This window comes from Roseovarius sp. AK1035 (assembly GCF_003288315.1).
Taxonomy (GTDB): Bacteria; Pseudomonadota; Alphaproteobacteria; order Rhodobacterales; family Rhodobacteraceae; genus Roseovarius; species Roseovarius mucosus_A.
This window is the reverse complement of record NZ_CP030099.1, coordinates 1,570,001-1,799,448: the sequence shown is the minus strand read 5'-3', so window position 1 is coordinate 1,799,448 and position 229,448 is coordinate 1,570,001. Positions and strand designations below refer to the sequence as shown.

The window sequence follows — 229,448 nt, the reverse complement described above, 5'->3', positions numbered from 1 at the left end:
CATCTTTTCGATCTGCACTTGCCCCACATGCGGAAACAGCCGCCGAACCCAGCGATCCAACCGCTGATCGCCGTCATCCGGTCCTACAATCCGTGTCTGCACTCCGCTCATGCGAAAAACCCCCGCGCCAGCCAGACGCCCAAAATCAAGGCCCCGATGGACAATCCCACCGACAGGCCGACATATCCCAAAGCCGCCATCGCCTGCCCCCGCTCCCAGAGCATGAAGGCCTCAAGCGAGAACGCCGAAAACGTCGTGAAGCCACCCAAAAGGCCCGTCATGACCAAGGGGCTAATCTGCCCGGCACCCCGCTGTGCGAGGATCACCACGGCCAGCCCCATCAGGAAGGATCCGATAACGTTAACACCAAGCACGCCAACCGGGAAACCCGGCGCAGCCAAGCGCTGTGCCAAGAGCACCACGCCATAGCGCAGGCACGACCCAATCGCGCCCCCCACGGCCACCTGAAGGAATGCGGACATCATGCCCGCGTCTGTCGCGCGCGCCCGGTCAATTGTCAAGCGCGGCACCCGGGTCTGCCGCTCAGCGCGCCAGACCTGCACAAATTCGCAGGATTTTGTAAGGTTCGTACACTGCGCGCTCAGCCGCCTGCGCGCCGCGCCCAGCGCAACTGCGCCTCCGTTTCCACCGCACAGGGCCGGATATGGCGCAACCTCTCCAATGCTGCATCAGGGTCTTCGCCCTGCGCGATCATCAACCGCAGGGCCACCATCCCCGATCTGCCACAGCCCCCCCGGCAATGCACCAGAACCCGCCCGCCCCCGGCCAGCGCGCGCGCGATATCTTGGCTGGCCTTAGTCCAGGCTTCGATCTGGCTTGTGTCCGGCACGCCGTAATCCGGGATCGGAAACGCCACCCAACGGCTCCCCGCCTCTTGCACATCATTGCCAAATGTTTCGGCCCCCGCGCTCAACATCTCGGCTGGCATGGTCAAGGACACCACAAGCGCTGGTTTCCAGTCGCGGATATGCGCAAGGTCGGCGGCATAGTTGCCCCCCGCCCCCGGTAGCGGCGCAAGCGCTAGAGTGCCCCCGCCAACCCGGAGCGCGTAGATGATGAAATCATCCATAAAGTAAACACCTTGATGACAAGCGTTCCGTCGCGTCTGTCCAGCTTTGCCAGATTACCCACAAAAAGCAAGGTGGACGCCTCCGCCCCCTCGCCTTACGTTACGAAGGCATCCGAATCCTGAAAAGGTACCCCATGTCCGACACCCCGACCCCCGGCTATCAGGTTCTCGCCCGCAAATACCGGCCCGAGACCTTTGCCGATCTGGTCGGTCAAGATGCGATGGTGCGCACACTCAAGAATGCCTTTCAGGCCGACCGCATCGCGCAAGCCTTTATAATGACAGGGATTCGCGGCACCGGAAAAACCACAACGGCGCGCATCATCGCCAAGGGCATGAACTGTATCGGTCCCGATGGGCAGGGTGGCCCCACGACCGAACCTTGCGGCCAATGCGAACATTGCCGCGCCATCATGGAAGGGCGCCATGTCGATGTGATGGAGATGGACGCCGCCAGCCGGACCGGCGTGGGCGACATCCGGGAAATCATCGAGAGCGTGAATTATCGCGCCGCCTCAGCACGTTACAAGATCTACATCATCGACGAAGTGCATATGCTCTCGGTCAATGCGTTCAACGCCCTGCTCAAGACGTTGGAAGAGCCGCCCGCGCATGTGAAATTCATCTTCGCCACCACCGAAATCCGCAAGGTTCCGGTGACGGTGCTGTCGCGCTGCCAACGCTTTGACCTGCGCCGCATTGAACCCGAGGTGATGATCGCGCTCCTGCGCCGCATTGCCGACCGGGAAGGCGCGCAGATCACCGATGACGCGCTGGCCCTCATCACCCGCGCGGCAGAGGGCTCTGCCCGCGACGCCACCTCTTTGCTGGATCAGGCGATTTCCCATGGTGCAGGGGAAACCACGGCGGATCAGGTGCGCGCCATGTTGGGGCTGGCGGATCGTGGCCGGGTGCTTGATCTCTTTGACATGATCCTGCGCGGCGATGCGGCCGGGGCGCTCTCGGAACTCAGCGCGCAATATGCCGAAGGGGCCGATCCACTGGCCGTGCTGCGCGATCTTGCCGAGATAACCCATTGGATCTCTGTTGTTAAAATAACGCCCGACGCCGCCAACGACCCCACAATCGGCCCCGATGAACGCGCCCGAGGTCTGGACATGGCCACCGCCTTGCCGATGCGCGTGCTCACCCGGATGTGGCAAATGCTGCTCAAAGCGCTAGAGGAAGTGGCGCAATCACCCAACGCGATGATGGCCGCCGAAATGGCGGTGATCCGCCTCACCCATGTGGCCGACCTGCCCACGCCCGAAGACCTCGTGCGCCGCCTCCAAGACGCGCCGCCCAATGGCCCGGGCGGCGGCGGCGGCCCCCGCATGCAGGCCAACCCACCCCAGAGCACCCATGCTCAGGCTCACACCCATGCGCCCACCCATTCCGGTCCCTCGGGGCCAGTCTCGCAAGGTGCTGTGTCGCCTATGCTGGCCACAGACCCGGAAGAGGTGCTGTCCCGCTACCCCAGCTTTGAGCATGTGCTGGAGCTGATCCGCGCCAATCGCGATGTCAAGCTCCTGCTCGAGGTCGAAGGGCATATCCGCCTTGCCAACTATCGCCCCGGCCGGATTGAATTCACCCCCACGCCCGATGCTCCCGGCGATCTGGCACAGCGTCTGGGCAGCGCGCTACAACGCTGGACCGGCAATCGTTGGGCCGTCACCTTGGTGAATTCGGCCACCGCCCCTACCATTGTCGAGGCGCGCAATGCCGCCAAAGATGCGGCAGAGTCTGACGCCCGGCAGCATCCGCTGGTGCAAGCAGTCTTTGCCGCTTTTCCCCGGGCAAAGATTGCGCGGGTGAAAACCGAGAAAGATATCACATCCCATGCCGAGACCGAGGCCCTGCCCGAGGTGGACGAGGAATGGGACCCTTTCGAAGAGGATTGAACACCGCACCGCTTGCCTGTCGCCTTAAGACCGCAGATATGCTTAAAGGCGGCAACGTCATTCAATGGCCCGCCCTGCGGGCCAAAACCACAGGAGATTACAGCATGTTCAAAGGTTTGGGCCAAATGGGCGACATGGCCAAGATGATGAAGGCCGCGCAGGAAATGCAAAAGAAAATGGCCGCGCTGCAAGAGGAAATGCACACGATCATGGTGACGGGCGAATCCGGCGCAGGTCTGGTCAAGGCGACCTGCTCTGCCAAGGGGGAGCTCAAGGCGCTCGATATCGACCCGTCGATCTTCAACTCCGATGACAAAGAGGTCGTCGAGGATCTGATTCTTGCCGCGATCAAGGATGCCCAAGCCAAGGCCTCGGCCCGTGCCCAAGAAGAAATGGGCAAGATCACCGAGGGCATGGGCCTGCCCAAAGACATGAAACTGCCCTTCTGAGACGCGGTTTCTTTTTGGCATAAATACTCAAAACCCCAACGCTTGCCCCCTGAGCGGAGCCTTAGATTGAGCAGCACCCGCGATATCGACGCCCTCATTGATATGATGGCCCGCCTGCCGGGGCTTGGCCCCCGGTCGGCCCGGCGCGCGGTGCTGCACCTGATCCGCAAGCGCGCTTTGCTGCTATCGCCCTTGGCAAAGCTGATGCAGACCGTGGCCGACACGGCGCGGGAATGTGCCACCTGCGGCAATATCGGCACCACCGAGATTTGCGATATCTGCACGAATGCCAAGCGTGCCAATGGCCAGATTTGCGTGGTCGAGGATGTGGCCGATCTCTGGGCGATGGAGCGTGGGCAGGCCTTTAAAGGGCGCTATCACGTGCTGGGCGGCACGCTGTCGGCACTGGATCAGGTCGGCCCCGAGGTTCTACGCATTCCAGCACTCTTGGCGCGGGTCGATTCCGAGGCGATAACCGAGGTCATTCTGGCCCTCAACGCCACGGTCGAGGGGCAAACCACCGCGCATTACATCGCAGATCAGCTCGACGGCAGAGTCACGCTTACTTCGCTCGCTCAGGGTGTTCCCATTGGCGGCGAGTTGGACTATCTCGACGATGGTACGATCAGTGCGGCCCTCTCGGCCCGCAAGCGTCTGTGACACGCCCCTAGCGACATCCGCCCCAAATGATACTGGACCCCTTTTTTAGCCATGTCCCCACTTGCCTTGACCCTGCTGTATCTTTTAGCCCTGAACGCGCTCACATTGGGTTTGTTCTGGTGGGACAAGCGCTGTGCCATCGAACGCCGCTGGCGCGTGCCAGAGAGTACGCTTCTGACGCTTTGTCTGATCGGGGGATCGCTCGGGGCCAAGACCGGACAGGGGATATTCCGCCACAAAACCCGCAAAGAGCCGTTTCGCACGTCGCTCAATGCCATTGCAGTTCTGCATATCGGATTTCTCGGGGCGCTCGTGCTGCCAGAGTTCCGCGCCGCCGTTATGGTGTTTCTCACCCATGCCACCAGCTATGTTCTGGGGCTCGCCGCAACCTGGATCCCTGCGGCCTGAGGCCTAGGCAAAATGAAAATGGCCCGAGAAACCCCGGGCCATTGCGGTCTTGGTGATCTAAGCCGCTTTAGCGGCGACGACGTCCAGCATCCTGATCATCATCCTCATCATCCTCGTCATCCGAGGCGGGCAGATTAAAGAAACTGTCGGCGTCGTATTTCTTTTCACGCACTTCGGGGTGGTAATCCTGCCCTAGGGTGAAATTCTCCAGCCCTTCCATCGCCGTCGGCACACGTGGCTCAAGGTCCGCCTCAAGGCTTTGCTCGGTGCTCAAGAGCTTGCGACGTTCGTCATCGGTCAGCGCGGCGCCATCTTTGGCCTTCTTCGCAGCGGCCTTTTGCACGGCGGCATCAAGCTCGGATTGTTTGCACAGGCCAAGCGCAACAGGGTCGATCGGTTGGATGCTGCCGATGTTCCAATGGGTGCGTTCACGAATCGCCTGAATGGTCGGCTTCGTTGTGCCCACAAGGCGCGCAATCTGGCTGTCGGCCAGTTCGGGATGGAACTTGACCAGCCACAGGATCGACGCGGGGCGATCCTGCCGCTTGGACAGCGGCGTATAGCGCGGGCCGCGCCGGGTCTCTTCGCCTTGGGCGGCAGCATTGAATTTGAGCTTGAGCTTGTGCAGCGGGCTTGCCTGCGCCCGTTCGATCTCGTCCTGCGTCAACTGATTGTTGGCAATCGGATCAAAACCTTTAACGCCTGCCGCCACATCGCCATCGGCGATCCCCTGCACTTCCAATTCATGCATGCCGCAGAAATCGGCAATCTGCTTGAAACTGATCGTCGTATTGTCCACCAGCCAGACAGCTGTGGCCTTGGCCATGATCGGCTTTGACATCTCTCAGGTCTCCTTTACCCAAAACTTCCCCGGCGCCTGAAAGGCGGTTCCGGCGGGCCGGAACGGGTTTCCATTGTAGGGGAACTCGGGCAGCTTATACTGACCTTGCCGATAAAATGAAAGACCAAAGAATGCGTGCCCAAGTTGCCTTGTTGCTCTGTCTTTTGCTTCTGCCTCTACCTGCCACCGCGCAATCACACCGTGCGGGCGAGTTTGACTATTACGTGCTCAGCCTCAGTTGGTCGCCCACTTGGTGCGCGCTCGAGGGGGACGCGCGCAGTGCCGAGCAATGCGACGATGCCGCCAACACCGGCTGGATTCTGCACGGTCTTTGGCCGCAATATCATCGCGGCTGGCCCGAGCATTGCCAGAGCGTGCATGCGCCCCCCACCCGCGCCATGACCCGCGCAATGGCAGATGTGATGGGAAGCACAGGCCTTGCCTGGTATCAATGGAAGAAACACGGCTCTTGTTCAGGGCTGAGTGCCGCCGACTATTATGCGCTGTCGCGCGCGGCCTTTGATCAATTCACGCGGCCAGAGGTCTTTCGCAAGCTCACCAAGCCCGTGAAACTGCCCGCCAAAGTGGTCGAAGAGGCGTTTCTCAAGGCAAATCCGGGGCTTGAACCCGACATGCTGACCATCACCTGCCGCGCCGGACGCATTCAGGAGGCACGGCTTTGCCTGTCGCGCGATTTGGCACCGGTGCCCTGCGGCGTCGATGTGGAGCGCGACTGCGCCCTGCGCGATGCGCTCTTTGATCCGATCCGCTGATCCATCCTCTTGGCCCCTTGAACCCCGCCAGTATTTCCTCAATGGTCGCGCCAAGCACGCGCATCAGACGGGACGGGCAAGACATGGATATCCGGGCAATCCTGATGGGGCTGGGCTTTGCGCTCATGTGGTCCTCGGCCTTTACCTCGGCACGGATCATCGTCTCTGCAGCCCCGCCCCTGACAGCGCTTGGCCTGCGCTTCCTGATTTCCGGGCTACTTGGCATTACCATCGCCCTGATTTTGGGCCAAAGCTGGCGACTGACCCGCGCACAATGGCGCGCCACGATCATTTTCGGCATCTGCCAGAATGCGCTCTATCTCGGGCTGAACTTCGTGGCGATGCAAACAATTGAGGCCTCGCTTGCCGCGATCATCGCCTCGGCCATGCCGCTCATCGTGGGGTTGTTCAGTTGGATCTTTTTAAAGGAGCGGCTTGGCAAGGTTGGAATCATGGGCCTCTTTGCCGGGCTAGGCGGCGTGGTGATCATCATGGGCGCGCGGCTTCAGGGGGGAATGGATCTTTACGGCGTGAGTCTCTGCCTGATCGCGGTTTTTGCGCTGGCCTTTGCCACGCTGGCGGTGCGCGGTGCGGCATCGGGGGGCAATTTTCTGATGGTCGTAGGCCTGCAGATGATGGTGGGCGCGGTCCTGACCGGCTCCATCGGCCTTGCCACCGAACCCCTCGTGATCGACTGGAGCACGCGGCTTGTCTTGGCGTTTCTCTATACCACGCTCGTTCCCGGCCTCGCCGCCACGCTGGTGTGGTTTCTTCTGGTTGAGCGGATCGGCGCAACGCGCGCCGCTACCTTTCATTTCCTCAACCCGTTCTTTGGCGTAGCGATCGCCTCTGTGCTCTTGAACGAAGCCCTCCGATTGGGCGACCTGATCGGGGTCTTGGTGATCATGGGCGGGATTCTGGCGGTGCAACTCTCGCGGCAAGGGCGGGTCTGAGGCGCCGGGCTTGACAGGCCATGACGAAGTTGTGAACCTTGGTAAGGTTGTGTTGATTTGGGTTGATTCTATGCGGTGTGTGAAAACCGGATTACTGATGTGTTGTGCCATTCTTGCGGGCTGCGGAGAGCCCATGACACAGGCACAAGTCATCGAAAAGTATAGTGGCAACACGGTGGCCAAACTGACCAGCGAAAAACGCATGGATCATTTGGGACCAAACAACCCCTCATTGGGGACACGTTACATCTATCATCAGACGGATGGGCACGCCTTATACAGCAAACGCACGGACAAAGGGTATAGTAGGCAAGAAGCAGGTCGCTGGTGGGCCGGGAATGACAAGATATGTTATTCGATGCGCGTCACACAGGCCGAAGACCCGGAAGGCGATGCCTGTGCCCCGGCGGGTACCGACGTCGTCTGGAGTAGCTTTGAACGCGGCGATACAAAGGGCCTCCGAAGATCGGTAGCAGTTGCCCAAGGTGGCCAATCTGACATCGGTTTTGGGTGGGACAAAGTCATCGCCGCTGCGGGTGTGGCCATGGCCGGAGCAGTCGCCGTTGGGGCTGCTTCAGAAAAATTATGTGGCCCGGGCGGATGCACCGGCGGTGATTATTCGTCGGCTTCGGCTCAGCCCCAATCCTCCTCATCAGGAGGGTCGCAGACATCAAGCTCCGCGTCGCGTGAGACAAAATCCGGCTACACGATCACAGAGCGGATCAATTACGAGCGGAACGCGCAGACGGTTGTTGCACGCGGTCGGTGCGCAGACGGGAAGACCTTTGATGTCAGGTATCACCCAGACAACAATCCACAGTTTTTCATCTACGGCTCGGGTGGCTCCAGCGTCGATGACGTCGCAAGCCGTTTTTGCTCCTGAGAGCGAGGCTTGGCCGGTGGCATAGCCGACGCGTTCGGGAACAACCGACATAGGTCCGCTCAGATGACTTCTGGCGCGCTGGTCATCATGGCCGGGATGCTGGCGGTGCAACTCTCGCGGCAAGGGCGGGTGTGAGGCGCCGGGACTTTGAAAAGTTCCGGATCATTCTCTTTTCAAGAAAATGGCTTTAGCCGATGTGCCCCCGCGGCCCATCGCCCACCTGCCCACGATGCAACAGCAAGTGGTCAAGGATCACGCACGCCATCATCGCCTCGCCCACGGGAACGGCACGAATGCCGACGCAGGGGTCATGTCGCCCTTTGGTCACCACCTCGATGGGGTTTCCGTCCACGGTGATCGACTGGCGCGGGGTCAGGATCGACGACGTTGGCTTGACCGCAAACCGCACAACGATCTCTTGGCCTGTCGAAATCCCGCCAAGGATACCGCCCGCATGGTTCGAGGCGAATTCCGGGCCGTTCTCACCCATGAAAATCTCATCGGCATTGGCGCTGCCGGTGAGGCGCGCGGCGGCCATGCCTTCGCCAATCTCAACGCCTTTGACGGCGTTGATCGACATCATCGCGGCGGCCAGATCCGTATCGAGCTTGCCATAAATCGGCGCGCCAAGGCCTGCGGGCACACCGCGTGCCACCACTTCGATCACCGCGCCGACCGAATCATGTTTCTTGCGCAGCGCTTGCAGATAGTCTTCCCACGCAGGGGCCGCCGCCGCGTCAGGCAGCCAGAAATCATTGCCGTCAATCGCGTCCCAATCGAACTGTGCGCGGTCCAACTCCATCTCGCCCATGGCGACCATATAGCCCTTGATCTCGATCCCCGGCACAAGTGCTTCCAAGGCCGCGCGTGCCACGCCCCCCGCCGCAACTCGCGCCGCCGTTTCCCGCGCCGAAGACCGCCCGCCACCACGTGGATCGCGCAGGCCATATTTCAGATAATAGGTGATATCGGCATGACCGGGGCGGAATGTCTTGGCAATCTCGCCATAATCGCGCGAGCGTTGATCGGTGTTCTCGATCATCAGCTGAATCGGTGTTCCCGTGCTCTGCCCCTCATAGACGCCCGACAGGATACGCACCGCATCCGGCTCGTTGCGTTGGGTCATATTCTTGTTCTGCCCCGGACGGCGCTTGTCCAGCCAGTGCTGCAGCATCGTCTCATCCAGCGCCACCCCCGGAGGGCAACCATCCACCGTGGCCCCAAGTGCGGGCCCATGGCTCTCGCCCCAGGTGGTGAAACGAAACAGATGTCCAAAGGTGTTGAGGCTCATGCGCGGGGCTCCTTTGGCGCTGATCTAGCCCCGGCTCGCCCCGGCCTCAAGCTAATTTGGCGGGCTTTTGTCGCAAACAGGCGATCTATGGGATCGAATCGCAGTAGTCTTTGCCCCGTGACGGACTGGCGGAGTTGCCCGAACCAAATGAGACCGGGACGTTCAAAAATGACTGGTGCAGCGCGCAAGCCCTGCTAACACTAGCGGCAAGACTGTCCAAAAAACGACAGCACCCAACATGATAATCAACAGGGAGAAGACAATGACCAAAGACACCTCGCACGACAGCGTGCGCCCGGTCGTCGCGAAAATGGCCGAGGACACCCGCGCCGGCAAGATGAGCCGCCGCGAATTCGTGGCGCTCGCCTCGACCTTTGGTGCCTCTGCCACTGCAGCTTACGGGTTGCTCGGACTTGCAGTGCCCACAGCCGCATATGCTGAAGACGCCAAGAAAGGCGGCGTGCTGCGTGTGGCAAGCCGCGTGATGGATATCACTGATCCGCGCAAATATTCCTGGACCGAGCCGGGCAATGTCGCCCGCCAGTTCTGCGAACCGCTGGTACGCTGGGCCTCTGACTTCAGCTTTCAGCCGATGTTGTTGGAAGGCTGGGAGGTCAGCGATGACGCCATGACCTACACGCTCAAGGTCCGTCAGAACGCGGTCTGGAACAATGGCGACGCGTTCAATGCCGATGACGTGATCCACAATCTCAACCGCTGGTGCGACAAAGCCGCCGAAGGCAATTCCATGGCCTCGCGGATGGCCACGTTGATCGACCCAGACACAGGCCGCGCGCTCGATGGGGCCATTGAGCGAGTGGATGATTTCACTATTCGCCTCAATCTGCCCCGCCCCGATATCACCATTATCGCGGGCATGTCCGACTATCCTGCGCTCTGCGTCCACCCCAGCTTTGGGGACGATGGCGATCTGGCCAAGGCCCCCATCGGGACCGGCCCGTTCGAGCTTGTCTCGATGGACATCGGCGTCGCCGCCGAGGTCAAGCGCCGGGAAGACGGCAAGTGGTGGGGTGGCGATGTCTATCTCGACGGCATCCGCTTTGTGGACTTTGGCGAAGATAACGCCTCGATCGTAGCCGCATTTGATGGCGATGAGATCGACATCAACGACGAATCCACCGCCGATTTCATCGAGTCCTACGATGCCCTTGGTCTGATCAAACAGTCCAAGACAACCGCCAACACCATCGTCGCCCGGATGCGCGCCGATACCGCGCCCTATGACAGCAAAGAATTGCGCAACGCCATCCAATTGGCCTGCGACAATGCCGTTTTGCTGGCCATTTCGATCAATGGCGAGGGTATTCCGGCAGAAAACCACCACGTGGCTCCGTTCCACCCGGAATATGCCGAACTGCCTGCGATTGCGGCTGATCCGGCCAAGGCCATCGAAATGGCACGCGCCGCAGGGCATGGCGACACAGAGATCGAGATCATCTCGATTGATGGCGACTGGCGGACCACCACCACCGATGCCATCGGCGACCAACTGCGTCAGGCGGGTTTCAACGTCAAGCGGACGGTGATTCCGGGGGCAAGCTTCTGGAACGACTGGACCAAATATCCCTTCTCGACCACCAACTGGGGTCCGCGTCCTTTGGGCGTTCAGGTGCTGGCACTGGCCTATAAATCGGGCGAGGCATGGAATGAATCTGGCCATGCAAACCCGGAATTCGATGCGCTGCTGGATGAAGCCTTGGGTGTTTTCGACGCGGACAAGCGCCGCGAATATTCGGCCAAGCTGCAAACGATGCTGCAAGACAGCGGTGCCGTGATTCAGCCCTTCTGGCGCAATCAGGCGCTGCACCACACGGACAAGGTCAAGGGCGTGCAGGCGCATCAATTCCGCGAAATGCACTATGAGCAAGTCTGGCTCGACGCGTAAAACCGTCCTGCACAACAGATCGGGCCGCCCCTCAGGGGCGGCCCTTTGCGTTCAGACGACCTCGGCGCGCAGCGCAGCCATCCGCTCCGCCAACAGTTTTCGCGATGTCTCATCCTTGAGCTTGCCTGCATCGTCAAAGGCGTTCATCGCCCCCGCGATCAAAACCGCCGTGCCCGGCACGAGCCGCGCCTGTAACTGCGTAAGGCAAGACAGCGTCATGAATTGGGCCGTCTCGCCCCCGGTGCGCCCGGCAGAGGCCGAGACCACCACAACGGGCTTGTTCTTGAACGCCGCCCCCGGCACCCGGCTGATCCAATCCAGCCCGTTCTTGAGAACGCCGGTTATCCCTTTGTTGTATTCGGGTGCTCCAATGATCACGGCATCGGCGTCCTTGATCTGCTGCGCGAGGTGTTTCACCGCGTCTGGCACACCCTCTGCCTCTTCCAGATCACCATCGTAGAGCGGCAGATCAAGACTGCCGTCGCTGATCTCTGCGGGGCCGAATGCCTCTGCGGCCTCGGCCAGCAGCATGCGGTTATACGATCCCTTGCGCAGCGATCCGGAAATCAACAGAAGTTTTGGGTTAGCCATGTGTCATCCTCTCACGGGTTTATCAGTTTCACTGATCAAACTGGGGCGATGGAGGGAATTTGACAATATGAAGTGACTGCACAGGGCTTGTGCGCCACACCGGCACCGAATGAAAAACCCCGGCGCGGCGAGCAGACCGCGGCCGGGGCAGGCACCCGCCATGCGTGGCGAGGAGGACGACGTTACCAGTCCACCGGGCCTTTATCGGCGAATTGATGGACCAGAAAATCTATAAAGGCGCGCACCTTGGGCTGGGTGAAGCGGCCCGGCGGGTAGACCGCGTAAATGCCCTGCAATTCCAGCGGCAACTCGGGCATCGCATCTTCGACCAGCCCATCCGCCATTGCACGGGAATAAAGGAAGGACGGAAGATAGGCGATACCCAAGCCAGAAATCGCGGCATTCAGCAGGGATTGCCCGTCATTCACACTTAGACCACCCGCCGTGCGCACCTGACGCTTTTCCCCCGAAGGCGCGGTCAGCTTCCATACCGCCCCGCCCGCTTGGCTAGAGTAATGCAAGAGCTTGTGTTCGTTCAGATCGTCGATCTTTTGCGGCCGCCCATGTTTTTGGAAATAGCCGGGGCTGGCGATCATGCGCTTGGTGGTCTCGGTCAGTTTCCGCGCCCGCAGGGTGCTGTCCTCCAGCTCTCCGATGCGCACGGCCATGTCAAAGCCTTCTGAAATCAGCTCAACATAGCGGTTATTCAGCACCATGTTGACGGTGATATCGGGGAATTCATCAAGGAACTGGCCCAGAACCGGGCTGAGATGATTGACCCCGAAATCTGTCGCCACAGAGATGCGCAACAGGCCAGAGGGATCGGATTGCATCGAACTCACCAGCGCGTCCGCTTCGCCCGCGTCGTTGAGCACGCGCAAGGCCCGGTCGTAATAGGCTAGGCCGATTTCAGTCGGGCTGACACGCCGCGTGGTGCGGTTCAGCAATCTTGCCCCCAAACGCGCCTCAAGCGACGACACGTGCTTGGACACGGCGGATTTTGATATGCCCATCTTACGGGCCGCGTCGGTAAATCCGCCCTGATCCACCACGGTGGCGAAGGCTTCCATTTCGGTCAGGCGATCCATCCTAATACCTCTGAATTGCGTCTTGAGGGCCTTTGTGACGGGAAAATCAGGCACAACTGGGGCGCTTGCCGGACAATATCTGGATTTCGTCGGCATCGTTCGCCAGCTGGAAACACGGAAACATCAAGCAGCGATTGTTGACGGGTTAGGCCAACGCACCACCTATGTTACCATATCCTAGGGAGGAGCCACTATGACACGCATCATTGCAATCACTGCCGCCACCTTTCTGAGTCTCTCATTCCCCCTCTTCGCCGGGGATACCCCCGCACCTGAAGGGGCCGAGGTCTATTTCGTCAATCTCGAGGATGGGGCCACCGTTACAGCACCCGTCAAAGTTATCTTTGGTCTCAAAGGCATGGGCGTGGCCCCTGCCGGCACTGAAAAAGAGGCGACAGGCCACCATCACATTCTGGTCAATCGCCCGCCCTTGGGCGAAGGGCCGGACGGGGAGCAAGAGCTGACCGTCGGCTTGCCCGCGGATGAGAATCACCGCCATTTCGGCGGCGGTCAGACAGAGGCCACGCTTGATCTGGCACCGGGCACGCATACGCTGCAACTGGTGATGGGCGACCTCAACCATGTGCCGCACGCCCCACCCGTGGTGTCCGAAGTGATCACGATCACCGTCGAATAAACCGCGTCAGAGCGTGGCAGCCAGCCGCGTGCCCTGATCTATCGCGCGTTTCGCATCAAGTTCGGCGGCCAAATCCGCGCCGCCGATCACATGCGCCTCTATTCCGCGCGCCGCCAACGTATCGGCCAGACTGCGCTCGCTCAACTGCCCCGAGCAAAGCACGACGGTATCCGCCGCAATCAATGTCGGGCGTTCGCGGGCCTCGCCAAAACTCACGTGCAGCCCTTCTGCGTCAATCTTTTCGTAATTGACACCACCGATCATCTCGACGCCCTTCATCTTGAGGGCGGCGCGATGAATCCAGCCTGTTGTTTTGCCCAACCGCTTGCCCGGTGCCTCTGCCTTGCGTTGCAAGAGCGTGACCTTGCGCGCGGCCGGCTCTGGCTGCGGTCCCTGCGGCGCAAGGCCCCCGCGCACCTCTGCCGGATCGCCCACGCCCCATTCGGTACGCCACAATGTGATGTCTTCGGTCGGGCTGATCCCCTCATGCACGAGGTATTCGGACACGTCGAAACCGATGCCGCCCGCGCCCACCACGGCCACGCGGTGGCCCACCTCTGCACCGCCCCGCAATACGTCAACATACGTCACCACATTCGGCCCATCCTGCCCCGGAATACCCGGATCGCGTGGAATCACGCCGGTGGCGATAATCACGGCATCAAAGCCGTCCAGATGATCGGCGGTCACCTCTTGCCCAAGACGCAGATCGATGCCCGACTCGGCCACCATGGTGCCAAACCAGTCCACCAGCCCGCGAAACTCTTCCTTACCGGGGATGACCTTGGCCATGTTCAACTGACCGCCCAGTTCCGCCGCACGATCAAAGAGCGTCACTTGGTGCCCACGCCCCGCCGCAGTGATCGCCGCCGAAAGGCCCGCAGGCCCCGCACCGACCACCGCAATCCGCTTGGGCATTTCTGCGGGCGCAATCACCAGTTCCGTTTCGTGGCAGGCGCGCGGATTGACCAGACAGGATGTCAGCTTGCCCGAGAATGTGTGATCAAGGCACGCCTGATTGCAGGCGATGCAGGGTGCAATCGTAGCGCTGCGCCCTGCCGCCGCTTTGTTGACAAACTCTGCATCCGCCAGAAACGGCCGCGCCATGCTGACCATATCAGCGGCCCCGCTTGCCAAAACCGCCTCGCCCACCTCAGGCGTGTTGATCCGGTTCGAGGTAATGACAGGAATACTCACCTTGCCCATCAGTTTTTTCGTAACCCAGGCAAAACCTGCACGCGGCACGCTGGTTGCAATCGTGGGAATCCGCGCCTCATGCCAGCCGATACCGGTGTTGAGGATCGAAGCGCCCGCACGCTCAATTTCTTGCGCCAATTGCACGACTTCGTCATGGGTGCTGCCACCCGGCACCAGATCAATCATGCTAAGCCGGTAAATGATGATGAAATCATCCCCCACCGCCGCCCGCGCACGCCGCACCACCTCAATCGGCAGGCGCATCCGGTTCTCATACGCCCCCCCCCAGCGATCCTCGCGCTTGTTGGTGTGGGTCACAAGAAACTGGTTGAGGAAATACCCCTCGGACCCCATGATCTCGACCCCGTCATAGCCTGCCTCGCGCGCACGCTGCGCGGCGGTGACGATATCGGCGATCTGCTTTTCGATCCCCTCCTCGTCCAATGCCTTGGGCGTAAAGGGCGAAATCGGCGACTTGATGGCTGAGGCGCTGACGCATTCCTTGCCATAGGCGTAGCGGCCAGCGTGCAGGATTTGCATCGCGATCAGCCCCCCCGCCTCATGCACCCGGTCCGTGACGATGCGGTGATTAGTGATATCCTCGGGCGTGAATAGCCCTGCCGCACCGGGAAATACGCCGCCCTCGCGATTGGGGGCCATGCCACCCGTGACCATAAGGGCCACACCGCCGCGCGCCCGTGCCGCATAAAACTCTGCCACCCGGTTCCAATCACGGGTTTCCTCCAACCCGGTGTGCATGGACCCCATAAGCACGCGATTTTTCAAGGTCACGTGCCCCAGATCAAGCGGGCTCAGAAGATGCGGATATTCGGACATGGCGGACCTCCCTTGGCTGGAATGCACCATGGCGCGGCACCGCGATATTGTCACCCCGGAACGCTGCGTTATGGCGTCTGCGGCCAGATTCGGCCCTCTGAAACGAAAAGGGCCGCCCATCGGCGGCCCTGCTCGAAATCTCGATATGACGTTCAGAGCGCCAGATTGGGGATGATCTGCTTTTTGCGGCTCATGATGCCCGGCAGCACCACGGCATCGCCCGACACGGTCGCGCCAAAGCTTTTTTCTGCAACTGTCTTGACCAGATCGTTGGGCACCAGAAGCGTGGCTTCTTCATTCAGAATATCCACCACAAAGAGCAGCACCTGATCCACGCCATCCTCAGCGGCGACGGTGGTCATGCTCTGCATCAGGCTTGCCTTGCGGTCGAGCACGATGGCGGGCGATGTGGTTTCAAGCACGCTCACGCGGAACGACTTGCCACCAACCTCATATTCCTTGGAATCCATGCGCAGCAGTTCAGCATCGGAAAAGGCCGAGACATCGGATTTGGCGGCAAACATTTCGGCGGCATAGTCGGGGATCGAAATGCCCAGATCGGCAGCCAGTTTTTCGGCCACAGCGCGGTCATGCGGGGTGGTCGTGGGCGAACGGAATTCGAGCGTGTCCGACAGGATGCAGGTCAGCGCCGTGCCCTTGGCCCAGCTTGGCATTTTCGCGGCATCGTCACCCATCAGGTCAAGCATGATGGTCGCGGTGCAGGCCAGCGGGCGCACGGTGATGTCAATCGGGCCTTTGGTTTCCAAACCGCCCACCAGCTTGTGATGGTCGATGATTGCCTGAATGTCGGCGTTGTTGATGTTGGCGGGCAATTCTGCCGGGTTGTTGGTGTCCACGATCACGCAAGGCTGACCGGCGTCGACATCGGCAATGATACGCGGCTTGGGCAGGTCCCATTTGCGCAGGAGAAAGGCAGCCTCGGTATTGGGCTCGCCCAAAAGGACAGCTTCGGCCTGCGCACCTTTCACCTCATTAAGATACCAAGCCCAGAGAATAGGCGAGCCGGTGGAATCGGTGTCGGGGGATTTATGGCCGAAAACAAGCGTGGTCATAGGGGTCATCCTGTCATTGATGCGGGTTTGCGCGCCTTATAGGTGGGTGGGCACGGCTTGTCACCTGCCCGATGCTGCACTGCGGCATAAAATCCCAAAGCGGGGTTGGTCGAAAAGGAAATTTTTGCGGATCAAAACGGTTGACTCACCCCAGCGCACTCCCTAGCTATGCGCCGTTAGCACTCGAACCCCATGAGTGCTAATGATCTCCAAGCGGGGATCATTAGGGAGTAACTTTGAGCCAAGGAGCCTCAGAGATGGCATTTAAACCGCTGCATGACCGCGTGCTTGTCCGCCGCGTTGAAAGCGAAGCTAAAACCGCGGGCGGGTTGATCATTCCCGACAGCGCCAAAGAAAAACCGAGCCAGGGCCAAGTTGTGTCCTGCGGCGATGGCGCCCGCAAGGACAATGGCGAACTGATCGCAATGGCCGTCAAGGCTGGCGACACCATTCTGTTCGGCAAATGGTCCGGCACCGAAGTCACGGTCGACGGCGAAGAGCTGCTGATCATGAAGGAAAGCGACATTCTGGGCGTGATTTCGTAAGGGCATTCCCCCTTACGCTGATCCAACCGGAAATCAAACACGGGAGCACCTCAAATGGCTGCAAAAGACGTACGCTTTAATACCGACGCCCGCAATCGCATGCTCAAGGGCGTGAACATTCTGGCCGATGCGGTCAAAGTAACCCTCGGCCCCAAAGGCCGGAACGTGGTTCTGGACAAATCCTTTGGCGCACCGCGCATCACCAAGGACGGTGTATCGGTTGCCAAGGAAATCGAACTGGAAGACAAGTTCGAGAACATGGGCGCGCAGATGGTGAAAGAAGTCGCCAGCCGCACCAATGACGAGGCCGGCGACGGCACCACCACCGCGACGGTTCTGGCTCAGGCCATCGTCAAAGAAGGCATGAAGGCGGTTGCCGCCGGCATGAACCCGATGGACCTCAAGCGTGGTATCGATCTGGCCACCAGCAAGGTTGTCGAGGCCATCAAAGCCGCATCGCGCCCCGTCAACGACAGCGCCGAAGTGGCGCAGGTTGGCACCATTTCTGCCAATGGCGAGGCCGAAATTGGCCGTCAGATCGCAGAAGCGATGCAGAAAGTCGGCAACGAGGGTGTCATCACTGTCGAAGAGAACAAAGGCCTCGAGACCGAGACCGATGTCGTCGAAGGCATGCAGTTCGACCGTGGCTATCTCAGCCCCTATTTCGTCACCAATGCTGACAAAATGGTTGCGGACCTTGAGGACTGCCTCATCCTGCTGCACGAGAAGAAACTCTCGAGCCTTCAGCCGATGGTGCCGCTGCTCGAGCAAGTGATCCAGTCGCAAAAACCGCTCCTGATCATTGCCGAAGATGTCGAAGGCGAAGCCCTCGCAACGCTGGTCGTGAACAAGCTGCGTGGCGGTCTCAAGATCGCTGCCGTCAAGGCCCCCGGCTTTGGCGACCGTCGCAAGGCGATGCTGCAGGATATCGCCATTCTGACCGGTGGTCAGGTGATTTCCGAAGACCTCGGCATGAAGCTTGAGAATGTCGGCATGGACATGCTGGGCCGCGCCAAGAAAGTTTCGATCACCAAAGACGCCACCACCATCGTCGATGGTGCGGGCGAAAAGGCCGAGATCGAAGCACGCGTCAGCCAAATCCGCCAGCAGATCGAGGACACCACCTCGGATTACGACCGCGAGAAGCTGCAAGAGCGCGTGGCCAAACTGGCCGGTGGCGTTGCTGTCATCCGCGTTGGCGGCATGACCGAGATCGAAGTGAAAGAGCGCAAGGACCGCGTCGATGACGCGCTCAATGCAACCCGCGCAGCCGTGCAAGAAGGCATCGTTGTCGGCGGTGGTGTGGCTCTGGTTCAGGCGGCCAAGAAACTGGCCGGTCTTGAAGGTGTCAACAGTGACCAGAACGCCGGTATCGCCATCGTGCGCCGCGCGCTCGAAGCGCCGCTGCGCCAGATCGCAGAGAATGCCGGTGTTGACGGCTCCGTCGTCGCAGGCAAAATCCGCGAGAGCTCTGACGCCAAGTTCGGCTATAACGCACAGACTGATGAATATGGCGACATGTTCAAGTTTGGCGTCATCGACCCGGCCAAGGTTGTCCGCACCGCTCTCGAAGATGCCTCTTCGATCGCAGGCCTGTTGATCACCACCGAAGCGATGGTGGCCGACAAGCCGCAAAAAGAAAACGCCGGTGGCGGCGGTATGCCCGACATGGGCGGCATGGGCGGCATGATGTAAATCACGCTTGCCTTGTGCAATCGGATCGGGGCTGCCTTCGGGCGGCCCCTTTTTTTTGGACGGTGACCGGGCATCAAATACGTAACCCAAACACCGAAAATTCCCCATTCCAGAGATTGAAACCCGCGATAATCTAGCGCTGTTCAACAAGTTCAGCAGGTGGTTTCCAATGCAAAAGCAACTGGCCGAGTTTATCGGCACTTTCACTCTTGTTCTCTTTGGCTGTGGGGCGGCGGTGCTTGCCGGGGGCGATATCGGCCTTGCAGGCATCAGCTTTGCCTTTGGCTTTGCCCTGATTGGCATGGCCTATGGCATCGGTCCGGTTTCGGGCTGCCATATCAACCCTGCGGTATCGTTGGGGGCGGTTGCGGCGGGCCGCATGTCCCTGACCACGGCGGCGGGCTATATCGTGGCGCAAATCCTGGGCGCTGTGGCAGGGGCCTTCGTGTTGATGACGATCGCAAGCGGCAAGGCGGATTACAGCCTTGCCCAAAACGGGCTGGGCCAGAATGGCTGGGGTCCGGGCTATCTGGGCGAATACACCATGACGGCGGCTTTCCTCTTCGAGGTCGTGGCGAGTTTTCTGTTCATGGTCGTGATCCTTGGGGCCACCGGCAAAGGCGCACCCGCGCATCTGGCGGGGCTGGCCATCGGCATTGCCCTTGTGGTGATCCACCTCGTCGGCATCAACGTGACAGGCGTTTCGGTCAATCCGGCGCGCTCGATCGGGCCTGCGGTATTCGTCGGCGGCACCGCATTGGCGCAACTGTGGCTCTTTATCGTCGCCCCGGTGATCGGCACCGTCGCGGCGGGCCTGCTCTTTCGCAGCGGCCAGTTGGATGCGCAAAGCTGAGCAATCGGCATCTGGGGTCGCCCAAGGGCGGCCCTTTCCCGGCGCGGGCAAGATCCGGCGGAAAGGTCGGGATTTGAGCATCTGTAGACCGATGAAAGCGGGCAGCTTCACGATCATCTGACTATACCCTGCGCGTCAGAGCGGGTAGCAACAGGCATGCGCCTTTTTCTTTTGACCGCCCTGACCATGATCGCCTTTGCCGCCAATTCGGTGCTGACCCGTATGGCTATTGCCGGGGGCGATATAGATGCCGTGAGCTTTGGGGTGATCCGCCTGATCTCTGGCGCGGTGATGCTGGGGCTTTTGTGCCTTGTGCTGCGCGGTGGCCTGCGCCTGTTGGGGCCGGGGCGCGCGATTGGGGTCATGGCCCTTTTGATCTATTTCTACGGATTTTCGATAGCCTACCGGGGGCTTGATGCTGGTCTGGGCGCGCTGATCCTGTTTGGCGTGGTGCAGATCACCATGTTCGCGGGGGGACTCTTCGCGCGCGAGGCAATGCCAGTGCGGCGCTGGACCGGGGCCGGGCTGGCCTTTGCCGGGCTGGCGTGGCTGCTCTGGCCCGGAGGCGGACCACAGGTGAGCGTCATCCATGGCCTGCTGATGGCAGGGGCAGGCATCGGCTGGGGCGTCTATTCGTTGACGGGGCGCAAATCAGGCGATGCGCTGATGGCCACGGCCGCCAATTTCATCTGGGCCGCGCCCGTGGGCCTCTTGGTCGGCTGGCTGGTGCCCAAGGGGGCCGAGGGAATCGTGATCGGGCCGCAGGGCGTCTTGCTTGCGGTGCTGTCGGGGGCGGTGACATCCGGTTTGGGATACGCGCTTTGGTATAGCCTTCTGCCTCGGTTGGCGGCCTCGGTTGCGGCGGTGGCACAACTGACCGTTCCGGTCATTGCCATGGCAGGCGGCATGCTGTTCTTGGGCGAGGCGCTGAGCGCCGAATTCGTGCTGGCAAGCGCGCTGGTTCTCGGCGGCGTTGCGGTCTCGGTCATCCCGATGCGCCCTCAGGGACCAACGATTTCCTCCAAAGGATCGTAACCCATGCCGCGCTGAAAGGCGACGCGCGCGAGACTGTCGGGCTTGAACCGGAGTTCCCCCATCTCCGCCTCTGTCACCCAACGCCTACGGGTTACAATCTGCTCGGGATCGCGCCAATCCTCCGAAAGCGCTCCTGCAGTCACCGTGCAACGAAAGAACACCTCGACCTGATGAAAGCCTGTGGCGGGCGCATGAAACTCGTTGATCAGGCAGGGTGTGCCCACGCGGATCGTCAATCCGGTCTCCTCATGGACCTCTCGCATCAGGTTCTCGGGCAGCGATGTGCCCAGCTCGACCCCGCCGCCCGGCGCGCACCACAGCGTGCTGGCGGCATCGGCATAGGCATTGACCAGCAACAACCTCCCCTGATCCACAATCACGGCGCGGGCAGCAAGGCGGGGCGAAGGCATGAGAACACCTGAGGCAAAGATCGACTGGGCCAACCCTAGGCGGCAGGTCGACCGGTGAAAAGGGGTTGTCTTTGCCCCCCGCCTTGGGCCAGCTTGCGCGCGACCAACACAAAGGAGCAGGACATGGGAACCAACACGCGCAACGGCGGGCAATTGCTGGTGGATTGCCTGCTGGCATTGGGGGCGCGGCACAGTTTCGGCGTGCCGGGCGAGAGCTATCTTGCGGTATTGGATGCCTTGCACGACACAGCCGGGCGGCTTGATTTCACCCTATGCCGCCAAGAGGGCGGAGCCGCCTTTATGGCCGCCGCCTATGGCAAGCTGACGGGCCGTCCTGGCATCTGTTGGGTCACGCGCGGGCCGGGGGCGACCAATGCCGCAATCGGGGTGCATACCGCGATGCAGGATAGTGCGCCGATGATCCTTTTTGTGGGTCAGGTAGGCACCGATATGAAAGGGCGCGAGGCATTCCAAGAGCTGGACTACCGCGCCGTGTTTGGCACTATGGTGAAATGGGCGGTCGAGATTGATCAGGTGGGCCGCATCCCCGAAATCGTGGCGCGGGCGTGGAAAACCGCCGTGACGGGCCGCCCCGGCCCGGTGGTGGTGGCCCTGCCCGAGGATATGCTGACCGATATGACAGAGGTGCCGCCGCTCTCCGGCCCGGGAACCTATCCAGAGCCGGAACCGGGGGCTCAGGCCGTAACCAAAGCGCGCGCAATGCTGGCAGGGGCCAAGCGGCCTCTCCTTCTCTATGGCGGCTGCAACTGGACAGACGCAGGGCGCGCAGCCCTGCAAGAATTTGCAGCGGCGTCCGACATCCCGGTCGTCTCGGTCTTTCGCTATCAGGATCAGTTCGACAATCACGCGCCGGTCTTTTGTGGCGAGGCGGGCGTGGGCATGGTGCCCAATGTGCGCCGCCTCTTGGCTGAGGCGGATGTCATTCTGGCCGTCAACAACCGCTTTGGCGAGAACTCGACCGATGGATATACGGTGTTTGACCTGCCAGAGCCGCAGCAACGTCTGATCCATGTGCATGGCTCTGATCTGGAATTGGGCAAGGTTTATCAGCCGGAACTGGGCATTCAAGCCGGGCCGAATGCCTTTGCGCACGCCTTGAACGCAGGTGGGCCGGTGCAGGGGGATTGGGCCGCTTGGCGGGCCGAGGCGCGCGCCGGGTATGAGGCGGGGTTTGACCTGCCTGACCTGCCCTCGCCCGTCGATATGGGCAAGGTGACAGCCTATCTGCGCAAGGTTCTGCCCGAGGATGCGATCATCACCAACGGCGCGGGCAATTTTGCGATCTGGTCAGGGCGGTTCCTGAAATACGGGGCTGCGATGCGCCTCTTGGCTCCGCAATCGGGGGCCATGGGCTATGGCATCCCGGCGGCGATTGCCGCCAAAGTCGTGCATCCAGAGCGGCGCGTGCTCTGCTTTGCCGGGGATGGTGATTTTCAGATGACCTGTCAGGAACTGGCCACCGCCGCACAGGCGGGGGCGCAGCCGGTCATCCTCATCCTTAACAATGGCATCTACGGCACCATCCGCGCGCATCAGGAACGCAACTATCCCGAACGCGTCTCGGGCACGGATATGGTCAATCCCGATTTTTCGGCCCTCGCGCGCGCCTATGGCTTTCACGCCGAGCGGGTAGAGCGCACCGAGGATTTCGCAGATGCGTTCACCCGCGCCTGCGCCTCGCCGACCGGTGCCGTGCTCGATCTTGTGATCTCGACCGAGGCGCTGACCCCGCGCATGACGCTCAGCCAGATGCGTGCAGCAGGCTTGGCCAAACGCGACGGCGCGTGACCCCTGTTCAGCACGCGCATTTGCGCCTATGGGGACGACATGAGCAGAATGACCATCCTTGCAGGCCTGATTTTGGCCCTCTGGACCACGGCGGCGCGGGCCGATTGCGTGGTGCTCTTGCATGGGTTGGCGCGCTCGGATGCATCTTTTGTCATCCTGCAAGAGGTGCTTGAGGCCCGCGGATATGACGTCTTCAGCCCCGATTACCCCTCGACCGAAGAGGAAATCGAGCGGCTCGCACGCGAAACGCTGCCCTTTGCGGTCCGGGTTTGCGGCGCGACGCGGGTGCATTTCGTCACACATTCCATGGGCGGCATCCTCTTGCGGCTCTGGCTCAAGGACAACCGCCCTGACCAGATGGGCCGGGTCGTGATGCTGGCCCCGCCCAACCATGGCAGCGAATTGGTGGATGAACTGGGCGGGCTCGAACTTTTCCGCTGGCTCAACGGGCCTGCGGGTCTTCAGCTGGAAACCGGGCCGGGCGGCGTGCCGGAAAACCTTCCGCCTGTGGATTTCGAGTTGGGGGTGATCGCCGGCACCCGCTCGCTCAACCCTTATTTTTCCAGCCTGATCGACGGGCCGGACGATGGCAAAGTCTCGGTCGCATCAACCCGTGTCGAAGGCATGGCGGATCATATCACTCTGCCGGTCACGCATACCTTTCTGATGAATAACCCGCTCGTGATCGCGCAGGTCGAGGAATTTCTGGCGCAGGGCCAATTCAACCATGGCCTGACGCTTGGCGATGTGCTCCTCGGGTGGAGATGACAATGACAACGCTTGAGATCACATTGCGCGGGGCACAGGTGCTGACAGCCGAGGGGCTGACCGCCTGCGACCTCTCGCTCAGCAACGGGCGGATTGCCGATACGCCATCGGGCCGCGCGGTTGATCTGGACGGCTATATGATCCTGCCCGGCATCGTCGATATTCATGGTGATGGGTTCGAGCGGCATCTGGCCCCCCGGCGCGGCGCGATGAAGGATCTCGCCCAAGGCATGATCGCAACCGAGGCGGAACTGGCCGCCAATGGCATCACCACCGCTGTTCTGGCGCAGTTCTATAGCTGGGAAGGCGGCATGCGCGGGCCGGAATTCGCCGATCAGGTCTTTGCGGCCCTGACTGCGGTGCGCGAGCATGTCGAAACCGATCTGCACGCACAATTGCGCTTTGAAATGTCGCTGCTCGATGACTACGCCGCTGTCGAAGACATGGTCGCACGCCACGGCATCGGCTATGTCGTGTTCAACGACCACCTGCCGCACAAGGCACTTGCGGCGGGCAAAAAACCGCAAGGTCTGACCGGGCAAGCGCTGCGCATCGGGCGCAATCCCGAAAAGCATCTCGAATATATCCAAGGCCTGCACGCGCGACTACCCGAGGTCGGCCCCGCACTGGACCGCCTTTCCACAGGTTTGGCCGCGCGCGGCGTGCGGCTGGGCAGTCATGACGATGCCACCGCCGAAGGCCGCAGGCAGGCGCGCGCGCGCGGTATGACCATCGCCGAATTCCCCGAAACGCTCGAAGCCGCAGAAGAGGCGCGCGCGGGCGGTGATGCCGTCATCATGGGCGCGCCCAATCTGGTGCGCGGGGGATCACACAAGGGCAATGTCAGCGCGGTTGATCTGGTGGCGATGGGTCTCGTGGATGCGCTGGCTTCTGATTACCATTACCCCTCGCTCATGCGCGCGGCCTTTCTTTTGGCGGATGGCGGGGTCTGTGATCTGGCGACCGCTTGGGGGCTGATATCCTCTGGTCCGGCACGGCTTTTGGGGCTGTCGGACCGCGGCACGCTCCGCCCCGGCCAACGCGCCGATCTTGTTATCCTCGCGGCCGATACACGCCGCGTGGTGGCAACCATGGCTGAGGGGCGGATCAGCTATATGGCAGGCGCGGTGGCCCGCCGCTTTATCGGCTAAGTCACCACGCGTCTTATCCCACTGCCGCCTTCAGAAAAGCCTCAAGCTCTGCGGGATCAATCGGTTTTGGCAATACCTCCAGCCCCGCCGCGCGGCAATGCGCGTGCATTTCCGCCACAAGATGCCCGGTGATGATCCGCGCCGGAATAACCCCGTGGCGCGCCATGATCCGCGCGATCACCTCGGGCCCGCGCACGCCCTCGTCCAATTCATAATCCACCAACATCGCGTCAGGGCTCAGCCCTAAATCCGCCAGTTGCGTCAATGCTTCCAAGAGATTACCCGCCTCCACCACATCTGCCCCCCAACCGCGCAAAAGCAGGGTCAGGGCGTGGCGCAAATCGGGATCATTCTCGATCAAAAGTACGATCCGCCCCTCGAGCGAGGCTCTTGCCCGGGCGCCGCCCACGCCCCGGATTTCAGGCCCGCTCCGCGCCACAGAGACAAGCGGCACCGTCACGCTGAAACAGGCCCCACACCCCAGATCAGAGCGCAATTCCAACGGGTGCCCCAAAAGTGCGCAGGCCCGGTCCACGATAGCCAGCCCAAGGCCCATCCCCTCGGCAGCGCTGACATGTGCATCCAGCCGGTGAAATTCCTGAAAAATGCGGTCCTGATCGGCGGGGGCGATACCCGGCCCCGTGTCGCGCACTTCCAGACGCAGATTGCGCCCCTGCCGCCGCGCCCCCACCAGCACCTTGCCCGAAGGTGTGTAGCGGATGGCATTGGCGATCAGGTTCTGCAACACCCGCCGCAGATAACTTGCATCGCTCTCGACCATGGCACCGCAGGGAACATAGCGCAGGTCCAAACCCTTGATCGCGGCAATCGGTGCGAATTCGTCGATCAGTTGATCCGTGATCCGGCGGAGCGGCACGTGGGTCACATCGACTTCGACATGCCCGGATTCCAGCCGTGATATATCCAGCAGCGCGTCAATGATGTCTTCAACACTTGTCAGCGCCCGCTGCGCCTTGTCCATCAACACCCGGTGATCGGCGCTGGCCAATTCCTCTTGCAGCGACGCAAGATAGAGCCGCGCCGCCGAAAGCGGCTGGCGCAAATCATGGCTCGCCGCCGCGACGAACCGCGATTTAGAGGCATTGGCGCGCTCGGCCTTGGCCAAGGCATCCTCCAACTCCAGCGTGCGGTCGCGCACCCGCTGCTCTAGCCGTTCATTCGCATGCGCCAGGGCGCGCGCGGCCGCCCGCTCGGCGGTTACATCCGAAAAACTGATGACAAAGCCCCGGTCGGGCATCTGCCGGGCAAAAACATCCAGCGTCTTATGCGTGCCCGAGCGCATATAGAACCTCAACGGCGCGCGCCGGTCCTGTGCGCCGACCCAGACCGCGATATCATGTGCGCTCAGCCCACCTTCAATCTCGAAATCGCTGCCGATGCGCCGCAGGATCACATCGAATTCAATCCCCACCCGAAACCGCGAAATGGGAATCGACAACATGCTGCCCGCATTCTGATTCCAGCCGCGCAATTGCCCGCTGCGATCAAAGATGCACACGCCTTGATCAATGTGTTCCAACGTAGCCCGGATCAACTGCGCCTGATCATCCAGCAGTTTGCCACGCTCGCGCCGCTCGAGCCGGATGATATCGGTGATATCGGTTTGCAGGATCACCGTTTGCCCGTCGCGGGTGCGATGCTCACTCACCTGAACCCAGCAATCGCCGGTCAGGTTAAGGTTGAACATCACATGCTTTTCCTGATGCAACTGCATCCGCCGCGCCGCCCAATCGCCACGGCTCTGCATATCAGGCAGTTCCAGAAACCGGCTTTGGCTGGCGTGGCGCACGTAATCGGCAAACTCCAGTCCGGGGCGCAATTCGGCCACAAGATCGGGCATATACATGCCAAAACGGCTGTTGTGCAGCACCAGCCGCCCGTCGCTGTCGAAAAGAGCAAAACCCTCCTGAATCGTCTCGATGGCATTGGCAAGGTCCGAGCGTGCCCGCTCGGCCTCGCGAATGGCCTGCGCCAATTGCGCGTTGGAGTCGTTGAGCAGATCGAGCGCGTGTTCCAGATCACGGGTGCGTTCGCTGATCTGATCCTCAAGAATGACCGCCCGCTCGAAATGTGCATAGGCCGCACCGCCGTCATCCGTCACCTGCTCGACCCGGCGCATCAGCACCTCAATGATCTTGAGCAACTTGCCATTCTGCCGGTCCAGCGGGTCAGAATTGTCGATCAACGCCGCCGACATGGGTCAGCGCCCGATGGGGGGATAAATCGCCACCCCGGTCATGGTTTGGTTGACATGCAGCCCGTTGATCTGCTCGCCATAGGTGGAAAACCCCACCACCCGATGCGCGGCCAGAATCCGTGAAATCTCAGGCCCGATCTGGCGCTGCTGCACTTCGGTTCGGCGCAGGATGCAATCGCAGGCCAGCACCGCCAACGGCGGCGTCTCGGCACCCAGCCCTGCCAGCTCATGCTCCAGATGCGCCGCCATATCCTGTGATTGCGCGAGGGTCAGAACCAGCCCTTCGTCAATCGCGGAAAAGAATTGCAAATCGCCATTGGCCTCAGCGCGCTGAATGGCGCGCACATGATGCTGCCCGCCGATCCGCACCACCACCGGATTTTCCGCAAAGGTCGAGGGCGTTAGCTCGTCGATCCGGCAGCCAAGGATGCGGGCATATTCCTGCGCCGCCACCTCGGCGTTGATCTGATGCACGATGCGGCGCGCGGGATCGGCATCCGTCACCACCATACGCCGATCCGTGGGCTGAAAATGATCAAGGCGAAACACCCGCACCGGGCAATCGGTGCGCATGAGGCAGACCACGGCCGCATTGCGCAACGTCACCCCGTCACAGGAAATCAGCGTTTGCGCAAACCGCTCACCATCCGCTGCCGACCCGCCAAAGAGCGGCATCGGCCCCAGCCCAGCCGCAATCGCGGCAACAAGCTCATCCTCCTTGAGCGACAAGCCATCGACAGCAAGAAAGGCAAACTCATTGGGCAGGCTTTGCCCCGCCTGCGTGGCCAGCCACGCCCGAGCGCGCACCGTCTGGGAAACGCAGGCCGTGCTATCCAGTTCCGACAGGGGCGTCACAACCTGCAACACAGCGTGAAAATGATCCGCAGCAAAGCCAACAGCCACAATGCTACCCTCGGCATAGCCGCTCATCCCGATCTCACCCGCAGTGGTGCAGCCAACACAGCGACTATCGACAAAGACGCGCGCGGCCTCGACCATCAGCGCCTCAAAATCCGCCTTGGGGGTGACAAAGAACAGAACCAGTGCCAGCCGCACATCGCCCATTGCCCGACGCAGCGTGCCGATGGGGTCGCAGGCATCATGAGGCACTTCAGCGCGCGCAACTATAGCTTGATCGCACAGCATCAGCTCTGACAGGCTGCTGTCCATGGCTCCTCCCATGGGGTCCTCCACCCCAGTCAGAGCGTAATCCGCTTACTCTGCCTCGCGCAAGACGTTAGAGAAGCTGGCCATCTGCGCGATCAACACCGCTTGGGTGCGGGTCTGAACCCCCAGCTTGCGCATGATGGCGGTGACATGCGTCTTGACCGTGGTTTCGGCAATCGACAACTCATAGGCGATCTGCTTGTTCAGCCGCCCCTCGCAGATCAACTGAAGGATGCGCGCCTGCTGCCGCGTCAGATGCGCCAGACGCTCCACCGCCTCGTCGCGATCATTGACCGGCTGCTCTTGCGTCTTGGTCAAAACGACCCCTTCAGGCAGGAAAATCTCGCCCGCCGCAATCGCCTCGAACGCGGCACGGAACACCGGTCTTTGACTGTGTTTGGGCACAAAGCCCGCCGCCCCTGCGTGGATCACGGAACACACCATGCGGCTCTCGGACATCGAAGAGACGACCACGATTGGCGTCTCGCCCGCCACCGCGCGCAGCCGCGCCAAACCGTCCAGCCCGCTGACATCCGGCAGATTGAGATCGAGCACGATAATGTCCGGCGGTCCGTTCTCGGCCACCATGGCCAGTGCCTGATCCAAACTTTCGGCGGTATCAATCCGGCCAATCCCCGCCACCGATTTGAGCGTCATGGACAGCGCATCGCAAAACAGCGGATGATCATCGACGATAAGGGCCGTGGTAAAACGCCCCGGTCCCGCAGGGGCGGGACGGGTTCCGGGGATATGCGCCGTTTTCGGTGTCATTCGATCATCCTAGCAAAGGCCGCTTGATCGGCCTACTCACACCAAGGTCTGAGGCCCTCAGCCCCGCCGCTGCATCAGCCCACGCCCCGGATCATAGCCCCAGAGCGCCAGAGCAAGAAACACCAGACTTGCCAGCGCCGTCCACAAAAGCGCCATACCGTTGAACTGCCCATAGAGCGCAAAGCGGATCAACTCGACCGCGTGACTGAACGGATTGACCGCACAGATATCGCGCAAGAGCATCGAACTCTCTGCCATCCGCCACAGCGGATAGAGCGCGGTAGACATGAAAAACGTCGGAAAGATCACGAAATTCATCACGCCTGCAAAATTTTCCATCTGGCTGATAAAGGACGAGAGCGCGACGCCAAGCGCGCCGAGCATCACCCCCCCAAGGATCAGCGCAGGCAGAACGTAGAAATAGCCCATCACCGGCATCTTGATCCCCATCGCCGCCGCAATGCCCAGGAACGCATAGCATTGCAGCACCGACACAGCAGTCCCTGCAAGGATCTTGGCGAACAAAAGCCACCAGCGCGGCAAAGGGCTGGTCAGCAAAAGCCGCATCGACCCCATCTCGCGGTCATAGACCAGACTGAGCGAGGATTGCATGCCGTTGAACAAAAGGATCATGCCGCACAGCCCCGGCACGATGTAGGTCTCATAGGTGATATAGGTCTGATAGGGCGGAATGATCGACAGGCCCAGCGCCGCGCGAAACCCGGCGGCAAAGACCACCAGCCACACCAATGGCCGCACCAAGGCCGACACAAACCGCGAGCGTTGCCGCGCAAAGCGCAGCGCCTCGCGCGTGACAATCGCCGCCAGCGCGATCAAAAGCGGCCTCATGCGGGTGCCCCTGTCAGGCTCAGAAAGCGCTCGGTCAGCCCGTCCTGTCCGGCAATCTCGCGGGTGATGCCATCGGCCAGCACGCAGCCCCGGTGCAGGATCACCAGCCGATCCTCGGGCCAAACCTCATCGGTCAGATGTGTGGCCCAAAGGGCGGTCAGCCCATCACCGGCACAGAGGTCGTGCACATGGGCGGTAATCGCCCGCCGTGCTTCGGCATCCAGCCCCACGGTCGGCTCATCAAGGAGCAAAACGGCGGGTTGATGCACCAGCGCGCGGGCAATTTCGGTGCGCCTGCGGTGCCCGCCATTGAGATCGCGCGCCAACTCATCCGCGCGCTCACGCATTGCCATCCGCTCAAGCGCCGCCTCGATCCGCATTTCTGCCGCGCGCCCCGCCAGCCCATGCAGTGCCGCGAAATAACGCAGGTTGCGCCGCACGCTCAGATCCAGATCCAGCGTCTGTTGTTGAAACACCACCCCGATCCGCGCCAGCGCTTGCCGGGGGTTGCTGGCAATATCATGCCCCGCAACGCTGATCCGCCCCTCGCGCGTCGTGAAAAGCCGTGTGAGCAGCGCAAAAAGCGTTGATTTCCCGGCGCCATTCGGGCCAAGCAGGGCACAAAACGCGCCCTGCTCTACCTCAAAGCTCACGTTTTCCAAGGCCCGCTTGGCCCCGTAGGAAAATCCCAGCCCGTCAATCCTTAGCCCGGTCATGCCGCGTTCCTGCCTTGTCCTCCCGAAAGCATAGACCGGGGCGCGACCTTATTGAATGATGAACTCAAGCCGCTGGCTGTCGCCGCTCGTGCCGGGGATAAGCATGTGATACCGACCCGGCTTGATCGCGATAAAGGAAAACTCCGCCGTGCCTGCATCGTCAAACTCGAAACTGTCGATCGCCATTGGCCTGATTTCGATCTCGTTGATGACGATCTCATCCATCCAGATCGCCCGAAAGAATTCCGGCCCGGTCAGCGCCAATTCCGCGCTGCCATCGGCGGTGATCTCCATCTCGTAATAGGCCCCCGATTGCAGGGTGATCGGCCCCTCGCCTAGAGGCTGCCCCGAGGCCAGCGTGACCTTGATTTCGTCCCCCCGGTTGCATTTCGCCAAGAGCCCGGCAAAGCCCAGATCATCGCACAGCGGCGCGGCATTGGCGGGCATCGCCAGAAGGGCCAGCGCAGCGGCAGTCAGCATATGTTTCATCAGTGTTCCCTCTCTCCTCTTGGATCAATCAGATACGACCACGACGCCCCAGGGCTGTTGCCCCACCTGCACCGATTTCACGACCTCTTCTGCCGCGACATCAATAATCGAGATATCGTTGGAATTGCCGTTGGTGGTGTAGAGGTATTTCTCCTCGGCATCGAAGGCCAACTGCCAGACGCGCTGGCCCACCAGAAGGTATTTCTCGACCTCGAAGGTCTCGCCATTGACCAGCGCCACCCGGTTTGACGGCCCCAGCGCCACAAAGATTTTCTTGCCGTCCGAAGTGACGCGCACCCCCACCGGCTGCAAAAGTTCCGGGGCGATGCCCGGCACTTCAAAGGTGATCTTGTGCTCAATCCCGCCCCCTTCCGGATTGATCACACTCACCGTGCCGCCAATCTCGGCGCTCACGAACAGGTATTCGCCATCCGCCGTGTATTGCGCGAAACGCGGGCGCTGATCGACCAGCGTGTTCTGCACGATCTCAAACGTCGTCGTGTCGATGAAATGCGCCATATTCGTGGTCTCGGAGGTATTGACCACGTATTTGCCATCGGGCGAAATCCCCATGCCCTCCGGCTCTACCCCCACCGGCACTTCGGCGAGGATCGTATGGGTGTTCACATCCGTCACCGTGACCAGATTGTCATCCTCATTGGCGATATAAAGCGGGTTGCCCGACGGGTGCAGCACGAACAATTCCGGGTCAGGCCCCGAGGGCAGCGTGTGTAATTCCTGATAGGTTTCGGTATCGAACACCCGCACCACATTGTCATCCGATGCACAGACATAAAGATGCTTGCCATCGGGGCTGGCCGTGATGCCGCGCGGTCGGTTGCCGGCGGCGAATTCGGTAATCACCTCCCATGTCTCGCTGTCCACAACGGTGATCGTGTTGCCGCGTTCATTGCTGACAAACACCTTGCCCGCCAAGGCGGGGCTGGTCATCAGGGCAGCAAACGCGGTCGCAAGGGCCAAATGGTGCATGGACATCTCTCCTATTGGGCAAAGGCAGTGCAGGCGCTCTCGGGCTGATCCAGCCCCAGCGTATCCAAAAGCGAGCGTTGATGCAGGAACCCGTCCTGCGGCGACACGCTCAGCGTGATCCGCCCATCGGCCAGCAATATCGGCTGGCGCAATTGGCCATTCCACGCCCGAAAGGTCAGCTTTTGCCCCTTGAACGCCGCCAGTTCAAAATTCTCGCTCAGCGCATAGGCCCGGATCGCGGCCGGATCGGCACTCTGGGTACGCGTCACCGCCTCGCCCAGCACCCGCAGCGCAAGCCAAGCTGTGTAATCCTCTGGGCGCATATAGCGGCCCGTCAATTCTTCGAATCGGTGCTGGAATTGCGTGCCTCCCCAAGCCTCCAACGCCGGATGCCACGCCAAAGGGCGCAGCCCCGCAGAGCCGACGATGGGCGAGGGCCGCCAAGTGTGAAACGGCAGATAGGTGGCGAAAACATCGGTTTCATCGGCAGCAATGATGACGTCGTGTTCTTTCAGGTCTTGGGTAAAGACGGGCAATTGCCGCTGCACCTGCACATGCCCGGTATCGGTGCGCCGCGCGCCGCCGGTATCGGTAAACTCCCGCTCATCCACAATCTTGGTCCCAAACTTGGCGGCAGAGGCGCGATAGGCCTCGGCCAGCGCAATATCCTCGGGGTGCGAGCCATGAATGAGCGCCCAGCGCGGCCACTTTTTCCAGATCAGGAACTGCGCCACCGCATCGCTCTGCATTTGCCGCGACGGCGCGACATGCAGGATATTGCCCCGGCATTCGGCGCTGCGCAGCGCAGTATCTGGTGCCAGCGTGTTGAAAATCAGCGTATCCGGTGCTGCGGCCTCAGACATCGCCAGCAATTCCCCGGCCCGCGCCTGCACCGCAAAGAACCGCAGCCCCTCGCCTTGCAAGCGCTCGAACTCGGCTAAGGCAGTCTCGGGCGTGGCGGCCACCACATCGGTCACATAGGTCTGGCCCATAAACCGGCCTGTGGTCTGATTGTCCTCGGTCGCCAACTGCCCGCCGGCAAACCCCAGATCCTCGGGCCGCAGATCAAGCCGCGACACCGGCAAAAGCGCAGGATAATCCACCCGCAGCACAACGGCCCGCACCTCCTGTGCCTGGACGGGCGGTGAAAGAGCCATCAGGCCCGCAAAAACAAGCAAGGCAAGGCGGAACATGCGCGATCTCCGTCAACGGCTTGGCGGTGGCGGGATCGCCACATACGGGTATCCTAGCAAAAGCGGCAGGTTTGTAAGGTGTTTTCGCCGCATTCCGCCCAAACCCGCGGAAACATGCAAGTAAATCAAGTTATTTGATATATATTTCAGATGTTTATAGAAATTCATACTTTGGTCGCACAGGCCAAAGAATGGCAACAAAAAGGCCCGGTGCACTCGGCATCCGGGCCATCTTTCGTAAAATCCGCATATATCACGCTGATGCAAAAAGCCCCGCATACTCTGCCCTAAGTATGTTTTTCTGCACCTTGCCCATGGTGTTGCGCGGCAACTCCTCCAGCACGATCAGCTTGCGAGGGTGCTTGAAGCGCGCAAGGCTCTTGGCCGCCGCCCCGGCAATCGCGTCAATATCCACCACAGCCCCTTTTTGCGGCACCAAAAAGCCCACCACCGTTTCGCCGAAATCCGGATGCGGAACCCCCACCACGGCGCTTTCCAGCACGCCGGGTTGGTCATCCAGCAACAACTCGATCTCTTTGGGGTAGATGTTGTAGCCGCCTGAAATGATCAGGTCCTTGTTGCGCCCGACGATCTGCACATATCCCTGATCGTCGATCATCCCCAGATCGCCCGTAATAAAGAAACCATCGGTGCGCAGTTCCTCGGCGGTCTTCTCTGGCATGTTCCAATAGCCTGCAAAGACATTCGGCCCGCGCACCTCGATGATGCCAATCTCGCCTTGCGGCACCTCTGCCCCCGTCTGTGGATCGGTGATCTTCAACTCAACGCCGGGCAGCGGAAAGCCCACCGTGCCCGCCCGCCGCGCCCCTTCATAGGGGTTCGAGGTGTTCATATTGGTCTCGGTCATGCCATAGCGTTCGAGGATGCGATGCCCCGTGCGCTCTTCAAAGGCCACATGAGTTTCCGCCAAAAGAGGCGCAGAGCCAGAGGTAAAGAGCCGCATATGCGCGACCAGCGCGCTTGTGAAACGCGGATCATCCAGAAGGCGCGTGTAGAATGTGGGCACGCCCATCATCGAGGTCGCGCGCGGCAGTTGCGCAATCACCTGATCCTGATCGAATTTCGGCAAGAATATCATCGACCCTCCCGCCAAGAGGATAATGTTGGTCGCCACAAACAGGCCATGGGTGTGAAAAATCGGCAGCGCGTGCAAGAGCACGTCGTCAGAACTGAACCGCCAATAGTCCACCAGCACCTCGGCATTGGACAGCAGATTGCGCTGTGTCAGCATCGCACCCTTGGAGCGGCCGGTGGTGCCCGAGGTATAAAGAAACGCCGCCAGATCATCCGGCTCGCGCGGGGCGGTCTCGAAACTCTCGTTCAGGCCCTCAGCCGCCTCCGGCAATGTGCCCGTGCCATCGGCATTGAGCGTCATCAGAGTGGCCCCGGCACGATCCGCAACCCCCTGCAACGCCCCGGCCTTGGCCCCGTCGCACAACAAGACCTTGGCCCCGCTATCACCCACGAAATAGCCCAGTTCATCGCCGGTATAGCCTGTGTTGAGCGGCAAGAACACGATGCCCGCCTGCACGCAGGCAGCATAGACCGCAAGCGCCTCCGGCGATTTCTCGACCTGCGCCGCCAACCGGTCGCCGGGCACCAATCCGGCACCGCGCAACGCATGGGCATAGCGCGCCGTCATCCGCAGGAATGCATCATAACTGACCACCGCGCCATTCGCCAAATGCAGGAACGGCGCAGTTTGCCCGGCATGACGCCCGAACAGATTATCATAGAGGGGATTGGCCATGGCTCTTGTCCTTCACTCGGTCTTCTTTGCGGCGATAGCGGCCAGCGCCGTCACCTCGGCAGAGGCGGCAATCACACCCGCCCCGGCAAATCGTTCATGGTTCTGCGAAATCTGTGCCCGGTCGTAAAGGTAATTCACCATCACGCCGCCCGACTGCTTTTGCCCATTGGGCGACAGGTCCGCCCCAGCATGAACGGCATGCACCGAGGCCCCGTTGCCCAGATGAAACCGCGCGACCGGATCATAGGGGCCGCCGTCGGGGCGCTTGGCCTTGAGCAGATAGTGGGCCGTCACTGCGCGGCGCGTCTCGGCCTCTTCGGGCAGCACGGCGCGGGTCTCGCTTAGCCAGCGGGTCAACCCCGGTATCGGCGACAAGGTGACAAAGGTCTTAAGCCCCGGCAATTCCTGCGACAGGTCTGCCACCACCTGCTTGATCAGCGAATTGCCAAAGGAGATTCCCGCCAACCCCGACTGACAGTTGGAAATCGAATAGAACACCGCCGTATCCGCCTCATGCGCGCCAATCACGGCCCGCTCTTCGGACAGAACGTCATGGATCGCTCCCGGAATTCCCCGGCTCAGCGCCACTTCGACGAAAATCAGCGGTTCGTCGGGCATGGCGGGGTGGAAAAACCCGAAACAGCGGCGATCTTTGGGGGCCAGCCGCCGACGCAGATCGTCCCAACTGTCAATGGCATGCACCGCCTCATAGGCGATGATCTTTTCCAGCACATCGGCGGGCGAGGACCAATTGATCGGGCGCAGCACCAGAAAGCCACGATTGAACCAAGAAGAGAACAGATGCTTGAGGTCCAGATCAACCACGGCCAGCGCCGGGTTATCTCGCGCCAACCGCAAGAGATCGGCCCGCATCGCCACAAGCTGCGCCGTGGCCCCCGGCACCTGATTGAGGCGGCGCGCCAGCTCTTGCCGCGGTGGCTCTGCCGCATCCATGAAACCGCGGTAACTGTCCCGGTCCGGCCCCGCCTCGAACGCATCCAGCGCATTGCGCACACTCTCGGGATCAACGCCCATGCCTTCGGTCAGGAACCGAAAGAACTCCAGCTTTTCAGCATCGGCCATCCCGGCGTAGCGATCAAGGATCAGCCGCGCCAGCGCCATGCCCGACACTTCGCCGGAACTGCCCAGCAGATCCCGGCAAAGATCCTCGATGCTGCGGTTCTTGTGATCCGGTTCGGATGCGCCGCGATAACGCCGCTCAAACACCGTCGCCAGCAGATCGGCCAGAACGCTCATCGCATCGTCCCCATGACCAGATCAGGCAACCACGTGGCCAACCCCGGAAAGAGGCACAAGAGAACAATCGCCAGCACCATACATCCGACATAGGGCAAAGAGCCGACGAGGATCGTCTTGAGCTTGATGTCAGGTGCGATGGAATTGATCACATAGAGGTTCAGGCCAACAGGTGGCGAAATCAGACCGATTTCCATGTTGATTGTCAGAATAACCGCAAACCAGATCGGATCGAACCCCGCTGTCGTGATGATGGGCAACAGGATCGGTGCCGCCATCAAGATCACCGCCACCGGCGGAAGGAAGAAGCCCGCGACCAACAAGAACACATTGACCGCGCCCATCAGCACCCAACGGTTCACATCCAGCGTGCCGATCCATTCGGCGATGGATTGCGTGATGAAAAGCGACGACAGCATATAAGAAAACACGCCAGCCGCCCCGATGATGAAGAGGATCATCACGCTCTCTCGCGTGCTGTCACGCAGCACCACCCAAAGAGCCACAGGTGACCACAGTTTATAGATCACCATAGCGATCACGAGGCACAAGAGCGCGCCCACCGCCGCCGTCTCGGACGGCGTGGCAATGCCCCCATACATGGCATAGAGCACGCCAAGGATGATAAAGAGAAACGGCAGCACACGCGGCAAGATCTCAATCCGCTCGCGCCAGCTATAGCTGCGCCCGGTCAGCAGGTTCATATCCCCCGACCGCCAAGTCGAATAAAGCGACCACGCCATGAAAAGACCCACCAGCAGCAGGCCCGGAATGACGCCAGCCAGAAACAGCCGTCCAATCGAGGTTTCGGTGGCAATGCCATAGACGATCATCGTGACCGATGGCGGGATCAGAATGCCCAGCGTGCCGCCCGCCGCAATAGAGCCCGCAGCGACCGCATCGGGATAGCCCCGCTTGCGCATCTCGGGGATCCCCATCTTGCCTATGGCGGCGCAGGTCGCGGGGCTTGATCCCGACATCGCCGAGAACAGTGCGCAAGCCCCAAGGTTCGAGATCACGAGACCGCCGGGCACCCGCGTAAGCCACCGCTCCAGCGCCTCATAGAGGTCAGCCCCGGCTCGGGTCGATGCAATCGAGGCCCCCATGATGATGAACATCGGGATCGACAGAAGGGCAAAGTTGTTGAGCTTGCCAAAGAAGATTTCCGGCAGCAACTCAAGCGAACGCATCCCGTCGAACACGATCAGGAAGCCGCCCGAGACAATCAGCAATCCAAGCGCCACCGACACGCCGGAGAACAGAACCACGATGGTTGCAATCGCAACGATCAGGCCAAGCAAAAGCGGATCCATCAGACGTCCTCCAGCCCAAAGGGCGCATCAATATTCAAGAGCAGCGCCACAAGATCGGCGACCAGTTGCAACAAAAAGAGGCCAAGCCCCACTGGAATGGCGAGATAGGGAATCCACAGGTCAATCCCCCAGACGGTATCTGATGTCCAACCACGCGCCCACGCGACGTGCCAGAATTCATAGCCATACCAAAGCATGACCGCGACAATCACGATGGAAAGGCTGAGCGTCACGACCGCCAGCCCCTTGCGCGCCCGGCGCGGCACCGCAAGCGGGATCAGGTCCACGTTCACATGCCCACGCAGGCGCTGCACATAAGACAGGCCCAAAAGCGTGGCGGCGATCATCAGATAGATCACGGCCTCGGTCTGCCAGACCGTCGTGCCGTTCAACACAAAGCGCACCCAGATCATCTGACAGGTGATGAACACCGACGCGACGATCATCGCCGCCGAGATCCACCCCGCCAGGGTCGAGAGCGCGGCAACCGCGCGCAGAAAAGGATTTTGTCCGGTGCGCGCAATCGCACCCGATGCATGGCCAGCCATGGTCTACCTCATGTCAGGGGGGAGTAGGAAGTTGGCTGCCGCGCAGATAAGGCGCGGCAGCCTGAGCGGATCACTCGACCGCGAACGCCATATCAAGCAGCGCCTGCCCATCGGCCACGCTGGCAACGAATTCCTTATAGGACGTTTCAGCCGCCAGAGCCCGCCACGCGGCGAAATCCTCTTCGGTCATCGACGCAATCTCGACACCGGCATCCTTGAACACCTGCACCGACGCGGCATCTTCTTTCTTGGCCTCTTCAAGATAGAAGGCTTCGGCCTTTTCCGCCGCCGCCATCAGCGCCGCCTGCTGCTCGGCACTCAGACCGTCAAAGGTGGATTTGTTCATCAAGAGCGGCTGATACATGAACCACAGCGCCACATCCCCCGCTGGCGTGTAGCATTTCACCTGCTCATAGATGCGGAATGACACAAAAGACGAGGACGAGGTGTTGACCGCATCCAGAACGCCGGTTTGCATCGCGTTATAGATCTCGGAAGAGGCCATCGACGCGATCGACGCGCCCGCACCCGCCAGCATCTGCTCGAATGCCTTGCCAGCCGCGCGGGTCTGCATGCCCGCAACATCCTCGGGCTTGGTGATGCACTTGCCCGTGCTGGCAAAGCCGCCAGCCAGATAGCCATGCACCAGAACCATCACGTCATCTTCGGCCATCTTGGCCTCTACGGCCTCCATGAAGGGGCTGTCGGACAGACGCGCGGCGTGATCGTGGTTCTTGACCAGACCCGGCATCAGCGTGAGGTTGTAAGCGGGCTGTTGTCCCCCCGCATAGCTGAGCGGCAGCACGGTCATATCAAGCTGACCCCGGCTCAGCGGCGTATACTGCTCGCGCGCCTTAAAGAGCGACTCCGAGCCAAAGATCTTGATGTCGAGATCGACACCGGCAGCCGCCACTTCATCGGCCACAATCTGTGCAACCTTGTGGCGCACGTCATTGTTCGACCACTGATGCGACAGGCGCAGTTCGGTGGCAAAAGCTGCGCTGCTCAGCAGCATCATCCCGGCAGCCGCCGCCGCCGTGAAAGTCATCTTGTTCATATCTTCCTCCCATTCTGCCCGAACGTGTGGCCCGGACCGTGTCGGAGAGTGTTTGGTGTTTTGAATTCAGAGTCAAGATTTTTGTATACAAGAGTTTCCCACTTGCGCACAAACCCTGCCCTCGCTAGGATTTTTTTATGGAGATACGCCGCGCAGACATGATCGCTGACACGTTGGAAGAACTGGTCTTTACCGGTGATTTCAGCGATGGGGATCGGCTGGATGAAATCCGCCTTGCACGTCAATTCAATGTCTCGCGCACCCCGATTCGTGAGGCATTGCAACGGCTTGTCGCCTCAGGCCTTGCCGTGCAAATCCCGCGCAGGGGGGTTTTCATCCGCCAGCCCGGCCTTGTCGAACTGATGGAAATGTTTGAAACCATGGCCGAGATCGAGGGCGTCTGTGGCCGCCTTGCCGCGCATCGCATCTCGGAATCAGCGCTCGCCGATCTTGATACCGCCAATGCCCGCTGCACCGAAGCGATCGCCGCCGACGACGCAGATAGCTATTACCGCGAGAATGAGCGGTTTCATCACATGATCTATCGCCACGCAGGCAACGGGTTTCTGGAGCAAGAGGCGCTGCGCCTGCACCGCCGCCTGAAACCGTTTCGCCGGATGCAATTGCGCCTGCGTGGGCGCATGGCGCAATCCATGGCCGAACACGAGGCCGTGGTCACCGCACTCCGCGCCGGAGAGGCTGAGCGCGCCGCCACGGTGCTGCGCGGCCATGTCGCCATTCAGGGCGAGAAATTCCATCTTCTCATGGCCAGCCTGCGCCGCGCGGCGGAATGATTTCGCCCCCGCTGGACAGTGCCCGCGCGCGCCATTAGGTAAGCGGAATGGCCAAGGCAAAGGAAAATCCGAACTACAAGGTGATCGCCGAGAACCGGCGTGCGCGCTACGACTATGCCATCGAGGACGATCTCGAATGCGGCATAATCCTTGGCGGCTCCGAGGTGAAATCCCTGCGCGTCAACAGCGCCAATATCGCCGAGAGCTACGCCATGGTGGAAAACGGCGAGCTTTGGCTGGTCAACTCCTATATCGCCCCCTACGAGCAGGCCAAGACCTTTGGCCATGACGAAAAGCGGCGGCGCAAATTGCTTGTGTCCAAAAAGGAACTGTCCCGGCTCTGGAGCGAGACCCAACGCAAGGGCATGACCCTTGTGCCGCTCGTGCTCTATTTCAACCATCGCGGCATGGCCAAGCTCAAGATCGGTATCGCGAAGGGCAAAAAGAACCACGACAAGCGCGAAACCGAGGCCAAGCGCGACTGGGCCCGGCAAAAACAGCGCCTGCTCAAGGATCACGGCTAGGCCGAGGGGGCGCTGGATGGAATTGCTGATCGCGCTTCTGGCTGGGGCAACGGCGGCAATGATCGCCGCAGGCCTTGGGCTCTCGCCGCGTCTGGGCTGGCTTTTGCAGGCGGGCATGGGCGCGATTGGCGGGGCGGCTGGCGCATATATCCTGAGCCATGCCCCGGCCACAGGCAGTGACACGGCCTATCTGATCCGGCTTGTTGCCGTCACCGCCACCGGCGGCATCGTCACCCTATGGGCACTTCGCGCTATCGCCCGCCTCTTGCGCCGATAACCACACCGGCGCTGCACAGTCTTGCCCTTTTTCCCTTCAGACTGTAGGCAGAAAGCGTTTGAACCGGGGGGCAAATCGCCATGGACGATCCGAAAACGCTTGTTTCCACCGATTGGCTGGCGGCCCATCTCAAGGACCCCGACCTGCGCATTCTTGACGGCACCATGTTCATGGCCGCCGAAGGGCGCAGTGGACGCGCGGAATATGAGGCGGCGCATATTCCCGGCGCGCGGTTCTTTGACATCGACGACATCAGCGATGCGCGCTCGGAACTCCCGCATATGGCCCCGCCGGTTGAAAAATTCATGTCCAAACTGCGCGCCATGGGCGTGGGTGACGGGCATCAGGTGGTGGTCTATGACGCCAAGGGGCTATTTTCTGCGGCCCGCGTCTGGTGGCTTTTCCGGCTGATGGGACAGGACAATATCGCCGTTCTGGATGGCGGCTTCCCGAAGTGGCAGGCCGAGGGCCGCGCCATCGAGGACATGCCCCCCATCATCCGCGATCGCCACATGACCGTGCGACGCCAGAACCAGATGGTCAAGGACGTGACCCAAGTCGCGGCAGCCGCCAAACTCGGGGATTACGAAATCCTCGATGCCCGCTCTGCCGCCCGCTTTCGTGGCGAAGCGCCAGAGCCCCGCGCCGGTCTGCGCGCAGGCCATATCCCCGGCTCCAAGAATGTTCCCTATACGGACCTCTTGAACGCCGACATGACCATGAAAGACGCAGATGCCCTGCGCGCCGTCTTTGCCGCCACCGGGATGGATATGACCAAGCCGGTCATCACCTCCTGCGGCTCTGGCGTAACCGCCGCGATTATCAATCTGGCGCTGGAACGGATCGGCAAGACCGACCATGCGCTTTATGACGGGTCCTGGACCGAATGGGGCGCCTTCCCCACCCTGCCCGTCGCCACTGGAGAAGTTTGATGTTTGACGCCTTGAAAGAAAAACCCGCTGACAAGATTCTGGCCCTTGGTCAGGCGTTCCGCGAGGACCCGCGCGAGACCAAGATCGACCTTGGCGTCGGTGTCTACAAAACCCCCGAGGGCGTGACCCCGGTCATGCGCGCGGTCAAGGCTGCGGAAAAACAGCTCTGGGAGGCAGAGACCACCAAGGCCTATACCGCCCTTGCCGGTGATCCAGCCTTTGCCGATGCGATGATCGCGCTCGTTCTGGGCGATGCGGTTGCGCGCGATCAGGTGTCGGCAATTGCGACGCCGGGCGGCACCGGTGCCGTGCGGCAGGCGTTTGATCTGGTCAAGATGGCCAACCCCGGGGGGCGCGTCTTTGTCTCTGATCCGACATGGCCCAACCATCTGAGCATCCTTGCCCATATGGGAATCGAGGTGGTGATGTATCGCTATTTCGACCCCGAAACCGTCGGCGTCGATTTCACCGGCATGATGGCGGATCTGGACGGGTTGCGCGCAGGGGATGTGGTGCTTTTGCACGGCTGCTGCCACAATCCCACGGGTGCCAATCTCAACATGACCGAATGGCGGGCGGTGGTGGATCTGCTCAACGCGCGCGGGGCGCTGCCGATGATCGACATCGCCTATCAGGGCTTTGGCGACGGGCTCGAGGCGGACGCCGCCGCTGTGCGATTCGTGGCGGAAAACTGCCCCGAGATGCTGATCGCCGCCAGCTGCTCAAAGAATTTTGGCATCTACCGCGAGCGCACGGGCATTCTGATGGCCGTCGCACAGGACAAGAGCCTGCAAAAAGTCACCCAAGGCAACCTCGCCTATCTCAATCGTCAAAACTATTCCTTCCCGCCCGATCACGGCGCACGGCTGGTGACGATGGTGCTGACCGATCCCGCCCTGCGCGCCGATTGGCAGTCAGAGCTTGAAGACGTGCGCCTTGGTATGCTCAAGCTGCGCGAAACGCTGGCGGCAGAGTTGCAGCGCCTCTCTGGCTCGGACCGGTTTGGCTTTGTCGCGCAGCATCGCGGTATGTTCTCGCGCCTTGGTGCGACCCCCGAACAGGTCGAACGCCTGCGCGCAGAGCACGCGATCTACATGATTGGCGACAGCCGCATCAACATCGCCGGGCTTAACGCCCGCACCGTGCCCATTTTGGCCAAGGCGATGATCGAGGTGGGCGTCTAAAGCGCCCCTCCCATTGGCGTTATCCCCGGGCCTGACCCGGGGATCTCCCGTCTTCTGACCTCCGCCCAAAGTCGCATAGCGCACCGCCCGGACCCGGCATAACATGCCCGCATGACACGGGCGCTTTTCCTCTGGCTTTTGGCCGGATTTCTGTCGGCTTCCACCGCGACGGCGCAGGGGCTCGTTCCGTTGCGCGATGGTGCCTCTGTGGCCTTTCTCGGGATCACCTTCATCGACACCTCGACCGAGGGCGCATACAACCCGGTGCGCGCCGATGAAACCGCGCGCCTCGCGCTGGTTCAGGACTATGTCAAGACCCGTTTTGCCGAAACCGGCTTTGCAATGCTAGATTTGGACCCGATCACCACCGATCTTGCCACCGTCACCAACCCCGCCGATTGCTACGGCTGCGAAACCCGCCTCGCGGCGCGGCTGGATGCCGATTACGTGCTGGTGGGCGAGGTGCAGAAGGTTTCGAACCTGATCCTGTCGATGAACCTTGTGCTGCGCGCTGTGCCCAGCGGCGAGGTGGTGCGCGCCCGCGCGGTCGACATCCGCTCCAATACTGACGATTCCTGGCTGCGCGGCATGCGCTATATCTTCAAGACCCATATGTTTGTGGAGGGATGACATGACACGTTTGGCCTTGGCCCTTGCGGCTGCGATGCTCTCTGGCCCGGCTCTGGCGCAGTCCGCTTGGCCTGACATTCAATCCGCCCTCTATGGCGATGCGCCCCTCGTGGTGCAGAGCGCGCATGTCTCGCTCGACGCGCCGTATCGCGCCACAGACGATGCGCGCACTGTGTTGGGTGGGCACATCGTCGCGCCGCCGGGACAGAAGATCACAACTGTGACGCTGGTGATCGACGAGAACCCCGCCCCCGTGGCCGCCGAATTCCATCTTGCCGCGCCACAGGCCGAATTCGCCTTCAGCCTCACCACCCGCCTCAACGGTCAAACCCCATTGCACCTTGTGGCGCTCACCGATGCGGGCGAGCGGCACATGGCCGAGGCATTCCTTAAAACCTCTGGTCAAGGTGCCTGTGCTGCACCGCCGGGCACCGATCCGGTCGCAGCTTTGGCCAACTTGGGAGAGATGGAATTGGCGTTCTTGCCTGACCTCACAGCCCCCAGCAAGAGCGTGAACACCCGCCTTGCCGCGCTCTCAGGCAAGGTCCACGCGCTTGATGTCGATATCAGCCACCCCAGCCATTCGGGTCTGGCGATGGATCAAATCTCCCTGCTTTTCACGCCCCTGCGCGTGGTGGATGAGCTGGAAATCAACCTCGACAACGCCCCCTATCTGACAATGACCGGTAGCATTTCCCTTTCGGAAAATCCGCGCCTGCGTGTTTCGATTCCGACAGGCACCACGACAGCAAATGTCACCCTGCGGGATACCGACGGCACGACGACCAGCGCCCGCACCAGCCTTGCGGCGTATTGAGGGGGAAAGGTGTAGGCAGAGCTAGGGGCTGAGCCGCGCGGGGCAACAGCCATCAACGTGGGCTTCGCCCTACGTCCCCGGCTCCCCCGGTCTCGCGTCGATCTTTTCCAGCGGATAGTCTTCAAACGCCCAGCCATCCGTGCCCTCTGGAAACCAGTAAACCTTGGTATATCCCATCTCCAGCGCCCGCTTGGCCACGTTCCAGGACATCCAGCAGTCCTCGAGGCAAAAAAACAGCACAGGATGGCCGCTATCCCCGGCCGTCACCTCTGCCAGACCGTCCCGCAAATACGCCTCTGTCTCGGGGGCAATCCGCTCATAGCCGGTGTTGGGCAACCACACCGACCCCGGGATCGACAGCCGAGGCTTGTCGCGCCAGATCGTGCCGGCAGGCAGGTTTACAGGCTTGGGCGCGCGCGGCAGCACATCCACAAACGCCACCTCGCCCCTCTGCCACAGCACATGCGCAGCCGTGGCATCGACCACCACCGCGCCCGCCAAGGTCTCGGGCACCGGCGCGCGATAGGGCTCTCCGCGGTACTCCTCCGGCTCGGCCACCCCCTGCGCCGCGAGCGGTCCGGCCAGCAGCATCAGCACGGCCAGACCTGCCCGGATCATTGTGAGAGCACCTTGGCCTCTGTGCCCATGTCATTGAGCAGCGGCACGCCTGCGTCATTCAAAATCGCATCAATTTCCGCCTGATTGCGCCGGATCAGCGAATTCAATTCCCGCTTCCACTGATCCTCGCCCAGCCGTACACCCATTGTGATCCGGTAGAACATCTTGGGCGCACCCACCTCGTGCAACAGCGGCACGACCTGCAAATCGGGATGCTCGCGCTTGACCAACGGCCCGCCGATGGGGCCCCAGAGCACGGCTGCGGCAATCTCTCCGGCCTCTAGATCGCGCAACATATCACTCGCAGGCGACTGCACCCGCCGATCCACAAACAGCGGATAGGCCCGCGCCTTGGCCATCAGCCCGTTGCGCGCCATATGCGTGCCCGGCGGGCTGCCCGCAACGATGCCCAGCACCTTACCCTTGAGGCGTGGATCGGCCAGCGTCACCACATCCGACAACTCCCCCGTTTTAGGCAGGATGAGCGTATAGACCGAGGTCATGTAGTGATTGGTGTTCTGCACCAACTCATGCCCCTGCGCGAACCCGATGATCACATCACAGCGTTTTTCGCCCAAGGTCCGGCGCACGAAACCCGTCGCCATCGGAAACCAGCTATATTCAACTGGCCGTTCCAATTCCGCAGCAAGCAGATCGGCAATGCGGTTCTCAAACCCGGTCCCGGCTTCGGTCGACATCGGATCATTGGCCGGATCGGCACAGACCCGAAATGCCGATTGCGAAACCAGCTCTGCCATCTGCGCCCCAGCCACTCCGGGCAAAAGCGCGACAGCCAAACCAAGCGCCTTAGCCCATGCACGCATCTTCTGCCGCCTGTATACCCTCTGATTTCGCCTCTTTCTTGGCCGGACGACCACGCTCGACCACCCCCAGACCGCGGGCCTTGAGGTAGACGTAAATGTCATCCAGATAGCACATCACATTGGGGTTGGTGCCAAAGGACGGCATCACCGAATTCTCCGAGGCGTTCACCTTTTGGCGCCCCTCAGCCACAACGCCGTAAAAGTCGTAGTAATCCATCGCCACCGCCGACTCCTTTAGCGCGGGGGCATAGGTCGAGCCCTCACCATCCGGCCCGTGGCAGACATGGCATTCCGCATGATAGCGACGAAACCCTGAAAACGTCTGCCAGTCCACCGTGCCATCCTCGGCCACGTTAAAGGTGGGAATATCATCAGCGGTGAAATACAGCCCGTCCTGTTCGTAAGAGGCGGCAAATTTGGGATCATCGGGCGACGGGGCCTCTTCGCCAAGGACCGGCAGCGCGACAAGCGCCAGACATGCGGTCAGACCAGCGGACAAGAGGCGGCGGGGCGTCAACATTCGTAACTCCTTCTGGGTTCTCAGGTGCGGCGGCGCGACACATTCAGATGCCGCGCCGCCTGTCATTGGGTCAGATCCGCGATCAATCCGGCAGTTTGAACACGGTCAACTGACCACCAAGCGCCGTATAGTCGCTAAGCGCCGCATAGCCGCCCACAGCACCCAGACCGGCATTCGGATCGGTCAGACCCGCCGCAAGGCCAATTCCGGCCCAGCCGCCGATACCCGACAGGATGCCGACATATTGCTTGCCGCCATGCTCATAGGTCATCACGTTGCCGATAATCCCCGACGGCGTCTTGAAGCTGTAAAGCTCATCGCCGCTCGAGGCATCAATCGCCTTGAGATAGCCCTCAAGCGTGCCGTAGAACACCACATCGCCAGCGGTCGCCAAAGCCCCCGACCAGACCGAGAACTGCTCGGGGATCGACCACTTGATCTTGCCCTCGATATTGTCCCAAGCGATGAAATTGCCCATGCCGCCATGGCTGCCCGGTGCGGGATACATCGCCAGCGTCGCGCCCACATAGGGCTGACCGGCGGTATAGCTCACACGGAACGGTTCGTAATCCATGCAGACGTGGTTGGTGGGGATATAGAAAAGACCGGTCTTGGGGCTATAGGCAGACGGCTGCTGATCCTTGGTGCCCAAGGCCGCCGGACAGATGCCGGTCGAGTTCACATCCTCGCCATTCTGCTCGGTGGAGTATTCCGCCACCACAGCCGGACGGCCATAGGTTGGCGAGGCCGGGTCCATATCCACACCCGTGGTCCAATTGACGACCGGGTCAAACTTTTCGGCCACCAGCAATTCGCCGGTCTCGCGATCCAGCGTATAGGCCAGACCGTTGCGATCCGGATGGGTCAAGAGCTTGCGCATTTGCCCGTCAACCTCTTGATCTGTCAGGATCATCTCGTTGACACCGTCATAGTCCCACTCGTCATGCGGGGTCATCTGATAGAGCCACTTGGCCTTGCCATCATCGGGGTCACGCGCCATGATCGTCATCGACCAGCGGTTGTCGCCGGGCCGCTGCGCCGGGTTCCAGGTCGAGGGGTTGCCGGTGCCGTAATAGAACAGGTCCAACTCCGCATCATAGGAATACCAGCCCCAGGTCGAGCCGCCGCCGATCTTCCACTGATCGCCTTCCCAGGTGTTCGTGCCCGAATCCGGTCCCACCGGCTTGCCCAGATGGGTGGTGTTTTCCGGATCAATCAACGTATCGCTGTCTGGCCCCATGGAATAGGCGCGCCACACCAGTTCGCCAGTGTTCATGTCATAGGCGGTGGTATGACCGCGCACGCCGAATTCCCCGCCGGAAATGCCCACGATCACCTTGTCCTTGACCGGCAGCACGGTCGCGGTGTTGGTCTCGCCAATGGACGGATCGCCATTCACCGCCGTCCACTTGACCTCGCCGCTCTTGGCGTCCAGCGCCACAACCGTGGTATCAGCCTGGTGCAGGAAAATCTTGCCATCCGCATAGGCCACGCCCCGGTTGACCGTGTCACAGCACATCACCGGGATCACGTTGGGATCTTGCTTGGGCTCGTATTTCCAGATGATCTTGCCGTTGTTGCTCAGATCCAGCGCATAAACGATGTTGGGAAAGGGCGTGTGTACATACATGATGTCCCCGATCACCAGCGGCGAGCCCTCATGCCCACGCAGCACGCCCGTGGAAAATGTCCAGGCGACCTGCAATTTGCCAACGTTGTCCTTGTTGATCTGTTCCAACTCGGAATAGCGGGTGTTGGCGTAGTCGCCGGTCTGGATCGCCCATTGCGTTGGATCGTCAATCAGCGCTTGAAGATCGCTGTTGGCCGTGGCCATGCCGGATGCGCCGACAAAGAACGCCGCCGACATCAAGAGTGATTTCTTCATTTTGTCCTCCCTGGATAAAACTTCAGTCGTTTCTGTCATCCCGGCCCGCACCGCCCTCCTCTGCGATGGAACCGGGTCACATTCTTTTGGTCGCGGCCCCTCTTTGGGATAGCACTTAGTAAATCACCACGCTGCGGATGCTTTCGCCGGCGTGCATGAGCTCAAACCCTTTGTTGATATCCTCGAGCGGCATGGTGTGGGTGATCATCGGGTCGATCTCGATCTTGCCCTGCATGTACCAATCGACAATCTTGGGCACATCCGTGCGCCCGCGCGCGCCGCCAAAGGCTGTGCCGCGCCAGCTGCGCCCCGTGACCAGTTGGAACGGCCGCGTGCTGATTTCCGCGCCCGCAGGTGCCACACCGATGATGATGCTCTCGCCCCAGCCCTTATGCGCCGCCTCGAGCGCCGTGCGCATCACGCCCACATTGCCGGTGGCATCGAATGTGTAATCCGCCCCCCCGCCGGTCAGCGCCACAAGATGCGCCACAAGATCGCCCGAAACCTCCTTGGGGTTGACGAAATCGGTCATGCCAAAGCGCGTCGCCATCTCGATCCGGCCCGGATTGATATCGACGCCGACGATCTGATCCGCCCCCGCCAGCCGCAGCCCCTGCAGCACGTTGAGGCCGATGCCGCCCAGACCGAACACAATCGCCCGGCTGCCGATCTCGACCTTGGCGGTGTTGATCACCGCCCCCACGCCCGTGGTGACACCGCAGCCGATGTAGCAAATCTTGTCAAAGGGCGCATCCTTGCGCACCTTCGCGAGCGCAATCTCGGGCAGGACCGTGTGATTGGCAAAGGTCGAGCAGCCCATGTAATGCAGGATCGGCGTGCCATCCAGCATCGAAAACCGGCTGGTGCCATCGGGCATCACGCCCTGGCCTTGGGTCGAGCGGATTTTCTGGCACAGGTTGGTTTTCGGGTTGAGGCAGTATTCGCATTCACGGCATTCGGGCGTGTAAAGCGGAATGACGTGATCGCCCGGTTGCAGGCTGGTGACACCGGGGCCCACCTCGAGCACAACGCCCGCGCCCTCATGCCCCAGAATGGCCGGAAACGCCCCCTCGGGATCGGCCCCCGACAGGGTGAAATCATCGGTGTGGCACAGGCCCGTCGCCTTGATCTCCACCAGAACCTCGCCCGCCTTCGGACCCTCAAGGTTCACCTCCATGATCTCCATCGGGCGGCCTGCCTCAACCGCAACCGCAGCACGTGTGCGCATTCAGTCTGTCCTCCCTTGCATCCCGGAGGATACAACCTTTAGGCGATTTGACGTCAAAAATACTTTTCAAACCAGCCTGTTTCATCCTGTGACAATATGTGCCAAGATTACGCCATAACTCAGTAAGACCTTAGTCGTAGAGGACGGGATGAGACCAGTTATTGCCGCCTTAGCCATTGTTATTACTGGATTATCTCCAGTTTTCGCCGCAGGATTAAATGACCCCGAGTGGCCCTGCATTCAGCGGCGCGTGGATACACTTTCTGCGGCGGTGATGTGGCCCCATCCGCCTGAGAATCAGGCCGCCACGCCGGTTCTCTCGCCCGAAGCCGCGCGGCTGGCAGAACGGCTCGCGCTGCGCCGACTCACCCTGGAAGAGGCCGAATCAGCGGTCGACGCCGCGCCGAATCTGACCAAGGACGACTACACCGCAATCTTCTCTGACGTGTTTGACCGCCTCAATCAGCGCCGGGGCGAGATCATGGGCGGTATCACCCGCTACGCCCGCAATCAGGCGCGCATGGCCGAGGAAATCGAAGCGCTGCGCGGTGAAATCGCCACGCTCACCAAGGCCGAGAGCCCCGACTTCGACCGCATCGACCAATTGGAAGAGGATCTTGATTGGCGCGCGCGCGTGTTTGATGATCGCCGCCGGTCGCTGACCTATGCCTGTGAAACGCCGGTCCTGTTGGAAAAGCGGCTTTATGCACTGGCGCAGATTCTGGCGGCGCACGTCCCCGACTAAGGCGCGTCACTCCCATTCCAGCTCGGTAAAGGCCGCCGTCACATTGCGCGGGTGGAAAAGATCAAAGAGCGCCCAACGCGCCGCCTCGCTTTGTCCAACCGTCTCAATCGCCTCGCCAAGGCGCAGACCTTGCGACACCGCCGCCCGCGTCTCATCGCGCAAGACCTCCAGATAACGCCGCAAATCCACGACCCCCTCAGGCCACTCCAGCACCGGCCCGCCATGCCCCGGCACGATGCGCGCAGGCGCGGGCGCGCCCATCGCCTCAAGCACCCGCAACCATCCTAGAACCGAGCCATCAAGCGCGGGGCTGTGCGCGTCGAACACCAAATCGCCGGTAAAGAGCGTCGCCGTTTGCCGATCGAACACGGTCACATCGCTCTCGCTATGTGCGGTCTCCCAAGCCACCAGATCCAGCATACGGCCCCCCAGATCAATTTCGGCCCGGTCTGCGATCCCCTCGCCCACCGTTGGAACCCGGCTTCCGATGAACCCTGCCCCCATCAGCCGGGCAAAGCTGGTCTCATAGGTTTCGGCCCGCGCCGCCAGCGCTTGCCCCAGCTTGCGATGCCCGACAACCTGCGCCCCCGCCTCGATCAGCACCTCAGCCCCCATCACATGATCGGGGTGCATATGGGTCAGGATCAGATGCGAAATCGGCTTCTCGGTGATCTGCCGCACTGCCAGATAAACCGCCTCGCCCACCGCACGGCTACCGCCCGCATCAATCACCGCAACGCTGTCTTCCCCGATGATGAATCCGATATTGGCCACATCGCCCAGATTGTCCGGCGTCACGTCCGCCACCTGCCCGCGATGCACAAAGACGCCCGGCGCTATCTGCGCGAACGCCATCCCGCTATTGGGCCGCGCAACGCAATCAAACGGCCCCGCGATCACCGCATCACCCCAATCCGGTGCGATCTCTTCGGCCCGCTCTACGGCCTGCGCACAATCCTGCGCCCCCACCGGCAAAAGCCGGGTCTCGCAAGTCTCGGGATTGGCCAACAGACAGAGGCTCAGAACGATCTCGAACATCTCGGACTCCGCGCAAAACTGCTACCAAAGGTTGATACAACCCGCATCCGATCCGTGATACTGTCCAATAGTGCGAGTATGCCCGATCCGGAGGCCCAGATGACCCGATTTCCCATGACCGCCCTTTGCCTGAGCCTGACGCTCGGCACCGCAGCCCTTGCCGAAGAGCCGCGCAACCCGCTGCAAGATGGCGAGACTTGGGACTATCTGCGCGCCGACATTCTCGACGCAAATAAGGCACTCAGCCCCGGTGCGGTCTTTGCCGTCGATGCGCCCTACCGCGCCCATGACGCGGCCACCGTGCCCGTGGTCGTCACCCAAACCGATCAGAGCGTGGGGCCGATCACCACGCTCAAGATCGTGGTCGATGAAAACCCGGCCCCGCTTGCTGCTGAAATCAAATTTGGCCCTGCCATGGCCCCGCTCAGCTTTGAGGCACGGGTGCGCGTCAACGCCTATTCCAATCTGCGCGTCATTGCCGAAACCGCCAGCGCCAGCTATCTCGACGGGCGGTTCGTCAAGGCCGCCGGTGGCTGTGCCGCCCCCGCCACCCGCGATCCCGAGGTGGCGCTTGCCCATATGGGCGAAATGCGTCTGCGCCATTTCGATAGCGCGCCGGTGCAGATCGGCAGCCGTCGCGATGCGCAATTGATGATCCGCCACCCCAATTACTCGGGCCTGCAACGCGACCAGATCACCCAGCTTTTCGTGCCGGCGCATTTCATTCAGGATCTGACCGTCTGGCAGGGTGACGAGATGCTCTTTTCCCTGACAGGTGGCATTTCCATCTCCGAGGACCCGGTGTTCCGCTTTAGCTATACAGACAACGGCACGCCCGATCTTCGCATCCGCGCCGAAGATACAGAGGGCAATGTGTTTGAAGAGGTGCTGCCCAAGGCCAGCGCCTCCTGATGCCGCTTACTTGAAGCAAATGATCTCGGCTTCCGCCTGCGCACGGCGTAGGTCTGCAACAATCCCCTCGCTCACCGGCCCTGCCTTGAACATCGACATGCGCTCGCCGTTGCCCTGACGCAGCGCCAGAACTGTCTCAGCCGAGACATAATCCTTGTAGGGCAAGATCGCGGCAATCTCGTCGATGGAACAAGAGCAGCGCCGCAGCATTTCGCGCGTGTTTCCATTTGCTGCCATGCAGCCAAAGACGTAATCCGCGCGCGCCTCGGTTGGATAGTCGTTAAGCTGGTCCGCCACGCTCTGCGCCAGCCCCATCGTGGGAAACAGACAAAGCAAGATCGCCAGACACCTCATTCTTCGGTCTCCGACAGCGCCAGCGTTGAGCTAAAATAGCGTCCGCCACTGTCGCGCTCAGGCGTCTCGGCGCGCATCGAGTGATACCAGCCGGGCACCGTCTCTGACACCTCGAACACCACCTGCAATTCGGCAAAAGGGCCCAATCGCGCGGCATTGGCATCCCCGACAAACGGCGCCAGCAGCACCTCTTGCCCGGCGTGGTCCTTTCCTTGCCAAGTCACTTGCACCGGCGAAATCCCCACCGGCGCCAAAAGCGATTCCTTGATCCGGTTGCGGATATAGAAAGTGCTGCCGCCCGTGGCCTGCGCCAGATCGCGCACCAGCCGTTCGAGAAAGAACATCGCCATCGGATTGCCCACCGTGGCATCGAACCCGGCAACAGGCTGCTGTCCGGTGTCCAAAACCCGCATCAACCGCGCTGTGCCGCCCTCTTCGATCCGCAGATCGTAGCCCTGCGCGCCTTGCGCCTCGGGCGGTGCGGCTGCGTTCTCGGTCTCGCTTTGGTAATGCAGTGCATCCCCCGGCGCGAAGTCTTCAAGCGTGCCGGTGCGAAAAATCAGATCATAGCCCTCATGGGCCGTCCCCGCCAAAACCGGACCAACCGCCAACATCAGGCCTAGAAAAATCCCGGATACTTTGCGTCTCACGCCCGCGTCCTCGCCCCGCCTAGGGGCTGACACGACCAGCGCGCAATGCGCCAGCGCGGATGCGTCGCCGCCCATTTGCTCAATTCTGGTATCGCCTCGGCCATACATCCCCGCGCTGTCCGGTCGGTATATTGAAACGCCCGCTCTTCACAAATCTCTGGCTGACGCGCCAGACAGGCCACAAACAACAGCTCAATCATGATCCTACTCCTGCACTTTGTCGGCCTCGCCGCCACATGCCCAGATATGGGCTAAGTGTCACTCAGGTCCAGCCTGCGACACAAGCCCCTCATCCCCTGATTGCACTAAAGTCGTAGGTCTCTAAGACTACGGCAAAGTTGACATGTCTGGGATCGGAATATCTATTAAACCTATCGACCACATTTAAGAGGAGGATAGACGATGGCATGGAGCAAGCCGGTTCTTCGTGAACTGAACTGTGGAATGGAGATCAACATGTACGGCCCCGCCCAAGAAGGCGACGGCGTCCTGTTCTGAAATATCCCGACTGGTCGCAGCGAGGTAACAGGTGTTTAAGGCTCTGATACTAGGCGCTGCGGCCGGCGGTGGCTTGCCACAGTGGAATTGTGGCTGCGAGAATTGCAATCTTGCCCGAGACGGTAAGATCCCTGCCTCAACCCAGTCATCCCTTGCCGTGACAACGGATGGGGTACGTTGGGTTGTTTTAAACGCTTCCCCAGACATTCGCGCGCAACTCGCGGCCAATCCGGCACTTCATCCGCGCAGCCTGCGCGATACGCCGATCGCGGGCGTGCTGCTTACGAACGGCGATATAGATCACGTGGCGGGGCTCCTCAGCTTGCGGGAACAGCAGCCCTTCACCCTCTATGCCACCGGCGAAATTCATGGCGTTCTGGCCGACAACCCATTGATGCAGGCGGTTGATCCCGCTCGGGTGCCGCGCGTGCCCATTGCCCTTAATCAACCAGTGCCCCTGCTGCCCGGCCTCACCGCGACACTCTTTGCCGTGCCCGGCAAGGTGCCGCTCTATCTTGAGGGCGAGACCGTGCAAACCGATCTGGAGGGCGAACAGACCACCGGCGTGCATCTTGAGGCCGAGGGCCGCAACATCTTTTATATTCCCGGCTGCGCTGCTGTCACCGACCGGCTTGCCGAACGCCTGCGGGGTGCTGACATGGTATTTTTTGACGGCACGCTCTGGCGCGACGACGAGATGATCACCATGGGCCTCAGCCAGAAAACCGGGCGTCGCATGGGCCATATCTCGATGAGCGGCCCCGACGGCTCGATTGCCGCCTTGCGCGATCTGGGGATCGGGCGCAAAATCTACGTCCATATGAACAACTCGAACCCTGTCCTGCGCCCCGACGCATCCGAGCGTGCCGAGGCCGAATCGGCCGGCTGGACGATTGGACAGGACGGCATGGAGATCACCGCATGACCCCAACCCGCGACGCTTTTGAGGCCCGCTTGCGCCAGATCGGGGCAGAGCGCTATCACGACCGCCACCCGTTTCATCACATGCTTCACGGCGGCCACTGCACCCCCGATCAGGTGCGCGCGTGGGTCATCAACCGCTACTATTATCAATCCCGCATCCCGATGAAGGATGCCGCCTTTCTCAGCCGGGTCGACGACCCTGACCTGCGCCGCATCTGGCGCTCGCGGATCGAGGATCATGATGGCACCGCCGAGAATGAGGGCGGGATTCGCCGCTGGCTGCGCCTTGCCCAAGCGGTCGGGCTTGATCCCGATTACGTGGCCTCTGCCCAAGGCGTGCTGCCCGCGACCCGCTTTGCGGTTGATGCCTATGTCGCCTTTGTCCGCGAAAAACCGCTGCTCGAGGCGGTTGCCGCCTCTCTGACAGAGCTTTTTGCGCCCAAGATCCATGCCCAGCGCATCGAGGGGCTTTTGGCCAACTACGCCTTTGCCGATGACAGCAGCCTCGCCTATTTCCGCAACCGCCTGAAAGAGGCGCCCAAGGATGTGGCCTTTGGCCTCAAATGGGTGCTCGACCGCGCCGATACCACCGAAAAACAGGATGCCGCCGCTGCCGCACTGACCTTCAAGACCGATGTGCTCTGGTCGCAGCTTGACGCGCTCTCTTCTGCCTATGTCGACCCCGCACGTATCCCGCCGGGCGCATGGCACCCCGGTGAGGGACTGCTCGCCAAAGGCGCGGCATGACCCCCGACAGCATCCCCCATCTGCCGCGCGGCGTGCGCCTGCATTATGACCGGGTGCGCGAGGATTGGGTGCTTTTGGCCCCCGAACGCGCCGTGCGGCTCGATCCCATCGGTCACGCCATTCTTAGCCGGGTGGACGGGGTGCAAAGCTTTGGTGCGCTCACCGCCGATCTCGCCGCCACGTACAATGCGCCGCTTGACGATGTCACCCGAGACAGTGCAGAATTCCTGCAAGGTTTGGCCGAGCGGCGCTTTCTGGAGATGCGCTAAAATGGCCAATCCCCCGATCGCCATGTTGGCGGAACTCACGCACCGTTGCCCGCTCTCGTGCCCCTATTGCTCCAACCCGGTGGAACTGACCGCACGGGAAACGGAACTCAGCACCGCCGACTGGGTATCGGTCTTTCAACAGGCCGCTGACTTGGGTGTGCTGCAACTTCACCTTTCGGGTGGCGAACCCGCCTCGCGCCGCGATCTAGAAGAGCTGATCAAGGCTGCGCGTGACGCGGGCCTTTATACCAATCTCATCACCTCCGGCATTGGCCTGACCGAGAAACGTCTGGCTGCGCTCGATGACGCGGGCCTCGACCATATCCAACTGTCGCTGCAAGGAACCGATGCCGAAATGGCCGACCGCATCGGCGGCTATATGGGCGGCTTTGACCGCAAGATGCAGGTGGCCAAATGGATCGCCGCCATCGGCTTTCCGCTCACGCTCAATTTCGTCATGCATCGCGGCAACATGCACCAACTGCCCCGCGCGATTGAAATGGCGCAAGACATGGGTGCGCGCCGGATCGAGGTGGCGACCGTGCAATTCCACGGCTGGGCCATGCTGAACCGTGGCGCGCTCATGCCTGACCGCGCGCAGGCCCGCGAGGCCAGTCGCATCGTCGCTGAGGCGCGCGCCGCCCTCAAGGGGCGTCTGGTGATCGATTATGTGCCCGCCGATTATCACGCCGATTACCCCAAGACCTGCATGGGTGGCTGGGCCACAACTGGCCTCAACGTGGCCCCTGATGGGCTGGTCTTGCCCTGCCACGCGGCGCAGACGATCAAGACGCTCACCTTCGACAATGTGCGCGACCGGCCCTTGGCCGATATCTGGCACAACGGCGCAGCCTTCAACGCCTTTCGCGGCACAGACTGGATGCAGGAACCCTGCCGCTCCTGCGAGCGCAAGACGATTGATTTCGGTGGCTGCCGCTGTCAGGCCATGGCGATTGCGGGCGATCCGGCGGCAACCGATCCGGTCTGCATCAAATCCCCCCACCACGCGCAAATGCGCTCTCTGGCCGAGGATTTCTCGGGCCAGTCTGACGCAGACCTCACATGGCGGGTGATGGAGAAAACGCCGCTTTAGACACCGTGTCTACCGCGACTGCTCGTGCTCATAGCGCTGCTTGGCAATCGCCTCGTTGCGATCCGCCTTTTGCTGGTCGGCCAGTGCCTTTTCCACATAGTTGAGATGATCGTTGACCGCCGCGCGCGCCGCCTCGGGATCGCGCGCCTGAATGGCGGCGTTGATCGCGCGGTGCTGATCCAAGAGCGCGCCGCGCGTCGTGCGCTGTTTGAACATCACCTGACGGTTGTAAAACACCCCCTCACGCAGCAATTGGAACATCGAACGCATCATGTGCAGCATGATGACATTATGGCTGGCCTCGATGATCGCCATGTGAAACTCGGCATCGAGCCGCGCCTCATCCGCCGGATTGGTCTTTCTATGGGCCGCCTCCATCTTGTCCATCAGCGTCTGGATCACCTGCAAATCGGTATCCGACGCAAGGCGCGCCGCGCGACAGGCGGCCAGACCCTCTAGGTCGCGGCGAAACCCGATATAGTCAAATACCGCCTCGTCATGCTCGGCAAAAAGCCGGATCAGCGCATCAGAAAAGGCGCTGCCCAACACATCAGCCACATAGATGCCCGCGCCTGCCCGCGCGCTCAGCAATCCCTTGTCCTGCAACTCCGCCACCGCCTCGCGCAGGGACGGGCGCGACACCCCCAACTTCTCTGCCAGATCGCGCTCTGCAGGCAGCCGTTCACCAGGACGCAAAATGCCTTGCAACACGAGCTTTTCGATTTGCCGCGTTACGGCAGTCGAGAGTTTTTCGGGGGTAACTTTCTGAAATGGCATGCGCGCGCCCTTGCTGAATTGGTCAGATCATATGACCACATCGAAAGGGCGGCAAGCCTGTGCTTTGGTCTCAGGGTCTAAGGAAAAAGGGCGAGGGTGCCATCACGCCCCCAACACCCATTTCCCCACCTGCGACGGAAAGAACGCCTCAACCGCCGCCGTCGCAATCACCAGCGTCTCACCACTGCCCGGATCGGTCACGTTCTGCCCGCCAAACACCACCTGCACGGTCGCGCGCCCACGCGGCAAACCAGCCTTCAGCACCTCGGGATCAACGCGCTCCGGCTCTTGCACCCCCACCGTGACCTTGACCGCCATATCCTGATGATCAAGCGGCGTATTCAGAAACATCGGGATCGTCGAATGCCGGATCGCATCCTCGATCGCCCGCACGGCGGCCTTTTGGTAATCCATCCCATGCAGGTCGTTGCCCATGCCCATCTCGATAATGAACCGCTGCGCGCTCATGCCTTGGCCTCCATGTCGAATGAAACCGAGATGCAGGCATTGGCGATCACCGTGGGCTTGCCCACCGCGCGCGGAATGTCCAATCCGCCCCGCGCCACCTGCACGCGCACCTGCCCATAGGGAAATATCGCGCGCAACACCTCGACATCCACCTCTTCGGGCGCCTGCACGGCAATATCGAGATCAATCAGCATGTCGGCCTTCTCGAACCCAAACAACTCGGCCAGATTGATCGAATTGTGCCACAGCGCATCGCGCACTGCCCGCGCCGCCGCCTCGGTGTAATCCTGCCGCCGCAGCGACGTGCCCATGCCGAATTCGGTCAATAATCTTGTCCGCGCCATGGCTCAGAACTCCACCCCGATCTGCGCCTTGATGCCGGAGCGGAACGGATGCTTGATCAGCTCCATTTCCGTCACAAGATCGGCAATCTCGATCAACTCGTCCTTGGCGTTGCGCCCGGTCAACACGACATGGGTCATATGCGGCTTTTCTTCGGCGAGAAACTGCACCACCTCGTTGATGTCCAGATAATCGTAGCGCAGCGCGATGTTGATCTCATCGAGCAGGACCATCTTGTTGGTCTCATCGCGGATCAACTCCTTGGCCTTGGCCCATGCGGCCTGCGCCATTTCGGTGTCGCGGGTGCGGTCCTGTGTCTCCCAGGTAAACCCCTCGCCCATGGTATGAAAGGCGCAGGCGTCCGAGAATTTCGACAGGATCAAATCGCGCTCGCCGGTGCTCATGCCGCCTTTGATGAACTGCACCACGGCGCAGGGCATGCCATGGGCAATGCAGCGAAAAATCATACCAAACGCCGCCGAGGATTTACCCTTGCCCTTGCCGGTATGAACGATGATCAGCCCCTTTTGATCGGTCTTGGTCGCCATGATCTTATCGCGCGCGGCCTTTTTCTTGGCCATTTTCATCGCGTGGCGGTCGGGATCGTCGGTCATGTCAGGCTCCTTGGCGGGGTCTCGGGACCGGCAGAGTGTCGCAGACCGGCCCAGACGTGCAAGGCCTTTCTGCGCCGCCTTCAGATCCGGTTCAACACCAGCGACACCCAAAGCGCAAAGGTGCTGATCCGGCTCTGCCGATACAGCCCCAGACGCCACAACCGCGCCAGCCGCGCGGGCATCGGCCCCCGCCGCATGGCGGCAAATTCCGCCAGAATCGCCCGGTTTTCCGGCGTGAGATACCCGTCCAGCCGCGACAAGGCCGCGATGTTCACCTCGTTCCAAGCCCGGAAATGCCCCTGCAACAATTGCCGGATACGCCGCAACCGCGCCAGCCGCGTGTCGTTGGACCCGATCTGGTTCACATCATGCTGCCGGTAATAAAGCGTGGGGGTATCGTCATGCACCACGCGCCCGCCCGCCCCGGTGATAAGCTGATACACCCACCAGTCATGCACCACGACACGCTCGATTTTCTGCGCCGCCTCCTCGACCAGCCGTGCCGCCGCTGGATTAAGCAGGATGGTATTGCCAGAGGCCACATTCTGCACCAACGCATTGCGAAAGGACGGCGGGCGCGGGCGCGCCGCCGACAGCCGCCGCTCACCAAGCGCGGTATCCGTGATCCAGGTGCGGCTGCAATAAAGCGCCGGACGCGGATCATCGGAGGTGCTCAGCGCTGTAATCCCGCGCGAGAGCTTGTCTGGCAGCCAGACATCGTCTTGATCACAAAACGCCATCCAATGCCCGGCGGGCGCATGACCCGGTGTCTGGCGGATAAGTGACAGGAAATTCGTCGCGGCCCCGGCACCCGGCCCGCTCAGGCATGTGACGGGATGCGTCGCCGCAAACCCCTCAAGAATCTTCCGGCTGCTGTCCTTGGACCCGTCATCGCTGGCAAGAACCTGCCAGTCGTCATGCGTCTGCCGGGCGATGCTTTGCAACTGATCGGACAGGAAATCGCCACCGTTATAAACGGCGAGCAGGATCACGACATGCGGTGCCTGCGGCCCATCCATACCTCAGCCCTTGACCCGGCCACCCTGCAGCAGCCGCCCCAGATAGGCACCGTAATCAGTTTTCTTGAACAGCGCGACACGCGCCTCTAGCGCCGCCGCATCGATCCAACCCTTGTCATAAGCGATCTCTTCCGGGCAGCCAACTTGCTGGCCCTGCCGCTGTTCCAGCGTGCGCACGAAGTTTCCTGCATCAAGCAGGCTGGCATGCGTCCCTGTATCCAGCCAGGCATAGCCTCGCCCCATCATCTCGACCGAAAGCAAACCATCGCGCAAATACATCTCCAGCAGCGCGGTAATTTCCAACTCGCCCCGCTCCGAGGGTTGCACAGCCTTGGCGCGCTCTGACGCCTCACCATCTAGAAAATAAAGCCCCGTTACGGCAAAATCGGATTTCGGCTCTTGCGGCTTTTCCACGATCGAGACCGCGCGCCCGGCACCGTCAAACTCGACCACGCCATAGCGCTCGGGGTCCGCCACGCGGTAGCCAAAAACGGTGCCGCCCTTTTCCTGCTGCGCGGCGCGCTCCAATTGCTGCGGCAATCCGTGACCGTAGAAAATATTGTCGCCCAGCACGAGCGCCGAGGCCTGCCCGCCCAAAAACCCCTCTGCCAAAAGATAGGCCTGCGCCAGCCCATCCGGCGATGGCTGCTCGATATACTCGAATGTCAGCCCCCATTGGCTGCCATCGCCCAGCAGGCGTTGGAACTGCGCCTGATCCTGCGGGGTAGTGATGATCGCAATCTCGCGGATACCCGCCAGCATCAGCGCCGTCAGCGGATAGTAGATCATCGGCTTGTCATAGACCGGCAACAGCTGCTTGCTCAGCCCCATGGTGATCGGATAGAGCCGCGTGCCCGATCCGCCCGCCAAAACGATGCCCTTGCGTGCCGTGGTCATGCTTGCTCCAGTTCTTTCAGGACGCGGGCCAGACCCGCACGCCAGTCGGGCCGCCCGATGCCAAACTCTGCCGCCAGCGATCCACAATCAAGCCGGGAATTCTGCGGGCGTGCGGCGGGGGTCGGATAGTCGCGGGTGGGAATACCTGTCACAACCGTCACCCGCCCGGCTTGGGCAAAAATCTCACGCGCGAAATCGGCCCAGCTCGCATCGGGCGCACCGCTGAAATGGTATAACCCGCCCGCATGGCCCGCGACCATCGCCCGCCCCATGCTCAAGAGCGCCGCCGCGATATCCGCCGCCGGGGTCGGGCCGCCGATCTGATCATCGACGACGCTCAGCGCATCACGCGTCTCTGACAGGCGCAGCATGGTTTTCACGAAGTTGCCGCCATGCGCCGAAAATACCCAAGAGGTGCGCAAGATCGCGGCTTGGCCGCCGGCGGCGCGCACCGCCTCTTCGCCTGCCAGCTTGGAGCGGCCATAGGCATTGCAGGGGGCCACCGGATCGGACGGCGCGCGCGGGGCCGCGCCACTGCCGTCAAACACGTAATCGGTCGAGACATGACAAAACGGGATGCCCAGATTGGCACAGGCCCGCGCCATCGCACCCGGAGCCACCCCGTTGATGACCGTCGCCAAATCCTCTTCGCTCTCGGCGCGATCCACAGCGGTGTAAGCGGCGGCATTGATCACAAGATCGGGCGCGTGGTCGCGGATCGCCTCAGCGCAGGCCATGGGGTCGGACAGGTCCGCCACCTCTCGGCCCAGCGCCGTGACCTCTGCCTGCCTCTGCATCTCGGTGGCCACCTGCCCGGTGCGACCGAAAACCAGTATTCTCATTCCGCGTCCCTTGCTTCTGTCTGCTCAGCCTGCGCCCAACCGCTTGCCAACACCGTCGCGCGCCAAGAGCGCGCGCCACCACGCCTCATTCTCCAGATACCACCGCACTGTGCGCCGCACCCCTTCGTCCACCGTCACCGAGGGCCGCCAGCCCAATTCGCCACGGATGCGCGTGGGATCAATCGCATAGCGCGCATCATGCCCCGGACGGTCTGTGACAAAGCTGATCTGCGCGGCATAAGACAGACCATCGTCGCGCGGGGCCAATTCATCCAGCACCGCGCAAAGCTTACGCACCAAGTCCAGATTGCTCAGCTCATTCTCGCCGCCGATGTTATAGGACCGCCCCGGCACGCCGCGCTCCAGCACCGTCAAGAGCGCCTCGGCGTGATCCTCGACATAGAGCCAGTCGCGCACGTTCGACCCATCGCCATAAATCGGCAACGGCTTGCCCGCCAAAGCGTTGAGAATGATCACCGGAATAAGCTTTTCCGGGAAATGGAACGGGCCGTAATTGTTCGAGCAATTGGTGATCAATATGGGCAAGCCATAGGTCTCGTGCCACGCGCGCACCAGATGATCCGACGCCGCCTTGGACGCTGAATAGGGGCTGCGCGGATCATAGGGGGTGTCTTCGGTAAACTTGATCCTCGGGTCGCTTGGCAAAGAGCCGTACACCTCATCGGTCGAAATATGCTGAAACCGAAACCCCTCGGGTTTGTTTCGCGCCTGCCAATACCCGCGCGCCGCCTCCAAGAGGTTGTAGGTGCCGGTAATATTGGTCTCGACAAAGGTGCCGGGACCATCAATCGAACGGTCCACATGGCTCTCGGCGGCCAGATGCAGCACCGCGTCGGGCGCATGGGTGGCAAACACCCGGTCAAGGGCCGCGCGGTCGCGGATATCGGCATGCACAAAGCTATAGAGCGGGCTCTGCGCCACGCTCGCCACATTCTCGAGGCAGGCGGCATAGGTCAGCGCATCGAGGTTGATGACCACATGCCCCCGCGCCACCGCCAGCCGCACCACCGCCGACCCGATGAACCCGGCCCCGCCCGTGATCAAAAGCCTCATACCGTGGCCTCATAAACAAAAGGGCTCACAAACTCGCGTAGCAAGGGCGCTTTGGCATCCTTACCGCTCAGCACCGCCGCCGCGGGATCAATTCCCCAATCTATGCCGATCTCAGGATCATCGAACCGCACCGCACCATCGCACTCCGGCGCGTAGTAATCCGAACATTTATAGATGATCTCGGTCATCGGCGCGCGCGTCACGAAACCGTGCAAGAACCCCTCAGGGATCAGCAATTGACGCCCGTTCTCAAAACTCAGGTCCACGCCCACCCATTGCCCATAGGTCGGGCTGCCGCGCCGAATATCCACCGCAACATCATAAAGCGCCCCACGCCCACAGCGCACCAGCTTGGCCTGTGCATGCGGCGGCGATTGAAAATGCAGCCCCCGCACCGTGCCCACCTGCTCAGACAGCGAATGGTTGTCCTGCACGAAATCAATCGTGATCCCAGCCTCTTGCATGCGCCGCCGGTTCCAACTCTCGCTGAAAAAGCCACGCGTATCGCCATGACGGGCGGGCGTGAGGATCACCACGCCGGGTAGGTTAGTCTGTTCAATCTGCATGCCGTGCTCGTAGTCCCTCATGTGGCGCAAGGCAATTGCCCCACTGCGCCTCTATTCCTTACCTTCTGGCAAATCGACGCGTTTTTGGCCAGACACAAAGTCTGGGCGGCCGGTTTCTAGCTATTCTCCACGATTGAACCCGGCGTCAGAAGCCGCCGAAACAGCGCCTCCAGATGCGCCGCAGCCCCGGTATGAACATCCACTTCGCCCATCAGCACCCCCACCTGCGCCTCGAAATCGGCATAATGCTGCGTTGTGGCCCAGATCGAAAACAGCAGATGGCGCGGATCGACCGGCGCCAATTTGCCCTGCACGCACCAGCCCTCGATCACCGCTGCGGTCTGATCGACCAGCGGCTTCAGCACACTGTCGAGATGTGGCACCATGCGCGGCGCACCTTGCAGGATCTCATTCGCAAACAGCCGGCTTTCGCGCGGCAGATCGCGCGACATCTCCAGCTTGCGGTGCACATAGCCCATCAACTCGTCCAGCGGTTCCCCCTGCGGATCAATCGCGCGCAACGGGGCCAACCAGGCATCCAGCAACTGATTGAGCAAGGTGACGTGAATCTCTTCCTTGCCCTCGAAATAATAGAGGATGTTTGGCTTGCTCAGCCCCGCCTCTGCCGCGATCTGATCCAGCGTCGCGCCGCGATAGCCATGGGTGGAAAACACCTCAAGCGCCGCCTCCAGAATCCGCTTGCGGTTGCGCACTTGAATCCGGCTGGATTTACGACCGGCCTGCGCAGCGGGGGATTGCAGCATCCTCTTCCTTTCCTTGCAAGGCACATTTTTCAGCGCCCCGTTGCCCAGCTTAGCCAGATCAGGGGCTGGCCCCAAGACGAATCTTGACACTGCCCATGCCCCACGCAATCGTAAGTTTACCAAATGGTAAAAAAGCGAGCAATCCCATGTCAGCACCCGGCGAAAACCTCAAGATCAACAGCACCCGGCTCTGGGACAGCCTGATGGAGATGGCCAAGATCGGCCCCGGCATCGCGGGCGGCAACAACCGCCAGACCCTGACGGATGAAGATGCCGAGGGGCGCGCTCTCTTTCAAACCTGGTGCACTGCGGCGGGCCTGACCATGGGCGTGGATGAAATGGGCAATATGTTCGCCCGCCGAGAGGGGACCGACCCGCAGGCTTTGCCGGTCTATGTCGGCTCCCATCTCGACACGCAGCCCACAGGCGGCAAATATGATGGCGTCTTGGGCGTGCTGGCCGGGCTCGAACTCATCCGCACCCTGAATGATCTGGATATCAAAACCAAGCACCCGATCGTCCTTACCAACTGGACCAACGAAGAAGGCACCCGCTTTGCCCCCGCGATGCTGGCCTCGGGCGTCTTTGCAGGCGTTATGGATCGCGATTGGGCCTATGACCGGGTGGATGCAAAGGGCAAACGCTTTGGCGATGAATTGGAGCGTATCGGCTGGAAAGGCCCGGAAAAAGTTGGCGCGCGCCAGATGCACGCGTTTTTCGAGCTGCACATCGAACAAGGCCCGATCCTAGAGGCCGAAGGCAAACAGATCGGCGTCGTCACCCACGGGCAGGGCCTGCGCTGGATCGAATGCACGGTCACGGGCAAAGGCCAGCACACCGGATCGACGCCCATGTATATGCGCCGCAACGCCGGGCGCGGGTTGGCGCGGGTCACCGAACTGGTGCATGAAATTGCCCTGCAATATCAACCTAATGCCGTGGGCGCGATTGGCCATATCGACGTCTACCCCAACAGCCGCAACGTGATCCCAGAAAAGGTGGTGTTCACCGTCGATTTCCGCTCTCACGTTCTGGAAACACTCGAGGCCATGGCAGAGGAACTCATGTCCACCGCCCCCGGCATCTGCGCAGACGTGGGCGTGAAATTCAGCGCCGAAGTCGTCGGGGCCTTCGACCCACCCGCCTTTGACGAAACCCTCACCGCCCGCGTGCGCGACGCCGCCGACCGGCTGGGCTATAGCCATATGGACATCGTCTCGGGTGCGGGCCACGATGCCTGCTGGATCAACAAAGTGTATCCTACAACCATGGTCATGTGCCCCTGCAAGGACGGGCTGAGTCATAACGAGGCCGAGGAAATCACACCGGACTGGGCGCGCGCCGGCACAGATGTGCTCCTGCATGCCGTGCTGGAAACGGCGGAGGTGGTGGAGTGATTGGGGGCCAGCCCCCAAACCCCCGAGGTATTTAGAGCCAGATGAACGCCCACGCGGCACAAAGACAGGGAGACCCCCAATGACCACCAAAGTCATCAAGAACGGCACCGTCGTCACCGCCGACCGCACATGGAAGGCCGATGTGCTGATTGAAGGCGAAACCATCAAACAGATCGGAACAGACCTGAAGGGTGACAGCACGATCGACGCCACAGATGCCTATGTCATCCCCGGCGGCATTGACCCGCATACTCACCTTGAAATGCCCTTCATGGGCACCACCGCCGCAGAAACCTTTGAAACCGGCACATGGGCGGCGGCCTGTGGCGGCACGACAATGATCGTTGATTTCTGCCTGCCCGGCGCGGACGGCAGCATCAAGAACGCCATCAACGACTGGCACCGCAAGAGCGCGCCGCAGATCTGCTCTGACATCGGCTATCACATGGCCATCACCGACTGGAATGAAAACGTGTTTACCGAAATGAAGGACGCCGTCGATATGGGCGTCAATTCCTTCAAGCATTTCATGGCCTACAAAGGGGCCTTGATGATCGAGGATGATGAGATGTTCGCCTCGTTCAAACGCTGTGCCGAACTGGGCGCGCTGCCGATGGTTCATGCCGAAAACGGTGATCTGGTGGCCGAGATGCAGCAGAAATACTTTGATCAGGGGATCACCGGGCCAGAGGGCCACGCCTATTCCCGCCCCCCCGAATTCGAAGGCGAGGCCGCCAATCGTGCCATCTGCATCGCCGACGCGGCGGGCGTGCCGCTTTATATCGTGCATGTGTCTTGCGAACAGGCGCATGAGGCGATCCGGCGCGCGCGGCAAAAGGGCATGCGCGTTTACGGCGAGCCGCTGGTTCAATTCCTGACACTGGACGAATCCGAGTATTTCAACAAGGATTGGGACCATGCCGCGCGCCGCGTCATGTCGCCCCCGTTCCGCTCCAAGGATCATCAGGATAGCCTCTGGGCCGGGTTGCAGGCGGGGTCACTACAAGTGGTCGCCACCGATCACGCCGCCTTTTCCACCGCGCAGAAACGCGCCGGGCGCAGCGATTTCCGCATCATCCCCAATGGCTCCAACGGGCTCGAGGAACGGCTTGCCGTGCTCTGGACGCATGGTGTGGAAACCGGGCGACTGACGCTCAACGAATTCGTCGCCGTCACCTCGTCCAACGTGGCCAAGATCCTGAACATTTACCCCAAGAAGGGCGCGATTGTCGAAGGGGCCGATGCCGATCTCGTGGTCTGGGACCCCAAGATCACCAAGACGATCAGCGCCTCCAACCACCATTCCATCCTTGATTACAATGTCTTTGAGGGGTTCGAGGTCAAGGCGCAGCCGCGCTATACAATCAGCCGTGGCGAGGTGATCTGGGCCTGGGGACAAAACTCGCAGCCGCAACCGGGGCGCGGCCGCTTTGTGCCTCGCCCGGCCTTTCCTTCGGCGCATCAGGCGCTGTCAAAATGGAAGGCGCTGACCGCCCCCAAGATGATCCAGCGCGACCCGCTGAATATCCCGGCGGGGATCTGAGAATATGGCGCGCGCGGCCCTCATGGCGGGGCGCGCCTCTTGACAAGCATCAGCCAGCCGGGCGCAGTAGCGCCCGGGCCAGCAGGGGATAGGGTTTGAGCAGCAATACAGTCATCAGCGCGCGCGATCTGTCGCTGACATTTCAGACCGGCGATGGCCCGGTCCACGCGCTCAAGGACGTGAGCCTTGAGGTCGAGAAGGGCGATTTCGTCAGCTTCATCGGCCCGTCTGGCTGTGGCAAGACCACCTTTCTACGCTGCATGGCCGATCTGGAGCATCCCACCGGCGGCAGCCTGACCGTGAATGGGGCCAGCGCCGAAGAGGCACGCAAATCGCGCGCCTATGGCTATGTGTTTCAGGCGGCGGGGCTTTATCCGTGGCGCACCATCGGCGGCAATATCCGCCTGCCGCTCGAGATTATGGGCTATGCGCGCGACGATCAGGAGGCCCGCGTCAAGCGCGTGCTGGAACTGGTCGATCTCGCGGGGTTCGAGCGGAAATACCCTTGGCAGCTTTCAGGGGGCATGCAGCAGCGCGCCAGCATCGCCCGCGCGCTTGCCTTTGATGCCGATCTGCTTTTGATGGATGAACCCTTTGGCGCGCTTGATGAGATCGTGCGCGATCATCTCAACGAACAACTCTTGCATCTCTGGGATCGCACCAACAAGACGATCTGTTTCGTCACCCATTCCATCCCCGAAGCGGTGTATCTGAGCACCAAGATCGTGGTGATGTCGCCCCGCCCCGGTCGTATCACCGATGTGATCGAGAGCACGCTGCCGCGCGTTCGCCCGCTCGACATCCGCGAAACGCCAGAATTCCTCGACATCGCCCATCGCGTCCGCGAGGGGCTGCGTGCAGGGCATAGCGATGACCTCTGACGCCCGCTTTTCGCAGGGCGCCCCCTCCCCTCTGACAGCAGCGGGGCTATGATGCGCAATCTCCTGCCTGTTCTTACCATCGTCGCCACGCTTCTGGCGCTCTGGTATGCCGCCGCTGTGGCGCTCAACGCGCAATGGGCGCGGGATCAGGCGGCGCGGGCGGAGGTGACGCTCACGCTCCCCGACCTCATCGCCGACACATGGTCTCAGGACAAGCCCAAGCTGCCCGCCCCGCATCAGGTCGCGGTCGAAATCTGGAACACCACCGGCGCCATGGTGCTGGAGGGGCGCGGATTTTCCAAACGCTCGCTCTTTTATCACAGTTGGATCACCTTCAGCGCCACAGCGCTCGGCTTTGTTCTTGGCACCGCGCTTGGCGTCGCGCTGGCCATAGGCATCGTCTACAACCGCACTATGGACATGAGCGTGATGCCTTGGGTCATCGCGAGCCAGACCATTCCCATTCTGGCGATTGCCCCGATGATCATCGTGGTGCTGAATGCCGTGGGCATTTCCGGGTTGCTGCCCAAGGCGATGATCTCGATGTATCTGTCGTTCTTTCCGGTCGTCGTCGGCATGGTCAAGGGGCTGCGCAGCCCTACACCCATGCAGCTTGACCAGATGCGCACCTGGAACGCGAGCGCCAGCCAAACATTCTGGCGGCTGCGCCTGCCCTCGTCGATGCCCTATCTCTTTACCTCGCTCAAGGTCGGCATGGCGGCAAGCCTTGTGGGGGCCATCGTTGGCGAATTGCCCACAGGTGCTGTCGCGGGCCTTGGCGCGCGCCTGCTGGCTGGCAGTTACTATGGCCAGACCATCCAAATCTGGTCGGCGCTCATCATGGCCGCAACGCTGGCGGCGGTTCTGGTGGGGCTGATCGGTCTGATCCAGCGGATCACGCTCAAGCGGATGGGGATGACGTGATGGGGTGGCTCGCGCTTGGAGTGCTGACATGGGCGCTTGGCTGGGCGGTCAATTCCCGCCTGTCGCACGGGCCTAAAACACGGGCCACGCGGCTATTGGTGCCTGTGATCTTTGGCCTTACCATCGTGGTGATCTGGGAATGTCTGGTGCGGGGCCTTTCCATCTCACCGGTCCTTTTGCCCGCGCCCACCGCCATTGCCGCGACATTCGCCAAATCCACCCATATCCTTTGGGCCGATTTCGTGCAGACGGCGCTCAAGGGCGCGCTGACCGGCTATGTCATGGGCTGTGGCGCGGCCTTCCTGACCGCCATCGCCATCGACCGGTTTCCCTTCCTGCAACGCGGTCTGCTACCCGTGGGCAATTTCGTGGCCGCTCTGCCGATCATTGGCATGGCCCCCATTCTGGTGATGTGGTTCGGCTTTGACTGGCAGTCCAAGGCGGCGGTCGTCGTGGTCATGGTGTTCTTTCCCATGCTGGTGAACACCGTGCAGGGCCTGACGGATACCGACGCCATGCAGCGCGACCTGATGCGCACCTATGCCGCTGGCTATTGGCAAACCCTGTTCAAGCTGCGCCTGCCCGCTGCGATGCCCTTTATCTTCAACGGGCTCAAGATCGCGACAACTCTGGCGCTGATCGGGGCGATTGTGGCAGAGTTCTTTGGCTCGCCCATCAAGGGCATGGGATTCCGCATCTCGACCTCGGTCGGGCAACTGGCGCTCGATCTGGTCTGGGCCGAAATCGTGGTCGCGGCCATCGCGGGCTCTGGATTTTACGGCGCTGTGGCGCTTGTGGAAAAGGCAGTGACATTCTGGCATCCGTCCCAACGGAGCCGGGCATAAGATCAAGAAACCACCAACACGGGAGAGAACCATGAAGAAACTGACAGGACTATTCAGCCTCGCCGCACTGGCAAGCGTCGCAGGCATGGCGCAGGCGGCGGATGATCTGACGCTGCAACTCAAATGGGTGACGCAAGCGCAATTCGCGGGCTATTACGTGGCCCTCGACAAGGGCTTTTACGAGGAAGAAGACCTCGACGTCACGATCAAGCCGGGCGGGCCGGATATCGCCCCCACGCAGGTGATCGCAGGGGGTGGCGCGGATGTCACCGTGGAATGGATGCCCGCCGCCCTTTCGGCACGGGAAAAGGGGCTGCCGCTGGTGAATATCGCACAGCCCTTCAAATCCTCGGGCATGATGCTGACCTGCCTTAAGGAAACCGGTGTCACGGGGCCTGCGGATTTTCCGGGGCGCACGCTCGGGGTCTGGTTCTTTGGCAATGAGTTTCCGTTCCTGTCCTGGATGAGCCAGCTGGGCATTCCAACCGAAGGCGGGGCCGACGGCGTGACCGTGCTCAAACAGGGCTTCAACGTCGATCCCCTGTTGCAGAAACAGGCCGATTGCATTTCGACCATGACCTATAACGAATACTGGCAGGTGATCGACGCAGGCATCACCGAGGATCAGCTCATCACCTTCAAATACGAGGATCAAGGCGTCGCCACGCTGGAAGACGGGCTTTACGTTCTAGAAGAAAAGCTGAGCGATCCAGCAGAGGTGGACAAACTGACGCGCTTTGTGCGCGCCTCGATGAAGGGCTGGAAATGGGCCGAGGAAAACCCCGAAGAGGCCGCGATGATCGTGCTCGACAATGACGCAACCGGCGCGCAGACCGAAGAGCACCAGATCCGCATGATGACCGAGGTGGCCAAGCTGACCGCAGGCTCCAACGGCGCGCTCGACCCCGAGGATTACGAGCGCACGGTGCAATCGCTGCTCTCGGGCGGCTCTGACCCGGTGATCAGCGCGCATCCCGGTGATGGCGCGTGGACCCATGTGATCAGCGATGCGGCGCTGAACTGATCCCTGATCCAAAGACACACAATGGCCCGGCGTTTGTCCGGGCCATTTTTTTGATCCGTCATTGATCTAGGGGTTTGAACTACACCCCCCACCACATCTTGTCAGCGCATCTCAAAAATCTATTCAAATGAACACTTTAAACGAAAACATGGTTGTGATACGCTAAAGCTATAAATCAATGCCAGCCGGAAAACCGGCGGCGCGAGGCAGTAAAAGAGCGGTTCTATGAAAACACGGGGCAGACAGCCGGTCCGTTGGGGCTTGGTGGCGTTCGCAACTTTCTGGATGCTGGTGATTGTGCCGCTGAGCGCGGTCGCCGCACCCTATGCTGCATTGGTGATGGACGCCCGCAATGGCGAGGTGCTTTATTCCAACAACGCAGACACGCGGCTTCACCCGGCCTCATTAACCAAGATGATGACGCTCTACGTGGTGTTCGAGGCGATCGAGAATGGCGAAATCGGCCTTGACGACAAAGTCGTGATTTCCAAGCATGCCGCGTCTGAACCGCCCAGCAAACTTGGGGTGCGCGCGGGCAGCTCGATTGCGCTGCGCTATCTCATCCGCGCCGCAGCAGTCAAATCCGCCAATGACGCCGCCACCGCCCTTGGCGAGGCGATCGAGGGGTCCGAGGCGCAATTCGCCCGCCGTATGAATCGCACCGCCGAGGCGCTTGGCATGACGCGCACCACTTTCAAGAATGCCCATGGGCTGACCGAGAATGGCCATCTGTCCACCGCCCGCGATATGACTATTCTGGGGCGGCACCTGTTTTATGATTTTCCGCAATATTACAACCTCTTCTCGCGCATCACCACCGATGCTGGCGTGACGTCGGTCAGCCACACCAATCGCCGCCTGCTCGAGGCTTACCGCGGTGCTGACGGGATCAAGACGGGCTATACACGCGCCGCAGGGTTCAACCTGACCGCCAGCGCCGAGCGCAATGGCGAACGGATCATTGCCACCGTCTTTGGCGGCCAATCCACCGCCTCGCGCAATGCCAAGGTGGCCGAGCTTTTGGACTTGGGCTTTAACAAGGCACCGACGCAGGTTGCCGTGCATCGCCCGGCGCGCCCGCCTTATCTGGGCAAACTTGGCACCGCCCCGGTGATGATCGCCGCAGGCGAGGATCGCCCAAGCGTCGCCGCCAAGACCGTGCGCCTCACCACCGCTGCCGCTGTGGTCAAGAGCCTGCGCCCGCAATCGCGCCCCTTGCCCGCCGCCCCGATACCAGCCATCGCCGCGCGGGATGACATTGAACGCGCGCTACTGGCCGCCCAACAGGTCGCAACAGCCACAACAGAACCCGCCCCCCTGCCCCAAGGCAGCGCCGCCGTCACCCCCGAAATCCGCCCGGAACAGCGCCCGACCGAGATTGTGCTGGCCAGCGCCCCCGCACCGGAACCAGAACCCGAGGTCGTGACCCGCGTCTCTACCTCTGGCGGACGGCATTGGGGGATCAACGTGGGCCGCTATTCCAGCGAATACAAGGCGCGCCAGATGCTTTTGCAAACGGCGTTGAACGAGATGGCGACGCTGGATGGCAGCCTGCGCAAAGTGGTGCAACGCCCCGCCGGATTCGACGCCAATTTCATGGGCATGACCCGCGAAAGCGCCGATCTTGCCTGTCGCCGCCTTCAAGCCAAGAAAGTCACCTGCTTCATGATCGGCCCAAGCTGAGCACACGGCGGATTGGGGGCCAGCCCCCAAACCCCCGAGGTATTTCCGGCCAGATGAAATCGGTGTCAGGGTTTGGGGCGATCATCCCAATCGTCGGACAGAATGCGCCGCGAGTCGCCCTCAGGATCGTCATATTGGTTTGAGCGCACCGTATACACAAACGCCACAAGCCCGACGCCCCCAAGGATCAGGGAAATCGGGATCAGATAGGTGAGGATATTCATCGCTTATCTCAATCTCAGCGCGTTGAGGGATACGGTGATCGAACTCAGCGACATGGCCAAGGCCGCAATGAGCGGTGAACACAGCCCCACCACGGCCAATGGCACGGCAATGACGTTATAGACCGTAGCGATCTGAAAGTTTTCGCGAATGCGGCGCGTGGCGGATTTCGCCGTCACGCAAGCTGCGGAAATTGGCGCAAGGTCATTGCCCAAAAGCACGATATCCGACGCCACCCGCGCGGCATCAAGCGCCGTAGCCGGCGATATTGACACATGCGCCCCGGCCAAGGCGGCCGTATCGTTGAGCCCGTCGCCCACCATCAGCACATGCGCCCCCTCGGCGGTCAATGCCGCCACGCGCGCCGCCTTGTCGGCGGGCAGCGCCTCGGCCATCCACTGCGGAATGCCAAGGCGCGTGGCAAGCGCCTCGACCGCAGGAGTGGTATCGCCGGAAATCAGGATCACCCGCTTGCCCTGATCCATCAACCCCTGCACTGCCTCGGCGGCACCGGGCCGCAGCGCATCAGCAAAGGTAAAGGCGAGCGGTGCCTGATCAGCAACCTTGAGAAAGGTCGCCGTCTCGGCGCGGCCCTGCGCCCCGGTCCAGCTGGCGCGCCCCAAGCGGATCTCTTGGCCCATATAGCTGGCCTTGGTTCCATATCCGGGCACTTCTGTGAGGTCTGTAAGGTCAGCAGCCACAATCCCCGCCGCGCGCGCAGCGCGGGTAATCGACTGCGCCAGCGGATGCGAAGACCCCTGCGCCAACCCCAACGCCAATTCCAGCGCCTCACGCGGCAGGTCATCCAGATTGGTGACTTGCGGCGCGCCGGTGGTCAACGTGCCGGTCTTGTCAAACACGACCGTATCCACCTGTGCCAAGCGCTCCAGCGCCGTTTCATGCTTAATCAACATCCCCCGCCGGAACAGCCGCCCCGAGGCCGCCGTCGTGACCGCAGGCACCGCCAACCCCAGCGCGCAAGGGCAGGTGATGATCAAAACCGCAGCGGCGATATTGAGCGCGGTGCGCACATCCCATGTGTAGAGATACCAGCCCAGAAAGCTGAGCCCCGCAAGGATATGCACCCCCGGCGCATAGAGCTTGGCGGCGCTATCGGCGAGCGAGGTATAGCGCGAGCGCCCCGACTCCGCGATGGCCACTAGATCCGCCATGCGGTGCAGCGAGGTTTCACGCCCCACCGCCGTTGCGCGAATCGTGAGTGGCCCGGTCAGGTTCACTTCACCTGCACTCACCACCTGCCCCAATCCCGCAAAAACCGGCAGGGTCTCGCCCGTCAAAAGCGAGCGGTCGATCTCGGACGTGCCGCTGACAATCTCGCCATCCACCGGCATCCGCCCACCGGGCCGTACGAGGATCAGATCACCAACGGCCAGCTGTGCGACGTTGACAACGTCTTCTACGCCATCGAGCAGCCGCGTCGCGCGCGGCACTTCGAGCGCGGTCAGCTCCTCTGCCGCAGAGCGCGCTATCGCCCGCGTCCGGTGATCCAGATACCGCCCCGCAAGCAGAAAGAACGTGAGCGCCATCGCTGCATCGAAATAGGCATGATGGCCCGACAGCATGGTTTCCCAAAGCGAGGTGATGATCGCCAGCACAATCGCCAGCACAATTGGCACATCCATATTTAGCCGCCCGTTGCGCAGCGCGGCCCAGGCATTGCGAAAGAACGGCACACCGGAAAAGGCAATCGCCGGCAGGGTGATCGCGGCGGAAATCCAATGGAACATATCGCGCGTTGCGTCCTCGGCCCCGGACCACACCGAGACCGACAACAGCATGACATTCATGCTGGCGAATCCGGCAACAGCCAGCCGCATCAAGAGGTCGCGCCCGGCGCGGTCATTCGCCGTGGCATTCAGCGTGCCTTGATCCAGTTCATAGGCCTCGTATCCCAGCCCCTCGACCAGCGTACGCATCTCTTCGGCGGTCACGCCGGGGGCCGCGTCAATGCTGGCCCTTTTTAGGGTCAGGTTGACACGCGCCGAATTCACCCGGCTATCCGCAGCAAGCGCCCGCTCGATCTTGGAAATGCAGGCCGAACAGTGAATTGTGGGCAAAGACAACGCAATTTGCGCCCGTGGCAAGGCGCTTGCCGCCAAAGCCTCGGCCGCCGGGGCGGCAGCGCAGGCCGGACAAGCCGAAGACGAGGGGCGCATCGTGGCGGTCATGGTCTATTCCTTATGCAGAACGACACGCTGTTGAAAAAGAGTGCCATCACGATCCCAAGCCTTCATGCGGATGTTCCAGTTGCCATCGCCCAGATCCATCGGGGCAACATAGGCCTGCCCATCATAGCTGAAGTCGGGCGTCTGGTCGTCCTGCACATGGGTGGCCCGCCCCACGGTCGCCTCAAGCTGCGCCACCTCGACGGGATTGCCAGCCACATCGGTGATATGCAGCATCAAGAGCCCACCCGCGTGATCCGCCACCACGGTCCAGCCCAGCCCCTCTTGCGCGGCTTTGCGTTCGTTGAATTCCTGACTGGCCACATAGGAATTCTTGACCTCAAGCCCCGGAAAGGTTCGCACCGCTGAATACGCCAGCACCAGATTGACGCCGATGATCACGGAAAAAGCCCCGACAAAGCCGATCAACACATGCCTGCCGGTGATTTGACGCTCGGCCATCATTCTCCCTTTCCGTTAAAGACGGTGTCCTTATAGGCGCGCTCGCCATTGGTCAGATCCTCGATCCAGATCCGAACATCGCTGCGCTCGGCCGTGGCGGGCTCAGAGCCCGGCGGTGCCACCAGATAAACCCGCTGCAGGTACATTTCATCGGCGGCAACGCTGATCCGGCCCGCTTCCGCCCCCTCCAGTTCGACAGCAATGGCCGGGCTGCCCTTGACCGTAACCTCGAATTCGCGCGTCTCGTGCTGCATGTTGCGGATGCGCACCTCATAGGTATTGCGGATCGAGCCATCGGATAGGGTGACATAGGTCGGATTACGCACCGGTGCGACAGTCAGGTCGATATCCGACCGGATGAACAGCGCAAAGACAAGCCCGATCCCCACCAGCGACCAGAGCGCGGTATAAAGGATCGTGCGTGGGCGCAGGATATGTTTGAAGATCGGTTTGGGCTTGCCGCCCGCCCGCTCTGCCTCTTCATCGGTAAAGGCCATATAGTCGATCAGACCACGCGGCTTGCCGATCTTGGCCATGATGTCATCGCAGGCGTCGATACAAAGCGCACAGGTGATGCACTCCAACTGCTGCCCGTCGCGAATGTCGATCCCCACCGGGCAAACATTGACGCAAGCCATACAGTCGATGCAATCACCTTGCGGCGCGCCCTCTTTGACCGCCTCTGAATTCTTGCGCGGCTCGCCCCGCCATTCGCGATAGCCGACGGTCAGCGTGTCCTCGTCCATCATCGCTGCCTGAATGCGCGGCCAGGGGCAGGCATAGATGCAAATCTGCTCGCGCGCGAACCCGCCGAAGAAGAACGTCGTGCCGGTCAGCACCACAATCGTGGTATAGGCGATAGGATGGGCGTCGAGGGTAAAGAGATCGACCAACAACGTCGGCGCATCGGTGAAGTAAAACACCCAAGCGCCCCCCGTGGCCACCGCAATCAATAGCCACGTGATCCACTTGGTCAGCCGAAGACGTGCCTTGCGAACATCCCATTTCTTCTGCCGGTGCAGGCGCAGCCGCGCATTGCGATCCCCCTCGATCCAACGCTCGACCAGAATAAAAAGGTCGGTCCAGACCGTTTGAGGGCAGGCATAGCCACACCACACCCGGCCCAGCGCCGAGGTAAACAAGAATAGCCCCAAGCCCGCCATCACCAAAAGACCGGCCACGAAATAGAACTCGTGTGGCCAAATCTCGATCCAGAAAAAGAAAAACCGCCGATTGGCGAGATCCAGCAAAACCGCCTGATCCGGCAGCGCAGCCCCCCGATCCCAGCGAATCCATGGCGTCACATAATAGATGCCCAAGGTGACGATCATAATGACCCACTTCAGGTTGCGGAACTTGCCATACACCTTCTTGGGAAACACCGGTTCGCGCGCAGCATAGAGGGATTGCGGTTCGGTTGGATGGGAATCGGCCACGGACATACTCCGGTATGATCATTCTCTTGATCGTGTTCTGTCAGGATGCGGGCGCAACAGCTTTGACCTGCATCAAATTCTGAATCCTGAATCGATCTATTGCGCCACGCTATGTTGTCGAGCCATGCGCCGCAGCCAGACCACAAAGGTCCGCGCCGCAGGGCGCAGCACGCCAGGACGCGCCACCACATGATAACCGCTGTCTTCATGGTCTTGAAACAAGAGCCGTAGGCGACCCGCCGCGATATCCTGACGCACCCAGTCCAGAACCGTCACGGCAACCCCCTGCCCGTCGCGCAATCCGTCCAGCAACAGGTTGCCCGGCACCTGCATCAGCCCGGCTGCCCGCTCGCGTGTGACACCCCGACGGCGCAGCCAGTCGCTTGCCTCATTGGTGCCGAATTCCTGAAGCCAAGGCAAATCAGCCAGATCTGATGGCTCTTCGATCCGCCGCCCCTCAATAAGGCGGGGGGCAGCCACCGCGACAATGGGCGAAGAGAACAGCAACTCTGCCTCCAGCCCCGGCCATTTACCGGGCCCATAGCGGATTGCGATGTCTATACCGCCCGGCTCTAGCGCAACCAACCGCGGGGTCGGGTCGATCATAAGGTCAATGTCAGGATGGCGATGGCGAAAATCACCCAAGCAAGGCATCAGCCAATGCGCCGCAAAACTCGGTGTGGTCGAGATCTGCAAAGGACGCTCGGAATTGCGCTGCGAAAGCGATTCGACCGCGCGCGCAATCGCGCCAAAGCCAAGCGACAGGGCATCCGCCAGATATTGGCCTTCTGCGGTCAGGCGCAATTGCCGCCCGCTACGGTCCACAAGCGCCAGGCCTATATGCGCCTCAAGCTGCTTGATCTGTTGGCTTACCGCCGCATGGCTAACATTGAGCCGGTCACCCGCAGCCACCGTGCCGCCGGTTTCGGCCAAGGCCGCAAAGGCCCGCAATGCGGTCAAAGGAGGAAGAGACAGCCAATCCATCATGTAACCATATCTTACAAATCGAAATTTTTCCAGATTCGTTATTTACGTCCGTTTTCTGCATGATGAACACAGAAATGCCAGATCGAAAGGACGAAACAATGCTCGGAATTCTTGCCAATACTTTCATGAACGCCACCCGTATGGATCAAGCCCCGCCGCGTCAGACCCCTCTTCACTGGCCCCCGGCAGACCGCTTTGGCACGCGGACAGGGGCCGAGATCGAAGCGCATCTTATCGGACGCCGCCGCTACTGAGGCGCAAAACAAAAAAGGCCCACAAGGGGGCCAACCAGTTGACAGTCGCACTGAACCTATGGGTAATCAGCACCGGCCCTTCCAGGAAACGCGCGAACAGAACGGAAGGACCGGTGCCTAACCCCGAGCTTTGCGGCTCGGGGTATTCTTTTAGGGCTGGCGCTTACTCGCCGCCGCCAAGCTGGTGGACATAGATCGCCACGGCGCGAATTTCGGCTTCGCTCAGGTCGGCCCCGCCCATCGCCGGCATCACGCCAAAGCGCGAATAGATCACCGTTTCCTTGATTGTGTCGAATGATCCACCATAGAGCCAGATCGCATCGGCAAGGTTCGGCGCGCCCTGATAGATATCGCCCTCTGCGGCCTCGCCATGGCATGCCGCGCAATTGTCCATGAACACGGCCTGACCATCGGAAACCAACGTGGCATCCTGCGGCTCACCGGACAGCGACATCACATAGTTGACCACCTGATCAATCTGCGCCGATTCGAGAATGTCACCAAAGGCAGGCATCTGCGAATAGCGCGCATCCGGATCTTCCTCGTTGCGGATACCATGGGCGATCGTGGCATGAATGTCCTCGATCGTGCCGCCCCAGAGCCAGTCGTTATCCAGAAGGTTGGGATAGCCACCCGCCTGCACACCTGCCGCCCCCGAGCCATGGCACTGCGCGCACCATGTTTTGAACACGGCATTCCCCGCCGATGTGGCATAGCCCTGCAATTCAGGATCACCAGCAATCTCGGTCAGCTCGACCGAGGCCAGCCTGGCGTTGATCTCGGCATTGGCGGCTTCGGCCTCGGCCAATTCGACCGCCACATTGGCGCGCGTCGACCAGCCTTTGTAGCCAGCCGTGGCCCCCTGAACCAGCGGCCATGCCGGATAGGCCACCACATACCACAGCGCCCAGACGATACAGGCGTAAAACGTCCACAGCCACCAGCGCGGCAGGGGATTGTTATACTCTTCAATCCCGTCCCATTGATGGCCGGTGGTTTCGACCTCTTGGTTCTTCTTATTGGGTTGTTTGGCCATGTCTCATGCCTCCTCGTGCCGGGCGCCGTTGGTCGGGGCCGGTTTGTCTTCGTGCCGGAACGGGATGGTTGACGGGTTCTCATAGCTCTTGGTGGCGCCGGGGCGGAACACCCAGAACACGACGCCAACAAAGAACGTAAAGAGTGCCAGCAACATCCAGCTATCGGCAAATTCACGCAACAGCGAATAGGTTTCCATCGGTTCGCTCCCTTACCGGCTCGCGTCCGGGGTGAAGGTCGAGAAATCAACCAGCGTCCCCAGCATTTGCAAATAGGCGATCAGCGCATCCGCCTCGGAAATCCCGGGCTGCCCGTCGAAATTGCGCACTTGTGCCTTGGGATAGCGCGCCAAGAGACCCTCGGTATCGCCATCGGGATCAATCTGCACCATAAAGTCAGCCTTGGCGTTCTCGATCATCTCGTCACTATAGGGCACGCCCACCAAACGATGTGTCTTGAGCAGATCCTCGATATGCGCAGGCTCGATCATCCGGTTTTCGAGAAAGCCATATTTCGGCATCACCGACTCTGGCACAACCGACTGCGGGTCGCGCAGGTGATCGACATGCCAGTCATCCGAATAGCGCCCGCCGACACGGGCCAGATCCGGACCCGTCCGCTTGGACCCCCACTGGAACGGGTGGTCATATTTAGATTCCGCCGCCAGCGAATAGTGCCCATAGCGCTCGACCTCATCGCGCATCGGGCGGATCATCTGACTATGGCAGACGTAACAGCCCTCGCGGATGTAGATATCGCGGCCCGTCAACTCCAGCGGAGAGTAGGGGCGCATGCCCTCTACATCCTCGATGGTGTTTTCAAGCCAGAACAGCGGAGCGATCTGCACGATCCCCCCAACCGTGACAACAAGGAAGGCAAAGATCGCCAAAAGCGTGACGTTCTTTTCCAGGATTGCGTGTTTGTCCAGAATTGCCATCTCTCCGGCCCTCCTTATTCAGCCGGGACTGCACTATTCACAGGCGCGACGGCCGGCGAACGTGTTACAGTCATCCAGAGGTTGTAGCACATGATCAACGCACCAGAGAGGAACAACACCCCACCCAGACCGCGCACCACATACATCGGGAACTTTGCGGCCACGGTATCGGCGAACGAGTTCACGAGGAAACCGTTGGCATCAACTTCGCGCCACATCAGGCCCTCCATGATCCCCGTCACCCACATGGCAGCGGCGTAGAGAATGATGCCGATGGTGGCCAACCAGAAATGCCAGCTCACAAGGCTCAGCGAATAGAGCCGCTCGCGGTTCCACAACTTCGGCACAAGGAAGTAGAGCGCCCCAAAGGTGATCATACCGTTCCAGCCAAGCGCCCCAGAATGCACGTGCCCAATGGTCCAGTCCGTGTAATGCGACAGCGAGTTGACCGCGCGGATCGACATCATCGGCCCTTCAAAGGTGGACATGCCGTAGAACCCGATGGAAATCACCATCATCCGGATCACCGGATCGGTGCGCAGCTTGTCCCATGCCCCCGAAAGCGTCATCAGACCGTTGATCATCCCACCCCAGGACGGCATCCACAGCACGATCGAGAACACCATGCCCAACGTCGAGGCCCAGTCCGGCAGCGCCGTGTAATGCAGGTGGTGCGGACCAGCCCAGATGTAGATAAAGATCAGCGCCCAAAAGTGGATGATCGACAGCTTATAGCTGTAAACCGGGCGTTCGGCCTGCTTGGGCACAAAGTAATACATCATGCCCAAGAAACCTGCCGTCAGGAAAAAGCCCACGGCGTTATGGCCATACCACCACTGTGTCATCGCGTCCTGCACGCCGGAAAAGACCTGCACCGACTTGGAGCCAAAGATCGAGACCGGAATGCTCAGGTTGTTGACCACATGCAGCATTGCCACCGTGATGATGAACGACAGGTAAAACCAGTTGGCGACATAGATATGCGGCTCTTTGCGCTTGACGATCGTGCCCAGGAACACAGCCAGATAGGCCAGCCAGACCACCGTCAGCCACAGATCGACATACCATTCAGGCTCTGCATATTCCTTGGATTGCGTGGCACCCAGCAAATAGCCGGTCGCAGCCAGAACAATCACGAGTTGGTAGCCCCAAAACACGAACCACGCGAGATTGCCGCCCCAGAGACGCGCCGCAGAGGTGCGTTGCACAACGTAAAACGACGTGGCGATCAGCGCATTGCCCCCAAAGGCGAAAATCACCGCCGAGGTGTGCAGCGGACGCAACCGACCAAAATTCGCATAACCCTGTGCCCAATCGAAATTGAGCCCAGGAAAGGCAAGCTGAAAGGCAATGAACGTGCCCGCAAGGAAACCGACAACGCCCCAGATGGCCGTTGCAATCACCCCGGCGCGCACCACGCCATCCATGTATTCCCCCGACAGATCCACTTGGGATTTCGGTTCGTCTGTGTGGCGCAGGGTCCACAGAAAAAGCCCACCAGCCACCAACGCCACCGTCAGCGCGTTGACCAGATAGGCCAGATCGCGCGCATAATTGGCCGCGATCAACGCCAGAAGCGTGACCAGACCAAGCACGATCAGCTTGATATAATTCGTCATGTTGCGTCCCTTCGTCTCTTTCTGCCCGAGTCGCCGTGACCCGCGCAGGCGCGTTAGACTGTGACCGTAATGCTAGGGTCAGACTCAACTATCCTTGATCTGTGTCAAAACACTGACTTTGATCAATTGATCCGCGTCAAGGCAGCCCCGGCAATACACTCCTAAGGTGACATAACGTGTGACACAGTCAAAGGAATGCGACATGACCTACAACAGCCTGTTTTCCGTTTTGACCGATGAGTCCCTTGTTGAGGAAACCTTGGCCCATGCCACCAGCATGGCTGCCCGCTATGATGCCCATCTTGATGTGCTCTGCTTGGGCGTGGATCGAAGCCAATCGGGCTATTATTATTCGGGCGCCAGCGCCATCGTGCTGCAAGAAACGATTGCCCGCGCCCAACAAGAGGCCACCGCCATCGAGACCAAAGCCCGCGCCCTGCTCAAGAATTCATCCCTGCGTTGGGCGGTTGAGGCGGGCGTCAGCCAATTGGCCGATCTGGGGCGGCATGTTGCGGCCCGGGCGCGATTCTCGGATCTGGTCATTCTGGCGCAGCCCTATGGCAAGGGCCGCGGAGCCGAACTGGAACCTGCGACCGAATCGGCCCTGTTCGAGGCGCGAACCCCGGTCATCATCGCCCCCGCCGGTGGCGAGCCGGTGCCCAATCCGGGCCGGATCATGATCGGCTGGAACGAAAGCAACGAGGCGCTTGGTGCCGTGCGCGCCGCCCTGCCCCTGCTGAAAGAGGCGGATGTGGTGCATGTGGTGGTGATCGACCCGCCGACGCATGGGCCCAACCGTTCGGATCCCGGTGGGCTTTTGTCGCAATACCTTGCGCGTTACGGCGTCAAGGTCGAGATTGACGTGCTCTCCAAAACCCTACCCCGTGTCTCGGACGTGCTCTTGCGCCATGCCCGCGATATGGATGCCGATATGGTGGTGATGGGGGCCTATGGCCACTCGCGCTTTCGCGAGGCAATCTTTGGCGGTGCCACCCGCTATATGCTGGAACAGGCGACCATGCCGGTTTTCATGGCGCATTAGGGAAATAGCGCAGCTTGGGCGGATTGGGGGCCAGCCCCCAAACCCCCGAGGTATTTAGAGCCAGATGAAGCCCTGCAAAAGGCGCAAGGCCTCAGATCAGCATGCCGCCGTCGCTGTCATCACCCGCCTCTTCCAGCAGGCGGTTGAAATCCGGCACGGTGACGCGGCGCTTGCCCTCAAGCTCGATCACCCCGTCCTTCTTCAGAGCGGACACCTGACGGCTTACCGTTTCGAGCGTCAGGCCGAGGTAATCCGCCATCGCTTCGCGCGTCAGCGGCAGATCAAACACCAGCGGCCCGCGCGTGCCGTTCATGTTCAGCGTGGCATCGCGCCGCGCAATGATCGCCATTAATGAGGCAATTTTTTCACGCGCCGTTTTGCGGCCCAAAACCAACATCCACTCCCGCGCCGCATCCAGCTCGTCCAGCGTCATTTCGAGCAGGCGCTGCGCGATATGCGGCGTGCGCACCATCATCTCTTCAAACGGTTTCTTGCGGAAACAGCACATCACCATATCCGTTACCGCCACAACGTCATAGGCAGCGCTGCTGCGCCCCGGCCGGCCCACGAAATCGCTGGGCAAGAGCAAGCCCACCATCTGCGTGCGCCCGTCCTCCATCGTCTGGGTCAGCGTCGCAATCCCCGATACGACCGAACCCACGAAATCCATCGGATCGCCAGACCATATCAAGGTCTGCCCCGATTCGTAGCTTCGGTAGTATTTGATCTGATCCAGCAGCGCCAATTCATCGGATTCGCATCGCGCACAAACGGCCCGATGCCGGATCGGACAATCCCCGCATTCATGGGGGATGATCGAGGCTTTCTCTTTCAGCATGGAGTTTCCACTATTCGGGGTGCTGTCAGGGTCGGTTGATTTAAATCAATGCGGGATGGCAAGTTCCTGTTAACTCTAGGGGTATGGACACAAAAACTCAACTAGGCAAACTGGGTCTCTTTGATGCCAAAGTGCCGCGCTACACCAGCTACCCGACCGCGCCCCACTTCAACCGCGATGTGGGACAGGATCAATTTACAAGCTGGATCAACGCGATACCAGAAGGCGCAGAGATTTCTCTCTATGTACATGTGCCGTTCTGTCGGCGGCTTTGCTGGTTCTGCGCCTGCAGAACCCAAGGCACCCAGACAGATGCCCCCGTCGCGGCCTATCTTGAAACGCTCAAGACCGAGATCGCGATGCTGGGTCGGCAGCTTCCACGCGGTGTGCGCCTGTCGCGCCTGCATTGGGGTGGCGGCACGCCCACGCTTCTCTCGCCCGGCATGATGAGCGAATTGGCGGGGGCCATCCGTGATATCGCCCCCTTTACCGACACCACCGAATTCTCGGTCGAGATTGACCCGAATGAAATAGACGCCGCGCGTCTCGACGCGCTCGCGGGGGCCGGTATGAACCGCGCCTCAATCGGGGTGCAGGACTTTGACGAGCAAATCCAAAAGAGCATCGGCCGGATTCAGGGCTATGACATCACCCGCCACGCGGTTGACGAAATCCGCGCCCGCGGCGTCAAAAGCCTGAATGCCGATATCCTTTATGGTCTGCCACATCAGAACCGCGCCCGCATCACCGAGAGCGTGCAGAAACTCTTGTCGCTCAATCCCGACCGCGTTGCGCTCTATGGCTATGCGCATGTGCCGTGGATGGCCAAGCGCCAACAGATGATCCCCTCGGATGCCCTGCCCACACCGCAAGAACGTCTGGCCCTGTTTGAAACCGCGCGCCGTCTGTTTCTGTGGGACAATTACGACGAAATCGGTATCGACCATTTCGCCACCGCCTCTGACGGGCTGAGCGTGGCGCAAAAATCCGGGCTGCTGCGTCGCAATTTCCAAGGCTACACCGACGACACCGCCGAGGTGTTGATCGGCTTGGGGGCCTCTTCCATCTCGCGCTTTCCGCAAGGCTATGCGCAGAATGCCCCCGCGACAGGGGCCCATACCGGTGCCATCCGCGACGGACGCTTTTCAACCACGCGCGGCCATATCTTTTCCCCCGAGGACAAGCTGCGCTCGCGTATGATCGAAATGCTGATGTGCGATTTCCGCATTGATAGCACCGAGATTTTCCGCGAATTTGCCATCCCCGCCGCAGAGTTGCAGGCGATGCTCTCTGCCGTGGAACGCCGCTTTGACGGGCATCTGAAACTCGACGCCACCGGCCTTTCCATCCCGCTCGAGGCGCGCCCGCTGACCCGCATGATCGCGCGCCAATTCGACACCTATGAGATGAACGCCGACGGCCATTCTTCGGCGATCTGAGGGGATCACACCTCTGTGCGCCCCTCAAGCGCCGCTGCCAGCAGCTTGCGCGCATAGTCGGTTTGCGGCGCGGTAAACAATGTTTCGGCATCGCCCGCCTCGACCACATCGCCATCTTTCATCACCATCACCCGGTGACTCATGGCGCGCACCACATGCAGATCGTGGCTGATAAAGAGATAGGCCAGCGCATATTTCCGCTGCAATTCCCGCAAGAGATCGACGATCTGCACCTGCACGGTCATGTCCAGCGCGCTGGTCGGCTCGTCCAATACCACCAGCTTGGGCCGCAGGATCATGGCGCGGGCAATCGCGATGCGCTGCCGCTGCCCCCCTGAAAATTCATGGGGATAGCGATCCATCATGGCAGGGTTCAGCCCCACCTCGTCCATCACCTCTGCCACCAAGTCCCGCTCGGGCCGCCCATCGGGGTTGCCATGCACGCCCAGTCCCTCGGCAATGATCTGCGCGGCGGTCATGCGCGGGCTCAGGCTTCCGAATGGGTCTTGAAAGACGATCTGCATTTCGGCCCGCCGACGCCGCAACTCGCGCGTGGACCAGCCATTCACATCTTCACCCGCAAAGCGGATGCCGCCCTCAGACGCAATCAGCCGCATGATCGCCAAGGCCAGCGTGGTCTTGCCCGACCCGCTCTCGCCCACGATGCCTAGGGTTTCGCCCGCCCGCACGCTGAGCGTGGCGGCATTCACCGCCTTCACATGCCCCACAGTGCGTTTCAAAAACCCCTTCTGGATCGGGAACCACACCCGCAAGTCATGGGTTTCGGCCACCACCGGCGCTCCCTCTGTCACCGGCGACGGCAGCCCAACAGCCCGCGCGCTCAGCAGTTTGCGGGTATACGCATGCTGAGGGGCTGCAAAGACATCCGCCACTGGCCCAGCCTCGACAATCTCGCCGTCTTTCATCACGCAGACCCGGTCAGCAATGCGCTGCACGATCCCCAGATCATGCGTGATAAAGAGCAGGCCCATCCCCTCTTCGCGCTTTAACTCCGCCAGCAATTCCAGAATCTGCGCCTGAATGGTCACATCCAGCGCGGTGGTCGGTTCGTCGGCAATCAGGATGTCGGGCTTGTTGGCCAAGGCCATCGCGATCATCACCCGCTGCCTTTGCCCGCCAGATAGCTGATGCGGATAGGCCCCCAGACGGCTTGCCGCGTCACGAATACCCACCCGCTCGAGCAGTTCCACAATCCGCCCGCGCGCCGCATCGCCGGTCAGCCCCTGATGCAACTCTAGGCTTTCTCGCAACTGCTTTTCCAATGTGTGCAGCGGGTTGAGCGATGTCATCGGCTCTTGAAAGATGAAACTGATGTCATTGCCGCGCACCTGCCGCAGGCGCCGTTCATCCGCGCCGACCATCTCTTGCCCGGCATAGGTGACAGAGCCTGTGACCTGCGCCGACGACCCCAAAAGCGACACGGTCGACAGCGCTGTCACCGATTTGCCCGAGCCAGACTCGCCCACCAGCGCCACGGTTTCCCCTCGGTCCACGCTGAACGACACGCCCTTGACCGCCGGGATTACCTGCCCGTCCTGCCGAAAACTGATCCGCAGGTCTTTGACCTCCAGCATACTCATTCAAAGGTCTTTCTGGGGTCAAAGGCATCGCGCACGCCCTCAAAAATGAAGACCAAGAGCGACAGCATGATGGCAAAGGCAAAGAAGGCGGTAAAGGCGAGCCAGGGCGCTTGCAGGTTCTGCTTGGCCTGTAGCGTCAACTCCCCCAGCGACGGGGCCGAGGACGGCAGGCCAAAGCCCAGAAAATCCAATCCCGCCAAAAGCGAAATCGTCCCGGTGATGACAAACGGCAGCATCGTCAGCGTCGCCACCATGGCATTTGGCAGCATGTGACGAAACATGATCGTAAGGTTGGATACGCCCAACGCCTTGGCCGCACGCACATATTCCAGATTGCGCGCCCGCAGGAATTCGGCTCGCACCACACCTACCAAAGCCATCCAGCCAAACAGCACCGTAATCACGACAAGCAGCCAGAAACTGCGCGGTAGGATCGCGAAAAGGATGATGATCACATAAAGCTGCGGGGTCGAGGCCCAGATTTCGATGATCCGCTGGAAAATAAGATCAGTGCGCCCGCCAAAATAGCCCTGTACCGCCCCCGCCGCGATGCCGATCACCGACGAGAGCGCCGTCACGATCAGCGTGAACAGCACCGACAACCGGAATCCATAGATCACCCGCGCCAGCACATCGCGCTTGGTGTCATCCGTACCCAGCAGATTTTGCCCATTGGGCGGCAGCGGGGCCGCACCGGGCCGGTCCACAGTGGTATTGTAGCTATAGGGAATGGGCGGCCAGATCGCCCAACCCTTGGCAATCTCTTCGCCTTCGACCACCCCATCTTCGGCATCCGCAATCACGCCCTCGGGATCGTCAAAACAGATATCCAATCCACCCGACGCAATCAGACAACGCACCTCGGGGTCACGGTAAATCGCCTCGGTCTCGAAATCGCCACCAAACTCTGTTTCCGGATAAAACCTGAAAATCGGCATGTAGAGTTCGCCGCGATATTGCACGAGGATCGGTTTGTCATTGGCCACAAACTCGGCAAAGAGCGTGATGGTGAAAATCACCGAAAACAGGATCAGCGACCAATAGGCCCGATTGTTGCGCCGAAAGTTGCGCCACCGGCGTTGGTTGAGCGGCGAGAGACGGATCACCCGATCAGCCCTCCCGTTTTTCAAAGTCGATCCGTGGATCAACCAGCACATACATCAGGTCAGACAGGATCCCCACAACAAGACCGATGAGGCCAAAGAGAAAGAGCGTTCCGAACATCACCGGATAATCGCGCCCCACGGCGGCCTCGAACCCCAGCCGCCCCAGACCATCAAGGCTGAAAATCGTCTCGATCAGGACAGAACCGCCAAAAAACACCCCGATGAACACCGCCGGAAAGCCCGCAATCACGATCAGCATCGCATTGCGGAACACATGCCCATAAAGCACCTTGCGTTCGCTCAGCCCCTTGGCGCGCGCGGTCATCACATAGTGTTTCTTGATCTCGTCGAGAAAACTGTTCTTGGTCAACAGCGTCAGCGTCGCAAAGGCCGAAATGGTCGAGGCAAGAACCGGCAAGGCGATATGCCAGAGGTAATCGCCGATCTTTCCCAAAAGGCTCAGTTGCTCGAAATTATCCGATGTCAGGCCACGCAAAGGGAAGATCTGGAAATAGCTGCCCCCGGCGAACAGCACCAACAGCATGATCGCAAACAGAAACGCCGGAATAGCATAGGCCACGATGATGACACCGCTGGTCCATGTGTCAAACTTGGTGCCGTCACGCACCGCCTTGGCCACACCAAGAGGGATCGACACGATATAGGCAATAAGCGTCGACCACAGGCCCAGCGTAATGGAAACCGGCATCTTTTCCAGAACCAGATCCAGCACTTCGATCTTGCGGAAATAACTCTCGCCAAAGTCAAAGCGCATGTAATTCCACATCATGTTGAAAAACCGCTCCAAGGGCGGCTTATCAAGCCCGAATTGCTCTTCCAGCTCCTTGATCAGTTCCGGCGGCAGGCCCCGCGCCCCAAGGTATTGGTCATTGCCGCCGGCAGCCCCCACCATCTCTTGCCCGGTGTCAGAGCCAGAGCCAGAAAAGCTCTCGAACACATTGCCCTGCCCCTGCATATTGGCAATCATCTGCTCGACCGGGCCACCCGGCACGAATTGCACCAGAGCAAAGTTGATCACCATGATGCCAAAGAGCGTGGGCACGATCAGCAACAGCCGCCGCAGGATATAGGCCCCCATCTCAGTGGCTCCTCAGGATCACAGCGCGCCCGCGTCTTTCAACGCCTGCGCCTTGTCGGCGTCATACCACCAGAAATCGAGCACGCCCGTCGCATAGGGCGGCAGCGGGTCTGGGTAGGCATACATATCCCAATAGGCCACCCAGCTTTTGTCCAGATACCATGTCGGGATCATGAAAAACTCATAGCGCAAGGCACGGTCAAGTGCGGTCAAGGCCACGTCCTGTTCTTCCTTGCTGGCTGACTCGAGCGCGCGGTCAATGATCGCGTCGATCATCGGGCTTGCCAGCCCTGCCGGGTTGAACAGGCTGAACGCCGCTTCCTTGCTGCCATAACGCTGATGCAGGCCGGTGCCCGCCTCCAGAAACGCCACATAGCTGTCAAAGATCAGGTCATAATCGCGATCCCGCTCGCGGGCGGTGTATTGCGCGGCGTCGATCTTGTCAAACTTGGCCTCAATCCCCATCAGTTGCAGATTGCTCACAAAACTCTCGACCACCGCCGACATGGTGGCAGAGCCAGAGGCCGAAATCGGGATTTCGATCTTGAGCACCTCGCCCGCCGCATTGCGCCGCTTGCCATCACCGCCCACGGCCCAACCGGCCTCGTCCAAAAGCTTCATGGCCGCGCGCAGATTGCGCCGGTCATTCAGGCGCTCACCATCAGAGGTATGCGCCATCACCGCAGTCGCGGTCAGCATCTCTTCGGGCACGATATCGCCCAAGGATTGCAACAGCGCCAATTCCGCCCCCTCGGGCGCGCCCTTGGCCTCGAGCGGGGTGTCCTGCACAAAGGAGTGTCGCTGCTTGAAGAGGTCATATTGCAACGACGAATTGGTCCATTCGAAATTGAACCCCAGCGCAATCGCTTGCCGCACCCGCTTGTCCTGCAACTTTTCGCGGCCCAGATTGAAGACGAACCCCGAGGGTGTCGGCGGCAATCCATCGGGCAATTCCGCCTTGACCACATAGCCCGCATTGGCCGCCGGAAAATCATATCCGGTGGCCCATGTCTTGGAATTTCCCTCAGGCCGGAATGTGTAGATCCCCGCCTTGAACGCCTCGAATGCGGCATTGTCATCGGCAAAATACTCGATCCGGATGCGGTCGAAATTATGCCGCCCCTTGTTGATCGGCAGGTGCCAGCCCCAATACTCCGGGTTGCGCTCATAGACGATGTTGCGGTTCACATCATAGCTTTTGACCTGATAGGGGCCTGATCCCGGTGCCGCCTCCAGCCGTGGCTCATCCAGCCGCGCGCCGGTGTCCTCATACCATTTGCGTGGAAACACTGGCGTGCCGCCCACCTGATCAATCAGCGACCGGCGTGAAATCCCCTCCGCAAAGGTGAACTTGACGGTGTGATCATCCAGCGCCTCGGCGCTCAGCACCCGCCGCTTGACCGCATCGGCATAGGATTTCAGCCCCTGCTCCAGAAACAGGTTGTGTGAAAACACCACATCATGCGCTGTCACCGGCGTGCCGTCGGCAAACTTTGCCTCGGGGCGCATGTGGAAGATTACCCATGTTTTGCCAGCGTCATATTCCAGGCGTTCCGCCAAGAGACCGTAGCCCTCGTTATAGCTGTCTCCCGGCAGTGGCTCGCCGCTCGCCTCGGACGCGCCCAGCAGGCTCTCGTAAACCATCCAAGACAGCCGCCCGGCCCGCCCCTGCCGCGCGTAGGGGTTCATCGAATCGAATGTACCAGGCGCAAAAAGCGAAATTTCCCCGCCCTTGGGCGCTTCGGGGTTCACATAGTCGAAATGCGCGTAATCGGCGGGGTATTTCAGATCGCCGTAAAACGAATAGCCATGAGACGAGATCACCTCATCTTGCGCCAAGACCGCCTGCGCCATCAGCGTCGCAATCGAGAACCCGATCATCGTCACCCGAAGCCGCCATGGCACCAGACTCGCAAAGGTTCGGGTTTTGGTCAGGGTGTTCCGTACGGTCATGCCATCCTCCTCCTGCCGCACCCATTATCTGGTGCTTCATCGCGTGCTGGCAAGCTAAGGAGGGGGCGCGTCTTGTTCAAGCGCCGATCCTGTCCTCTGCCTACGAAAAAGGCCGCCACCCAAACCGGGCAGCGGCCTTTTTTTCAATGTGGCGCGGCTCAGTTCGCGGCGCTTTGCAGGTAGCCGATCAAATTTGCGCGATCCGCCTCATCCTTGAGGCCCGGAAAGCCCATGCGATTGCCGGGCGCGAAAGCACGCGGGTTTTCGATCCAGTCGCTCAACTTTTCAGGCGTCCATGTGCCTTCAAGGCCCTTGAGCGCGTCGGAATAGGCAAAGCCCTCGACGTTGGCGATGTCACGGCCCACGATCCCAAAGAGGTGCGGACCAGCCCCGTTTTTACCATCTTCCAGCTTGTGGCAGGCACCACAGCGACGATAGAGCTTTTCACCCTCAGCAATATCCGCCGCAGCCACGAGTGCCGCAAAATCGGATGCGCCGGCGTCCGCCGCAGGTTCAGCCGCAGCTTCTTCTGCCGCAGGTTCAGCCGCCGCTTCTTCTGCCGCAGGTTCAACCGCCGCTTCTTCCGCTGCAGGCTCTGCTGCTGCTTCTTCTGCCGCAGGCTCTGCTGCTGCTTCTTCTGCCGCAGGCTCTGCTGCTTCTTCCGCCGCAGGCTCTGCCGCCGCTTCTTCTGCCGCAGGCTCTGCTGCGGATTCTTCTGCCGCAGGCTCCGCTGCCGCTTCTTCTGCCGCGGGCTCTGCCGCCGCGTCTTCTGCTGCAGGCTCTGCTGCGGATTCTTCCACCGGCATTTCAAAAGTCGTGCCATCGGTCTGGTCGAGATAGGCGATCAGATCGGCACGATCCTCAGCCTTGCGCATCCCGGCATAGCCCATCGAGGTTCCGGGCGCGTAACCCTTGGGGTTCTCCAGAAACGCATCCAGCTCAACCGGGGTCCAGACCTGCGCGACGGCAGTCAGAGCGCCGGAATACGAACCGTAATCGGCGACGCCGCCAACCTCACGTCCCACAACACCATAAAGATGCGGGCCCACTTTGTTCTCGCCATCAACCACCGCGTGACAGGCGGCACAGTTGCGGAACAGGCCTTCGCCATTGGCCGGATCAGCAGACGCCATCAACTCGGCGATGCTCGGGCCCTCGTCCACAACTTCTTCCGCTTCATCTGCGCCTGTGTCGATCACATAGCCCTGCGCATGATCCTCGCCATGGCCCCCGCCCACCGAATAGATAGACTCAGCGGCCCAATTGCCCAAAAGGAACACCAAGAGCGCGCCGCACAGCGCACCCGCGGTCTTTGTCATCGTCATTGTGTCAAACATAGGCCCGTTTCCATTTGATCCGTCGTTGGCCGCGTATCTATCCGCTTCCCCTACTGGCGCGCAAGGTGTAGTTTCCGCGACCAAACGCCCGACCGGCCCAAAAATACGGAAAATCACCTATGACCGACCGCATCGCCTTTCAGGGAGAGCTTGGCGCCTACTCGCATCAAGCCTGTCGCGAGACCTATCCCGAGATGGAGGCGCTTCCTTGTCGCACCTTTGAGGATGCAATTTCTGCCGTGCGCGAGGGACAAGCGGAGCTTGCCATGCTGCCGGTCGAGAACTCCACCTTTGGCCGGGTCGCCGACATCCATCACCTCTTGCCCGAATCGGGTCTGCACATTGTCGGCGAGGCGTTCGTGCGGGTGCATATCAACCTCTTGGCCCTGCCCGGCATACGCCTCGACGAAATCGAAAGCGCGATGAGCCACACCATGCTTTTGGGCCAATGCCGCGCCTTTCTTGAACGCCACGGCATCCACCGCGTGACCGGCGCCGATACCGCTGGCTCCGCCCGCCACGTCGCCGAGGCAGGACAGCCGGAAATGGCGGCCCTTGCCAGCGAACTTGCGGGCGAAATCTATGGTCTCGACGTGATTGCCCGGCATATCGAGGATCAGGGCAACAACACCACCCGCTTTCTCGTCATGGCGCGCGAACCGGATTTCGCGGCACGCGGCGAGAATGGCATGATGACGACCTTTGTCTTTCAGGTCCGCAACATCCCGGCAGCCCTGTACAAGGCGATGGGCGGCTTTGCCACAAACGGCGTCAATATGACCAAGCTCGAAAGCTATATGGTCGGCGGTTCCTTCACCGCGACGCAGTTCTATGCCGATATCGAGGGGCATCCCGATGATCCGGCGGTCGCCCGCGCGCTTGACGAGCTCGATTACTTCACCTCGAACGTCACAATCTTGGGCGTTTACCCTGCTGATCCGCGCCGACACGATACCGACTGAATACCGACGCTGTTTTTAGAGGGATCGCGTATACCGGTCCTCAACCTCTGCCGCGTATTCCGCCAGACGCACCTTGAACCGTTTGGTCAGGTTATTGCGTGCCAGCCGCAGCGATTGCATCATCAACCGCGCCGCCAAGGTGCGCGGCTGCAACACCAGCGTGACCGTCATCCGCGTCCGCCCCCGCGACAGCGCCACCAGTTCCACAACCATCTGCCCCTCAATCGCGGGCGAGATCACACCCAGCTTGATTCCATTGGGCGGATCATATTCAGCAACGGTCACATCAACCTTGCGCTGCTTGCCACGCAGTTTGAACACGGCATGCCAACTCATGCCGACCCCTGGCACCTTTAGCTTGTCAGTGCGCCGCACATCCGCGCCACGCCGCAAAGCCGAGCGCTCAAACCCTTGAAAGTCCGTTATTTCCTCAAAAACCCGCTCAATGGGGGCTTCAATGTCTTCCTTGCCGGTGAACTGCATCCCCAGACCGCCCTTTTCGGTTTGTTATCGCTTTTGCCCACGCGCATTGTTGCCTCAATCCAGACAGTCGGCAAGCCAGTTCTCAAGCAGGAATTGCGCAATCGCTCCCTTGCGCGCAGGCATCAGGAACGGATGCTCGCCAGCAAAAGCCGAGAGGATCTCTTCACGGCTCATCCACAGCGCATCTTCAATCTCTTGCGGATCAATCGTGATATCCTCGCTCAGCGCTTCGCCACGACAGCCAAACATGAGCGATGCGGGAAATGGCCAAGGCTGGCTTGCCAGATAACTCACCCGTCCCACCTTGATCCCTGCCTCTTCCCAGACCTCGCGACGCACCGCCGCCTCGATGGTCTCGCCCGGTTCTATGAACCCCGCCAAAAGAGAATACATCCCCTCGGGCCACCCCGGAGATCGCCCCATCAGAACCGAATTTCCACGCGTTATCAACATGATCACCACAGGGTCGGTGCGCGGAAAATGCTGACCGCCACAGTGATCGCAAGCCCGTTGCCATCCCGCGCGGATCATCCGGCTTTCTTTGCCGCAGCGCGCGCAGAACCGGTGCGTGAGGTGCCAGCCAAACACCGCCTTGGCCGTCGCTGCCAGCTCTGCATCGCGTGGGCTGAGCCGGGTCATCACCCGACGCAACTCGGCAAAGGCGCTTTCTTCTGGCAGGTCCGGATGCACCTGCTCGGAGGCATCGAGAAAGCTATCAAGCTGATCCGGTTCCAGCCCCGGTGGCACCCAAGCGGAAATGTCATGCGCCAAGATCAGGTCGCCACTGTCATCTCGCCCCAATAGGATCGGCGGCACCTTGTACCGTGTCAAAACAGGATGATCCGGCGCCAAAATGACCAACTCATCCAGCGTTTCTGCGCGCAAGAGCGGCTTACCCCGCCAGAGTACGATCGACCGCGCACGTCCCTCTGTCATCGCCGCCTGAAGCAAGCCTTCGTCAGAGCGTAGCTCATCCGCCCGGTCCAGCCCTGATCCCCCGAATGTAACCTGTTCCGACGTTCGCATCACGCGTCTCCTTTGCCTGCCCCTCTACACAACGCCCATGAACGCAAGACAAGCCCCAAGGGGCACAAAGCATGGGCACATGACAGTTTGCAACTTATAGTGTATTGCCCAGGACACGCAGACGTGCAAACCTGCCTAAGCCTCTGGCAATTATTATGATTGCAGCCAGCAAAGGCGGTTTGAATTCCACGGCACCTCCGGGCGTGAACCCGGCCTCAGAGCGTAGACGATTTGACCGAATCCACCATTACTCAGACGCCCCCTTTGTCCGCCTGTGGCGCCACCCTGTGCCTGCGGATATTGCAGACCACCGATGTCCACGGAAACCTTCTGCCTTTTGATTATTACACCAACCAGCCCGACCGCCCGTGGGGTCTGGCCCGGCTTGCAACACAGATAAAGCGCGCACGATCCGAAGTCGGAGCCGAAAATTGCCTGGTTCTGGACAACGGCGATTTTCTGCAGGGCACGCCGCTCACCGATCTTACTGCACAACCCGATAACGGTTGGACCGGACCACATCCAATCCTCGCGGCGATGAACGATATCGGCTATGATGCGGGTACACTTGGCAATCACGAGTTCAATTTTGGCCTTGACTGGCTGATGGACACGCTGGCTCAGGCACGCTTTCCCTTGACCTGCTGTAATGTGCTGACGCGCCGTGGCGGGACGCCGGTCGACGATACAACCCTTTTGCCACCCTATCTGCTGCTCAACAAACAGATGCAGGATCGCGATGGTGGATCGCATAGTTTGCGGATTGGTCTGTTAGGCCTTGTGCCTCCACAAATCCTGACATGGGATCACGCGCGTCTATCGGGCCGGATTGACGTGCGCGATATGGTCGAGAGCGCGCGGGCTTGGGTGCCCACCCTGCGCGCTTTGGGGGCGGATCTGGTTCTGCTCTTGGCCCATACCGGCATCGACCCCGGCCCCGACCGCCCCTTTATGGAAAACGCCGCCCGCGCGCTTGCCCGCCTGCCCGGCATCGACGCGCTTCTGGCAGGCCACAGCCACAAAAGCTTTCCCAGCACCGATCACAATGGCATAGCCGGAGCGAACGCGAGCAACGGCACCCTCCACGATACACCCTGCCTGATGGCGGGATTTCGCGGCAACCACCTCGGTCAGCTTGACCTGACCCTGACCCACGATGGCAACGCATGGCAGGTGACTGGGCATGACTCCCGTCTTTTGGCTGTGTCCAGCGCGCAACCTTGCCCAGCAATCTGCATCGCTGCCGACGCCGCGCATCGTCACACCCTCGCCCTCACAGCGCGTGAGATCGGCCAAACCGCGGCTCCACTCCACAGTTATCTCACCCTCTTGCGCGACGATCCGATCCTGCATCTCGTCAATGACGCGCAGCGCCGCGCCTTGACTTTGGCCTTGGCCAATAGCCCGCACGCCGGGCTGCCGCTGCTCTCTGCCTCCGCCCCCTTCAAAACCGGTGGGCGTGGGGGCCCTGCGCATTTCACAGATATTCCCAAAGGCCCGCTTCTTCTGCGGCACATAGCCGATCTCTATAGCTTTCCCAACACGCTCTGCGGTCTATTGGTTACGGGGGCAGACCTGCGCGACTGGCTGGAGCGCGCCGCCATCTGCTTTAACCAAATCAACCCCGGCCTGCCCGATCAGCCACTGCTTGATCCAAGCGTGCCGGGGTATGATTTCGATGTGATCGACGGGCTTAGTTATACCATCGACCTAAGTCAGCCAGCCCGTTACGATCTTTCTGGTGCGCTTATTCATCCCAAGGCGGCGCGCATCCAAGATTTATGCTTTGCGCGCAAGCCTGTCCGCCCAGACACGCCTTTCATCATAGCCACCAATAGCTATCGCGCGCACGGCGGCGGGCCGTTTGCGCCTCTGGCGGAACGAGGGTTGATCTACTCCGGCACCCGCACGGTGCGTGATCTGCTGGCCGATCATGTTGCGGCGGTGGGCCAGGTCGTACCGGCACCGCGCCCCACATGGCGCTTTGCGCCCCAGCCCGGAACCCGCGTCACGATAGAGACTGGCCCCGGCCTGCGCGCCCATCCCGCCGACATCGCCGCCTTGGACGCCGTAGACCTCGGCCTTACGGACGCGGGGTTCTTACGTCTCGGCATGCCCTTGCCGTTTGCCCAGCCTACCCTTGCGCATCCCGCAGCAGCGGCCTATATCACCCGTTGAGAGGTTGGCGCGGGCAGGCACCTCGCCAACCCGGTCAGGTCCGGAAGGAAGCAGCCGTAACGAGCCCCGCTTGGGTCGTTGTCCAGCCTCTCACCCTATCCCCCTTAGGTCACCAAAGAAAAACCCCGTTGAAAAACGGGGCTGTAGTTTCTCTTTCGTCACTATCTTTAGCAAAGAAATATGCTCAGAGTGGTGGACAAATTGAGCAAGATGCCGCACGCAAATGCGACCTTTACCCCCAAGATGCGGGGCAAGCAATCTCACGCTCGCTCATTTGGTTCTTGGCCGACGCGAGTCATGCCTTCTCAGACAGGCATTTAAAAGCGCGGCGTTCCACAGTCAGCAGCGTTATAGAGCCGCCAATATCAAGGCGGGCAGGCCCAGCATACCTGTGCAAATGATACCGATTGAAATTCCTAGGCCCTTGAACATTTGGTGTCTCCCACTTTGATGATTTCATTATTTGAAATTAGAGCAAAGCGCCGCAGTCCAATGCGGCAGGCTGCCGCAGCTTCCAAAAGCGCATCAAAAGCGACCTGACACATGGCTTTGAACGGGCGGGGAAAACTGAGCCTTCACATGCCAAAAGAGTATCATCACGCGGCCAAGAACGCGGCTCTGCGGGCTCAGTCTTTTGCAGGCTGAAACACTAGCCACCTTCGACCTAGGGGAATGATGTCGGTTGGAGAGAAAGGGAGAACGACAGCTCTAGGTGTCGCCCATGTTACTCAGGATGCTCTCTGCATTGATGATGGACTGTGCAATCTCGGTGGTCGTTGTACGCTTTGCCATCGCTTGTTTGCGGATGAGATCATAGGCTTCGCGCTCGGTGATACCCCGGTGCCGCATGAGGATAAACTTGGCATCATTCACCTTCTGAACATTCTCAAGTTTTTCGCGCAGCTTCGACAGATCTTTTTCATAGCGCACTTGTTCCGATTGAAATCGCCGAGCCATCAACATGCTGCTCAGCACGCCTGCTGCGCGCACGGGTTTCATCAATACCGAATGGGCGCCAATCTCTAGAATGACATCCAACGTGGATGGGTTTTCATAGCCGACAATGGCAATCGTCGTGATCGGGCGTTCGCGCCGGTCAAGAAATGCTTTCAATTCCTGCGGTGATTGGTCCGTGACGTCTACGAAAACCATATCGAACTTGTCCGGTAGGGTCCGGGGTAGCGGCCACATATGTTCGAAACTACAGCCGATCCTGTTTACCTGCTGCAAAAGCTCATCTGCGCTACGGTCACGCGGATGCACCAAGAGAACGTTTTGATCCCGTAAGTCCTGGATCAGGTCATGCATGACGCCCGCCGCTTGTCGTTACCTTATGCGTGCGAAAGCTCCAATCATGGATCGCCGGGTAAACGAGATAGGGGTCCGGCTTGATCGCGCGACGCACCTTGAGGTCGATTTCAAACTCTCCCTCAGAGTTGACCACAGCTATCCGGGATTGCAGATAGGTGTGGTTATTGTCCGGATCGACCTTGATCTGGCCTTGGGGCGCATCGAAGGCTTCGCCCAACAAGGCCTCTCGCAGGCAATCAGTATCCATTTCCCCGGTCTCCTCTAACGCTGCCGCGAACAGATGCACCTGACTATAAGCCGCTTCGCAGCAACTGGTGACATCAATAGTGGAACCGAATTTCTGTTCATAGGCCTTCAGAAAGCGACGGTTTGCCAAGGAACTGATCGACCGGAAATAGGGGGCGGCTGTGATGTGGCCAACGGCGGCCTCAGCGCCGATAGCGCTGATTTCCCCTTCGTTCGTGGTAAGACTGGCAATCGGACAAACCCGTCCATCGCCACCCACAGCATGATAGGCACGGTAGAACTCGATGCAGGACTGACCCACGATTGTTGAAAAGATCGCATCTGGCTGCGCATCCCGGATTTCATCGAGCACAGCGCGGAACCCCTCGGCGCGCGTCTCAAGATCAAAATACCGCTCGCCAACGACTTCGCCGCCACCTTGCCTTAGGACATTGCGCATCACACGATTGGATTCGTAGGGGTAGATGTAGTTGGAGCCGACAAAGAAAATCCGCTTACCGTAAGCGCTCATCAGGTAGTTCGCTAGCGGCACACTGTTCTGGTTCGGGCAGGCCCCGCCATAGATGACATTTGGCGAATATTCAAAACCCTCATAAAGCGTGGGATAAAAGAACAGGGCATTCCGGCGCTCGACGACTGGCAAAACCTCTTTGCGCGACGACGACATGTAGCAGCCGAAAATGACGCTTACCTTGTCGTCCACGATCAGGCGTTCGGCCAACTCTCCGTATTGGGTCACAATCGAGCCGGGGTCATAGCTGACCGCCTCAAGTGGGCGTCCGCGCACACCGCCGCGCGCGTTGATCTGATCCAAGGCGAGCAACGCGCCATTCAGCTGCGACTGTTCAATGATCGAGGTGACGCCCGTCGTTGAAAAGAGCAATCCGATCTTCCAGCTTTCCTTTTGTGTCACGTATTGATGCCTTCATTCAGGAGTATTGGAACTGGACCTGGCCATCTTTATGATCTGCGAACACCAAGGTCATAGCCTGACCAGAGGCGGGTGCATCCGGGGCGGGCCCGTCAAGCAGAAAACCTGCCAATGGAAATTCTAGCTTGCGCCGGATGGCCCGGCGTAGCCCTCGCGCGCCGAACCGCTTATCATATCCCTCTACCGAAAGAAAATCCCTCAGGGTTGTGCTGATACTCAACGACAGGTCATGTTTCCTGAGCCTACGGTTCAACCTGGCCATCTCGACATCAACCAGAGCTGGCATCTTGTCGCGTGATATCCAGTTGAATGTATCAACATGATCTATCCGGTTGACAAGTTCTGGTGGGAACCGATCCAAGAGGCTGTTCATCACGATATCGTGGGCACGTTCACGCCGCGACTTGCCAGAGTTCCTGATACGCTGCCAAAGATTACCGCTGTTCTCATCCAAGGCCATCAGTTCCCGAGCCCCGAGGTTCGAGGACATGAACACAAGCGCATTCCGGAACGAGTAGGTGCGTTCGCCAGAGGCCACAGTCAAAAGCCCGTTATCAAAGACATTCATGAGGGCGAGCACGACCTCATTGCTTGCCTTTTCAAGTTCGTCAAATAGAACAAGCCCCGGCAAGTTGCGTGTGCCCTCGATTTTTTCCTGATCGAGAATGGTCGTTCCTTCTTTAGACCCCACATAACCCGGCGGAGCACCGGTGAGGGCAGCGGCGTAATGCTCTTGCGAAAGCGTATTCATGTCGATCCTGCAAAACGCATCGGCATCCCCGTAGAGCGCACGCGCCAAGGTGCGAACGGTCTCGGTTTTACCAACGCCAGTTGGCCCGCAGAACAGAATTGTCGCCAAGGGTTTGCGGGGGTCTCCGATATCGGCGCGGACCACCTTGAGAATTTCCAGAAGCTGTTCGAGACTTTCGTCCTGCCCGATTATGGCCGCCCGCAACTCGGCTTCGACCTGGTCGAGGTCAAAAGTAAACCGAGTTTGCAAGCCTGCGTTTGGTGTCGTGCCCTTGGTAGACGATGCGCCAGTCATACGGGCATTCTCGTCGGCCAGTGCTGACGCAAGTTTTTGCTGGCGGGCGGTGTCGTGCAAGCGGTCCGTCAAAAAAGGCATGGCATTTCCAGAAGCTTAGAGAGGAAATGGAACGGCGCACTGAGGCGCCGTTCCCAATGAGGGCAAGAGGCCGGTCAATTCGCCTCTTTTTCCTTGGCCCCCGTTGGCAAACCGCCGACAGGACAGCATGCCACACCCACAGTTGTGCGGGTAAAGGATTCCACCTGCTCTCGGGTTTTCTCTGCGTCGTTGACCCAGTTTCGGTAGAACTCAAACGGGCATTCGGCCACGCCCTTGTCGCCATCGCCCGAGGCATGGATGCCTGTGTAGCCACGATGCAAAAGCTTGAAGAGATGGTTTTGCGACTGGTCATTGGCGCGGGCATCACGGATCTCAGGAATAGAGAGCTGTGCATATTGGATGCCCATTTCCTCTTCGCCACATTCGCCCAAAGTGCGCCCATCAAAGCCGATGATCGCCGAATGGCCAAAGTAGCAATAGACCCCGTCAAACCCCGCCGCATTAGCGACAGCGACATAGGTGTTGTTGGCCCAAGCCATGGCCTTGGCCATGATCACCTGCTGGTCCTTGGCCGGATACATATAGCCTTGGCACCGCACGATGAGTTCCGCACCTTTCATGGCGCAGTCCCGCCAGATTTCGGGATAATTGCCATCGTCGCAGATGATGAGGCTGACCTTGAGTCCCTTGGGACCATCGCAGACATAGGTCTTGTCACCGGGATACCAGCCCTCGATCGGGTTCCAAGGCAGCACCTTGCGGTACTTCTGCACGATTTCACCCTTGTTATTCATCAAGATCAGCGTGTTGTACGGGGTTTTCTTGGGGTGATCCTCATGGCGTTCGCCAGTGATCGAGAACACGCCCCAAGTGTTCGCCTTGCGGCAAGCAGCCGCAAAGATCTCGGTCTCCTCGCCGGGGATGGTGGCTGCGGTCTCCATCATCTCGTCGGGGTCATACATAATGCCTTGGGTGCTGTATTCCGGGAAAATCACGAGATCCATACCGGGAAGCCCCCGCTTCATGCCGACGATCATGTCCGCAATCTTGTGGGCATTTTCAAGAACCTCGGCCTTGGTATGGAGCCGGGGCATCTTGTAATTCACGACCGCCACGCCAACCGTGGTATCGCTGCTGGAGATGTCACCATGTCTCATGTCTTTTCCTTTCCTTGATGCGCTTCATTGCTGATTGCCTGACCTTCAGAAGGTCAGGTGCTTCTCCACGACAGAGTCGGTGAGATCCTTGCTGAGCCCGCTTAGAACAACGCGGCCCTTGTCGAGCACCATGAACCGGTCAGATGCTCGGCGGGCAAAGGGGACGTTCTGTTCGACCAGAATGATCCCAAGTCCGCGTTCTCTATTCAGGCGGATAATGGCGTCCTCGATCTGTTTGACGATGTTGGGCTGGATGCCTTCGGTCGGCTCGTCGAGGATGAGGATTTTGGGATCCATCGCCAAGGCCCGCGCAATGGCCAGTTGCTGCTGTTGTCCGCCCGACAGATCGCCGCCCTTGCGCCCGATAAACTCGTCGAGAATTGGGAACATCTCAAAGAGGTAGTCGGGAATTTCCCGCTTGCCGTCAGGACGGGCAAAAGTGCCCATCACGATGTTTTCCCGAACCGTAAAGTTCGGAATGATCTCGCGACCTTGGGGGATATACGCGATGCCCAGCTTTGCCCTTTGCGATGTGCTTCGGCTCAAAAGGTCCTGCTCGCCAAAAATGAGCCCGCCATCGCAACGGTCTGTTAGCCCCATGATCGACTTGAGAAGTGTCGTCTTGCCAACGCCGTTCCGCCCGAGGATTGCCAAGAACTCGCCGGGCTCCAAGTCAAACGAGACGCCCTGTATCACCGGGCTCTTGCCGTAGAAGGAATAGAGGTCCTTTGCCTGCATGGTTTCCATGATCAATGCCCCAGATATGCGGTTTTGACGTCTTCGTTGGTCTCGATCTCTTGGATCGTACCCTGCGCCAGCATGGCCCCACGGTTCATGACCACAATCCTGTCAGCGACGGTGCGCACAAAGGACATGTCATGCTCGACGACGATCAGTGTGTGACTGTCCGAGAGCACACGAAAGATTTCGGCTGTGCGCTCGGTTTCCTGAATGGTCATCCCTGCGGTGGGTTCATCCATCAGGATCAACCGACTGTCCTGCGCAATCAGCATGGCAATTTCGAGCCATTGGGTCTCGCCGTGAGACAGGTTTCCCGCAAGATCGTTTGCCTTTGCCTCCAGCCCGACACGTTCGAGGATAGGGGCCGCTGCATGCCCGTCTGACAATGCAAAACGCGTGAGAGCGTGCCAGATTCCCGGTCGACGCGACCGCGCGACTGACAGATTTTCGGCGACGGTCAGTTCCTTGTAGACGGACGGCACCTGAAACTTGCGCCCGATCCCCAGACGCGCACGCCGGAATTCCAGCATCTGTGAGATTTCCGTACCTTCAAAGCGGATCGAGCCGCCTGTGGGTTGGGTCTTGCCGCAAATCAGGTCAAGCGTTGTCGATTTGCCAGCGCCGTTTGGACCAAGAAGGCAAAGGATCTCGCCTTGGGCCACATCAAAGCTCAGCCCATCAACGGCGCGCAATCCGCCAAAATCCACTTGAAGGTTCGTTACTTGCAGTTGGCTCATCGCTATCGCTCCTGTCCAGATTTGACCGGCTGCGCGCCGCGATTTGGGGTGGAAGAGGGCGTGCGATCTTTGCGCATGCCCTGGCACAGCCCTTGCCAAAGGTCGCTGATCACCCCGTGAAGCCCACGCGGCATAAACATGACGACCAGAACAAAGATCACGCCAAGCATCAGGTTCCAGCCTTCGACGAACACGTCGGAAAGGCGCCCTTCGAGCAGGTTGACGATAATCGCGCCAATCGCCGCTGCGATGACCGAGTCCCGCCCGCCCACTGCGCACCAGATAACGATGGCCAAGCTGAACGAGACGCTCATGTAAGTGGGCGAGGCGAATTCCAGCACCAGCGTGTAGAGCATGCCAGACCAACCAGCGAGCGCGGCCGAAATACAGAAGATCACCGTCTGGTAATTGGCCACGTTATAGCCAAAGAACCGCGTACGATCGGCATCCTCACGGATGGCGCGCAGGATCAAGCCGAACTTGCTGTGCGTGAGATAGAGGCCAAACGTAACCGCCGCCATCAAGCAACCGGCAACAAGGTAGTAAAACCCCACTCCGTAGGTATCGACCGTCCATCCCATCAGGCTGAGGGGGGCCAATCCCGTCAGGCCGTTTTGCCCGCCCGTGATCCCTTGCTGCTCGATCACGACCAGTTGAAACGCCACCAAAAAGGCCAAGGTAATGATCGCGACAAAGACGCCGGCAATTCGCGCGCGGAACATGAAGATCGCAATCAGCCCCCCCACGAATGCCGGCACCAGGAGCCCGGCCAACAGGGTAAAGCCGAGAGAGTGGAACGGAGCCCAAAGCAACGGCAGTTCCGGAACATTGTTCCAGCCCATGAAATCCGGCAATGCCTCGCCGCTGGCCTTCAGCTTGAGATGCATGGCCATGGCATAAGATCCCATGCCAAAGGTTGCAGCCTGACCAAGGTTGAGCAACCCCGCGCTTCCCCAAGACAGGGCAAGGGCCAGTGAAACAATCGCCAATGCGAGATAACGGGCAAAGGTATTCAGCTCAAACCCGTCAAAGCCCATCAGCGCGGGAACACCAAGCACGATCACAAGGGCAAAGAGGACCAGTGCCGCGAGGTCATAGTATAATCTGGTTGTCATAGTGCGCTCCTCAACGGCGGGTATTGGATGGGAAGAGGCCACGCGGGCGGAACCGGATCAGGACGATAATCCCCGCAAGGACCGCGATGCGCCCCAACGTGTCATTGAACAGCATTGAGAACAGCGCCGTTGCCTCACCGATAAGAACGGATGCGGTGGCCGCCCCCAAAAGACTGCCAAGGCCCCCGACGATGACGACAAGAAAGGCATCCACCACCAGGCCAGTGCCCATGGTGGGGATTGTGCTGAAAAGCGGGGTGATGAGTGCGCCGGCGATGCCCGCAAGCCCCGCACCATAGGCAAAGGTGAATGAGTATATATTCTTTGCCTCTATCCCGTAGCATTCAGAAATCTTGCGGTTCTGAATGACGGCGCGCAGCTTCATGCCAAACTCTGTCTTGGTCATGAGTGCCCAAGACGCGGCGAGAACGGAAAGCGAGAAAACGATCACAAACAAGCGGTAGTTTGACATGATCAGGCCGCCAATCTGAGTGTTTCCACTCAGGATCTCGGGGCCTTTGACAAAGCGCGACTCGGCGCCGACCGACAGACGCACCAGTTGCTGCAGGATAATGCCGATCCCCCAGGTCGCTAGGATCGTGTCCAGAGGGCGGTGGTAAAGGCGTTGCACGATCACCTTTTCGATGATCCAACCCACAGCGGCGACGGCGATAAAAACAAAGGGCAGCGCCACGATGATGCTAAAGCCGGCATAGCTCTGCAGGGCCCATGCCGCATAAGCACCCAGCATCACGAACTCGCCATGCGCAAGATTGATGACACCCATCGCACCATAGATGATCGCCAACCCCAGAGCGATCATGAGCAGGATCGAAGCCATGCTCAGCCCTGCGAATAACTGATTTAGTATCACGTCCATCGAGACACGCCTCTCGCTGGCCCGGCCCAAATAGAGGGGCCGGGCGATCCGTATTCTTGTTGTTGACGACGTTTGGCCTTGCGGCTCAGCCTTCTACGAGGCCCTGACCCGTGCAGCGCTGCCCCTCATAGGCGGCATAAGGCAGGGGTGCGACGCGGCTCTGGGACTGAACCACAACCTCGGCCTGACCGTTGGCTTGCCACTGACCGATCTTGGGCCAGAGATGGGTGTGCAGGTTCTCATCAATCAGCACCTCACCTTGGGGGGCGGTCAGTGCCAGACCAACCGCGGCGTCACGGATCGCCTCTGGGGTGATGTTTGACGGGTCGAGCTTCTCTAGAGCGGCCTTGAATTGGTACACTTGAAAGTAGGCCGCTTCGCTGACGAAATGCGTCACCTGATCCCCGCCATATCGGGATTTGTATGCCTCGACAAAGCGCTCGTTTTCCGGCGTCTGAGTGCCCATGAAATAGGGCGCGGACGAGAAGTGACCGGCAGCCGCCTCTCCGCCAATGGCCTTAACCTCGACCTCAGAGCGTGTAAGGCTGATGACCGGCATCTTGGCCGGGTCCAGTTCTGCGGCATGATATTGCCGGGCAAAGGCCACATCGGAATCACCGACCACGGTGGCAAAAATCACGTCTGGTTCCTCGGCGCGGATGCGATTGATGACCGAGCTGAAATCGGAATGACCCAACGGCACATATTCTTCGTGCACCACCTCGCCGCCATGCTTTGCCAACAGGGTCTTGCAGTAATTGTTCTCTTCCTTGGGATAGACGTAATTGTTGCCGATCATGTAGAAACGCGGCCCGAAATTCTCGATCGCCCAGGGGATCAGATCGTCCTGCTGCTGGTTCGGTACAGCGCCGCCATACATGACGTTGCGCGAGCACTCGCGCCCCTCGTAGAGCGTCGGATACCAGTAAAGGTTATTGCGTTGCTCAGTCACCGGCAGAACCGCCTGCCGACTGGCCGAAGTGTAGGAGCCGAACACGCTGACGCATTTGTCGCGGATCATCAGACGACGCGCCCGGTCGGCATAGGTTGCGGGATCAGAGGCGGGATCTTCGATGATCGGACGCAGTTGCATGCCATGCACACCACCGGCGGCATTGATTTCCTCAATCGCCATCAAGGCCGCATCATGCAGCGTGCTTTCGACAACAGCCACCGCTCCGGTGAGGGAAAAAAGCAGACCCACGGGAATATCGCTGCCCTGCGCTGCGGCGCGGCTCAGCGTCGAAAGAAGTGCCGGGGCGGAAAGCGCACTGCCCATCCCAACCGCACTGACCCCTCCTAGAAAATCACGACGTTTCATTCAGACTTCTCCTCTGTTGGAACCGAGCAGCCGTTTGATTCGGCAACGAAAAAAGGCCCTTCAACGCGGTGTGAACCGCAGTTGAAGAGCCTCTTTGCTCATATTGGCTTTTTAGACTCGCAATTGAGCCTGTAATAATCGTTAAGCAGAACGCTTATTTTTGCAAGATTATTTATTTGTTTAATATCATTCGCTTACACACAGAGTTTTCGCAAAGGTCACTTGAGTTTCTAAAAACTGCACCCGCCCGAAATCTTGATTTCAGAGGTGCAGATTGATCAGAAACACGGCAAGTTTCAGAATACTTGTCCGTTCAGATTTGAGGCGAAACATCGACAGTTAGGTCGTCACCGCAGGATAGGGTGGGATATCGCATCCGGCTCGTTTTGGGTAATCTTGCCAGAGATCCCCGGGCGTTCTGGAGGTCGCGCCCGGGGATGCGGGGGCACTCACAAACCCCTGCCGACGTAGGAAGGCTTGGTCGCTCTGGGCCCGGTTGAGGCCCTTCCATAAAGACAGAATTTGAGTAGAATTTAAAGAGATTTCACGCAAATAATGAGACAGAAAGTCTCGATTAGCTTGAAAAAATCTCAGGCGAAAGGACTGAGAACACACAAGAGCGAGCGGCTCTCATTAAGCTCAACAAGCAATCTTATCCGCGTCAAATCGGTGGCGCGGCGCGTTCGGTCATCAATTGGCGGGCCGTGACCCGTTCGCGGTGGATCATGTAAAGGCCCGAACCGATGATGATAGCGATCCCCGTAAGGGTAAGCGCATTGGGGAAATCGCGAAACACCAGATAGCCCAGCAATGTCGCCACCGGCAGCTCTAGATATTGAAGAGGTGCCAGCGTGGCCGAAGGAGCAAGGGACAGCGCATACGTCATCATCATATGGCTCAGCGTGGCGAAAAAACCGACCCCCAGCAACCACAGCCATGCAATGCCCTCTGGCCAGACTGGATCGAGCATCTCAATCCCCGTGCCCTCGGCCAGTATCACCACCGGGAGGCAGAGCAGGCTGGCGATCAGGCCGGTGTGGAACTGCAACGTGACGGGATGCATCCGCCGTGACAGCCCGCGTGTCACCAGAATGTAGAACGCAAACCCAACCGCCGTGCCCAGCGGAAACAGCGCCACCGCGCCAAAGGCAGCGAAGCTGGGCTGGATCACCAAGAGGACGCCCACAAAGCCCACCATCGCGGCGCCCACGCGGCGCGGGCCAACATCTTCGCCCAAGTAGAACTTGCCCACCAAAAGCACGATGAACGGGGCAACGAACACAATCGCCAGCGCATCGGCCAGTGGCATCACGCGGATCGCAGCGATGAAGCAGAAAGTGGAGACAAAGAGCAGCACCGCACGAAACAGCAGTGCCAGCCAGTGCGCGCGCGGCACCCGCAGGGACAGCCCCATTATCAAAACAAACGGCGTCATCAGCGCGCATTGCACGATAAATCGCGCGGCGGTGATCTGTCCTACTGGTACGCTGGTCGATGCCAGCTTGGCCGCCACATCGAGGAGGGGTGCTGTCACGCAAAACCCAAGCATCAGGGCGACACCCGCTAGAATGCGGTCGGTCGACGGGGAGGCGGAGGAGGTATTGGTCATGGCCATCGCATAGGGTGCTGCCCCGCGCGCGTCTATCCTTTTTGCGACGCATGGCTTAGCCTTGATGTACAGCTAGCCGGCGTGTCGCAGTGTGATTGATTGAACCTGTAACAATCTGGTGAAACTCTGCGCACATCTTTTAGGGGAGTCGCGCAGTTGCATATTCTGAGATCACTCGGCCCAGCCGTTGCCCGGGTTTCCGGCGCGGAGGCTGTGCGCGCAGGCGTTGGAGCGCTCATTAGCCTTGGACTGACCGGGCTTTTCCTTCTGTCGCCACAGATTGATCTCGATCTGGGTCTGTTTCTCGTGGCCCCCTTTGGTGCATCGGCTGTCCTTTTGTTCGCCGTGCCAAATAGCCCCCTTGCACAGCCTTGGTCCGCCATAGTCGGCAACACTGTTGGTGCCCTTGTCGGGGTGGCCGTATGCCTTGTCGTGGGGGACATCGCCCTCAGAATCGCATTGGCTGTTGGTCTTGCGATCACGGCGACAATCTTATGCCGCGCGCTGCATCCTCCGGCAGGTGCCGTGGCGATGACTGCCGCCATGTCGCCAGAGGCAATTGAACATCTGGGTTTCTGGTTTGCCCTGGCCCCTATCGCAATCGGAACAACCGCGCTTGTCGTGCTCGCGACTGGATACGCGAGACTTACCGGGCGGCATTATCCGTTCCGGCAATTCGATGATCCAAGCAACCATCGCACAGAAGATCGCAATCCTACAGAGCGGCTTGGCCTTTCAGAAGGCGAGTTGACCAGCATCCTTGAACGCTTCAGTCAATCATTCAACCTCGGTGTCGAGGATCTGGCTCGGCTCATCGGTGCGGCGGAACTTCAGGCCGCTGCGCATTCCGCAGGCCCCTTGACGGCACAGGACATCATGTCGCGCAATCTTGTCACGGCGAATCCAGACACCACGCTTGGTGAGATCGCGGATATCTTCAGAAAGCATCGATTCACGTCGCTTCCCGTCGTGGGACCAGACACAAAATTCCTGGGCGTCATCTTTCAGATGCATCTCATCAGTCAAGCCAGAGAAGATGCGCTGCGCCTGCATCGTGGCTTTTTGCCATCCTTTAAGCGCCTTTTGGACCGTGATCGAGCAGGACCGATGACGGCAAGTGACATCATGAGCGTCGCAGTCCCGCGCGTGACGACCAATACCCCGATCGGAGCACTCCTCCCTATTATGGCGGATGGTGATACTGATGCTGTTCCCGTAATAGAATATGGAAAAATCGTTGGCATTGTCACAAGAACAGACCTTATCGCCGCACTTGCCCGACGCGCTGCGCGGTCCTGACACATCATGCCTGGGCCTGATGCTGATCTGACGAGTCGCAAGTATGTGGTAAGACAAGAGCAGCGCGGCCTCGGCTTTGCGCAAGACCTTGATAATACGTAAATATTCCACATCGAATACGGTGGGGGTGGCTTTAAAAATCCAAACTTCGCTTAATGATCGTGTTAAGTGACGATCGCTGCCCAGCCTCTAACCTTTTCGTTGGAAGCTTTCGCGATGTAGGCACTAGCCGCAGTAGCGGGATCGCACGTCGCGGCGTTGCGGCACTTCGTAGTCAGGGCCAACTGCACGCCTGTCCTCGCGCGGACGGATTATTGGCCGCGGGAAATCCGGCCGGAAGGATTGGCAGATACGCTGCTCCGTTATCTGCGCTTCTGTACCACGGCCCCGCAGGTCAACGATATGCCCTGCTTTGGTGCCCAGCCCGCGCGTCTCGAACCGCAACACCCGGCGCAGTTCAAAGACCTCAGTGTCAGGCCCCTCACCAAAAAACAACGCCTCTCCCTGCCAGTGCTTGCCACTTGCAAATCGCAGCCGGTATACGCCCGGCGGCACCAAAACTCTAAAAAACGCGCCACCGCGGATATAGGCGGCCAAGGCCTCTTCTCCGGTCTCTGCGTCGATTAAAGTGACGACATGATCACGCCCTGGCAAGGTTTTGACCTGAAGGGGGAAAACGGCTGGCAAGCCGGTCTTGTTCCACAACAGCCCAGCGGGCGGCGGTGCCACATCAGCCGCGCGGGCCCCCGACACCGCAAACCCGAGGCACAGCAGCAACGCCAAGACGATGGGCAAAGCGCTTCTCATAGCTTGCGCAGATAGGCCCAAGACACATGCCCCCGCAGCCCACGCGCCCGTTCCAGTGATACTTCACACCAGCGAGTGCCGCCCGTCTGTTGACAGCTATGCACCCGCAGCACCGTGCCATTCGGTAGGCCTACGATCACGTCATAGCCAATACCGGGCCCTGCCCGCATCTTGAGCATGTCGTCGCCCTCGACGCCATGCACCTCAAACCGGCCAAGCGAGGCGGCAGTCGCCGGGGCCGCTCCGAGGAGTGACCCAGACAGAAGGCTGACCAGAACGATGATAAGAGCCCTGCGCATCGCACTCTCCCGTTAATTGATGCGTTCAGTTCTACCCTCTGACACCCGGAAACGAAATAGCCAGTGCAACCGCGCCGGTTCTTCGACCTAGAGCATCTCTCCGCCGTCGATCACAAGCGCCAGACCGGTCACAAAGCTGGAGCGGTCGGAGGCCAGATAAACAATCCCATGCGCGATTTCTTCGACACTGGCCCATCGCCCCATCGGGATAGACCCGGCAACGTAGGATTCGAGCGCCTTGCGCCCGCCCATCTGCGTCTCGAACCCGGCATTGAACGGTGTATCAACAAAGCCGGGGCATAGCGCGTTGAAGCGAATGTTCTCGGCCGCATAATCCACTGCCATCTGTTTGACCATCGCCACTGCGGCGTGTTTTGTCGTGGCATAAGACACCATACCCCGGTCATACTGGCAGCCCGAATTCGAGGCCGTGACAATCACCGATCCGCCACCCTGCGCGCGCATCGGGGCAATGACCGCGCGCGACAGAACGAAATGCGCCCGCACATTGAGCGCCCAAGCAGCATCCATCTGCGCAGGTGTCACATCCTCGGCCCGCCCCGGTATCTGAATACCCGCGTGGCTGTGCAAGACGTCGATCCGTCCCCAATCCGCGACCACCTGCGCGACCATCGCAGCGCATGCCGCATCCTCTGTCACATCAAGCGCAAAGGCTGCCCCCCGTCCGCCCGCCGCTTCGATCTGCGCCAAGGTCTCTTGCGCCAGTCCGCCATCAAGATCGGTGACAATGACCACCGCCCCCTCGCGGGCCATCGCAACAGCCCCCGCCCGGCCAATCCCTGATCCCGCCGCCGTGACCAGTGCGATACGATCCTTGAGCATCCTTGCCTCCTGCATTCAGTCAGCGCCCTGCGCGCGGCGCACCGGGCCGCAACAGCACTTGCGCGATGATCAACAGCGTCAACGAGGCCACCATCACCATCGTGCCAATCGCATTGATTTCAGGCGTCACGCCCCGGCGGATCGACGAGAAGATATAGATCGGCAGGGTCGTTTCGGACCCTGCGACAAAGAAGGCCATGATGAAATCGTCAAAGCTGAAGGTGAAGGCCAACAGAAACCCCGCCAGAATAGCCGGGGCGATCTGCGGCAGCGTCACTTGCACAAAGGTCGCCACCGGACCGGCCCCCAGATCGCCAGAGGCCTCGATCTGCGCGCGATCAAAACTCTCAAGCCGCCCGCGCACCAGCAGGATCACCAAGGACATGGTGAACATGCCATGCAGCCCGATAAGCGACCCCATGCCCAAAGACAGCCTGCGGCCACTCATCGCCTCAAGCCACGGATTGATCAGATCGAACACCGTCACCAATGCGATCAGCGTGGCAATGCCGATCACGATGCCGGGGATCATCACCGCAACCTGAACCAGCGTGTCGAAAAACACCCGCAACCGCCCCCGCATACCGGTAAGCGCCAGCGCCGCCATGGTGCCCATGACCGTCGCCAACACCGCTGACAGAAACGCCACCTTAATCGAGGTCCAAAGCGCCTCCATCACAAAGGGATTGCTCAGCGCGCGGCCATACCATTCGGTTGAGAACCCCTGCATCGAACTCGCCGACAGCCCGGCAGAAAAAGAGAACAGCGCAATGATCCCGATGGGCAGGTAGAGAAATGCAAAGACGGCAATGGCATAGGCTCTCATAACATCCTCACATCAGCCCGATATCGTCGCGGCCCGCGCCAAACCGCCGGACCGCCCGACTGTAGAGAGCGACCACGATCAGCATGATCACAATCAGCGCCACCGCCACTGCCGATCCGAAGGCCCAGTTGCGCGACTGCAAAAAGAGATCGACCAGCGCATTGCCAACAAAGAACACCTTTCCGCCACCCAGAATGGCCGGGATCAGAAATTCGCCGGTCAGCAGGATGAACACCAGCATAGAGCCTGTCAAAACGCCCGGCATCGACAGCGGCAAAGTGATCTGTAGAAAACTGCGCCACGGTGGCGTGCCCAGATCCGCCGCCGCCTCCAATAGGCTGCGATCCAGCTTTTCCAGGGCCACGTAGATGGGAAAGACCATCAGCGGCAGGTAGCCATAAACAATCCCGACCAGCACCGCAAAGGGTGTGTTGATCAGCCGGATATCGCCCAGCCCCACCGCCTCCAGCAGCGCCGGGATACCATTGCCCCCAAGCAGATAAATCCACGCATAAGACCGGATCAGGATCGAGGTCCAGAACGGCACGATCACCAGAATAAGCAGCGTCGTCTTCCATCGCGCCGACACTTTCAATGCCAGATAATAGGCTAGCGGATAGGCAATGAATAACGCCGCCAGCGTGCCCAGCGGCGCCAATGTCAACGTGTTGCGAAACGCGGCAAACCGGGCGGGCAGGTTGGCATATTGCTCCAACGTAAAGCCCGGCGCATAGCCGCCAATCGGATTGCGCTCGCCAAAGGAAAAGACGAGGACGACGGCCAGAGGGAACAAGAGCAGCACACCATACCAGATGCCCGCAGGCATCAGCAGCAGCGCGCGCGCCCGTGTCCGTGTCATGGCCATCGCCCTTGGTCCTCTGATCAGGCTGATTTGAACCGGGCCATCAATTCGGCGCGGTTGGGATCGGTCAACGTGACCGCCGCGCCGAACTCCAGCGCATTAAGCGCCTCTGCCGCCGGGTATAGGATGGGATCATTCAGCAACTCTTCGGGCAAAAGCGCATTGGTGCGCGCATCCGCCACCGGATAGCCATGCGCCAAGGCCTCACGCGCATTGACCTCGGGCGCGAGCAGATAATCGATCAGCGCATAGGCCGCCTCGCGGTGCGGCGCGCCAACCGGAATGGCATAGTAATCCGACCAGATTTCGCCCCCCTCCTTGCCCAAGGCAAAGGCGATTTCGGGAAGGTCAGTATTGAGCTGCTTGCCATCCCCCGTCCAACACATCGTAAGCCAAGCATCGCCGTTGCGCATTGCAGGCTGATAATCCGAGGAGATCGCAAAGAGATGCGGCTTGACCTCGATCAGCAACTTTTCAGCCTCGGCCAGTTCCGCCGGATCAACCGAATTAAAGCTATAGCCGAAATAGGCCAACGCATTGCCGATGGTGGTCAGTTGATAGTCATGCACCATGACGCGCCCGTCGAACTGATCTTTGGCCCCGTCAAAAAAGGTCTTCCAGCTATCGACCACGCCGCCGGTCTTGGCGGTGTTTGACGCAATTCCGGTGGTGCCCCAGTTTTTCGGCACGGCATAGACCTTGCCATCAATCGTGCCCGCATCGGCAAAGCGCGCATCAAACGCGGCGGGGTCGTAATTGGGCAATTTCGACAGATCCAAAGGCTCGATCAAACCGGCCTCGACATAGGTGGAAATCGCATAGTTGGTTGGAACGAACACGTCCCAGCCCGAACCACCCGCCTGAATCTTGGCCAGCATTTCCTCATTCGAGCCAAACACATTGACCTGAGAGAAAACGCCGGTCTCGGTGGCGAAGAGGTCAAAGTTTGCCGCGTCGTGATAATTGGGCCAGGTTGCCAGAACCACGCGGTCGCCCAGATCCTGCGCCATGGCGCGCCCCGGCAGCAGGCCCGGCAACGCGCCCCCCAGAACCGCCATCGCAGTGCCAAGGCCCGTTGTGCCCAGAAACTGCCGTCGGCTGATCGAACCCTTTTCGTAGCGGCGCAGTTCTTCAATGAATTTCTTGCGCGAAATTGGTGTGTTATCCTGTGTCATCGTCTCGTTTCCCTTGTTGAACGTGGTGCAGTTGTTATCCGTCACTCGTCAGCGGCCAGAACCAATCCGGTGCCCGCCGTCCAGAGGATATGGACCGGATCGCCCACCCCCTGCCCGCCCAAGGCTCTTTCGGCCTGTCGCGGAACATTGACCTGAAGCGGGCCGATGTCGTCGGCCTGCATCAGATATTCGGTATGATCCCCCAAAAAGGTGCGGTGAGTGATCCGTGCCCGCAGCATTGCATCCTCGCCCGGGGCCTCGCCCGGCACGGCAAGGCGCAATGCCTCGGGACGCACCGCAATTTCGACATGGCGACGCGTATCGCCCGCGGTATTGGGCACGAGCACCTGCGCACCACCGGCAAGGGCGATGCGCGCCAGACCTGCCTCCCGCGAGAGAACCTCGCCCTTCAGGATATTCGCCTTGCCCACGAAATCCGCCACATAGCGATTGCGCGGCCGATCATAGAGATCCTGCGGCGTGCCCACCTGCGCAATCCGCCCCGCGCCCATGATGCAAATCCGGTCCGACATCGACAGCGCCTCTTCCTGATCATGGGTGACCAGCACAAAGGTGATGCCAAGGCTGCGTTGCAGATCAAGCAATTCGCGCTGCATCTCGCCGCGCAGCTTGGCATCGAGCGCCGCCATCGGCTCATCCAGCAACAAGAGCTTGGGTTCGTTGATGATCGCCCGCGCCAGCGCCACGCGCTGCTGTTGCCCACCCGACAATTCCCACGTGCGCCGCGCGCCAAACGCATCCAGCCGTACCTTGGCCAAGGCGGCATCGACCCTCGCGGCAATCTCGGATTTCGCCAGCTTGGGCCGCACCTGCCGCAATCCGTAGCCAATATTTTGCGCCACGGTCATATGCGGAAAGAGCGCGTAGTGCTGAAACACCATGTTCACCGGGCGCGCATAGGCGGGCACACGGCTGACATCCTGACCGTCGATCCGCACCGTGCCGTCACTCGGGCTCTCGAACCCAGCCAGCATGCGCAACGCCGTCGTCTTGCCACAGCCCGAGGGGCCAAGGAACGACAGGAACTCGCCACGCCGGATACGCAGGTTGATCCGGTCCGCTGCCAGCACGGCGCCAAACCGCTTGGTGGCCCCGACGAATTCTGCGACGCAATCCTCGTCCGAGGGATGGCCCTGTGTGCTGTGCGTTCCCTGTTCCCGGCTCGCGCCCATCCTGATCCCCGCTTCGGCATTCGCATCCAGCATGCCGGTCCTCTCGTGTTGCCGCGCCCCTGCGCCTATGCCATACAATCACAAAACGGTAAGAAAATCGCAGACGGTTGTATATATCATAAAGAGCATAGATGACGACAAGAACGCAAATGTCAGATTGGTTCGAAACCAGCGCGCGCGCGGTCTCGGCGCTTGGAACGCCCGGGTTTGCCTCGGCTCTCACCACAGCGCTGCGCAGTATCGTGCCCTATGAGTTCACCGTAATCTTTGCCTATTACCGTGATCACAAACCTCTTGATCTTTATGATGATTTTCCCGCTGCCAAGCGCAAGGTCATGGTAGATGACTATCAAGAGGGGCCCTATCTGCTAGATCCCTTCTATCTCAATGCCGCCGCCCCGACGTTGCCCCGTCTCGCACGGTTGCGCGATCTGGCACCGGATCGGTTCTATCAAGCAGAATATTTTCGCAATTATTACATCCAGACCGGACTTGCCGAAGAAATAGGCTTTATCCTCAATATTGGGGATGAGGTCGGCGTAGTGATTTCCGCCATGCGCGAACACAAGGTCTTCTCTGCCCGCGAGTTTCGCGATCTTGAGGCCGCCTTTCCCTTTGTCGCGGCCATCGCCCAGAAACAGTGGGGTGGCCTGATCACCCAATTCTCGGCACGACCCGAGACAGACGGCCCTCGCCTGCCGCAACTGATCGAAGACGCGTTTCAGAGCCTTGGGCGCAACCTTTTGACCCCGCGCGAGGCAGAGGTGGTGGAATATGTGCTCAAGGGTCATTCCGCCGATGCCACCGGTCGCGCCTTGGGCATTTCACCGGGCACCGTGCGCATCCATCGCCGCAACATCTACGCGAAGCTGCGGGTAAGCTCGCAAGGAGAGTTGTTTTCCAGCTTTATCGCCGCATTGTCCGAGCTGGCCTGAACGCGGGGCACATCGCAGATTGAAATGGACTGGCATTTGATCCCAGAGTGGCGCTTGTTCCAAACCGCTTTATCGGCAACGTGAACCCCAAGACCATCGGGAGAGTGACATGCGGATTGCGCGGTTAGAGACGTTTTGCAACGAATTCGTGGGTTTTGTGCGCGTGACCACGGACAGCGGCGCACAGGGCTGGGGGCAGGTGTCGACCTATAATGCCGATATTACCTGCACCATCTTTCACCGCCAGATCGCGCCGCATGCGCTTGGGACCGATGCACTCGACTTTGCCGACACCCTTGATCTGATTTATGAGCGCGAGTTGAAATATCCCGGCAGTTACCTGCGCCGCGCCATGACCGGGCTTGATACCGCGCTGTGGGACATGCGCGGCAAGTTAGAGGGCAAGCCGGTTGCAACCCTGCTTGGTGGCTCTCCGGGGCCGGTGCGCGCCTATGCCAGTTCCATGCGCCGCGACATCACCCCCGAGGATGAGGCCGAGCGTTTTTGCCGTCTGCGGGATGACAAGGGGTTTACCGCCTTCAAATGGCGCGTTGGTGCAGAGGCCGGGCGCGACCACGACGAATGGCCGGGCAGAACCGAAGCCGTGGTGCCGACCGTGTCGCGGGCTTTGGGGGACGGCATCGAAAAGCTGGTCGATGGCAATTCCTGCTATTCTCCCGCCCGCGCCATCGAGGTGGGCAAACTGCTGCAGGACAACGGCATCGGGCATTTTGAAGAGCCCTGCCCCTATTGGGAATATGACCAGACTGCCGCGGTGCGGGCTGCGCTTTTGCTTGATGTCGCGGGCGGCGAGCAAGATTGCGAGTATTCCAGTTGGCAGTTGATGCTGGATCGGGGCGCGGTCGATATCGTGCAACCCGATGTGATGTATATGGGTGGCATGCACCGCACCTTGCAGGTCTGCCAGATGGCTGCGCGCGCTGGCCTGCCCGTCACTCCGCATGCCGCAAATCTGTCACTGGTGACGATGTGCACCATGCATCTGTTGCGCGCCATTCCCAACGCGGGAAAATACCTCGAATTCTCGATTGAGGGGCCCGAGTATTACCCTTGGCAAGAGGGGCTGTTTCTGGGTGATCCCTACCGAATTGAGGGGGGCCAAGCCATTGTCACAGACGCCCCCGGCTGGGGTGTCGAGATTTCCCCGACATGGCTCGACTCTGCGACCTATCAAGTCTCCGAGAGGTAGGGACGCCCCGAGAGCGCCAATTGGCTTGCTCGCCCTCACGATTCATGTACGCTCTGCAGACCAATTGCGTCGGAGTTGCGCATGAAACAAGCCGCAGGGGCGCTTTTGTCCGCGATTCATCTCGACCGCTCGTCGCGCAAGGGCATGAGCGTGCAACTTTACATGGCGTTGCGCGATATCATCTTGTCGGGCGGTTTGCGAGCGGGCGACCGCCTGCCTGCGACGCGCACGCTGGCGCGCGAAACCGGCGTATCGCGCACCACGGTAATAGACGCCGTTGACCGGCTGGTTGCCGAGGGCATGCTGGTGTCGCAAGTGGGCTCTGGCACTTTTGTCAGCGACACACTGGAACATCAGCCCTCAGTGCCCGTGCTGACCACCGCCTCGGATACCACGGCCCAACAGCCCCGCGTGTCCTATGCCATCAACCATGCCGAAAAGAGCTATGCCCAACGCACTTGGTTGCCCCATGAGGCCCGCGCCTTTGTCACGGCGCTGCCGGCACTCGACGCTTTTCCGCTGGCGCATTGGTCGCGGCTTTCGGCGCGGCACCTGCGGGGCGCACGCGGGGCAGTAATGGGCTATGGTCAGCCAAAGGGGTATGAGCCTTTGCGCCGGGCGATCACCACCCATCTGAGCGTGCTCAAGGGGATTCAGTGTCACCACGAGCAGATTTTCATCACGTCTGGCGCACAGCATGCCTTTGCCTTGATCGGGCGGCTGTTGCTCAATCCCGGTGATCGGGTCTGGATGGAAAACCCCGGTGCCTCGGGCGCGCGCAATGCGCTCCTGTCGGAAGGGGCCGAACTGGTGCCGGTCGACGTGGATCAGGACGGATTGATCGTGGCCGACGGCTTGGCCAAGGCTCCGCATTTCCGCATGGCGTTTGTCACACCATCGCACCAACAGCCTTTGGGCCATGTCATGTCTTTGGCACGCCGGTTCGAGCTGTTGCAGGCGGCGGACGCAGCGCAGGCGGTGATCGTAGAGGATGACTATGACGGGGAATTCTACTATGGCAACGCACCCCAACCGGCGCTGCGCAGTACGGATACCTCTGGCCGCGTGATCTATGTCGGCACCTTTTCAAAGTCGCTCTTTCCATCGCTTCGGCTGGGCTTTGTTCTTGTGCCAGAGCGGATGACCGAAGCCTTTGATCGCATGTTCCGGTTCTGGGCCAGCGGTCCACCCACGGCAACACAGGCAACCGTTGCTGATTTCATGGACGAGGGCCATTTTGCCACCCATATCCGGCTGATGCGGCGGCTCTACAAGGCGCGCTATGAGGCGCTGATGGAGGAAAGCCGCATCCTGCCCGACTGTATCACACTTCAGGAAACCGCCAGCGGATTCCACACGCCAGCCTATCTTGCGCCAGGAATTGACGCGCAAGCGGTCGTGGCACAGGCGGCGGAACGCGGCGTTGTTCTGGCCCCGCTTTCGAAATACTGCCTCAGCCCGATTGACCGATCCGGCCTAGTCTTCGGATTTGGCAGCGCAGCCCCCGAGGACATTCGGCGCGGGATGGAAACCCTAAGGACCCTACCTGTCCTGAGGTGAAATTGGTCTGATTTTTTTGTCAAATTGGATATGAAAGAACGTCCAATTCTGCCCTAGCGTTAGACCTTGCATCTGTAGGGTGCCACATTGGCTTGCCCTGCGAACGGAGTAACGCGATGGACCGCACTTCACCCGGATCGACTCGGCACCATCCCTATTGGCATGATCAGGTTGGCCCGATGCCTGTGTTACCTGTGGATCCGCCGCGTGATGCGGATGTGCTGATCGTGGGGTCGGGCTATACCGGGCTGAGCGCGGCTATCGCTACGGCGCGTGGCGGTCGCAAAACGGTGGTGATCGACGCCGAGGCCGCAGGCTTTGGATGCAGCACCCGTAATGGCGGACAGATCAGCACCAGCGTAAAGCCATCACTGGAAAAGCTGACCGCCAAATTTGGGGCACAAAAGGCCCGCGCGCTGCGTGGCGAGGGAGAGCGGGCGCTGAAATGGATCGGTGAGTTCATCGACCAAGAGGGGATAGCCTGTGACTTCAAGCGCGTTGGCCGGTTTCACGCCGCGCACACCCCCGCGCATTACGAAATGTTGGTGCGCGACGCGGAGCAAATGCACAAAGGCGAAGGCATCGAGAGCTTTGCCGTGCCCCGCGCCGAACAGCATCGCGAGATGGGCACAGATTTCTATCACGGCGGGGTGGTGTTTACGAAACACTGCGCGCTGCATCCCGCCAAATATCATCGTGGCCTGTTGATGGCGGCACTCAACGCTGGCGTCGAGGTGGTTGCGCATTGCCCCGTTGGCAAGATTGAGAATACGGGATCCGGTTTCCGTGTGCAGACCGCCAAGGGCGAGGTGCGCGCGCGGGATGTGATCGTTGCCACCAATGGCTATACCGGCGCGTTGACCCCGTGGATGCAACGGCGGGTGATCCCAATCGGCAGCTACATCATCGCCACAGAAGAATTACCAGAGAGCCTGATCGACGAGTTGTTCCCGACCGACCGGATCGCCAGCGATACCTGCAAAGTGCTCTATTATTACCGCGCTTCACCGGATCGGCGGCGTGTCCTGTTCGGCGGCCGCGTCTCTGCGGCGGAAACCGATACGTCGGTCAGCGCGCCGCTCTTGTTTGAAAGCATGACCCGCATTTTTCCGCAATTGAAGGACTGCGCAATTTCGCATTCCTGGCATGGCACGGTGGCCTATAGTTTCGATGAATTGGCGCATACCGGCGTTCACGACGGGGTGCATTACGCCATGGGCTATTGCGGGTCTGGTGTGTCGATGGCGGGGTATCTGGGCATGCGCACCGGCCAAAAGGTGCTGGGCCTCGCCGAGGGCAAGACCGCCTTTGACGACGTGCCACACCCGACCCGACCGCTTTATACAGGCAAGCCGTGGTTTCTTCCTGCAACGGTCGCTTGGTATCGCTGGATGGACAAGAGACAGACCCGGCGGGCGATGGTCGCGGATCCATCCTGACTTTGAACTTTCGCTGAAACATGCCGAGCCAGCGAAACATGATAAAAATCGGCACGTACTGCCATTTCGCGGCATTCCAACAGGAGAAAAACAAGATGAGAAAGACATTTTCACTTACCGTCGCTGCCACGCTGCTTGCGAGCGGTGCTGTCGCTCAGGGCACGGAAATCACCATCGCTTCTTGGGGCGGGTCCTATCAGGACGCACAGAGCAAAGCCTTGTTCGAACCGGCCTCTGCGGCAACTGGGGTTACGGTCAAGCAGGAAACATATGGCGGGATGGCCGATGTCCGCCTGCAAGTTTCAACCGGGCAGGTGACGTTTGACATCGTGGCCAGTGGGTCCGGTTCTGCGGCGCGGGCCGGGGCAGAAGGGCTTTTGGAACCGCTGGATTACAACGTGATCGACGTGTCTAACTTTTATCCCAACCTCTATTCCGAGTATTGCGTCGGGGGCGATGTGTTCTCGACGGTCTATGCCTGGAACACCGACACCTATGGCGATAACGGCCCGCAAAGCTGGGCCGATTTCTTTGACGCCGAGAAATTCCCCGGCTCGCGCGCCTATCGCGGTTCAGTTGCGGGCGCACTTGAACCGGCGCTGATGGCTGATGGCGTGCCGATGGATCAGGTTTATGAGGTGTTGAGTTCGGAAGAGGGGATCGAGCGCGCGCTCAACAAGATCCGCGAGCTGCGGCCCAATATCTCGGTTTTCTGGTCCTCTGGTGCGCAGCACGCCCAGTTGATGAAGGATGGCGAGGTCGACATGACCACCGGCTGGAATGGCCGCTTTGATACCGCTGCGGCGGACGGGGCCAAGGTAGATTACAGCTTCAATCAGGCGCTGCTGGATTACGACTGTTTCGCAATCCCCAAAGGTGCGCCGAACAAGGATGCAGCGATGCAGTTCCTCGCTGAAATCTCGAAACCCGAGTATCAGGACGATCTGCCGAAATACATCACCTACGGCCCGACCAACAAATCTGCCTATGACACAGGTGAGATCAGCGCAGAGGTTGCGGCCGGCCTGCCCTCCTCGCCCGAGAATGCGGCCATGCAATTGCCAATCTCTCTGGAATGGTATGCAAAATGGGAAACCGTTGCCGCCGAGATGTATCAGGAAATGCTGACTGAGTAACCAAAGCCCCAACACAAGACCTGACGGGCGCTACGGCGCCCGTCTGCGCCAATAGACCACTCGGAGGGCAGCAATTGACCAACACCGCCACAGAAGCGCTGCCGATATCGGTGCAGAACGTCACCAAGACCTACGGGGCGGTGCATGCCCTCAACGATGTGTCGCTCGAGGTCAAAAGCGGTGAGTTTCTGACACTTCTGGGGCCGTCTGGGTCTGGCAAGACCACGCTTTTGATGGTGCTTGCGGGATTTACCCGGCCCGATTGCGGCAGTCTCAAGTTTGGCGACCGCGAAGTTATCCGCACCCCGCCACATCTGCGCGAGGTCGGCATGACCTTTCAGAGCTATGCGCTTTTCCCGCATATGACCGTGGCGGGCAATGTGGGCTATCCCTTGCGCCTGCGCAAACGCCCCAAGGCAGAGATCGCGGAACGGGTCGAGCGGGCGCTGGAAACGGTGCAGCTTGGCGGCTATGGCAATCGTCGCGTCGACCAGCTCTCTGGTGGGCAAAAGCAACGAGTCGCGGTGGCGCGCGCCATTGTGTTTGAACCCCGCATCCTGTTGATGGATGAACCGCTATCCGCGCTCGACAAGAAACTGCGCGACCAGATGCAGATCGAGTTGCGGCATCTGCATGAAAAACTGGGCATGACCACTGTCTATGTCACCCATGACCAGCGCGAGGCGCTGACCATGTCCGATCGGATCGCCGTGGTGAACCATGGGCGCATCATGCAGCTCTCGACCCCCCGCGATCTCTATGAACACCCCGCAAATCGGTTTGTGGCAGATTTCATCGGCGATTCCACGTTTCTGACGGTGAACCGTTTGGGCGCTGACGTGACCTTTGGCGGGGTGCCGCTGATCCATGCAGGCCCCTTGCCCGACACGCCCGAACTTCAACTGATGATCCGCCCCGAACGTATCGTGCTCTCTTCGGGTGGACCGCGTGAGGGGGCCAATAATTTTGCCGCCACCGCGACCGATGTGGTCTATCAAGGCGACAGCTATTTACTGCACGCGCGGTTGGACACGGGCGAAATGGTGGCTTTGCGCGGAGCGGTGCGCGGCAGCAATGCAACGTCCCTGCCCCAGCTTGGTGACCGCGTGACCCTGACCTTGGCACCCGAAGACACAGTGTTGATCGACGGAAGCCAAACATGAGCATGCAGACAGCGCCCCTCAATGCCGCCGGGCTGCGCCGTGACGAGCGGTTAGAGCGGCTGACGCTTTTTGGTCTGAGTTCACCGGCAATCCTGCTTATTCTCGTGGTGCTGGTCATTCCCGTGGGCTGGTTGTTCTATGTCTCGTTCATCGGGGCAAACGGGCAATTCTCGCTTGAGAATTACGAGCGCATGATCAGCCGCCGCTCTTATCTGCGCATTTTTATCACCACCTTTCAGGTCAGCCTGTTGACCACCGGGCTGTGCATCCTGATCGGCTATCCCTTTGCCTATTTCATGTCGCAGCTGCCAAGCCGTCTTGCAAATCTGTGCCTGATTACCGTGCTCTTGCCGTTCTGGACCTCACTTTTGGTGCGGACCTATGCGTGGCTGGTGCTGTTGCAGAAACAGGGATTGATCAATAATTGGGCCATCTCGCTTGGCCTCTGGGATGAACCGCTCAAGATCGTTCACAACATGACCGGCACGTTGATCGGCATGGTGCATATCATGCTGCCATTTCTCATCCTGCCAGTTTACGGCGCGATGAAGGCGATTGACCGCGATTACCTCAAGGCGGCGGCTAACCTTGGGGCAAGCCCACGGGTGGCGTTTTGGACAGTCTTTTTTCCACTCACCGCGCCGGGGCTTTTTGCCGGGGCGCTGATGGTGTTCATCCTCTGCCTTGGCTTCTTTGTCACCCCGGCGGTGCTGGGCGGGGGCAAGGTGATTATGGTGTCGATGCAGATCGTCTCGAACATCGAGTTATTCGTGAACTGGGGCGCGGCCAGTGCCTTGGGCGTGGTGCTGCTGATCCTGACTGTGGCGATCCTCTGGGTCGCATCCCGGTTTCTGAACCTCGACCGGATGACCGGAGGCGGGCACTGATGCGCAACTGGCTCAATTCCCCGGCGACCGACACGCAAGTCACCCATGGCCAACGCCTGTGGCTCTATGTCTTTGCGGTGATCGTGATGATACTGCTGGTCACGCCCACATTGATCGTGATCCCGATGTCCTTTTCGGACAGTCAATATCTGGAGTTTCCACCCGAGGTCTGGTCAACCCGCTGGTATGATAATTTCTTTGGCTCAAGCGAATGGATGCAGGCGGCGCGGACCTCTTTTCAGACGGCCTTTCTGACCATGATCGTGGCGACGCCGATTGGGGTTCTGGCGGCCTATGGGCTGCATAGTTCACGGTTTGCCTTTGTCCGGGTTGCCTTTGTCCTGATGATCACACCGATGATGGTGCCGCTGGTGCTGGTGGCGATTGGGGCGTTCTACGCCTATGTGAAGCTCAATCTTCTTTACACCATAACCGGATTGGTTCTGGCCCATACCGTGCTGGCGCTGCCGCTGGTGGTGATCGTCACCGGCTCTGCCCTCAAAGGTTACGACATGAGCCAAGAACAGGCCGCCCGCAGCCTAGGTGCCCCGCGCTGGAAGGCATTTCTAACCGTGACCCTGCCGCAGATTCGGTTTGCGGTGGTCACGAGCGCGCTTTTGGCCTTCCTCACCTCGTTTGACGAGGTTGTGGTGGCAATGTTCATTTCTGGCGGCGACAACCCAACCTTGACACGCAACATGTTCAACGCGCTGCGCGATCAGATTGACCCGACCATTGCGGCCATTTCGACGATCATGATCCTTGTGACCACCGTGATGATGGTGCTGGTGCAAGTATTCGGCCAAGACAAGAAACACTGACACGCGCAGCGTCACATAGCGATACCGACAAGAACCTTTGGAGACCCAAATGATCGACCTCAAGACATATCAAAGCCTCGCCACTCAGCCGATTGGCGCCTTTGCCCCGAAACCGACCAGCCTCACACCGGGACAAGAGGAAGCCTCGGTGCAACTCTGGGCCTCTGCCGATGGGCATACGAAGATTGGCGTTTGGGAATGCACGCCGGGGCATTTCACCGCCGACCGCACCGCGATGGGCGAATATTGCCATATCATCTCTGGCCGCGCCTCGGTCACGAATGCCGATGGGCAGGGAACGCGCGATATCGGTCCGGGTGATCTTCTTGTCTTGCCGCAGGGATGGACCGGCGAATGGGTGATCCACGAGCATATGCGCAAGCTCTATATCCTCAGCACATCCCCCACGATCTGAAGCGTAGAGGCGTTGCTTGTCTGCACGTCTGGCCCGGCTTCAATCGCCGGGCCAGATAAAAGGATGACCCGTATTACCAGGAATTATACCCCAGAAACTTGCCCGACATCTCAACCTTGACGCGGTCCCCCTTGGGGTTTGCGACACGGGTGATCTTCATGTCGAAATCAATCGCCGACATGATACCGTCGCCAAACTCTTCTTGGATCAACGCCTTCATCGTGGGGCCGTAAACGCCCACAATCTCGTAGAGGCGGTAGATACACGGGTCTGTTGGCACCGCTTGTTCCCAGATCTTGGTCGGATACTCCTCCAGCACCGAAACCGCCTCCTCCGGCAGATCCAGCAGCGCGACGAGCGCCTCAGCCTTGGCCTTGGGCATGGTGTTCATGCCCATGCAGGCCGAATGGGTCCAGACGGGCGACATGCCGATGCCCTCAGCAATCTCTTCCCATTTCATCCCGGTCTTTTTCTTCGCGATCAGGATCAGGGTGGTTACATCCTCCTTGGTCATCAGCGCGGGCATAGTCACAGTGTCTTTCATGGTGTCCTCCATTCGTTTGATCTCAGGTGAAAATTGGTGTCACAGGTTCACGGCGCGTAGCCGCAGGGCCTCGCCGGTCTCGTCTTCGGGTGGTGCGTGGTCAATCCGCACAGTCTCGGGCGTCTGTGCCGCGCCGTCGGATACCTGCCCCGCCAATTCCTTGGACCGCTTGCCAAGGAACTGCACCAGATGGTTGCGGATCGGGTAGTAGTTGGGATGTTCCACGATCTCGGTCCGGTTGCGTGGGCGCGGGATCGTGATCTCGACCGATTCCGCCACACGGGCAAAGGGACCGTTGGTCATGAGCAGGATACGATCTGCCAGAAGGATCGCCTCGTCGATGTCATGGGTGATCATAAACACGGTCTGCCCGGTGCCGCCCCATATCTTGAGCAACTCATCCTGAATGGTGCCCCGCGTCAGCGCATCGAGCGCGCCAAACGGTTCATCCAGCAACAAGAGCTTGGGATGATTGGCAAAGGCGCGGGCAATCGACACCCGCTGCCGCATGCCCCCCGACAATTGGCTGGGCTTGCGGTGGATCACGTCGCCCTCAAGCCCGACCATCGCCAGATACTCGCGGGAATGGTCGAGCACCTTGGCCTTGGACCAATCCGGATGCCGCGCGGCAACCCCAAAGCTCACGTTTTTGAGTGTGCTTAGCCAAGGCAGCAGGGAATAGTTCTGAAACACCACGCCCCGATCAAGGCTGGGGCCCGACACCTCGAACCCATCCATCTTGACCACACCGCTTGTCGGCTCTGCGAGGCCCGCAAGAATGTTCATGATGGTGGACTTGCCACAGCCCGAATGCCCAAGGATACAAACGAATTCACCCTTCTCAACCCCGAAGGTCGCGTTTTCAAAAACGGTCGTCGTGCCGCCTTGGCCATCCGGATAACACTGGGTCAGGTTCTCAATCGACAGAAACGGTTTGTTCATCTCACGGCTCCTTATTCCGCATAGGCCACGGCGCGCTGGAGCGTGGCAAAGGCCGCATCCAGCATCATGCCGACAATGCCGATCATCAGGATCGAAAAGATGACCGAGGTCAGATCAAGATTGTTCCACTCGTTCCAGACGTAATACCCAATACCCGTCCCCCCCACGAGCATCTCGGCGGCGACGATGACAAGCCACGCGATGCCGATAGAGATACGCATGCCGGTCACGATGGTCGGTGCGGCCGCAGGCAGGATCACCGTAAAGGCGGTCTTGAAATGCCCCAGTTCATGCGTCCGCGCCACATTCACCCAATCCTGTCGCACACCTGCCACGCCAAAGGCGGTGTTGATCAACATGGGCCAGATCGAGCAGATGAAGATCACGAAGATCGCGCTCGCCTCGCTGTCTTGGATGACGAACAAAGCCAGCGGCATCCACGCGAGCGGCGATATCGGGCGCAGCACCTGAATGAACGGGTTGAGCGCTTTGTAGGCGACCGGCGACATGCCGATCAGGAACCCCAGCGGTATCGCCACCACCGCCGCCATCAGATAGCCCGACAGCACCCGGTAGATCGAATATCCGATCTGAATCCCGATCCCCTTGTCATTGGGTCCAGCATCGTAGAACGGATTGCTCAGTTCTTCCCATGCCTTGGCCATAACCTGTGACGGGGGCGGCACACCTGCCTTTTGCGCCCCCCCGCCGGTCAACCGCTCGTATTCCGTCAACTCGCCCACGGCTTTTTGCGCCGGAATGGACATCTCCCAGAGGAACAGCCCGACAAAGAGCATCACCACCGACAAAAGCAGGGCGCGTTGATTTAGCGACATTGTCGACATCGCTTAACCCTTCCCGATGGCGAAACTTTTGACATAGGCCTCCGGCTCTGCCGGATCGAATGTCTTGCCCATGATGGTGTGCGATTTGTAGGTGATGTCGGGCGCGTCATAGCCCAGATCGTTCATCACCTTCTTGGCATCGGCAGCCAAATAGACCTGTTCGGCCACAGCCTTGTAGTCAATATCGTTCTCGATATAGCCCCACCGCTTCATCTGGGTCAGAATCCAAACGCCCATCGAATGCCAAGGGAAAGGATCAAAGTCGATCCGATCTGGCACTTGCTGCACCGCACCCAAGCCATCGGCAAAGGTGCCGGTCAAAACCTGCTGGATCACCTCGACGGGCTGGTTGAGATAATTCGTCGGCGCGATGGCCTCGGAAATTTCAATGCGGTTCTCTGGGTTGGACGCATATTGGGTGGCGTCAAAGATCGACTTGAGCAACGCCCCATAGGTGTTGGGCAACTCCGTGGCGAAACTCAGCGGCGCGGCAAAGGCGCAGCAGGGGTGCCCCTCCCAGATCTCTTTGGTCAGCAGATGGATAAAGCCAATCCCTTCCCAAACCGCGCGCTGATTGAACGGATCTGGCGAAAGATAGCCATCAAGGTTCCCGGCGCGCAGGTTGGCGACCATTTCGGGCGGCGGCACCACGCGGATCTGAATATCCACATCGGGATCAAGCCCGTGTTCAGCCACGTAATAGCGCAAAAGGAAATTGTGCATCGAGTATTCGAACGGCACCCCAAAGGTGAATCCCTTCCATTGCTTGGGGTCGCGTTTGTCCAGATGCTCGTTCGACAGCACGATGGCCTGCCCGTTGATGTTTTCAACGGCGGGCATGATGTATGGCACAGCGGTCGAGCCTGCGCCAAGCGTCATCGCCAGAGGCATCGGCGTCAGCATATGGCTTGCGTCATATTCCCCCGAAAGCGACTTGTCGCGCGCCACAGCCCAACCGGCGGTTTTGATGACACTCGCGTTCAATCCGTAGCGCTCGTAAAAGCCCAAGGGCTGCGCCATGATGATCGGCGTGGCGCAGGTAATCGGCACGAACCCGATATTGAGGTCTGTCTTTTCCGGCGCGCCAAGATTGTCGAGGATTGCTGCCTTGGCTGCATCAAGCGGAAACACCGATGCAAGCGCCGCCGCAACCGTACCGCCGCCCATCATCCCCATGAACGACCGCCGCCCGATATCGCTGTGACCGAACACCGACCGCACCACGGCGCTTTCGACCGCGCGCTCTAGCATCGCTTCAGAGGACATCGCCCGCGCGGTCACGTCATGCTGCGCGCCATTGCAGGTGTCGCACCCGCAGGACGCGCCGTGGCGCAGGTCATTCTTTTCTGAAAATGGGTCGCCAAGGCTCTTCATGGTCATTTCACGTCCTTTCGCTCAAATGCCGTTTGACCCATGATCCAATGAAGCCGCTACGCGCGAAAGGGGTGTGCCTATTTTTTAAGCTTAGTATTTTATTGTTTATTTACATAATACTAGCACATTATCTCTCACGTATATCCTTATGAAATTTCGTAATTTACGAGATTTCGTATTGCCGCGCTGCGCTGCGGCGGTGTTTGGTGAAGTCATGTACGAGATACCCACAACCCCCGATTCCCTGCTTGACGCCCTAGCCGAGGCGGCGCTGGTGATCGACCTTGTTGCCGACCGGATCGTCGCGGCCAATCCCCGCGCCCGGGCGCTCCTCGATCTTGAGGATTCCACCGGCGCACCCTTTTCACCGCTGGTCGGCGCGAGCTTGCCGGGTTTTATCGTGTTGGTGGATGAAATCGCACACCGGGGCGAGGCGTGGAGCCGCGACATTACCCTTGCCAGCATCACAGGAAGGCCGTTGCGCGTTGAGCTACGCGGCAGGCTGGTTGCCAATGCCCCTTCGCTCCTTGCGCTGACCCTGCTCGATCTTGCAGAAATGGAACGCCACGACCGCATCGCGCAAGCGGCTGAGTTGCATCGTTCAGGTCTGCTTGAATGGCGGCGCGCGCAGGAGTTTTTTTCCGAGCTAGAGCGTCAGAACCAATTGATCCTGAATGCCGCGGGCGAAGGCATCTACGGCGTCAATGCGGATGGCAAGACCACCTTTCTTAACCGCGCCGCGCAGGAAATGCTGGGCTGGACCGCCGAGGATCTCTTGGGTCACGACATTCATTCCGTGATCCATCACCACCATCTGAACGGTGACATCTATCACGCGCATGATTGCCCGATCTACCAATCCTTCCGCTTTGAAGAGGTCAATCGGATCGAAGACGAGGTGTTCTGGCGCAAGGATGGCAAACCGATCCGCGTCGAATATGTCTCGACCCCGATTTACGATCAGAATGTTCTGGCGGGGGCTGTGGTGATCTTTCGCGACATCACCGAGCGCAAGGAAAGCGAACGTAAATTGCGCGAGGCGATGGCAGAGGTGGCCGCGCTCCGCGACCGGCTGGAACAGGAAAACGCCTATCTCCAAGAGGCGATCACCACCGAGCGCGCGCATCACAATATCATCGGCGCGTCCTCTGCGGTGCGGCAGACCGTGCAACGGATTGACCTTGTGGCGCGCACCGATGCCACCGTGTTCATCAGTGGCGAGACCGGCACCGGCAAATCCCTTGTGGCGACCGCCATTCACAAGGCAAGCCCGCGCGCACGCCGCCCCCTCATCCATTTCAAATGCGGCTCCGTCGCCCCCGAAGAGGTCGAGGCCGAGTTATGGGGGCAGGTTCGCGGTGCCCCCAACGGGGCCACCCGCGACAAACCCGGCAAGCTGGAACTGGCACATAGCGGCACGCTGTTTCTCGACGATGTCGAGGAGTTGCCCTTTGAGATACAGGGCAAACTTTTGGCTGCCCTGCAAAACAGTGCTGTGACCCGTCTGGGCGACACCCGAGAAAAGCCGCTCGATATCCGTGTGATCGCCTCGACCACCCTGTCGGACAAACAGGCCCGCCGCTCTCACCGCATCCGCGAAGACCTGTATCTGTTTCTCAATGTCTTTCCCATCACCTGCCAGCCGCTCCGCGACCGACAGGAAGATATCCCGCTTCTCGCCGCCCATCTGCTCAAGATCGCCTGCCGCAGGCTGAACCGGCCCGAGCCCGTGTTGACCGAAGGCGTGGTGCAACAGCTACAATCCTATGACTGGCCCGGCAATGTGCGCGAACTTCATAACGTGATGGAACGGGCCGCGATTGTGTCTCAGGATCGCAAGCTGGTTGTCGAACTGGGGGGCGTAGGGCCGCTGGCAGAGACAGGCCGATCCTTTCGAACCGAAGCGCAGATGCAGGACCTTGTTCGGGTTAACCTGATTGCCGCCCTACGCGAAACACGCGGCCGTATAGCCGGCCCCTCTGGTGCGGCCGCATTGCTTGGCGTCAAACCCACAACGCTCTATTCCCGCATCGGTAGCTTGAATATCGTCGAGGCGGATTGGACATGACCGTGCACCGCTTCTAGGCCTGTCCAACGCCACTTGATTAGAACGCGAAAGTCAGTCCGCATTCGGGTTTCAGCCCAAGCATCCAGAATATGTCGTAGGCGCAGGGCGCATAGATTGACCGCGCGCATCGACCGAACACGAAAAGATCAGGCGATTGCGAAATGAAACGGATTGTAGCGCCGACATCAAAGGGCCTGCGCCCCGCAGGGTGTTTTCCCGCATCGGTGCCCTTCAACCACCCAAAATGCAGCACAATATGAGGGTGGCCGACTTGCTGAAGATGCGCTGCGGGGCAATCCAACCTACAAGGGGATAATATGGTTATCCCAAGCACAATCATGCCGGGCCAGAGCGATCAAGCCGCTAGGTGCCACCGCCACAAGGCCACCCAACCCATCGCTGGCAAGATACCCCCCTGCCCGCGGTGCCAGTCCGCAGACATCCGCACGCCCGACGGCGCCAAGGAATACGCCGTCAATTCCGAAGCGATGCACGCGCCCTCCGCGCGGCGAGGTTATCGCCACCTCTGACCCGTCGCCGCAGAAGGCGATGCTGCCGGCATAGCCCTGCATGGCGATTTCGTCGGCCAGCGGGGCCTCGGCCAGCATCGGGGCCTGTCCCCGGCGGTGCAGCGCCACAAGCGGCGGGGCCATGCCCGGTTGACCTTCCCATTGCATGGCAAAGGCGACCAGACCGTCGCCGCGCACCGCAAGATGGCGGATCGAGTTCTGCTGCAGATCGGGGCTTGGCTCGACCCTATCGACAAGCGTCCCGGACAGGGTCAGATACCCAAGGTTCGGGCGCATTGTGGAGATGTTTAGCTTGGTCCGATCACTCGGATCGGTGGCAATGCCCCCGTTGGCCACCACCAGCGTTTGCCCGTCTGGCATCAGGCGCAGATCATGTGGACCAATCCCACCGCTGGGGAACTCTCCGATCCGGGCATAGCCAGCGGCCGCGTCCCAAATGCCAATAATGCCTTCGCTTGTGTCGCGGGCCTGTTCGCTGGTGAACAACAGGTCACCCCCGGCAGCGAAAACACCATGGCCGTTGAACTGACGGCGTTCGGGCGGGGTCAGGCTGTGCAGGACCGCGCCAGTTGCGCAGTCGATGACAAGGGCGAACTGCCCCGGTCTGCGGGCAAAGGCCACGGCCTCGGCCCGGATTGGATGGGCTGCGCCGGCATGGCCGCGCGCGGGAAGGGGCACACGGAACTTGGCGATGCCGTCCGTTGAAAGGCCATAAAGCGTAAAGGTGCCATCCGCTTCGCGCGCTGCGGCCAGATAGGCAGGGCTCCCAACGGCGGCCCAACCAATGCGCGGCGCGGCACCTGCGGCGGCCAACCCAATCAGGAATCCTCGTCGTGTGGCCATTGTCCTAATCCCCGTCCTGCGCGTTGAACCCTGGCGCAATGCCAAGCTGGGCGCCGATCTCTTCCTCTATCGCCGCCCGCAAGCCGCGCACCGCCTGTTGCAGCACCTCGGCGCGCAAGCGTGCCTGAGGGTCTGTCACATCCTGAAAGGCAGGGTCGGTGATCCGAGCGGCGGCAACATGCAACCGGGCCAGCGCGGCTTGGGTTTCGGGCAAGGGCCAGTCGGCCAGTGCACTTGCCAGCCCATGTGCGGCCTCGGCTGCCAGAACCACGTTTCGCAAGGACCGCCCTGACCGGCGCGCCTCGGCACGAAGAGGTCGGGGCTGGTCAAAAGTGCCCATCGGCAGGCCCAGCCGGGTATCGGCCGTGAATTCGAGCGATGTCAGGATCTGCGTATAGATGGCCCGCAACGCCTCGTCTGGCGTCAGAAAGGCCGCGTTGCCATCGGCCCCGGCACTCTGCAACGTGTCAGCAAAGGGCCCGGACCACGCAGCCTCGAGCGCATGAGCCTGAAGGGCGAGATCGGCGGCGATGGTGGCGGCCAGCGTACAGCCATAGCTTTGCGGTGCGTAGTCAGAGAACTCCGGGTCGAACATCAGCATGTCGAGCGCGAAGAGCCCGCGCGCGGCAATCGACACCTCGGCATAGGCTTTGGGATCAAAGGCAACGGGGTCTTCCTCTGCGATCAACTGCGCCAGCGCTCGCGGCGTAGAACCGCGCCCATCGGGCCAGAAGGCAACCGAAAGTGCGCCGGTTTCTGACGGTCCAATCCGCAAGTCCGAGACCGCGATCCAAGCATCGAAGGCAGTGTGATAGGCCTCGGCCATCGCCTCAGGGCGGCAATCGGCACTTGCAGTTTCAGCGAGCGCGTCGGCGGATTCGGCGAAACGGGCAAAGGCCGGGAGGATATGCGCGTCGAGCGCGCTTTTGACATCGGCCAGCGACGGCGCGGCAAGGCAGAGCACAAGGCTAAGGCTCAAAACGGGGGTGGTGATCAGTCTCATAGGCTCTCCAGATATTTTATGAGGGCGGCACGCTCTTCGGGGGGCATGTCGACGACAGTGTCACGGGCGTGTTGCGCCTCGCCGCCATGCCAGAGAACAGCCTCTAACAAAGAACGCGCGCGGCCATCATGCAGGAAATACGTGTGGCCCGAGACCAGTTTGGTCATCCCTATTCCCCAGAGTGGGGCGGTACGCCACTCCTGTCCGTTGGCACAACCTTCTGGGCGGTTATCAGCAAGATCGGGCCCCATGTCGTGCAGCAAAAGGTCGGTATAGGGCCAGATCAACTGGAAACTTGCGGGGTTGTCGCCTTCAAGTCGATGGGTGACATAATTCGGCCGATGGCAAGAGGCGCAGCCGGTGGTGTAGAACACCTCGCGCCCGCGCAGCACCTCGGGGTCGCTGAGATTGCGGCGGGCTGGCACCGCCAAAGTCTGACTGTAGAAGGTTACAATATCGAGACCAACTTGGTCGATCTCGAACCCAGATTGTTCGGCGTCGCCGCCATGCATCGCCGCACGGCAATCGGTCTGCGCGTCGGTGCAATCGCCCGACCCCGCCGGATGGATCGGGTTGGAAATGCCGATATCGCCGGCAAAGGCGCTTGCCGTCTGCTCTAACAGCGTGGGGTTGCCCGCCTTGTGCCCGAAACGGCCGAGCATCGGCTGATCGTATACGTCCGACCACACGATCTGCGGCCGCCCTGATATGCCGTCACCATCAACGTCCTCGGGATCGGCGAGCGCCAGAATATCCTCTGACGGGATCGCCTCTAGTAGCCCCATGCCGATCATCTGCGGCGCGACGCGGGGGCTGAGCATAGCATTCGCGTGCAACGGGCCATAGCCGAGGTCGGCGGCGCGATAGGTGGGCGCGCGTAGATGCGCCACCTCGCCACCCGCGAGTGGCAGCTCGATCTCTTCGTAGCTCACATCGAGACGGTATTCGGGCTTGTGTCCGGGCAGGCTGAAATCCTGCAACTGCGTGCCATAGGTGGGATCAGGCGCGGTCGGATGGATGCCGTCAATGTAAGCGGCGATCTCGGATGCCTCGGGCGCCGGGATCGAGATGCGCAGGAACATCGAGACGGCGCTGTCACCGGGGCCTTCGGGCGGATGCCCACGCCCATCCTTAAGGTGGCAGCGTTGGCATGAGCGCGCATTGTAGAGCGGGCCAAGACCATCCGAGGCCAGCGTCGAGGCCGGGGGCGACACCCAGACGCGGCGGAACATGCCGTTGCCGATACGAAATTCCAGCTCCTGCTCGAAGGTCAGGTTTGCGGCGGGCTGCGAAAAGGCATCTGCGGTATCGCGCGACCGCACGGTCTGCGCGCCCCCACCGTTTTGCTCGAAGGGCCATGCCTTTGAGAAATCCGTGGGCAGGGCTGTCGCGGCGTCGACCCGCGCACGCTCGGTTTCGGTGCGCGGCACCACATTCAGATGGATATCTTCAAGAGATTGGGCAGCGGTCATGCCCGCGCAGATATTCGCTATAACGATTACAGGCAGGAATGTGCGGTATGTTTTTGGCGTAGACACGGGCATGACGCTTTCAAGTGGTTCTCAGAATTCGTAGGCGAGCAGCGCGCCGATGGTATGGGTCTCGTCGCCACCCTCATCGCCATAGCGATAGGCCAGTGCGCCACTTAGCCCCTCTAGGATCTCAATTTCGCCAGAGAGCGTGGCAAGGTGATCCTTTGGCAGTGTCTCGACATCACGCATCGCATAGACCGCCGAAAGCGTGACGGGGCCAACAAGCGCCTCAGCCCCAAATGTGGCGAAGGTCGCGCTGTCGGCGGTGCCGTCGAAGTGATCAAAATAGGCCAGTTCGGCAAGCAGTTTCACAGGGAAAGAGCCGGTTGCGAATTCATGGCTGAGACCGCCCACGATCCCGGTCTGATCTTCTGCGTCGCCGACGCCGCGCGCCTGAGATTGCAGGCCGAGGTTGTACCCGGTCGCGCCAAAGGCACCCGTGAGCGAGATCGCAACAGACTCCGGTGCGCTGGTATTCGACACGCCACCGTCGCTCCGGTTTGTCCGCCCGCGATTTTCGCCCAGCGACTCGCTGAGGATGCTCCGATCCGCGTTAAAGAACGACAGGCTCAGCGCATGTTCGCCCTGCCCTGCCGCAAAAGGGATCACAAGGCCTGCACCGAGCTTCTCGGTGAGTTGGTAGTCTTCTGCGAAATCAACGCCATAGATACCCGGCGCTGCATCCCACGCCAGGCCAAAAGCGGGGTTGAACTTGCCTAGCACCACCTGCGCCGCGCCAAAATCATGCGCGAAGTAAAGCTCTTCGGCATAAAGGCCATGGTCTTCGAGGAAGCTGTCCGAGGTCGGGGCGGTGATTTGTTCGAGAACCAGCGTGCTGTTGATCGAGGTCCGCGACGTGAAGGCGAACGAAAGCGCGCCCTCAATGGTGGCGAAAGTATTGTTTATCTCGCCGCCGGGCGCAGAGGAATCGACGGTAAAATCGGTTTGCAACTCGACCGAGAATTCGGCGGAGAACGGCGAGTTCGCATCCTGAGACTGGGCTGCGGTCGCACCAAGCGCAGCACAGGCGGCAAGCGTTACAGATAGGGTTTTCATCACTGTTCCTTGGTTTTTGTGAATGACGTCAACACACGTCATTGCGTTTGATATGTGATAACATACCAGTCTACAAGCTGGGGTTTGTGTCCACCGCCTGAAGCGGTGAACAAGATGTGTTACTGAAACACGGCCGAGGGATCGTCGAGGCTGTCAGAGCCCTCTATTTCAATCCCACCAAGGTCAAGCGCGGCGATCACCCGCTCGATCGAACGGGTTTGGGCGATCAACCCCTCGACCCCGCCCATGATCAAGGCCTCGCCGCCCGCATTCCCGCGTTCAAGCATCTCGTCATATGCAAATCCCGCTTCAGCCGATGTCTTGATCCGTCCCAGTGCAAGAACCGCATCAGCGAGCCGCGCGCGCATCTCGACATCAAGCGTTGGGGCAATCTCAGCAACGAGACCGGAGAGGGAGGGGCCGGACACACTCGTGCCATCAGTGCGGGTATAGCTCCCGAGATAGACGTTCCGGATCCCCACCCCGTTATAGAAATGATCGTTGTGGGTATTGTCGGCGAAGCAGGAATGTTCTTCTTCGGGATCGTTCAGCATCAGACCAAGCCGCATGCGTTCGCCCGCCGTCTCACCGTAAGAGAGGCTTCCCATCCCGGTCAGGATTGCGGCAAGGCCAGCCCGCTCATCCGCCATCAGGGCCGCGCGCGCCGCGCCACCGTCGGCCCATTGCGTTGTCATCCAATCCAGATCGCCGACCAAAAGCTTGGTCGCCGCCGCCAGATACTCGGCTCGACGGTCGCAATTGCCGCCGGTGCAGTCCGCACCTTGCGCATAATCAGTCCAGGGCCGATCCCCCGCGCCGTCGCCATGCCCGTTCAGGTCCTGCCCCCAAAGCAGGAATTCGATCGCGTGATAGCCAGTGGCGACATTCGCCTCGACACCGTCGGCCTCGTGAAGGGTCTCCTGCAGGAGAGCCGGGGTGATCTCGGTCGCGTCGATCTCTTGACCCGAAAGCGTGAAGACCGGATTGGCGATCACGTTGAGCGCGGCCAACTGGTTTTGGTCTGTCGCGCCGCCATAGGCCCCGTCGACATAGTCGATCAGCCCCTCATCCAGCGGCCAAGCGTTCACGCGACCCTCCCAGTCGTCCACAATCGCATTCCCAAAGCGGAACACCTCTGACTGCTGGTAGGGCACGCGCGCTGCAAGCCAAGCTGCGCGGGCGGCCTGAAGGGTCGCGGCTGATGGGGATTGGATCAGCGCGGCTACCGCCGTCTGCAGCGCCTGCGCGGCAGTCAGGCTGTCGGTGTAGTTGGCTGCTGCAATATCAGCGTAGGTGTCAAGCACGTCACCGGGTGTCTGTGCCAGAGCTGTGCCGCCCAGCGCGGCAATCACAGCCGTCGTAGTAAGGAGGTTTCGGATCATCGTTCATTGTCCCTTCTTTTCGTTTGTATTCACCGGACGCGGAGGGCGAGAATGTTGCGCCCCTTTCGCATCCAGCGAGCCTTTCACGTCGAAACCCCGACCGATGACCCCGTCAGGCCGTCAGGCGTGTTCAGGTAAAGCGCAATCCCTCATGCGGCCGTCAGAGGGACACGTTGAGCCTTGGTCGCTATCCTGACTGATTTTATCAGAAACTGCAATATCAGAGTTTTTCAGTCATCTACTTACCTTTGTGCGCCCGGCATCGGAAAATCTCTATGATGGCATCGGTCAACACGGCTGCATTGGGCTGGGGCCAAATCGGCCTTTCGTGCAGCAGGTGAAGTAAATCCAGCGTTGCGAAGCGGCGCGTACCGCTGGCGACCCTGTCCAAACCGCAGTGCGATATCTGCGGATACGCGCATTTTTCCTGCGCTTCTTGTCCCCTTCTTTAAGCCACGTGAACTTCAAGGCTATGAAACGACGATTTTCAGCGCCATTCTGTGCGATAAGCGTGACGCTATGCGGGCGTTGCCCGGAACATCACCGCGTAATGTGCAATGATCGAACGGAACTATGCATGGAACTTTGCCAGACTAAGACATGTATCCAGCGCGCAGCGGCATCAGACGCCGCCTTGCGGTTTATTGGCCGTATTCCCACACTGCGGTTCGCGCGTAAAAATGGCCCTCGGTATCGGCGGCACAACCTTGAACCCGAGTGGCACGTGGCCCGCGAGGGGCGAGAGGCCTATGCCAACATCGAGACCCTGTATGGGTTGGACCAATCGGCTGGCGCTGACCATCGCTTGATCACGCTGAATGATGCGCCGAGGGGGGCACGGAGACCGGCAGAAGACCTTTTGTCGCCCCAAGGGCTGGCGATGCTTGCCGACAGCGGGTTCGCCACGGCGAACGGAGGCTGACATGCGGTATCTGCTCGTTATCCTCGCGGTGCTGGCGCTGCCCGCCCATGCCCGCAGCGTCACCGACAGCGCGGGCCGCGTGGTCGAGGTGCCGGACACGGTAACCTCTGTCTTCGCGTCCGGGCCACCAGCCTCGGTGCTGGTCTATGTGCTCAAGCCCGAGGCGCTGACCGGCTGGCCCCGTGCGCTGCGCCCCGAGGAACGCGCCTATATCGCAGCGCCCTACCGCGACATTCCCGAAACCGGTCGTCTCACCGGGCGCGGCGGCGAAGCAAACTTAGAGCGCGTCTTGCAGATCCAGCCCGACCTGATCGTCGATTTCGGCTCGGTGCGCGACACCTATATCGACCTTGCCGATAGGGTGCAGGAGCAGACCGGCATTCCCTACCTTCTTATCGACGGGCGGTTTGATAACACCCCAGAGGCGCTGCGCATCTTGGGCCACGCTCTTGGAGTGCCTGAGCGTGGGGAGATGCTGGCACTGGATGTCGAGGCGACATTTGCCCGAATTGACGCAATGTTGGCCAACGTGCCGGAAGAAGACCGCCCGCGCGTCTATCTTGCCCGCGGCCCCGAGGGGCTGGAGACCGGGATGAAAGGCTCGATCAATACCGAGATCATCGAGCGCGCCGGGGGGCGCAACGTAGCAGATGACGGTGGGGCGACGCGGGGTCTGGTGAATGCATCCATGGAACAGCTCATCGTCGCCAATCCCGACACAATCGTGACATGGGACCCGAATTTCTACGCATCGGTGTTTGACGATCCGCTGTGGCAGGGAATCGACGCAGTTCAAAGGGGGCGGGTCTACCTGTCGCCCACGGCACCTTTTGGCTGGATCGACCGGCCTCCGTCGCTCAACCGGATGATGGGGCTGCTTTGGATGGCGGGGCTGCTATATCCTGATCTCTGGCAAGGGGACCTGCGCGAGGATACCCGAGCCTTCTACGCGCTTTATTACAATGTCGATCTTAGCGACGAGGACTTGGAAAGGCTGCTCGAATGGGCCGAAGGACGACCGCCGATGTAAGCCCGCCAAACGCCGGTTTGCTCAAAGGCCTGAGCTTGACCGGCGGGCTGGCTATGGTGCTGGTTCTGCTGGCATTTGGCGCGGTGATGATCGGCCCCTATGGCCTGACGACAGGCCAAGTCCTGTCAGCGCTTCTCGGACAGGGGGACCAGCAGGCACAGATCGTGGTGTGGAACATCCGCCTGCCGCGCGTGGGGGCGGCGCTGCTGGTCGGCGCAGCCCTTGCCGCCGCCGGGGCGAGCTATCAGGCTTTGTTTCGTAATCCCTTGGTGTCGCCGGATATTCTCGGGGTCTCGGCAGGGGCGGGGCTGGGTGCGGTGGCTGGCATCTTCCTGTCACTCCCGGTGGTGATGATCCAGGCCTCTGCTTTTGTTGGCGGTATGGTGGCGGTGGGCTTGGTCACTCTGGTCGGTTCGTTGGTGCGTGGCACTGACCGGACCTTGACGCTGGTGTTGCTGGGCGTGGTGGTCGGCGCATTGGCGGGGGCCGCCACCTCTTTGCTCAAGGTGATGGCCGATCCCTATGATCAGTTGCCCGCGATCACCTTTTGGTTGCTGGGATCGCTGGCGTCCATCACGACGCGGGATATTGTTCCGGCCCTGCCCGTGGTGCTGATCGGACTGGTTCCACTGGCCTTGTTGCGGTGGCGGATCAACGTTCTGAGCCTTGGCGACGAAGAGGCCCGCGCATTGGGAATCGAGGCCGGGCGCACACGGTTGGTTGTGATCGCGTCGGCGACGCTGATCACGGCAAGCGTCACGGCCTTGGCCGGGGTTGTGGGCTGGGTCGGCCTTGTCATCCCGCATATCGCGAGGATGCTGGTTGGTCCGGGTTTTGGCCGCTTGTTGCCCGCTTCGGCGATGATCGGCGCGGGCTATCTGCTGGTGGTTGACACGCTGGCGCGGACCATAGCGGCGGTCGAAGTTCCGTTGGGCGTGCTGACAGCCGTCATCGGTGCGCCGTTTTTCGTGTGGCTGCTGGCGCGCGGCCGAAGGGGCTGGTTATAATGCTTGAGGCGCAGGACCTGTCCATCGGCTATGGCAAAAGTCCGATCGGCACCGGGCTGAACTTGCAGGTGCGGGAGGGTGAGATTCTGTGCCTGCTGGGTCCGAACGGCTGCGGCAAGACAACACTGTTCCGCACGCTTTTGGGGTTGCTGCCCGCGCTTTCCGGCTCCGTCTTGCTGGGGGGCCGCCCGATCACGGCACAGACGCGAGCCGAAATCGCACGGGCCATCGCCTACGTCCCGCAGGCCCATGCGCCGCCCTTTCCGTTCGAGGCGCTGGAAGTGGTGCTGATGGGGCGCACGGCGCGGCTCGGGGCCTTTGCTCAGCCGGGCAAAACCGACCGTGCCGTCGCCGAGGATGCGATGCGACACCTCGGCATCCATGACCTTGCGCATCGAGACTATTCCCAGTTGTCCGGCGGGCAGAGGCAACTGGTTCTGATCGCCCGCGCATTGGCCCAAGAGGCCACGCTGATCGTGATGGATGAGCCGACCGCCAGCCTCGATTTCGGCAACCAAGCGCAGGTGCTTGCGCGGATCGGCGCATTGGCGCAGATCAAAGGCACTGCAAGCCATGGCGTCATCCTGTCGACCCATGATCCCGATCAGGCCTTTGCGCTGAACGCACGCGTTCTGCTGATGCATCGCGGCGGAGTGCTGGCAGAGGGCCCCGCCGCAGAGGTTCTGACTGAGGCCAACCTTACCACCGTCTACGGGCTTCCAATAACGGTCGAGAGCACACTCTCAGGCCGCAAGGTCTGCTTGCCAAGGCTCGCCGCTCGCACGTCCGCCACCATGATGCCAGATGCCATGACGAGCCCCTAGGTGGTATTGGCGGCCTAATGGCCCGGCTCGTCGGCCAAGGCATCTTTGATCATGGCAGCCAAGAAGAGCGCACGGTCCTTTTCGACGTTCCGAAACCCACGGTTTGTGAACAGCATACTCAGGTCATTGTCGCGACCGCTAGGCCGGTAGGCTGTTCAGCGCCAGAAACACCAATGCCGATACAAGCGACGCAGCAGGAACCGTGATCACCCAAGCCGCAATAATGGTCATGAAATGCGACCGGCGCACCAGTTTGCGCCGACGGCGTTCCTCGGGGGCGATCCGCAATTCTTGGGGCTTTGCCACTTTGTTGTTCCGCAGACGGCGTTCCGCATCCCACTCGCGAAAGAAACCAACGCCAAACACCCCGCCCACGGCGATATGCGTTGAAGAGACGGGCAAGCCCAACCAACTTGCCACGATAACCGTGAACGCCGCCGACAGCGCCACGCAATAGGCGCGCATCGGGTTCAGTTTGGTGATCTGAGAGCCGACCATGCGAATAAGTTTGGGGCCAAACAGGAACAGGCCAAAGGAAATGCCGAACGCGCCGACGATCATGACCCAGAGTGGGATTGACACCTGTTCCGTGACACTGCCGAACTCTGCCGCATGGACGATGGCCGCCAACGGGCCTACTGCATTGGCTACGTCATTCGCCCCATGGGCAAAGCTCAACAGCGCCGCCGAAATCACGAGAGGTGCGCCAAACAGCACCTTGAGAGACTTGTTGCGATTTTCCAGCCCTTGTGACTGCCGCTTGATCAGTGGGATCGTCACAAGCCATGATATCACTCCCATCATCAGACCGATGGTGACGGCGGTACCGAGGTCAATTTTGACAACGCGCTTTAGCCCTTTCATCGCTAGATAGGTAGCAAACGCCCCAACCATGATCCCGATAAGGATCGGCACCCAGCGACGCGCGGCGGCAATCTTGTCCTCGCGGTAAATGATCCGCGATTTGATCAGCGCGAGGAAGAGCGCTGCAATCACCCCGCCCAGCACCGGAGAGATGACCCAAGACGCGGCAATTGCGCTCATCGTGCTCCAATTGACTGCGGCCAACCCGGCGGCGGCAATCCCGGCCCCCATCACCCCACCGACCACGGAATGCGTGGTCGACACAGGGGCCCCGATCCATGTCGCAAGATTGATCCAGAGCGCCGCTGAAATCAGCGCCGCCATCATCGCCCAGATGAAAACCTGCGTATCCGCGACGGTCACGGGGTCTATGATGCCACTGGAAATGGTCGAAACCACATCTCCGCCCGCAAGCAACGCCCCTAGCGTTTCGAAAATCGCCGCAATCGTGATGGCACCACCAAGGGTCAGCGCATTGGCACCAACCGCTGGTCCCATGTTATTGGCCACATCATTGGCCCCGATGTTGAGTGCCATATAGGCCCCAAACACCGTCGCCGCGATCACCACAAAGTTGATCGGGAATTCACCAAAAAAGACCGCCGCGGCAAGCGCTGTCACGACGATAAAGGCCAGAGCGATGCCAGGCGCCACCATTGGGCGCGCAACATATTGCGTTGCTGTCTCTAGATGGGAAAACCGCTGAAGATCCCTGTCGAGGGTCTCAAGGTGTTTGGCGTCGTTTTGCGTGTCGCTCACAGCTTGCCCCCCGGTAACTGGCTGGATGGGGCATATTCAAGCGCGCGATTGGCATCAACCGGCTTTGTCACAAAATCGAAATAAATTTGTTACATTTTTCGCAGGATGTCTTGCAACTCTGGCTCTTGAACCATGCTCGCGGCAGCACCGGGGCTGACCCATGTGAGGCGGCGTTCCGCAGCTTCGGGATAGTCTTCATCCATCTGATCCACCTCAATCGTAAAGACCAGAGTTTCCACCGAGACGGGCAATCCTGTGGACAGCTCTTTTTCGTAGCAATAAAGACCAACCGCCTCTTTGCTCACACATCCAGACCGCACGCCGGCCTCTTCCCAAGCTTCCTGCAATGCCGCGCCGGGGGCATCCTTACCGTCAATTGGCCAGCCTTTCGGGATGACCCAGCGCCCCGTGCCGCGCGAGGTGATGAGCAATACTTCCTTGCGGCCATGCGTTTCTCTGTAGCAGACCGCCGCCACCTGAAGCCGACGGGGACGTTTGAAAAACGCACACACCAAGTCGATCCATGTACCGTAGATCGCTCTTGCCATGATCCTCGCGTCCCCCAAAAAAATCCTTTATTCACATATTTATACGAAAAACACCCTGTCAGTGCAAATGCAGGCCTTGGTGGGGTTAGCCGTCGACACTGCCGCATTGGTGGTCTCATTCAAGTCCACCGGGTTTGGCGCGCCCTAGCCCAGTTCCAGCGTGGCAACGGCATGCAGCGCATCACCATTTTCAGGTGCAGTGCCACGATACATTCGGGCGGTCCCGAACCCTTCGACAAAGCCGTTTCGTCGCAACACCGCGCCAAAGGCGGCACTTCCATCGGGCACGTCAATGATGGTCAGCGGCTCCGCCAATGCCGCCGCCGCCTGCCCCGCGAGATGCAGCGCCGCCATGGCGTCGGGCGCCACTATGGGGCCGATCTTGACCCCCTCGCGGCAGCGCCGCGCCGTGGCAAAGCCCGTTATTTCTGCCGCTTCGCGCAGCAGCACGGTTTTGCGTGTGGCGATATTGTCCACCCATACCCGTAGAAACCGTTGCCGACAAACGCCCGTCGCAGCCCAATCGAGACGGGCAAGTGCCGGGAAATCCTCTGGCCTCGACAGTGGCAATGTCAGAGCCTGCAGTGGCAAAGTTCCCGTCAGGCGGCGGGTCCGGTCGACCAGCGCAAAGCCAGATTTGGCGTAATTCGCCTCTTGCGCGGGCACACCGTCAAGGCCCAGGGGGCGCGTGCCGGCATGGGCGATGGCATGTTGCCAGAGGGCAAAGCCTATCCCTTGATGGCGAAACGCAGGACGGCAGAGGTAGAGCCCGAGAAAGGCGTGAGCATCAGAATGGTTGACGACGGAAATAGCCGCGACCGGCTGCCCGTCCACTTTGGCCACGAAAAACCCCTCAGGATCAGCGGCATAAAAGGCCGCCGCGTCGTCAATCCCCGGATTCCACCCCTCCTCCGCTGCCCAGTCGAGCAATTGCACGACCTCTGGCAGGGTTGCGATGCGGCACGACAGGTCACTCATCGCTGAAGCGCCTCGCGCAGGGAGGTGGGCGGCTGGGTGACATTGCGCAGATCAAGCGACGCCACAAGATCCAGCAGGTGGCTTTTCATCAGTTGTTCGGCAAGAGCGGCATCGCGGTTGGCAAAGGCATCCAGCAGTGCATGATGCGCCTGCGTTTCGCATAGTGCGGCACGACGACGCCAATAGAGGGCGATGATCAGCGACGACCGCGAGATCAGTTCGGAAATGAAGGTCTCTATCGTGCTCTGATCTGCAATGCGGGCGATTTCGATGTGAAACTGGCCCGACAGGAACAGCGCGCGACCGTTCTCTCCGGCGTCGAGAGCGGCGTGTTCGTTGCAGATATTGGTCCGCAAAAGGGCAAGGTCCATTTCCGTCATGCGGGTCGCTGCGGAATGCGCAGTGCGGGGTTCCAGAAGGGCACGGGCCTCGAACACCTCACGTGCTTCGCGGATCGACGGTTGCGCGACGAAAGCGCCACGATTGCGCTTCAACTCAACCAGATGGCGGTGCGAAAGGGCCAAAAGCGCCGCGCGCACTATGGTGCGGCTGATGCCATAGGCATCGCCCAATTCATCTTCGCCAAGTTTGGTGCCGGGGGGCAGGCGATGTTCGTGGATTGCACGTTCAAGGTCTAGGATGACCGCGTCGCTGGTCCAAGTTGTGATCTCGATCTTGGTCATGGGTCCTGCGCCGATTGTTTGCCCCTGAGTATGTCTTTTCCCGATTCGCATGGAAAGGGACAAGTAGAACAGTGGGCTTTGTGATTTGAGACAATATTGTATACAAAAATGTTCTGATTTTTAAGCGCTACCCGCTGCCAGAGGCCCATAAAACGGGCGGTGCCGGTTTTTGCGCCCTCCCGCCCGCGAAAACTCTGCCGCACGCGCAATTCAAAGCGCAGGGTCATTTCAAATGACGGTATGGGGGCCTTGATGCGAACGGGGTATGATCTTGAATTGGTGCACCTGACCAAGCGCTATGGCGATACGGTTGCAGTGCGTGATTTGAATCATGTCTTTGTAAAAGGCAGCTATGTCTGCCTTTTGGGTCCGTCCGGCTGTGGGAAATCATCGACACTGCGCATGATCGCTGGGCATGAGGACGTCAGCGAAGGGGCCATTCTGCTGGATGGGCACGACGTATCGCCGCTTCCTCCCGCGCAGCGCGGTACGGCCATGATGTTTCAGAACTATGCGCTCTTTCCGCATCTGTCGGTGCGCGAGAACGTGGCATTTTCGCTGCGCATGAAAGGGGTGAACAAGGCGACGCGCCACGCCCGCGCCAATGAGCTTCTGGAACTTGTAGACATGCTAAATCTGGCTGACCGTCTACCTGCACAGCTTTCTGGGGGCCAACAACAGCGCGTTGCTTTGGCACGCGCGCTGATCACAGACCCCAAGGTGCTCTTGCTGGATGAGCCGCTGTCAGCGCTTGATCCGTTCCTGCGCGTTCGGATGCGCAGCGAGTTGAAGAAACTGCAGCGCGCGTTGGGCATCACCTTTCTTCACGTCACCCACGGCCAGGATGAGGCGCTCGCGTTAGCCGACGAGATCGTCGTGATGAATGACGCGGTGATCGAACAGGCTGGGCCTGCGCGCGAGGTCTGGGCACGCCCGCGCACCGAGTTCGTGGCGCGGTTTATTGGCGGGCATAACGTGCTCGCACGACCCGGCGGCAAGGTTACCGTGCGCGCCGATGCGGTATCGCTGGGAAAAGACGGCCTGCCCGCAACGGTGATCGCGGTCGAATATCAGGGGGCTTCTGTCAGTGTCACGGCCGCAACCGAAAGCGGCGAAGAGATGCTTGCCCTGCTGCCCGAAGCGCAATTTTTTCAATCTCCGAAATCTCCCGGTGAAGCCGTCAGGCTGAGCTGGGACGAAGGGCGACTCCACCGGCTTGAGGCCTGAGAGCCCACCCCAATTCCCACCAATCCACAGGACAGAGAGGAACAGAACAATGGCAAAACCCAAGGTCGGCTATAGTCGTCGCGCCCTACTCAAGGCCGGGGGCGCAGCATTTGCCGCCTCCGCACTGCCCGCCCCCATGCTCTGGGCGCAGGATACCAAGGACATCGTGCTGCGCCAGTTTGGCACCGGTGTGTCGAACCTCAACGACGTGGCCAACAAGGTTAAAGAGGACCTCGGCTTTACCTTGGAAATGACGGCGCTCGACAGCGATAGCGTCACCCAGCGCGCAGCCACCCAGCCCGATAGCTTTGACATTGCCGATATCGAATACTGGATCTGCAAAAAGGTTTGGCCGACCGGCAACCTTCAGGCCATGGATACCGCGCGTATCGCCAATTACGACAAGATCGTCGGCATCTTTCGCTCGGGCAAGCTGACGCCCACGTCGACCATTGCCCAAGGCACCGCGCCGCATTCGGTGGGATTTGTCGACGGCCCCGGCAGCACCAGCTTTGCGAGTGAAGAAACCGGCTGGATGACCCTTATTCCGACGATTTACAATGCCGATACGCTAGGGATCCGCCCAGACTTGATCGGCCGGCCCATCGAAAGCTGGACCGAGCTTTTGAACCCCGAATTCAAGGGCAAAGCGTCGATCCTTGATATTTCGTCCATCGGCATCATGGATATGGCCATGGTCTGCGAGGCTATGGGCGCGGTCGAATATGGCGACAAGGGCAACATGACCCGCGACGAGATAGACAAGACCATGGCGATCTTTACTGAGGCCAAGAAAAACGGACAGTTCCGCGCCTTTTGGAAAAGTTTTGATGAGAGCGTGAACCTGATGGCGAGTGGAGAGGTGGTGATCCAGTCGATGTGGTCACCCGCCATCACCGCAGTCAAATCACGCGGCATCCCTTGCGTGTATCAGCCGCTAAAAGAAGGCTATCGCAGTTGGGGGGGCGGTATCGGCCTGTCCGCATCCCTATCCGGAATGGAGCTGGATGCGGCCTATGACTATATCAACTGGTATCTCTCGGGCTGGGTTGGCGGCTATTTGATGCGGCAGGGCTATTACTCTGCGGTGCCCGAGACCTCCAAAAACTTCATGTCCGAGAACGAATGGGGCTACTGGTTCGAGGGCAAGCCCGCAACGGATGTTATCACCTCGCCCACCGGCGATACCCTTGCGCAGGCCGGAGAGGTGCGTGATGGCGGGTCGTTCAACGAGCGTATGGGCGCTGTGGCCTGCTGGAACGCGGTTATGGACGAAAACCAGTATATGGTGCGCAAGTGGAACGAGTTCATCGCTGCATGACCCGATAGCACGCACACTGAACGCCATTTAGGGCTGGGGGGCAGGCGCCCCCCAGACCAAGGATCCTGACCAAAGCTCCCAAGCATGAAGAGCGGGTAACATGACGACCAACCGTCATATTCTGGGCTGGTTACAAGCGGCACCTCTGGCTGTGGTGCTGCTCGCGTTTCTGATCGCACCCATTGTGATGATCGTTGTCGTCAGCTTTTGGGGCGCGACCGAGTTTTCGATTTATCCCGCATTCCAGTTCGACAATTACGAGTTTCTGTTTGGCTCGCCCGTGACCTATCAGGTGTTTGGCGCAACACTGAAATATGCGCTGATCACGTGGGCGCTGACGCTCACCATAGGGTTCACAGTTGCCTATTTTCTGGCCTTTCACATTCGCAGCCTGACGATGCAGGTGGCACTCTTTCTGGTCTGCACGATCCCGTTCTGGACATCTAACATCATCCGGATGATTTCCTGGATTCCGTTTTTGGGCCGCAATGGTCTTGCCAATCAGACGTTGATGTCTTGGGGTGTGATCGACGAACCGCTGGAATGGCTGCTCTATTCCGATTTCGCGGTGATCCTTGCCTTTGTGCATCTCTACACGCTTTTCATGGTGGTTCCGATTTTCAACACCATGATGCGGATCGACAAATCCCTGCTTGAGGCGGCGCGCGACAATGGCGCGAACGGCTTGCAGACTTTGCTACACGTCATCCTGCCGCTCACCAAACCCGGCATAATGATCGGAACCATTTTTGTCGTGACATTGGTGATGGGCGATTTTGTCACCGTTCGGTTCATGTCCGGAAGTCAGAGCGCCAATGTGGGGCGTTTGATTTCCAACGATATTGCCCTGTTGCAATACCCATCTGCAGCCGCGACCGCCGTTGTGCTGCTCTGCACCGTCCTGATCGTGATTGCGATCCTGCTGCGGTTTGTGAACATTCGCAAGGAACTCTGAGATGGAACGCAGGCCGCGCTCGTTTTACGTCTTGGCCGCCTTTTTTGGCCTATTCGTGCTGTTTCTCTATGGTCCGATCCTGACCATCAGCATCCTGAGTTTTCAGGGGCCGCAAGGGGGTCTGACCTTTCCCATGAACGGCGCATCACTGCACTGGTTCCGCGACCTGTTCGAGCAGCAGGCGGTGGGCGACATCTGGGGCGCGTTCCGCCGCAGCTTGGTGCTTGGGCTGGTCGTGATGGTCACGACAGTGGTGGTTTCGGTCATGGCTGGACTGGCCTTTCGCAAGCGGTTTGTCGGATCTGGCCTTTTGTTTTACGCCACAGTCACCGCGCTTGTGATCCCGTCGATCCTGATTTCCCTAGGGGTGGGCCTCATCTTTACCCAGTTGGGCCTAAAGATACATTGGGCAACCTCGGGCTTTGGCGCGCAACTGACGTGGACGCTTCCCTTTGGGTTACTGATCATGTTCGCCGTTTTTAACCGCTTTGACAAAAGCTATGAAGAAGCCGCCCGCGATCAAGGGGCCACCGCGTGGCAGACCCTGCGCTATGTGGTTCTGCCGATCATTGGGCCTTCGCTGATCGGGGTGGCACTCTTTGGCTTTACCCTGAGCTATGATGAGTTCGCCCGCACCCTGCTGACGGCTGGCAGCTACAACACCCTGCCTCTGGAGATCTTTGGGATGACGACGAATGTCACCACGCCGGTGATCTACGCGCTTGGCACGCTGACCACGGTTTTTTCCTTTGCAATCATCGCAGCCTTTTTGATGGGCGCGTGGATCATGGGCAAGCGGCGCGCACGTCTTGGTTCGGATGCGGGGCTCGGATTGTGAAGCTTGCCTATATCAACCCCAATGCAACGGTCGGCATGACAACAGGGGTCGTCACCGCCGCGCGCAAGGCCTTGCCAGAGACGGACATCTTTGGCCTGACCAATACAAGCGGTCCTGTGGCCATTCAGGGCAAGGCGGATGGGGACGCGGCGGTGCCCGGTCTTTTGTCCCTTTTACCCGTCGCACGGGCGCAAGGTGCGCAGGCTATCGTAATCGCCTGTTTCGACGATACAGGCCTCAATGAGGCACGCGCGCGCGCCGGTTGCCCGGTTTTGGGTATCGGACAGGCCAGCTATGTGATGGCGCAGTTGCTAGGTCTGCGGTTCTCGGTCATCACGTCTATGGCCATTTCTGTCCCCGTGATCGAAGAGAATATCCGCGAGCAGGGCTTTGCCGGGATTTGCGCCTCTGTGCGGGCAAGCGGCCTGCCGGTGCTGACCATCGACGAGGGCGCGCCAGAGACCATCGACCGCATCGCCGCCGAAATCGAAACCGCCCGCCTTGAAGATGCTGCCACCTGCGCCGTGCTGGGTTGCGCCGGAATGGCCCCGCTGCAAGGGGCGTTGGCGGCACGGACAAGTTTACGCCTGATCGACGGCGTTTCAGCATCTGCCCTGTTGGCCAAGGCGGTCGTGTCCGGCTTTGGCCCATAGGCGACCGGAGCGCCCCAACCGCGGATCTGTTCGTCTGGGCAAGTGGCCCATAACCAGCCTTCTGGCCGGGAACGTGACGCCGCAAGACCGTTTCGGTATCGACAACCTCACCCTACCATCACGGACAATAGGTTTTGCCCGCTCGCCCGCGCGCTATTCCACGCGCAGCCGTCCGGACACGCTACCTTTGGTGACAAGATAACCTGCCTCGATCAGGGCGCGGACGAACACTGCGTCTTCGTTAAGGCTTATATGCTCGACCATAAGGTCACCTGCATCATCGAAATAGCCGCGCAAAGCGGTGCGGTCTGACCCTGCCCAAGGATCATCCGTGCCCACGTCGATCAGGCAGGCCTCAGGTTCATCGGTGCGCAGCATCGACAGGGCAAAGCTCTGGCCGAAATCATTGGCATCAAGGTCGGGGATCAGTTGCGTTGCCCAAGGCGTCACGCAGTCGCGTATTTCGCCGATCTCGTTGGCCACCGGCAGTGACAGCCAGATCGCCCCGGTGCCGCCCCTGACTGCTTGGCGAAAGGCACGGATACGGTTGAGGGCGCGCAGCGCCTCAACCTCGCTCACGACGATGGCGTCGCGGGTCATCGACCAGCCCTCAGGTGCCCCGAGGCCCGCCATCGCACCGCGCAGCCAATCCGGAGCGCCGTCGATTTCCGACAGGAATTCCGCAGGGATGTCCAATGGTTCGGCAAGCGGGGTCGCCATGGCCATTTCTCCTGTGCTAGGTCCAAGCGCCGCCGCGCCGATCAGCGCCGCCGCAGCCCAATTTCGGCCTTTGGTTGAGGTTCTCGACATTGTCTAACTCCTTTCCCGGGAGCGGCACAGCCGCCGCTCCTCTCATTGGGCGCTTTGCCTGCTAGTAGTGGTTGCGCGGGTTGATCCCAAGCATCTCGCGCAGGTCGTTTTCGGTGATGTCGTCAGGGCTGTTCACGCCACCTACACCTGTGGTGCGGATCTCCTCGTGCCATGCACTTTGCGGCGACCCGTCCAGACCAGTGTAGTTCACGATTGCCGATCCGACATCGCCGCGCATCCCGTGAGTGGCGTGGATCAGCTCATGGCCCAAAACCACGCCCGGATCGGGCGTCTCGTAGGACAATGTGCCGGTTGACGCGTCATATTCTGGCAACGCCGGCAGGTAGGATGGGTCATAGACAAGGTTGATATCACCCGGCGTGCTCGACGTGAAGGGCTGACCATCCGCCCGCGCCCCCCCAGCCGCATTGGCCTGAAAGCTGATTGTGGTGGTCTGCGGGTCCTCCACGATCCGGCTGACAAGCTCTCGCCCGGTGTCAAAATTGGTCTCACCGGTAAAGAAGCTTTTGATATCGAGCCAAAGCCCGTGCAGCCAGCTTTGGCTGATTTCGCCAGTCTCCATATCCACCCGCGCAGTGGGATCAACGCGTTGCAGACTTTCCTCGACCTGCCGCCTATAGGCCTCATCGCCCTGCACGATGCCTTCTAGCCCTGTGGGATCAATGAACGACATCGGGTTGTTGTTGGCATAGGCAAAGAGAGTGCAGGCGATGGTGTTGCCTACACAGCGCTCTGGGTCGCTCAGATAGAGCGGGTCAGGCGAGATGAAGCGCCCCAGCGCCGGATCGTAGTAGCGCGCCCCGTAGTAATAGAGCCCCGTCGCATCATCGAGATATTTGCCGGTAAAGCGGTGATGCGTCTTTTCACGCGGCTTCTCGTCGGCGACAGCCTCCTCATGGCTGGCCCAATCGGATGACAGAATTTGGGGCTGATGCTCTGTGCCATAGGCGCGGTAGAGCATCTGTTCGACCGGCACACCAGCACTTGTCATCACGTAATCCGAGGAATCCAGATGGTCCTTGAGGTAGTAGAACCAGCGCCCCGTCCCGTGTTCCATCCGCACCAAGCGGGTAGAGCCGATATTGACAAAGCTCTCGCCCCCTTTCGGCCCGCGATGGAAAGTTTCGGTGGGAAAGAGGTAAAGCTCTGCGGCACCCGCATCGTCGAGCGGCACCACATCCTTGTACGTTCTCCGCCCGGTTTGGTCGTAGCCAAAGAACACGTCATGCTCCAAGGTCTGCGCCCGGATCAGCCGCCCATAGGCATCGAAGACCGTTGCCGTTACCTTGGGGCTCGCGGCCAGCTGACCAAAGCCGTCAAAGCTGTAGGGCGCAGCAGAGGCACCAACCGGGATCAGGTCCGTATCGGCATCCGAGGGCGGCACCAATGTTTCCCCCGCAGCCATTTCGTCATTCCGCGAAAAGGCACCGGCATCGGTGTATTCAAACGCCGCGTCCTCGCCGTAGCGCAGGTACCGCACCAGTTGGTTGCGAAAGTCGTAGTGGAAAGTGCCCGACCGGTCGACATGGCCATGTGCGGGCGCAGGCCCAGCCGCCAGACGGTCCACGATCTCGGTGATCGAACCATTCCCGTTGAAGGTCATCGAGATGTCCTGCAACGCCGTGCCGTCACCTGTCCGCGTCACGATTTCTTCGAGAAAGAGCGTTTCGCGGTTATAGGTCAGCTCGGTCACGGCCCCAGCGCGGTAGGCAATCTGGTCAATCCGGCTTTCGGGGTTGTAGGTGATGTCCTCGATCACCGTTTCCGGCCCGCTGAAATCGGGATGGGTGATCGCAACCCGCCGCAGGTTCCGGTCTGGCCCGAGGGCAAAGTCATAGCCGAGACCACCCGGCCCCGTCGCCCGATTGATCCGCCCGTCGAGCGTCTGGTGAAAGCTTTCAGCAAACACCTCGCCCGCGATCTCGATCTCGTTCTGGACCATGCGGCCATTGGCATCCCAGCCAAAGCGCTGGATGCTGTCATGCCGCCCGTTAGGGTCGATGACCTCAATCCGGGTGTGTTTGCCCAGAGGCAGCGGGATCGGCGTTTCGAAGGCCGCCGCAACCTGCAACGTCTCGGTCACATCATAGGCGTATCGGATGCGGTCCTCGCCATTCACCGTCTCGAGCAGCTTGCGGTTCAGAAGGTCGTACTCAAAGGCGATCACATCGGTGGTGCCATCTTCGGCTATCCGCGCCTTGGACCATTGTCTGCCGCGCTCATCGTAGAAGTAGTAATGCGTACCCAGCCCCGGGATTTGCTGGAATTCCATATCCCCGACAGAGTTGAAACGAAACTGCCGCGGCACTTCTTCGCCCGCGAGCCGGATTGCAGTCAGATAGCCAAAGCCGTCGCGGTCGAACCGGGTTACAAGCGAGGTGCCACTTGCATCGCCGATCATCACTGCGTGAACGCCAACATCATTGACCAGCCGATGCTCTTCAACCGACATGGAGCCGCCGTGCTGGTATTCGTAGGTGGTGATTGTGGTCATGCCCCAAGGCGCATAGCTCTGGGTGGAAAATTTGCCTGACGGATGCGTTTCCTCGATCATCCGGCCCAGCCCGTCATAGCGATAGGCATTGCCGTGGCGGCGTTCGGGTTCTGGCACCTGACCCGAGGCAAAGGCTGCCTCAACATCCGGCACGGTTTCTGTCATGTAAGGTGTCCAGCGGAAGGTCAGCAGCTCATTGCGGTTGAACTCCGAGTATTTGAACATCCGAACACCGCCCTCAGCCACATCCTCCATCTCGGCCAGCTGATTGCCCCGTGCGTTGAACGCAGCCAACGAGCGCACGAATTCGCTTTCGCCCTCCGGCGTGTCGGCGGCGGAGGGGTAACGGCGCAGCGAGGTCAGGATCATGGATGGCGCGCCGTTCAGGCCAAAGCGGTAGGCATAGCGCTTTTCCGACCCATCCGCGCTTAGTTCGCGCAGCTTGCGGCCCAGCGCGTCGTAGTCGTAGTTGATTTCCATGCCCAGTGGCGTGGTTTGCCCAGACAACCGCCCGGCAATCCCATCATCATAGGCCATGGTGGTAACCTGATTGCGGCTGTCGTCTGAGCCGTGAAACTTGGTATGCGCCGTTGGCAAGGTGCCAGTTTCGTCAAAGGTCACGCTTTCGATTTTCGACAGATTGTCGGACATTTCCACGACGTTGCCGAACCTGTCATAGGCCATGTTCTTGAGCAGCGTATGGGTGGCGCTGTGCCAGTCGGCAATCTCTGGCGGAACATCCGCCAGACTGGAGAATACGTCGATCGCCCGCATTCCCAGCCGCCCCCCATTTTCCGGCAGGTAGGCAAAGCGTTCCCGCGACAGAAGGCGCGTGCCTGCCACGGTTCGCCGCGCCGATGCGGCGTTGACAATGCCAAGCGGTGCCAAAGTGGCGCGCGCCTCTGAGTAATCGGTTTCCGTCACCCGCGCATAACCGGGCATGACCTGGCCCTCTGGGCCGGTCAGTTCGACCACGGTTTCGGTTTCGCGGCCCGCATAGTTGAATTCGTCGAATTCCGCGAAGATGCGCGTCTTGACCGGGTTCACGCATTCTGTGTCGCTTGGCTCTTGCACGTGCTGTGGCCCCGCCGCAGCGGTCAGCCTTTCCTCGGTCTTGCGCAGCCAGCTGACATTGGCAATCCCAGTAGGCGCTGTCTGCCATGTATTGCTTTCACAGGACAGCATCGCGCCGGGCGTCGGCAATTTCTGGGCCCGTGTCGCGGTAGACAGCGAATGCAGCCCCGCCGCATTCGGATCGAGCGACGCGGACCCGGCAGCTGCAGCAAGCAGCACCGGATCGGCATCGACCGCGTAGGTCTGCCGGATACGCAGCTTGCCAGCAAGATGAAGGTCGGCTGTCACATCGGCAAAGGCGTAATATTGCTCGAACGCGATCGAAGATTTCTGGGTATCTGCCCCGCCCACGAATTCGTCGCCATAGATGACGCGCTCGACCTCGGAAAAGCCGATGAAGCGGCGGTTGATCACGTCATAAAAGGGCTTGTGGTAGAAGTATTCCTCGACCTGCACATCACGCCGCGCCGCGTTTGCCACGCCTTCAGAGGTGACCATCTGTTTTGCCACCACCACCGGAAAGTGCAGCGTCGCGGTTTCGCGCCCCGCCGCGCGGTCGCGCAGCATCTCGTCGGTGGAGGTTGCATAGCGGATGTCGTGCCGCCGCCCGCTCTCGAAACTCACCACTGTCAGCAGGTTGGCCTTGACCAGTTGAATCTCTGTGGTGCGATTGAAATCAATCACCACGACCGGCGCAATCTCTGGTCCACTGGCCTGTTGGAACACGATGATTTCCGCCTGCCCGTCGGCATCCAGATCAGCCACGCGCGAGCGGAAGGAATTGGGCGCATTGCCCACCTGCACCCGAGCATTCAACGACAGCCGCAGGCTTTCATCCGCAAAAGAGCCATCGCCAAAGCCCAGCCAAATCTGAATCTCGTCGGTGCGGCTGCCCATCGAGGCAAAGTCGCGCACCCCATCGCCATTGGCATCCACGTACCACATCGACTGCACGTTGTCGGACGGGCTCATACCCCTTATCGCGGTGAACCGCCCTGCCCCGCATTTTGGGTCATTCAAGCGCATATCCCCCCAGAGCAGCGCACCCGCTTCGCGGCTGAAAATGTTGCCCTGGTTCTCGTAGATGCAAAACCCCTGATCAGCGACGTTGATCGTCACCAGATCGGGCAATCGATCACCATTCACATCCGTCAGCCGGGTCGACTGGCGGCTCAAGAGGCCCCCATCTTGGCTGTCCATCGGCAGCACCTTGGACACCCGAGCGAAATTGATCGCATGGCCCCCGTCTGGCTGGCGTCGGGTAAGGTTGAGGTAAATCAGCGCCTCGGTCCGGCCATTGGCATCAAGCCGCGTCGCGACAATGTCGCTAAGACCATCAAGGTTCACATCCACAAAGCGGCCATTTCCGTCCGAGAACAGCGACGGTGAAATCCCGTCCAGCGGAATCGCCCGCCCGATATAGGGGAAATCCCCGACCGCGTTGCCGTTAAAGACATGCAGCAGACCGTCCTCGACCTCTAGAATATCGGCATAGGTGTCACCGGTGATGTCAGCGAAATGGAACCGGTTCTCAACCAGCCTCGGCGTGATCTCGCGCGTCAGGCCAGAGGCTGTCGTGCGCGTCAGCTTCAGTGGGATAGACGTCTCAAAGGCCGATTCCAGAGCCCCTTCACCCAAGTGCACCCGGGTCACTTCGGTGTCGCTGGTCTGCACCACGTCAAGCAGCGCATCCATGTTCAGATCGGCAAGTTCCAAGTTTTGCGGCGAAATATCCCCCGCAAAAGCCAGGTTTGGCGCGGGAAAGACAAGCTCCCGCTCGGCCAACTCTGCCGCCGTCCAGCTTGAATAGTCAAACCGCAGATCAGGGTAGCGCAGCGTATCATCGCCAAGCGCAGAGCCGCCGGTGTTGCCAAAGCGATAGACCGCGCGCAGCTGGTCTAGAACATTGACCGAATTGGGGTCGATCTCGCCCGCAAGGTCGGATTCGGCCATGGCCTGACAATCGGGATGGGTGCGCACGGTGAATTCGGTATTGTCATTCAGCGACCGGCCGATAAAGGCCATGCACCACTGGTCATAGACATCACCTGCGAAACTCGCCGTCACTTTGCCGTAGAGCTTGGGGTTCTGCTGACGCACTCCGGCGATATGGCTGACAAGGCTGGCGCGCGTGTCGATCAGATCGAAATCATAACGGCTTTGCCCCCCGGCAAAGGCCACCCCGGTCAGGTAGGACCGTTCTCCGTGCTTTTCATATTCATAGCGTACTGCGTCACGGTTGGTGTTGACGCTCATCACCAGCGGCCAGCGGGTGATCGTGGGTTCGGCCGTCGCGAAATTGCCCTCGGCCACACCCTCGGCGCCAGAGAAATACATCCGGCTGCCATCCGCCATGCGCAGCTCAAACCCGGCTGGGATCGTCATTACCTCTTGCTCACCGGTACGGTCCAGCACGACCACCTCGAACGGCATATCGTGGCGCACGAACACCATCTGTTCTTCGGCCACTTCCGGGCGATAGCTCGGCAAACCGTCTATCTCGCCCAGATAGACCAGCCGCGCGCCCTGAAAGCTCAGCCGGTGAAAGAAGTCGCCATCCGGCTTCCTGCCCGGTATGGCGGTGCCGAAATCCTGGTTCACGATCACCGAAGACGCGGTAAAGGACCATCCCACGCCCAGCCCCGACCCGCTGTCCCCCGCGAACTGGTTGTAGCTCAGAAAGAGGCCCGGACCGAACTTGCCTCGCTGCGGCAGCTCTGGCAGCGGCAGCGAAAAGTTGGCCGACCCGGTGTTGGCGTTGAGCTGGAACGCCCCCTCCTCTTGGCTGACCGTGCCGCCCGCAGATGGCAGCTGGATCACCGAAGAGGCGGATTTGTCATCAGCGGCGAACCCGCCCACAGGTAGGACCGCGAGCATGGCGGCGACAGGAAACGCTGTGTAAAATCGTGTCATGACAAGGTCCTTTCGGTTGGGACGTAGGATCGACAATCAGGGGTTTGACGGTGTGATGATGATCGGCACCGGCTGTAAGAAGTCGCGTCGGATCACCACGTTGGGATCGACCAGATTCGAATTGAGAATGAATTGTGGCTCTCGCTGGCAGATCACCAAGATCGGAACAGTGTTCTGCAACCCGCAAACCGGGTTACCCTTGATGTAGGGGTTCTTGCTGAGCAACGGGGTGATCTGATTGAGTTGCGCGATCTTGTTGTCCCGCAGATCGAGAAAGGACAGCTGCGGCAGCCCGGAAATTCCGCTGGTCACGGTCAGGCGGTTCTTGCGCAGGTTGAGGCTTTTGAGTTTGGAATACCGGCTGACCGCGCTTGGGTTCGCGATCTGGTTTTCCGTCACATAGAGGTGTTCGAGATCCTGTGAAAAGACGATTGGAATGGTGCCAAGCTGGTTCTTGCTCAGGTTCAGGGTTTTGAGCTTGCGCAACTGCCGCATCGGCTGCACATCCCTGATGTTGTTGTCATAAAGAAGCAGACTGGTCAGTTCCGGCATCCCGGCGATAGGAGCCACGTTGCTGATCTGCTTGGCATTGAGGTTCAACGATGTGACGCTGCGCGCCCATTCGTTGACGCCCCGGCAATTCTGGCTGCTCTGGCCCGCGCCCTCGGCCACCGCCATGATCGCGTCCACCGTACGCCTTGCATCGCCCAGCATCCCGATCTGAAACCTGTGCACGAGGCAATAGGTCAGCATCGAATTCATCACGACCGGCGCGTTCCACATCGTCGCGGTTTGCAGGCTTGGCAATTCGTCCAGAACGCGGATGTCGCGGATCTGGGTGTCGCGGAAATTGACGGATTGCAACTCTGGCATGTTGCGCAGAGCCCAAAGTTCGGCAATCGGGTTCGAAGAAATGTCGAGGTTCCGCAGCGCGCGCAGGTTGATCAGGCTGTCGTCATCCTCGAGCCCGGTATTCGAAGCATCGACAAATTGCAGCCGTTGCAGGAACCGCAGGTTGCTCACTTCGCCAACGGGGTTGTTGTCCAGCAGAACGTTCGTCGCGCTTTCAGCCACCCGTATGTAATCCAGCGTGGTCAGCCCGCGGTCGCGCAGGTTGATTGTCGACATGGTCTTTAGCCGGCTTTCCGATGACCTGCAGGTTTGCGTCTGTGATATGCTCAAAAGAGCGCCAACCTCGGTGCGATGCGCCTCACTCAGCGTTTCCGGTTCGTTGCGCAGGATGCAGGCCGACAGGTAGTCGCCGAAGGTTACAGGATTGCCCGCCATGCGCAGAGTGGTCAGCCGCTCCAGCGCGGCCAGGGGCCGCACATCGATGATCGCGTTATTCGATAAATCAAGCGTGATGATCTGCGTCAGCGCGGCCAGTGCCGAGACATCGGTGATCGTGTTGTCGGCAAGGTTCAACGATGTCAGATGGCTGAGGGTCGCGAGTGGTCCAAGCTCTGACAGGGTCTTGCCGGTGATCGTCAGCGCATTCGAGGAATTAAGTACGGTTGCCGCCCCCGAACAGGTGCTTTGCCCGGTGACTTCGATCATCGCGCGGATCGTGGCGCCGGTCTGGGTGGGCTCATCGCGCAACTGCACGCAAAAGGTGATGAAATCCGTGGGGCCACCGGTGGAGGCTGGATTGCCCGCGAGCTTGAATTCCACCTCGCTTCCAAAATTGGCCAGCTCGCTGAAATCGTCGATTTCGTTGTTGGAAAGGTCGAGTAACGTGAGCTGCGACAGACCAACCAGCACGCCGATGTCATCCGAGGTCAGCTCGTTCCGCGCCAAATCCAGCTCGGTCAGCTGGGTCAGAAATTGCAGAGGGGCGATGGTGTCCGGCACATTGCCGGGCAAGGACAGTTGTTGCAGCAGCGGCAGCGACGAAATCGGCCGCAAGTCGCTGATAGTGTTTCCACCCAGATCAAGCGAGGTTAGGTTCACCAAGGTGGCCAGTGCGGCCACATTGGCAATCCGGTTGTCGCTGAGATCCAGAAACTGCAACGCGGTCAGCCCTGCCAGTGGCGAGACATCCGAAATCTGGTTGCCCGCAAGCGACAGCGAGTTCAGATGCGACAGTGTCGCCAGCGGTGCCAGCGACTGCGCTCCGCTATTGTCGAGGTTCCGGCTTGTCACCGCGGTGAGGAAGTCCTGTGCCTGCCTGCAGGCCACTGTATTGCCCAGCGCGCCCGGCCCGCCCGGGGTGCCATTGAGGATCGCGCGCATTGTCGCTTCTTCTTCCGGCGTCAGGTCTCCTTTGGTGCACCAAGCGGCAAAGGTCTGGGGCGCCGTTTCGATGGGGGCGGCCCCCGGGCGGCACGCAATCTCGTGGATCCGGCCTGCGAAAAACAGGGTGGGGTCGCCCGGAGTGGCATTGGCAAGGTCAAGATTCAGTGCCTCTACCAAGGCCGCACAGCCGGGGATATAGATCCGGTCATGGGCCGCCTCACTGCCGATATCAGCCTTGAATTGCAGGTAATGGATCAGCCCCTGCGACGTGTTCGCGGCAAAGACCGTGATCGGGTAATTCTCTGAGCTTGGGCAAAGTAGCGGGTTCTCCGCCGGGGCCGCATCAACGATGCTCTGATCGGTCGGATCGATAATCTGACTGGACGGGATCAGGAACCCCAACGCGGCAATCATCGTCTCTTCGTCGGACTGGCTTTCGCAGCGCACCCGATATCCCCGGCCTTCAGAAATCACCACCGGGTAATGCAGCCGGTCGCCCAAAATGTCGGTGACCAGCACCACGCTGACCTCTTGCGCCTTTGCGGGAAGGGCCAGCGCCAACACGAGGAATAGAGGGGCAAGAAAGCGAAGCGTCATGGGTCTAATCCCTTCATTTTATTCAAGTATCTGGACGGTTCCCGCTCCGCAGGAGGGCCGGGTGTTATCCGCGGTCAGATTGTTACCGGGCAGGGTGAAGATGGCGGCGCTGCCTGCAGTCCAAAATGTGCCCACACAGGCAAATCCCTGCGCTGTCGATTGCATCAGCTGCGCCTCTGAAGCGCCGCGAAACTGCAGCGCTGTAGATGACCCGCTTTGCGCATCCGTGCTGACCAGCCGCAGGTTCGTGGCGTCGAGGGTCGCGTTGAAAAGAGACGCGCCCACCCGGCCAGTCAGCGTTACATTGCTGAGGATCATTTCCGCCCCGGCAGAGGCTGAAATCGCATACCGCGCCGATCCGAGCGTTGTGGGTGCCCCCGGTGCCCCACTGATCGCCAGCCGACTGTTGGACCCTTGCACCGCGATGGTGCCTGCCTGAACCCGCGTCGCCCGCGCATAATATGCGCCAGAACAGAGTGAAATGCCCCGTTCCGGCGGCAGCCCGGCATCGCCATCGGCCACCATAATCACCCCATCGGTGACCAGAGTGCCGCCATCGGAATGCAGCCCGATCGCCTCTTGCGGCACCTCTTCCAGACGCCGCCGGAGAGTTACGTCGCGCAGCATCAGCCTGAGATCGCCTCGGCTATGGATCATCACGCGGGGCGAGGACAAAAGACAGGGCGACGCCGCGCCCGAGGCACCTGCGGGAACCGTCAAGATGGCCCGTTCAAGCCCGGGCATCGGGGCGATCTCGACCTCAGCAAAGCCCCGCTCTGCGTCGATCATGAGCGGCGCTGTTGCTGTCACGGCCTCAGGCAGATGCACGATGAGGCGCGCCTTGCCAGCGCAGGAACCGCTGGCATGGAAGACTTCCGGCACCAGCGGCAGGCCCGGCCCGATCACCCTTATGCAGGTCGCCGCACGCGCCGCGTTACAACGCATCGCCGCCGCTTGACCGGCCCCCAAGTGCGCCGCCCGAGCCATGGATTTCCAATCGCCCTCGCCCGGCACGATGCCCAAGGCACTGGCCACCGCCGCACAGCCCTGTAGCCAGAGCGCCCGCCCGTCAGCAAAACGCAGACCCGACAGGTCCCGCCCCAGAATATCGAGCGCGGCCGGCGTCTGTTCCACGCCCTCAAAGCTTAGCGCAACGTCGATCCCCGGCAGGGCAAAGAAACCATGGCTGTGGTCATATCCATCACAATTCCGCGTGCAGATGTCAGCAAAGAGCGCCGACTGCACCGCCTCCAGTTCCTCGAAACCCAAGGGCGACACCACGTCCTCCTCGGGTACGGCAAAGAGCATACGCAATGCGGCCTTTGCGGCCTCCAGTCTTGCGCCACCTTCAAGGAACAGGGGCGCAATCTCGACCCCGTCGAGCCGCCGGATCGGCAGATATCCCCGCCCCTCGCCCATCGGAGCGCTGGCAACCAAGAGCGTATCGGGCAGCCCCGCCTCGCTCATGAAAAGCTCTGCACTATGCAAGGTCCAGCCCTCTGCACCGCTGTCGGCATCGGGGACCACCGGGCCCTGCGCCTCCGCCCCGGGCCCGCAATTGATTGTCAAACGAAGCTCCAGCGGATCAGGCTGGCCAAAGCCCTGAAATCCCGCACCTTGCGCGCGTTCGCGAATGCTCAAGGCGGTCTTGATCGCCTCGCATTTCGCATCCACCGCGTAGAACCCCGCCCCGTTCGGCGCGGCCAGCAGATACCGCCCGTTTGCCGTCAGATCGGCCCAAATCGGCACGCTACCGGGCCATGCGGCCTCGGCCAAAGGTGGCGGGTTGCAGGGAATAGAGGGATGTGCGCCAAGTGCCGCGCTGTCCGTCAGATCGACCTGCGTTCGGTCTGAAATGGGCCGGTCATTCGGCATCTCGATCAGCGCCCTCACTGCGCCCTCGCTTGCGCAACCTGCAAGTTCCACCGCCTGACCGCCAAAAAGCGCCACGTAAACATCCACATTGTCGTCGGTCACATACCGCGCCAGCGCGGGTTCCTCTGCCCGCGCGGCACCTGCCGCAAGGCAGATCAGCGAGAGGAGCACCCCCCTCCTCATGGCATCTGGCCCATACAGGTCAGCGCCGTCGCGGGCGAGAGGCCCACCGTCAGGAACACATCATCAATCCCCGCAGCGCGGCAGAAATCGGCAACTCCGATTCTCTGCTCGCCGTCAAAGTTCACCTGCAAATCGCCACCCTTCATCTGCCCCTGCGCATTCAGGCAGATCGGGTTATTGGTCAGCGCGGGCTGGCGGCAGACATGCTGCGTCGCGATCATCCGACGGCGGCTGGCAAGTTCGCAGAAATACACCCGGCAAAGCTGGCCGATCAGCGCCCGGTGCTCTGCCTCGGACTGCACCACCGCGCGCACATCATCCACCAGTTTGCCCGCCCGGGCCGCATAGTCATCGGTCTCGACGCGGGCCAGCTCCTCTGTCAGTTCCACGCCCCGTTCCACGATCTTTGGCAACAGGTTGACGTTGTCGCTGGTCATGAAGAGCCCTTCTTTCCAGCGGTTGAACTCGTCGAGGATGGCCGTCGCCCGCAGGATGCTTTCGCGGTAATTCTCGTAAATCGGCGTCATCTTGGCATCGCGCTCTGTCTCGTAGGCGCTGTGGTAGGCGGTGTATTCCGCGTTCACCGCGGCTGCGCCGTCCTTGAGACCCTGGATCGACGCGCCTGCCATAGCGAGCACGCCCTCTGCACGCTCGCGCTTGCGTTGGAACATGGCCGTGATGGGGCTTTCAACGCCGGTGAAATAGGTCTGGACGACAGCGTCGGTGGCTTCGTCGACAAAAACGTTCAGCTCGGTTGCGGTGATATTGGTGATCAGCCCACATTCCGCGTCGAACCCGGGGGCAAGGACACCGGAATAACACGAAGCCATTTCGCCCAACCGCGTGTCGAGCGTATTCGGCACGCCCAGATCCTCGGCATAGTCAAAGAGGGCAAAGTCCCACCGGATGGCGTTCAGCTCTGCCTGGCTCTGCATCCTCGCGGCGCAGAAATTGTCCCGCGCGGTCAGGTCAGCATTGCCAGAGCCGCGAAAAGTCTCGAGGTGGCGTTCTGCAGTCGCGCAGTGCCCCAGCCCGGTCAGGAACCCCGCCAGTTGCTGATGTACCACCGGAAGCCCCTGCACCTGCGCCCGGTTGAGGAGTTTCAAGACACGGTCCAGCTGTTCGGCCGAGCGGGCGGGCTGATGGAACTGGCAGACGCCTTTTTCAAACGCCTCGATCCGCACATCGTCAAACGCAGGGCCCTCGCAATTCGGCGCCCGGATGACGGCGCGTTCGATCACGTAACCTTCGATAGAATTGCGCGCCGTATCGCGTGCCTCTGCACCTGGGGCCGCGATCAAAACGGCCAGCGCCGTCAGAGAGACAAATCGGCTCATGGCGTGCTCGCAAATAGGAAGAGAAGGGTGAAAACCGCGCCTTCAAACGGGCAATCGGATGGGTTCACGGCCAGCTTGTAGGTTCCGTAAACCGGCGCGCCGAGGAATGGCAGAATCGCGTCCTGATCGTTGGGCGGCCCGGGCATGCGGGGGAATTTCCGCGCCGCAAAGCGGTTGAACTGCCAATAGCTCAGTACCCGGTTCAGATCGGCCTCGTTTGCGGCCATATTGTAGAAGGTGTGCTGCCCACCCCTGCTCGGCCCGATGATCCGTTCCGGCACCGTCACTGGCGATCCTTCGGCCAGCGGCCGGAACACCGTGCCGGACCCAAGATGGCTCAGCGTGTAGGTATTCCACTGGGCCCCAGTGCAGGTGTACTGCGCCCCGATCAGCACATCGATCAGCGTCATCGTTTTGCGCTCGCGAAACTTTTCGTCCCAGATGACAAAGAACCCGGCCTCGCGCATCGCGTCGTCACTGCCCGCGAAGGGCGAGATTTCAAAGGTCACTTCCTCGTCGAGCGCCAGTTTCTTGATGAAGCCCGATTGCGACGGCACCACCACGCGCGCCACCTCGATTGGAATTTCGGTTTCGTCAAAAAACCTCTGCCCCTCGATTTCCGAGACCAGCGCCGTCAATTGCGCCGCATCCTTGACGTAGGTCAGCGGATAATCCTCGCGCCGGCCGGTGATGCCCAACACCAGGGAATACCGTTGCCGCATCAGGTGCAGCAGCCGGTTCGCCGTGGTCAGGCTGGTGCGCTTGGCCGAAATATAATCCGGGATCCCGCGCAAAAGCTCGCTTAGTGTTTCTTGGCTCGCGATGAAAAGCTGCCGCCGCTCGTCCGGGTCGTCGATCTCACTGGCAAGGTTGACCATCTCCTCGCGCTGCGCGGCCACCTGCACCAGCATATCCGCCTGCACCTGCTCGATCTGCGTCTTGAGCTCTGCCCGCTGGCCCACCAGCTCGATGGAACCTTCAAGTGCGTTCACCAATTGCTCGGTATTGCCCTCTTCGCCACGAATGCGCGCCTCGACAAAGGCCAGTTCCGAGTTGGAAATCGCCAACTGCTGATCGGCCTGTCTTTGCCGCAGCTCGTCAATCACGGTGGTCACTTGCTGGCTTTCCTCGGCCAACCCTTCGACCGTTGCGCGGGTCATCTCGATCCGCTCGATCCGTCCCTGAGCAGCGCCCACCAGCGCGCCAAGCTGCGCGTTATCCTCGGTCAGCTGCGCCTCGTTCAGCGCCAGCTTTTCAAGCTCAAGCTGCAGGATGGCGATCTCGTTGAAATACCGCTCGATGAGCCCTTCTTGCTGCAACCGATCAAAATCCAGAAGCGCGTTTTCCTCTGCCTGCAACTCCATCGTCGCCAACATCCGGGTGTGCTGCGCCTTGAGCCTTGCGACCTGTTCATCAATGCCAAGCTGCGCGTTGTCGCAATCCACCGCAGCCATCGATCCCTGCAGCTCAAGCTCTTTAATCGCCTGCAGCCCCTCGGCCCGTTTCCCGGCCAACTGGAAATGCGCCCGATGAAGCGCCAGCGCCTTGACCGCTTTCTCGAAATCAATCCGCTCATTGGCCTCGCGGATATTGGCCAGCTGCGTGGCAAAGGCACGGACCTGACTTTCGGTCTGGATGTTGATCTTGCCGAATGCCAGCGCGGTATTGAGCGCCACGCGCGCGGCTTCCATCACCGCATAGGCGGGCTTGTCCACCTTGATCGTGGTGTAGACGCCGCTCGCCATACCGGCAGCGGCAACCGTGGTTTCCGGCACCCCGGCCAGTGCCGCATAGGCGCCTTGCACGACGGCCAAACCAGTCTGCAGACCCAAAATTGTGTTCTGAAAATCACTCGCCCAGCCCGTCACGAAATCAAGCTGCTCATTCACCTTGTCGCGCTGCTGTTCCAGCCCGACCCGCTGCTTCTCCAACAGCGCCTTTTCCGCGTCATAGATGCCCTTGGCAAAATCCACCTCGGTTTGCGAAAAGCCGTTGCAAGAGACGGCGCCCAGTTCATCCTCAAGGCTCAGCCCGCTGTCGATCAGGGTCGAGGCTTCGGCCATCGGCTCAAGCTCGGCCAGTTCCACAGGGTCGCCGATCACACATTTCAGTATGAAGGCTCGGCCAAAGATTCTTGCATCGTTCAGCTTGGCGCGCAGTCCCGGCTCGCTGTCAGTGCCGCACATCGTGTCTTGGTATTCCACACGAGTGAAAGACGGGCTGACCACGTCGCAGGGTTCCTCGCCCGGCAGAGCGGGGGCAAAAGGCGTGTCCAGCGTCTCGCCGATAAGGGCAAGCTGGTTTTCAACGCCGCAAATGTCCTCTCGGATCACATTCCGCCGCAGCGCGTGCACGTCCACCTGTGTTACGTCGATCCGGTCGATCCGCTGCTTTGCGCCCTCGATGGAACTCTGAGCATCGACAATCCGCGTTTCCAGAATCGCCCGCTGCCGCACCAGCGTTTCCAACTGCGTCCGATTGCGCGCCAGTTGCCGGTCATATTCCCCTATCTGGCTTTCCAGCGACGATACCTGCAGATCAAGGTTCATCCGCGTCATCTCGAAACTCAGCAGCCAACGCAGTTCCGCTCGCCGCTCGATCTCTGCTTCCTTGGTAATCGCAATAAGGTCGAGCGCCTGGCGTTCCTGCAATTGCTGGCGGCGGTTCTCGAATTCCGCGATCTTGGTGGACAGCGCGATCTCGAGGTTTCTGATCTGTTGCCGTCGGCTGAAGGTGTCTAGCTCTGCGTCCAGCGCGCTTATCTCTTGCTGCACTTCGCCGGTCAGGATCTGCGCCTCTGTTTCCAGTTTGCCGATCTGATGCGCGAGAAGATTGATCTTTTGCCCCCGCACCACGCGGCGCTCATCAATGGCGCGTGTCGCCTGCCCCTCGGACGCCGCCGACCATTCGCGCACAATGGCCTCCATCCGCGCCTCGACCGCCTCCAGATCGCGTTTTGTCCGGTCGAGTGCCTGTTGCAGCTCCTCAAAAGGGATCGTGGTGAACGCCACCGGATCGATATTGAGAAAGATCATCCCCCGTCTCAGGCTCTCCATTCTTGCCTGCAACTCGCCTTCGAGGATCGTGAGATCGGCGCGCAGATCATCATAGGTCTGTTCTGCCGGGATGTCGGTCTTGGTCTCGATCAGGGTCCAGAGCGCGAACTCATATTGCGTGTGCGCTTTGTGCAGGTTTGGCTGATCTTCCAGCGCGGCACCCGGGATCACCTCTAACGCCTCGCTGACGGCAAAACCCAACGATTTGACGCGCGCCTCACTCATTGTCTGATACCAGGTGTCGCCCACAGTCATGCGCAGCCTGATCTTGACGCTGCTCAGCCCCACAAGCTGCCGCGTATAGGTGCGAAACGCGTTATCTGCCTCGGCGCTTCCTTGTTGCCGGGCAAGCAGTTTCAGCCCCCGTTCGGCCACCGCAATCCCGTCTTCTGCATGTTGTTGCGCGCTCTGCGGCGACAGCAGCGTGCTGTCGCGGCTCAGAACACCTGCGGTGGAGAGAAATGGCAGGTCAGAGGCCAGAAAGAGCCGGTAGCGCGCCAGTTGCAGATGGCAGTCAAAGCCACAGACCTGCGCCAGCCGCCCGCCTGGATCGGACCCGCAGCTATCAAGATAGGATTCCAACTCTGGCGCTACGTCCGACATGTATTTCAGGTCGCCCCGGAACGTGGCGATCTGGAGCAACGTGACCAGCTCGGCGGCGTGCAACTGCGCCTCCTCCGCCGACACGTCGAGGCATTGCTGCGCCTCTGCCACCCGCCCCGGCAGGGCGGCGGCAAGAGCCAGCACAAGGATCAAGGAAAAGTGCCGGATCATTGCAATTCCTCCAGCAAATTGGCGCTGATCTGGCCGACATGACGGGCCAGTTCGGCCATCAATTCTGTCTCAAGACTTGGGGAGGTGCCCGCCTCTACCAGCGCCCATGCGCGCGCGAGGCAGGCGACGTAGGGTCCTTCGATTTCGCTCGACAGGACAAAGGAGTCGCGGTTCATATCCAGCCCGTCATAGACCGACCCAAGCCCCCGGCATTCCGCCAGCCCGTCATCTGGCAGCAGTTCGGCCAGCGCCGCCAGCTCTGTCAGCACCCCGTCCATGAGTGCCACCATCGCAACCATCTGACCCTGTGCCGCTTGGTATTCCGACATCTCACCCGGCTGGTTCAACGCGGAAAGATCCACTGCTTCCAGCTCTGCAATGGTCTTTTCAGCCTTCAGCTGGTCGTTCTGCACCAAACGGATATTCGCTGCCGCATTGCCGAAAACGCGCTCCAATTCGAGGATCTCCGCTGTCAGGATCTCTACGTCCATCGCGGTGACGAGGCTTTGGAATTCTTCCGCTGCCGCGTTGAGCAGTGTCAGGCTGTCCTCTACCTTTGCCCGCGCCTCCAGCGCGATCCGCTCTCTTACCCGGACCTCGATCAGCCGCACGGTTTCGGCCCGCCCCCGCACCGGCTCGAACGCGCAGACCAGATCGGAGAGTGCCGATCCCCCCAGCCGCTCCGCGGCCGCTGCTTTCAACGGTTGCAGCGCGGCCCAGCCCTCAGCCGGTGTAATCTCCACGCTCGTCTCAAGCGCGCTGTCCTCAAGCGCCGCCATGCGCGTAAGCCTTGTGCATTTCTCCGTCAGGTCCGGCGCTGCAAAGTAAAGCCGCGCGGTGATCAGATAGGCCTCGAGCGCCGCAGCCTTTTGCCTCGCGGCCAGCGCCGCGACCATCTCTGACGGGTCTTCCTGATCCTCGGCGTAGTAACCCACACGCGTCAGGTAAAGCTCTGCCCAGGCCAGCCGCCGCATCAGCGGCCCGGCCTCTTCTTCTGTTAGGGGGATGACCGGAAAGGCCAGTCTGGCCCCTTGGCCATCCGTGCCGGGGGCGGTCTCTCCCACCACTTCGCCGATGATTGGCACGCCGAAATCAACTGCCGGCTCGCGCACCGGCTCAGGTACAGCTGCCACACTTTCGAACATCTCGAACGCTGCAAGGTCAGGCGCTTCGCTACCCAACGTTGCCCGCCAGAATCCGTCGAGCTTGCTGATGCCATAGGCACGGTCCAGCACCGCGTTCTGCGCCTCTGCTGGCCCCGACAGGCATATCACGAGCGTAATCCACAAGAGCTGTCTCATCGGCAGTACCACACGCGTTCCGCGGCATTAGGCAGCGCGCAATTGCCATTCGCATCCCCCAGCGACCGCCAATCCAGCCGAATATCCGACAGCGCCTCGCGCGCCGCATTGGCCGGGCTGTCCGCGCCCAAAACGCCCTCAAGCTGCAGGAATGGCCGTGCCGGATCGGTCGGCATCAGCACGCCGATCATGTTGATATGAAACGCCGATTCCTTTAGGAATCCCTGCGCCTTGCGGACCGTCTCGGTCCTGACCTCGGCGTAATCTGCAGGCCCGAAACCCCCAAGCGCCACCCGAAAGGCATCCTCACGATTTTCCACGCGGCGCAGCCTTGCGCGGCCATCGGCCAGGAGCTGATCCAGTACCACGCTATCGACGCGCAGCGCCGCACCTTCGCCCGACACACCGCCGAACACCTCATCGAAAAGGCCGCGCACACTGCCCAGCACCCGGCCCGCCGCCTCGATCTCGATCCGGCGCAGCGCGATCCCTGTCTCAAGATCCGAGGCTTGAGAGACGAAGGTCCGCAGCGCGATGTTGAGCGTTCCCATCACATCGGCCACCGCATCGGGCGGCGTCAGGAAAATAGCTCTCGCAAACTGCGTCGCCTCTGCCGCTGCGATGGCCTGCACCCTTGCCCGGGTCAGCGCGCTTTCCGGACAGCCGCCCACCTGGTCTAGCTCGCCAAGCATCTGCGTTGCCTGATAGATCTGGCGCATCTGCGCCAAGGTCCCGAAACTTGCGCTTTGCCGGAACTCTGTGTCCACCGTACCGAGGTAATCGCGCAGCCATTCACGCCCTTTCACGACGGCCCGACATTGGAGCCCCGTCGCCCTTGCCCGCACGTGATTGCCAAAATACGCGGCACCAAGCGCGAATTTCTGGTCCAGCGTCGGGGCCACATCCTCGGCAAAGAGCGTTGCGATGATAGTGTCGTATTCTCCGCAGGCCAGCACCCGTTCGAGGCAGAGTTGATCCTGCTGGAGATCACATGCGGTGATCGTCGGCCCGCAAAAAGACTGCGCCGCCACCCGCTCTGGCCCCATTGTGGTCAGCATCATCGCGGGAAGCACCAACATCGCGCAAACGGCCCTTCTGGCCGTCAGTCTCTGCATCATTTTTTGTGACATCGACCCCGTGCCCGCATCCGGCATGGGACTGCAAAATTCACACTGTCAAAGTAAGAGGTTCATTGTGAAAGCGCAGTTTCCCAAAAAAACCGGAAGTCATCAAAAAAATCGTATCAACCTAGGATAGTATTTGACCTCGATTCGCACAAGCTAAAGAAGTGTTCTATGTGGGCGCGCTCTACTCTGAGATGATTCGCACCAAACGCGAGCTGTACCCGTGGACCGAGCGCGTGACGCCAAAACGAGATAATCACGGTTATCTTTCAGACGCTTAAATCCGTCGCGTTGCCCCTAATCTGTTCCGCGTCAGTTTGTGTGTCGCGACTATTCTGAAACTGGAAAGTTCAGGAGGGATCGTCGTGAACCGAAAGAGGCCCTGTTCACCCGGAAACGATGTTTCGCTTAAGCGCGTGAAGCGACGGCATACCGAGGTGGATTGTATCCGGCACTCTGGCACCCAGAGGCATCTAGCCAGACTGTCGTGTTGAGACCCAGCGTAGAATGCCCCACTGAAAAGGTGCAGTGCCTGATCATGCTGACGCTGTTGGATGTGGGGCAGCGCAGGTTGTCTGAAGCTACCCTTCACTTTGCACAACCGAAGACAGGATGCACATGTATCCGAGGTTCTATACCTTTGCTTGTGGGCCGAAAACCCCGAGTTGGTTGACCGTATCGGCGATATCCCGTTCTGAGGGCGGGCACCCTCAGGTCCGGCAGGAAACCCGCTGGGGCGTAGCGGAACGACGAAAACTGCGAACGGACCTGTTGTGATCATCAGCCACCACGGGATCTGAGCAAGGCAACAAGCGACACAATTACAAGCGTCATGCCCAGCAACTGGCTCAGCACAAGGCGTTCACCCAGGAAGACAATGCCGCCAAAGACGCCGAAGATGGGTGTTGTCGTCAGGAACATGCCCGCCAGCCCCGGTGCAATCCCTTTCAGTCCTACAATGTAAAGCCAGAAGGCGAGGGCGTACTGGATCAGGCCCGACAGGATGGCGAGGCCCAACGCGGGCAAAGTCACCGACGCTGGAAGCGACTGCCAACCCGCAAACAAGGCAAATGCGCTTAGGATTACGACCAACCCAAGGCCAGCGGTTTGCTGCAACGCAGTCAGAAGGACCGCAGGCATCGTCACGGCAAGCTTGCTGGACGCCAGAACATAGGCAGCCGCAAGCGCTGTGCCGAAGAGGACCAAGCCATCGCCCAAAACCGACCCGCCCCCAAGACCTGCAGGATCGGTCAGGGATACAAGTGTCACGCCGATGACTGCGGTGACGATCGCCACGATCGCCCTGAGGGTTGGCCGGGTCCGGAACAAAAGCCATGCGCCGAGAAAAATGAACACGGGCTCGAGGGCTGCGATGACCGAGGCATTGCCCGCCGTGGTCAGGGCAAGGCCCGGAACACCGACGGCATAGGCTAATCCGGGTTCAAGAACGCCCGTGGAGCCGGCCCGCACCATCGGTCGAAAGGCCAAAAGAGACGTGGAAGAAAGAAGAACAGCAGTCCAAAGCGCGGCAACACTGGCCACCAATTGTATGACCAGCAAGATGAAGGGATCGAAAGCATCAAGCGCCCCTTTGGTCATGACGGTCGCGCCCCCCCAGCACGCCGCTGAGCAGAGCATCGCCGCCACGGCAACCGAGCGTGACGGGACAGGATGGCTTATGGCGTCGGTCATGCGCGTGACAGCGCAACGGCCTGAATTTCGACAGGGCAATCATCCTGCCCGCAGACCCCTTCGTCACAGAAGCGGCAAATGTGATCCGCACTTTGGCGGCTTTTCGTCAAGGCGGCGAGGATACGGGAAAGTGCGACCTCCAGCGTTGCCCGTTCCATGGGCGTAAGTCCCTCGGTCAACGGAATCAGTATCTCGCTCTGCGCCTTTCGCAGATCCGCATAAAGCCTAAGACCTTCAATGGTCAGCGAAACCGCAACTTCGCGCCGGTCCTGCCCATCGCCGCGCCGTCCCAGTCCCTTGTCCGCCAAGCCATCAATCAGCCTTACTGTCGCCGAATGGCTAAGCCCGATAATCCGCGCAAGTTCCGACAGAGTAAGTGCGGAATGCTGGCCCAAGGTCAGAATCGCACCTGTGGTTGATGGTTTTAGATCCGCATGCCGTGCCATCGACATCGCCTGAGCATCCGAGATGGCCGTGGCTGCTGCGTTGAGCAGGTTTGCTAGTCTGTCCATGGTGAGTCTCTGCTTTATATGTATGCATCATGCATATATAATCAAACAGAGGTGTGTCAAGCGACCTGCATGGCTTACGGGTGCCATCGGTCTTGCCTGCCCCCTTGCACCCTTCGCGACATCACTTGGGCGATGAGGTAAAATCGACAGCGCCATTTTATGCTTGCCTTAAATACATTTATGTCCATACATAAAAGCAAGAGTCAGATCCTTCATGAAAGACTTAGCTGTAAATTCCAGCAGCCTGGGCGTGGGCGCATACTCTTGATCCAAAGGTAACCTTCGAAGGGGCCAAAGAGCTTGCCTTCGATCCGAACAGGGAAATCTCCAATGAAAAATCTTGTGACAACTCTGGCAACATCCGCGGCGCTGTTCATTGGGCAAGGGGCGCAAGCAGATAATTTTGTCGTTGGCACCAAGAACTTCACCGAACAATTCATTCTTGGTGAAATCTATGCCGCTGCGCTGGAAAGCATTGATATTCCAGTTGAGCGCAAGATCAATCTTGGGGGTACGCTGATTGCCCATGCGGCGCTCACGGGTGGGGATATCGACATGTATCCCGAGTACACCGGCACGGCCCTGTCTGCGGTTGTCAAAGGCGAGATGTCTTCTGACGCACAGGTCGTGTATGATACGGTGAAAAGCTACTATGATACAGAATTGGATCTAAAGTGGCTGGAGCCTGCCCATATCAACAACGGCTATGCCATGTTGGTGCGCCGGGAAACCGCTGAGAAATACAACCTCAAAACACTGTCCGACCTAGGCGTTGCAGCGCCAGAGCTGTCCATTGGCGGAGGGCCGGAATTTCCTGACCGTGCTGACGGGCTCGTCGGTCTGCGCAACGTCTATGGGGCCGAGTTTCGTGAATTCCGCATGTTTGCAAAACTTGGGCTGCGGTACGATGCCTTGGCTGCGGGTCAGATTGACGTGAACAACGGGTTTGCGACTGATTGGCAGATTGCGGCTGAAGACTATGTCGTAATGGAAGACGACAAAGGGCTTTTCCCCCCGTATTTCGTGGCACCCGTCGTTCGCAAAGACGCGCTTGAAGAGTTTCCGGGGGCCGAGGAGATGCTGAATCGCGTCTCTGATCAGCTGGACAATGACATCATGCGGACCCTGAACAAGCGGGTAGAGGTCGGGCGTGAAGAAGCGCGCGATGTGGCACAGGATTTCCTGAAATCCGTTGGCATTATTGACTAAGGAACGTGCAAGGCAGGTATGATCCTGCCTTGCGTTTCTAACTGATCGGACCCTTTTCATGATAATCAATATCGACTCTCGGGGAGTGTCGGCGCGCACGATTTTCAAGATCGCTCATGACTTCACACCGGTAAGTATTTCCCCCGATACCGCCAAAACAATCGCAGCAAGCTATTCATGCTTGCAAGAGCATGCGGCCAGTGGCCAAGCGATTTACGGCGTAAGTACAGGTCTTGGCGCGGCCGTGGATACGGTCATGAAGGTGCGCACGGGCGATGACCAACATTTGATTCCAAGGGCGCGGGCCGTTGGGGTGGGTCGTATCGCCACCGAGGTCGAAACCCGCGCCATGATCGCCACGCGGTTGTCGCGTGTCTGCGTTGGTCATTCTGGAATGTCCTACGCTGTGGCCGCTGCATTGGCAGGGATGCTCAATCACCGCATTGTGCCCCGCGTTCCGATGCTTGGATCTGTCGGAGAGGCAGATTTGGCCCCGATGGCCCATATCGCAGAAGTTCTGACCGGTAGAGGCACTGTTATCCGCGCTGATGGTAGCCTGACAGACGGGCGTACCGCTTTTCTTGAGGCCGGACTAGAGCTGCCAAAATTTGGTGTCAAAGACGGGCTTGCGCTGGTGTCATCGAATTCAGCCGCCCTTGGGCTTGCCGCGCTTGCCATCGCGGATGTTCAGCGCGTCTTTGCCGCGCAAGTGGCCGCGGTGGCATTAAGCTACGAAGGGTTTCGCGCCAGTATCGCGCCACTCGCACCCGCCGCGACGGCGCTGCGACCAGCCCCGTATCAGGGCACAATTGCCGAAAGCTTGCTGTCTTTACTCGAAGGCGGCAATCTGATGCAGCCCAAAGCACAGCGGCGGCTGCAAGACCCTTTATCGTTGCGTTGTGTCAGTTCGGTTTTCGGTGCGGTGCAATCCACAATTTGCCACGCCCGCGACGCCGTTGCCTTGGAACTGGCGACCAGCGACGACAATCCTGCGGTCAATACGGCGCTTGATCTCGTGTTGCCCAACGGGAATTTTGATCCGACCCATGTGGCCCTTTCCTTTGATACAATGGCACTGGCCCTAGCGCGTCTTGCCGCGATGACGGGCGAGCGGATCATGAAGATGATGTCCGCCGAAATGTCTGATTTACCGCGGTTTATGGCACCTGACGTGGGCGGTTCCAACGGTTTCGCAACAGTGCAGAAAACCGTTTCCGCGCTGGTCGCAACGATTGGGCAACAGGCGATGCCGATGCCATTTGCCGCGATCCCCGTTGCGGATCGGGTTGAGGATTACGCATCTTTGTTGATGCCCGGCGTTGAGAAATTCTCGGCCATCGTGGAGAACCTGCGCTATCTTGTCGGAATCGAATTGATGGTTGCGGCGCAAGCGGTTGATTTGCGAACAGGCATAACTTTGGGGCAAGGCACGGCAGCGATCCAGCAAGCAGTAAGGGCGCTTGTTGCGCCATTGACCCAAGACCGTGCAGCCAGTCCTGATATTGTCGCTCTGGCCGAGGCGATCCAGCAACAAAGGTTAGGCCCGATCCTCACTGAACTAGAGGAACAGCTTTCGTGAATTGGTGGCCCTACAACCTCGACCGGATCGGAACCGCTTTATTAGAGCATTTGTACCTTTTGATTGTGCCAATCACGATCGCCTTTGTGATTTCCTTGGCCGTTGGTATCTACAGCGCCAAAAAACCTAGGCTTTACAGCTTCATCATGATCGTGACGGGGATTCTCTTTGCGATCCCCAGTCTGGCCCTATTTGCGCTTTTCATTCCCATTTTCGGCATTGGCACAATTCCTGCGATCATTGGGCTGGCGGCCTATTCGCTGATGATCATGATCCGAAACATCGCGACAGGCTTCCAGAATTTGCCGCCCGAAGTTATCGATGCCGCACATGGCATGGGCTACGGGCGTTGGCGGCGGATTTATGAGATCGAGTTGCCTCTTGCACTACCATTCATCATCGCCGGGCTTCGGATTGCGTCAGTCACCGTGATCGGGATTGCCACCATCGCGGCATATATTAATGCCGGTGGGCTAGGCACGATTATCTTCGAAGGCCTCGATCAACGCTATCCCGAGAAGATTCTTGTCGGTGGGGCGCTCACCTCGGCATTGGCCTTGTCAGTAGATTTCTCCCTTTCGACCATTGAACGGAAGCTGCGCAAAACAACCGGAGGGGCCATGTAATGAACCTGCTTGACGCATTCACATGGTTCCTTGCTCATAAATCCACCTTTATGATCGCGCTGAACCAGCATTTATGGATGTCTGCTGTAGCCATGTCTATCGGGGCGGCGATAGCCATTCCGTTGGGGTTCTTGGTGGCACATTCACGGCGCGCATCTTTCGTTGCGATCAATATCGTGGGCGCCATTCGGTCGATCCCTAGTCTTGCGATCCTGTCAGCAGCGTTGCCGCTTTTGGGGATTGGCTTTCTTCCTTCGGTCGTTGCACTCATCGTGCTTGCGGTGCCTCCGATGTTGTTGAACACGGTTGTGGGCGTGGCCGAGGTTGACCTAACAGTCACCGATGCCGCAACCGGCATGGGCATGAGCCGTTTGCAGATTGCGCTGCATATCGAGTTGCCATTGGCCTTGGGGCCGATCATCTCGGGCGTCAAAATCGCCTCTATTCAGGTTATTGGCGGTGCAGCATTGGCCTCATTTGTCGGAGGCGGTGGTCTGGGCGATTTCATCAGCACCGGTATCGCGATCATGGATATGCCACGGTTGCTGGTCGGCGCTGTTCCTATCGCTCTCCTGGCGATTGCCGCTGAGGTTGGGTTTAGCTTTTTAGAACGCCGCGTGTCGTACCGAAACGTCAACCTTTCAGGAGAGCCGTGATGATCGAGCTTAGGAACGTCACCAAGACCTATAACAGTGGCGGCCGTCCCGCTGTTGACGACGTCAGTCTGCAAATCGAAACCGGCACCACGGTGGCACTGATCGGGCCGTCGGGCTGCGGCAAGACCACGACCATGCGGATGATCAACTGTCTTCAAGTGCCAACATCAGGGCAAATTCTGGTCAATGGGCAGGACGTGACCAAGGTTGATCCGCAAGTCTTGCGGCGCTCTATTGGTTACGTGATCCAACAGGTCGGTCTGTTCCCGCATATGACGATCTCAGAGAACGTGGCGACGGTGCCACGCCTATTGAAACATGATCCAGCCAAGATCCGGAAGCGGGTGAATGAGATGTTGGAACTTGTCGGGCTGGACCCTGACGAAATGGGACCGCGGTTGCCAAACGCGCTGTCAGGTGGTCAACGTCAGCGGGTCGGGTTTGCCCGTGCGCTGGCTGCGGACCCCGAGGTGATGCTTATGGATGAACCTTTTGGCGCTATTGATCCGATCACCCGCAGCAAGGTTCAGACAGAATTCAAGGAAATTCTGAAAAAGACAAACAAGACAGTGGTGATGGTCACCCATGATCTGGACGAGGCGCTTAAGATGGGCGACCGCGTTGCGATTATGCGGGATGGCAAATTGCTGCAATATGATGCGCCGATTGATATTCTGGCGCGTCCCAACAGTCTTTTTGTGGCGGATTTCCTTGGTACGGATCGTGCGCTGAAACAGCTGAACCTGATTTCAGTGCGTGACAGGATGACCCCTGCGACAAGCACCGATTTTCCAACCATCGCCCCAAGTGCCAGCTTGCATTTTGCGCTGTCAGAAATCCTCGCCCAAAAGGTCGAGGGCCTGATTGTCCGTGAAGATGGGGGCCCTGTTCTTGGCTTTATCAACCGTGCTGCGGTGCTGGGCCCAGTGGCTCTTGCCTCTTAGTGCCGTTACAACTTCTCTCTTTCCGAAAGGCTTCAACATGACCGAGATCTGGGTCGACTATCTTAACGCACTGGACATTGCAGAACTTGCCCTGACCGACGATGAAATCCTGGCGGCGGTTGAATCCGCGCTGATTGCACAAGGCAACAAACAGACTGTCATCGAACCGCGTGTGCATCTGGTTCCTGAAAGTTCGGACAAAGGGCATTTCAATGTCCTGCGCGGCTATGTGAAATCGCTCGGGGTGGCGGGCGTCAAAGTGGTCGGCGACTTTGTTGACAATTACAAAGTGGGTTTGCCGTCGGAACTGGCGATTTTGAATCTGTTCAGTCCCGAAACCGGTGTGCCCCTTGCTATTATTGACGCCACGGCGATCACCGACATGCGGACCGGGGCTGTGACAGCGCTTGGGGCCAAACATCTGGCGCGCAAGGACAGCAAGATTCTGGGCCATGTGGGATCGCGTGGCACATCCTATTGGAACGTGCGTTTGTTGAACCATCTGTATGATTTCGATGAAATCCGCATCCACTCCCGTCGGCCAGAAAGCCGCAATGCGTTTGGCGAAAGACTGGAAAAGGATCTGGGTAAAAAGATCATCGTCACCGACAACTGGCAGGATTGTCTTGAAGGCGCGGATATCCTGATCGAGGCGACACGGCTACCAGAGCCTACACCCATGTTCAAAACCGAATGGATCAAAAAAGGTGCCTTGGTGATCCCATACGGCACTATGAGTGCGGTTGAATTTGATCTGACCGATATCATGGACAAGATGTTGGTGGATGACTGGGGTCAATGTGGTCCGGGGCGTCCCTACGGTTCATTGCGCGCCCATGTGGATGCTGGAAAACTGTCCGAGGAAACCCTGCACGCAGAATTGGGCGAGGTCGCCGCAGGACTGAAACCGGGCCGTGAAAACGACGACGAAACGATCTTGTTCTGGCATCGTGGTCTTAGCAGCACTGACGTGGCACTTGGGGCGGCTTTGGTGGCCAAGGCTAAGGCCAATAACATCGGTCAGAAAATTCGGTTCCGCTAAACTTTGGCAGAGCGTCTTGGCGTAAAGAAAGGGCACCATTGGTGCCCTTTTTCTGTCTGGATCAGCAGGGCTCGTGATAGCCTGCGGCCATTGCCTCGGCGTGCCACTGGTCGGTAACGGCATAGTCTTTGCGGCTTGGGATCGCAAACCCGCTCAGGCACAGGTCTTTCAGGTAGGGGGCCAGTTGCGGTGAATCGGCGGCTTGGGCAAAGGCCTCGCCTAGCTTGGCAACGATTTCAGGGGCAATTTCTGGGGCGGCCACCAGCAGCGGTATGGGCGAGGCTGGCGTCTGGGCAATGACCCGAATACGGCGCGCGGTGTCCGGTTCATGGCGGGCCAGCAGGCTGTGAAAATAACTGTCGAGCGGGGCAACATCAGCGCGGCCCTCTAGAATGCTATTCAACGAAGCGCGGGGGGTGACAACCGGACCGATGCTTTCAGAATAAAGGCGTTCCTGCCCGTTCAGGTGATCCAGCAACAGTTTGCGCGGGGCGTTGAAACCCGAGTGCGAGCCACGATCTGTCCAGGCAATCCGCCCGCCAAACGTGTCTTGCAGGCGGTTATAAGGGGCTGCATCCGACACCACCAGATTGGTGCAATACTGCGGCCCTGTCAGCGGGTGCAGCGTTGCATGGTATTCAGGAATTGGGGCCGCGACGACCTGAAATGCGCGGGTGGCACGCTGAAAGGGCCAGCCGCACATGAACACGCAGGCCAGATCCGTGCGGGCCCACAGCAGATCAAGCGGGGCGGGTGCTGCGTAGTCGATCACATCCAATGGCACCCCAGCGATAGCGGCTGTGTGTTCAAACAAACTGCGCCAGTGACTGCTCAGGGCAGGATTCAGGTTATACATTCGCGAGCAGGCAATCATCTGGGGCTCTCTTGTTCACCTTCGGGCGGTTTCTGGGGTGCTTGGGGCTTAGTGCATCAAGTATTCAGAACATTTCTACATGCGTGCCGTCAGATCAAAGCGGGATTGGAACCAGCTTTGATTTGACGGACAAAGGCCTGCACCGCACTGCTGCGATGGCGCTGTGTGGATAGCACCATCGTCAAGGCGCGGTCTGGCTGGGGGGATGGTCGAATGGCGATCTCGGAGGATTGGCCTAGAAACCCCGCCGCAAGACGCGACATTAAAGCAACGCCCAGCCCGTCAGAGACAGCGCTCGCGATCGCCTCGTTGCTGGGCAGCACCAATGCGATGCGAATGTCCGACAGGGTCAGCCTGTAATGGCTCAGGAATTCCAGCAGCATGGCGCGGGTGCCAGAGCCTTCTTCGCGGATCACCCAAGGCAGGCTCATCAGCATGGCGCGGTCGATCTGCAGGCCAATCTCGCGGGAGCCGATGAGAACCATCTGGTCAGTTCCGACGTGCGTGGCCTCTAGCCCGTCCATAGTGACGGGGGATTCGATAAAGCCCAATTCGGCTTTGCCTGAGGTGATCCAGTCCATCACCCGATCCGAATTGGTGATTTCGACCGAGAGGTCAATGTCGGGATTGCTGGAATGGAAGCTCATCAATTGGCGAGGCAGCCAGTAATTTCCCACGGTCTGACTGGCGACCAGTTGGATTGAACCTCGGCGCAGGGTGCTGAGGTCTTCGAGAACCCGTTCGGCTTGTTGGCTGCGGTTCAGGATGTCTTTGGCCTCAGTCAGAAAGACAGCTCCGGCGGGGGTCAAGGCGATGCCGCGCCCCACCCGGTCGAAAAGTTGCACATCATGGCGTCGTTCCAGCGCGGAAATCGCAGCGCTGACAGCAGATTGCGACAAGCGCAGCACTTCGGCGGCGCGGGTCATGTTCAGCTCCGTGGCCACTGCGACAAAGATGCGAAGTTGTTCAAGTGTCATGCCAGCGGTTTACGGGAAGAGGGCAAGGGCCAGCAAGAGGCCAGCGCCTGAAACAAAACAGCAGGACACAGCCGCCAACACCAATGGGCGCGGACCACGGGCCAAAAGGGCGGGGAAGCGGGTTTGAAAGCCGATCGCCGCCAGCGATGTGGCAAGGATACAGGCGGTCAGCGTGGCAAAGTGGGCCCGCAGATCAGCGGGGATATCCAGAACAGAATTGACCCCCACCATGGCCATGAAACCCAACACGAACATGGGAAAGGGCGCGCGCTTGCTGGAGGCGTCTTGGTGGCCCTTGTTAAACAGCGCACCCACCAGCAGCAAGACCGGCACCAGCATCAGCACGCGTGCCAGCTTGACCATCGTTCCGACGGTTCCGGCATCCTCGTCGTGTTGAAACGCAGCGGCAACGGCTTGGGCGACCTCGTGGATCGTACCGCCCGTCCAGAAGCCGTGGACCATCGGGCCAAAGTTCAAATAGGCGCTGGTCATCGGCAAAAGCGTCATTGCGACAGAGCCGAACAAGGTGACCATTGCAACGCCGTAGGCCACGTCTTCGTCTTTGGCGGATATGGTGGATGCGGTTGCCAGCACCGCTGAGGCCCCGCAGATTGAAGTGCCCGACGCGATCAGCACGGTTAGGGATTTTTCAACACCTAAAAGGCGGCCCACCCAGACGGTAAACCCCATTGTCCCCATGACCAGCGCCACCAACGCCGCCAAGGGCAACAAGCCCAAGGCCAACATATCGCCGAGCGTGACCTGCAAGCCGAGCAGGATAATCCCAAAGCGCAGCAGGGGGCGAGACGCGATTTGCAAACCGGGCAGGCTTGCTTTGGGGGCGGGGATCGCATTGCCGATCACCATGGCGATCAGAATGGACAAGATCGGAAGCCCGATTGTCGTGGCCAGCCCAAGATGGTGCAGCAGGGCTGCAAGCCCCGTAATCCCCACGGCAATAACCACCCCAAACGCGTTGCGCGTGATGAAATGCCCAAACCCGAGGGCCTGTTGGCGGGGGGATATTGTGGTGATCATGGGATGCTCCGTTGGATATCAGGAGCGGGGTATCATGGCAAAAACCATTATAAAAACATATTAATTTTATGATTTTAATTTATAAAGCTGGTAGATTGATGGAAACCTGAGTTGAGACGCGATGCGTCGGCAAGCTCTTGATAACCGATTAGAAAACCTGTCGTTTTGGCGTGGTTTGTCGGCCCATGCCGCTTTTTCTGCTGCAAAACGACTTGGGGATCGACCGAACTGAGCAAGGTGGCTTAGTGCAGGCTGGCCGGATTTCACCGGTCAGATGATCACAAAACCTAGGCCCAGTCACGCGCTCGGACCCTGGATCAGTTAACTTGGCAATGTCAGATGTCTGGATTAACATCACTATGAGGAGAACAGGTGTCCGGCGGTAAGCGCAGCACACCTGTGAGACCACTTAGTCTTTATTTTGCAACCGGTTTTCACAGGCTGGGTCAATCCGTACCCGGGCGAGAAATCTGCGAAGGTGCAAATGAAATAGTCGCAAGGCATGAGAAGTACTCAGTTATGAAAGTCACTTACAAAGAGGTCAAAGCCGACATTCTCGGAAAGATTATAAAGGGCGATTGGGCACCTGGAAATTTGGTGCCAAACGAAGTCGATCTTGCCGAGACTTATGGCTGTGCGCGCGCGACAGTGAACAGGGCGATGCGCGAACTCTCTGACGAGGGGATCATCGAACGACGGCGCAAAGCCGGCACGCGCGTGCGCATGTCACCAATCCGGCAGGCCCGCTTTGACATACCGCTTGTGCGCGACGAGATTGAGGATAAGGGCGCGTCCTATCGGTATTCATTGTCCAGCCGCGTTGTCGAAGTGGCACCAGACTGGTTACGCGCGCGGCTCAAATTGCCGGAGGAAGGCAGAGTGCTGCATCTTGTGTGCATGCATTACGCTGACTGTATCCCTTATGAGCACGAAGACAGGTGGATCAATCTGACCGCTCTGCCAGCAGCGGAATTTGTCGATTTCTCAGAATGCGGCCCAAGCGAATGGTTGGTCGCAACGATCCCGTTCTCTGAAGCCGAAATCAACCTGTCAGCCGGATCGGCAGATCAGAGTTTGGCGGATTATCTGGCATGCTCGGTAGGAGATCCGGTGTTCAATATCGAACGCTCGACATGGTGGGAAAGCGACGCGGTCACCTATGTGCGTTTCTCATACCGCCCCGGCCATCGCCTGACGTCTCGCTACTAGGCTGGTCCTGCGCTGCCGCTGTGACGCGGCAGCGCAGGTGATCGTCAAAGAATGCCGGGCAGGTTCAGCCCATTCTCGCGGGCGCAGTCGAGCGCGTCTTCGTATCCCGCATCGGCGTGGCGCATAACGCCAGTCGCCGGATCGTTCCAAAGCACGCGCGCGATGCGGCGGTCTGCATCCTCGGTGCCATCACAGCAGATCACCATGCCGGAATGTTGCGAGAACCCCATGCCTACGCCACCACCATGATGCAAGGATACCCACGTTGCTCCTGAAGCGGTGTTCAAAAGAGCGTTGAGCAAAGGCCAATCCGACACAGCGTCCGAGCCGTCTTTCATCGCCTCGGTTTCGCGGTTGGGCGATGCCACCGAGCCTGAATCCAGATGGTCACGCCCGATGACGATGGGAGCGGAAAGCTCGCCGTTGCGCACCATCTCGTTAAAGGCCAGCCCCAGCTTGTGACGCACCCCCAGACCGACCCAGCAAATGCGGGCAGGCAGGCCCTGAAAGGCGATCCGTTCGCGGGCCATGTCCAGCCAGTTGTGCAGATGTTTGTCCTCGGACAGAATTTCCTTCACCTTGGCATCTGTTTTATAGATGTCTTCGGGATCGCCAGACAGTGCCGCCCAACGAAACGGGCCGACCCCGCGGCAAAACAGCGGGCGGATATAGGCGGGAACAAAGCCGGGGAAGTCGAACGCGTTGTCCAGACCTTCTTCCTGCGCCATCTGGCGGATGTTGTTGCCGTAATCGACAGTCGGGACACCTGATATATGAAAATCGCACATGGCTTTAACCTGTACTTTCATGCTGGCGCGCGCGGCCTTTTCAACTTCTTTCGGGGCGCTTTCACGCTTCTCTTTCCACTGCGCCATGGTCCAGCCTTGGGGCAAGTATCCGTTGATCGGGTCATGGGCGGATGTCTGGTCTGTGACGATGTCGGGTCGAATGCCGCGCTTCACCAACTCGGGAAACACATCCGCTGCATTGCCCAGTAGACCAACCGATTTTGCCTCGCCCGCAGCGGTCCAGCGCTGGATCATGGCCAGCGCTTCGTCCAAGGTTTCGGCCTTTTCGTCGACATATCTAGTGCGCAGCCGGAAATCGATACTGTCGGGGTTACATTCGACCGCAAGACAGCAGGCCCCCGCCATCACAGCCGCCAAAGGCTGGGCGCCGCCCATTCCGCCAAGACCACCAGTCAAGATCCATTTGCCTTTGAGAGAGCCGTTATAGTGCTGGCGGCCAGCCTCGACAAATGTCTCGTAGGTGCCCTGAACAATGCCTTGCGACCCGATGTAAATCCACGATCCCGCGGTCATCTGGCCGTACATCGCCAAACCCTTTTTATCCAACTCGTTGAAGTGGTCCCAAGTGGCCCAATGCGGCACAAGGTTGGAGTTGGCGATCAGCACCCGCGGCGCATCCTTGTGGGTTTGAAAGACGCCGACAGGTTTACCCGATTGTACCAGCAGGGTCTGGTCTTCTTCCAGCTCGCGCAGGGAGGCGACGATCATATCGTAGTCCTTCCACGTCCGCGCAGCACGGCCGATGCCACCGTAAACCACCAATTCATGCGGGTTTTCGGCGACGTCAGGGTGCAAGTTGTTCATCAGCATCCGCAAGGGGGCTTCCGTCAGCCAGCTTTTGGCCGTCAGTTTTGTGCCAGTTGCCGGGTATATGTCACGGGTGTTCTTGCGCGGATCGGTCATGATGTGCCTTTCTGGGTCGGTTCTAGAGGTGGGGCCACGGCGGCCAGCTGTGTCAAAATGCTTGAGTGTACGCGGCTAAGGCGCCTGGATGTCATGCCCGTCGAAATCGGTCAGCGGCACAAGTCCGGTGGTGTTCTGAGCGGGAGAGAGCACGGCCCCCAAAGGATCACGGATGGTATCTAGAGCGGGCCGGTGGAAGGTCGCACGCCCCGAGCTTGCGCCAGATAGCAAACCGTCATGGCACCTGTGACGGTGCCAGTCCATATCTTCCAACCCACAGCTTCGGGCGATCGAAGCGACAGACATTTCCCACGGCACAAAGGTGCCCGTATGCGGTAGGCCTAACGTCATCGGCGTCTTGCCTTGATGGATTTCAACGGCGGTCACGCGATGAGCTCCGGCATGTCGATGCCTGCAGCGTTCACGATGTCACCCGAGGCAATCATCACGGCGGCGCGTTCCAGATCGGGCGCGAGATAGCGGTCCTCGCCCAGCGCGGCCACGTCTTGGCGCACCCGAGCAACCACCCGTTGCAACGTATCGCTTGTAGCGAGCGGTGCGCGAAAGTCGATGCCTTGCGCGGCGCAGAGCAATTCCACACCAAGAATACGTGCGAGATTTTCGTTCATTGCCCCCAAACGGCGTGCGCCATGGGCGGCCATGCTCACGTGATCTTCCTGATTGGCAGAGGTGGGTGTGCTATCGGTGACGCAGGGATTTGCCAGATGTTTGTTTTCGCTCATCAGGGCGGCCGTTGTGACCTCGGCAATCATATAACCACTGTTCAGCCCCGGATTTGGCGTAAGGAACGGTGGTAGATTGAAACTGAGCACCGGGTCCACGATCAGAGCAACGCGGCGTTGCGCAATCGCCCCAATCTCGGCAATCGCGAGCGCGATCATATCGGCGGCAAATCCGACAGGTTCGGCGTGAAAGTTGCCCCCCGATACGATCAAATCCGCCTCGATCAAAACCAGCGGATTATCAGTGGCGGCATTCGCCTCGATCCCCAGGGTTCGGGCCGCCATGCGCAGCACATCCATCGCCGCCCCCGTCACCTGTGGCTGGCAGCGGATGCAATAGGGGTCTTGAACCCGCGCATCCCCCACGATGTGGCTCTCGCGGATTTCGGATCCGGCCAGCAAGGCGCGCATGGTCTCTGCGGCCTGTATCTGGCCGGGATGGCCTCGCAGGGCGTGGATTTCCGGCTGCAATGGCGCGGTAGACCCCATGATGGCGTCAGTCGACAAGGCCGATGTGACCAGTGCCGAATGGGCCGCGCGCCATGCGCCGAAAAGGCCCGCAAGCGCAAAGGCCGTCGAGAATTGGGTGCCATTAATCAAGGCCAGCCCTTCTTTGGGGCCAAGCACAAGAGGAGCAATACCAGCTGCGGCCAAAGCTTCGGCACCGGGCAATATCTTACCCAGATACTCGGCCTGGCCATGACCCATCATGACAGCCGCCATATGCGCAAGCGGAGCCAGATCCCCCGAGGCACCAACAGAGCCTTGCGCCGGGATCACAGGCGTCACGCCCTTGGCCAGCATCTCCTCAATCTGTGCCACAACCTCTAACCGCACCCCCGAGGCACCGCGCCCCAAGCTGAGCAATTTGAGAGCCATCAACAGGCGCGTCTCGCGTCGTGAAATCGCAGGGCCAACACCGCAGCAATGGGACAAGATCAGGTTGCGCTGCAGGGTTGTGGTATCTTTGCTCGCAATCTTGACCGAGGCAAGTTTGCCAAACCCGGTATTAACACCGTATACCGCATCTGTCCCTGCAACAGCCTTGGCGATCCGCGCATGAGCGCGCTCGATCGCTGAGTGGCTGGCCGGATCAAGCCGGACCGAGGCTTCGTTCCAATAGATGTCAGCGAGATGATCCAAGGTAACAGCGCCGGGGGTGAGGGTGAGTGTGGTCACAACGTCCCTCCGAAAATGCGGGAGTGAAGGGGATTAAAGCCGATGCGATACGAGAGTTCGGCAGGGTGTTTGATGTTCCAAACTGCCATGTCGGCGCGCTTTCCGACGGCGAGGGTGCCCGCGTCGGATAGCCCCAAAGCCCGCGCAGCGTTTTGAGTGACGCCGCGCAGAGCTTCTTCGGGGGTCATCCGAAACAAGGTGCAGCCCATGTTGAGCGTCAGCAGCAACGAATTTAATGGGGAGGAACCGGGGTTGATGTCTGTTGCCAAGGCCATAGGCACCCCATGTTTGCGCAACAGGGCGATAGGCGGGGCTTGGGTCTCTCGCAATGTATAGAATGCACCGGGCAGGATGACGGCAACCGTCCCAGCTTGCGCCAATGCTTCTACGCCGGCCTCATCCAGATATTCGATATGATCGGCTGACAGCGCTCCATAGCCCGCCGCCAGTTTCGCGCCGCCAATGTTTGAAAGTTGCTCTGCATGCAGCTTGACAGGCAGGCCCAAGCTGGACGCCACATGAAAGACCCGAGCAATCTGAGCAGGCTGGAACGCGATCCCCTCACAAAAACCGTCGACAGCGTCGACCAATGCTTCGGCATAGGCGGCACGCAAGGCAGGGATGCAGACCTCATCTATATAAGCATCGTCCCGACCCGCGTAGTCCGCAGGTGTGGCATGCGCCCCGAGAAACGTAGTTTTGACCCGAACGGGCCGCTTGTGGCCGATCGCGCGGGCCACACGCAACATGCGCAATTCGGTTTCGATATCAAGACCGTAGCCGGATTTGATTTCGATGCAGGTGACACCTTCGGCGATCAAAACGTCGACACGGGCAAGTGCGGTGGTCAACAATTCTTCGTCGGAGGCCGCACGCGTGGCCTTTACCGTCGATACAATTCCGCCACCCGCACGCGCGACCTCTTCATAGCTCGCTCCGTTGAGGCGCATCTCGAACTCGACAGCGCGGTTGCCACCGTGGACGATATGGGTGTGGCAATCAATCAAACCCGGTGTCACGACGCGCCCACCAAGGTCAATCTGGGGAAACGAGTTATAAAGCGATGGTAAGGCCTCACGTGAGCCGAGCCAGTCAATCAACCCATAGACAACGACAACTGCTGCATCCTCGATCCAGCCATACTTAGGGCCTGAGTCGCAAAGGCTTGCGAGATTCAAATTCACAAAAACTTTGCCATTTTCCGTCATTTCGGGCCACCGCTGCTGAAATTTCACTTTAATGGTATGTATAGTTGTGTTTTATGTCTATACATAAAAACCGAGGGACGTGAAATGATTTTTGCACGACGAGCCATGCTTGCAACGGGGTGGGCCAGCAATGTCCGTTTGGACGTGTCGCATGGTCGGATCACCGCGCTCGAAACAGATCAAAAAACCAAGCAAGGCGATACCACGGTCGATACGCTATTGCCCGCGCTGGCAAACTTGCACAGCCACAGCTTCCAGCGTGCGATGGCGGGGATGACCGAATTCCGGATGGCGGGCAAAGACAGCTTTTGGACATGGCGTGATCTGATGTACCGTTTCACTGCGCATCTGACGCCAGAGCATGTCGAGGCGATTGCGGCGTTTGTCTTTCTGGAAATGCAGGAAGCGGGTTACGCCAGCGTCGGCGAGTTTCACTATCTACATCATCAGCCCGGCGGCATGCCCTACGAGGATCTCGGCGAACTTTCGGCCCGCATTGCAGCGGCTGCCGCAGCTACAGGGATCGGGCTGACCCACCTGCCAGTGCTCTATACATACGGGGGGGCTGGTCAGATGGCACTGACAGCGGAGCAGGCGCGTTTTGGCAACTCTGTGGATCGCTTTAACGACCTTGTCGCGCGGGCCAGAGGCGCCATTGCTGATCTGCCAAAGGATTGTCGCGTGGGTATTGCGCCACATTCCTTGCGGGCCACCTCACCTGATGATCTCAAGACGGTTCTTGCGGCCCATGAAGCGGGGCCGGTTCACATTCACATCGCGGAACAACCCCAAGAAGTGGCAGATATCCAAGCAGTGCTTGGGGCACGGCCTGTTGAGTGGTTGTTGGCGAATGCAGAGGTCAACGCGGACTGGTGCCTGATCCACGCCACCCACATGACGGATGCAGAGACCGCGAACATGGCAAGGTCTGGCGCTGTTGCAGGGCTTTGCCCGATCACAGAGGCAAATCTGGGCGATGGCCCCTTTAACGGGCCAGCCTATCTGAATGCAGGCGGGGCGTTTGGAGTGGGCTCGGATTCAAATGTGCTGATTTCGCTCACCGAAGAGTTGCGCACCTTGGAATATTCCCAACGCCTGCGCGACATCGCGCGCAATGTCTTGGTTGTGGGAGAAGGCTCGGTGGGGGAAACCCTCTACTGCGGGGCTGCGAAAGGCGGTGCGCAGGCTTTGGGGCGTGGCACCGGCGATATCTCGGTCGGAGCATGGGCGGATTTGGTGGCGGTTGATAGTGAAGCGCCTGCGTTATGCGCCTTGAAGGAACATCAACTGCTGGATGGCTTGGTCTTTGCCGCCAAAGACGAGATAGTAACAGATGTCTGGTCAGCGGGGCGTCATGCGGTCAAACAGGGCAAACACATCCACCGCGATGCGATCACCGCCGCCTATCGCTCTGCGATGCAAAGCCTGATGGCCTTGCTTTGATCCAGATAGGTCAGGCGGATTTCTAACAGCGCGGCGTCTTCTGTCAGTGTCAGCGCCACGTTTGGCGTTGTGACAAACACGGTGTCGCCTGTGGCAACCGCCACCCCATCAATCTCGGGTGCCCCACTAAGGACATGAAGCACCATGAGCCCGTGATCGGGGCGGGTGAGATCACCAATCAGCGGCCCACGCCGCGTCAAAACCTCTCCTTCACATGATTGCGGATCAAACATGAGGTTTAGATCGGTAAGCGGCCCATTGGCCAAACGGGCATAAACTTTCAGCCCCCCGTCAAAGCGGATCGGCTCCCAAGTGCGGGCCTCGATAGACGAGGTCGGTGTATCCAGTGTCATAGTCCCGCCAGAGACCACGGTCAGAATGCGCACCATACCCGCGAAATCGGAAAACGGACCGTCCTGAGAAACATCAGCGCGGCTGAGTGTCCATGCGGGCTGGTCAAGATACAGGCCCTTCGCGATGCTGCGCGTGACGCCGCCACCGTTCTTCCATGGGACATCAATCAAAGCGCCGAATTTCAAAGTTTGCATGAAAAACCTCTCTCTCTGTCACTCAACAGCACGCATAACCGCGCCCTGCCCTCTTCATAAATGATGTAACACATCTCATTAAGTCTAGACATTAAATCTCAACGGACGCCTTTTGAGGCCTGACAAAAGCGCGCGTCCGATCACATGGCGAAAGGGTCAGAAACTTTGGCCCATACGAGCGGCAATCACAAAACCACGTGGTGACCACACCGGCGCGCCAAAGGCCCGGATACATTCTCATCCTCTTCAGAGAACCACCCTAGTTTGCGGCGAGACGTGGTGAAACCAACGAAGATATGGAAGCGTCGATGATTGTTTGAAGCGTCTCGCGGTTCGGCGAGGTCTTGGCAAAGACGTTCAGACCCTGTGCAATGCACAGAAGATATTTTGCCTGGCTCTCGGGGTGTTCAAAGGAATCGCGCTTCAATGCCTCGCGAAAGGCGATTTCCAGGCGGGTCAGATGATCCAACATGAGCTGGGCAACGTCGTCGTCCACCTCTTTCAGCTCGACGAAGGCGTTTGTTCCCAAGCATCCCCAACGCCGGTTTCCGTTGACGATACCGTTCGCGATAAAGTCGAAATAGGCGCGAATTCCGTCTAGGCCGCATGGGTTGGTTTCCAGCAATTCAAGGCCCGGACGGTTCATACTGTCCAGATACCGCCGGATGACAGCTAGAAACAGCCCATGCTTGCTGCCGAATGCCGCATAAACACTTCCGGGGTTTAGCCCCATCGCATCACAGACGTCCTGAATTGACGCACCAGAATAGCCACGACGCCAGAAAACTTCGATCGCGCCATCAAGCACTTTTTTTTCATCGAACTCTCTATGACGGCCCATTCCGATACCAGATTTCCCAATGCTTTTGCTTAGATGTATACACTATCTATGGCAAAGCGAGCGGATGGTATAGAGGGCGGACCTACCAAGGTTTGATCTGAGCGGTTCGCGGGCCGGTAAAACAGGACGGGTCCCTGCAAGGCCATAGCGCATGTTCCAACCCGTCACAGCTTGGGTCTTGCCATGGTCGCCTATCCGCGAATGGCCAACTGGCAACGTCCCAGAAACCACGCGCGGCACCCTCATTGATCACTTTGCCCCTATGCCCTCAACGACGCGGGTGCCGCAGCTTTGTCCGCCCGGTCGATAAGTCCTGCCAGATCATTCAACGATTTCAGTCGGTAATCAGGCTCCATCCCAAAGCTTTCCATCTGCATGCGCAGCAGTTTGAACATCGTTGTCGGGCCAACCACCGCGGCAGAAGAAATTTCCTCTGCCAACGCCTCGGGGGTTACGCGTTCAATCCAGGCAACCCGAAAGCCGAAATTCTTGGCGGCGCAGGCATCAAAAGCGTTGGATGACACGAAAATCGTATTCTCCGGCTTAACCTTCAGGACAGCCTCCACCAACTCGTAGGCATCTTTGTGCGGCTTGAAGATACCGGCCTTGTCGATGCTGATGACGGATTGCAGTTTTGCATCGAGCCCAGAGTTTGAGACCAGAGCATCAAGTATCTCTTGGTTGCCGTTCGACAGGATAGCGAGCGGCACGCCTTCCAGCGCATCAAGGGCCGTCAGGCAATCGACATGCGGATCAAGATGCAGGTATTTGTCCATTATCCGGTCGCGCACGGCCTTTTCGGCTGTCACACCGATGGCGTTCAGCGTATAGTTTAGCGACTCTTCGGTGATCTCCCAAAAGCTGCGATAGCTGCCCATCATCGAGCGAAGCCATGTGTATTCCAACTGCTTAAGCCGCCAGACCTGGGTGATCAGCTCGCCGTGCTCGGGGAATTCCTGATTGGTGATCTGCGAGACAGATTGAACGTCAAAGAGTGTTCCGTAGGCGTCAAAGACAAAAGCGTCGATAGTCATGTTCGTTTCTCCTGATAGTGGGATTGCTGTTCTAGAGGGCCAGAAAGGCGAAGCTGGCAAGAAATACCGATGCAGCCGAGACTGCGCCCGCCGCGCGTAGGAATGACCAGTGCAAATCTGCGGACAGCCCCCGTGTCAGCGCATGCAGAAATAAAGCCATAGAGATGAGAGAGATCGTCGCAGCGATTGCGGTGTGGCCGGGGGCGCCGTTGATCCAGAAGGCGGCGGCAGGCGCCCCGACCCAGAGTGCCAGCGACGACGCAGACACAAGGGTCATCAGGCGCAACAGTGGCACCCGCCCGCCAAAGGCCCGCGTCATTGCCCATATGACAACGGTGAACCCCAACCAGAGCAACAGAGTTTGTGCCATGCCACCCAGCGCGACGTAAAAGAGCGCCTCGCTCTTTGCGACGCCCAGCGCCTCGACCTGTTCGCTATGCGCAAGAAATGTGGCAAAGCTCCACAAGAGCCCCGCCGTCGGCAGACCCAACACGGCCTGCCAACGGCTTTCTGTAAAGATCGTGGCGTTTACCACGGCACCAAGCCCCACAGCAGAATGGGCGCCCACAGTGCGGCCAGGATCAACAACCATTCGCTGCTGTCATAGCGGGTACGGGTCACCTGTGCCCAGCCATGCATTTTTTCGACTAGCTCCTGCGCCGTATACCTCTCTTGTGCGGCCACCTCGCCTTTCAACTTTTCGGCGGCCAACGACACCAAGATCGTCAGGATGAACCCGACCGGAACAGAAATCAGCGCGGTTGCGAAGCCGAGCTTGGCGACCAGACCAGTGCCAACCGAGAAATCGGGCAGGACGTAAGGCGACAGCAAGATATAGGTGGCGCCAGACACCAGGCTGCCCGTGAAAGCCCCCCAAGAGTTGATGCGCGTAGACCACACACCCAAGACCACCATTGGGGTGATTGCCGTGGCGCACATCCCGAAGGCCCAGAAAATCGAGGTAATCAAAAACGCAGGTGGATCGAGCGACACCAGAAGCGACACCACTCCAGTACCTGCAAGGGCCAAGTAACCGTAACGTAGCTGTTTTGCCTCGGTGAGGTGTGGACGCAGAACGCCGACGATGTCATGGCCGACCACCGTCGCCACGCCAATCATCAGGCCAGCAATGGTCGAAACTCCGGCGGCTAGGACACCCGCGATGACAAAGGCTGAAACCCAATCGGGATTGTACGCCAGATTCAACAGCAACGTGGTCTTGTCCGCCGCCTCAGGCGTTAGTTCCTGCCCAATCAATGCAAAGTGATACACACCTGCAAAGCCCAAGGCATAAGTGCCCAGAAACATCAATCCAACCCAGAGACAGAACCAAGGGACCACCCGACGGGCCGACTTGATGTTCTCCGAGGTCAGCACTCGCTGTGCCAACTGCGGAAGTCCAAGCGTTCCGATTGTTAGTGCAACGAACAACGCCACATAGAAACGGGCCTCGAATTTGAGGTCGAAGAACGTCGGGATGCGTTCCAGCAAGGTATCGGTGAGGCTACCGTATCCCAATGGCGGAAACCAGAAACCGGGCACGCCCATCGCCTTGAGGATCGCGGCAAGAGGTACGAGCAGGGCGATCATCATGATCACCATCTGGATTGCATCGTTATATGTCGCGCCCTTCATTCCCCCGATTGTGATGTAACCCGTGATCACCAGCGCCGACAGGATCAAAGACGGAGTATATGGCAGCCCAAGCAGAACCTCGAACACCTTGGCGATGCCTATGAACTGACCGACCATATACATCAGCATGATCAACAGCATCCAGCCAGCGGCCAGAAAGGCAGTGCTGCGCCCGTATCGCGTCTGGACAAAGTGTACTGAAGTGAACACTTCCATCCGGTACAGCGACGCGCCGTATAGCATCACAAGTAGAGGAACGCTCAGGATCAGTTGCACCCACATGTAAACGAACGGCAGATGTAACTGTTGGATCAGGGCCACCACGCCCAAGAAGGTTGCTACGCTCATCCATGTGGATGACGCAGCCAGTGAGTTGACGAAGGGGCCAATGGAACGGCCTGCCAAGTAAAGGTCTGTCGCGTTGGCTGTTTTCTTTTTGCTGAAGAGCGCGACAGCATAATACAGGCCGAACACGGCAGACGTGATCCCCAAACCAAGCCATATATTTTGAAGTTGCCAATCTGCCGGGGTCATTTTGTGCCCTCCGTCAGGGCAAGCGCGTCTGGACCTTTACCTTGCACACCAGATCCTTCGAGACCTGTTTCTCGGCTATGAAAAAATCCGGCGTTTTCGGCTTCAATCTCGTCCTCTAGCTGGTTTGCATAGCGACACCAAACCATCGACCACAGCAGCACGCCGAGCGAACCAAGTGTGATGGCGATGAAGTAATGGATTGGCAGCCCAAGTATCCGGACACTGTTATCCGTGCCCAACATGACCGCCCAAAGACCCGTATGCCCGAGCAGGACATAAACGATGCCGAACCCGACGGTAGATCGTATTTCTTTCCTGTAAGCGTTCAAAAGAAGCTCCTCCCTCTTTCCGGTTGCAGGAACCGCCCTGATCTCCTCAACAGCGCGATTTCCTTTGAAGACAGCGCATCAAGAACGCCATGACTCGGAACGTTAGATTTTCTTGAATTTAAATTCAAGAAAAATAGAGCCGTGTTTTACGGCCAGTTTTGACCCCAACGACACGCGTGATCTGATCTTTGCGCTGGCCATCAACGCGCCTGCAATTGGCGGGGGATTGGGTGCCCACTTGGGAAGACTGGGAACAAGCCTGCGGCGGCGTGTCGAAACCATGAATTCTCTCGAAAGTGCCTTGGTCCCCGGCCTGAGCCGACTGTGATAGAGGGGCGATCCGCGCAGTTCGTCGAGCGTCGCCTTGACGGGCAGTCATCCGGTTCCCTCGCCCCATGCCCGCCTATGCCGTCTGGGCGTAGCATCGGTTTGCCCTGAGCTTACGCAATGTCTGGGAATTGTTTTTGGAACAGGCCGCAATCGTGTCGCCTGAACGCATCTGGATGTGGGGCCAGCGGTTCAGAACGCAGATTGCGACCAAGGATCGTTGCGTTCGCCCATGTCCTGCAGAAAGCTGAGGTGCCGGGCGTGGGCACACCAGATCTGCGATACTCAGTCCGCCGATACCGCGGCAATGAAGTCCTCTGCCACTTCAAGGTAGCGGTCGATGTCGGCCTCTGTATGCACAAAGGACACTTGGGGGCCCGCGCTTGCGATAGCCTCCCAGATCCCTCGATTGGCCATGAAGACGCGCCGAGCGTCGCTGAAAGCCTGATCGAGCGATGGAAGAGCTTCGTCCAGATTGCGCGGAAGCTCGGGCGCTAGGCAAAAGCCCGAGCGCGGGCCGTAACGGAAGGCCCGCCATGGCAGGCCATGCGTGGTAATGATGCGTTCGATTCCGTCCGCCAACCGTGCACCGAGCACCGCCACACGTGCATAGGCGGCTTCGGTCAGGATATCCTCAAGCACCGCGCGCGCCGCAGCCAGCGTGATGGCACTGCCATAGGTCGTACCTCCAATGGCAAGGCCGCGCACTTGGGCCACGTCCACATCCCGGTGCCGTTCGACAAACCCGCCCAGTTCTGCCGTCATCCCATAGGCCCCAAGCGGCATCCCCGAGCCCAATCCCTTGCCAAGCGTCACAAAATCCGCAGATAGGCCATGCGCCCGGATAAGGCCCCCATAGGCAAATTGCCAACTGTGCGTTTCATCCAACGCAAAGAGCGCGCCCGCCGCTTTTGCCAGCCGGTAAGCCTCTTCCAGAAAACCGGGCTCTGGCAATACGAGCGAACAGTTAGTGAGTGCGGGCTCGGTCAGAATAAGCGCGACATCACCGTCCTGCAGTGCCCGCGCCAGCGCCGGAATATCGTTGAACGGCACGTTGACCGTATCTGCCGTCGCCCTTGCCGAGATGCCCATGCCATCAGGGGCGGCATCGGCATTCGCGCCCGGCGCGCCGCCTTCGGCCATCGTGGGCTCGATATGGCCGTGATACTTGCCTTCGAATAGCACGATCTTTTGCCGGCCAGTAAAGGCCCGCGCGATCCGGATAACCTCAGTATTGGCGGCCGAGGCGCTGAGCGTGTATTGCCACATCGGCAGGCCGACACGGTTGCGCAGCAACTGCGAGACGGCAATTGCATCTTCGGTCGGCAGAAGAAACTGCATGCCGCGCGCGGCTTGCCGTGCAATCCTGCGGGTGACCGCGTTTTCGCCATGTCCGATGGTGTTGCTAAGATCCGCGTGATTGAAGTCGAGATAGGTGTTGCCATCGACATCGCGAAAGCAGCTTCCAAATCCTTCGGCAACAAAGATCGGTCGATGTCGATAAAGCCCCGCCATCCAAGCCATCGGAACCCCATCCGGCATCACGCCACGAGCGGTTTCAAGTAGGGCAGCTGAGCCTGCCGTACGCGATGCGAAAGCCGCGGATTCCCGTGTGAGGATTTCGGCCAGCCTTGATTCATTCAGCCGTCCCGGCATCCGCAGCTCCTGTATGACATGCATCTCTCAGGCATCTAGCCTGTGGCCATGACAAACATCAACTGTCTGTTGAACGGGGTGGTTTACTGCTCGATGGGCGCACATCTGTCTGGTCGAAACGGGGTTGCAGCCGGGACAAACTATGCGGATTGCGCCCCCTCAAGAACTGGGCCCGCGTGCCGTGATGATCGGCGTCCACTCTCCACCCGCACGAACGGCGGGAAGGAGGCAATGTTGTGGTGTTAAACTGAGCGTTCGTTTCTGATCCCGCAGGTGTTTTTCCTGCGGAAGGGCGCGGTGCACTCACCCCGAGCGGAAGGATATCGTTTACAATTGGCAAAGCGACGCCGGCTCAGATCTGCGTCTAGGGCATGTGCTTGACGGTGACCGCCCCTTTCAGTGGCGGTTATCCGGCTTGAGCTAACCCTAGCGTTCTTGCGTCTCCAACCGGGAAACTGATCAAGCAATCTGTGCCACACATGATACCACGTGCTGCCTTGCTTCCAGCAAAGGCGTCTCGTCCCCCGTCGTCAGAGACAGGACCATGGCGCCCTGGAAAAGCGCGACAACGAGGTTCGGGGTAAGTGTGGTCTTGTTCCCGGCCAAGGCTTTGCTGAGCCAATCCCGTAGCCGGTTGTAGAATGCTCGCACCGCATCAGAGGTTCCTTCCGGCAGGTGCGTGGCAATTGAACCAAGAACAGCACAGAGGCAGGTCGAACTTTCTACGCGATACGCCTCAATGTATCCATCAGCGAGGCGCAACAAGCGGTCGCTTGCGGTCTCGGACGGATCGTCGGGTGCGCCCAGTGAGTCTATGAACCTGTTGGCGTAGCGGCTTGTGACTTCGGCGCCCAACTCCGCCTTTGTGGGGAAGTGGTAGTGAATTGAAGCGCTCTTTACCCCGATAGCCTCGGCAATGTCGCGAAAGCTGACCCCATCAAAGCCGTTCTTGCGAATTTCGCGCTCAGCATAATCAAGGATTTGCTCGGCTCTACTCTTAAACATGTCTTTGGGTCCCTTTTGTACCTATCACTAGATAGCGATCATAGAAGCTGGTGCAAGACTACAATTAAACCCATCAGTAGATAGCGGCTCACCTTGGTTTAGGGATGCGCGTCATCGTGAAGCGACAGGGTAGATATGAAAAAGGTGATGCCCAGCGAATTGCCTGAGAAGCAATTTGCCCACCATGTCTGCGGGGCTGAACCGCCGCTGATCGCAGAGATCTCGACACCGGATTGACTGGGCCAAAAGCACTGCGCTCTGAACTATTAAAGGGCTTGTGCACTGAGACCGCTCCAGCGTCGTCTCAGGGGCAATCACAGGCGGACCCCGCTTTGTAGTAATCCGCACAATTAGATCTTGTGCCAAATCAGGGCCGGAAAGATCCACCTCGTGACATGCCAAAGGGGTCGACTGAGGCCTGCTGCATCCCATTCCGACCGATTCATGACCCACATCTTCGAAAGTGGAAGAAAGGGACTGACCAAGGCCAGCCCCTGCCCCTGCCACAAGGGCAAGGGGTCGATCGGTTGGCATTACTCAGACCGCTGGCGGCTGTGCGTAAACAAGATGCCCTGTCTTCATCCAAAGCTTTGCGCCGTTCGCACCTGCAACCGCATGCAGTGACCCGCCGTCAGGAAGCCGGAGCCACGACCCTGTGTGCAGCTCGTTTCCGTTTTCGGTGATTTCCCCACCAATCACGAGCAATTCCAGCCCGCCCTCTGCATCGAGAGCAAGCGACGCGCCCGCGTCAAGATGACGATAGGTGACTGTTTCGCGCGCGTCCTCGTGCAGGATCGCGGTGGCGACCCCATCGACCGGAGCGGCAAGTTCATCCGCCATGTTTTTCCGGAACTGGTTGCGGTCATTCATGTCGAATTGCCAGAGCTTGACGAAGATTGTGCAACCCGGCTCGGACCCTGGGGTATGTTGCGTTGTAGGAGGATTGCGGACATAGGTCCCTGCGGGGAAGTCGCCGTGCTCATCCTGGAAAACACCATCGAGCACGATGAACTCTTCACCACCAGTATGGGTGTGGGCAGAGAACTTGCTGCCCGGCGCATACCGAACGATGGTCGTGGCGCGGGCCACTTCACCACCGATCCGGTCGAGCATACGCCGGTCAACGCCTTTCATGGGCGAGGCCTGCCACTCAAGCGCATTGGAGTGCACAACAACGCGTTTAGAGAAATCTGCATTCAGTTCCATCTGTGAGTTCCTTTGTGCTTGAGTTGCAGAGGGAGTTACGCCGCGATACTGGGCCGCGCGTTCATCTTCTTGCGCCACGCAGCGAGATTGGTAAGGTTAGCAGGGATCTCAATTTTGGCGAAGTCGGCAAATGCCAGCCCAGCGAAAACCGTGATGTCAGCCATCGAGAATTTGTCACCGGCAACATAGGCGTTTTTGCTCAGGACTTCGTCTAGATACGCCATGGTGTTCGTCGCGACGTCGCGCTGCTTCAGGCCCCAATCTTTATTCTGGTAGACTTCGAGTTTGGGACCAAGGCCGGGGGTAGCGTGATGAAAGTAGTTCCCCACGGCGTTCAACAGCCCGGTTTCGGCGCGGATATTCATCATCGAGATAACTGCGCGTTCCCGGTGGTTTTCGCCTGTCAGAGAGGGGCCATTTTCGAATTCGCCGTCAATGTACTCGATAATCGCGTTGCACTGTGAGATTCGCGTGCCATCATCGAGTTCGAGGCAAGGTACGGCCGCATCCGGGTTGATCTTCTTGAATGCCTCGGTGCGATGTTCACCGCCCATCACGTCGACCGGGATGAATGAGACATTTTCAAAAGCGCCTTTCTCGGCAAGTGCGATCCGAACGCGGGCGGGGTTCGGGAAACCTTCAACATCATAGATCTTCATGGGACATCCTTTCCAAGGGTTTTGTTTTCGTGATGACTATCTATCAGTAGATAGTCTAAGCAGGAAGAGGGTTTTCCGTTCATCTTGAAAGAGATCACGCGTTAGTGATCGGAACTCTTGGGATCACCGCCAATCAGGCGCTTTTGCGCGAAACCGACTATAAAGCGTGTCTAGACTGCGACCGAGAGCGCTTTTTGCGCAGCCCTCTTAGCAGCTTGACCGTCGGTGTTCTGCCTGGCCCGTGTTACAAGATGGGGTGTTCTGCAGGCCCGGAACCCACTGCCGCCAAGGGAATATCCCCAAAGTGGCGGAGCCATGCACGGCGAAATCCCGCTGTGGTTCCATAGCCCACACTCCGCGCCGCCACGGGAATCGAAGCGCCTTGGATCAGGGCGATATGGGCAAGGCCCAACCGCCACCGCGTTACATAGGCCAGCGGGCTGGTCCCAAGACAATCGCTGAAATCCGCCATGAACCGGGATCGCGACATGCCAGCCTCTGCCGATAGCATTTCGACGGTCCAAGGCCGGGCTGGGGCAGCGTGGATGGCAATCAGCGCGCGATGCAGGCGCGGGTGTGACAGGCCAGCCAGCAACCCAGGGTCCGGCGGACCTGCGTCAATGGCACGGCGCAGCACCAGAACCAGCATCGCCTCGAACAGGCGGGCCATAGCAAGTTGCGATCCGCAACGCCCGGATTGCGCTTCGGCAACCAGCACATCGGCCAAGGCCGCAAGACCGGGGCAGTTTTCTCTGGCAACTGCCAGACGGGCGGGGCTGCCATGCAGCACCTGCGCCAAAGGCAGGGCACACTCAAGGCGGGTTGCGACCAAGGCACCGGGTTCCGGCGTGTTGGGGGGGCGGGTGAACAGCACCAGTAAAGTCGAGGTCAATACCAGCGCTGCCCGTGGATCATCCGCCGCGCAAGGCGTGGCGACGGGCCGCAATGCAGACATCAGCGAAGAAAGCCGATCCTGCCGCAGAATGGGACGATCGGAAACAAAATTGGGCACATCGACAGTCATGAATCCCATAATGCATCATGCAACATCCCCCTGCAATGGAAGATACAATGCTCATTCCCCGCCAGACCGCTCCCGCACTGACCGTTCCTACGCTTGATCACGGCCCTTTCAATCTGGCAACCGCTACACCGCAGCGCGGCACGGTCATCTGCTTTTACCGGGGCCTGCACTGCCCGATCTGCGCCACCTATCTGACTGAACTGGACAAACAAACCCCGGCCTTTGCCGAGCGCGGCATCGAGACGATTGCCATCAGCGCGGACGGCGCTGATCGTGCCCGCGCGATGGCCGACAAGATCGGCGCAACCGCGCTGCGCTTTGGCCATGATCTGCCCTTGCCCGTGGCGCGGGACTGGGGCCTCTATATCTCGACCTCGCGGGGCAAGACCTCTATCGGGATCGAAGAGCCTGCGCTGTTTTCGGAACCGGGGCTGTTCATTGTCAACACAGACCAGTCCATCTATTACCTGTCGGTGCAGTCGATGCCCTTTGTGCGTCCCAGCTTTCGCGAATTACTTGGGGCGATCGATTTTGCGATCGAAAAGAACTACCCAGCGCGGGGCGAATACACAGGCAGTCTTGGGACAGCCTAAGCGACTGAACCGACCGGGCGCATCTTGTGTTCAAAGGACGCCGCGACGAGGGCAAGCCCAAGCTCGAGGACCTCAAGCTCGCTTTGTGTGATGTTCAATGGCGGCAGGAACACCGGATCGCTCATGATGTATCCGACCCCACGCTCGCCAACAATCGGAACACCGGCACCGGCCAATGTTTCGATATCGCGGTAGATCGTCCTGAGAGAGACCCCCATCCGATCCGCGATTTGCTCGCCTGTGTGGAGTTTCCCGTCTCGAAAGACCTGATTGATGTCAAACAGGCGATCGGCGCGCCTCATAGCCTCATTTCAAAACGAGAGGGATATGATAGGACAGTACCATACTGTTCGGATCGATGCTCATGATGAACGGCGTCAACGCCTCGTTCTCCATGGAACCGGCCATCGCGGTCTTTGCAGCTTCCGAGTTGGTCCACCGGACGTGATCCATCCACATCCCGTCCTCGCCTTCCGACAAGACACGGCCGATGAACCCGTCCATAGCGCACAAAGCCAGCATCGTGTTTGCCGCCGCCGCCACAAAGTGCTCGCGCTCGACACTCTCGGCCAGACGAAACTGTACAATCTCGATAACGCCGGCTGCCGTCGCTGCCGACGGGTCACAATCCTGAGCCCGCGCGCCCGTGGAAAGCGCGACCGCTGCCGCCATTGAGGTGAGGATAATCTTTTTCACTGCTTACTCCTGTGCCGCATGGCTCAAGGGGATAGCACGGGCCAACTGACACGGTCTGTCAGTTATCTGCGGCCCTCCAAGATCATCCTTCGGGTGCATGACCCTTCCACTCAGGGGCAGGTCATAGAAGCCGCGCCAGAAGCGCCGCAGCGCCCGCTTCGGCTGCCTCCTGCGCTCCGGCTAGGTAACCGGGTTCGGTGCGGCTGGTCTCAGAGCCGATCAGGGTCAGCCGGTGTTGCCATGCGCCTTCGACCCATGGGCCGGGATTGGGTGACGGGTGGTCACCTGCTGTCAGGTCGTCAGGCGTGGCCGTGAGCGGATCGGCGGCCCAGTCCTTGTAAAGCGTGGCTTTGGGCCGGGCCGCATGCGGGCCGAAAAGCTGTTCCAGCTGCTGGACAGAGGCGGCGATGACAGCCGCCGCACCCGCCTGCACACGGGCCTTGGCCGGAACACCGACGAAGCCGAACAGCGCCGCCTGCCCCGTCGCCGTCGTGGCGTCATGGATTTCAACCAAAGGCCCGCTTTGGCTGCGCGCCGCGCCCGACAGCCCCGCGTCGCGCCAGAAGGCGCGGTCATAGACCACAACCAGCTTGGCATGCGGTGCCATCCATGTCGGCGTGCCCTGCCAGAGGCGGAGGACAGACGCGGGCATTGGCGGATCGAAGGCGATTTGCGCCGCCAGCAAGCGCGGTGGCACGGCCAGCAGCACGTGCGGGGCAGACAGGCTGCCACCCTCGGTCGTCACATCGACACCGGTGGCGGTCAGCGCCAAATGCGTGGCGCAGGTGTTCAGGCGGATCGCATCTGCCGGCAGGTCGCGCGCCAATGCCGAGACCAGCGCCGCCGTACCCCCGCCCATCCGCATCGACGTCGGCTCCTGCTGCATACCCGAATACCGTTGTACAGAGCCCTGACCACGCTGGAACAGCAAATCGCCCGTATCCGACTGGGCAAAAGACGTCACGCCCGCCCCGTTCACGAAGTGCCCAAAGTCGGGTTGCATACCGGGCCAGAACCAGGACGGGCCGAGGTCAAAGGGGCCCGAGCTGTTGCCAGAGTCATCCACAGACAGGATGCGCCCGCCAAGACGGTCGCGCGCCTCGATCAATTGAACGTCGATCCCGGCCCGATGCAGCGCTCGGGCCGCTGTCACGCCCGAAAGACCACCACCGATAACAATAACCTTTGGCAAAATCATCCCTCCGAGGTCGTGGGCGGTGGCGGAACTACTGGCACATCGCGCTGCTGGCCGCCGCCTGTTATGGCCACGACCTTGCCCGCAAAGCACATTCCAATCACCCAACGATCTATCCGCAGTTACACATTTGATAGAGGGTGCCGATCCCACACGCAATATCTATCTATCAGTTGGTAGCCTCACTGAATTGATCAAGAAGGCCGCCAATGAAGCTATCCCTGACGCGGCGCAGGTCCGCATGCGAGCAGGGGGCTATAGCAACTTCAGCTTTTGCGATCTGGCCACTGATGTGGGTTTGAAAGGTGGGCTTTCGCTGGGCGTTGGCGAGTGACGGCGGCATCAGATAGGTTCACAGACCATAGGATCTCAGCATTATTGGCGTCATTCCGTAGCGTTGTTTGAACAATCGCGAGAAATGCGCCGAGCCTTCAAATCCGCAAGAAAGGGCAATTTCCGTTAGCGAAAGTGAGCTGCCCTCAATCAGGGTGCGCGCGCGATGCAGGCGCAGATCGCGGGAATAGGCCTGTGGGCTCTTGCCCAAGTGGCGCGCGAAGAGACGCTCAAGCTGCCGCGCCGACAGATTAATGCTTTGGGCGATCTCGGCGGTTGATTGTGGAAACTCAATGTTGGTTTCCATTGCCTTCAGAGCTTTGCGCAGGGGGCCGTCCGGTAAGCTGGCTAAATCGCTTAAGCCCTGCGGTTGCTCGCTTTCGGCCATTCGCAGGCGTTCCAAAAGCAAGACACGGCCCACGTCCCGCATCAAGACCAATGAGGTCATCTCAGCGATCAGCGCCAGAACCACATCAGCGGTTGCGGCCATGCCCGCGCTTGTCACCAGATTGCCTGATCTGTTGAAAAGAGTGTTGGTGCCCCTTTCAGCTATTCCTGCCTCCTCCAGCATCGGGCGCCCTTCCCAGTGCACGGCGGCGGTTTCGGCTGCACCTGCGGTAAGAAGCGCTTGTGCGGCATCTGACAGGACCACGGCCAGCCCGCCCGCGTTTCGCACGCGCTGCAGGCGCGGCAGGAACCGGCGCAGTGCACGCGCCATTTCCGACCCACCGGTCACGATCAGAAGATCCGGCAGGTTCGTCGTCGAGTCCATCGGTGTGACTGTGATTTCCATTCCACCAAGCGACGTTAGCGTGTTCGCGGCGTCGACGGACACGATCTGCAGCCGGAACAACTCGCGGCCCGCCAAACGGTTGGCAATGCGAAAGCTGTCGAAGGCAATGGCAAGCTCTGTCGCAACGAAACCCTGCGCAAGCAGGATTTCGACCAATTTTGGACCATTTTCCTTGGGGCTAGGCCCGGACACGCAGGTTTTCTGGGTCATACAGACACTCGGGCACCACTGTCGCCTGCGTAGGGACCCCTATCACCTCCACCATCAGCGCTGTGCCTTCTGCGGCAAAAGCGGGTTCCACGAAACCCATGGCGATATTCTTGCCTACCCGGTGCCCCCACCCAACGGAGGTGACCGATCCCACAACCCGACCGTCGCACAGGATCGCATCGCCCCCATGCGCGGTGGCATGCGTGGCATCGAGGACCATCGAAACAAAGGCACGGCGGTGGCCTTCGGCGATCATCTTTTCCAGCGCCGCCTTGCCGATGAAATGGGGTTTATCCATCTTTACAAAGCGCCCGAGGCTGGATTCGAACGGGGTAAACTCGGTCACGAGGTCCGCCTTCCAATGGCGATATCCCTTTTCCATGCGCATAGATTCAACAGCGTAGGACCCAAACAGCCGCAATCCGTGCGCCTCGCCCGCCTTTCGCAGCGCCAGATAGGCCGCGTAAAGCTGCGCGTTCGGGACGTGGATTTCATAGGCCAACTCGCCCGAGAAACTGACCGACATCACCACAGCAGGTGCGATGCCAACAAAGGCCCGCCGCACCGAGAGCCAAGGAAAGGCCGTGGCCGACCAATCCCCGCGCGACGCGGCCGCCAGCACATCACGTGATTTTGGACCGGCCAGCACAAGGATCGTATGATCATTCGTCAGCGACCGGATGCTGACCGACCCATCCTTGGGCATATGCGCCGTCAGCCAGTCCATGTCGTGATATTCTGACGCCGCCGCCGAACCATACCAGATCGTGCCGTCATCGATATTCGCAAGCGTCGCCTCGCCCTTGACCATACCGTGATGGTTCAAAAGATAGCCAAGCCCAACCTTGCCGACCTTCCGCGTCATCCGCCCGCAAAACATCGTGTCCAGCCAGTCCTGCGCGCCCGGCCCGGTAATTTCGAACCGGTTGAAGCCGTTGACTTCGGTCATCCCGACGCCGGTTTGCACTGCGCGCACCTCGGCTGCGACCACGTCGAACGCCTCATTGAATCGGAAGCCGTGGGTTTCGTGGAAGTCAGGCGAGGGCTTGATGTAAGCCATGCGCTCCCAGCCGTTCACGACGCCGAATTCGGCACCTTCTGCCGCCAGGATCGGTGTCAGGGGCGTGGTTTTCATCGGTCGGCCAGCCGGGCGGTGTTCGTGCGGCAGGTGAAAGCGAAATTCGTTCTGGTAATCCTCAATGGCCTTGAGGGCGCAAAGTTCCACATTCGCGTGGGTCGTAAAGCGGCGCGGGTCGATGACCCAGGTGTCATACTGCGCTTCGCCATGCACGATCTGCTGCGCCAGAAGCCAGCCATGGCCGCCTCCCTCTCCAATCCCGGCGCGCAGGCCGATGATGCAGAATGCGTTGCGTTTGCCCGGAATCGGGCCGACCAGAGGTGCTCCATCAATGGTATAGGTGATCGGACCATTGACGATGGTGTGGATCCCCACTTCCTCCAACGCGGGCATACGTTTGAAGACGTTTTCTAGCACGGGCAGCACGCGGTCAGTGTCCGATGGACAAAGCGCGTTGACGAAATGTGGATCCACCCCGTCCATGCCCCATGTCCGACAATCCTGTTCGTAAAAGCCGACCAGCAGCCCCTGTTTTTCCTGACGCGAATAGAAATCGTCGATCGGGCAGCGCAAAAGAGGTACGCGTTTGCCAAAGTCGATTATCCCCTGGATCGGTTCGGTCAGGAAATACTGATGCTCCATCGACATGACCGGGTGATGCACCCCCATCATCGCGCCAACCTCGTTCACGCGATAGCCGCAGGCGTTCACCACAATCTCGCAGGCGATATCGCCTTGGTCGGTATGGACAATCCAGCTATCGTCTTTCAATTGCGTGAGGCCTGTGACAGGCGTGTTGCGATAGACCTCTGCCCCTGCCTTGCGAGCCCGTCTTGCGAGCGCTTGACAGAGCTGCGCGGGGTCGATGTCGCCATCCTCGCCGTCCCACAAACCGCCCACCAGACGATCAGTGGTGATCAGCGGATGGCGGCGGGCGCATTCGGCGGCATCGAGGATTTCAAACTCCACCCCCATCACCTTGGCTTGGCTGGCAAAGTGGCGATAACCATCCATTGTGGTTTCGGAATTGGCGAGGCGGATACCGCCATCGCCGTGATGGTAATTGATCGGATAGTCAGGATCTGCAGCCAATTCCTTGTAGAGACTAATCGAATGGCTTTTCAGTCCCACCATCGTCTGGGTCATTCCAAAATTGGTGACCTGCGCCGCTGAATGCCAAGTGGTTCCGGATGTCAGCTCGTTGCGTTCCAGCAAGACGACATCGGTCCAGCCCTCTTGCGTCAAGTGGTACAGGGTGGAGCAGCCAGCAATGCCGCCGCCAATCACCACAACGCGAGTTGTCGATTTCATATCATTCGCTCCTGCTGCTTATTGCTATGACAAGGGCAAAGCGGCCAGGTTTCGTCAATCAAGGTCAGGTGCGTTCATAAAATGCGAAGCGTCCCGTAAGAAAGCCTGAAGTCGCAGCTTCAGCGTTGTCAGCGACGGCACCATAGGCCCTCAGTAGAACAGCAATCGGAGGGCGAGATGAACGAAGGACAAACTGGGCGACGCAGTGGTGGCCGGGCAGACCGGGTTGCCAAAAGGGCGTTGCCGCCTGCGGTCAATCCTTGTCCACCGGGTCAGCGGGGCGGGCAATACCGGCCCTTGTCCGAAGCCGATATGGTGGCCATCTACCAGACCGCACTTCGGCTTCTGTCTGATCTGGGCGTGGGCGAGGTGCCGGAAATTCTTGTAAAGCCGTTCCTGGCCGCCGGGGCCACCTTTGGCGACGGGCGGGTGTTCTTTCCGCAAGACATGGTCAAGCGGGCCATCGGCATGGCTGCGAAAACCTTCACCTTTCATGGCCGCGATCCCGCGCGGTCAATCGAGGTGGGCGGCGATGCCGTGCATTTCGGCACCGGCGGCGCGGCCGTTCTGACGTTGGATATTGACAGCGGCGGCTACCGCCCCTCAACCCTGCGCGATCTTTACGATTTCACAAGGTTGCAGGACACGTTGACCAATGTCAGCTGGTTTACCCGCTGCTGTGTCGCGACCGACCTGCCGGATATCTATGACCTTGATGTCAACACGGTCTTTGCACTGATGAAGGGCACAACGAAACCTGTCGCCACGTCGTTCACGATCCACGAGCATGTTGCGCCGATCATGCGGATGGTCGACATCGGCCTAGGCGGCGATGGCACGTCCGGCTTGTTTCACGCAACTCCATTTCTAAAGACTCATATCTCGCCGATGATCTCGCCGATGCGCTATGGCGAGGATGCGGTGATGGTGACGCTGGCCTGTATCGAGCATGGGATTCCCCTGTCCTGCATCACCGCAGCGCAGTCTGGCGCAACAGCACCCGCGACGCTGGCCGGATTTCTAGCCCAGTCGCTTGCCGAGACGCTGGCCAGCTTGATCATGGTCAACGTCATCAAGCCCGGTCATCCGATGGTTTTTTCCAACTGGCCTTTGGTGGTGGACCTGCGCACCGGTTCCTTTGTGGGTGGCGGCGGCGAGATCAGCGTCATGAACGCAGCCTCGGCGCAGATTTCCAACTGGCTTGGCCTGCCTTCGGGCGTTGCCTCCAGCATGACCGACGCCAAGGTGCCGGATGCGCAATACGGGGCCGAAAAAGGGATATCCTCGCTTGCCGCGGCCCTCGGCGGAGGGAACCTGATCTATGAGTCATCCGGCATGATGGCGTCATTGCTGGGGGCCAGCTTCGAAGCCTTCATCCTGGATGACGAGATGCACTCGCTCATCTACCGCACCCTGCGTGGGGTCGAAGTCAGCGAAGAAACGCTGGGTTATGAGGCGATCTGCGAGGCGGTGCTGGGACCGGGCCATTTCTTGGGCGGAACGCATACCATTGCGGCGATGCAACGCGATTACTTCTACCCCACCATCGCCGACCGTGACGCGCCCGTCACCTGGGAAGAAAAGGGCCGCCCCGATGCTTGGGGCCGTGCAAAGCTTGCTGCGCGCCGGGTGCTGGAGACGCATCATCCCTCCTATCTCGCGCCCGAAGCTGAGGCCCGGATGCGCGACGAGTTCCCGATCCAACTGGACCCCTGAACGGAGAGGTTTGGCAAAAGCGTTGCCTAGGTGGGGCCGCATAGCCTGACCGACCTCACGCGCGGGCAAACCGTGGCACCGGCCGATGCGGCAAAACTGGAAAGAGGGCGCGAAGACATGGCTGAATGCCAACAGTCTCGAATGTCTGGTCAGCGCCAATCAGGATTGTGCGTGGTCTCAGGCTTCGGTCTGGGGTTCATCCTCTGCCACCTCGATCGCGCCCTCAAAGCCCGGCACAATCGCCTCGAAGCGGGGAACAAGCACGTTTCGCAGGATGCGGCGGCAGTCGCGTGCCAGTGCTTCGGGCAACTGGCCCAGTTCTTCGGCGCGGGCCACAAGGTGGATATGGCGCGTTTCGCCCGCAAAGGGCAACGGCAGGACATCGAGCATCGGGATGAAACGTTCGGCATCCAGAAGGTTTAAAGGGGTCGTCAGTGTCCAACCGCCGGTTTGCACGACCATTGCAAGAACCGACCGTGTCGCCTCGAACGCATAGCGACGGGGGACGTTCAGTTTCACGCGCTTCAGGTGCTGGGCGACCTTCTGGCCGATGGGCATCGTCTCTGAATACTGCACGAAGGGCAGCCGGGCCAGCGCTTCGCGTGGGTCGGTGCCGGGCTTGATCGCCCCTTTGGCGGTCAACAAGATGAAGGCTTCGCGCAGGATCGGGACAGATTGAAACGTGGTGCTTTCAGCAGGCAGCAGGGCGGTTACGCCAATATCGGCCTCTCGTGTTTGCAGCCGGTCAATGATCTGGTCGGACCGGCCAGAGAAAGCATAGACAAAGCACTTGCGAAACCGCTTTTGCAGGGCAGACACAAGAACGGGCGTGAGCGAGGCATCAAGGTCGTCGATGATCGCGAGATTGAGTTGCGGTAAGCTGGTCAGGCTGATCTCGGCCAACTCGGCCTGCGCCTCGGAGACGACCGACAGGATACGGTGAGCATGGGCGCGGAGTACCTGACCTGCGGGGGTCAGGGTGACTGGCTTGGCGCGACGGTCAAAGAGTTTCGCACCGATGGCGGCTTCCAGCGCGGTAATATGCTGGCTGACGCCCGAGGACGATCCACCTAGCCTCTGAGCGGCCCCGGCGATGGAACCTGCTTCCTCCAGCGCTACGAAAACGCGCAATCCGCGAAAGGTCAGTTCGGCTGGCAGGCGGGTAACGTCGGACATGGCAGCTCCTTTTCCGACAAACTAGCCGTCATTCGCGCTTGCGGAAACTGCCTTGCACGATGCGGTCAATAACCATGGCGCAGAGTAGAATGGCCAACCCGGCGAGAAGCCCTTGCCCCTTCGCCGCATATTGCAGCGAGGTCAGCACCACCGACCCTAACCCCTGAGCGCCAATCAGGCTGGCAATCACCACCATCGACAGGCACATCAGGATTGTCTGGTTGATCCCTGCAAGGATAGACGCCTTGGCCAACGGCAGTTCGACACCGCGCAAGACCTGCCATTCGGTCGCGCCATAGGCGCGGGCGGCTTCCTTAACATCCTCGGCAACGCCGGTCAGGCCAAGTGTGGTCAGCCGGATCACCGGCGGCATGCCAAAGATCAGCGTGGCAATGATGCCGGGCGGCTTTCCCGTGCCGAAAAACGCGATGACAGGGATCAGATAGACGAAGGCGGGCATAGTCTGCATGAAGTCAAGGATCGGCTGGGCGATGGCAAACGCGGTCTTTGATCGGGCAAACCAAATGCCCAGCGGGATGCCGATGACGATGCACAGAATTGACGCCGCCCCCAGCAAAGCGACCGTCTGCATTGACAACTCCCAGAAGCCGTAGAACGCGAGATAGGCGAGTGCGGCAGCCGTGAACACTGCGATGCGGGGCCCGGCAAGTTGCCAGGCCAGCGTGCAGATCACAAGCATGATCACCGGCCAGGGGGTGCCAACAAGGACGATCTCCAACGCCTCGACCAGAATGCGGATGCTATTTCGGAGCCCGTCAAAGAACCCCTGCCCCGAGGCATATGCGGCTTCAAATCCTGCGTCAAACCAGGCCGCCGTGTCAGAGAATAGCGTCTTGTCAGCGGGAAATGTCGTTAGCCAATCCGGTGGCATACCGATCCTTGCGTAAAGCGTGACGCCATAGATCAAGCTGGCAAGGGCAAGGGTGACCGCCCCCCGCAAAGGCGGCGCGCCATGTGGCAGGGTCTGGTCACCCCGCCATGCGGTGTAGCGGCGTTCGTATATTGCATTGGCAAAGAACCCGGTTGCCAGCCGGATGACTAGCAGCAGGATGACGCCCTGCACCACACGGGTGCTCGCCCCGTCTGTCAGGGATGCCGTTTCTGCCATTGCTGCATCAACGGCCTTTTGAAGGTTGTCGGCCAGTTTGGTGGCGCGGGTCGCGGTATCGGTGTCGCCGGCCGCTATGGCCTCGGTCGCCTCGACGCGGCGCGTGGCGATAGTGTCTTGCAACTGGCTGATCCGGGCTGCCTCGGCACTGTTGGTGTTGCCGCCAAGGCCAGAGACGATCTGGTTCAGGGCCAATAGGTCAAGAAAACAAAGCAGCAAGAACAGGAACGACATCCCCCGCATCCCGGCCCAGATCGGGCCAAGAAGCGCGGCGGCGGGGTTGAAGCTAAGGACAAAGCCTGATCGCGACTGGATCGCAGCAAAGGCGCGGGTGTAATAGGGGGCACTCGGGCCGGTAAATCGGGGGATCAAGTTGGCCTCCATCAGCGACCCTCCCTTATGGCCGTCAGAAGCCTGTCTTTGGTGACGATCCCCACCGGCACGCCACCATCTTGGATGATAACTGGCAGAGTCGATCCCGAACACAGCCCGATCAGCGCATCAAGATTGGCGGTGGTGGGAGCATAGGAGGCGTTTGCGACATCGAAATGTGGAAAAGAGATCAAAGGCTCCATGACGGTGCGCGCGGTGATCAATCCCAGCTTCGAGATATTCTGCACGAAGGTCCTGACATAGTCATCCGCAGGCCGGGTCACGATTTCCTCGGGCGTGCCAGTCTGAACAATCCGGCCATCCTTCATGATGGCAATGCGGCTACCGACACGGATCGCCTCATCCAGATCATGGGTAATGAAAAGTGTGGTCTTGCCCAGCTTGTGCGACAATTCCATGAATTGGTCCTGCAATTGTCGCCGGATCAATGGATCTAGCGCCGAAAACGGCTCGTCCATCAGCAGGATCTCGGGGTCGGCGGCCAGAGCCCGGGCCAGACCCACCCGTTGCTGCATGCCCCCAGACAGCTGGCGCGGCAGGCGGTCGCCATAGCCTTGCAACCCCACCAGACTCAACTTTTCCGCCGAAACTTGCCAGCGCGTACCCTTGGGAGAGCCGCGCAATTCCAAGGGATAGGCCACGTTATCCTGCACCGACCGGTGAGGCATCAACGCCATGTGCTGGAACACCATTCCGATGCGTTCGGCCCGCAGCGCCCGCAAGGCGGCAGGCGACAGTGCGCGCACGTCCTGCCCCAGCACGCGGATATCGCCCGATGTCGGCTCGATAACGCGATTGACATGGCGCACCAAGGTGGACTTGCCGCTGCCCGACAGCCCCATGATGACAAAAATCTCGCCCGGCATGACAAAAATCGACGCATCGGCAATGCCCACAACGCAGTTGTGCTTGGCCAGAACTTCGGCCTTTGTCGCGCCGGCCTTGGCATCGGCAAGGGCGGCCTGTTCGGCGGTGCCGAAGATTTTCCAGACACCCGAAAGTTCGATCACAGGATCTGCCATTGCATGTCCATCTCGTGCCTCAAAGAAGGAAGGGCATGGCAGCGCGCCGCCATGCCCTGTGTTTTCCAGCCTCAAGATGTCACTTCAGCCAAGCGGCCACACGATCGGGGTTCGCGGTAATCCACTCGGCGGCCACGGCCCCGGCATCTTTGCCATCAATCACGACCGAGTAGGAAAATGCGCCAAGATCATCCGCCGTGATGTCTATATTGCGCATAAGGGCGGCCACCTGCGGCGCATTGGCTTCCATATCTTTGGCAAAGACCGGCTGAATGAAAGCTGGCGGCCAAGCCATGGTAACATTGGAATTCGCCAGATAATCCGCGTCTTCTTCCGGTGTCAGTGCATTCCACTTGGCCGCGTCATAGGCCGGTTCGGTCAAAAAGGTCATCTCGGGATGGACGGTGAACAAATGGTGCGGCTTGTAGCAGAATCCGGCCCAAGGCTTGGCCCCAGCAATCGCCGTATCAAGCTGGCTATACGCCACGCCCTCGTCCAGCTCCACAAGATCAACCACCAGATCATACCCATAACCATGGGCCTTGGCCTTTTCCACCGTGGTCGACGCCCAGCCAGTGGCACCGATGAAGACCTCACCCTTGCCATTGCCGTCACTGTCGAGAAGTGCAGCCTTGGTCGGGTCGGTCAGATCGCTGATGTCGACAATGCCCGCATCCAGCGCCGCTTGATTCACGCATATCCCTTGCACGGCCGATGTCGAATTGCTGTTGAGTTCGATCTTTGCGGCGAACTGATCAACCAGCCCTTGCTGGTTTGGCAACCAGACTTCTGGATGGATATGCATAGAGCCCTTGTCCAACGCCTCAAAGATCACCGGGTTGGTGCCGGTTTGAAGCTCGACCTTGAGGCCCATGTTGGTTTCGACGACTTGCTTGATGACGTTGGCCGTAACCGTGACCGACGGCCAGTTCGGCACGCCCACGACGACGTCTTGAGCAAAACTCGCAGTGGAAAAGGCAAGCGTGGTCGCTAATGCCGTGGCAATCTTCAGTTGCATTGGGTCAGACCTCCAAGTCGGAAAGGATGTTTTAAGACGAGCTTTTCTTGTCGCGCTCTTCTAAATCCGATCATTCGCAAATTGCCTCGGATGTCGATTCGGGACTTTGACTTTAAGGATTACGCAGCCCGCGTTCCGATCTTATGAAGCTCTTACAAGTGTCCTGTTCAGGTGCAGCGTAGAGCCACTTCAGGTCACTGAAGGATGAGGTCCGCCCTGATCCTCTGGGGGTTTCCGGTAGCCCAAGCACCACCCTGCACGTCACGCCCAACAGGCTTTGTCCGAGTCATGTCGCAGGGAAGCCCCCCGAACCCCTTGCCGCCAAGGGCGAGACCCGGACAATTTCATGGCGTCGCACCACGCTGCCGCGCAAGGCTGTAGCGTCGTCGGCGGGACGAGGTGTATCAGTTCTCGTTTGCCCCCCGTCAGTTCTGCCAAAGGCGTTCGCGCGCGACGCGGCCCTGATCGTCCAGCCGCACTTCGACGGTGTCTCCGAACGGGTTGATCGCCAGCGCGGTGACATGCCGCCCACCACGTTCGATGAAGCCGACATCGGTATAGCCAAGTGCAGCCAGCCGGTCCCGTGCCGCCGCTTCCGACAGTGACCGGCGGTCGTCAAGTTCGCGGTCGTACTCGCGCAGGGTGCCGTTGCGGGAAAACTCGATCTCGATCCGCATCCCCTCGGCAGAGAAGCCCTCGACCGAGATTTCACCGTCGTCGTCGAGGTCAATCTCGGTCAAACGCGCAATTTCGGCCAGGCGCGGCTCGGCGCGGACGGTAGCAGGCAGCATCGCATCAATGAGCGCCGGGGGCAGGCCTGCGCCATCGACCTGCACCTCCAGCAATCGCGCGCCACGCGCCTCGGCGCGCAGCCAGCCGGTGCCACTGCGGGCGTAAAAGTAGGTTTCGCCATCGTCATCGGGGCGGCTGCGAATGTCTGTCAGGCCAAGGCCGCGCAGCGCGGCGGGCAGCATCGCCTCTGCCGGATCGGCGGCAGGGCCTGCCGTCAGGGTGGCAGCGGCAAAGGTGTCTCCCGTCCGTGTGCCGGTCAGGTCCAGCCGGGTGCCGGGGGTGGGCACGGTGGCGCCCTCAGGCAGGGTCACAAGCAGGCGGCCCTCCGGGGTGGTCAGCACGATCTGGGTGCCAAAGATTTCGGCCACGGTGCCCGACAGCGGCGTCTCTTGCGCCACAAGCGGGGTTGCAAGGGCCGTTGTCAGGATCAGGGCGGCAAGGGTGCGTTTCATCAGTGTCTCCTTCGGTTCAACATGACACCATCTTGCGCGATTCGCCCCAAATGCCGCCGCAACGGCGCGGTTTGGTTTCCGTTGAGCTTTGGTGCGGTATACAAAGGCCCATGCGTTATGCCCTTGTCCCTTTGATCCTTGCCCTGTCGGCTACCCCGGCCCTTGCGGACCCTCCCGGGGACGCCGTACCCATTGATGCAGGGGCGGCTTTGGCCTGCGTCGCCGACCGCTATCGCGGCGAAGCTCTGCGGATCGAAGACGAGGAGGATGGCCTCGTGCAGGAAATCCGCTGGCTCACCCCCGCCGGAAACGTGCTGGAGATCGAGATCACCGGCCCCGGCTGCCGGTTTCTAGAGGTTGATGGCGTGGGACAGTCCGAGGCCCGCATCCTGCCGGAGGAACCCCGGTGAAGGTGCTCGTGGTCGAGGATGATCGCGACCTTGCCGCCCAGATCGCCGCCGCGCTGACGCAGGCAGGCTATACGGTCGAAAGCGCGCATGACGGCGAGACGGGCGAGTTTCTTGGCGCGACCGAGACAGTGGGTGCCGCGGTGCTAGACCTTGGCCTGCCGGGGATTGATGGGATCGAAGTGCTCAAACGCTGGCGTGGCGCGGGCCTGACCTTTCCCGTCTTGATCCTGACCGCGCGGGATGCCTGGTCTGACAAGGTGGCCGGCTTTCGCGCGGGGGCGGATGATTACGTTCTGAAGCCCTTCCGGATGGAGGAGGTGACGCTGCGCCTATCGACCCTGATCCGCCGCGCCGCAGGACATGCGACCGCCGAACTGGCGGCGGGAGCGCTGATGCTGGATACGGCCACTGGCCTTGCCACGCTTGACGGAATGCCCCTGCGCCTGACGGCGTTTGAGGGCAAGTTGTTGCGCTACCTCATGCTGCACAAAGGACGAGTCGTCAGCCGGACAGAGCTGTCAGAACATATGTATGACCGCGACGCCGACCGCGATTTCCGGTCGATGGAAGTGGTGATCGGCCGGTTGCGCCGCAAGATCGGCGAGGCGCGCGTGGAAACCCGGCGGGGCGAGGGCTATCGCCTGCTGCCCGTTGATCCAGAATGACGCCGGGATCAATCCGCGCGCGGATGCTGGCCTGGTCCGCCGGGCTGACGCTGGGCGCGCTGGTGGTGGCGTGGTTCGCAATATCGGCGGTGCTGGCGGATTTCGTGAACCGCCGCCTTAACGCGGATCTGACGGCGGCGGCGCGGGGCGTGATGGCGGCCGCGGCTTGGGATGCAGCGGGGGCCTTTGCCGTGCTGCCGCCCCCTGCGGATCCACGCTTTGACCGGCCCCTGTCGGGCTGGTACTGGCAGGTCAGCGACGGGACAGCCGCGCTGGCACGCGCGCCCTCGCTTGTCACCGGCAATCTGGGGGCGGATGGCGCGGGGCGGACCGGCCCCGATGGCGCGGCGCTGGTGGCGCATGTCGCAAGGTTCACTGCGCCGGGCGACGGGCGGCGTCTGACCGTTACCGTGACCCTGCCTGCGGCAGAGGTTGTGGCGGAACTGGCGGCCATCCGCCGCCCGCTCGCCCTGGCGCTGGCGGCTCTGGGGGCGGCGCTTCTGGCTGCGCAGGTTCTGGCCGTCCGGGCGGGGTTGGTGGACCTGACGCGCTTTGCCCGCGCGGTCGCCGCTGTCCGCGACGGGCGAGGCGAGACCTTGCCCCCTGCTCAGGCCGCCGAACTGCGCCCGCTGTCGGATGAACTCAGCCGCCTGATCGCTGCCAATGCAGCACAGGTGGCGCGCGCCCGTGCCCATGCGGGCGATCTGGCCCATGCGCTCAAGACGCCACTGGCCGTTCTGGCCAATCGGGCGGACCCCGAGGATACCGCCCTGATCGACCGGATGGACCGCATCATCCGCTGGCACCTGAAACGCGCCCGCGCAGCAGCAGCGGGGCTGGACCCCACGGCGCATGCGGCCGTAGCCCCAGTGCTAGAGGATGTGGCGTTGGTCCTGACGCCCGAAGCGCGGCGGCGCGGCGTGAAGCTAGAGATCGCGGCCAAAGGCGCGCCAGATTTTCGCGGCGATGCCGAGGATCTGGCCGAGATCGTCGGCGCCTTGACCGAGAACGCAGTGAAATGGGCGCGGTCATCGGTGCGGCTTGCGGCAGCGCCTTGTCCCGATGGCGTTCAGATCAGCATCACAGACGACGGCCCCGGCATTCCCGAGCCCGACCGCGCCCGTCTGCTGGCCCGGGGCGCGCGGCTGGATGAAACTGTGCCGGGCCACGGCCTCGGCCTTGCCATCGCGACAGACCGGGTCGCGGCCTATGGTGGGCGGCTGGACATTGGGCAGTCCGAAGGTGGCGGGCTGGCGGTGACCCTGACATTGCCCGCTCGGGGCTGATGCCGTCCTGCTTAAAAGGATCGTTCAATCCCTGTGCCAGGGTGCAATGCAGATGAATACGAAGGTCCAGTCTGGCCCGTCCTTGCCGCGCTGCTGAACTAGCCCCTTGAAAATGCCGCGCCGCATCCAAAGACGGGAACGCGCCTATGACTATCGATTTGGCTTTTTCAAACGCCAAGCGTGATACAGGGATGCCCCAAATGCCAATGCAGCCAGCAAGAGCCATGCATCTCCGGATTGCTCCAAATACACGACGCCCGAGTCCGCTTCGTAACACCGGCCTAGGTCGTTAAAACAGCCGCGCCATTTGAAATACTGGGCATAGTAGAAATATCCAAACACCAATGACAGTCCAAGAAGGGCTAAGGCAGCCACCTTTCTGATCATCGAACGCCTCTCAAATCACGGTCGCAAACTATAGCTTCGCCCATTCACGTAAACTTCGTTTGGATCTGGTGCCATTAGGCATAACAAGAACGGTTGTCGCAACCTGCTCGTCAGTGCGAATGATTCTGCCGCACGCCGCGTAGGGCCGCTTCATTCCAGATTGACGTCGCCCAAGCGCGGAGCATGGACCTGTGTTCTTATAACGAAGGCAGCGGCTGCGCCCGCAATTGCGCCAAACAGGTGAGCCTCCCAAGAGACGCCGGGTTGACCCGGCAGAACGCCCCAGAGAATGGAGCCGTATAGAACTCCGACGAGGAGTGCTGCGCCCAACGTGATCGGCGAGCGATCCACCAAACCACGCGCCACGAGGAAGCCGAACCAGCCGAAGACAAGCCCCGACGCACCGATATGGATGGCGGAGCTTCCAAATAGCCAGACGAGACCGCCGCCGAGGCCGATCACCACGGCGTTCACAGCCAGCAAGGCCCGCGTGGCAGTGGCCACCAGCAACCCGCCCATCACCAATAATGGCGGTGTATTGGCCATCAGATGCGAGAAGCTTCCGTGCAGGAGTGGCATTGCGATGATACCATCCAACCCGCTGACGTGCCGGGGGATCAGGCCAAAGGCCGGGTTAAAGCCGTAGCCTGTGATCCAGTTGACGACTTGAACCACCCAAAGCAGCAAGACAAAGGCTGCAAGCGCCTTGGCGCGCCAAAAGAATGCGCCCATGTGATCCCGTTTCCTCATGTCGGCAACAGTAGCTGTCTTCGCAGCACCTTCAACGGCTTTCGTGCGCGGCACAGGGGGACACTTCTGGACTTTTCCTGCCTGACCCGCCCTGTGTCGGCGTGGGCTCTGGCCCCGCCTATCCTTACACTGCGGTTGACCGTCTAGACCAAGACCTCTCTGACAACTGCAAGAACGGCTTCACCGGCGAGCGCGATAACTGTCGACAGAGCAGTTACGACAAGACCGCCCGCGGTCATCGAACCGGCAACAAGTGCGCCGTCGCGTTGCAGCATGCCGACGGCGATGCCAAGGATACAAAGTGCTGGCAGCATGTTGCCAAATGGGATTGGCAGCGCAATGACGACGGCAAGAACCAAACAGACCGCTCCGATCACGCGTGTCTGGCCGATCAGCCCGGGCCAACGCGGGCGCGACACGCGCTCCAGCCTATTCAGGGCCTGGCCGATCCGGGTGGATCCCATTTTCAGAAGTCGTAGCGGGACGCGGCGTTCGCTCAGCCAGACAGGCAGGCGCGGTTCGGGGCCGAACAAAAGCATCAGCACAGAGACAAGGATAAGTGGGATGGCGAGAATAGTGCTGAGACCTGCCACGGGCAGCGGAAGCGCCTCTGGCAGGGCAAAGATGAGCAAGATCAACGCATAGGTGCGGGGTCCGGCAAAGCGGGCCACGTCTCCCAATGTCGGGGCGCTTTCGTCGAAGCGGTGGCACAATTGCGCGAACAGCTCAGTAGTGGACTGGGGTGGAGTGCCAAAGTCGTATTGAGGCATGGAATGGCGTCCGGCATTGCTGACAAGAGAAAGCGGGCACATAGCCTGCCACGAGGATGAAATCATAAACAGCTGCGGGCCCTCATGGGCCCGCAGCACACCGCAGCGGCGTCAGTCGTAGCGCCGGTCGAACGTAATCACTGTTCCGTCGGCGCGGGTCAGGCTGCGCGCATAGATTTCGCGCGGGAAGACCAGATCGTCATCAACCGAGCCGTTGACGATGACCGTCTCACCGACTTCGGCGGGAACCCAGTTGGGGCCGACATAGATACGGATATCGCCGCTGGCATCGGTGAGGCGGAACTCATCCTCGTCGGTGATCCGTTCGACAATCCCCTGTACGGTGACCATCGTGCCGCGCTGTACATCGGCGATGGGTGTGATCTGACTGGCGAAGGCCGCTTGGGTCGCAAGGGTCACGCTAAGTGCAGCAATGGCAAAGAATTTCATGGATAGCTTCCTTGTTGAAGGGTCAAGAGTTCGGAGATCAGTCGAGAGCCACGATCAGCAGCACCGCGATCGCGGCCGCACCGATTGCAAGCCAGGCCTTGGGCAGACGGATTTCCACCTCGCCTGACAACCATTTGCGGCTCTCCCGCAGGTCCATCTTCTTCACGTCATTGCCGTCGTTCATTTGTTTGCTCCTCTGCATGTGGATCGCACATCGATCCAATGAGAGCTTAATGAAGCTTGATTCTGACCGCTGACTGACGGCTTGTCAGAATATTGAGGCTTCAAACGTCAAAACGATTTCCAGGCCAGCGCCTTTGGGCTTTTGCACCGCGACTGTGCCACCCTGAGCGCGCTGCAACCGGTCCACGATGGCCAGCCCTAGCCCCGTTCCGCCCGCAACCGCGCCGGGCGCGCGCCAGAAGGGTTGGAATATCCGCTCCCCTGCGTCAGCCGGAAGCCCAGGCCCGTGATCGCGCACCGAAAGGCGCGGGCCTGGGCCTAGGGTAACCTCGACCTCGCCCGGTCCGCCATGCAGTACGGCGTTCTCAACCAGATTTGTTAGCGCCAGCTGCACCGCTTCGTCATTTGCCCTCGCCAGAACCGGCGTATCCGGCAGCGAAAGAGACAGGTCCACCCCCTTGCTATAGGCGAAGGGCGCAAGGGCCGACAGCACCGCCTCTGCCGGTCTGCGCAGATCAAGCGCGCCCTCGGTCGGCGCACTCAGTGCTTCGGTTCTGGATGCCGCCAAAACCTGCTGAACGGTCCGCGCGAGGGCCGCCAGATCAGAGCGCAGCTTGTCGGTTGTTTCGCCCGGCGGCAGCGCGTCCAGCCGGGCGGTCAACACAGCCACTGGCGTGCGCAAAGCATGGGCGGCCTCAGCCGCGTGCCGGGTCTCTGCCGCAAGCGCTGATGCCAGCCGGTCGAGTGCGCGTTGCGTGCCATCAATCAGGTCTGCCACCTCTGAGGGAACAGGGCCCGACGGGGGGGGTGTCACGGCTCCGGGGCTTAGCGTTCGTGCCCAAGCGGCAGCACGGCCTACCGGTGCCAGTTCGCGCCGGATCACGAATGCGCTGGCGCCGATCAGCAACAGCGCCATGGGCAGGATCGGCCCCCAAACATGCTGGCGCAGCTCGCTTAAGAAAGCATGGCGCAACAGGTTCTCTGGGTCGGACGTCATGACGAAGACCATCCGCAAACCATCGGTCCTGTCACGGAATTCGTGCCCTGCATAGAGCAATCGGCCCGTAGGCAAATCGACCGCTGTCACCCAGTCGTCGGCATAAAGATCGAGAGCGGATGACGGAATAAGGGCGCGGTTCATGGCGTCAACGACCGTTCCGGTGCGATCCACCAGCGCGAATGCATAGGCTGTTGGATGTTTCGCGAACATTGCCCGTGCCGGGGCATCGGCGGGCAAGCCGCTATCCTCCAAACGTGCCCCTAAACGTTCCGTCACGTCCGCGACGACTTCGGCCTCTAACTCGGCACGGTCGGAGCCATAGTAGGCCCCGACCACGACCATGTTCAGGACAACGATGATGACCGTGATCAGTACCAGACGCCGTATCAGCACCTGTGCCAGCGGACGGTTCGGCCGTGTCATTCACTGCCCTCGCGCGGCAGCATCCAGCCGACACCTCGCACGTTCACAATTGGCACCGGGCAGCCCGCCGTTTCGAGCGCGCGGCGCAGGCGCGACACGGCTGCTTCCAGTGCGTTCGGTGTGACCTCGTCGTCGATCGTGTAGATTGCCTCTTCCAGAACCTTCCGCGACGCGACGCGGCCCGCATTGCGCATCAAATGTTCCAGTACACCCAGCTCGCGACGCCCAAGTATGATCGGTGCATCATTCACGCTGACGCTGCGTGCCGCAGTATCCAGCGAAAGCGCGCCTAGTCGTAGAGTGGTGTCTGACCTATCGCCCGGGCGGCGCAATACGGCACGGGCGCGCGCGACAAGCTCGGGCATCTCCACCGGCTTCACCACATAATCATCTGCGCCGCCATCCAGCCCTGCCAGCCGGTCGGCCAACTGATCGCGCGCGGTCAACACGATGACCGGCACCCGCCCCCCTTGCCGCAGGGTCGGCAGCAGGCGCAGCCCGTCACCATCAGGCAGACCCAGATCCAACAGCACCAAGCCATAATCCGAGAGACCCGACAATTCGCGCGCATCCGCAGCTGTCGCGGCATGATCCACGGCAAAACCTGACCGTCGCAGCGCATCACAAACGGCCTCGGCCAAAGGGGGGTGGTCTTCGACAAGCAGGACGCGCATCCGGGGACAGCTTTCAGAGTAGAGCCAAGGCGAACGGGGTGTGAATGGAAAATAGAGCACTTCCAACAGAGTGATAGCGAAATGTGACTGCCGTCGTTAGGCGGCGAGGCTGACGGCAGTCTGACAAACTCTCCTTCAGCGCCGACTGTCTAAACAAGATCGCGGGGCAACGCCCGACGGGATCAATCAGTGGCCTTTTCCCTTAAATGCGGCGTCTCGCATGGACGAATGCCCACCCTGCCAATTGGGCGTTTTGGTCAAACTCGATTTCCTTAGACCTTGTCCGGTGAGGATCGAACCCGTTGAGCTTTGATGGTGGGCTGATCAGATCATGGCATGCCTGCCCCCTTTCCCGGACAGCACGCGGTGCCATCTCTCCACATTCTCTGTAGCGGGACGGCCAAGTTTATGGCCACCGCGACCCTGTCGCGGCGGCGTCCTTTGGGCGCATCAACAGTGCTATTCGCAGCCGTGCAAACTGTTGCTCGGACATCCCGGCTTAGGCTTTAGCCAGACCAGAGGGCTGTACCAGGATGGAATTGTGACCAGGCAAACCAAAAGGCCTGATGACTGCCTTGATCGGCCCCGCGCGCATCGACCGCGCGAATGCCGCCCGCCGTAAGCACAAGGCGGACATTCTCGAACTCGATCTTTTCGCCCCGTTTCAGCGCGATCATGGCCGCGCTGCGCTGGAACGCCACCGGCTTTCCAGAGGCCGCGATGACCCCGATGATATCCTCATGAACCGGAAGGCGCGGGTCGACATCACCCACGGGAAAGATCGGGCCGTTTGCATCACGCCCGTTTCGGAAATCGAAATCCCGGCCCAGCGCCAGTTCCTCGACCAGCACGGTTGTTTCGGGATGCGCGGCGCGCCATGTCCCCCAGTCGGTGGTGATCACGCTGGCCTGTTGCAATTTTAGGCCGCGTTTCGCCAAGGGTCCGGTCACGGCATGGCCGAGGAAGGTGTCGAAGATCGAAAATGTCCGGACATCGTACATCACCTTGTTCGACCGGATCAGCAGCCCTGAGGTGCGCAGGATTGGCCGTTCGGTCCCGGCGGGCAGCCCATCGGTAAAATAGGCCTGTGCGGCACCGCATAAGGTGCAATAGGGAATACCGAGATTGCGACCGCCCAGCGTATCGTTGACCATCTCGCGCACTTCCATGATGCGCCGGGGATAGGCCCGGGCTTCGCCATTCACCACGATCCCGAATACGATGTCATCATCGTCGAGCCATGTCGCGGCCTTGGCGCTACTGACCTTGGGGTTATCGGCAGCGGGAATGCAGTTACACGGCTCGTCCGTCTGCCCAAAGCCCCGGTCGCCGATCAACACGCCGCCCCACGACACCATCCGCCAGTCGATATCGCCCTCGACAAAGATCCGCTCCCAGCCGGGCACGGCAGAGGTGAAGATCGTGCGCTTGATCTCCAGATAGCCCGGTGGCGCCGGGATATCCCAAGCGATCAGAGTGTTTGTGATGACTTCCCAGTGGTTCTCGGCCGGCGGATCGACCTTTAGCAAGTCGGCTGCGGCGTCTGCGAGAGTGATGTTCAAACTGCCATTGGTGACGAAGCGCATCATGTCGCTGATCAGCCACGCAAGGCGGGGGTCCTCCGATCGCACGATCTCGATCAGAGCGTCGGATTGCGCCTCTTTCCACGACGATTGTGTGAAGCTATCGACAAAGGCTATCTGCATCGCGGCCCGCAATGCCTTTGAGGGCGGGCCAAGCGGAACCTTGGGCGGGGTGCCGAATTCCTTGATCACGTAGTCCGGAAGCGCGCCAGTGGTCTGGGCTGGGGCGTCGTTGGACCATAACAACGACAGCGCCAACAAGGGGGCAAATAACCAGACAAATGATGGATTGCGCAATTTCGATATCATACTGGGCCCTTCCGGTTACCGGCTTCACACAGATCGCTGCTGCAGCAGGACGCCTCATATCTGCCGTCCGACATGCCCGATGCGCAGTTCAGAATTGTCGGGCAATATGCTGTGCGTGCCACAAGTGTGGTCGCACTGTCGCGTGGAATTGGCATCTGCACCAATCAAGATTGAATCAAATTTGGGTGATCACGTGGGACAGCGCCGATTCATGATGCGGCCGTGGCGCACCCAAGGCGGAACCACTTGGAAAACGCCCAGAGCCTGTGCAGAGCACGCGAACCGCCTCTCTTAGGCCCACGCCGCTTGATCTCCTGCTCCGCGCCGAGGGCATGCCCCTGGTCGACAGCGGCACAGGCGGGCTTCTGCTTGCAATGGCCAAGAGGGGCGACCGAGGTGTTGCACAGTTCAAGCGCCTCTCGCGTACCGGGTGAGGGTAATTCGGTGATCGCCCAACCGGCGCAGCACACGGTTATTTTGCCGCCGCTGGACGGGTATCAGGCGCTGTCGGCGCTTTTCTCGGGCGTGCTGCCCCCAGCCAAAGAATGCGTCAAAGTTGTAGACATGACAATTCACTTTACCTAGGGTTACCTGAAGGATAGATTTCCAAGGCCTCTTTTCACACCCGCCTTTTCACCAGAATTATGAGACAAGGCATAGATATGACAGATTCCAGCCCGTTTCAGGGTGTTTCCGAATTACGCTCCTGGGTTGCCTCGGGCGGTGTTGTCCGCGCCGGGCTTCCTGCCAATTTTATGTCCGAGCTGCTGGCTTCGCTGTCAATTTTCGCCGTCCTCGCCAACAATCTATCGGAAAGTCTTGTCAGGATCGACGCGAGATGGCGCGATATGGGCGGGGACAACATGCTGAAGGCCTCACTCGGCCAGCTTCTCGTGCTTCTCGGCGACACGGTCGCGGAATCGCGGCATGCCACGCAACAGGCGATGAGTGTCAAGGTCGCCGGAAACAAGGTCTTCGGAAGGATTGAGCGCGAAATCGCGACACACGGCAAGCAGATCAGAGAGATGACGGCCGCGATCCAAACCTCTGAAGAGCGGATGGAGGCTGCTGCGAAGGCCGCGAAGGAGGCGAGCGACAAACTGAACGCGGGCGATTACATCCTGCACGGTCTGGAAGCGATCTTTACCTTTGGCCAGGTCGATAAAAACCGCGACAATCTCAACAAGCTCAACACTTCGATTGCAATCCACAAGGGCGAGGCCGCGTCGCAACGCCAGCATCGAGAACTCCTTGGGGTGTACAAGGCCGAGCTTGTCGCGCTGCGCAATGGGGTTGAGCGGGTGCTGACCGTCGACCAGACAATGACACAGTTCCAGAATGACTTGGTGGCCTTGGGGCCCCTGCTTCTTCCGGCCTACCAGCAAATCGAGAAATCCGAGGCTACGTCAAACCTGAAGGTCGCGAACATCCACCTCGAGCGGGCACGTCCAAAGATGGACGCGATGTCGAGATGGATACAGACCTTCGCCATCACTTAGGTAGCCCAGCCTGAACTGAAAGGAACCAGCATGACCGATGACAGCATTGAAACAATCGACTTCACCAAGCCGTTCGAGCCCTTGATGTCGCTCATTGGGCGCGAGGGGTCAAACCGGTCAGAGCTTTGGCAGGCTTGGCACTTTCTTCAGGTCTACGCGAACTGGGGTATCCGCTTGCCGACGTCGGAGACGGACTTCAAGGCGATCATGGGTGCCGATGCTCTGAAGTTCGATTTTCTGCCCCCAATGCAAGACGGCAATTTGCTGATCTCGAAAGCCTGCGAAGCGTTCCTCAAGAACGTCTTCTCTGAGGTCATTCAGGTGGGCATGGACCTAAAGGTCTATGCCGAGACAACAGCCGGGGGCGAGGACGGGATGCTGCAAATCATCCTCGACTCGGTCGAGGACGGCGATACAGAAACAGCACTGGAGCTGCTGACAGATCTTCAAAAGGACGCCAATTCCGCCAGCACGAGGGCGGGCAATGTCAAAGTTGCGCTCGACGCGTTCCGGACAGAGCTTGGCAAGGCATTGGGAAAGCTCGACACCGCGCGCACAAGCCTCGACAGCGACAGCAGCACGAACGAGGAGACGCTCGGTATCCTCGCGGCGGATGCGAACACCGAGGGCTCAATTGCCTACAAACACAAGATGCTGGAAGAGGCGCGGCGGCTGCATACAGAGGCGACAATAGCTGCAGCGACCTCGCCCACTTACATCTGGGTGCTGCCACCCCTTGGCCTGATCGCAACAGGCGTCGTGATGGGCATCTACACGGACAAGGCGATCCAGCGGATGAAGGATATCGAAGAACTGGAGGATTCGATCCAGAAGGAGGGCGCGCATCTGAAACAGGCTCTCGCGGCGCGCAGCGTCTTTAGCCAAGGCTCAAACGGCCTGGCGAACGTCATCAGCTATAGCGAGGCGGCCTCGGCTAAATGCGGCGTGGTTCAAGAGACATGGAAGGGGATCGCGTCGCATATCTCCGAGATGGCGAAATACCTGGAGAACACCACGAGACAATCACCCGATGGCGAGAACGAGGTGAAATCGAAGCGCTTGCTGGGTGTGGCCCTGCGCAAGGTCGAGAAAAACTGGCAGACGATGCTGCCCGACCTGAGCGAGTTGATGACTGACAACTACGTCAGCATCGCACCTGGAACAGCCACCGTTGCCGAGGTGTTCAAAAAGCTCGGCGGCTGAAGCGTGGGGGCCCTCGCGGGCCCGCACACCCCTTCCAGCACACAAAGCGGAGAGAGTCTTTCGATGAAACACAATTGGGCCGAGCTTTATTCCGCCAAGACCATCCAGCGTTGGCACCTGCCTGAATACCAGCACCTCAACCCAGACTATGGAGAGTTCCGCGCGCCGCTGCTGCGTTGGAGCGAGATCGACGCAAGCATTAAAGACGCCGACAAGCTGGCGATGCTGGTGATCTGCTGCGACGTTCTGGTCCTCGATAAGGCACCGACGTTGCGCTGCCCGACTTTCATCTTCGCGCGTGTGATCGAGATCGGGGCGAAGGCCGACCTGACCTTCGACCTGAGCGACGGCACCAAGCTGTCTTTAATCATCGCGGCGCAACGCATCGTCGATGCCGCCACGGGCGTGCCCGCCACACTGACGCTTGCGACCGTCAGTCTCGACGCTGGCGGCGATCTTGTCGAGGCCGAGACGCATATTGCCGCCGACGGCAGCACAACTGCCTATGTGATGGAACGCGGTGAAGAACGCGCGACAAAGGTTGCCGCCTCGGCGGCTGCGCTCGACTTTCTTGCGCCCGGCGAGCCGCTGGCAGTAATGCTGACGACGACGTTCCAGATCGCGTGCCTGCTCTCGACCGAAGAGCCGCGCCTTGCGGCGGACCAAGTCATGTGGGTTGCAGCCCTGACGGCGCGCCACCCAACCTCGCACATGCTGTCATCGGATTGTCACGCGCTTTACAAGACGTTGATTCAGTTAATGGACATCGGTGCTGGCGCGCTTCTTGTTCCGCACCTTGACCATGAGATCTACGCCGAAAAATCGAAGGCCTGCCTTGCTCTGCTGCACCAGCGCGTGCAGCGCTACGACGCTCTGGTCGAGAAGGCGAGGACTGACGAGCACTGGCGCGACCAGGTGGCGATTACTATCGCAGATAAGCAGAACGAGGCCGAGCTCGCCGCGAACCTACGCGCGCAGACCGAGGCAACCTGCGAGCAGATGCGCAAAGCGCGCCAGATCGCGGCGGCGAACCTTCTGGAATGCCAGACCGATCTGAGCGATCTGATGGTGGACTTCCAGCGCGGCATCAAGAACTGGCAGCGCGACGAGACGATCAAGGCGTCGATCGAGATATTCACCGGTGTGGTGGATTTGGTTCAACAAGTCGGGACGATTGTCGCCTCGGGCGGAACGCTCGCGGCCATCCCCGTCATCGACAATATCAAGATGTTGGCAGGTATGTCGGTAGACCTGTCAACGCGCGCGGCGAAAAGTGACAAGTTCGAGGACGTCATCGATATCAGTTGGCTTTTCGAAGACAACGACGATGGCGATCCCCCGGAATATACGGCCGAGAACGCCAAGGAAGACGTCATTTCGTATTTCGAGACACGCAAAGCGGATCGGGAAGCGGCGCAGAAGGAGAAATCGCGCCAGGACAAGATCAAGAAAGGGGCTGCCGATCTCAAGAAGGCCGGGATTTCGGCTGGCAAGGATGTAAAGGGCATCTACGACGGCATCATGCGCATCGTCGACATTGCGGAGAAGGCGAAGAAGCTCGAGCAGCAAAGCGAGGACTTTCTCGTCAAGGCCGCAGCCCAAGTGAAGACGTCCTTCGGGGCGATAGCGCCCATCGGACTCGACGTTGTGACCGGGGGTGAAGACGGCTGGGCGCAGACCGAGCTGGGCCTTGAGGAGATGTTCGACAAGATCAGCGACATGATGGACAAGCTCGGCGGCGGACGCGCCTACCGGCTGGCGCTCAGGCGGCTGGTGCTGCATGGCCGTACGATGAGCCAGACGCGCCTCGCGCTCGCCAAGGCCAACAACGACCTCGCGGACGCGATCCTGCGCGAGCGGGCGGCGCAGGCCTCGCGGCGGATCTACGATGGCTACCTGCGCGATCTTTCGCAGTCGCAGGCACGCGATACGGCGCTGCGGCAACTTGCCTTCGGGCGTGTGCTCGACAGCAAGCGCAGCGTCTACTTGGCAATGGAAGCCTTCATGCGGGCGGCCAGCTACTTCACGCTGCGTCCGATCGACCGGTCAGTTCTGCCCCGGATCACCGACAGCGTCGACGCGTTCTCCGAAGCGGTGATGACCCATACGGGAACCTGGGTCACCAGCATTGCACTTGGCCGGTCGCCAGGGCCGATGGATGTCTGGCTAGACGTCGACTTGACTTTGGCGGCCGGTGCGGCCGACGATCCGGACATGGTCATCGCGCAAAGCGATGCCAGAGCCACGGACGAGACGCAGGCCGACGGCGATGACGGCCCCCCTGCGTTGGCGATCATGCGAAGCGCTGATGGCTCTGTCAGTGTAACGATCCCAACCGATCACCCACGGTTCAACCGTTGGTACAGGGTTCGGCTCGACGCTGTTCGAGTCTATGCAGACGGGGTGCACTCTGACGGCGATCTCTGGATCGACATCCAGACAGACGGCACCTACCTCGACAAGACGCCCTCCGGTGGCACGGCGCGATTTGTGACCCAGCCCTTTATGCGCGCCTTCGTTTACAACCCGCTGGATGTGGCGGCGATGCCCACTGGCGACAGCGCAACAACCGGGCGCTTTGGCGAGGATTTCTTCAAGCCGACACCCTTTGCGACCTGGCGTTTCACGATTTCCCGGCAGGACGGTCGAAACCTCGATCTGCGCGCGTTGACGAAGCTGCGCTTGAACCTGAGGGGAAGCGTCATGTCATGAGCCGCGCCGTTCCGCGCCCTACCCAGCCGCTGCGTCGATGAAGTGTCCTGCCGGTGCAATTGTTGCCATGTCCCCCTAAAATAAAACCACTACTTTGATGTTTGCCCGTATGCCGTTCCCCACAGTTGCCCGTCCTCGTTCCAGCTTGCGGAGAAGGTTTCTGCGTGGACGACCTTAGAGCACAGAAAATTGCTGGAAGAATTACGTGAGAGGTAGCATTTTCCTGTTTCGCTCAGAAGATTGCCTGCCTTAACGCTGGTTGTGGTACCTTAAACCTGTCTGCCTTCACGTACCGCCCGCCCCGAACTGGTATAGAGTTTCACTCTTCGCAACCCTCGCACCTCAAACCAACGTTTTGCAGCGATGGGGTTTCCGAGGCTCGAGAAAATTCGGAAAAGGCAGACCTCGATGACAGCTTCGGATCGCATCTTGCGCCAGTCGATCTGCGTCAGGTCTGGAGCGTCGTTGCGTTTCTCGGCAGGCACCAGACAATCCCGAACATGATAAAACCGCGCTGCTGCCAAACGGTCAGCATGTTTGATCGGTGGTTTGCCGTAAACCTTGTAAGGATCAGACTTCTCTGTGGCCAGATGGTCGTCCTTGATCGTGCAACTGCCCGTGGATCGACATTGCACCCTAGTGTCTTTTTCTAAAGCGCCCGCCATTGCGCCGCCTGGGATCAGGAGCAGGAATGCTGTAACGGGGAGAGCAAAGACACCAGTTTTCATCACTCATTCCCAAACAACGCTCAAAAAAAGCTGACGTCCTTCGACTATACAATCAAGGGTTGATATGTACAGCGTGTAAAGTAAGGAAATACTGCCAGAGCCGAACAGTGACGGTGATGCTGGTGAGGCGATCCGTGGCCTGATCGAGAAGAGCGTGCTGCATCCAGACCCCACCACTGGGCGGATGTCTGTCCACCTTCACGTCGCACTTGCGGGCATCCTGGCGCTGAGCCTTGGGGGTGCGGGGAAGTCCGGACAGCAAAAAACCTCCCTTGAACAGGAGGTTACGCAAAGTATAGAATTTTTGGTTGCGGGAGTAGGATTTGAACCTACGACCTTCAGGTTATGAGCCTGACGAGCTACCGGGCTGCTCCATCCCGCGACGGTGTATAGTCCTGATTGGTATTGGTTTTCGGACTATTTTAGGCGCATGTTTATGCGCTGTTTTTTGACGCCTATTTTATGGGAATAGGGTTTGATCGTTTTTGAGAGATACATGAGTTTTACGAGGCTTTTACCAGGTTTGGCAGCGACCTACTCTCCCACGTCTTGAGACGCAGTACCATTGGCGCGACAGCGCTTAACGGCCGGGTTCGGGATGGGACCGGGTGTTTCGCTTGTGCTATGGCCACCAAACCGGGAAAAAGCCTCGTTATGTTTGTCCTACCGCCCGGAGGGCTACTTGAGGACATTTTTTGTCCTATCGCCTATCGGCTAGTTGAGGACGGGTATCTCCAACCGTCTTGCTCCGGTTGGGGATTGGTTTCCAAGTCAGTACTCTGTGTTTTGTGTATGCTTTTGATTTGTTCTGTAACAGTCTTGCTATTACTGGATCAAATCAAGCCTATCGGGCCATTAGTACCGGTCAACTGAACGCATTGCTGCGCTTACATCTCCGGCCTATCGACGTGGTGGTCTACCACGGCCCTCAGGGATACCTTGTTTTGAGGGGGGCTTCCCGCTTAGATGCCTTCAGCGGTTATCCTGTCCGAACATAGCTACCCTGCACTGCGGCTGGCGCCACAACAGGTCCACCAGTGGTTCGTTCACCCCGGTCCTCTCGTACTAGGGGCAACTCCTCTCAAGTATCCTACACCCACGGCAGATAGGGACCGAACTGTCTCACGACGTTCTAAACCCAGCTCACGTACCTCTTTAAACGGCGAACAGCCGTACCCTTGGGACCTGCTCCAGCCCCAGGATGAGATGAGCCGACATCGAGGTGCCAAACACTGCCGTCGATATGGACTCTTGGGCAGTATCAGCCTGTTATCCCCGGCGTACCTTTTATCCGTTGAGCGATGGCCCTCCCACTTGGGACCACCGGATCACTATGGCCGTCTTTCGACTCTGCTCGACTTGTCAGTCTCGCAGTCAGGCTGGCTTCTGCCATTGCACTCAACGAGCGATTTCCGACCGCTCTGAGCCAACCTTCGCGCGCCTCCGTTACGCTTTAGGAGGCGACCGCCCCAGTCAAACTACCCACCACGCAGGGTCCCGGACCCGGATAACGGGCCGCGGTTAGACATCAAGAGTGCGAAGGGTGGTATCTCAAGGGAGGCTCCACAGGGACTAGCGTCCCTGCTTCAAAGCCTACCACCTATCCTGCACATCACAATCCTGATGCCAGTGCGAAGCTATAGTAAAGGTGCACGGGGTCTTTCCGTCTAACCGCGGGAAGCCTGCATCTTGACAGGCAATTCAATTTCGCTGAGTCTATGTTGGAGACAGCGGGGAAGTCGTTACGCCATTCGTGCAGGTCGGAACTTACCCGACAAGGAATTTCGCTACCTTAGGACCGTTATAGTTACGGCCGCCGTTTACCTGGGCTTCAATTCAGAGCTCTCACCCCTCCTTTTAACCTTCAGGCACCGGGCAGGCGTCAGACCCTATACGTCGTCTTGCGACTTCGCAGAGCCCTGTGTTTTTAGTAAACAGTCGCCACCCCCTGGTTTGTGCCCCCAGCCTCTAGTTGCCTAGAAACCGGGCCTCCTTCTCGCGAACTTACGGAGGTATTTTGCCGAGTTCCTTCA

Annotated in this window: 214 protein-coding genes, 1 tRNA gene, 2 rRNA genes and 1 other RNA gene (2 of these 218 running past the window's edge); 80 read left to right on the top strand and 138 right to left on the bottom strand. The window is 60.1% G+C overall.

Features of this window, described 5'->3' with window-relative positions; all coding sequences use genetic code 11:
* From RAK1035_RS08550 to RAK1035_RS08540, 3 genes are all read right to left on the bottom strand, one after another.
* A protein-coding gene (locus RAK1035_RS08550) for an RluA family pseudouridine synthase (RefSeq protein ID WP_008281681.1) crosses the window boundary here: on the bottom strand, positions 1-111 show its 5' end (the start). 933 nt of this gene lie to the left of the window's left edge; 111 of the gene's 1,044 nt are visible here — the first part of the coding sequence; its start codon is at positions 109-111; its stop codon lies beyond the left edge, outside the window.
* Positions 108-485, bottom strand: a complete 378-nt coding sequence (gene crcB, locus RAK1035_RS08545; protein WP_037298150.1) for a fluoride efflux transporter CrcB — start codon at positions 483-485, stop codon at positions 108-110. The genes RAK1035_RS08550 and crcB overlap by 4 nt, the downstream gene beginning before the upstream one ends.
* A gap of 116 nt (positions 486-601) precedes the next feature.
* On the bottom strand, positions 602-1,090 hold the full coding sequence (locus RAK1035_RS08540) for a protein-tyrosine phosphatase family protein (RefSeq protein ID WP_008281679.1): 489 nt from the start codon (positions 1,088-1,090) through the stop codon (positions 602-604).
* A gap of 134 nt (positions 1,091-1,224) precedes the next feature.
* On the opposite strand from RAK1035_RS08540, the gene RAK1035_RS08535 reads away from it, so the two are divergent.
* The 4 genes from RAK1035_RS08535 to RAK1035_RS08520 all read left to right on the top strand — a co-directional run bounded on the left by RAK1035_RS08535 (position 1,225) and on the right by RAK1035_RS08520 (position 4,508).
* A complete protein-coding gene (locus RAK1035_RS08535; protein WP_008281678.1) occupies positions 1,225-2,991 on the top strand; it encodes a DNA polymerase III subunit gamma/tau in 1,767 nt (588 codons plus the stop codon).
* 104 nt (positions 2,992-3,095) lie between these two features.
* Positions 3,096-3,440 (top strand): YbaB/EbfC family nucleoid-associated protein, encoded by a 345-nt coding sequence (locus RAK1035_RS08530; RefSeq protein ID WP_037273999.1) that lies wholly within the window; start codon positions 3,096-3,098, stop codon positions 3,438-3,440.
* A 66-nt stretch (positions 3,441-3,506) separates the two neighbouring features.
* On the top strand, positions 3,507-4,100 hold the full coding sequence (gene recR, locus RAK1035_RS08525) for a recombination mediator RecR (RefSeq protein ID WP_008281676.1): 594 nt from the start codon (positions 3,507-3,509) through the stop codon (positions 4,098-4,100).
* A gap of 51 nt (positions 4,101-4,151) precedes the next feature.
* A complete protein-coding gene (locus RAK1035_RS08520; RefSeq protein WP_008281675.1) occupies positions 4,152-4,508 on the top strand; it encodes a DUF1294 domain-containing protein in 357 nt (118 codons plus the stop codon).
* A 67-nt stretch (positions 4,509-4,575) separates the two neighbouring features.
* Here the strand turns inward: RAK1035_RS08520 and RAK1035_RS08515 are convergent, their stop codons facing one another.
* Positions 4,576-5,349, bottom strand: a complete 774-nt coding sequence (locus tag RAK1035_RS08515; protein ID WP_008281674.1) for a DUF1013 domain-containing protein — start codon at positions 5,347-5,349, stop codon at positions 4,576-4,578.
* A gap of 131 nt (positions 5,350-5,480) precedes the next feature.
* On the opposite strand from RAK1035_RS08515, the gene RAK1035_RS08510 reads away from it, so the two are divergent.
* From RAK1035_RS08510 to RAK1035_RS08500, 3 genes are all read left to right on the top strand, one after another.
* Positions 5,481-6,122 (top strand): ribonuclease T2 family protein, encoded by a 642-nt coding sequence (locus tag RAK1035_RS08510; RefSeq protein ID WP_037298033.1) that lies wholly within the window; start codon positions 5,481-5,483, stop codon positions 6,120-6,122.
* Between the two features lie 83 nt (positions 6,123-6,205).
* Positions 6,206-7,075, top strand: a complete 870-nt coding sequence (locus RAK1035_RS08505; protein ID WP_008281672.1) for a DMT family transporter — start codon at positions 6,206-6,208, stop codon at positions 7,073-7,075.
* A 133-nt stretch (positions 7,076-7,208) separates the two neighbouring features.
* Positions 7,209-7,958 (top strand): hypothetical protein, encoded by a 750-nt coding sequence (locus RAK1035_RS08500; RefSeq protein ID WP_157132410.1) that lies wholly within the window; start codon positions 7,209-7,211, stop codon positions 7,956-7,958.
* Between the two features lie 187 nt (positions 7,959-8,145).
* Here the strand turns inward: RAK1035_RS08500 and aroC are convergent, their stop codons facing one another.
* On the bottom strand, positions 8,146-9,249 hold the full coding sequence (gene aroC / locus RAK1035_RS08495) for a chorismate synthase (RefSeq protein ID WP_008281671.1): 1,104 nt from the start codon (positions 9,247-9,249) through the stop codon (positions 8,146-8,148).
* Positions 9,250-9,511: 262 nt separating this feature from the next.
* On the opposite strand from aroC, the gene RAK1035_RS08490 reads away from it, so the two are divergent.
* A complete protein-coding gene (locus tag RAK1035_RS08490) occupies positions 9,512-11,155 on the top strand; it encodes an ABC transporter substrate-binding protein (RefSeq protein ID WP_008281670.1) in 1,644 nt (547 codons plus the stop codon).
* A 51-nt stretch (positions 11,156-11,206) separates the two neighbouring features.
* Here the strand turns inward: RAK1035_RS08490 and RAK1035_RS08485 are convergent, their stop codons facing one another.
* Positions 11,207-11,746, bottom strand: coding sequence for an NADPH-dependent FMN reductase (locus tag RAK1035_RS08485; protein WP_008281669.1), 540 nt, complete (start codon positions 11,744-11,746; stop codon positions 11,207-11,209).
* Between the two features lie 182 nt (positions 11,747-11,928).
* Positions 11,929-12,834, bottom strand: coding sequence for a LysR family transcriptional regulator (locus RAK1035_RS08480; protein ID WP_008281668.1), 906 nt, complete (start codon positions 12,832-12,834; stop codon positions 11,929-11,931).
* Positions 12,835-13,027: 193 nt separating this feature from the next.
* Here RAK1035_RS08480 and RAK1035_RS08475 point away from each other — a divergent pair, with 193 nt between their 5' ends.
* Positions 13,028-13,471, top strand: a complete 444-nt coding sequence (locus RAK1035_RS08475; protein ID WP_008281667.1) for a DUF4399 domain-containing protein — start codon at positions 13,028-13,030, stop codon at positions 13,469-13,471.
* A 6-nt stretch (positions 13,472-13,477) separates the two neighbouring features.
* On the opposite strand, the gene RAK1035_RS08470 is transcribed toward RAK1035_RS08475, so the two are convergent.
* Both RAK1035_RS08470 and RAK1035_RS08465 read right to left on the bottom strand, forming a co-directional pair.
* Positions 13,478-15,505: an NADPH-dependent 2,4-dienoyl-CoA reductase gene (locus tag RAK1035_RS08470; RefSeq protein ID WP_008281666.1), complete on the bottom strand. Its 2,028-nt coding sequence runs from the start codon at positions 15,503-15,505 to the stop codon at positions 13,478-13,480.
* A 152-nt stretch (positions 15,506-15,657) separates the two neighbouring features.
* Positions 15,658-16,578, bottom strand: coding sequence for a manganese-dependent inorganic pyrophosphatase (locus RAK1035_RS08465; protein WP_008281665.1), 921 nt, complete (start codon positions 16,576-16,578; stop codon positions 15,658-15,660).
* A 257-nt stretch (positions 16,579-16,835) separates the two neighbouring features.
* Here RAK1035_RS08465 and RAK1035_RS08460 point away from each other — a divergent pair, with 257 nt between their 5' ends.
* From RAK1035_RS08460 to RAK1035_RS08445, 4 genes are all read left to right on the top strand, one after another.
* A complete protein-coding gene (locus tag RAK1035_RS08460; protein WP_008281664.1) occupies positions 16,836-17,123 on the top strand; it encodes a co-chaperone GroES in 288 nt (95 codons plus the stop codon).
* A 54-nt stretch (positions 17,124-17,177) separates the two neighbouring features.
* The gene (groL, locus tag RAK1035_RS08455; RefSeq protein ID WP_008281663.1) at positions 17,178-18,818 is read left to right on the top strand and encodes a chaperonin GroEL; all 1,641 of its coding nucleotides are present in this window, start codon (positions 17,178-17,180) and stop codon (positions 18,816-18,818) included.
* A gap of 169 nt (positions 18,819-18,987) precedes the next feature.
* Entirely contained in the window at positions 18,988-19,671 is a 684-nt protein-coding gene (locus tag RAK1035_RS08450; protein ID WP_008281662.1) for an aquaporin, read from the top strand.
* A gap of 156 nt (positions 19,672-19,827) precedes the next feature.
* Positions 19,828-20,706, top strand: a complete 879-nt coding sequence (locus RAK1035_RS08445) for a DMT family transporter (protein ID WP_008281661.1) — start codon at positions 19,828-19,830, stop codon at positions 20,704-20,706.
* Here the strand turns inward: RAK1035_RS08445 and RAK1035_RS08440 are convergent.
* Positions 20,673-21,116, bottom strand: a complete 444-nt coding sequence (locus RAK1035_RS08440) for an NUDIX domain-containing protein (RefSeq protein ID WP_008281660.1) — start codon at positions 21,114-21,116, stop codon at positions 20,673-20,675. The genes RAK1035_RS08445 and RAK1035_RS08440 overlap by 34 nt on opposite strands.
* A gap of 123 nt (positions 21,117-21,239) precedes the next feature.
* Here RAK1035_RS08440 and RAK1035_RS08435 point away from each other — a divergent pair, with 123 nt between their 5' ends.
* From RAK1035_RS08435 to RAK1035_RS08425, 3 genes are read left to right on the top strand one after another with little or no spacing between them, the layout of a single operon-like run.
* A complete protein-coding gene (locus tag RAK1035_RS08435) occupies positions 21,240-22,925 on the top strand; it encodes a thiamine pyrophosphate-dependent enzyme (RefSeq protein ID WP_037298029.1) in 1,686 nt (561 codons plus the stop codon).
* Between the two features lie 48 nt (positions 22,926-22,973).
* Positions 22,974-23,693, top strand: coding sequence for an alpha/beta fold hydrolase (locus tag RAK1035_RS08430; RefSeq protein WP_008281658.1), 720 nt, complete (start codon positions 22,974-22,976; stop codon positions 23,691-23,693).
* A gap of 2 nt (positions 23,694-23,695) precedes the next feature.
* Positions 23,696-24,844, top strand: a complete 1,149-nt coding sequence (locus RAK1035_RS08425; RefSeq protein WP_037298028.1) for an alpha-D-ribose 1-methylphosphonate 5-triphosphate diphosphatase — start codon at positions 23,696-23,698, stop codon at positions 24,842-24,844.
* Between the two features lie 13 nt (positions 24,845-24,857).
* Here RAK1035_RS08425 and RAK1035_RS08420 read toward each other — a convergent pair whose 3' ends face one another.
* The 13 genes from RAK1035_RS08420 to dctP form a co-directional block, all read right to left on the bottom strand.
* Positions 24,858-27,062, bottom strand: coding sequence for a hybrid sensor histidine kinase/response regulator (locus RAK1035_RS08420; protein ID WP_008281656.1), 2,205 nt, complete (start codon positions 27,060-27,062; stop codon positions 24,858-24,860).
* Between the two features lie 3 nt (positions 27,063-27,065).
* The gene (locus RAK1035_RS08415) at positions 27,066-28,244 is read right to left on the bottom strand and encodes an FIST N-terminal domain-containing protein (protein WP_232279218.1); all 1,179 of its coding nucleotides are present in this window, start codon (positions 28,242-28,244) and stop codon (positions 27,066-27,068) included.
* A 33-nt stretch (positions 28,245-28,277) separates the two neighbouring features.
* A complete protein-coding gene (locus RAK1035_RS08410; protein ID WP_008281654.1) occupies positions 28,278-29,000 on the bottom strand; it encodes a response regulator in 723 nt (240 codons plus the stop codon).
* 57 nt (positions 29,001-29,057) lie between these two features.
* The gene (locus tag RAK1035_RS08405) at positions 29,058-29,849 is read right to left on the bottom strand and encodes an ABC transporter permease (protein WP_008281653.1); all 792 of its coding nucleotides are present in this window, start codon (positions 29,847-29,849) and stop codon (positions 29,058-29,060) included.
* Complete coding sequence (locus tag RAK1035_RS08400) at positions 29,846-30,565, bottom strand: ABC transporter ATP-binding protein (protein WP_008281652.1); 720 nt, start codon at positions 30,563-30,565, stop codon at positions 29,846-29,848. The genes RAK1035_RS08405 and RAK1035_RS08400 overlap by 4 nt, the downstream gene beginning before the upstream one ends.
* Before the next feature lie 48 nt (positions 30,566-30,613).
* On the bottom strand, positions 30,614-31,054 hold the full coding sequence (locus RAK1035_RS08395) for a hypothetical protein (protein WP_008281651.1): 441 nt from the start codon (positions 31,052-31,054) through the stop codon (positions 30,614-30,616).
* A gap of 24 nt (positions 31,055-31,078) precedes the next feature.
* A complete protein-coding gene (locus RAK1035_RS08390; RefSeq protein ID WP_037298025.1) occupies positions 31,079-32,044 on the bottom strand; it encodes a YVTN family beta-propeller repeat protein in 966 nt (321 codons plus the stop codon).
* Between the two features lie 11 nt (positions 32,045-32,055).
* On the bottom strand, positions 32,056-33,237 hold the full coding sequence (locus RAK1035_RS08385; protein ID WP_008281648.1) for an ABC transporter substrate-binding protein: 1,182 nt from the start codon (positions 33,235-33,237) through the stop codon (positions 32,056-32,058).
* 253 nt (positions 33,238-33,490) lie between these two features.
* Positions 33,491-35,008, bottom strand: coding sequence for a malonate--CoA ligase (locus RAK1035_RS08380; protein WP_008281647.1), 1,518 nt, complete (start codon positions 35,006-35,008; stop codon positions 33,491-33,493).
* 12 nt (positions 35,009-35,020) lie between these two features.
* Entirely contained in the window at positions 35,021-36,265 is a 1,245-nt protein-coding gene (locus RAK1035_RS08375; RefSeq protein ID WP_008281646.1) for a malonyl-CoA decarboxylase, read from the bottom strand.
* Complete coding sequence (locus RAK1035_RS08370; protein ID WP_008281645.1) at positions 36,262-37,578, bottom strand: TRAP transporter large permease; 1,317 nt, start codon at positions 37,576-37,578, stop codon at positions 36,262-36,264. The genes RAK1035_RS08375 and RAK1035_RS08370 overlap by 4 nt, the downstream gene beginning before the upstream one ends.
* Positions 37,578-38,126, bottom strand: a complete 549-nt coding sequence (locus RAK1035_RS08365) for a TRAP transporter small permease (protein ID WP_008281644.1) — start codon at positions 38,124-38,126, stop codon at positions 37,578-37,580. Before RAK1035_RS08365 ends, RAK1035_RS08370 begins: the two co-directional genes overlap by 1 nt.
* 70 nt (positions 38,127-38,196) lie before the next feature.
* Positions 38,197-39,183, bottom strand: coding sequence for a TRAP transporter substrate-binding protein DctP (gene dctP / locus RAK1035_RS08360; protein ID WP_081506887.1), 987 nt, complete (start codon positions 39,181-39,183; stop codon positions 38,197-38,199).
* 137 nt (positions 39,184-39,320) lie between these two features.
* On the opposite strand from dctP, the gene RAK1035_RS08355 reads away from it, so the two are divergent.
* The 7 genes from RAK1035_RS08355 (at position 39,321) to RAK1035_RS08325 (ending at position 44,341) form a co-directional block, all read left to right on the top strand.
* Positions 39,321-39,977, top strand: a complete 657-nt coding sequence (locus tag RAK1035_RS08355) for a GntR family transcriptional regulator (protein ID WP_008281642.1) — start codon at positions 39,321-39,323, stop codon at positions 39,975-39,977.
* 47 nt (positions 39,978-40,024) lie between these two features.
* Positions 40,025-40,501 carry an SsrA-binding protein SmpB gene (gene smpB / locus RAK1035_RS08350; RefSeq protein WP_008281641.1) on the top strand — a complete coding sequence of 159 codons (477 nt, stop codon included), beginning with the start codon at positions 40,025-40,027 and terminating at the stop codon, positions 40,499-40,501.
* A gap of 16 nt (positions 40,502-40,517) precedes the next feature.
* A complete protein-coding gene (locus RAK1035_RS08345; RefSeq protein ID WP_008281640.1) occupies positions 40,518-40,778 on the top strand; it encodes a hypothetical protein in 261 nt (86 codons plus the stop codon).
* Between the two features lie 80 nt (positions 40,779-40,858).
* Positions 40,859-41,710: a 3-mercaptopyruvate sulfurtransferase gene (gene sseA, locus RAK1035_RS08340; RefSeq protein WP_008281639.1), complete on the top strand. Its 852-nt coding sequence runs from the start codon at positions 40,859-40,861 to the stop codon at positions 41,708-41,710.
* On the top strand, positions 41,710-42,894 hold the full coding sequence (locus RAK1035_RS08335; RefSeq protein ID WP_008281638.1) for an amino acid aminotransferase: 1,185 nt from the start codon (positions 41,710-41,712) through the stop codon (positions 42,892-42,894). The genes sseA and RAK1035_RS08335 overlap by 1 nt, the downstream gene beginning before the upstream one ends.
* Before the next feature lie 111 nt (positions 42,895-43,005).
* Positions 43,006-43,524 carry a DUF3280 domain-containing protein gene (locus RAK1035_RS08330; RefSeq protein WP_008281637.1) on the top strand — a complete coding sequence of 173 codons (519 nt, stop codon included), beginning with the start codon at positions 43,006-43,008 and terminating at the stop codon, positions 43,522-43,524.
* 1 nt (position 43,525) lies between these two features.
* Entirely contained in the window at positions 43,526-44,341 is an 816-nt protein-coding gene (locus RAK1035_RS08325; protein WP_008281636.1) for a quinoprotein dehydrogenase-associated SoxYZ-like carrier, read from the top strand.
* A gap of 69 nt (positions 44,342-44,410) precedes the next feature.
* Here the strand turns inward: RAK1035_RS08325 and RAK1035_RS08320 are convergent, their stop codons facing one another.
* The 5 genes from RAK1035_RS08320 to RAK1035_RS08300 form a co-directional block, all read right to left on the bottom strand.
* Positions 44,411-44,959, bottom strand: a complete 549-nt coding sequence (locus RAK1035_RS08320) for a PQQ-dependent catabolism-associated CXXCW motif protein (RefSeq protein WP_008281635.1) — start codon at positions 44,957-44,959, stop codon at positions 44,411-44,413.
* Entirely contained in the window at positions 44,956-45,783 is an 828-nt protein-coding gene (locus RAK1035_RS08315) for a substrate-binding domain-containing protein (RefSeq protein WP_037298020.1), read from the bottom strand. Before RAK1035_RS08315 ends, RAK1035_RS08320 begins: the two co-directional genes overlap by 4 nt.
* Positions 45,767-46,303, bottom strand: coding sequence for a c-type cytochrome, methanol metabolism-related (locus tag RAK1035_RS08310; RefSeq protein WP_008281633.1), 537 nt, complete (start codon positions 46,301-46,303; stop codon positions 45,767-45,769). The genes RAK1035_RS08315 and RAK1035_RS08310 overlap by 17 nt, the downstream gene beginning before the upstream one ends.
* A gap of 82 nt (positions 46,304-46,385) precedes the next feature.
* Positions 46,386-48,188: a lanthanide-dependent methanol dehydrogenase XoxF5 gene (gene xoxF5 / locus RAK1035_RS08305; protein WP_008281632.1), complete on the bottom strand. Its 1,803-nt coding sequence runs from the start codon at positions 48,186-48,188 to the stop codon at positions 46,386-46,388.
* A 115-nt stretch (positions 48,189-48,303) separates the two neighbouring features.
* The gene (locus RAK1035_RS08300; protein ID WP_008279651.1) at positions 48,304-49,416 is read right to left on the bottom strand and encodes an S-(hydroxymethyl)glutathione dehydrogenase/class III alcohol dehydrogenase; all 1,113 of its coding nucleotides are present in this window, start codon (positions 49,414-49,416) and stop codon (positions 48,304-48,306) included.
* Positions 49,417-49,666: 250 nt separating this feature from the next.
* Here RAK1035_RS08300 and RAK1035_RS08295 point away from each other — a divergent pair, with 250 nt between their 5' ends.
* Positions 49,667-50,161, top strand: a complete 495-nt coding sequence (locus RAK1035_RS08295; protein ID WP_008281631.1) for a hypothetical protein — start codon at positions 49,667-49,669, stop codon at positions 50,159-50,161.
* 6 nt (positions 50,162-50,167) lie between these two features.
* On the opposite strand, the gene RAK1035_RS08290 is transcribed toward RAK1035_RS08295, so the two are convergent.
* The gene (locus RAK1035_RS08290; RefSeq protein ID WP_008281630.1) at positions 50,168-51,199 is read right to left on the bottom strand and encodes a quinoprotein relay system zinc metallohydrolase 2; all 1,032 of its coding nucleotides are present in this window, start codon (positions 51,197-51,199) and stop codon (positions 50,168-50,170) included.
* 99 nt (positions 51,200-51,298) lie between these two features.
* On the opposite strand from RAK1035_RS08290, the gene RAK1035_RS08285 reads away from it, so the two are divergent.
* Positions 51,299-52,111, top strand: coding sequence for a quinoprotein dehydrogenase-associated SoxYZ-like carrier (locus tag RAK1035_RS08285; RefSeq protein WP_037298015.1), 813 nt, complete (start codon positions 51,299-51,301; stop codon positions 52,109-52,111).
* A 6-nt stretch (positions 52,112-52,117) separates the two neighbouring features.
* On the opposite strand, the gene RAK1035_RS08280 is transcribed toward RAK1035_RS08285, so the two are convergent.
* The 3 genes from RAK1035_RS08280 to RAK1035_RS08270 are packed head-to-tail and all read right to left on the bottom strand — an operon-like array spanning position 52,118 to position 53,315.
* Positions 52,118-52,465: a hypothetical protein gene (locus tag RAK1035_RS08280; protein ID WP_008281628.1), complete on the bottom strand. Its 348-nt coding sequence runs from the start codon at positions 52,463-52,465 to the stop codon at positions 52,118-52,120.
* Positions 52,462-53,115 carry a hypothetical protein gene (locus RAK1035_RS08275; protein WP_232279217.1) on the bottom strand — a complete coding sequence of 218 codons (654 nt, stop codon included), beginning with the start codon at positions 53,113-53,115 and terminating at the stop codon, positions 52,462-52,464. The genes RAK1035_RS08280 and RAK1035_RS08275 overlap by 4 nt, the downstream gene beginning before the upstream one ends.
* Entirely contained in the window at positions 53,112-53,315 is a 204-nt protein-coding gene (locus RAK1035_RS08270) for a hypothetical protein (protein WP_008281626.1), read from the bottom strand. Before RAK1035_RS08270 ends, RAK1035_RS08275 begins: the two co-directional genes overlap by 4 nt.
* A gap of 202 nt (positions 53,316-53,517) precedes the next feature.
* Here RAK1035_RS08270 and pqqA point away from each other — a divergent pair, with 202 nt between their 5' ends.
* From pqqA to pqqE, 5 genes are read left to right on the top strand one after another with little or no spacing between them, the layout of a single operon-like run.
* Complete coding sequence (gene pqqA / locus RAK1035_RS08265; RefSeq protein ID WP_037298014.1) at positions 53,518-53,613, top strand: pyrroloquinoline quinone precursor peptide PqqA; 96 nt, start codon at positions 53,518-53,520, stop codon at positions 53,611-53,613.
* Positions 53,614-53,644: 31 nt separating this feature from the next.
* Complete coding sequence (gene pqqB / locus RAK1035_RS08260) at positions 53,645-54,538, top strand: pyrroloquinoline quinone biosynthesis protein PqqB (protein ID WP_037298012.1); 894 nt, start codon at positions 53,645-53,647, stop codon at positions 54,536-54,538.
* Positions 54,535-55,284 (top strand): pyrroloquinoline-quinone synthase PqqC, encoded by a 750-nt coding sequence (pqqC, locus tag RAK1035_RS08255; RefSeq protein ID WP_008281624.1) that lies wholly within the window; start codon positions 54,535-54,537, stop codon positions 55,282-55,284. The genes pqqB and pqqC overlap by 4 nt, the downstream gene beginning before the upstream one ends.
* Positions 55,281-55,553 (top strand): pyrroloquinoline quinone biosynthesis peptide chaperone PqqD, encoded by a 273-nt coding sequence (pqqD, locus tag RAK1035_RS08250; RefSeq protein ID WP_008281623.1) that lies wholly within the window; start codon positions 55,281-55,283, stop codon positions 55,551-55,553. The genes pqqC and pqqD overlap by 4 nt, the downstream gene beginning before the upstream one ends.
* A 1-nt stretch (position 55,554) precedes the next feature.
* Positions 55,555-56,646 carry a pyrroloquinoline quinone biosynthesis protein PqqE gene (gene pqqE, locus RAK1035_RS08245; protein WP_008281622.1) on the top strand — a complete coding sequence of 364 codons (1,092 nt, stop codon included), beginning with the start codon at positions 55,555-55,557 and terminating at the stop codon, positions 56,644-56,646.
* Between the two features lie 9 nt (positions 56,647-56,655).
* Here the strand turns inward: pqqE and RAK1035_RS08240 are convergent, their stop codons facing one another.
* From RAK1035_RS08240 to RAK1035_RS08195, 10 genes are all read right to left on the bottom strand, one after another.
* Complete coding sequence (locus RAK1035_RS08240) at positions 56,656-57,423, bottom strand: FCD domain-containing protein (protein ID WP_008281621.1); 768 nt, start codon at positions 57,421-57,423, stop codon at positions 56,656-56,658.
* A gap of 102 nt (positions 57,424-57,525) precedes the next feature.
* On the bottom strand, positions 57,526-57,891 hold the full coding sequence (locus RAK1035_RS08235) for a Lin0512 family protein (protein ID WP_008281620.1): 366 nt from the start codon (positions 57,889-57,891) through the stop codon (positions 57,526-57,528).
* A complete protein-coding gene (locus tag RAK1035_RS08230) occupies positions 57,888-58,235 on the bottom strand; it encodes a Lin0512 family protein (RefSeq protein WP_008281619.1) in 348 nt (115 codons plus the stop codon). The genes RAK1035_RS08235 and RAK1035_RS08230 overlap by 4 nt, the downstream gene beginning before the upstream one ends.
* A 3-nt stretch (positions 58,236-58,238) precedes the next feature.
* Complete coding sequence (cobO, locus tag RAK1035_RS08225; RefSeq protein ID WP_008281618.1) at positions 58,239-58,847, bottom strand: cob(I)yrinic acid a,c-diamide adenosyltransferase; 609 nt, start codon at positions 58,845-58,847, stop codon at positions 58,239-58,241.
* Positions 58,848-58,927: 80 nt separating this feature from the next.
* Positions 58,928-59,866: a glycosyltransferase family 2 protein gene (locus RAK1035_RS08220; RefSeq protein WP_008281617.1), complete on the bottom strand. Its 939-nt coding sequence runs from the start codon at positions 59,864-59,866 to the stop codon at positions 58,928-58,930.
* Positions 59,867-59,869: 3 nt separating this feature from the next.
* Positions 59,870-60,763 carry a glucose-1-phosphate thymidylyltransferase RfbA gene (rfbA, locus tag RAK1035_RS08215; protein WP_008281616.1) on the bottom strand — a complete coding sequence of 298 codons (894 nt, stop codon included), beginning with the start codon at positions 60,761-60,763 and terminating at the stop codon, positions 59,870-59,872.
* Complete coding sequence (gene rfbD / locus RAK1035_RS08210) at positions 60,760-61,605, bottom strand: dTDP-4-dehydrorhamnose reductase (RefSeq protein ID WP_008281614.1); 846 nt, start codon at positions 61,603-61,605, stop codon at positions 60,760-60,762. Before rfbD ends, rfbA begins: the two co-directional genes overlap by 4 nt.
* Positions 61,606-61,629: 24 nt before the next feature.
* Positions 61,630-62,679, bottom strand: coding sequence for a dTDP-glucose 4,6-dehydratase (gene rfbB, locus RAK1035_RS08205; RefSeq protein ID WP_008281613.1), 1,050 nt, complete (start codon positions 62,677-62,679; stop codon positions 61,630-61,632).
* Positions 62,676-63,245, bottom strand: coding sequence for a dTDP-4-dehydrorhamnose 3,5-epimerase (gene rfbC / locus RAK1035_RS08200; protein ID WP_008281612.1), 570 nt, complete (start codon positions 63,243-63,245; stop codon positions 62,676-62,678). Before rfbC ends, rfbB begins: the two co-directional genes overlap by 4 nt.
* A 116-nt stretch (positions 63,246-63,361) precedes the next feature.
* Complete coding sequence (locus RAK1035_RS08195) at positions 63,362-64,009, bottom strand: TetR family transcriptional regulator C-terminal domain-containing protein (RefSeq protein ID WP_008281611.1); 648 nt, start codon at positions 64,007-64,009, stop codon at positions 63,362-63,364.
* Between the two features lie 146 nt (positions 64,010-64,155).
* Between RAK1035_RS08195 and RAK1035_RS08190 the strand changes: the two genes are divergently transcribed.
* The 7 genes from RAK1035_RS08190 (at position 64,156) to RAK1035_RS08160 (ending at position 72,306) form a co-directional block, all read left to right on the top strand.
* On the top strand, positions 64,156-65,406 hold the full coding sequence (locus tag RAK1035_RS08190) for a Zn-dependent hydrolase (RefSeq protein WP_008281610.1): 1,251 nt from the start codon (positions 64,156-64,158) through the stop codon (positions 65,404-65,406).
* A 79-nt stretch (positions 65,407-65,485) separates the two neighbouring features.
* A complete protein-coding gene (gene hydA, locus RAK1035_RS08185) occupies positions 65,486-66,949 on the top strand; it encodes a dihydropyrimidinase (protein WP_008281609.1) in 1,464 nt (487 codons plus the stop codon).
* 95 nt (positions 66,950-67,044) lie between these two features.
* Positions 67,045-67,830, top strand: coding sequence for an ABC transporter ATP-binding protein (locus RAK1035_RS08180; RefSeq protein ID WP_008281608.1), 786 nt, complete (start codon positions 67,045-67,047; stop codon positions 67,828-67,830).
* 48 nt (positions 67,831-67,878) lie between these two features.
* Positions 67,879-68,754 (top strand): ABC transporter permease, encoded by an 876-nt coding sequence (locus tag RAK1035_RS08175; RefSeq protein ID WP_008281607.1) that lies wholly within the window; start codon positions 67,879-67,881, stop codon positions 68,752-68,754.
* Positions 68,754-69,599 (top strand): ABC transporter permease, encoded by an 846-nt coding sequence (locus RAK1035_RS08170; RefSeq protein ID WP_008281606.1) that lies wholly within the window; start codon positions 68,754-68,756, stop codon positions 69,597-69,599. Before RAK1035_RS08175 ends, RAK1035_RS08170 begins: the two co-directional genes overlap by 1 nt.
* A gap of 31 nt (positions 69,600-69,630) precedes the next feature.
* The gene (locus RAK1035_RS08165) at positions 69,631-70,623 is read left to right on the top strand and encodes an ABC transporter substrate-binding protein (protein WP_037298008.1); all 993 of its coding nucleotides are present in this window, start codon (positions 69,631-69,633) and stop codon (positions 70,621-70,623) included.
* Positions 70,624-70,848: 225 nt separating this feature from the next.
* On the top strand, positions 70,849-72,306 hold the full coding sequence (locus tag RAK1035_RS08160; RefSeq protein ID WP_037298006.1) for a D-alanyl-D-alanine carboxypeptidase family protein: 1,458 nt from the start codon (positions 70,849-70,851) through the stop codon (positions 72,304-72,306).
* Between the two features lie 65 nt (positions 72,307-72,371).
* On the opposite strand, the gene ccoS is transcribed toward RAK1035_RS08160, so the two are convergent.
* From ccoS to RAK1035_RS08135, 5 genes are all read right to left on the bottom strand, one after another.
* The gene (gene ccoS / locus RAK1035_RS08155; protein ID WP_008281603.1) at positions 72,372-72,530 is read right to left on the bottom strand and encodes a cbb3-type cytochrome oxidase assembly protein CcoS; all 159 of its coding nucleotides are present in this window, start codon (positions 72,528-72,530) and stop codon (positions 72,372-72,374) included.
* Between the two features lie 3 nt (positions 72,531-72,533).
* Complete coding sequence (locus tag RAK1035_RS08150; RefSeq protein ID WP_008281602.1) at positions 72,534-74,717, bottom strand: heavy metal translocating P-type ATPase; 2,184 nt, start codon at positions 74,715-74,717, stop codon at positions 72,534-72,536.
* A 3-nt stretch (positions 74,718-74,720) separates the two neighbouring features.
* A complete protein-coding gene (locus tag RAK1035_RS08145; protein WP_008281601.1) occupies positions 74,721-75,179 on the bottom strand; it encodes a FixH family protein in 459 nt (152 codons plus the stop codon).
* Positions 75,176-76,618 (bottom strand): cytochrome c oxidase accessory protein CcoG, encoded by a 1,443-nt coding sequence (gene ccoG, locus RAK1035_RS08140; protein WP_008281600.1) that lies wholly within the window; start codon positions 76,616-76,618, stop codon positions 75,176-75,178. Before ccoG ends, RAK1035_RS08145 begins: the two co-directional genes overlap by 4 nt.
* Positions 76,619-76,708: 90 nt before the next feature.
* Positions 76,709-77,596 (bottom strand): LysR family transcriptional regulator, encoded by an 888-nt coding sequence (locus tag RAK1035_RS08135; RefSeq protein ID WP_037298142.1) that lies wholly within the window; start codon positions 77,594-77,596, stop codon positions 76,709-76,711.
* 101 nt (positions 77,597-77,697) lie between these two features.
* On the opposite strand from RAK1035_RS08135, the gene RAK1035_RS20170 reads away from it, so the two are divergent.
* Positions 77,698-77,853 carry a hypothetical protein gene (locus tag RAK1035_RS20170; protein ID WP_157132409.1) on the top strand — a complete coding sequence of 52 codons (156 nt, stop codon included), beginning with the start codon at positions 77,698-77,700 and terminating at the stop codon, positions 77,851-77,853.
* 163 nt (positions 77,854-78,016) lie between these two features.
* Here the strand turns inward: RAK1035_RS20170 and ccoP are convergent, their stop codons facing one another.
* From ccoP to ccoN, 4 genes are read right to left on the bottom strand one after another with little or no spacing between them, the layout of a single operon-like run.
* Positions 78,017-78,889 carry a cytochrome-c oxidase, cbb3-type subunit III gene (gene ccoP / locus RAK1035_RS08130; protein WP_008281596.1) on the bottom strand — a complete coding sequence of 291 codons (873 nt, stop codon included), beginning with the start codon at positions 78,887-78,889 and terminating at the stop codon, positions 78,017-78,019.
* Between the two features lie 3 nt (positions 78,890-78,892).
* The gene (locus RAK1035_RS08125) at positions 78,893-79,087 is read right to left on the bottom strand and encodes a CcoQ/FixQ family Cbb3-type cytochrome c oxidase assembly chaperone (RefSeq protein ID WP_008281595.1); all 195 of its coding nucleotides are present in this window, start codon (positions 79,085-79,087) and stop codon (positions 78,893-78,895) included.
* A 12-nt stretch (positions 79,088-79,099) separates the two neighbouring features.
* Positions 79,100-79,825: a cytochrome-c oxidase, cbb3-type subunit II gene (ccoO, locus tag RAK1035_RS08120; RefSeq protein WP_008281594.1), complete on the bottom strand. Its 726-nt coding sequence runs from the start codon at positions 79,823-79,825 to the stop codon at positions 79,100-79,102.
* A 14-nt stretch (positions 79,826-79,839) separates the two neighbouring features.
* Positions 79,840-81,444, bottom strand: coding sequence for a cytochrome-c oxidase, cbb3-type subunit I (ccoN, locus tag RAK1035_RS08115; RefSeq protein WP_008281593.1), 1,605 nt, complete (start codon positions 81,442-81,444; stop codon positions 79,840-79,842).
* Positions 81,445-81,646: 202 nt separating this feature from the next.
* Between ccoN and RAK1035_RS08110 the strand changes: the two genes are divergently transcribed.
* On the top strand, positions 81,647-82,486 hold the full coding sequence (locus RAK1035_RS08110) for a universal stress protein (protein WP_008281592.1): 840 nt from the start codon (positions 81,647-81,649) through the stop codon (positions 82,484-82,486).
* 91 nt (positions 82,487-82,577) lie between these two features.
* Here RAK1035_RS08110 and fnrL read toward each other — a convergent pair whose 3' ends face one another.
* Positions 82,578-83,324, bottom strand: a complete 747-nt coding sequence (gene fnrL / locus RAK1035_RS08105; protein WP_008281590.1) for a transcriptional regulator FnrL — start codon at positions 83,322-83,324, stop codon at positions 82,578-82,580.
* A gap of 83 nt (positions 83,325-83,407) precedes the next feature.
* Between fnrL and hemN the strand changes: the two genes are divergently transcribed.
* Complete coding sequence (gene hemN / locus RAK1035_RS08100) at positions 83,408-84,763, top strand: oxygen-independent coproporphyrinogen III oxidase (protein WP_008281589.1); 1,356 nt, start codon at positions 83,408-83,410, stop codon at positions 84,761-84,763.
* Positions 84,764-84,768: 5 nt separating this feature from the next.
* Here the strand turns inward: hemN and RAK1035_RS08095 are convergent, their stop codons facing one another.
* The 5 genes from RAK1035_RS08095 to RAK1035_RS08075 form a co-directional block, all read right to left on the bottom strand.
* Positions 84,769-86,364 carry an ABC transporter ATP-binding protein gene (locus RAK1035_RS08095; RefSeq protein WP_037298003.1) on the bottom strand — a complete coding sequence of 532 codons (1,596 nt, stop codon included), beginning with the start codon at positions 86,362-86,364 and terminating at the stop codon, positions 84,769-84,771.
* Positions 86,361-87,467 (bottom strand): ABC transporter permease, encoded by a 1,107-nt coding sequence (locus RAK1035_RS08090; RefSeq protein ID WP_037298139.1) that lies wholly within the window; start codon positions 87,465-87,467, stop codon positions 86,361-86,363. The genes RAK1035_RS08095 and RAK1035_RS08090 overlap by 4 nt, the downstream gene beginning before the upstream one ends.
* Before the next feature lie 7 nt (positions 87,468-87,474).
* Positions 87,475-88,569, bottom strand: a complete 1,095-nt coding sequence (locus RAK1035_RS08085; RefSeq protein ID WP_008281586.1) for a microcin C ABC transporter permease YejB — start codon at positions 88,567-88,569, stop codon at positions 87,475-87,477.
* Positions 88,570-88,587: 18 nt separating this feature from the next.
* The gene (locus tag RAK1035_RS08080; protein WP_420541229.1) at positions 88,588-90,522 is read right to left on the bottom strand and encodes an extracellular solute-binding protein; all 1,935 of its coding nucleotides are present in this window, start codon (positions 90,520-90,522) and stop codon (positions 88,588-88,590) included.
* Between the two features lie 158 nt (positions 90,523-90,680).
* Entirely contained in the window at positions 90,681-91,859 is a 1,179-nt protein-coding gene (locus tag RAK1035_RS08075) for a c-type cytochrome (protein WP_008281584.1), read from the bottom strand.
* A gap of 119 nt (positions 91,860-91,978) precedes the next feature.
* On the opposite strand from RAK1035_RS08075, the gene RAK1035_RS08070 reads away from it, so the two are divergent.
* Entirely contained in the window at positions 91,979-92,821 is an 843-nt protein-coding gene (locus RAK1035_RS08070; protein ID WP_008281583.1) for a prephenate dehydratase, read from the top strand.
* Positions 92,822-92,836: 15 nt separating this feature from the next.
* Here the strand turns inward: RAK1035_RS08070 and RAK1035_RS08065 are convergent, their stop codons facing one another.
* The gene (locus RAK1035_RS08065) at positions 92,837-93,157 is read right to left on the bottom strand and encodes a hypothetical protein (RefSeq protein WP_232279215.1); all 321 of its coding nucleotides are present in this window, start codon (positions 93,155-93,157) and stop codon (positions 92,837-92,839) included.
* Positions 93,158-93,358: 201 nt separating this feature from the next.
* A complete protein-coding gene (gene nudC / locus RAK1035_RS08060) occupies positions 93,359-94,330 on the bottom strand; it encodes an NAD(+) diphosphatase (RefSeq protein ID WP_008281581.1) in 972 nt (323 codons plus the stop codon).
* Between the two features lie 231 nt (positions 94,331-94,561).
* Here nudC and RAK1035_RS08055 point away from each other — a divergent pair, with 231 nt between their 5' ends.
* Together RAK1035_RS08055 and ffs are read left to right on the top strand one after the other, a co-directional pair.
* Positions 94,562-96,508 (top strand): bifunctional 2',3'-cyclic-nucleotide 2'-phosphodiesterase/3'-nucleotidase, encoded by a 1,947-nt coding sequence (locus tag RAK1035_RS08055; RefSeq protein WP_083803329.1) that lies wholly within the window; start codon positions 94,562-94,564, stop codon positions 96,506-96,508.
* Positions 96,507-96,603: signal recognition particle sRNA small type (gene ffs, locus RAK1035_RS08050), an RNA gene on the top strand. The genes RAK1035_RS08055 and ffs overlap by 2 nt, the downstream gene beginning before the upstream one ends.
* A gap of 613 nt (positions 96,604-97,216) precedes the next feature.
* On the opposite strand, the gene RAK1035_RS08045 is transcribed toward ffs, so the two are convergent.
* The 10 genes from RAK1035_RS08045 to RAK1035_RS08000 all read right to left on the bottom strand — a co-directional run bounded on the left by RAK1035_RS08045 (position 97,217) and on the right by RAK1035_RS08000 (position 107,643).
* Positions 97,217-97,816, bottom strand: a complete 600-nt coding sequence (locus RAK1035_RS08045; RefSeq protein WP_037298000.1) for an ANTAR domain-containing response regulator — start codon at positions 97,814-97,816, stop codon at positions 97,217-97,219.
* Entirely contained in the window at positions 97,809-98,978 is a 1,170-nt protein-coding gene (locus tag RAK1035_RS08040; RefSeq protein ID WP_008281577.1) for a transporter substrate-binding domain-containing protein, read from the bottom strand. Before RAK1035_RS08040 ends, RAK1035_RS08045 begins: the two co-directional genes overlap by 8 nt.
* Positions 98,979-98,994: 16 nt before the next feature.
* Complete coding sequence (locus tag RAK1035_RS08035) at positions 98,995-100,101, bottom strand: AAA family ATPase (protein WP_198133592.1); 1,107 nt, start codon at positions 100,099-100,101, stop codon at positions 98,995-98,997.
* Between the two features lie 95 nt (positions 100,102-100,196).
* Complete coding sequence (locus tag RAK1035_RS08030) at positions 100,197-101,240, bottom strand: aliphatic amidase (protein ID WP_008281575.1); 1,044 nt, start codon at positions 101,238-101,240, stop codon at positions 100,197-100,199.
* 45 nt (positions 101,241-101,285) lie between these two features.
* On the bottom strand, positions 101,286-101,987 hold the full coding sequence (urtE, locus tag RAK1035_RS08025; RefSeq protein ID WP_008281574.1) for an urea ABC transporter ATP-binding subunit UrtE: 702 nt from the start codon (positions 101,985-101,987) through the stop codon (positions 101,286-101,288).
* A gap of 2 nt (positions 101,988-101,989) precedes the next feature.
* A complete protein-coding gene (locus RAK1035_RS08020; RefSeq protein WP_037297998.1) occupies positions 101,990-102,718 on the bottom strand; it encodes an ABC transporter ATP-binding protein in 729 nt (242 codons plus the stop codon).
* A 2-nt stretch (positions 102,719-102,720) separates the two neighbouring features.
* Positions 102,721-103,833, bottom strand: a complete 1,113-nt coding sequence (gene urtC / locus RAK1035_RS08015) for an urea ABC transporter permease subunit UrtC (RefSeq protein ID WP_008281572.1) — start codon at positions 103,831-103,833, stop codon at positions 102,721-102,723.
* A gap of 10 nt (positions 103,834-103,843) precedes the next feature.
* The gene (urtB, locus tag RAK1035_RS08010) at positions 103,844-104,713 is read right to left on the bottom strand and encodes an urea ABC transporter permease subunit UrtB (protein ID WP_008281571.1); all 870 of its coding nucleotides are present in this window, start codon (positions 104,711-104,713) and stop codon (positions 103,844-103,846) included.
* Positions 104,714-104,798: 85 nt separating this feature from the next.
* On the bottom strand, positions 104,799-106,034 hold the full coding sequence (locus tag RAK1035_RS08005; RefSeq protein WP_037297995.1) for a transporter substrate-binding domain-containing protein: 1,236 nt from the start codon (positions 106,032-106,034) through the stop codon (positions 104,799-104,801).
* 661 nt (positions 106,035-106,695) lie between these two features.
* Positions 106,696-107,643 (bottom strand): DMT family transporter, encoded by a 948-nt coding sequence (locus tag RAK1035_RS08000; RefSeq protein ID WP_037298130.1) that lies wholly within the window; start codon positions 107,641-107,643, stop codon positions 106,696-106,698.
* Between the two features lie 156 nt (positions 107,644-107,799).
* On the opposite strand from RAK1035_RS08000, the gene RAK1035_RS07995 reads away from it, so the two are divergent.
* Positions 107,800-108,942 (top strand): HPP family protein, encoded by a 1,143-nt coding sequence (locus RAK1035_RS07995; RefSeq protein WP_037297993.1) that lies wholly within the window; start codon positions 107,800-107,802, stop codon positions 108,940-108,942.
* A gap of 225 nt (positions 108,943-109,167) precedes the next feature.
* Here RAK1035_RS07995 and RAK1035_RS07990 read toward each other — a convergent pair whose 3' ends face one another.
* The 7 genes from RAK1035_RS07990 to RAK1035_RS07960 form a co-directional block, all read right to left on the bottom strand.
* Positions 109,168-109,737 carry a hypothetical protein gene (locus RAK1035_RS07990; RefSeq protein ID WP_112303073.1) on the bottom strand — a complete coding sequence of 190 codons (570 nt, stop codon included), beginning with the start codon at positions 109,735-109,737 and terminating at the stop codon, positions 109,168-109,170.
* Between the two features lie 8 nt (positions 109,738-109,745).
* Positions 109,746-110,048 carry an SH3 domain-containing protein gene (locus tag RAK1035_RS07985; RefSeq protein ID WP_008281565.1) on the bottom strand — a complete coding sequence of 101 codons (303 nt, stop codon included), beginning with the start codon at positions 110,046-110,048 and terminating at the stop codon, positions 109,746-109,748.
* A gap of 87 nt (positions 110,049-110,135) precedes the next feature.
* Positions 110,136-110,906 (bottom strand): SDR family NAD(P)-dependent oxidoreductase, encoded by a 771-nt coding sequence (locus tag RAK1035_RS07980; protein ID WP_008281564.1) that lies wholly within the window; start codon positions 110,904-110,906, stop codon positions 110,136-110,138.
* A gap of 4 nt (positions 110,907-110,910) precedes the next feature.
* A complete protein-coding gene (locus RAK1035_RS07975) occupies positions 110,911-111,717 on the bottom strand; it encodes an ABC transporter permease (protein ID WP_008281563.1) in 807 nt (268 codons plus the stop codon).
* Positions 111,718-111,724: 7 nt separating this feature from the next.
* A complete protein-coding gene (locus RAK1035_RS07970) occupies positions 111,725-112,582 on the bottom strand; it encodes an ABC transporter permease (RefSeq protein ID WP_008281562.1) in 858 nt (285 codons plus the stop codon).
* Between the two features lie 17 nt (positions 112,583-112,599).
* On the bottom strand, positions 112,600-113,754 hold the full coding sequence (locus tag RAK1035_RS07965; protein WP_050775777.1) for an ABC transporter substrate-binding protein: 1,155 nt from the start codon (positions 113,752-113,754) through the stop codon (positions 112,600-112,602).
* A 41-nt stretch (positions 113,755-113,795) separates the two neighbouring features.
* Positions 113,796-114,980 carry an ABC transporter ATP-binding protein gene (locus tag RAK1035_RS07960; RefSeq protein ID WP_008281560.1) on the bottom strand — a complete coding sequence of 395 codons (1,185 nt, stop codon included), beginning with the start codon at positions 114,978-114,980 and terminating at the stop codon, positions 113,796-113,798.
* A gap of 98 nt (positions 114,981-115,078) precedes the next feature.
* On the opposite strand from RAK1035_RS07960, the gene RAK1035_RS07955 reads away from it, so the two are divergent.
* The 9 genes from RAK1035_RS07955 (at position 115,079) to RAK1035_RS07915 (ending at position 124,513) form a co-directional block, all read left to right on the top strand.
* The gene (locus RAK1035_RS07955) at positions 115,079-115,882 is read left to right on the top strand and encodes a helix-turn-helix transcriptional regulator (RefSeq protein ID WP_085976978.1); all 804 of its coding nucleotides are present in this window, start codon (positions 115,079-115,081) and stop codon (positions 115,880-115,882) included.
* 109 nt (positions 115,883-115,991) lie between these two features.
* Positions 115,992-117,092 (top strand): mandelate racemase/muconate lactonizing enzyme family protein, encoded by a 1,101-nt coding sequence (locus RAK1035_RS07950; RefSeq protein WP_008281558.1) that lies wholly within the window; start codon positions 115,992-115,994, stop codon positions 117,090-117,092.
* Positions 117,093-117,173: 81 nt separating this feature from the next.
* Positions 117,174-118,652, top strand: coding sequence for a MocR-like pyridoxine biosynthesis transcription factor PdxR (pdxR, locus tag RAK1035_RS07945; RefSeq protein ID WP_008281557.1), 1,479 nt, complete (start codon positions 117,174-117,176; stop codon positions 118,650-118,652).
* Between the two features lie 179 nt (positions 118,653-118,831).
* Complete coding sequence (locus RAK1035_RS07940) at positions 118,832-120,091, top strand: NAD(P)/FAD-dependent oxidoreductase (protein ID WP_037298122.1); 1,260 nt, start codon at positions 118,832-118,834, stop codon at positions 120,089-120,091.
* 95 nt (positions 120,092-120,186) lie between these two features.
* A complete protein-coding gene (locus RAK1035_RS07935) occupies positions 120,187-121,227 on the top strand; it encodes a polyamine ABC transporter substrate-binding protein (protein ID WP_037297988.1) in 1,041 nt (346 codons plus the stop codon).
* Between the two features lie 74 nt (positions 121,228-121,301).
* Positions 121,302-122,390, top strand: coding sequence for an ABC transporter ATP-binding protein (locus RAK1035_RS07930; RefSeq protein WP_008281554.1), 1,089 nt, complete (start codon positions 121,302-121,304; stop codon positions 122,388-122,390).
* Positions 122,387-123,277 (top strand): ABC transporter permease, encoded by an 891-nt coding sequence (locus RAK1035_RS07925; protein WP_008281553.1) that lies wholly within the window; start codon positions 122,387-122,389, stop codon positions 123,275-123,277. Before RAK1035_RS07930 ends, RAK1035_RS07925 begins: the two co-directional genes overlap by 4 nt.
* Positions 123,277-124,098: an ABC transporter permease gene (locus RAK1035_RS07920; RefSeq protein ID WP_008281552.1), complete on the top strand. Its 822-nt coding sequence runs from the start codon at positions 123,277-123,279 to the stop codon at positions 124,096-124,098. The genes RAK1035_RS07925 and RAK1035_RS07920 overlap by 1 nt, the downstream gene beginning before the upstream one ends.
* A 49-nt stretch (positions 124,099-124,147) precedes the next feature.
* Positions 124,148-124,513 (top strand): cupin domain-containing protein, encoded by a 366-nt coding sequence (locus RAK1035_RS07915; protein ID WP_008281550.1) that lies wholly within the window; start codon positions 124,148-124,150, stop codon positions 124,511-124,513.
* 73 nt (positions 124,514-124,586) lie between these two features.
* Here RAK1035_RS07915 and cynS read toward each other — a convergent pair whose 3' ends face one another.
* Genes cynS through RAK1035_RS07895 form a run of 4 tightly spaced genes read right to left on the bottom strand, consistent with a single transcriptional unit; the run spans position 124,587 to position 128,224 of the window.
* Positions 124,587-125,057 (bottom strand): cyanase, encoded by a 471-nt coding sequence (cynS, locus tag RAK1035_RS07910; protein ID WP_232279214.1) that lies wholly within the window; start codon positions 125,055-125,057, stop codon positions 124,587-124,589.
* 39 nt (positions 125,058-125,096) lie between these two features.
* On the bottom strand, positions 125,097-125,999 hold the full coding sequence (locus RAK1035_RS07905) for an ABC transporter ATP-binding protein (protein WP_008281548.1): 903 nt from the start codon (positions 125,997-125,999) through the stop codon (positions 125,097-125,099).
* A gap of 11 nt (positions 126,000-126,010) precedes the next feature.
* Positions 126,011-126,844, bottom strand: a complete 834-nt coding sequence (gene ntrB, locus RAK1035_RS07900) for a nitrate ABC transporter permease (RefSeq protein ID WP_008281547.1) — start codon at positions 126,842-126,844, stop codon at positions 126,011-126,013.
* A gap of 3 nt (positions 126,845-126,847) precedes the next feature.
* The gene (locus tag RAK1035_RS07895; RefSeq protein WP_008281546.1) at positions 126,848-128,224 is read right to left on the bottom strand and encodes a CmpA/NrtA family ABC transporter substrate-binding protein; all 1,377 of its coding nucleotides are present in this window, start codon (positions 128,222-128,224) and stop codon (positions 126,848-126,850) included.
* Positions 128,225-128,432: 208 nt separating this feature from the next.
* On the opposite strand from RAK1035_RS07895, the gene RAK1035_RS07890 reads away from it, so the two are divergent.
* The gene (locus tag RAK1035_RS07890; RefSeq protein ID WP_008281545.1) at positions 128,433-130,286 is read left to right on the top strand and encodes a sigma-54 interaction domain-containing protein; all 1,854 of its coding nucleotides are present in this window, start codon (positions 128,433-128,435) and stop codon (positions 130,284-130,286) included.
* A gap of 302 nt (positions 130,287-130,588) precedes the next feature.
* Here the strand turns inward: RAK1035_RS07890 and RAK1035_RS07880 are convergent, their stop codons facing one another.
* The 5 genes from RAK1035_RS07880 to RAK1035_RS07860 form a co-directional block, all read right to left on the bottom strand.
* Positions 130,589-131,659 (bottom strand): DUF1513 domain-containing protein, encoded by a 1,071-nt coding sequence (locus tag RAK1035_RS07880; RefSeq protein WP_008281543.1) that lies wholly within the window; start codon positions 131,657-131,659, stop codon positions 130,589-130,591.
* Between the two features lie 4 nt (positions 131,660-131,663).
* Positions 131,664-132,662, bottom strand: coding sequence for an imelysin family protein (locus RAK1035_RS07875; RefSeq protein ID WP_008281542.1), 999 nt, complete (start codon positions 132,660-132,662; stop codon positions 131,664-131,666).
* Positions 132,659-134,134 (bottom strand): di-heme oxidoreductase family protein, encoded by a 1,476-nt coding sequence (locus tag RAK1035_RS07870; RefSeq protein WP_008281541.1) that lies wholly within the window; start codon positions 134,132-134,134, stop codon positions 132,659-132,661. The genes RAK1035_RS07875 and RAK1035_RS07870 overlap by 4 nt, the downstream gene beginning before the upstream one ends.
* 90 nt (positions 134,135-134,224) lie before the next feature.
* Complete coding sequence (locus tag RAK1035_RS07865) at positions 134,225-135,250, bottom strand: hypothetical protein (RefSeq protein WP_008281540.1); 1,026 nt, start codon at positions 135,248-135,250, stop codon at positions 134,225-134,227.
* 119 nt (positions 135,251-135,369) lie between these two features.
* The gene (locus RAK1035_RS07860; RefSeq protein WP_008281539.1) at positions 135,370-136,632 is read right to left on the bottom strand and encodes an imelysin family protein; all 1,263 of its coding nucleotides are present in this window, start codon (positions 136,630-136,632) and stop codon (positions 135,370-135,372) included.
* Positions 136,633-137,209: 577 nt separating this feature from the next.
* Here RAK1035_RS07860 and RAK1035_RS07855 point away from each other — a divergent pair.
* The 4 genes from RAK1035_RS07855 to RAK1035_RS07840 are packed head-to-tail and all read left to right on the top strand — an operon-like array spanning position 137,210 to position 140,415.
* Positions 137,210-137,554 carry a hypothetical protein gene (locus tag RAK1035_RS07855; protein ID WP_050775765.1) on the top strand — a complete coding sequence of 115 codons (345 nt, stop codon included), beginning with the start codon at positions 137,210-137,212 and terminating at the stop codon, positions 137,552-137,554.
* 1 nt (position 137,555) lies between these two features.
* A complete protein-coding gene (locus tag RAK1035_RS07850) occupies positions 137,556-138,584 on the top strand; it encodes an iron ABC transporter substrate-binding protein (RefSeq protein WP_008281537.1) in 1,029 nt (342 codons plus the stop codon).
* Complete coding sequence (locus RAK1035_RS07845) at positions 138,557-139,591, top strand: FecCD family ABC transporter permease (protein ID WP_050775764.1); 1,035 nt, start codon at positions 138,557-138,559, stop codon at positions 139,589-139,591. Before RAK1035_RS07850 ends, RAK1035_RS07845 begins: the two co-directional genes overlap by 28 nt.
* Complete coding sequence (locus RAK1035_RS07840; protein ID WP_008281535.1) at positions 139,591-140,415, top strand: ABC transporter ATP-binding protein; 825 nt, start codon at positions 139,591-139,593, stop codon at positions 140,413-140,415. The genes RAK1035_RS07845 and RAK1035_RS07840 overlap by 1 nt, the downstream gene beginning before the upstream one ends.
* 138 nt (positions 140,416-140,553) lie before the next feature.
* Here RAK1035_RS07840 and RAK1035_RS07835 read toward each other — a convergent pair whose 3' ends face one another.
* The 4 genes from RAK1035_RS07835 to RAK1035_RS07820 form a co-directional block, all read right to left on the bottom strand.
* Positions 140,554-141,936 carry an inorganic phosphate transporter gene (locus RAK1035_RS07835; RefSeq protein WP_008281533.1) on the bottom strand — a complete coding sequence of 461 codons (1,383 nt, stop codon included), beginning with the start codon at positions 141,934-141,936 and terminating at the stop codon, positions 140,554-140,556.
* A 191-nt stretch (positions 141,937-142,127) separates the two neighbouring features.
* Positions 142,128-142,586 carry an NUDIX hydrolase gene (locus tag RAK1035_RS07830; RefSeq protein WP_008281532.1) on the bottom strand — a complete coding sequence of 153 codons (459 nt, stop codon included), beginning with the start codon at positions 142,584-142,586 and terminating at the stop codon, positions 142,128-142,130.
* Positions 142,587-142,730: 144 nt separating this feature from the next.
* Positions 142,731-143,564: a GNAT family N-acetyltransferase gene (locus tag RAK1035_RS07825; protein ID WP_008281530.1), complete on the bottom strand. Its 834-nt coding sequence runs from the start codon at positions 143,562-143,564 to the stop codon at positions 142,731-142,733.
* Positions 143,561-144,247 carry a GntR family transcriptional regulator gene (locus tag RAK1035_RS07820; RefSeq protein ID WP_008281529.1) on the bottom strand — a complete coding sequence of 229 codons (687 nt, stop codon included), beginning with the start codon at positions 144,245-144,247 and terminating at the stop codon, positions 143,561-143,563. The genes RAK1035_RS07825 and RAK1035_RS07820 overlap by 4 nt, the downstream gene beginning before the upstream one ends.
* A gap of 252 nt (positions 144,248-144,499) precedes the next feature.
* On the opposite strand from RAK1035_RS07820, the gene RAK1035_RS07815 reads away from it, so the two are divergent.
* The 5 genes from RAK1035_RS07815 (at position 144,500) to RAK1035_RS07795 (ending at position 149,241) form a co-directional block, all read left to right on the top strand.
* Positions 144,500-145,474, top strand: coding sequence for an ABC transporter ATP-binding protein (locus RAK1035_RS07815; RefSeq protein WP_037298111.1), 975 nt, complete (start codon positions 144,500-144,502; stop codon positions 145,472-145,474).
* Positions 145,475-145,523: 49 nt separating this feature from the next.
* Positions 145,524-146,795, top strand: a complete 1,272-nt coding sequence (locus tag RAK1035_RS07810) for an ABC transporter substrate-binding protein (protein ID WP_008281527.1) — start codon at positions 145,524-145,526, stop codon at positions 146,793-146,795.
* A 100-nt stretch (positions 146,796-146,895) separates the two neighbouring features.
* Entirely contained in the window at positions 146,896-147,750 is an 855-nt protein-coding gene (locus tag RAK1035_RS07805) for an ABC transporter permease (RefSeq protein ID WP_037297982.1), read from the top strand.
* Between the two features lies 1 nt (position 147,751).
* A complete protein-coding gene (locus RAK1035_RS07800) occupies positions 147,752-148,588 on the top strand; it encodes an ABC transporter permease (protein ID WP_112303072.1) in 837 nt (278 codons plus the stop codon).
* Positions 148,585-149,241: an aspartate/glutamate racemase family protein gene (locus tag RAK1035_RS07795; RefSeq protein WP_008283131.1), complete on the top strand. Its 657-nt coding sequence runs from the start codon at positions 148,585-148,587 to the stop codon at positions 149,239-149,241. Before RAK1035_RS07800 ends, RAK1035_RS07795 begins: the two co-directional genes overlap by 4 nt.
* A gap of 153 nt (positions 149,242-149,394) precedes the next feature.
* On the opposite strand, the gene RAK1035_RS07790 is transcribed toward RAK1035_RS07795, so the two are convergent.
* The 10 genes from RAK1035_RS07790 to RAK1035_RS07745 form a co-directional block, all read right to left on the bottom strand.
* Positions 149,395-150,051 (bottom strand): hypothetical protein, encoded by a 657-nt coding sequence (locus tag RAK1035_RS07790; protein WP_008283130.1) that lies wholly within the window; start codon positions 150,049-150,051, stop codon positions 149,395-149,397.
* Positions 150,052-150,112: 61 nt separating this feature from the next.
* A complete protein-coding gene (locus RAK1035_RS07785; protein WP_037298932.1) occupies positions 150,113-156,553 on the bottom strand; it encodes an RHS repeat-associated core domain-containing protein in 6,441 nt (2,146 codons plus the stop codon).
* Positions 156,554-156,589: 36 nt separating this feature from the next.
* Positions 156,590-159,385: a leucine-rich repeat domain-containing protein gene (locus tag RAK1035_RS07780; RefSeq protein ID WP_008283128.1), complete on the bottom strand. Its 2,796-nt coding sequence runs from the start codon at positions 159,383-159,385 to the stop codon at positions 156,590-156,592.
* Positions 159,386-159,403: 18 nt separating this feature from the next.
* Positions 159,404-161,431: a hypothetical protein gene (locus tag RAK1035_RS07775; RefSeq protein ID WP_008283127.1), complete on the bottom strand. Its 2,028-nt coding sequence runs from the start codon at positions 161,429-161,431 to the stop codon at positions 159,404-159,406.
* Between the two features lie 8 nt (positions 161,432-161,439).
* Positions 161,440-162,780 carry a hypothetical protein gene (locus tag RAK1035_RS07770; RefSeq protein WP_008283126.1) on the bottom strand — a complete coding sequence of 447 codons (1,341 nt, stop codon included), beginning with the start codon at positions 162,778-162,780 and terminating at the stop codon, positions 161,440-161,442.
* On the bottom strand, positions 162,777-166,610 hold the full coding sequence (locus tag RAK1035_RS07765) for a hypothetical protein (RefSeq protein WP_008283125.1): 3,834 nt from the start codon (positions 166,608-166,610) through the stop codon (positions 162,777-162,779). The genes RAK1035_RS07770 and RAK1035_RS07765 overlap by 4 nt, the downstream gene beginning before the upstream one ends.
* Positions 166,607-167,911, bottom strand: a complete 1,305-nt coding sequence (locus RAK1035_RS07760; RefSeq protein WP_008283124.1) for a hypothetical protein — start codon at positions 167,909-167,911, stop codon at positions 166,607-166,609. The genes RAK1035_RS07765 and RAK1035_RS07760 overlap by 4 nt, the downstream gene beginning before the upstream one ends.
* Positions 167,908-168,990, bottom strand: coding sequence for a hypothetical protein (locus RAK1035_RS07755; protein WP_112303071.1), 1,083 nt, complete (start codon positions 168,988-168,990; stop codon positions 167,908-167,910). The genes RAK1035_RS07760 and RAK1035_RS07755 overlap by 4 nt, the downstream gene beginning before the upstream one ends.
* A gap of 825 nt (positions 168,991-169,815) precedes the next feature.
* On the bottom strand, positions 169,816-170,727 hold the full coding sequence (locus RAK1035_RS07750; RefSeq protein ID WP_008283122.1) for a DMT family transporter: 912 nt from the start codon (positions 170,725-170,727) through the stop codon (positions 169,816-169,818).
* The gene (locus RAK1035_RS07745; protein WP_008283121.1) at positions 170,724-171,239 is read right to left on the bottom strand and encodes a MarR family winged helix-turn-helix transcriptional regulator; all 516 of its coding nucleotides are present in this window, start codon (positions 171,237-171,239) and stop codon (positions 170,724-170,726) included. Before RAK1035_RS07745 ends, RAK1035_RS07750 begins: the two co-directional genes overlap by 4 nt.
* A 330-nt stretch (positions 171,240-171,569) precedes the next feature.
* Between RAK1035_RS07745 and RAK1035_RS07740 the strand changes: the two genes are divergently transcribed.
* The 6 genes from RAK1035_RS07740 to RAK1035_RS07715 are packed head-to-tail and all read left to right on the top strand — an operon-like array spanning position 171,570 to position 177,295.
* Positions 171,570-172,448, top strand: a complete 879-nt coding sequence (locus tag RAK1035_RS07740; protein ID WP_008283120.1) for a glycine betaine ABC transporter substrate-binding protein — start codon at positions 171,570-171,572, stop codon at positions 172,446-172,448.
* A gap of 58 nt (positions 172,449-172,506) precedes the next feature.
* Positions 172,507-174,027 carry an HAL/PAL/TAL family ammonia-lyase gene (locus RAK1035_RS07735; RefSeq protein ID WP_037298926.1) on the top strand — a complete coding sequence of 507 codons (1,521 nt, stop codon included), beginning with the start codon at positions 172,507-172,509 and terminating at the stop codon, positions 174,025-174,027.
* Positions 174,024-174,653 carry an ABC transporter permease gene (locus RAK1035_RS07730; protein WP_037298923.1) on the top strand — a complete coding sequence of 210 codons (630 nt, stop codon included), beginning with the start codon at positions 174,024-174,026 and terminating at the stop codon, positions 174,651-174,653. Before RAK1035_RS07735 ends, RAK1035_RS07730 begins: the two co-directional genes overlap by 4 nt.
* Positions 174,653-175,309, top strand: a complete 657-nt coding sequence (locus RAK1035_RS07725; RefSeq protein WP_008283117.1) for an ABC transporter permease — start codon at positions 174,653-174,655, stop codon at positions 175,307-175,309. Before RAK1035_RS07730 ends, RAK1035_RS07725 begins: the two co-directional genes overlap by 1 nt.
* The gene (locus RAK1035_RS07720) at positions 175,309-176,253 is read left to right on the top strand and encodes an ABC transporter ATP-binding protein (protein WP_037298920.1); all 945 of its coding nucleotides are present in this window, start codon (positions 175,309-175,311) and stop codon (positions 176,251-176,253) included. The genes RAK1035_RS07725 and RAK1035_RS07720 overlap by 1 nt, the downstream gene beginning before the upstream one ends.
* Before the next feature lie 37 nt (positions 176,254-176,290).
* Positions 176,291-177,295 carry an ornithine cyclodeaminase family protein gene (locus RAK1035_RS07715; protein WP_008283115.1) on the top strand — a complete coding sequence of 335 codons (1,005 nt, stop codon included), beginning with the start codon at positions 176,291-176,293 and terminating at the stop codon, positions 177,293-177,295.
* Positions 177,296-177,356: 61 nt separating this feature from the next.
* On the opposite strand, the gene RAK1035_RS07710 is transcribed toward RAK1035_RS07715, so the two are convergent.
* The 3 genes from RAK1035_RS07710 to RAK1035_RS07700 form a co-directional block, all read right to left on the bottom strand.
* Positions 177,357-178,169 (bottom strand): phosphate/phosphite/phosphonate ABC transporter substrate-binding protein, encoded by an 813-nt coding sequence (locus RAK1035_RS07710; protein WP_037298919.1) that lies wholly within the window; start codon positions 178,167-178,169, stop codon positions 177,357-177,359.
* Positions 178,170-178,258: 89 nt separating this feature from the next.
* Complete coding sequence (locus RAK1035_RS07705) at positions 178,259-179,146, bottom strand: LysR family transcriptional regulator (protein WP_008283113.1); 888 nt, start codon at positions 179,144-179,146, stop codon at positions 178,259-178,261.
* A gap of 9 nt (positions 179,147-179,155) precedes the next feature.
* Entirely contained in the window at positions 179,156-180,184 is a 1,029-nt protein-coding gene (locus tag RAK1035_RS07700) for a YeiH family protein (protein ID WP_008283112.1), read from the bottom strand.
* 519 nt (positions 180,185-180,703) lie between these two features.
* On the opposite strand from RAK1035_RS07700, the gene RAK1035_RS07695 reads away from it, so the two are divergent.
* Entirely contained in the window at positions 180,704-181,393 is a 690-nt protein-coding gene (locus RAK1035_RS07695; RefSeq protein WP_008283111.1) for a UTRA domain-containing protein, read from the top strand.
* 44 nt (positions 181,394-181,437) lie between these two features.
* On the opposite strand, the gene hutU is transcribed toward RAK1035_RS07695, so the two are convergent.
* The 4 genes from hutU to hutI form a co-directional block, all read right to left on the bottom strand.
* Positions 181,438-183,105, bottom strand: coding sequence for a urocanate hydratase (gene hutU, locus RAK1035_RS07690; protein WP_008283110.1), 1,668 nt, complete (start codon positions 183,103-183,105; stop codon positions 181,438-181,440).
* Between the two features lie 75 nt (positions 183,106-183,180).
* Positions 183,181-183,492, bottom strand: coding sequence for an N-formylglutamate amidohydrolase (locus RAK1035_RS20165; RefSeq protein ID WP_157132439.1), 312 nt, complete (start codon positions 183,490-183,492; stop codon positions 183,181-183,183).
* The gene (gene hutH, locus RAK1035_RS07685; RefSeq protein ID WP_008283109.1) at positions 183,489-185,027 is read right to left on the bottom strand and encodes a histidine ammonia-lyase; all 1,539 of its coding nucleotides are present in this window, start codon (positions 185,025-185,027) and stop codon (positions 183,489-183,491) included. The genes RAK1035_RS20165 and hutH overlap by 4 nt, the downstream gene beginning before the upstream one ends.
* Positions 185,024-186,235: an imidazolonepropionase gene (gene hutI, locus RAK1035_RS07680; RefSeq protein WP_037298916.1), complete on the bottom strand. Its 1,212-nt coding sequence runs from the start codon at positions 186,233-186,235 to the stop codon at positions 185,024-185,026. Before hutI ends, hutH begins: the two co-directional genes overlap by 4 nt.
* A gap of 84 nt (positions 186,236-186,319) precedes the next feature.
* On the opposite strand from hutI, the gene RAK1035_RS07675 reads away from it, so the two are divergent.
* Positions 186,320-187,678 (top strand): formimidoylglutamate deiminase, encoded by a 1,359-nt coding sequence (locus RAK1035_RS07675; RefSeq protein WP_037298913.1) that lies wholly within the window; start codon positions 186,320-186,322, stop codon positions 187,676-187,678.
* On the opposite strand, the gene RAK1035_RS07670 is transcribed toward RAK1035_RS07675, so the two are convergent.
* The 11 genes from RAK1035_RS07670 to RAK1035_RS07620 form a co-directional block, all read right to left on the bottom strand.
* Positions 187,639-188,226 (bottom strand): HutD/Ves family protein, encoded by a 588-nt coding sequence (locus RAK1035_RS07670; protein WP_008283106.1) that lies wholly within the window; start codon positions 188,224-188,226, stop codon positions 187,639-187,641. The two genes, RAK1035_RS07675 and RAK1035_RS07670, sit on opposite strands and share 40 nt — an antisense overlap.
* 259 nt (positions 188,227-188,485) lie before the next feature.
* Complete coding sequence (locus RAK1035_RS07665) at positions 188,486-189,067, bottom strand: TetR/AcrR family transcriptional regulator (protein ID WP_008283105.1); 582 nt, start codon at positions 189,065-189,067, stop codon at positions 188,486-188,488.
* Positions 189,068-189,327: 260 nt separating this feature from the next.
* Complete coding sequence (locus RAK1035_RS07660) at positions 189,328-190,101, bottom strand: haloacid dehalogenase type II (RefSeq protein WP_008283104.1); 774 nt, start codon at positions 190,099-190,101, stop codon at positions 189,328-189,330.
* A 31-nt stretch (positions 190,102-190,132) separates the two neighbouring features.
* Positions 190,133-190,693 carry a hypothetical protein gene (locus RAK1035_RS07655; RefSeq protein WP_037298911.1) on the bottom strand — a complete coding sequence of 187 codons (561 nt, stop codon included), beginning with the start codon at positions 190,691-190,693 and terminating at the stop codon, positions 190,133-190,135.
* Positions 190,630-192,270, bottom strand: a complete 1,641-nt coding sequence (locus RAK1035_RS07650; protein WP_008283102.1) for a sodium:solute symporter family protein — start codon at positions 192,268-192,270, stop codon at positions 190,630-190,632. The genes RAK1035_RS07655 and RAK1035_RS07650 overlap by 64 nt, the downstream gene beginning before the upstream one ends.
* Complete coding sequence (locus tag RAK1035_RS07645) at positions 192,267-192,599, bottom strand: hypothetical protein (RefSeq protein WP_037298908.1); 333 nt, start codon at positions 192,597-192,599, stop codon at positions 192,267-192,269. The genes RAK1035_RS07650 and RAK1035_RS07645 overlap by 4 nt, the downstream gene beginning before the upstream one ends.
* Before the next feature lie 612 nt (positions 192,600-193,211).
* The gene (locus tag RAK1035_RS07640; protein WP_157132438.1) at positions 193,212-194,450 is read right to left on the bottom strand and encodes an aminotransferase class III-fold pyridoxal phosphate-dependent enzyme; all 1,239 of its coding nucleotides are present in this window, start codon (positions 194,448-194,450) and stop codon (positions 193,212-193,214) included.
* 591 nt (positions 194,451-195,041) lie between these two features.
* Complete coding sequence (locus tag RAK1035_RS07635) at positions 195,042-195,587, bottom strand: TetR/AcrR family transcriptional regulator (protein ID WP_008283099.1); 546 nt, start codon at positions 195,585-195,587, stop codon at positions 195,042-195,044.
* 537 nt (positions 195,588-196,124) lie between these two features.
* Complete coding sequence (locus tag RAK1035_RS07630) at positions 196,125-196,793, bottom strand: cupin domain-containing protein (RefSeq protein WP_008283097.1); 669 nt, start codon at positions 196,791-196,793, stop codon at positions 196,125-196,127.
* Positions 196,794-196,828: 35 nt separating this feature from the next.
* On the bottom strand, positions 196,829-197,452 hold the full coding sequence (locus tag RAK1035_RS07625) for a glutathione S-transferase family protein (RefSeq protein WP_008283096.1): 624 nt from the start codon (positions 197,450-197,452) through the stop codon (positions 196,829-196,831).
* Positions 197,453-197,696: 244 nt separating this feature from the next.
* Positions 197,697-198,485: a helix-turn-helix domain-containing protein gene (locus RAK1035_RS07620; RefSeq protein ID WP_008283095.1), complete on the bottom strand. Its 789-nt coding sequence runs from the start codon at positions 198,483-198,485 to the stop codon at positions 197,697-197,699.
* Between the two features lie 38 nt (positions 198,486-198,523).
* Between RAK1035_RS07620 and RAK1035_RS07615 the strand changes: the two genes are divergently transcribed.
* Positions 198,524-199,069: a peroxiredoxin-like family protein gene (locus RAK1035_RS07615; RefSeq protein ID WP_037298940.1), complete on the top strand. Its 546-nt coding sequence runs from the start codon at positions 198,524-198,526 to the stop codon at positions 199,067-199,069.
* On the opposite strand, the gene RAK1035_RS07610 is transcribed toward RAK1035_RS07615, so the two are convergent.
* The 5 genes from RAK1035_RS07610 to RAK1035_RS07585 form a co-directional block, all read right to left on the bottom strand.
* Positions 199,066-199,371, bottom strand: coding sequence for a helix-turn-helix transcriptional regulator (locus RAK1035_RS07610; protein WP_008283093.1), 306 nt, complete (start codon positions 199,369-199,371; stop codon positions 199,066-199,068). The genes RAK1035_RS07615 and RAK1035_RS07610 overlap by 4 nt on opposite strands.
* Before the next feature lie 4 nt (positions 199,372-199,375).
* Positions 199,376-199,765: a hypothetical protein gene (locus RAK1035_RS07605; protein ID WP_008283092.1), complete on the bottom strand. Its 390-nt coding sequence runs from the start codon at positions 199,763-199,765 to the stop codon at positions 199,376-199,378.
* 121 nt (positions 199,766-199,886) lie between these two features.
* On the bottom strand, positions 199,887-200,957 hold the full coding sequence (locus tag RAK1035_RS07600) for a flavin monoamine oxidase family protein (RefSeq protein WP_204359583.1): 1,071 nt from the start codon (positions 200,955-200,957) through the stop codon (positions 199,887-199,889).
* A gap of 355 nt (positions 200,958-201,312) precedes the next feature.
* A complete protein-coding gene (locus RAK1035_RS07590; RefSeq protein WP_008283088.1) occupies positions 201,313-202,296 on the bottom strand; it encodes a GlxA family transcriptional regulator in 984 nt (327 codons plus the stop codon).
* Complete coding sequence (locus RAK1035_RS07585) at positions 202,265-204,685, bottom strand: GcvT family protein (RefSeq protein ID WP_008283087.1); 2,421 nt, start codon at positions 204,683-204,685, stop codon at positions 202,265-202,267. Before RAK1035_RS07585 ends, RAK1035_RS07590 begins: the two co-directional genes overlap by 32 nt.
* 177 nt (positions 204,686-204,862) lie before the next feature.
* Between RAK1035_RS07585 and RAK1035_RS07580 the strand changes: the two genes are divergently transcribed.
* Positions 204,863-206,401 carry a trimethylamine methyltransferase family protein gene (locus tag RAK1035_RS07580; protein WP_037298903.1) on the top strand — a complete coding sequence of 513 codons (1,539 nt, stop codon included), beginning with the start codon at positions 204,863-204,865 and terminating at the stop codon, positions 206,399-206,401.
* 177 nt (positions 206,402-206,578) lie between these two features.
* Here RAK1035_RS07580 and RAK1035_RS07575 read toward each other — a convergent pair whose 3' ends face one another.
* The 5 genes from RAK1035_RS07575 to RAK1035_RS07555 all read right to left on the bottom strand — a co-directional run bounded on the left by RAK1035_RS07575 (position 206,579) and on the right by RAK1035_RS07555 (position 212,383).
* A complete protein-coding gene (locus tag RAK1035_RS07575; RefSeq protein ID WP_008283085.1) occupies positions 206,579-207,577 on the bottom strand; it encodes a LysR family transcriptional regulator in 999 nt (332 codons plus the stop codon).
* A 28-nt stretch (positions 207,578-207,605) separates the two neighbouring features.
* Positions 207,606-209,090, bottom strand: coding sequence for an ABC transporter permease (locus tag RAK1035_RS07570; protein ID WP_008283084.1), 1,485 nt, complete (start codon positions 209,088-209,090; stop codon positions 207,606-207,608).
* Complete coding sequence (locus RAK1035_RS07565; RefSeq protein ID WP_008283083.1) at positions 209,090-210,121, bottom strand: quaternary amine ABC transporter ATP-binding protein; 1,032 nt, start codon at positions 210,119-210,121, stop codon at positions 209,090-209,092. Before RAK1035_RS07565 ends, RAK1035_RS07570 begins: the two co-directional genes overlap by 1 nt.
* Positions 210,122-210,200: 79 nt before the next feature.
* Positions 210,201-211,139 (bottom strand): ABC transporter substrate-binding protein, encoded by a 939-nt coding sequence (locus RAK1035_RS07560; protein WP_008283082.1) that lies wholly within the window; start codon positions 211,137-211,139, stop codon positions 210,201-210,203.
* Positions 211,140-211,564: 425 nt separating this feature from the next.
* Positions 211,565-212,383: a hypothetical protein gene (locus RAK1035_RS07555; protein ID WP_008283081.1), complete on the bottom strand. Its 819-nt coding sequence runs from the start codon at positions 212,381-212,383 to the stop codon at positions 211,565-211,567.
* 110 nt (positions 212,384-212,493) lie between these two features.
* Between RAK1035_RS07555 and RAK1035_RS07550 the strand changes: the two genes are divergently transcribed.
* Genes RAK1035_RS07550 through RAK1035_RS20645 form a run of 3 tightly spaced genes read left to right on the top strand, consistent with a single transcriptional unit; the run spans position 212,494 to position 214,744 of the window.
* Positions 212,494-212,793 (top strand): hypothetical protein, encoded by a 300-nt coding sequence (locus RAK1035_RS07550; protein WP_008283080.1) that lies wholly within the window; start codon positions 212,494-212,496, stop codon positions 212,791-212,793.
* Positions 212,790-213,458, top strand: coding sequence for a response regulator transcription factor (locus tag RAK1035_RS07545; RefSeq protein WP_008283079.1), 669 nt, complete (start codon positions 212,790-212,792; stop codon positions 213,456-213,458). Before RAK1035_RS07550 ends, RAK1035_RS07545 begins: the two co-directional genes overlap by 4 nt.
* Entirely contained in the window at positions 213,455-214,744 is a 1,290-nt protein-coding gene (locus RAK1035_RS20645) for a sensor histidine kinase (RefSeq protein WP_008283078.1), read from the top strand. The genes RAK1035_RS07545 and RAK1035_RS20645 overlap by 4 nt, the downstream gene beginning before the upstream one ends.
* A 537-nt stretch (positions 214,745-215,281) precedes the next feature.
* Here RAK1035_RS20645 and RAK1035_RS07535 read toward each other — a convergent pair.
* The 7 genes from RAK1035_RS07535 to RAK1035_RS07510 form a co-directional block, all read right to left on the bottom strand.
* Entirely contained in the window at positions 215,282-215,863 is a 582-nt protein-coding gene (locus RAK1035_RS07535) for a rhomboid family intramembrane serine protease (RefSeq protein WP_008283077.1), read from the bottom strand.
* A 161-nt stretch (positions 215,864-216,024) separates the two neighbouring features.
* A complete protein-coding gene (locus RAK1035_RS07530) occupies positions 216,025-216,651 on the bottom strand; it encodes an exopolysaccharide biosynthesis protein (protein ID WP_157132437.1) in 627 nt (208 codons plus the stop codon).
* 111 nt (positions 216,652-216,762) lie between these two features.
* Entirely contained in the window at positions 216,763-217,101 is a 339-nt protein-coding gene (locus tag RAK1035_RS07525; protein WP_008283075.1) for a hypothetical protein, read from the bottom strand.
* Positions 217,102-217,138: 37 nt separating this feature from the next.
* Entirely contained in the window at positions 217,139-217,285 is a 147-nt protein-coding gene (locus tag RAK1035_RS20160; protein WP_008283073.1) for a hypothetical protein, read from the bottom strand.
* Between the two features lie 84 nt (positions 217,286-217,369).
* Complete coding sequence (locus tag RAK1035_RS07520; protein ID WP_008283072.1) at positions 217,370-218,707, bottom strand: sensor histidine kinase; 1,338 nt, start codon at positions 218,705-218,707, stop codon at positions 217,370-217,372.
* A complete protein-coding gene (locus RAK1035_RS07515; RefSeq protein ID WP_008283071.1) occupies positions 218,704-219,381 on the bottom strand; it encodes a response regulator in 678 nt (225 codons plus the stop codon). Before RAK1035_RS07515 ends, RAK1035_RS07520 begins: the two co-directional genes overlap by 4 nt.
* Before the next feature lie 506 nt (positions 219,382-219,887).
* Complete coding sequence (locus tag RAK1035_RS07510) at positions 219,888-221,273, bottom strand: DUF3179 domain-containing (seleno)protein (RefSeq protein WP_008283070.1); 1,386 nt, start codon at positions 221,271-221,273, stop codon at positions 219,888-219,890.
* Positions 221,274-221,717: 444 nt separating this feature from the next.
* Between RAK1035_RS07510 and RAK1035_RS20155 the strand changes: the two genes are divergently transcribed.
* From RAK1035_RS20155 to RAK1035_RS07495, 4 genes are all read left to right on the top strand, one after another.
* Positions 221,718-221,858 (top strand): hypothetical protein, encoded by a 141-nt coding sequence (locus RAK1035_RS20155; RefSeq protein WP_008283069.1) that lies wholly within the window; start codon positions 221,718-221,720, stop codon positions 221,856-221,858.
* Between the two features lie 77 nt (positions 221,859-221,935).
* Positions 221,936-222,772 (top strand): hypothetical protein, encoded by an 837-nt coding sequence (locus RAK1035_RS07505; protein ID WP_037298900.1) that lies wholly within the window; start codon positions 221,936-221,938, stop codon positions 222,770-222,772.
* 30 nt (positions 222,773-222,802) lie between these two features.
* On the top strand, positions 222,803-223,975 hold the full coding sequence (locus tag RAK1035_RS07500) for a hypothetical protein (RefSeq protein ID WP_008283067.1): 1,173 nt from the start codon (positions 222,803-222,805) through the stop codon (positions 223,973-223,975).
* 63 nt (positions 223,976-224,038) lie between these two features.
* Positions 224,039-226,687, top strand: coding sequence for a hypothetical protein (locus tag RAK1035_RS07495; protein WP_008283066.1), 2,649 nt, complete (start codon positions 224,039-224,041; stop codon positions 226,685-226,687).
* A 269-nt stretch (positions 226,688-226,956) separates the two neighbouring features.
* Here the strand turns inward: RAK1035_RS07495 and RAK1035_RS07490 are convergent, their stop codons facing one another.
* From RAK1035_RS07490 to RAK1035_RS07475, 4 genes are all read right to left on the bottom strand, one after another.
* Positions 226,957-227,415, bottom strand: coding sequence for a hypothetical protein (locus RAK1035_RS07490; protein ID WP_008283065.1), 459 nt, complete (start codon positions 227,413-227,415; stop codon positions 226,957-226,959).
* 305 nt (positions 227,416-227,720) lie between these two features.
* Positions 227,721-227,797: transfer RNA gene (locus tag RAK1035_RS07485), tRNA-Met, on the bottom strand.
* 139 nt (positions 227,798-227,936) lie between these two features.
* A 5S ribosomal RNA gene (gene rrf, locus RAK1035_RS07480) occupies positions 227,937-228,051 on the bottom strand.
* 198 nt (positions 228,052-228,249) lie between these two features.
* Positions 228,250-229,448: ribosomal RNA gene (locus RAK1035_RS07475) — 23S ribosomal RNA — on the bottom strand (it continues 1,631 nt past the right edge of the window).

Coding starts and splice junctions, on each gene's coding strand:
- crcB (WP_037298150.1), bottom strand. CDS start 485: ATGATGTCCGCATTCCTTCAGGTGGCCGTGGGGGGCGCGATTGGGTCG.
- RAK1035_RS08540 (WP_008281679.1), bottom strand. CDS start 1,090: ATGGATGATTTCATCATCTACGCGCTCCGGGTTGGCGGGGGCACTCTA.
- RAK1035_RS08535 (WP_008281678.1), top strand. CDS start 1,225: ATGTCCGACACCCCGACCCCCGGCTATCAGGTTCTCGCCCGCAAATAC.
- RAK1035_RS08530 (WP_037273999.1), top strand. CDS start 3,096: ATGTTCAAAGGTTTGGGCCAAATGGGCGACATGGCCAAGATGATGAAG.
- RAK1035_RS08520 (WP_008281675.1), top strand. CDS start 4,152: ATGTCCCCACTTGCCTTGACCCTGCTGTATCTTTTAGCCCTGAACGCG.
- RAK1035_RS08515 (WP_008281674.1), bottom strand. CDS start 5,349: ATGTCAAAGCCGATCATGGCCAAGGCCACAGCTGTCTGGCTGGTGGAC.
- RAK1035_RS08510 (WP_037298033.1), top strand. CDS start 5,481: ATGCGTGCCCAAGTTGCCTTGTTGCTCTGTCTTTTGCTTCTGCCTCTA.
- RAK1035_RS08505 (WP_008281672.1), top strand. CDS start 6,206: ATGGATATCCGGGCAATCCTGATGGGGCTGGGCTTTGCGCTCATGTGG.
- RAK1035_RS08500 (WP_157132410.1), top strand. CDS start 7,209: ATGACACAGGCACAAGTCATCGAAAAGTATAGTGGCAACACGGTGGCC.
- aroC (WP_008281671.1), bottom strand. CDS start 9,249: ATGAGCCTCAACACCTTTGGACATCTGTTTCGTTTCACCACCTGGGGC.
- RAK1035_RS08490 (WP_008281670.1), top strand. CDS start 9,512: ATGACCAAAGACACCTCGCACGACAGCGTGCGCCCGGTCGTCGCGAAA.
- RAK1035_RS08485 (WP_008281669.1), bottom strand. CDS start 11,746: ATGGCTAACCCAAAACTTCTGTTGATTTCCGGATCGCTGCGCAAGGGA.
- RAK1035_RS08480 (WP_008281668.1), bottom strand. CDS start 12,834: ATGGATCGCCTGACCGAAATGGAAGCCTTCGCCACCGTGGTGGATCAG.
- RAK1035_RS08475 (WP_008281667.1), top strand. CDS start 13,028: ATGACACGCATCATTGCAATCACTGCCGCCACCTTTCTGAGTCTCTCA.
- RAK1035_RS08470 (WP_008281666.1), bottom strand. CDS start 15,505: ATGTCCGAATATCCGCATCTTCTGAGCCCGCTTGATCTGGGGCACGTG.
- RAK1035_RS08465 (WP_008281665.1), bottom strand. CDS start 16,578: ATGACCACGCTTGTTTTCGGCCATAAATCCCCCGACACCGATTCCACC.
- RAK1035_RS08460 (WP_008281664.1), top strand. CDS start 16,836: ATGGCATTTAAACCGCTGCATGACCGCGTGCTTGTCCGCCGCGTTGAA.
- groL (WP_008281663.1), top strand. CDS start 17,178: ATGGCTGCAAAAGACGTACGCTTTAATACCGACGCCCGCAATCGCATG.
- RAK1035_RS08450 (WP_008281662.1), top strand. CDS start 18,988: ATGCAAAAGCAACTGGCCGAGTTTATCGGCACTTTCACTCTTGTTCTC.
- RAK1035_RS08445 (WP_008281661.1), top strand. CDS start 19,828: ATGCGCCTTTTTCTTTTGACCGCCCTGACCATGATCGCCTTTGCCGCC.
- RAK1035_RS08440 (WP_008281660.1), bottom strand. CDS start 21,116: ATGCCTTCGCCCCGCCTTGCTGCCCGCGCCGTGATTGTGGATCAGGGG.
- RAK1035_RS08435 (WP_037298029.1), top strand. CDS start 21,240: ATGGGAACCAACACGCGCAACGGCGGGCAATTGCTGGTGGATTGCCTG.
- RAK1035_RS08430 (WP_008281658.1), top strand. CDS start 22,974: ATGACCATCCTTGCAGGCCTGATTTTGGCCCTCTGGACCACGGCGGCG.
- RAK1035_RS08425 (WP_037298028.1), top strand. CDS start 23,696: ATGACAACGCTTGAGATCACATTGCGCGGGGCACAGGTGCTGACAGCC.
- RAK1035_RS08420 (WP_008281656.1), bottom strand. CDS start 27,062: ATGTCGGCGGCGTTGATCGACAATTCTGACCCGCTGGACCGGCAGAAT.
- RAK1035_RS08415 (WP_232279218.1), bottom strand. CDS start 28,244: ATGGGAGGAGCCATGGACAGCAGCCTGTCAGAGCTGATGCTGTGCGAT.
- RAK1035_RS08410 (WP_008281654.1), bottom strand. CDS start 29,000: ATGACACCGAAAACGGCGCATATCCCCGGAACCCGTCCCGCCCCTGCG.
- RAK1035_RS08405 (WP_008281653.1), bottom strand. CDS start 29,849: ATGAGGCCGCTTTTGATCGCGCTGGCGGCGATTGTCACGCGCGAGGCG.
- RAK1035_RS08400 (WP_008281652.1), bottom strand. CDS start 30,565: ATGACCGGGCTAAGGATTGACGGGCTGGGATTTTCCTACGGGGCCAAG.
- RAK1035_RS08395 (WP_008281651.1), bottom strand. CDS start 31,054: ATGAAACATATGCTGACTGCCGCTGCGCTGGCCCTTCTGGCGATGCCC.
- RAK1035_RS08390 (WP_037298025.1), bottom strand. CDS start 32,044: ATGCACCATTTGGCCCTTGCGACCGCGTTTGCTGCCCTGATGACCAGC.
- RAK1035_RS08385 (WP_008281648.1), bottom strand. CDS start 33,237: ATGTTCCGCCTTGCCTTGCTTGTTTTTGCGGGCCTGATGGCTCTTTCA.
- RAK1035_RS08380 (WP_008281647.1), bottom strand. CDS start 35,008: ATGGCCAATCCCCTCTATGATAATCTGTTCGGGCGTCATGCCGGGCAA.
- RAK1035_RS08375 (WP_008281646.1), bottom strand. CDS start 36,265: ATGAGCGTTCTGGCCGATCTGCTGGCGACGGTGTTTGAGCGGCGTTAT.
- RAK1035_RS08370 (WP_008281645.1), bottom strand. CDS start 37,578: ATGGATCCGCTTTTGCTTGGCCTGATCGTTGCGATTGCAACCATCGTG.
- RAK1035_RS08365 (WP_008281644.1), bottom strand. CDS start 38,126: ATGGCTGGCCATGCATCGGGTGCGATTGCGCGCACCGGACAAAATCCT.
- dctP (WP_081506887.1), bottom strand. CDS start 39,183: ATGAACAAGATGACTTTCACGGCGGCGGCGGCTGCCGGGATGATGCTG.
- RAK1035_RS08355 (WP_008281642.1), top strand. CDS start 39,321: ATGGAGATACGCCGCGCAGACATGATCGCTGACACGTTGGAAGAACTG.
- smpB (WP_008281641.1), top strand. CDS start 40,025: ATGGCCAAGGCAAAGGAAAATCCGAACTACAAGGTGATCGCCGAGAAC.
- RAK1035_RS08345 (WP_008281640.1), top strand. CDS start 40,518: ATGGAATTGCTGATCGCGCTTCTGGCTGGGGCAACGGCGGCAATGATC.
- sseA (WP_008281639.1), top strand. CDS start 40,859: ATGGACGATCCGAAAACGCTTGTTTCCACCGATTGGCTGGCGGCCCAT.
- RAK1035_RS08335 (WP_008281638.1), top strand. CDS start 41,710: ATGTTTGACGCCTTGAAAGAAAAACCCGCTGACAAGATTCTGGCCCTT.
- RAK1035_RS08330 (WP_008281637.1), top strand. CDS start 43,006: ATGACACGGGCGCTTTTCCTCTGGCTTTTGGCCGGATTTCTGTCGGCT.
- RAK1035_RS08325 (WP_008281636.1), top strand. CDS start 43,526: ATGACACGTTTGGCCTTGGCCCTTGCGGCTGCGATGCTCTCTGGCCCG.
- RAK1035_RS08320 (WP_008281635.1), bottom strand. CDS start 44,959: ATGATCCGGGCAGGTCTGGCCGTGCTGATGCTGCTGGCCGGACCGCTC.
- RAK1035_RS08315 (WP_037298020.1), bottom strand. CDS start 45,783: ATGCGTGCATGGGCTAAGGCGCTTGGTTTGGCTGTCGCGCTTTTGCCC.
- RAK1035_RS08310 (WP_008281633.1), bottom strand. CDS start 46,303: ATGTTGACGCCCCGCCGCCTCTTGTCCGCTGGTCTGACCGCATGTCTG.
- xoxF5 (WP_008281632.1), bottom strand. CDS start 48,188: ATGAAGAAATCACTCTTGATGTCGGCGGCGTTCTTTGTCGGCGCATCC.
- RAK1035_RS08300 (WP_008279651.1), bottom strand. CDS start 49,416: ATGCGCACACGTGCTGCGGTTGCGGTTGAGGCAGGCCGCCCGATGGAG.
- RAK1035_RS08290 (WP_008281630.1), bottom strand. CDS start 51,199: ATGTTCGAGATCGTTCTGAGCCTCTGTCTGTTGGCCAATCCCGAGACT.
- RAK1035_RS08285 (WP_037298015.1), top strand. CDS start 51,299: ATGACCCGATTTCCCATGACCGCCCTTTGCCTGAGCCTGACGCTCGGC.
- RAK1035_RS08280 (WP_008281628.1), bottom strand. CDS start 52,465: ATGAGGTGTCTGGCGATCTTGCTTTGTCTGTTTCCCACGATGGGGCTG.
- RAK1035_RS08270 (WP_008281626.1), bottom strand. CDS start 53,315: ATGATTGAGCTGTTGTTTGTGGCCTGTCTGGCGCGTCAGCCAGAGATT.
- pqqA (WP_037298014.1), top strand. CDS start 53,518: ATGGCATGGAGCAAGCCGGTTCTTCGTGAACTGAACTGTGGAATGGAG.
- pqqC (WP_008281624.1), top strand. CDS start 54,535: ATGACCCCAACCCGCGACGCTTTTGAGGCCCGCTTGCGCCAGATCGGG.
- pqqD (WP_008281623.1), top strand. CDS start 55,281: ATGACCCCCGACAGCATCCCCCATCTGCCGCGCGGCGTGCGCCTGCAT.
- pqqE (WP_008281622.1), top strand. CDS start 55,555: ATGGCCAATCCCCCGATCGCCATGTTGGCGGAACTCACGCACCGTTGC.
- RAK1035_RS08240 (WP_008281621.1), bottom strand. CDS start 57,423: ATGCCATTTCAGAAAGTTACCCCCGAAAAACTCTCGACTGCCGTAACG.
- RAK1035_RS08235 (WP_008281620.1), bottom strand. CDS start 57,891: ATGAGCGCGCAGCGGTTCATTATCGAGATGGGCATGGGCAACGACCTG.
- RAK1035_RS08230 (WP_008281619.1), bottom strand. CDS start 58,235: ATGGCGCGGACAAGATTATTGACCGAATTCGGCATGGGCACGTCGCTG.
- cobO (WP_008281618.1), bottom strand. CDS start 58,847: ATGACCGACGATCCCGACCGCCACGCGATGAAAATGGCCAAGAAAAAG.
- RAK1035_RS08220 (WP_008281617.1), bottom strand. CDS start 59,866: ATGGATGGGCCGCAGGCACCGCATGTCGTGATCCTGCTCGCCGTTTAT.
- rfbA (WP_008281616.1), bottom strand. CDS start 60,763: ATGACCACGGCACGCAAGGGCATCGTTTTGGCGGGCGGATCGGGCACG.
- rfbD (WP_008281614.1), bottom strand. CDS start 61,605: ATGAGAATACTGGTTTTCGGTCGCACCGGGCAGGTGGCCACCGAGATG.
- rfbB (WP_008281613.1), bottom strand. CDS start 62,679: ATGAGGCTTTTGATCACGGGCGGGGCCGGGTTCATCGGGTCGGCGGTG.
- rfbC (WP_008281612.1), bottom strand. CDS start 63,245: ATGCAGATTGAACAGACTAACCTACCCGGCGTGGTGATCCTCACGCCC.
- RAK1035_RS08195 (WP_008281611.1), bottom strand. CDS start 64,009: ATGCTGCAATCCCCCGCTGCGCAGGCCGGTCGTAAATCCAGCCGGATT.
- RAK1035_RS08190 (WP_008281610.1), top strand. CDS start 64,156: ATGTCAGCACCCGGCGAAAACCTCAAGATCAACAGCACCCGGCTCTGG.
- hydA (WP_008281609.1), top strand. CDS start 65,486: ATGACCACCAAAGTCATCAAGAACGGCACCGTCGTCACCGCCGACCGC.
- RAK1035_RS08175 (WP_008281607.1), top strand. CDS start 67,879: ATGATGCGCAATCTCCTGCCTGTTCTTACCATCGTCGCCACGCTTCTG.
- RAK1035_RS08170 (WP_008281606.1), top strand. CDS start 68,754: ATGGGGTGGCTCGCGCTTGGAGTGCTGACATGGGCGCTTGGCTGGGCG.
- RAK1035_RS08165 (WP_037298008.1), top strand. CDS start 69,631: ATGAAGAAACTGACAGGACTATTCAGCCTCGCCGCACTGGCAAGCGTC.
- RAK1035_RS08160 (WP_037298006.1), top strand. CDS start 70,849: ATGAAAACACGGGGCAGACAGCCGGTCCGTTGGGGCTTGGTGGCGTTC.
- ccoS (WP_008281603.1), bottom strand. CDS start 72,530: ATGAATATCCTCACCTATCTGATCCCGATTTCCCTGATCCTTGGGGGC.
- RAK1035_RS08150 (WP_008281602.1), bottom strand. CDS start 74,717: ATGACCGCCACGATGCGCCCCTCGTCTTCGGCTTGTCCGGCCTGCGCT.
- RAK1035_RS08145 (WP_008281601.1), bottom strand. CDS start 75,179: ATGATGGCCGAGCGTCAAATCACCGGCAGGCATGTGTTGATCGGCTTT.
- ccoG (WP_008281600.1), bottom strand. CDS start 76,618: ATGTCCGTGGCCGATTCCCATCCAACCGAACCGCAATCCCTCTATGCT.
- RAK1035_RS08135 (WP_037298142.1), bottom strand. CDS start 77,596: ATGGATTGGCTGTCTCTTCCTCCTTTGACCGCATTGCGGGCCTTTGCG.
- RAK1035_RS20170 (WP_157132409.1), top strand. CDS start 77,698: ATGCTCGGAATTCTTGCCAATACTTTCATGAACGCCACCCGTATGGAT.
- ccoP (WP_008281596.1), bottom strand. CDS start 78,889: ATGGCCAAACAACCCAATAAGAAGAACCAAGAGGTCGAAACCACCGGC.
- RAK1035_RS08125 (WP_008281595.1), bottom strand. CDS start 79,087: ATGGAAACCTATTCGCTGTTGCGTGAATTTGCCGATAGCTGGATGTTG.
- ccoO (WP_008281594.1), bottom strand. CDS start 79,825: ATGGCAATTCTGGACAAACACGCAATCCTGGAAAAGAACGTCACGCTT.
- ccoN (WP_008281593.1), bottom strand. CDS start 81,444: ATGACGAATTATATCAAGCTGATCGTGCTTGGTCTGGTCACGCTTCTG.
- RAK1035_RS08110 (WP_008281592.1), top strand. CDS start 81,647: ATGACCTACAACAGCCTGTTTTCCGTTTTGACCGATGAGTCCCTTGTT.
- fnrL (WP_008281590.1), bottom strand. CDS start 83,324: ATGCTGAAAGAGAAAGCCTCGATCATCCCCCATGAATGCGGGGATTGT.
- hemN (WP_008281589.1), top strand. CDS start 83,408: ATGGACACAAAAACTCAACTAGGCAAACTGGGTCTCTTTGATGCCAAA.
- RAK1035_RS08095 (WP_037298003.1), bottom strand. CDS start 86,364: ATGAGTATGCTGGAGGTCAAAGACCTGCGGATCAGTTTTCGGCAGGAC.
- RAK1035_RS08085 (WP_008281586.1), bottom strand. CDS start 88,569: ATGGGGGCCTATATCCTGCGGCGGCTGTTGCTGATCGTGCCCACGCTC.
- RAK1035_RS08080 (WP_420541229.1), bottom strand. CDS start 90,522: ATGACCGTACGGAACACCCTGACCAAAACCCGAACCTTTGCGAGTCTG.
- RAK1035_RS08075 (WP_008281584.1), bottom strand. CDS start 91,859: ATGTTTGACACAATGACGATGACAAAGACCGCGGGTGCGCTGTGCGGC.
- RAK1035_RS08070 (WP_008281583.1), top strand. CDS start 91,979: ATGACCGACCGCATCGCCTTTCAGGGAGAGCTTGGCGCCTACTCGCAT.
- RAK1035_RS08065 (WP_232279215.1), bottom strand. CDS start 93,157: ATGAGTTGGCATGCCGTGTTCAAACTGCGTGGCAAGCAGCGCAAGGTT.
- nudC (WP_008281581.1), bottom strand. CDS start 94,330: ATGCGAACGTCGGAACAGGTTACATTCGGGGGATCAGGGCTGGACCGG.
- RAK1035_RS08045 (WP_037298000.1), bottom strand. CDS start 97,816: ATGCATGACCTGATCCAGGACTTACGGGATCAAAACGTTCTCTTGGTG.
- RAK1035_RS08030 (WP_008281575.1), bottom strand. CDS start 101,240: ATGAGACATGGTGACATCTCCAGCAGCGATACCACGGTTGGCGTGGCG.
- urtE (WP_008281574.1), bottom strand. CDS start 101,987: ATGGAAACCATGCAGGCAAAGGACCTCTATTCCTTCTACGGCAAGAGC.
- RAK1035_RS08020 (WP_037297998.1), bottom strand. CDS start 102,718: ATGAGCCAACTGCAAGTAACGAACCTTCAAGTGGATTTTGGCGGATTG.
- urtC (WP_008281572.1), bottom strand. CDS start 103,833: ATGACAACCAGATTATACTATGACCTCGCGGCACTGGTCCTCTTTGCC.
- urtB (WP_008281571.1), bottom strand. CDS start 104,713: ATGGACGTGATACTAAATCAGTTATTCGCAGGGCTGAGCATGGCTTCG.
- RAK1035_RS08005 (WP_037297995.1), bottom strand. CDS start 106,034: ATGAAACGTCGTGATTTTCTAGGAGGGGTCAGTGCGGTTGGGATGGGC.
- RAK1035_RS08000 (WP_037298130.1), bottom strand. CDS start 107,643: ATGACCAATACCTCCTCCGCCTCCCCGTCGACCGACCGCATTCTAGCG.
- RAK1035_RS07985 (WP_008281565.1), bottom strand. CDS start 110,048: ATGCGCAGGGCTCTTATCATCGTTCTGGTCAGCCTTCTGTCTGGGTCA.
- RAK1035_RS07980 (WP_008281564.1), bottom strand. CDS start 110,906: ATGCAGGAGGCAAGGATGCTCAAGGATCGTATCGCACTGGTCACGGCG.
- RAK1035_RS07975 (WP_008281563.1), bottom strand. CDS start 111,717: ATGAGAGCCTATGCCATTGCCGTCTTTGCATTTCTCTACCTGCCCATC.
- RAK1035_RS07970 (WP_008281562.1), bottom strand. CDS start 112,582: ATGGCCATGACACGGACACGGGCGCGCGCGCTGCTGCTGATGCCTGCG.
- RAK1035_RS07965 (WP_050775777.1), bottom strand. CDS start 113,754: ATGACACAGGATAACACACCAATTTCGCGCAAGAAATTCATTGAAGAA.
- RAK1035_RS07960 (WP_008281560.1), bottom strand. CDS start 114,980: ATGCTGGATGCGAATGCCGAAGCGGGGATCAGGATGGGCGCGAGCCGG.
- RAK1035_RS07955 (WP_085976978.1), top strand. CDS start 115,079: ATGACGACAAGAACGCAAATGTCAGATTGGTTCGAAACCAGCGCGCGC.
- RAK1035_RS07950 (WP_008281558.1), top strand. CDS start 115,992: ATGCGGATTGCGCGGTTAGAGACGTTTTGCAACGAATTCGTGGGTTTT.
- pdxR (WP_008281557.1), top strand. CDS start 117,174: ATGAAACAAGCCGCAGGGGCGCTTTTGTCCGCGATTCATCTCGACCGC.
- RAK1035_RS07940 (WP_037298122.1), top strand. CDS start 118,832: ATGCCTGTGTTACCTGTGGATCCGCCGCGTGATGCGGATGTGCTGATC.
- RAK1035_RS07935 (WP_037297988.1), top strand. CDS start 120,187: ATGAGAAAGACATTTTCACTTACCGTCGCTGCCACGCTGCTTGCGAGC.
- RAK1035_RS07925 (WP_008281553.1), top strand. CDS start 122,387: ATGAGCATGCAGACAGCGCCCCTCAATGCCGCCGGGCTGCGCCGTGAC.
- RAK1035_RS07920 (WP_008281552.1), top strand. CDS start 123,277: ATGCGCAACTGGCTCAATTCCCCGGCGACCGACACGCAAGTCACCCAT.
- RAK1035_RS07915 (WP_008281550.1), top strand. CDS start 124,148: ATGATCGACCTCAAGACATATCAAAGCCTCGCCACTCAGCCGATTGGC.
- cynS (WP_232279214.1), bottom strand. CDS start 125,057: ATGAAAGACACTGTGACTATGCCCGCGCTGATGACCAAGGAGGATGTA.
- RAK1035_RS07905 (WP_008281548.1), bottom strand. CDS start 125,999: ATGAACAAACCGTTTCTGTCGATTGAGAACCTGACCCAGTGTTATCCG.
- ntrB (WP_008281547.1), bottom strand. CDS start 126,844: ATGTCGACAATGTCGCTAAATCAACGCGCCCTGCTTTTGTCGGTGGTG.
- RAK1035_RS07895 (WP_008281546.1), bottom strand. CDS start 128,224: ATGACCATGAAGAGCCTTGGCGACCCATTTTCAGAAAAGAATGACCTG.
- RAK1035_RS07890 (WP_008281545.1), top strand. CDS start 128,433: ATGTACGAGATACCCACAACCCCCGATTCCCTGCTTGACGCCCTAGCC.
- RAK1035_RS07880 (WP_008281543.1), bottom strand. CDS start 131,659: ATGGCCACACGACGAGGATTCCTGATTGGGTTGGCCGCCGCAGGTGCC.
- RAK1035_RS07875 (WP_008281542.1), bottom strand. CDS start 132,662: ATGAGACTGATCACCACCCCCGTTTTGAGCCTTAGCCTTGTGCTCTGC.
- RAK1035_RS07870 (WP_008281541.1), bottom strand. CDS start 134,134: ATGACCGCTGCCCAATCTCTTGAAGATATCCATCTGAATGTGGTGCCG.
- RAK1035_RS07865 (WP_008281540.1), bottom strand. CDS start 135,250: ATGAAAACCCTATCTGTAACGCTTGCCGCCTGTGCTGCGCTTGGTGCG.
- RAK1035_RS07860 (WP_008281539.1), bottom strand. CDS start 136,632: ATGATCCGAAACCTCCTTACTACGACGGCTGTGATTGCCGCGCTGGGC.
- RAK1035_RS07855 (WP_050775765.1), top strand. CDS start 137,210: ATGGAACTTTGCCAGACTAAGACATGTATCCAGCGCGCAGCGGCATCA.
- RAK1035_RS07850 (WP_008281537.1), top strand. CDS start 137,556: ATGCGGTATCTGCTCGTTATCCTCGCGGTGCTGGCGCTGCCCGCCCAT.
- RAK1035_RS07845 (WP_050775764.1), top strand. CDS start 138,557: ATGGGCCGAAGGACGACCGCCGATGTAAGCCCGCCAAACGCCGGTTTG.
- RAK1035_RS07840 (WP_008281535.1), top strand. CDS start 139,591: ATGCTTGAGGCGCAGGACCTGTCCATCGGCTATGGCAAAAGTCCGATC.
- RAK1035_RS07835 (WP_008281533.1), bottom strand. CDS start 141,936: ATGGTGGCGCCTGGCATCGCTCTGGCCTTTATCGTCGTGACAGCGCTT.
- RAK1035_RS07830 (WP_008281532.1), bottom strand. CDS start 142,586: ATGGCAAGAGCGATCTACGGTACATGGATCGACTTGGTGTGTGCGTTT.
- RAK1035_RS07825 (WP_008281530.1), bottom strand. CDS start 143,564: ATGAGTGACCTGTCGTGCCGCATCGCAACCCTGCCAGAGGTCGTGCAA.
- RAK1035_RS07820 (WP_008281529.1), bottom strand. CDS start 144,247: ATGACCAAGATCGAGATCACAACTTGGACCAGCGACGCGGTCATCCTA.
- RAK1035_RS07815 (WP_037298111.1), top strand. CDS start 144,500: ATGCGAACGGGGTATGATCTTGAATTGGTGCACCTGACCAAGCGCTAT.
- RAK1035_RS07810 (WP_008281527.1), top strand. CDS start 145,524: ATGGCAAAACCCAAGGTCGGCTATAGTCGTCGCGCCCTACTCAAGGCC.
- RAK1035_RS07805 (WP_037297982.1), top strand. CDS start 146,896: ATGACGACCAACCGTCATATTCTGGGCTGGTTACAAGCGGCACCTCTG.
- RAK1035_RS07800 (WP_112303072.1), top strand. CDS start 147,752: ATGGAACGCAGGCCGCGCTCGTTTTACGTCTTGGCCGCCTTTTTTGGC.
- RAK1035_RS07790 (WP_008283130.1), bottom strand. CDS start 150,051: ATGTCGAGAACCTCAACCAAAGGCCGAAATTGGGCTGCGGCGGCGCTG.
- RAK1035_RS07785 (WP_037298932.1), bottom strand. CDS start 156,553: ATGACACGATTTTACACAGCGTTTCCTGTCGCCGCCATGCTCGCGGTC.
- RAK1035_RS07780 (WP_008283128.1), bottom strand. CDS start 159,385: ATGACGCTTCGCTTTCTTGCCCCTCTATTCCTCGTGTTGGCGCTGGCC.
- RAK1035_RS07770 (WP_008283126.1), bottom strand. CDS start 162,780: ATGAGCCGATTTGTCTCTCTGACGGCGCTGGCCGTTTTGATCGCGGCC.
- RAK1035_RS07765 (WP_008283125.1), bottom strand. CDS start 166,610: ATGATCCGGCACTTTTCCTTGATCCTTGTGCTGGCTCTTGCCGCCGCC.
- RAK1035_RS07760 (WP_008283124.1), bottom strand. CDS start 167,911: ATGAGACAGCTCTTGTGGATTACGCTCGTGATATGCCTGTCGGGGCCA.
- RAK1035_RS07755 (WP_112303071.1), bottom strand. CDS start 168,990: ATGTTGGTGCTTCCCGCGATGATGCTGACCACAATGGGGCCAGAGCGG.
- RAK1035_RS07750 (WP_008283122.1), bottom strand. CDS start 170,727: ATGACCGACGCCATAAGCCATCCTGTCCCGTCACGCTCGGTTGCCGTG.
- RAK1035_RS07745 (WP_008283121.1), bottom strand. CDS start 171,239: ATGGACAGACTAGCAAACCTGCTCAACGCAGCAGCCACGGCCATCTCG.
- RAK1035_RS07740 (WP_008283120.1), top strand. CDS start 171,570: ATGAAAAATCTTGTGACAACTCTGGCAACATCCGCGGCGCTGTTCATT.
- RAK1035_RS07735 (WP_037298926.1), top strand. CDS start 172,507: ATGATAATCAATATCGACTCTCGGGGAGTGTCGGCGCGCACGATTTTC.
- RAK1035_RS07725 (WP_008283117.1), top strand. CDS start 174,653: ATGAACCTGCTTGACGCATTCACATGGTTCCTTGCTCATAAATCCACC.
- RAK1035_RS07720 (WP_037298920.1), top strand. CDS start 175,309: ATGATCGAGCTTAGGAACGTCACCAAGACCTATAACAGTGGCGGCCGT.
- RAK1035_RS07715 (WP_008283115.1), top strand. CDS start 176,291: ATGACCGAGATCTGGGTCGACTATCTTAACGCACTGGACATTGCAGAA.
- RAK1035_RS07710 (WP_037298919.1), bottom strand. CDS start 178,169: ATGATTGCCTGCTCGCGAATGTATAACCTGAATCCTGCCCTGAGCAGT.
- RAK1035_RS07705 (WP_008283113.1), bottom strand. CDS start 179,146: ATGACACTTGAACAACTTCGCATCTTTGTCGCAGTGGCCACGGAGCTG.
- RAK1035_RS07700 (WP_008283112.1), bottom strand. CDS start 180,184: ATGATCACCACAATATCCCCCCGCCAACAGGCCCTCGGGTTTGGGCAT.
- RAK1035_RS07695 (WP_008283111.1), top strand. CDS start 180,704: ATGAAAGTCACTTACAAAGAGGTCAAAGCCGACATTCTCGGAAAGATT.
- hutU (WP_008283110.1), bottom strand. CDS start 183,105: ATGACCGATCCGCGCAAGAACACCCGTGACATATACCCGGCAACTGGC.
- hutI (WP_037298916.1), bottom strand. CDS start 186,235: ATGACGGAAAATGGCAAAGTTTTTGTGAATTTGAATCTCGCAAGCCTT.
- RAK1035_RS07675 (WP_037298913.1), top strand. CDS start 186,320: ATGATTTTTGCACGACGAGCCATGCTTGCAACGGGGTGGGCCAGCAAT.
- RAK1035_RS07670 (WP_008283106.1), bottom strand. CDS start 188,226: ATGCAAACTTTGAAATTCGGCGCTTTGATTGATGTCCCATGGAAGAAC.
- RAK1035_RS07665 (WP_008283105.1), bottom strand. CDS start 189,067: ATGGGCCGTCATAGAGAGTTCGATGAAAAAAAAGTGCTTGATGGCGCG.
- RAK1035_RS07660 (WP_008283104.1), bottom strand. CDS start 190,101: ATGACTATCGACGCTTTTGTCTTTGACGCCTACGGAACACTCTTTGAC.
- RAK1035_RS07655 (WP_037298911.1), bottom strand. CDS start 190,693: ATGGTTGTTGATCCTGGCCGCACTGTGGGCGCCCATTCTGCTGTGGGG.
- RAK1035_RS07650 (WP_008283102.1), bottom strand. CDS start 192,270: ATGACCCCGGCAGATTGGCAACTTCAAAATATATGGCTTGGTTTGGGG.
- RAK1035_RS07640 (WP_157132438.1), bottom strand. CDS start 194,450: ATGGCTTGGATGGCGGGGCTTTATCGACATCGACCGATCTTTGTTGCC.
- RAK1035_RS07635 (WP_008283099.1), bottom strand. CDS start 195,587: ATGTTTAAGAGTAGAGCCGAGCAAATCCTTGATTATGCTGAGCGCGAA.
- RAK1035_RS07630 (WP_008283097.1), bottom strand. CDS start 196,793: ATGGAACTGAATGCAGATTTCTCTAAACGCGTTGTTGTGCACTCCAAT.
- RAK1035_RS07625 (WP_008283096.1), bottom strand. CDS start 197,452: ATGAAGATCTATGATGTTGAAGGTTTCCCGAACCCCGCCCGCGTTCGG.
- RAK1035_RS07620 (WP_008283095.1), bottom strand. CDS start 198,485: ATGGGATTCATGACTGTCGATGTGCCCAATTTTGTTTCCGATCGTCCC.
- RAK1035_RS07615 (WP_037298940.1), top strand. CDS start 198,524: ATGCTCATTCCCCGCCAGACCGCTCCCGCACTGACCGTTCCTACGCTT.
- RAK1035_RS07610 (WP_008283093.1), bottom strand. CDS start 199,371: ATGAGGCGCGCCGATCGCCTGTTTGACATCAATCAGGTCTTTCGAGAC.
- RAK1035_RS07590 (WP_008283088.1), bottom strand. CDS start 202,296: ATGACCCAGAAAACCTGCGTGTCCGGGCCTAGCCCCAAGGAAAATGGT.
- RAK1035_RS07585 (WP_008283087.1), bottom strand. CDS start 204,685: ATGAAATCGACAACTCGCGTTGTGGTGATTGGCGGCGGCATTGCTGGC.
- RAK1035_RS07580 (WP_037298903.1), top strand. CDS start 204,863: ATGAACGAAGGACAAACTGGGCGACGCAGTGGTGGCCGGGCAGACCGG.
- RAK1035_RS07575 (WP_008283085.1), bottom strand. CDS start 207,577: ATGTCCGACGTTACCCGCCTGCCAGCCGAACTGACCTTTCGCGGATTG.
- RAK1035_RS07570 (WP_008283084.1), bottom strand. CDS start 209,090: ATGGAGGCCAACTTGATCCCCCGATTTACCGGCCCGAGTGCCCCCTAT.
- RAK1035_RS07565 (WP_008283083.1), bottom strand. CDS start 210,121: ATGGCAGATCCTGTGATCGAACTTTCGGGTGTCTGGAAAATCTTCGGC.
- RAK1035_RS07560 (WP_008283082.1), bottom strand. CDS start 211,139: ATGCAACTGAAGATTGCCACGGCATTAGCGACCACGCTTGCCTTTTCC.
- RAK1035_RS07555 (WP_008283081.1), bottom strand. CDS start 212,383: ATGAAACGCACCCTTGCCGCCCTGATCCTGACAACGGCCCTTGCAACC.
- RAK1035_RS07550 (WP_008283080.1), top strand. CDS start 212,494: ATGCGTTATGCCCTTGTCCCTTTGATCCTTGCCCTGTCGGCTACCCCG.
- RAK1035_RS20645 (WP_008283078.1), top strand. CDS start 213,455: ATGACGCCGGGATCAATCCGCGCGCGGATGCTGGCCTGGTCCGCCGGG.
- RAK1035_RS07535 (WP_008283077.1), bottom strand. CDS start 215,863: ATGGGCGCATTCTTTTGGCGCGCCAAGGCGCTTGCAGCCTTTGTCTTG.
- RAK1035_RS07530 (WP_157132437.1), bottom strand. CDS start 216,651: ATGCCTCAATACGACTTTGGCACTCCACCCCAGTCCACTACTGAGCTG.
- RAK1035_RS07525 (WP_008283075.1), bottom strand. CDS start 217,101: ATGAAATTCTTTGCCATTGCTGCACTTAGCGTGACCCTTGCGACCCAA.
- RAK1035_RS20160 (WP_008283073.1), bottom strand. CDS start 217,285: ATGAACGACGGCAATGACGTGAAGAAGATGGACCTGCGGGAGAGCCGC.
- RAK1035_RS07520 (WP_008283072.1), bottom strand. CDS start 218,707: ATGACACGGCCGAACCGTCCGCTGGCACAGGTGCTGATACGGCGTCTG.
- RAK1035_RS07515 (WP_008283071.1), bottom strand. CDS start 219,381: ATGCGCGTCCTGCTTGTCGAAGACCACCCCCCTTTGGCCGAGGCCGTT.
- RAK1035_RS07510 (WP_008283070.1), bottom strand. CDS start 221,273: ATGATATCGAAATTGCGCAATCCATCATTTGTCTGGTTATTTGCCCCC.
- RAK1035_RS07505 (WP_037298900.1), top strand. CDS start 221,936: ATGACAGATTCCAGCCCGTTTCAGGGTGTTTCCGAATTACGCTCCTGG.
- RAK1035_RS07500 (WP_008283067.1), top strand. CDS start 222,803: ATGACCGATGACAGCATTGAAACAATCGACTTCACCAAGCCGTTCGAG.
- RAK1035_RS07495 (WP_008283066.1), top strand. CDS start 224,039: ATGAAACACAATTGGGCCGAGCTTTATTCCGCCAAGACCATCCAGCGT.
- RAK1035_RS07490 (WP_008283065.1), bottom strand. CDS start 227,415: ATGAAAACTGGTGTCTTTGCTCTCCCCGTTACAGCATTCCTGCTCCTG.